At 62.3% G+C, this 165,092-nt stretch carries 142 protein-coding genes and 3 pseudogenes; 81 read left to right on the plus strand and 64 right to left on the minus strand.

The genetic code is table 11. The annotated features are described in order from the left end of the window. Positions 1-220 precede the first annotated feature (220 nt). Both PQR53_RS25860 and PQR53_RS25865 read right to left on the minus strand, forming a co-directional pair. On the minus strand, positions 221-1,696 hold the full coding sequence (locus PQR53_RS25860) for a sodium:solute symporter family protein (protein ID WP_408460335.1): 1,476 nt from the start codon (positions 1,694-1,696) through the stop codon (positions 221-223). Next, positions 1,693-1,908 carry a DUF3311 domain-containing protein gene (locus PQR53_RS25865; protein ID WP_408460338.1) on the minus strand — a complete coding sequence of 72 codons (216 nt, stop codon included), beginning with the start codon at positions 1,906-1,908 and terminating at the stop codon, positions 1,693-1,695. Before PQR53_RS25865 ends, PQR53_RS25860 begins: the two co-directional genes overlap by 4 nt. A 347-nt stretch (positions 1,909-2,255) precedes the next feature. Between PQR53_RS25865 and PQR53_RS25870 the strand changes: the two genes are divergently transcribed. Both PQR53_RS25870 and PQR53_RS25875 read left to right on the plus strand, forming a co-directional pair. Further along, positions 2,256-2,933 carry a MarC family protein gene (locus tag PQR53_RS25870; protein WP_408460341.1) on the plus strand — a complete coding sequence of 226 codons (678 nt, stop codon included), beginning with the start codon at positions 2,256-2,258 and terminating at the stop codon, positions 2,931-2,933. A gap of 73 nt (positions 2,934-3,006) precedes the next feature. After that, complete coding sequence (locus PQR53_RS25875; protein ID WP_408460344.1) at positions 3,007-3,840, plus strand: class II glutamine amidotransferase; 834 nt, start codon at positions 3,007-3,009, stop codon at positions 3,838-3,840. A 69-nt stretch (positions 3,841-3,909) separates the two neighbouring features. Here the strand turns inward: PQR53_RS25875 and PQR53_RS25880 are convergent, their stop codons facing one another. Together PQR53_RS25880 and PQR53_RS25885 are read right to left on the minus strand one after the other, a co-directional pair. After that, complete coding sequence (locus PQR53_RS25880; protein WP_408460347.1) at positions 3,910-5,670, minus strand: cobaltochelatase CobT-related protein; 1,761 nt, start codon at positions 5,668-5,670, stop codon at positions 3,910-3,912. A gap of 35 nt (positions 5,671-5,705) precedes the next feature. Continuing rightward, positions 5,706-6,932, minus strand: coding sequence for an AAA family ATPase (locus PQR53_RS25885; RefSeq protein ID WP_408460350.1), 1,227 nt, complete (start codon positions 6,930-6,932; stop codon positions 5,706-5,708). Between the two features lie 194 nt (positions 6,933-7,126). On the opposite strand from PQR53_RS25885, the gene PQR53_RS25890 reads away from it, so the two are divergent. Then, positions 7,127-8,233, plus strand: a complete 1,107-nt coding sequence (locus PQR53_RS25890; protein WP_494471273.1) for a porin — start codon at positions 7,127-7,129, stop codon at positions 8,231-8,233. Here the strand turns inward: PQR53_RS25890 and PQR53_RS25895 are convergent. Beyond that, on the minus strand, positions 8,224-10,587 hold the full coding sequence (locus tag PQR53_RS25895) for an FdhF/YdeP family oxidoreductase (protein ID WP_408460353.1): 2,364 nt from the start codon (positions 10,585-10,587) through the stop codon (positions 8,224-8,226). The genes PQR53_RS25890 and PQR53_RS25895 overlap by 10 nt on opposite strands. A gap of 331 nt (positions 10,588-10,918) precedes the next feature. Here PQR53_RS25895 and PQR53_RS25900 point away from each other — a divergent pair, with 331 nt between their 5' ends. Beyond that, positions 10,919-11,164 carry a DUF6723 family protein gene (locus tag PQR53_RS25900; RefSeq protein ID WP_325044486.1) on the plus strand — a complete coding sequence of 82 codons (246 nt, stop codon included), beginning with the start codon at positions 10,919-10,921 and terminating at the stop codon, positions 11,162-11,164. A gap of 137 nt (positions 11,165-11,301) precedes the next feature. Here PQR53_RS25900 and PQR53_RS25905 read toward each other — a convergent pair whose 3' ends face one another. Beyond that, complete coding sequence (locus PQR53_RS25905; protein ID WP_408460356.1) at positions 11,302-11,538, minus strand: hypothetical protein; 237 nt, start codon at positions 11,536-11,538, stop codon at positions 11,302-11,304. A gap of 158 nt (positions 11,539-11,696) precedes the next feature. Here PQR53_RS25905 and PQR53_RS25910 point away from each other — a divergent pair, with 158 nt between their 5' ends. From PQR53_RS25910 to tkt, 4 genes are all read left to right on the plus strand, one after another. Then, entirely contained in the window at positions 11,697-11,957 is a 261-nt protein-coding gene (locus PQR53_RS25910) for a hypothetical protein (protein WP_408460358.1), read from the plus strand. Positions 11,958-12,062: 105 nt separating this feature from the next. Beyond that, complete coding sequence (locus PQR53_RS25915; RefSeq protein ID WP_408460361.1) at positions 12,063-12,230, plus strand: hypothetical protein; 168 nt, start codon at positions 12,063-12,065, stop codon at positions 12,228-12,230. Positions 12,231-12,421: 191 nt separating this feature from the next. After that, positions 12,422-12,967: a cupin domain-containing protein gene (locus PQR53_RS25920; protein ID WP_408460364.1), complete on the plus strand. Its 546-nt coding sequence runs from the start codon at positions 12,422-12,424 to the stop codon at positions 12,965-12,967. A gap of 282 nt (positions 12,968-13,249) precedes the next feature. Then, on the plus strand, positions 13,250-15,331 hold the full coding sequence (gene tkt / locus PQR53_RS25925; RefSeq protein WP_408460366.1) for a transketolase: 2,082 nt from the start codon (positions 13,250-13,252) through the stop codon (positions 15,329-15,331). A 121-nt stretch (positions 15,332-15,452) separates the two neighbouring features. Here tkt and PQR53_RS25930 read toward each other — a convergent pair whose 3' ends face one another. The 5 genes from PQR53_RS25930 to PQR53_RS25950 form a co-directional block, all read right to left on the minus strand. After that, positions 15,453-16,538 carry a hypothetical protein gene (locus tag PQR53_RS25930; RefSeq protein WP_408460369.1) on the minus strand — a complete coding sequence of 362 codons (1,086 nt, stop codon included), beginning with the start codon at positions 16,536-16,538 and terminating at the stop codon, positions 15,453-15,455. A 241-nt stretch (positions 16,539-16,779) separates the two neighbouring features. Continuing rightward, positions 16,780-17,889 (minus strand): cell division protein ZapE, encoded by a 1,110-nt coding sequence (gene zapE, locus PQR53_RS25935; RefSeq protein WP_408460371.1) that lies wholly within the window; start codon positions 17,887-17,889, stop codon positions 16,780-16,782. A 43-nt stretch (positions 17,890-17,932) separates the two neighbouring features. Next, positions 17,933-20,254, minus strand: coding sequence for a PAS domain S-box protein (locus PQR53_RS25940; RefSeq protein ID WP_408460373.1), 2,322 nt, complete (start codon positions 20,252-20,254; stop codon positions 17,933-17,935). Positions 20,255-20,258: 4 nt separating this feature from the next. Next, a complete protein-coding gene (locus PQR53_RS25945; protein WP_408460375.1) occupies positions 20,259-21,062 on the minus strand; it encodes an alpha/beta fold hydrolase in 804 nt (267 codons plus the stop codon). Between the two features lie 125 nt (positions 21,063-21,187). After that, the gene (locus PQR53_RS25950) at positions 21,188-22,090 is read right to left on the minus strand and encodes a YihY/virulence factor BrkB family protein (RefSeq protein WP_408460378.1); all 903 of its coding nucleotides are present in this window, start codon (positions 22,088-22,090) and stop codon (positions 21,188-21,190) included. A 171-nt stretch (positions 22,091-22,261) separates the two neighbouring features. Here PQR53_RS25950 and PQR53_RS25955 point away from each other — a divergent pair, with 171 nt between their 5' ends. From PQR53_RS25955 to PQR53_RS25970, 4 genes are all read left to right on the plus strand, one after another. Continuing rightward, entirely contained in the window at positions 22,262-23,428 is a 1,167-nt protein-coding gene (locus tag PQR53_RS25955) for a ligase-associated DNA damage response exonuclease (RefSeq protein WP_408460380.1), read from the plus strand. Positions 23,429-23,434: 6 nt separating this feature from the next. Next, on the plus strand, positions 23,435-25,111 hold the full coding sequence (locus tag PQR53_RS25960; RefSeq protein ID WP_408460382.1) for an ATP-dependent DNA ligase: 1,677 nt from the start codon (positions 23,435-23,437) through the stop codon (positions 25,109-25,111). Positions 25,112-25,588: 477 nt separating this feature from the next. Then, positions 25,589-26,029, plus strand: coding sequence for a response regulator (locus PQR53_RS25965; RefSeq protein WP_408460385.1), 441 nt, complete (start codon positions 25,589-25,591; stop codon positions 26,027-26,029). 98 nt (positions 26,030-26,127) lie between these two features. After that, positions 26,128-26,994: an SDR family oxidoreductase gene (locus PQR53_RS25970; RefSeq protein ID WP_408460387.1), complete on the plus strand. Its 867-nt coding sequence runs from the start codon at positions 26,128-26,130 to the stop codon at positions 26,992-26,994. A 28-nt stretch (positions 26,995-27,022) separates the two neighbouring features. Here the strand turns inward: PQR53_RS25970 and PQR53_RS25975 are convergent, their stop codons facing one another. Continuing rightward, on the minus strand, positions 27,023-27,430 hold the full coding sequence (locus PQR53_RS25975) for a PRC-barrel domain-containing protein (protein ID WP_408460390.1): 408 nt from the start codon (positions 27,428-27,430) through the stop codon (positions 27,023-27,025). Positions 27,431-27,624: 194 nt separating this feature from the next. Between PQR53_RS25975 and glgX the strand changes: the two genes are divergently transcribed. The 3 genes from glgX (at position 27,625) to PQR53_RS25990 (ending at position 32,175) form a co-directional block, all read left to right on the plus strand. Next, a complete protein-coding gene (gene glgX / locus PQR53_RS25980; protein WP_408460393.1) occupies positions 27,625-29,841 on the plus strand; it encodes a glycogen debranching protein GlgX in 2,217 nt (738 codons plus the stop codon). Positions 29,842-29,999: 158 nt separating this feature from the next. Continuing rightward, positions 30,000-30,182 carry a DUF2934 domain-containing protein gene (locus tag PQR53_RS25985; protein WP_408460395.1) on the plus strand — a complete coding sequence of 61 codons (183 nt, stop codon included), beginning with the start codon at positions 30,000-30,002 and terminating at the stop codon, positions 30,180-30,182. Between the two features lie 4 nt (positions 30,183-30,186). Beyond that, a complete protein-coding gene (locus PQR53_RS25990) occupies positions 30,187-32,175 on the plus strand; it encodes an AI-2E family transporter (RefSeq protein ID WP_408460398.1) in 1,989 nt (662 codons plus the stop codon). 31 nt (positions 32,176-32,206) lie between these two features. Here the strand turns inward: PQR53_RS25990 and PQR53_RS25995 are convergent, their stop codons facing one another. From PQR53_RS25995 to PQR53_RS26020, 6 genes are all read right to left on the minus strand, one after another. Then, complete coding sequence (locus PQR53_RS25995) at positions 32,207-33,916, minus strand: efflux transporter outer membrane subunit (RefSeq protein WP_408460401.1); 1,710 nt, start codon at positions 33,914-33,916, stop codon at positions 32,207-32,209. A 1-nt stretch (position 33,917) separates the two neighbouring features. Beyond that, positions 33,918-35,507, minus strand: a complete 1,590-nt coding sequence (locus PQR53_RS26000) for a DHA2 family efflux MFS transporter permease subunit (RefSeq protein ID WP_408460404.1) — start codon at positions 35,505-35,507, stop codon at positions 33,918-33,920. 22 nt (positions 35,508-35,529) lie between these two features. Then, positions 35,530-35,676: a hypothetical protein gene (locus PQR53_RS26005; protein ID WP_408460406.1), complete on the minus strand. Its 147-nt coding sequence runs from the start codon at positions 35,674-35,676 to the stop codon at positions 35,530-35,532. A 3-nt stretch (positions 35,677-35,679) separates the two neighbouring features. Continuing rightward, positions 35,680-36,906: an HlyD family secretion protein gene (locus tag PQR53_RS26010; RefSeq protein WP_408460408.1), complete on the minus strand. Its 1,227-nt coding sequence runs from the start codon at positions 36,904-36,906 to the stop codon at positions 35,680-35,682. A 98-nt stretch (positions 36,907-37,004) separates the two neighbouring features. Beyond that, entirely contained in the window at positions 37,005-37,187 is a 183-nt protein-coding gene (locus tag PQR53_RS26015) for a hypothetical protein (protein WP_408460411.1), read from the minus strand. 172 nt (positions 37,188-37,359) lie between these two features. Next, positions 37,360-38,919, minus strand: a complete 1,560-nt coding sequence (locus PQR53_RS26020) for an FAD-dependent oxidoreductase (protein ID WP_408460414.1) — start codon at positions 38,917-38,919, stop codon at positions 37,360-37,362. Between the two features lie 239 nt (positions 38,920-39,158). On the opposite strand from PQR53_RS26020, the gene PQR53_RS26025 reads away from it, so the two are divergent. From PQR53_RS26025 to PQR53_RS26040, 4 genes are all read left to right on the plus strand, one after another. Further along, positions 39,159-41,312 carry a hybrid sensor histidine kinase/response regulator family protein gene (locus PQR53_RS26025; RefSeq protein WP_408460692.1) on the plus strand — a complete coding sequence of 718 codons (2,154 nt, stop codon included), beginning with the start codon at positions 39,159-39,161 and terminating at the stop codon, positions 41,310-41,312. A 213-nt stretch (positions 41,313-41,525) separates the two neighbouring features. Then, the gene (locus PQR53_RS26030) at positions 41,526-41,801 is read left to right on the plus strand and encodes a hypothetical protein (RefSeq protein WP_408460417.1); all 276 of its coding nucleotides are present in this window, start codon (positions 41,526-41,528) and stop codon (positions 41,799-41,801) included. Between the two features lie 174 nt (positions 41,802-41,975). After that, entirely contained in the window at positions 41,976-46,187 is a 4,212-nt protein-coding gene (locus tag PQR53_RS26035) for a CheR family methyltransferase (RefSeq protein ID WP_408460420.1), read from the plus strand. Positions 46,188-46,380: 193 nt separating this feature from the next. Further along, positions 46,381-47,403, plus strand: a complete 1,023-nt coding sequence (locus PQR53_RS26040; protein ID WP_408460422.1) for an alpha/beta hydrolase — start codon at positions 46,381-46,383, stop codon at positions 47,401-47,403. A gap of 76 nt (positions 47,404-47,479) precedes the next feature. Here PQR53_RS26040 and PQR53_RS26045 read toward each other — a convergent pair whose 3' ends face one another. Beyond that, positions 47,480-48,499, minus strand: coding sequence for a class I fructose-bisphosphate aldolase (locus PQR53_RS26045; protein WP_408460425.1), 1,020 nt, complete (start codon positions 48,497-48,499; stop codon positions 47,480-47,482). Positions 48,500-48,540: 41 nt separating this feature from the next. Next, positions 48,541-48,861 (minus strand): thioredoxin family protein, encoded by a 321-nt coding sequence (locus tag PQR53_RS26050; RefSeq protein WP_408460428.1) that lies wholly within the window; start codon positions 48,859-48,861, stop codon positions 48,541-48,543. 234 nt (positions 48,862-49,095) lie between these two features. Here PQR53_RS26050 and PQR53_RS26055 point away from each other — a divergent pair, with 234 nt between their 5' ends. The 8 genes from PQR53_RS26055 to PQR53_RS26090 all read left to right on the plus strand — a co-directional run bounded on the left by PQR53_RS26055 (position 49,096) and on the right by PQR53_RS26090 (position 58,150). Continuing rightward, on the plus strand, positions 49,096-49,476 hold the full coding sequence (locus PQR53_RS26055; RefSeq protein ID WP_408460430.1) for a DUF2628 domain-containing protein: 381 nt from the start codon (positions 49,096-49,098) through the stop codon (positions 49,474-49,476). 120 nt (positions 49,477-49,596) lie between these two features. After that, positions 49,597-50,058 carry a hypothetical protein gene (locus PQR53_RS26060; RefSeq protein WP_408460695.1) on the plus strand — a complete coding sequence of 154 codons (462 nt, stop codon included), beginning with the start codon at positions 49,597-49,599 and terminating at the stop codon, positions 50,056-50,058. Positions 50,059-50,231: 173 nt separating this feature from the next. Continuing rightward, positions 50,232-51,554, plus strand: a complete 1,323-nt coding sequence (locus tag PQR53_RS26065) for a sugar efflux transporter (RefSeq protein WP_408460433.1) — start codon at positions 50,232-50,234, stop codon at positions 51,552-51,554. 185 nt (positions 51,555-51,739) lie between these two features. Then, positions 51,740-53,137 (plus strand): c-type cytochrome, encoded by a 1,398-nt coding sequence (locus PQR53_RS26070; RefSeq protein ID WP_408460436.1) that lies wholly within the window; start codon positions 51,740-51,742, stop codon positions 53,135-53,137. Beyond that, positions 53,134-53,691, plus strand: coding sequence for a (2Fe-2S)-binding protein (locus PQR53_RS26075; RefSeq protein ID WP_408460438.1), 558 nt, complete (start codon positions 53,134-53,136; stop codon positions 53,689-53,691). Before PQR53_RS26070 ends, PQR53_RS26075 begins: the two co-directional genes overlap by 4 nt. Continuing rightward, entirely contained in the window at positions 53,688-56,078 is a 2,391-nt protein-coding gene (locus PQR53_RS26080; RefSeq protein WP_408460441.1) for a xanthine dehydrogenase family protein molybdopterin-binding subunit, read from the plus strand. Before PQR53_RS26075 ends, PQR53_RS26080 begins: the two co-directional genes overlap by 4 nt. A 326-nt stretch (positions 56,079-56,404) precedes the next feature. Further along, entirely contained in the window at positions 56,405-57,442 is a 1,038-nt protein-coding gene (gnd, locus tag PQR53_RS26085) for a phosphogluconate dehydrogenase (NAD(+)-dependent, decarboxylating) (protein WP_408460443.1), read from the plus strand. A 15-nt stretch (positions 57,443-57,457) separates the two neighbouring features. After that, positions 57,458-58,150, plus strand: a complete 693-nt coding sequence (locus PQR53_RS26090; protein WP_408460446.1) for an HAD family hydrolase — start codon at positions 57,458-57,460, stop codon at positions 58,148-58,150. On the opposite strand, the gene PQR53_RS26095 is transcribed toward PQR53_RS26090, so the two are convergent. Both PQR53_RS26095 and PQR53_RS26100 read right to left on the minus strand, forming a co-directional pair. Continuing rightward, on the minus strand, positions 58,147-58,683 hold the full coding sequence (locus tag PQR53_RS26095) for an ankyrin repeat domain-containing protein (RefSeq protein ID WP_408460448.1): 537 nt from the start codon (positions 58,681-58,683) through the stop codon (positions 58,147-58,149). The genes PQR53_RS26090 and PQR53_RS26095 overlap by 4 nt on opposite strands. Positions 58,684-58,779: 96 nt before the next feature. Further along, positions 58,780-58,905, minus strand: a complete 126-nt coding sequence (locus tag PQR53_RS26100; RefSeq protein ID WP_408460451.1) for a hypothetical protein — start codon at positions 58,903-58,905, stop codon at positions 58,780-58,782. 328 nt (positions 58,906-59,233) lie between these two features. Between PQR53_RS26100 and PQR53_RS26105 the strand changes: the two genes are divergently transcribed. The 4 genes from PQR53_RS26105 to PQR53_RS26120 all read left to right on the plus strand — a co-directional run bounded on the left by PQR53_RS26105 (position 59,234) and on the right by PQR53_RS26120 (position 63,583). Further along, the gene (locus tag PQR53_RS26105) at positions 59,234-59,356 is read left to right on the plus strand and encodes a hypothetical protein (RefSeq protein WP_323047203.1); all 123 of its coding nucleotides are present in this window, start codon (positions 59,234-59,236) and stop codon (positions 59,354-59,356) included. A gap of 32 nt (positions 59,357-59,388) precedes the next feature. Continuing rightward, positions 59,389-59,598 (plus strand): hypothetical protein, encoded by a 210-nt coding sequence (locus PQR53_RS26110; RefSeq protein ID WP_179737520.1) that lies wholly within the window; start codon positions 59,389-59,391, stop codon positions 59,596-59,598. Between the two features lie 412 nt (positions 59,599-60,010). Next, positions 60,011-62,404 carry a phosphoketolase family protein gene (locus tag PQR53_RS26115; RefSeq protein WP_408460455.1) on the plus strand — a complete coding sequence of 798 codons (2,394 nt, stop codon included), beginning with the start codon at positions 60,011-60,013 and terminating at the stop codon, positions 62,402-62,404. A gap of 12 nt (positions 62,405-62,416) precedes the next feature. Next, positions 62,417-63,583, plus strand: a complete 1,167-nt coding sequence (locus tag PQR53_RS26120) for an acetate/propionate family kinase (RefSeq protein ID WP_408460457.1) — start codon at positions 62,417-62,419, stop codon at positions 63,581-63,583. Between the two features lie 15 nt (positions 63,584-63,598). Here the strand turns inward: PQR53_RS26120 and PQR53_RS26125 are convergent, their stop codons facing one another. Next, the gene (locus PQR53_RS26125) at positions 63,599-63,922 is read right to left on the minus strand and encodes a BON domain-containing protein (RefSeq protein WP_408460460.1); all 324 of its coding nucleotides are present in this window, start codon (positions 63,920-63,922) and stop codon (positions 63,599-63,601) included. A 1,318-nt stretch (positions 63,923-65,240) separates the two neighbouring features. Beyond that, the gene (locus tag PQR53_RS26130) at positions 65,241-66,473 is read right to left on the minus strand and encodes an MFS transporter (protein WP_408460463.1); all 1,233 of its coding nucleotides are present in this window, start codon (positions 66,471-66,473) and stop codon (positions 65,241-65,243) included. Positions 66,474-66,826: 353 nt separating this feature from the next. Here PQR53_RS26130 and PQR53_RS26135 point away from each other — a divergent pair, with 353 nt between their 5' ends. After that, complete coding sequence (locus PQR53_RS26135) at positions 66,827-67,222, plus strand: PaaI family thioesterase (protein WP_408460466.1); 396 nt, start codon at positions 66,827-66,829, stop codon at positions 67,220-67,222. Positions 67,223-67,400: 178 nt separating this feature from the next. On the opposite strand, the pseudogene PQR53_RS26140 reads toward PQR53_RS26135, so the two are convergent. Next, positions 67,401-67,927 (minus strand): annotated as a pseudogene (locus PQR53_RS26140) (GNAT family N-acetyltransferase). A 12-nt stretch (positions 67,928-67,939) separates the two neighbouring features. Next, positions 67,940-68,518 (minus strand): helix-turn-helix domain-containing protein, encoded by a 579-nt coding sequence (locus PQR53_RS26145; RefSeq protein WP_408460469.1) that lies wholly within the window; start codon positions 68,516-68,518, stop codon positions 67,940-67,942. Between the two features lie 315 nt (positions 68,519-68,833). On the opposite strand from PQR53_RS26145, the gene PQR53_RS26150 reads away from it, so the two are divergent. Next, complete coding sequence (locus PQR53_RS26150) at positions 68,834-69,526, plus strand: YceH family protein (RefSeq protein WP_408460698.1); 693 nt, start codon at positions 68,834-68,836, stop codon at positions 69,524-69,526. Between the two features lie 51 nt (positions 69,527-69,577). On the opposite strand, the gene PQR53_RS26155 is transcribed toward PQR53_RS26150, so the two are convergent. The 3 genes from PQR53_RS26155 to PQR53_RS26165 form a co-directional block, all read right to left on the minus strand. After that, the gene (locus tag PQR53_RS26155) at positions 69,578-70,318 is read right to left on the minus strand and encodes a hypothetical protein (RefSeq protein ID WP_408460472.1); all 741 of its coding nucleotides are present in this window, start codon (positions 70,316-70,318) and stop codon (positions 69,578-69,580) included. 1,086 nt (positions 70,319-71,404) lie between these two features. Continuing rightward, positions 71,405-71,923 (minus strand): SLATT domain-containing protein, encoded by a 519-nt coding sequence (locus tag PQR53_RS26160; protein WP_408460475.1) that lies wholly within the window; start codon positions 71,921-71,923, stop codon positions 71,405-71,407. A gap of 109 nt (positions 71,924-72,032) precedes the next feature. Then, on the minus strand, positions 72,033-73,091 hold the full coding sequence (locus PQR53_RS26165) for an LLM class flavin-dependent oxidoreductase (protein ID WP_408460478.1): 1,059 nt from the start codon (positions 73,089-73,091) through the stop codon (positions 72,033-72,035). 278 nt (positions 73,092-73,369) lie between these two features. Between PQR53_RS26165 and PQR53_RS26170 the strand changes: the two are divergent. Further along, positions 73,370-73,906, plus strand: a pseudogene (locus PQR53_RS26170) (ABC transporter substrate-binding protein); the annotation flags it as partial. Positions 73,907-74,035: 129 nt separating this feature from the next. Here the strand turns inward: PQR53_RS26170 and PQR53_RS26175 are convergent. The 5 genes from PQR53_RS26175 to PQR53_RS26195 all read right to left on the minus strand — a co-directional run bounded on the left by PQR53_RS26175 (position 74,036) and on the right by PQR53_RS26195 (position 79,876). After that, positions 74,036-75,307: an acyl-CoA dehydrogenase family protein gene (locus tag PQR53_RS26175; protein WP_408460481.1), complete on the minus strand. Its 1,272-nt coding sequence runs from the start codon at positions 75,305-75,307 to the stop codon at positions 74,036-74,038. Positions 75,308-75,417: 110 nt separating this feature from the next. Continuing rightward, positions 75,418-76,311 carry an ABC transporter permease gene (locus PQR53_RS26180; RefSeq protein ID WP_408460484.1) on the minus strand — a complete coding sequence of 298 codons (894 nt, stop codon included), beginning with the start codon at positions 76,309-76,311 and terminating at the stop codon, positions 75,418-75,420. Positions 76,312-76,313: 2 nt separating this feature from the next. Then, positions 76,314-77,228 (minus strand): ABC transporter permease, encoded by a 915-nt coding sequence (locus PQR53_RS26185; RefSeq protein WP_408460487.1) that lies wholly within the window; start codon positions 77,226-77,228, stop codon positions 76,314-76,316. 143 nt (positions 77,229-77,371) lie between these two features. Then, on the minus strand, positions 77,372-78,667 hold the full coding sequence (locus PQR53_RS26190) for an ABC transporter substrate-binding protein (RefSeq protein WP_408460490.1): 1,296 nt from the start codon (positions 78,665-78,667) through the stop codon (positions 77,372-77,374). A 150-nt stretch (positions 78,668-78,817) separates the two neighbouring features. Then, the gene (locus PQR53_RS26195; protein WP_408460493.1) at positions 78,818-79,876 is read right to left on the minus strand and encodes an ABC transporter ATP-binding protein; all 1,059 of its coding nucleotides are present in this window, start codon (positions 79,874-79,876) and stop codon (positions 78,818-78,820) included. A gap of 318 nt (positions 79,877-80,194) precedes the next feature. On the opposite strand from PQR53_RS26195, the gene PQR53_RS26200 reads away from it, so the two are divergent. From PQR53_RS26200 to PQR53_RS26210, 3 genes are read left to right on the plus strand one after another with little or no spacing between them, the layout of a single operon-like run. Further along, entirely contained in the window at positions 80,195-81,160 is a 966-nt protein-coding gene (locus tag PQR53_RS26200) for a polysaccharide deacetylase family protein (protein ID WP_408460496.1), read from the plus strand. 2 nt (positions 81,161-81,162) lie between these two features. Further along, a complete protein-coding gene (locus PQR53_RS26205) occupies positions 81,163-81,897 on the plus strand; it encodes a GntR family transcriptional regulator (RefSeq protein WP_408460701.1) in 735 nt (244 codons plus the stop codon). Positions 81,898-81,907: 10 nt separating this feature from the next. Then, positions 81,908-82,498, plus strand: a complete 591-nt coding sequence (locus PQR53_RS26210; protein ID WP_408460499.1) for a flavin reductase family protein — start codon at positions 81,908-81,910, stop codon at positions 82,496-82,498. 1 nt (position 82,499) lies between these two features. Here PQR53_RS26210 and PQR53_RS26215 read toward each other — a convergent pair whose 3' ends face one another. Together PQR53_RS26215 and PQR53_RS26220 are read right to left on the minus strand one after the other, a co-directional pair. After that, positions 82,500-84,086 carry a gamma-glutamyltransferase family protein gene (locus PQR53_RS26215; RefSeq protein ID WP_408460502.1) on the minus strand — a complete coding sequence of 529 codons (1,587 nt, stop codon included), beginning with the start codon at positions 84,084-84,086 and terminating at the stop codon, positions 82,500-82,502. 196 nt (positions 84,087-84,282) lie between these two features. Continuing rightward, a complete protein-coding gene (locus PQR53_RS26220; RefSeq protein ID WP_179741279.1) occupies positions 84,283-85,326 on the minus strand; it encodes a rod shape-determining protein in 1,044 nt (347 codons plus the stop codon). Positions 85,327-85,728: 402 nt separating this feature from the next. Between PQR53_RS26220 and PQR53_RS26225 the strand changes: the two genes are divergently transcribed. Continuing rightward, positions 85,729-86,955 (plus strand): GNAT family N-acetyltransferase, encoded by a 1,227-nt coding sequence (locus tag PQR53_RS26225; protein ID WP_408460505.1) that lies wholly within the window; start codon positions 85,729-85,731, stop codon positions 86,953-86,955. On the opposite strand, the gene PQR53_RS26230 is transcribed toward PQR53_RS26225, so the two are convergent. Beyond that, positions 86,952-87,875, minus strand: coding sequence for a LysR family transcriptional regulator (locus tag PQR53_RS26230; protein WP_408460508.1), 924 nt, complete (start codon positions 87,873-87,875; stop codon positions 86,952-86,954). The genes PQR53_RS26225 and PQR53_RS26230 overlap by 4 nt on opposite strands. Before the next feature lie 331 nt (positions 87,876-88,206). Between PQR53_RS26230 and PQR53_RS26235 the strand changes: the two genes are divergently transcribed. The 5 genes from PQR53_RS26235 to PQR53_RS26255 are packed head-to-tail and all read left to right on the plus strand — an operon-like array spanning position 88,207 to position 92,873. Beyond that, positions 88,207-89,475, plus strand: coding sequence for a 3-isopropylmalate dehydratase large subunit (locus PQR53_RS26235; protein WP_408460511.1), 1,269 nt, complete (start codon positions 88,207-88,209; stop codon positions 89,473-89,475). Between the two features lie 7 nt (positions 89,476-89,482). After that, positions 89,483-89,983, plus strand: coding sequence for a LeuD/DmdB family oxidoreductase small subunit (locus PQR53_RS26240; RefSeq protein WP_408460514.1), 501 nt, complete (start codon positions 89,483-89,485; stop codon positions 89,981-89,983). Positions 89,984-90,010: 27 nt separating this feature from the next. Further along, positions 90,011-90,691, plus strand: coding sequence for an RraA family protein (locus PQR53_RS26245; RefSeq protein ID WP_408460517.1), 681 nt, complete (start codon positions 90,011-90,013; stop codon positions 90,689-90,691). Positions 90,692-90,722: 31 nt separating this feature from the next. Continuing rightward, entirely contained in the window at positions 90,723-91,928 is a 1,206-nt protein-coding gene (locus tag PQR53_RS26250; RefSeq protein WP_408460520.1) for an aminotransferase class I/II-fold pyridoxal phosphate-dependent enzyme, read from the plus strand. Between the two features lie 51 nt (positions 91,929-91,979). Continuing rightward, positions 91,980-92,873 (plus strand): transporter substrate-binding domain-containing protein, encoded by an 894-nt coding sequence (locus PQR53_RS26255; protein ID WP_408460704.1) that lies wholly within the window; start codon positions 91,980-91,982, stop codon positions 92,871-92,873. A gap of 127 nt (positions 92,874-93,000) precedes the next feature. Here the strand turns inward: PQR53_RS26255 and PQR53_RS26260 are convergent, their stop codons facing one another. From PQR53_RS26260 to PQR53_RS26270, 3 genes are all read right to left on the minus strand, one after another. Next, a complete protein-coding gene (locus PQR53_RS26260) occupies positions 93,001-93,171 on the minus strand; it encodes a hypothetical protein (protein WP_408460523.1) in 171 nt (56 codons plus the stop codon). Between the two features lie 235 nt (positions 93,172-93,406). Then, entirely contained in the window at positions 93,407-93,823 is a 417-nt protein-coding gene (locus tag PQR53_RS26265) for an organic hydroperoxide resistance protein (protein WP_408460526.1), read from the minus strand. Positions 93,824-93,977: 154 nt separating this feature from the next. Beyond that, positions 93,978-94,223, minus strand: coding sequence for a DUF4148 domain-containing protein (locus tag PQR53_RS26270; RefSeq protein ID WP_408460529.1), 246 nt, complete (start codon positions 94,221-94,223; stop codon positions 93,978-93,980). Positions 94,224-94,549: 326 nt separating this feature from the next. On the opposite strand from PQR53_RS26270, the gene PQR53_RS26275 reads away from it, so the two are divergent. Beyond that, positions 94,550-95,461, plus strand: a complete 912-nt coding sequence (locus tag PQR53_RS26275) for a LysR family transcriptional regulator (RefSeq protein ID WP_408460532.1) — start codon at positions 94,550-94,552, stop codon at positions 95,459-95,461. 38 nt (positions 95,462-95,499) lie between these two features. On the opposite strand, the gene PQR53_RS26280 is transcribed toward PQR53_RS26275, so the two are convergent. After that, complete coding sequence (locus PQR53_RS26280; RefSeq protein WP_408460535.1) at positions 95,500-95,901, minus strand: DUF3331 domain-containing protein; 402 nt, start codon at positions 95,899-95,901, stop codon at positions 95,500-95,502. An 863-nt stretch (positions 95,902-96,764) separates the two neighbouring features. Here PQR53_RS26280 and PQR53_RS26285 point away from each other — a divergent pair. Further along, the gene (locus tag PQR53_RS26285; protein ID WP_408460538.1) at positions 96,765-98,603 is read left to right on the plus strand and encodes an ATP-binding protein; all 1,839 of its coding nucleotides are present in this window, start codon (positions 96,765-96,767) and stop codon (positions 98,601-98,603) included. Between the two features lie 117 nt (positions 98,604-98,720). After that, a complete protein-coding gene (locus tag PQR53_RS26290; protein ID WP_408460541.1) occupies positions 98,721-99,092 on the plus strand; it encodes a response regulator in 372 nt (123 codons plus the stop codon). A 90-nt stretch (positions 99,093-99,182) separates the two neighbouring features. On the opposite strand, the gene PQR53_RS26295 is transcribed toward PQR53_RS26290, so the two are convergent. Beyond that, positions 99,183-100,208 (minus strand): zinc-dependent alcohol dehydrogenase family protein, encoded by a 1,026-nt coding sequence (locus tag PQR53_RS26295; protein WP_408460544.1) that lies wholly within the window; start codon positions 100,206-100,208, stop codon positions 99,183-99,185. 430 nt (positions 100,209-100,638) lie between these two features. Continuing rightward, the gene (locus PQR53_RS26300) at positions 100,639-101,625 is read right to left on the minus strand and encodes a LysR family transcriptional regulator (RefSeq protein ID WP_408460547.1); all 987 of its coding nucleotides are present in this window, start codon (positions 101,623-101,625) and stop codon (positions 100,639-100,641) included. A gap of 163 nt (positions 101,626-101,788) precedes the next feature. Here PQR53_RS26300 and PQR53_RS26305 point away from each other — a divergent pair, with 163 nt between their 5' ends. The 5 genes from PQR53_RS26305 to PQR53_RS26325 all read left to right on the plus strand — a co-directional run bounded on the left by PQR53_RS26305 (position 101,789) and on the right by PQR53_RS26325 (position 105,791). Next, the gene (locus tag PQR53_RS26305) at positions 101,789-103,207 is read left to right on the plus strand and encodes an amidohydrolase family protein (protein WP_408460549.1); all 1,419 of its coding nucleotides are present in this window, start codon (positions 101,789-101,791) and stop codon (positions 103,205-103,207) included. Between the two features lie 29 nt (positions 103,208-103,236). Next, positions 103,237-103,716 carry a DMT family transporter gene (locus PQR53_RS26310; protein ID WP_408460552.1) on the plus strand — a complete coding sequence of 160 codons (480 nt, stop codon included), beginning with the start codon at positions 103,237-103,239 and terminating at the stop codon, positions 103,714-103,716. Between the two features lie 128 nt (positions 103,717-103,844). Further along, positions 103,845-103,994: a hypothetical protein gene (locus tag PQR53_RS26315; RefSeq protein WP_408460555.1), complete on the plus strand. Its 150-nt coding sequence runs from the start codon at positions 103,845-103,847 to the stop codon at positions 103,992-103,994. Between the two features lie 291 nt (positions 103,995-104,285). Then, the gene (locus PQR53_RS26320; protein ID WP_408460558.1) at positions 104,286-105,137 is read left to right on the plus strand and encodes a polysaccharide deacetylase family protein; all 852 of its coding nucleotides are present in this window, start codon (positions 104,286-104,288) and stop codon (positions 105,135-105,137) included. 66 nt (positions 105,138-105,203) lie between these two features. After that, the gene (locus PQR53_RS26325) at positions 105,204-105,791 is read left to right on the plus strand and encodes a VOC family protein (RefSeq protein ID WP_408460561.1); all 588 of its coding nucleotides are present in this window, start codon (positions 105,204-105,206) and stop codon (positions 105,789-105,791) included. Positions 105,792-105,865: 74 nt separating this feature from the next. On the opposite strand, the gene PQR53_RS26330 is transcribed toward PQR53_RS26325, so the two are convergent. Continuing rightward, complete coding sequence (locus PQR53_RS26330) at positions 105,866-106,930, minus strand: LacI family DNA-binding transcriptional regulator (RefSeq protein WP_408460564.1); 1,065 nt, start codon at positions 106,928-106,930, stop codon at positions 105,866-105,868. A gap of 98 nt (positions 106,931-107,028) precedes the next feature. Then, positions 107,029-107,805 (minus strand): fumarylacetoacetate hydrolase family protein, encoded by a 777-nt coding sequence (locus PQR53_RS26335; RefSeq protein ID WP_408460567.1) that lies wholly within the window; start codon positions 107,803-107,805, stop codon positions 107,029-107,031. A gap of 270 nt (positions 107,806-108,075) precedes the next feature. Here PQR53_RS26335 and PQR53_RS26340 point away from each other — a divergent pair, with 270 nt between their 5' ends. From PQR53_RS26340 to PQR53_RS26390, 11 genes are all read left to right on the plus strand, one after another. Further along, complete coding sequence (locus PQR53_RS26340) at positions 108,076-109,092, plus strand: phosphotransferase family protein (protein ID WP_408460570.1); 1,017 nt, start codon at positions 108,076-108,078, stop codon at positions 109,090-109,092. Next, the gene (gene eno, locus PQR53_RS26345) at positions 109,089-110,375 is read left to right on the plus strand and encodes a phosphopyruvate hydratase (protein ID WP_408460572.1); all 1,287 of its coding nucleotides are present in this window, start codon (positions 109,089-109,091) and stop codon (positions 110,373-110,375) included. The genes PQR53_RS26340 and eno overlap by 4 nt, the downstream gene beginning before the upstream one ends. Continuing rightward, positions 110,372-111,316, plus strand: coding sequence for a 2-hydroxyacid dehydrogenase (locus tag PQR53_RS26350; RefSeq protein ID WP_408460575.1), 945 nt, complete (start codon positions 110,372-110,374; stop codon positions 111,314-111,316). The genes eno and PQR53_RS26350 overlap by 4 nt, the downstream gene beginning before the upstream one ends. A 261-nt stretch (positions 111,317-111,577) precedes the next feature. Beyond that, entirely contained in the window at positions 111,578-111,940 is a 363-nt protein-coding gene (locus PQR53_RS26355; RefSeq protein ID WP_408460578.1) for a nuclear transport factor 2 family protein, read from the plus strand. A gap of 94 nt (positions 111,941-112,034) precedes the next feature. After that, positions 112,035-112,802 carry an SDR family oxidoreductase gene (locus PQR53_RS26360; RefSeq protein WP_408460580.1) on the plus strand — a complete coding sequence of 256 codons (768 nt, stop codon included), beginning with the start codon at positions 112,035-112,037 and terminating at the stop codon, positions 112,800-112,802. Positions 112,803-112,880: 78 nt separating this feature from the next. Next, complete coding sequence (locus tag PQR53_RS26365) at positions 112,881-113,648, plus strand: glucose 1-dehydrogenase (RefSeq protein ID WP_408460583.1); 768 nt, start codon at positions 112,881-112,883, stop codon at positions 113,646-113,648. Positions 113,649-114,157: 509 nt separating this feature from the next. Next, a complete protein-coding gene (locus PQR53_RS26370; RefSeq protein ID WP_408460586.1) occupies positions 114,158-114,937 on the plus strand; it encodes an SDR family NAD(P)-dependent oxidoreductase in 780 nt (259 codons plus the stop codon). Positions 114,938-115,270: 333 nt separating this feature from the next. Next, positions 115,271-116,716 (plus strand): aldehyde dehydrogenase family protein, encoded by a 1,446-nt coding sequence (locus PQR53_RS26375; protein WP_408460589.1) that lies wholly within the window; start codon positions 115,271-115,273, stop codon positions 116,714-116,716. 92 nt (positions 116,717-116,808) lie between these two features. Continuing rightward, the gene (locus tag PQR53_RS26380; protein ID WP_408460592.1) at positions 116,809-117,921 is read left to right on the plus strand and encodes a zinc-binding dehydrogenase; all 1,113 of its coding nucleotides are present in this window, start codon (positions 116,809-116,811) and stop codon (positions 117,919-117,921) included. Positions 117,922-118,108: 187 nt separating this feature from the next. After that, positions 118,109-119,143, plus strand: coding sequence for a TRAP transporter substrate-binding protein (locus tag PQR53_RS26385; RefSeq protein ID WP_408460595.1), 1,035 nt, complete (start codon positions 118,109-118,111; stop codon positions 119,141-119,143). After that, positions 119,140-121,044, plus strand: a complete 1,905-nt coding sequence (locus PQR53_RS26390) for a TRAP transporter large permease (RefSeq protein ID WP_408460598.1) — start codon at positions 119,140-119,142, stop codon at positions 121,042-121,044. The genes PQR53_RS26385 and PQR53_RS26390 overlap by 4 nt, the downstream gene beginning before the upstream one ends. An 11-nt stretch (positions 121,045-121,055) precedes the next feature. Here PQR53_RS26390 and PQR53_RS26395 read toward each other — a convergent pair whose 3' ends face one another. Both PQR53_RS26395 and PQR53_RS26400 read right to left on the minus strand, forming a co-directional pair. Beyond that, positions 121,056-122,459 (minus strand): four-carbon acid sugar kinase family protein, encoded by a 1,404-nt coding sequence (locus PQR53_RS26395; protein WP_408460601.1) that lies wholly within the window; start codon positions 122,457-122,459, stop codon positions 121,056-121,058. Between the two features lie 2 nt (positions 122,460-122,461). Further along, complete coding sequence (locus PQR53_RS26400; protein WP_408460604.1) at positions 122,462-123,751, minus strand: ribulose-bisphosphate carboxylase large subunit family protein; 1,290 nt, start codon at positions 123,749-123,751, stop codon at positions 122,462-122,464. Positions 123,752-123,914: 163 nt separating this feature from the next. Between PQR53_RS26400 and PQR53_RS26405 the strand changes: the two genes are divergently transcribed. Further along, on the plus strand, positions 123,915-124,799 hold the full coding sequence (locus PQR53_RS26405; protein ID WP_408460607.1) for a LysR substrate-binding domain-containing protein: 885 nt from the start codon (positions 123,915-123,917) through the stop codon (positions 124,797-124,799). Here the strand turns inward: PQR53_RS26405 and PQR53_RS26410 are convergent. Beyond that, positions 124,796-125,554, minus strand: coding sequence for an SDR family NAD(P)-dependent oxidoreductase (locus PQR53_RS26410; RefSeq protein ID WP_408460610.1), 759 nt, complete (start codon positions 125,552-125,554; stop codon positions 124,796-124,798). The two genes, PQR53_RS26405 and PQR53_RS26410, sit on opposite strands and share 4 nt — an antisense overlap. 393 nt (positions 125,555-125,947) lie before the next feature. Between PQR53_RS26410 and PQR53_RS26415 the strand changes: the two genes are divergently transcribed. From PQR53_RS26415 to PQR53_RS26425, 3 genes are all read left to right on the plus strand, one after another. After that, the gene (locus tag PQR53_RS26415; protein ID WP_408460613.1) at positions 125,948-127,126 is read left to right on the plus strand and encodes a CaiB/BaiF CoA transferase family protein; all 1,179 of its coding nucleotides are present in this window, start codon (positions 125,948-125,950) and stop codon (positions 127,124-127,126) included. Continuing rightward, a complete protein-coding gene (locus tag PQR53_RS26420) occupies positions 127,123-128,076 on the plus strand; it encodes an HpcH/HpaI aldolase/citrate lyase family protein (protein ID WP_408460616.1) in 954 nt (317 codons plus the stop codon). Before PQR53_RS26415 ends, PQR53_RS26420 begins: the two co-directional genes overlap by 4 nt. A gap of 201 nt (positions 128,077-128,277) precedes the next feature. After that, positions 128,278-129,186: a LysR substrate-binding domain-containing protein gene (locus tag PQR53_RS26425; RefSeq protein WP_408460619.1), complete on the plus strand. Its 909-nt coding sequence runs from the start codon at positions 128,278-128,280 to the stop codon at positions 129,184-129,186. A gap of 15 nt (positions 129,187-129,201) precedes the next feature. On the opposite strand, the gene PQR53_RS26430 is transcribed toward PQR53_RS26425, so the two are convergent. The 5 genes from PQR53_RS26430 to PQR53_RS26450 form a co-directional block, all read right to left on the minus strand. Then, a complete protein-coding gene (locus PQR53_RS26430; protein WP_408460621.1) occupies positions 129,202-130,155 on the minus strand; it encodes an isocitrate lyase/PEP mutase family protein in 954 nt (317 codons plus the stop codon). A 68-nt stretch (positions 130,156-130,223) separates the two neighbouring features. Next, positions 130,224-131,111, minus strand: coding sequence for an amidohydrolase family protein (locus PQR53_RS26435; RefSeq protein ID WP_408460624.1), 888 nt, complete (start codon positions 131,109-131,111; stop codon positions 130,224-130,226). Then, entirely contained in the window at positions 131,108-132,043 is a 936-nt protein-coding gene (locus PQR53_RS26440; RefSeq protein ID WP_408460627.1) for an isocitrate lyase/PEP mutase family protein, read from the minus strand. Before PQR53_RS26440 ends, PQR53_RS26435 begins: the two co-directional genes overlap by 4 nt. A gap of 63 nt (positions 132,044-132,106) precedes the next feature. Beyond that, the gene (locus PQR53_RS26445; protein ID WP_408460629.1) at positions 132,107-132,682 is read right to left on the minus strand and encodes a hypothetical protein; all 576 of its coding nucleotides are present in this window, start codon (positions 132,680-132,682) and stop codon (positions 132,107-132,109) included. Positions 132,683-132,793: 111 nt separating this feature from the next. After that, entirely contained in the window at positions 132,794-133,723 is a 930-nt protein-coding gene (locus PQR53_RS26450) for a LysR family transcriptional regulator (RefSeq protein WP_408460632.1), read from the minus strand. A 164-nt stretch (positions 133,724-133,887) separates the two neighbouring features. Here PQR53_RS26450 and PQR53_RS26455 point away from each other — a divergent pair, with 164 nt between their 5' ends. Then, positions 133,888-134,919 carry an isocitrate/isopropylmalate dehydrogenase family protein gene (locus tag PQR53_RS26455; protein ID WP_408460634.1) on the plus strand — a complete coding sequence of 344 codons (1,032 nt, stop codon included), beginning with the start codon at positions 133,888-133,890 and terminating at the stop codon, positions 134,917-134,919. A gap of 63 nt (positions 134,920-134,982) precedes the next feature. Here the strand turns inward: PQR53_RS26455 and PQR53_RS26460 are convergent, their stop codons facing one another. The 4 genes from PQR53_RS26460 to PQR53_RS26475 form a co-directional block, all read right to left on the minus strand. Beyond that, complete coding sequence (locus PQR53_RS26460) at positions 134,983-136,353, minus strand: MFS transporter (RefSeq protein WP_408460636.1); 1,371 nt, start codon at positions 136,351-136,353, stop codon at positions 134,983-134,985. Positions 136,354-136,468: 115 nt separating this feature from the next. Beyond that, positions 136,469-137,638 carry a porin gene (locus PQR53_RS26465; RefSeq protein ID WP_408460707.1) on the minus strand — a complete coding sequence of 390 codons (1,170 nt, stop codon included), beginning with the start codon at positions 137,636-137,638 and terminating at the stop codon, positions 136,469-136,471. A gap of 103 nt (positions 137,639-137,741) precedes the next feature. Further along, positions 137,742-138,698: an isocitrate lyase/PEP mutase family protein gene (locus PQR53_RS26470; protein ID WP_408460639.1), complete on the minus strand. Its 957-nt coding sequence runs from the start codon at positions 138,696-138,698 to the stop codon at positions 137,742-137,744. 38 nt (positions 138,699-138,736) lie between these two features. Beyond that, complete coding sequence (locus tag PQR53_RS26475; RefSeq protein ID WP_408460642.1) at positions 138,737-140,413, minus strand: thiamine pyrophosphate-dependent enzyme; 1,677 nt, start codon at positions 140,411-140,413, stop codon at positions 138,737-138,739. Between the two features lie 3 nt (positions 140,414-140,416). Between PQR53_RS26475 and PQR53_RS26480 the strand changes: the two genes are divergently transcribed. Further along, positions 140,417-140,599, plus strand: a complete 183-nt coding sequence (locus tag PQR53_RS26480) for a hypothetical protein (RefSeq protein WP_408460645.1) — start codon at positions 140,417-140,419, stop codon at positions 140,597-140,599. A gap of 95 nt (positions 140,600-140,694) precedes the next feature. After that, the gene (locus tag PQR53_RS26485; protein ID WP_408460648.1) at positions 140,695-141,705 is read left to right on the plus strand and encodes a LysR substrate-binding domain-containing protein; all 1,011 of its coding nucleotides are present in this window, start codon (positions 140,695-140,697) and stop codon (positions 141,703-141,705) included. Between the two features lie 46 nt (positions 141,706-141,751). Here the strand turns inward: PQR53_RS26485 and PQR53_RS26490 are convergent, their stop codons facing one another. Next, positions 141,752-143,146, minus strand: a complete 1,395-nt coding sequence (locus PQR53_RS26490) for an MFS transporter (protein ID WP_408460651.1) — start codon at positions 143,144-143,146, stop codon at positions 141,752-141,754. A gap of 54 nt (positions 143,147-143,200) precedes the next feature. After that, positions 143,201-144,040, minus strand: a complete 840-nt coding sequence (locus PQR53_RS26495; protein WP_408460653.1) for a TauD/TfdA dioxygenase family protein — start codon at positions 144,038-144,040, stop codon at positions 143,201-143,203. Between the two features lie 237 nt (positions 144,041-144,277). Between PQR53_RS26495 and PQR53_RS26500 the strand changes: the two genes are divergently transcribed. Continuing rightward, positions 144,278-145,030: an IclR family transcriptional regulator gene (locus PQR53_RS26500; RefSeq protein ID WP_408460655.1), complete on the plus strand. Its 753-nt coding sequence runs from the start codon at positions 144,278-144,280 to the stop codon at positions 145,028-145,030. 56 nt (positions 145,031-145,086) lie between these two features. Here PQR53_RS26500 and PQR53_RS26505 read toward each other — a convergent pair whose 3' ends face one another. Continuing rightward, positions 145,087-146,487, minus strand: coding sequence for an MmgE/PrpD family protein (locus tag PQR53_RS26505; protein ID WP_408460658.1), 1,401 nt, complete (start codon positions 146,485-146,487; stop codon positions 145,087-145,089). 270 nt (positions 146,488-146,757) lie between these two features. Between PQR53_RS26505 and PQR53_RS26510 the strand changes: the two genes are divergently transcribed. From PQR53_RS26510 to PQR53_RS26530, 5 genes are all read left to right on the plus strand, one after another. Continuing rightward, a complete protein-coding gene (locus PQR53_RS26510; protein ID WP_408460660.1) occupies positions 146,758-147,807 on the plus strand; it encodes an ABC transporter substrate-binding protein in 1,050 nt (349 codons plus the stop codon). An 8-nt stretch (positions 147,808-147,815) separates the two neighbouring features. Beyond that, positions 147,816-148,883, plus strand: a complete 1,068-nt coding sequence (locus PQR53_RS26515) for an ABC transporter ATP-binding protein (RefSeq protein ID WP_408460662.1) — start codon at positions 147,816-147,818, stop codon at positions 148,881-148,883. Between the two features lie 2 nt (positions 148,884-148,885). Then, positions 148,886-150,616 carry an ABC transporter permease gene (locus PQR53_RS26520; RefSeq protein WP_408460664.1) on the plus strand — a complete coding sequence of 577 codons (1,731 nt, stop codon included), beginning with the start codon at positions 148,886-148,888 and terminating at the stop codon, positions 150,614-150,616. A gap of 59 nt (positions 150,617-150,675) precedes the next feature. Beyond that, a complete protein-coding gene (locus PQR53_RS26525; RefSeq protein WP_179741333.1) occupies positions 150,676-151,485 on the plus strand; it encodes an aldolase/citrate lyase family protein in 810 nt (269 codons plus the stop codon). 112 nt (positions 151,486-151,597) lie between these two features. Continuing rightward, positions 151,598-152,533, plus strand: coding sequence for a LysR family transcriptional regulator (locus tag PQR53_RS26530; RefSeq protein WP_408460667.1), 936 nt, complete (start codon positions 151,598-151,600; stop codon positions 152,531-152,533). Positions 152,534-152,713: 180 nt separating this feature from the next. Here the strand turns inward: PQR53_RS26530 and cfa are convergent, their stop codons facing one another. The 3 genes from cfa to PQR53_RS26545 all read right to left on the minus strand — a co-directional run bounded on the left by cfa (position 152,714) and on the right by PQR53_RS26545 (position 156,804). Further along, the gene (cfa, locus tag PQR53_RS26535; RefSeq protein WP_408460669.1) at positions 152,714-153,889 is read right to left on the minus strand and encodes a cyclopropane fatty acyl phospholipid synthase; all 1,176 of its coding nucleotides are present in this window, start codon (positions 153,887-153,889) and stop codon (positions 152,714-152,716) included. A gap of 120 nt (positions 153,890-154,009) precedes the next feature. Next, a complete protein-coding gene (locus tag PQR53_RS26540; protein WP_408460672.1) occupies positions 154,010-155,611 on the minus strand; it encodes a methyl-accepting chemotaxis protein in 1,602 nt (533 codons plus the stop codon). Positions 155,612-155,874: 263 nt separating this feature from the next. Next, a complete protein-coding gene (locus tag PQR53_RS26545; RefSeq protein ID WP_408460674.1) occupies positions 155,875-156,804 on the minus strand; it encodes a LysR family transcriptional regulator in 930 nt (309 codons plus the stop codon). A 106-nt stretch (positions 156,805-156,910) separates the two neighbouring features. Between PQR53_RS26545 and PQR53_RS26550 the strand changes: the two genes are divergently transcribed. The 6 genes from PQR53_RS26550 (at position 156,911) to PQR53_RS26575 (ending at position 164,743) form a co-directional block, all read left to right on the plus strand. After that, positions 156,911-158,617: an FAD-dependent monooxygenase gene (locus tag PQR53_RS26550; protein WP_408460676.1), complete on the plus strand. Its 1,707-nt coding sequence runs from the start codon at positions 156,911-156,913 to the stop codon at positions 158,615-158,617. A 92-nt stretch (positions 158,618-158,709) separates the two neighbouring features. Then, positions 158,710-160,050 carry an MFS transporter gene (locus PQR53_RS26555; RefSeq protein WP_408460678.1) on the plus strand — a complete coding sequence of 447 codons (1,341 nt, stop codon included), beginning with the start codon at positions 158,710-158,712 and terminating at the stop codon, positions 160,048-160,050. A 42-nt stretch (positions 160,051-160,092) separates the two neighbouring features. Continuing rightward, positions 160,093-160,932 (plus strand): fumarylacetoacetate hydrolase family protein, encoded by an 840-nt coding sequence (locus PQR53_RS26560; protein ID WP_408460681.1) that lies wholly within the window; start codon positions 160,093-160,095, stop codon positions 160,930-160,932. A gap of 28 nt (positions 160,933-160,960) precedes the next feature. Beyond that, positions 160,961-161,890, plus strand: a complete 930-nt coding sequence (locus PQR53_RS26565; protein WP_408460683.1) for a VOC family protein — start codon at positions 160,961-160,963, stop codon at positions 161,888-161,890. A 65-nt stretch (positions 161,891-161,955) separates the two neighbouring features. Next, complete coding sequence (locus PQR53_RS26570) at positions 161,956-163,092, plus strand: porin (RefSeq protein WP_408460685.1); 1,137 nt, start codon at positions 161,956-161,958, stop codon at positions 163,090-163,092. A gap of 16 nt (positions 163,093-163,108) precedes the next feature. Then, positions 163,109-164,743, plus strand: a complete 1,635-nt coding sequence (locus PQR53_RS26575) for a carboxylesterase/lipase family protein (RefSeq protein WP_408460687.1) — start codon at positions 163,109-163,111, stop codon at positions 164,741-164,743. Positions 164,744-164,834: 91 nt separating this feature from the next. Here PQR53_RS26575 and PQR53_RS26580 read toward each other — a convergent pair. After that, positions 164,835-164,993: pseudogene (locus tag PQR53_RS26580) on the minus strand (helix-turn-helix domain-containing protein); the annotation flags it as partial. Positions 164,994-165,092: the final 99 nt, after the last annotated feature.

A 165,092-nucleotide genomic window follows, 5' to 3' on the forward strand; every position in this document is an offset into this window, starting at 1 on the left:
AACACTAATAATCCAATAACAAATCAAGGAAAGGCCAACGCCATAGACACACAGACAAACAACCGCCGCACGAGCAACCAAATCAAGGAAAGGCCAACGCCCTAGGCAAACAAACAACCGCCGCACGGGCAACCAAATAAAGGAAAACCCAACGCCATAGCCACACAGACGAACAAGCGCCGCGAAGGCAAAAAAAACCACCGCCGCAGGCGCCCCCCCCTCAGTGCACCGAAGAAGCCTGCCCCCCTTCAACAGCCCGCGGCCGCGTCACAGCACTAACAACAGCAAAAACAACCACATTCACAGCCAGCGCCAAAAACCCAATATTGACGTCCTTAAGAGCATCAGACAAAAACGGCATCAACTGCCCAATACTCAAATGCATCATGGTCGTCACCGCGACCACCGCAACCCCAGCAAGAATCCCGCAAAACGCGCCCTGCTTGGTCGCGCGATTGCGCGGCAGCAAACTGCAGATCACCGCCGGAAACAACTGCGTCACGAAGTTGTACCCCATCAGCAGCAATGCCACGATCGTATCCCCACCGTGCAGCGTAAAACCCACCGCCACCAGCGCCACGACCGGCACCAGAAAGCGCGCGAGTTTGGTCACCGTCGCGTCCGATGCATTGCGGCTCACCATGCCGCGATACACATCGTTGGCAAGCAGCGTCGACGCCGACGTCAGAATCATCGATCCCGGTACCAGTGCCGTCAGAATCCCCGCCGCGCCGATCACGCCGACTAACCACGGATCGAAAGTCTGCAACGACAGGCGGAACAGCGACAGGTCGATGTCGCCACCCTTCAGGCCCGGCACCTTCAGCGTCGCCGCAAACCCGACAAAGAACACGAACAGCAGAATCAGCTGATACAGCGGCAGCACCATCGCATTACGCCGGAAAATACGCTCGTCCCTCGCCGTGAAAATCGAACCGAATGTGTGTGGCCACATGAAGAAGCCCAGCGCGGTCAGGAGCACCGTCGACTGGAACCAGGTCACGCTCGATCCCTTGGCCGGGAAGGTCAGGAAGCCCGGGCGCGCGGCATCGATAGCCCGGAACATATCGCTGAAGCCGCCGTAGTAGTGCAACGGCAGATAAATGCCGAGGAACAGCACGATCGCCAGAATCAGCAGATCCTTCACCACCGAATTCCACGCCGAGCCGCGCACGCCGGACACGATCACATAAGCCGTCACCACGGCGGCACCGATCCATACCGCCGCCGTCGACGAAATCGCGCCATACGAGGCCGTCGCCACAATGATGCCGAGGCCCTTGAGTTGCAGCACGAGGTACGGAATCAGCGCCGCCACGCCGACCAGCGCGACGAGCGTGCCGAGCGCCGGGCTGTCGTACTTGCGCGCAAAGAAGTGCGGCTGCGAAACGAGACGGTGTTGTTTCGCGTAACGCCAGATCGGCGGCAGCATCCAGTACGAGATGATGTACGCCAGCGTGCCATAGGCAAGAATGTAGTAGACCGGCGCGCCTTTGCCGTAAGCAAAACCGCTGCCGCCGAGGAAGGTGAAAGTCGTGTAGATTTCGCCCGCCATCAGCAGGAACACGAACGCGGTGCCGAAACTGCGGCCGCCCACGGTCCACTGTTCGAGATTCATGTCGTGGCCGCGCCGCGCGCGCACGCCCAGGTACAGCGCAAACAGCGTAATGGCCGCAATGATGACGAGTGCGCTCATGGCCGGGCCTCCTCGCCGTCTGCGGCGAGTTCACGATTGGTGGGATCCAGACGGTAGACGATCGCCATGATGATCGAACTCAACACCACCCACATGACGATCCAGGCAAGCACGAATGGCATGCCGAGCACCAGCGGCTCGACACGATTTACAAATGGGACGCCGAGCAGTATGCCGACGAACGGCAGCGCGGCGAGTACACGAAGCAACATAGGGACAACTCCTCAAACCGGTAGGTACGTCTCGTTGAAAGTGCAGCTTCGCTGGGGACTGTATGCCGGATGCTTCTATTGCGTAAAGTAAGTCAAAAAAGTGTAGGCTTTCTGAAAGTTGCGCGCGCATCTTTCGGCACCGCTCTGCTGCGGTGCAGCGCCGCGCGCGGCTTGCGTGGCCAGCGTTTTTTCGAATCTGCATGCCGCGCCACGCTATCATCTGACCCACGCAACGCGAGCACCACTCTGGACAACCCGAAGGCGTCCAGCAATTCAACTCAGCGCGCCGCGCCGGGGGGCCGTCAGTCGATCGGCCCGCCCGAGCCGCCGCCCGAAACGGATCGCATATGGTCGAAAGCCTGATCTCGGATATCCTGTTTGGCTTCACCGGGTTGATCAGCATCATCAACCCAATCGGCATGGCCTTCGTTTTTCTCGACCGGACCGCATCGCTCACTACGGAAGACCGTACCGCGCTTGCCAAGAAAATCGCCTTCAACGTCATGTGCGTGATGCTCGTCGCCTTCTTTGTCGGTACCCCGATTCTCCATTTCTTCGGCATTTCCATGCAGGCCTTGCGGATCGGCGGGGGCCTCGCGGTCGCGGTCGGCGGCTGGCAGATGCTCAACGCGCCGGACACGCAGCCCGCCGAACAGCCGGCCGTCAAGCGCGTGGACTCGGATAACGCGATGTCGAAGGCGTTTTTCCCCCTCACCATTCCGCTCACCACCGGGCCGGGTTCGATCGCCACCGCCATCGCGCTGACCGCGAACCGCACCCATAAGCTCTCGGCGTTCGTGCTGTCGAGCGTCGCTTCGGTGGTGATCTCGATCCTGGTAGCGGCAACCGTCTACCTCATCTATAGCCGCGCGGTGGTTTTCGCCAAATATCTGGGCGTGGACGGCACCAAGGTCGCGATGCGCGTCTCGTCATTTCTGCTGCTGTGCATCGGCGTGCAGATTATCCTGACCGGTTTTTCGGAGTTCCTGATCCCCATCGCCCAGATGCAACCCGTGGTCAAATAGCGAACGGCGGCGGGCGGCTGTTCGAGGTTGCACGAGATTCGTCACCCATCGCGTCGCGACAGGAGAAAAGTTCATGTGCCGCTGGCTCGCTTATACCGGTAACCCGCTTCAACTCGAAACGGTGCTGTTCAACGCCAGACACTCGTTGATCGACCAGAGTCTGCACTCGCGGCTCGGCCACACCACCACGAACGGCGATGGCTTCGGCATCGGCTGGTACGGTCAGCCGACCGATATTCCGTTTCGCTACCGCTGCATTCAGCCCGCATGGAGCGACCGCAATCTGCGCGAAGCCGCGCGGGCGATCCGCGCGCCGCTGTTCGTCGCGCACGTGCGCGCGGCGACCGACACGCCGTCGCAGGAAACCAACTGTCATCCATTCCGCCATGGCCGCTGGCTCTTCGCGCATAACGGGCTGGTGCGCGACTATCCGAAGGTGCGGCGCGACCTGATGCTGGCGATCGATCCCGAACTGTTTCCGTCCATCGAAGGCTCGACGGATTCCGAGGTGCTGTTTTTTCTCGCGCTGACTTTCGGCCTCGAGCTGGCGCCGGTTACCGCGATAGAGCGAATGGTTGGCTTCGTCGAGGACATTGGCCGCAAACACGGTGTCGCTGAGCCGCTGAACATGACCGTTTGCGCAACCGACGGCGAACAGATCGTCGCGGTGCGTTATTCGAGCGAAGGGCAGTCGCGCTCGCTTTTCCACAGTACCTCGTTCCGGCATCTGCGCGAGCTATATCCGGACGACCCACGCATCGCGGCGGCCGGCGAGGACGCCTTCCTGGTGTTGTCGGAGCCGCTCGCGGATTTGCCGGGCTGGTGGGAGGAGATACCCGAGGGCACGGCCGTGGTCGCGCGGGGCGGCGAGATCGAGCAGTATTCGTTCGAACCCAAGTTGATGTAGCGCCGCATCAACGGCGTGCGCTAGCTGGAGATGACGTCGAATGCGTTCGATGCCGTCATGACGCGCGGGTTAGCGCGTGAGCAGCATGGAGCTCAGCACCGAGAACACCGTCGACGGTAATTCGGCAAGGCGGCTCACCACGACGTTGTGGGGATAGAAATCCTCGACCGCATCGGTCAGGACGCCGATGCCCACCAGTTCGATGCCGCGTTTCTGTATCGCCGCGACGCGTTCGCGCAAATCGCTGCGCAACACCTGCGGATCGCCGTCGCCGGTCGACGGATAGCCGTCCGAGAACACGATCAGGATGCGCCGCTCGGCCTGATGATCCGCGAGCCGCGTCGCGGCCCAGGCCAGCGCCTCGCCGTCCGGATTCTCGTGACCGCAATCGATCTCGGCGATCCCGCTCAGATCGATCGCGCCAAAGCGTTTGTAGACTTTCAGATCGAGCCGCTCGACGAAGCGGTTATAGCGCCCCAAATCCGCGCCGGCCGCCCGTTGGCGCTCATAGAGCTGCTTCATCGGCGCGGACTCGAGCGAGCAATAGCCGAGCACTTCGCAGTCGAATGACAATTGCGTCAGCGCATCGCACAGCGCGCTCGCGCAGAGCCGCGCGAGTTCGATCTTGCGCCCGGCCATCGAACCACTGCGATCGATCAGCAAGCTCACGGCGACGTCGCGCCCCTTGGCCGCGCGCTGCGTGCGAAACGGCGTGCGGTAGCCAGGCGACGTCGCGAGCTTCGCGAGCGAGGTGCGGTCGATCTCCCCGCGTTCCTGTTCGCGGCGCCAACGGGTGCGCTCGTCGGCGCTCAGCGCGCGTTCGAGTTTTTCCTTGAGCGGTGCGGTATCCGCACGGGCCTGCGCGCGCAGTTCGCGCCAGCTCGTGCTGTCGCCCTGGCCGGTCAGGTCGGTGATTTCGTCGAATTCGGTGGCGAGCGGAATCGAGAGCAGCCTGCGAGCTGAGTTGGCCGCCGCGCGTGCTTCGCCTTCGGAGCGGGCCGACGGTTGCTGCGCATCGGCTAGCGACCGCCCCATGCCCACCGCATTGTCCGCTTGCGCGCCACCGCTTTGGTCGGACGGTGGCGAGGCCGCGCTGTCCTGGTCGGGCAGGGTGGTGTCGTCATCGCTGAGCGGCTCGGACGAAGAAGGCGCGGTTTCCGTATCGATGTCTTCGACCGGATCCGCGGTGAACACCATGCTGTTGACATCGCCCGCCGACAAAGCCCGCACGCGCGCCACCAGGGCTTGCGCCGCGGCGATGCTATGCGCCGTCGAACGGCTGCTGCGCGCCTCGTCCAGCACATCCTGCGCGGCGTGCAGCGCGGCCAGCAGTGAATGGCTCGCTTCGGTCGAGCCGGGTTGCTCGTCCCACAGCGCGCGCTCCACCAGCCACACCAGCCGGTCGCGCCAGTGCAGCTTCGGCCAGCGTTGCCGCGCGTGCTCAGCGGCATGCACACGCAGTTTGCCGATGAACCAGCGCGCGCCCGGATATTCATCGAGCAATTGTGCGCACACGCGGCGGTCTTCGATCACCTGCGCGAGATTTGACGCGACGCCGCGCGGCAGCGCGTCGATCTGCGCGAGCGACGAATGCTTGGCGCGCGCCACCAGCAGATCCAGATAACCGATCAGCACATCGCGCTCGACGCCGCCGCTCAACTCATAGTCGGGAATCACGATGCGCCCGGGCTCCACCCGCGGCCCGTCCGGACTGAAGGCGACCGTCACGCCGTATTGCCCGGTCAGCACGCGCGCCACTTTGCTGAGCGTCGATTCGAACGCGAAGCCTCGCGTGTCGCGCGCTGCATGCAATGTGTGCCTGGCGTTCATGGTGCCTGTCGTGCTCAATGGGTTCGCTGGCCGCGTCAGCCGGCCGGCGCGATGTGATGGCGAACGATGCCGCGAATCAGCGCCGCGTCTTCCGGACTGACCTTCGCGTAGATCGCGGGACCGGCGGCGCGTTCGGGGTCGCCGGTGCGCAGCATCAGCTCGGCCCAGTCGAGCAGGCGCCGCGTCGAGAACGCGCTCGACAGGTCTTCGCGGGCGAATGCCGCGCGGCAGTCGGCGGCAATCGCGGCGAGGGTGGTGGCGAGCGCGCGTGTCATATGCGGGGCGAGGGTGCCCATCAGCACGTCGGCTTCTTCTGCGGGCGTCAGATAGTCGAGCAGGTAGACGCGCCAGCGATCGAGAAACGCCTCGTTCATCAGATTCGCGCCCTGATACAGATGACGGAACTGGCTCATCGCACCGACCGCATTGGCCGTGGCGAACAGCCTGAACGCGGGATGCGGCGCGACGATTTCATTGCCTTTTTCTTTCAGCACGAGGCGGCCGTGCGGTTCGAGCACGGCGGTGAGCGCGGCGAGAATCGACGGTTCGGCGAAGTCGATTTCGTCGACGATCAACCACAAGCCTTCGCGCATGGCCGTGGGCAGTACACCGTCCACCCAGATCGTCTCGCCACCCTTGACCGTCCAGAAACCGACAAAATCGCCCACGGTGGTTTGCCCATTCATATTCGAGCGCAACACACCGTGATGCGAGCGCGCGGCGACCTGTTCGATCAGGCTGGTCTTGCCGGCGCCGGTGTGGCCGATCAGCATGACGCGCCGGTTCTCGACGATATCCTCGACGATGTCGTTAAAGCGTTCGGAGAACAGATAGGCGGGATTGATGCGCGGCACGAGCGGATTGTCGACGCCGCAAGGCACGTCGACATGACCGATGCGCACGGTTTCGGCTGTGCCCTCGCTCTGCGCACGGCTCTTCGCCGCCGAGGCTCGCGCCGCGACACGCTGCAACTCCGGCATGAACGCCACCCGTTCGGCCGCGCCCGCTTCGAGCGTGGCGTCGGGCGTATCGATCGCGAAGCCTTCGCGGCGCCACTTCTTCAGCTTGGCGCGCAGATTTTCCCCGTCGACCACCAGATCGATATCGACCGATCCGGTGCCGTTGCTGTCATCGATGCCGTGCTCCAGCCGATAGTTTTCAGGCCGGTCCGCCAGGCTGACGCGCCACCATTCCGCGCCGTGTTCGGTCGCGCGTTGGTACAGGCCCAGGTGTTCGTCTTCGGTCAATTCTGGCGCGTTCATGGCGAGTGGCAAAGGTTGAATGGTCAGATAACAAATAATGCTTTTCGATTTGGCTGAGGCCGAATGACCGTCTATCTTATCGTGAGTACCTTTCGATCGCCCGGCAGGATTTCGTCGAGGCGCGCTGCGGTCGTTTTGATTCATGGGCAACCGGCTATGTCCACCTCTCCATAGACGAGACTCACGGCAAAACAATGAGACTACATACAAAATTAATGGCCACCCTGGCGGTGGCAAGTCCTCTGGCATACGGTCAAACCAGCGTGGAGTTATACGGCCGTCTCGACGGCGGCGTGGAATACCTGAATCACATCAACAACGGCGCGGGTGGCAGCTCGACTCGCTGGAGTGCTGAGGGCGGCGATTGGGGCACCAGTATGCTGGGCTTCAAAGGCAATGAAGATCTGGGCGGCGGCCTGAATGCGATCTTCAACCTCGAAACCGGTTTGCAGATCATGAACGGCACGACCGGTGGCGGACGGCTGTGGTCACGGCGTGCCTTCGTCGGTCTGAAGAGCGACCAGTGGGGCACGCTGCAGGCCGGGCGCAATCTGTTCATCGATAGCGACGGCGTGTGGGAGTTCGACCCGTTCGTGCAGCAGGCATTTTCGTCGGCGTCACTCGTGCGTGGGCGCAACTGGCAGCAGACCAGCAACAACGTCGAGTATCACAGCCCGGTGTTGTGGGGCTTCGACGTGCAGGCGCAATATGCGCTCGGCAATCAGCCGGGCGCGTTCAACAGCGGTGCGGCGGGCGAGTTCGGCCGCTCGGACGGCATCATGCTGACGTATCACTCACCGCTCTTCGACGTGCGCGGCATCTATGATGAACTGCGCGATAACAATGGCCGTTTTAGCAACATCTTCCAGGCGTCGCGTGAATATTTCGTCGGCGCCAACGTGCATTTCGACGCGGTGAAGATCCAGGGCGCCTATACGCACTACGCGGCGCCGGACTCGCCGGCGGGCGTGGCGGACAGCGCCGATCACTACTGGCTCGGCGCCACCTACACCTTCCGGCCGGCCTGGGCGGTCACGGCGGGTGGCTATTACATCAAGGTCGGCGACGGCGGCGGCGATGCCGCGCACGACCCGTCCGGTCACGCGATGATGTACGTGCTCGGCACCACCTATAACCTTTCGAAGCGCACCTTCCTGTATGGCACGGTGGGTTATGTGCGCAACGGCAGCAACTCGAATTTCTCGCTTGAAGCGTCGCCGCGCGATGCCGCGAATAACACGAGTCCGCTTGCGGGTGAATCGCAAACCGGTGCGTATGTGGGGATGCTGCATCAGTTTTGAGGGGGAGGTGCCGCAGCCTCCTCAACCGCCGCCACCTTACGCAACCGCACCGGAATCGACTTCGACGCCGGCACCTGACTCGATTTCGCGTGATGCGAGAGGGGGATCAGCCGGTTGCATTCCGGGTAGTAGCCCATGATGCAACCTCGCGGAATATCAAAAGCATGCACGCGCATGCCATCCACTTCGCGCGTCACGCCGTCGTTCGACACGGTCGAGATGCACACCGCGTCGCCCTCGGCAAATCCGAGACGCATCAAGTCGTCCTGATGCATCAGCAGCACCTCGCGCGTGCCGTACACGCCGCGAAAGCGGTCGTCCAGCGTATAGACGGTCGTATTGAACTGGCTGTCGCCGCGCGTCGTCATCAGGCGCAGCACATCGGGACCGGTCGCCGGCATGTCCGCATCTTCATCGAGCGTCTCGGGCACGATGAAATTGGCCTTGCCGTTCTCCGTTTTCCATTCGCGTCTGCAGGCCGGCAACGGCCGGTGAAAACCGCCAGGCTGCCTGAAGCGCTGGTTGAAATCGCGGAACTGATCGGGATAAGTGCGCTCGATGGCGTCGCGCACCCGTGCATAGTCGCCGACCCACGCATCCCAGTCCACCTTCGGATTGCCGGGCAATAGCGCCTTGGCGATGCCGGCAACGATTGCCGGTTCCGACAACAGCATGTCCCCGGCAGGCTCGGCCATCCCGTGCGAGCCGTGCACACACGCCGTACTGTCCTCCACACTGACCCATTGCTCACCGCTCGCTTGCGCATCGATTTCAATACGCCCAAGGCACGGCAGCAGGTACGCAACTTCGCCGTGCAGCAGATGGCTACGGTTGAGTTTGGTGGCGATCTGCACGGTGAGCCTGAGCTGCCGCCACGCCGGATCCATCACGTGATGATCGGGGATCGCCACCTGAAAATTCCCGCCCAGGCCAATGAACGCTTTGACCTTGCCGTCGAGCACGCCCCGGCATGCTTCGACGGTGCTCATGCCTTTCTCACGCGGCGGCTCGAAGCCGTAGAGTTCTTTCAGTTTGTCGAGCGGCGCGAGTTCGGGCTTTTCAGTAATGCCAACCGTGCGCTGTCCTTGCACATTCGAATGACCGCGAATCGGACAGATGCCGGCGCCGGGCCGGCCAATATTGCCGCGCAGTAGCAGGAGGTTCGACAGCATCTGCACGTTATGCACGCCGCTGCGATGCTGCGTGATTCCCATGCCGTACAGCACCATCGCGGCGTTCGCGTGCGCGTAGACCCGTGCCGCTGCTTCAAGCGCCACGCGCGTGAGTTGCGAGTGGCGTTCGATCTCTTCCCACGTTGTCGCCCGCATGGATTCGGCGAACGCCTCGAAGCCGTGCGTATGTTCGGCGATAAAGCCCGCATCGAGCACCCGCTGCGTACCGTCGCGTTGCGCTTCGTCGTCCCATTCGATCAGCAGTTTGCATAGTCCGGCTATCGCCGCCGCGTCACCGCCGATCTTCACCTGATGGTATTGCGTGCTGATCTGCGTTTCCTTCGAGGTGAGCATTTCAACCGGTGACTGCGGATTGGCGAAGCTGACGAGTCCGCGTTCCCTGAGTGGATTGAAAGTGATGATTTCCACGCCGCGCTTACGCGCATCCTGCAACTGATGCAACATGCGCGGCGCGTTCGTGCCGGTGTTGTGGCCGAAGAACAGCATGCAATCCGTGTGTTCGAAGTCCTCGAGTTGCACGGTGCCGACCGGCGCGCCGATGCTCTTCGGCAAGCCGACAGAAGTGCTTTCGTGACACATGTTCGAGCTGTCGGGCAGATTGTTGGTGCCGTACATGCGGGCGAGCAGCGCATACATGTACGAGGTTTCCAGCGACGCACGGCCCGATGCATAGAACACCGCTTCGTTTGGGTCGAGCGCGCGCAGTTCTGCGCCGATTTCGGCGAATGCCTGTTGCCACGTGGTGGGCACGTAACGATCGGTGGCAGCGTCCCAGCGCATCGGTGCGGTCAAGCGGCCGCGCGATTCCAGTTCGAGGCCGCTCCACGATTGAAGCTCACTCACGGTATGGGCGGCGAAGAAGTCATTGTCGATGCGCTTGTTGGTGATTTCCCACGCGGTGGCCTTTGCGCCGTTTTCGCAAAACTCAAACAGATGCGGGTCCGCCGGCTTGGCCCACGAACAACTCACGCACGCAAAGCCGTCCGCCTTGTTCTGATGCGAGAGGATGCGGCTGCCGTTCAAGGCGACATGTTCCTGCACGAGGATCGCCGCGACCGCCTTGACCGACCCCCAGCCGCCCGCGGGGTGGCGGTATGGCTTGATGGGCGCGGTGTCGGCGTCGGGCGCCGTCGTAGGTTCGGTGATGTCTTCGGTACTCATGCTGGCTCCTGGCGCGTCGATCCGGTTGGATCTCATCGGTTTGCACCAGCCGTGCGCAATTCCCGGACCAGCGTCTTAATTTGCGCTTACAACGCGTTGAGCCCGTTCAGTCAGTAAGCGGCAGGTCGCAAGCTCGCATCGTGTGCAGATGCTTATTCGGGCGCTGAGCGCTCTGGCCTGCCCGAGGTTCTGAGCGGGCTTCGCCGCTGCCTGCCTCGTGTGGAACAGGTATTGCTCGACGTCGGCACGCGCTGGCTGCCGCTACGGCATCCGCCGGCGCAAGACGACACCGGAATTGACGCACCCACGGTGCAGGGATAAGGGAAAGAACATGGCGCGACATAAGGCCGACGTTGCTGACGACGACTTCGAGATTTACGCCAGCTATCACGGAACAGGCGACGGCCGTTACGTAGGTGGACTGAAGGTCGTCAGAAAAGCTGACAGACGGATTCTGTTTCCATTCGACGGCGCACCGGAGATCGGCCCCTACGCGACCGCCGACGAGGCACGTCGCGCCGCGATCGACTACGGTCGAGAGATCGTGGCCGCGGATCGCGCAGCCCCGGAAAAGTAACTAGCGCAAAAGCGCCGGGCCCTCTGCGACGCCGTGCCTAAAGCCCGACGCAGTCTTTAAACCCATTTAAATCAGTTCGCCCCGCCGCGCGGGCGCGGCGTCACAACACGTCTGAAGCGATACTGCCGCACCCAGCCTCAAGGCATCCCACCGAGCGACGGCGAAATGGTGCTGCCGCGGCTCGGATCGTCCGGCTGCTCGTCCGGCACCGTGGGACGCACCGCCACTGGCGGATGGTTCCGGTAGCAGCTATCGATCGACGTATCGGCCAGGCAGCGCTGGAAAGCATCGGCGTCGGTCGTCTGAGAGAAGGTGTACAGGGTTCGTTCAACTTGCACTTCGGTATCCGAAACGCGAATCGTCGTGATCGTCATGACGCTCTCCTTTTTACAAAAAAATGGTCCGGGCCTTCCGCCTCGATGCCGCAACGGCCGTGCCCACGTGCGCGTGCCGGGCTGGCAATCGGACTCATGATGGAGAGGGACCAGTTGTTGCTGCATCCCCTGATGTAGCCGACTTTAAGGAGCGCATCATGCAGGACGGCAAACCCGAAGGCCCCAACGCAGAACGCGAAGCAGCGGACCGTAAAGCACGCAGCAAGCCGAGCGGCACCCACTACGTCGAGCCCAGTCCGCTCGGAATCGAGCCGGTAGCACAAACCGAGGTCGCCGCGCAGACCAATCCGCAGCGTTCGAGCGAGCGTCCAAAGCAAACCGCCGAAGTCCCACTGGGCACCGGTACGCATGCCGAGCCGCCGGGCGGCGGCGGTCGCGAGTCACAAGCGAAGAAGTGACGTGGAGCGCAATCCACGCGGCCAACCGAGCACGCGAACTCAAGCGATGCGCGCACCGTGTTGTATTGCGCGCATCATGAAGCAGGACATCCAACGGAGAGACATATGCCAGAGGACAACGAGCCGCTGAATCCCGGCGACGAAGCACCGCCCGAGACACCCGGCAGCGGCGAAGACACCTGCCGGGTCTGCCACGGCACCGGCAAGGTGGAAGGCGCACGGTGCGCGATTTGCGGTGGGACGGGGAAAGTGCTGCAAGGCATTGGCGGATGATTGAACCCCACGCGCTAAACCGGGCATGGTGCTCGATACGGGAATATCGTCTTATGTTTGGAAAATTTGTTCGCGAAGGAAACGCTGCGCGCCGTGCAGTTCAGCAGCACGCGCGTGAAAAGGCGGGCGCGTTTTATGCGGCGGTGCATGGATTCCCGCATTCGACGCGTGAACAAGCAAAGGAGCTGACCATGTACAACGATTCGAAGCATGGATTCGACGCGGCTCAGACCGGGTGCGAAGCATTCATGCTGCAGCCGCACGACTGGGTGCCGAACAACCGCACGTTGCCGGTCATCCTCTACCACCGCGCACTCGCGCCGGACAGCGGCGATCTCGCCGCCGCATTCGAGATTCTGTTCGAAGGCAATGACTGGCCGCCGCAATGGCGCGACGGAATTTTCGACTATCACCATTTTCATGCGACCGCGCATGAAGTCCTTGGTGTGACTGACGGTTCCGCCGAAGTCATCGTTGGGGGGCCGGGCGGCCGCGTGGTGAAAATATCCGCGGGCGATGCCTTGCTGCTGCCCGCGGGCACGGGCCATTGCCTGCAATCGTTCGCGCGCCACTTCCAGGTGGTCGCAGGCTACCCGGCAGGCCAGCAGTGGGATATCCGCCGCGAAGCCCTGACGCCGGAGGAGCACGCGACGATGGAGGCCTTGCCGTTCCCCGCCATGGATCCGATCGACGGCAAGCGTGGCCCGCTGATCGAACACTGGCTGCAGGCGGCCTGATTGCAGCGGAAAGTCCCGATTGCGCCAGCTTTTGAGTGAACGCAAAACCGCAAGCTTCTTGAAAGAACCGTCTCCCATCATCAGTGGAAGCTGATGCAACGCGCAGTCCAACGCGGTGCGGATGTAAAGCGCCGTGCAGATTTGCGCGCATCGGCGCATCATCGTTAGGCCTCGCGGTCTTCATGTGTCGTTCCACGCTCGTCCAGACGAACACCGGTCGCCGGCCACGCCGTCCTGGTGCGTCCCGGCGATATCTCCCACCGCCGAACAAGGAGTGTCCCCATGCAAAACGATCCCGCCCTCGATCAGCTGTGCATCAACACGATTCGCACGCTATCGATGGACGCTGTGCAAAAGGCCAATTCCGGTCACCCCGGCACGCCGATGGCACTGGCACCGGTTGCCTATCATCTGTGGCAAAACCACCTTCGCTATGACCCGGACGAGCCGCTGTGGCCCAACCGCGACCGCTTCGTGCTCTCGGTGGGGCACGCCTCGATGCTGCTGTACTCGCTGCTGCATCTGGCGAGCGTAAAGGCCGTGGACGATGACGGCAAACCGACCGGTTCACCCGCCGTGTCGCTGGATGACATCGAACATTTTCGCCAGATCGACAGCAAGACGCCGGGACACCCTGAATACCGCATGACCACCGGTGTGGAGACGACCACCGGGCCGCTCGGCCAGGGGCTGGGCAATAGCGTCGGCATGGCGATGGCGGCACGCTGGTACGAAAGCCACTTCAACAAGCCCGATGCGCCGCTGTTCGATTACCGCGTCTACGCACTCTGCGGCGATGGCGACATGATGGAAGGCATCTCGCACGAAGCGGCCTCGCTCGCGGGGCATCTGAAGCTATCGAATCTGATCTGGATCTACGACAGCAACCGCGTGACGATTGAAGGCCACACTGATCTCGCGTACAGCGACGACGTGGAGAGCCGCTTTCGCGGTTACAACTGGCACACGCTGCATGTGAACGACGCGAACGACGCGGCCGCGCTCGAAGCCGCCTTCGTCGAAGCAAAAAGCATTACCGACAGGCCGACGCTAATCGTGGTCCACAGCATCATCGGCTGGGGCGCGCCGCATAAGCAGGACACCTCCGCCGCGCATGGCGAGCCGCTCGGTGTCGAAGAAGTGGCGCTGGCCAAGAAGTTCTATGGCTGGCCCGAAGACAAGTTTTTCTATGTGCCGGACGGTGTGCATGAACGCTTCGCGCAAGGCATCGGCGCGCGCGGCAAGACAGCGCGCGAAGAATGGCAGGCGAAGTACGACGCGTACAACAAGCAATACCCGGAACTGTCCCGCCAATTCGCACAGATGGAAGCGCATGAATTGCCGGCGGGCTGGGACAGCGACATTCCCACCTTCGATGCCGACCCGAAGGGCGTCGCCACGCGCGAATCGTCGGGCAAGGTGCTCAACGCGATTGCCGCGCGCGTGCCATGGATGATCGGCGGTGCGGCCGATCTCTCGCCGTCCACTAAAACAAATCTGAAATTCGAGGGCGCGGGCAGCTTCGAGCACGACAACTATGGCGGGGTCAACCTGCACTTCGGCATTCGCGAACACGGCATGGGCGCGGCCGTCAACGGCCTCGCGTTGTCGAATCTGCGGCCATTCGGTTCGACGTTCCTGATTTTCAGCGACTACATGAAGCCGCCGATCCGCCTCTCGGCGATCATGGAAGTGCCGGCCATCTACGTATTCACGCACGATTCGATCGGCGTCGGCGAAGATGGTCCGACCCATCAGCCGATCGAGCAACTGGCTTCGCTGCGCGGCGTGCCGGGCTTGACCGTGCTGCGTCCGGGCGACGCGAACGAAGTCGCGCAGGCATGGCGCGTGGCGATGTCGCATCCGCGGCGGCCGTCGTGCATTGTCGTGTCGCGTCAGGCGTTACCGACCCTGGACCGCACGCGCTATGCGTCGGCCGAGGGGGTGCAGAAGGGCGGCTATGTGCTCGCCGATGCAGAAGGACAGAAGCCCGAGGTGATCCTGCTTGCCACGGGTAGTGAACTGTCACTGGTCGTCGACGTGTATGAGAAGCTCAAGAGCGAAGGGATCGCGGCACGGGTGGTGTCGATGCCGTCGTGGGATATCTTCGAGCGCCAGGACGAGGCGTATCAGGACTCCGTGCTGCCCTCCGACGTGGATGCGCGCGTCGCGGTCGAACAGGCGGCGTCGCTCGGTTGGGACCGCTATGTCGGGCGGCTCGGCGCCCAGGTGGTGATGCATACGTTCGGTGCGTCCGCGCCGCTCTCCGATCTGAAGAAGAAGTTCGGCTTCACGCCGGAACGCGTGTATGAAGCGGCGAAGCAGCAGATTGCTCGAGTGAAGGGCAAGCGCAGCCAGGAGTAGAAACAGGGCGTCTGCGCGATCGAGACGCTGTGGATAGTGAAGAAGCCGGCGGCGTGATGACCGCTGGCTTTTTATTCGCCTCTCATAGCCGCGAGTTGGCCACCGACGCACCGACGCGCGGCTAGTTCGCCGGAATCGTCACCACGGGTGCCTTGCTGCTCGTATCCGCCTCGGCCAGCGCCATCAGATTCTGCACGACCGTAAACGCATACTTCGAGTCGAAGTCGTTACGATCCACCCAGTAAGCCGAGGGCCCGTAACCGATCATCACATAGGCGTCGTCAGGGGGCGTTTTTCCTGAATGCACGATGATGGTCGGCCGGGTCTCACCGCCGATCAAACCCACGGTCGGCTTGGTCGAGCCGTCGTCGATGCGTTCCAACGGCACCTGCACCTGAGCGCCCAGGTCGGTCAGAATGCCGAGCACCGAACGCGTCACCATCGGAATCTTGTCGCCCTTTTGCGATGCAGACGACGGCCCATAGACGATCTCATAGGTCCGCGTGGTCGCCGACAGATGCAGCAGCTTGCGCACCCGCGCGAGATCGGCGCCGGTCTGTGGCGACTCGCCGCTGGTCGTCGCGCCCATCACGAGATACACGCCCATCTGGGTGTTCTTGCCGTCGCCCTGGCGCGACTCCACATTCAACTCACCGGCCAGTTGCAAGCGGCGTAGCGCTTGCAACAACTCGAAGAAGCCCGGCGCACCGGCGCTGTTTTCGCCGCCGAGCGCATTGCCGTTCTGCAGGCCGCCCACTGATTGCGCGGTGATCCGCAGCAGCAGGTCGATCGGAATGCCGCCTTCGGCAAGCGGCAATACCAGCGAGGGCGCGAGCGGCCGGATATACGCGGAAGCGAATGCTTCGCCGGTGGTCGGCGTGAAGGTGAAGGTCGGGTGATTCGAATAGGACACGCTGCCTGTCGCGAGCGCGTAGCTCGGCTGACTGCCGGAGCCGGCATTGGCCGTGGCGCCGCCGGTTGCGTCGAAGCTGTAGGCGGCGATGATGCTGCTGACGGTCAGGAACGCCGGCGCATCGCCGTAACGCAGGCCGACCACCGCGGCAAGAATTTCACGTTTCTTGGCGTCGCCGAGGGCGCGCGCGTAGTCGACCTGGTCGGCCTTGAGGCGGGTCGGTCCGATATGCACGCAGGCCGAGGTAAGGCAAGCCGCGCACAGCGCCGCAGCCACAGAAGCTGTTCTGATCATCGCAATGAGATGCGCGGATGGCAATCCGCTGAAGAATGGACCCTCAACGGCGGTAGCAGATCACATTCCCGATGCGTCGAAGCAGAGGCAAATTTTGCGGATGATTCGATGCGCAGGCGGTTTTCTGCTGTGTTTCCGGTAGCAGGGCGTTAAGCGCTATCGGTTCGTGGATTGCAAGAATTGCACGGATGAGGCCGCGAGTAGCAAGACATTCTGTAAGCAAGCCCGCGGCTTCACCACGTCACGACGCCTGAGCGACAGTGGGCGTGGCAATGCTGGCCGCGTCCGCTGAACGATGCGTGCCGTCGAGCGTGCTGCGATACCCTCGCGATTGCATTTCAGCGAGTCTGCTGAGCGTTCTCGACAGATCGTGCGCGCCTTCGAGTCCGCTTAGCGCCGCCTCGATCGGTTGATCGGACGCGATGAACAGCGTGCATTTCCGGTCGTAGAGGATATCGACGAGCCAGATGAGCCGCTGCAATGGTTGGGCTTTCTCCAGCCACTCGGTGTGCACCTGATCGAGAATCAGACCGTGCCATTGCTCGGCGAGATCCAGATAATCAAGGTGCGAACGGCTCGCCACGCACAGGTTCTCGAAGTCCGCCCAGAGCAGGGCGGCCCCCGCGGCGCGTGCCGCGAGCGGGCGCCCTGCGGCGCTGACGGTGGCCGGTTCCAGCGTCTCGCTGCCTTCGTAGCGTATGAAAATTTGCAGCAGTGCGTCGCCGGTTGCCGCGTCGAGTGGCGCAAAAAAATGCGGCAGCGCCGCTTCTTCGCCACCGAACCGGTAGTCGCGATCGCCGTCGAAGTGGATCACGGTGAAACAACGCTTGATTTGTTCGATCGTCGGCCGGAAACGCTCGTGAAACTCGGGATCGGACAGCAAGGCGTCCGGTGCGTAGTTAGAAGTCAGCACGATGCGCGTGCCGAGACTGATTGCGGTATCGAGAAAACGGCCCATCAGGAACGCATCGGCGATATCGTGCACGTGAAATTCGTCGAAGCACAACAGCTCCACGCCATCGAGCCATTGTCGCGAGACCGACCCGAGCCGGTCGTCGCCGCGCGGCTCGCTCACCAGACGCCGGTTCATCTCGCGCAGAAACTCGTGAAAATGCAGGCGCCGCTTCCGGCAGCTTGCCAGTTCGAATACGGTGTCGACCACCAGACTTTTGCCGCGACCGGGCAACCCGTGGCAATAGACGCCCTGATGCGCGAGCGCGGAGCCCGATTTCAGGTGCCGTCCGTGGGCGCCCAGTAACGTAATTAGCGCCGCGATGGCGTCGCGCTGCGTTGCATCGGGAACGATATCGCGCGCGGCGAGGGCGCCGACTACCTGTGCTTCGTCGAGCATGAATTGTAATTTCCGTCCGTTAGTTCGTTAGTCCGTCAGCCGGTTAGCGGCTCAACACGCGTTGCAGTTCCCGCGGATCAACCGGCTTGGTGAAATGATGATCGAAGCCGGCCTGTTCGGCGGCCTGCTTGTCCTGCTGCTGGCCCCAGCCGGTGACGGCGATCAGCAGAATGCCCGCATCGCGATGCTCGAGACGAATGCGCCGCGCCACTTCATAACCGTTCAGACGTGGCAAGCCGATGTCGAGAATCACCGCGTGCGGTGCGAATTCACCGATCAGTTCCAGGCCCGCGATGCCGTCGCCTGCCGTGCGCACCTCGTGGCCTTCGAGTTCGAGCACCATGGCGAGGCTATCGGCGGCGTCCGCATTGTCGTCGACGATCGCCACGCGCAAGCCTGCCGCGCGCGGCACCTCGGCCGGAGCACTATCGACCTGCTCCGGCGTCGCTTTCGAGAGCGGCAGACGGATCACGAACTCGCTGCCGCTGCCCGGACCGCTGCTCAACGCGGCGACCGTGCCGCCGTGCAGTTCGGCGAGACCGCGCACCAGCGCGAGACCGATGCCGAGCCCGCCTTGCGAGCGCTCAAGCGCCGGGGCGAGTTGCGAGAACATTTCGAATACGCTGTCCAGATGCTCGCGCGGAATACCGATGCCCGAATCGCGCACGACGATCACCGCTTCATCGCCTTCGCGCTCCGCGGCGAGCGAAATGCTGCCACCCGGCGGCGTGTACTTGGCCGCGTTGTTCAGCAGGTTCAGGATCATTTGCGAGAGGCGGGTGGGATCGGCGTCGAGATAGAGCGCCTCGCGCGGCAAGGTCACACTCAGGTGATGCGCCGACGCCTGCACGGTGGGCCGCGCCGCTTCCATGGCGGACTGCATCGCGCGCGCGAGTTCGAGTCGCTGTTTGCGCAATTCGAGCTTGCCCTGCGTGATGCGCGACACTTCCAGCAGGTCGTCGACGAGGTGCGTCATGTGTTGCAACTGCCGGTCGAACACGTCGCGTGACCAGCTCAGTTGCGGGTCGGCGAATTCCTTCAGCCGCAGGATTTCGAGCACATTGCGCATCGGCGCGAGTGGATTGCGCAGTTCATGCGCGAGCGTGGCGAGAAATTCGTCCTTGCGGCGATCGGCCTTCGAGAGTTCCAGATTCAGATGCTGCAGTTGCTGTTCGGCATGCCTGCGCCCGGTGATGTCGCGACTCACGCTGACCGCGCCGTAGATGTCGCCGCGCGCGTTCGCCAGCGGTTTGACCACCGTTTCACAGACCCCGCGGCTGGCGTCGCGGCGCACGAAAGTTAGCTCGCTGCGCCACGTGCCGTCGGCGGCGAGGGCGGCGCGCGCTTCCCGGCGGATGCGCAACGCGTCTTCCGGCGGATGGAAGATCGCGATCGGCCGGCCGAGAATTTCGCGCATGCGATAACCCAGCATGCGCTCGCCGCCGGCGTTGAAATCGGTGATGTTGCCGCGCAGGTCGGTGATGACGATCGCGTCGCTCAGGTGCTCGAAAATCGCCGCCTGGCGCAACAACACCGTCTGCGCATCCTTGCGTTCGGTGATGTCGGTGCCGAGACCGTAGATCGTCAACGGCTCGCCGTGACGGTCGTAGGTCGCGCGGCCGCGGCCTTCCATCCAGCACCAGTCGCCGCTTGCATGCAGAAAGCGGAACTCTGCCACGTAATCGTCACTGCTGGCCACCGCGTGCTCGACCGCCTCGTTGAGCGCGATCAGGTCGCCGGGATGAATCAGTTCGAAAAAACCACCGGGCATGTTCGCAAAGCGTCCCTCGGCGTAGCCCGCGAGCGCTTCCAGTTCACGGCTCCACCAGAACTTGCCCGACTTCGGCTCGAGCGACCACGCCCCCATGCGCGCGCCGCGCATGGCGAGGCTCAGCACGTCACGGCTTTCCTGCAACTCTTTCTGCGCGAGCTTGTGCGCGGCGACCGAGGCTTCCGCGTTGCGGCGCGCGAGCAACAACTCCTGCTCGTACTTGTGACGATCCGCGACGATCAGCACCGCCACTTCAAGGTAGCTGCCGTCGCCATGACGGCGGAGCACCGCATTGAGCAGCATCGGCACCATGCGTCCGTCCCGATGCATCATGTTCAGTTTGACCTCGGCCACCGAGCCCTGCATTTGCAGCAACGGCGACCAGTGCGTCTGATAGAACACCTTGCCGCCGGCGGTCAGCAGATCCTGAATGTGTTTCACCTCGGCGAGCGCCGCCGCGTCATAGCCAAGCCAGCCGCAAAAGGTGGCATTCACGCGCAGGATCCGGCCGTCGGGCGCGGCCAGCAGCAAGCCGCAGGCGGCGTGCTCGAACAAGGCGTCGGAGGACGGCAACGGACGCTGCGTGCTTCGCATCGTCTTACAGGCTCAGCGGTTCGAGAAAGGCGCGCATGGCCGCGGCGCTCGCGCCGGGCGAGCTCAGATGCGGGCAATGGCCGACGTTCTCGATGATGTGCAGCGTGCTGGCGGGCATCATCCGTTGCATGTATTCGCCGACGGCGCGCGGCGCGATGATGTCGTCGCTGCACTGCAGGATCAGCGTGGGCGCCGTGGCGCGCGGCAGGATCGCACGGTGATCGGAGAGAAAGGTGACGCGCGCGAAATGCCGCGCGATCTCGGGGTCGGTGCGGCAGAAGCTGTTGGTCAGCTCCACACCGAGCTCGGGCTGCGTCGGCGCGCCCATGATGACCGGCGCCATCGTACTCGACCAGCCGAGGTAATTGCCTTCGAGCGTGTGTAGCAGGTCTTCGATATCCTCGCGCGTGAAGCCGCCGATATAGTCGCCGTCATTCACATAGCATGGCGACGGCCCCACCATGATCTGCGCGGCAAAAAGCGCCGGCGCCTTCAGACTGGCGAGGAGCCCGATCATGGCGCTCACCGAATGGCCGACGAACACCACCGGCCCGTCGGCGGCTTCTTTGACAATTTCGATCAGGTCATCGGCATAACCCTGCAGCGAATCGTATTTGCCGATGTCGTAGGCGGACAGGTCCGACGCGCCGCTGCCGACGAGATCGAACAGCACGGTGCGGTACTCGCCGTGGAACGCGGGCACGAGATAGCGCCACATGGTTTGATCGCAGCCGAAGCCGTGCGCCAGGACCATGGTCCGCTTGCCGCTGCCGGAAATCTTGACGTTGTTGCGCTTGCTGATGCTCATTGTTAAATCCCGAGGCCAGCCGGCCTGAGCGGCGGATACGCGAGGCCCGGCATGGATGTGGCAATGTTACCGCAGTCTTGCCGCGAGGCCGTGTGTGCCAGGCGGCGGGCCGAGCACGATGGGCCCTACGCCGTTTTGATTTCCGGCGGGTTCGCCCCGGCCGGCTCCAGTCCAAAACGTTCGTATTGCGAAATCACCTGCGCGCCGAATAGAAGCAAGGTCGCGAGCCACTCCAGGCTGAACAGGATCACGATCGCCATGGTGAGCGATCCGTACACCACGCTCACCTGCGAGAGCGTGGCAAAGTACCAGACCAGCACATGCCGCGTAATCTCCCACAACACGGCCGCAACAATCCCGCCGAACAGCGCATGTTTGAGCGATGGGCGCCCAACCGGCATGACCAGATAGATCGACGTCAACACAAAAACCTCGCCGGCGAGGCCCAGCAGATACAACACGACGCGCGACAATCCCTGCAGCGAAACATGCAGGCCGAACAGATCGACACCTTCGGCGCCCACGGCCTCGAGCCCGCTCGATACGAAGGTCACGATCAACAAGCCGACGCCGAGAAACAGGATGTAGCAATAGGGCAGCAGCGCGGAGAGCAAAAAATGCCGCCGCCGCACCACCACGCGATGCACGAAAATCAGCGACATCGCGTTCTCGAGCACCGTGAAAGCGAGCGAGCTGAAAAAGATCATGGTCAGCAGCAGCACCCAGCCGATCACCGCGCGATGCGCCAGAAAATTGGCCAGTTCCCGTACGAGCGCGGTGGACTGTCCGGGCACGAGCCATTGCAGCAGATGAGCCAGCGCCGCCAGCAGAATGTGCTGCGGGACGAGTCGTGACAACGCGATCACGATCAGGATCATCAGCGGCACAATCGACAATAGCGCGTAATACGCGACCGCCCCCGCGAGCAGCAAACCCTGGTTCGCGCGGAAAGCCTTCAGCGTCTGCAGGATAAACGTGCCGGGATGTTTCGCGACATACAGCGCGTGTTCGTCGATGATGGTTTGCATGGGGCCCTCACGTTGCGCGTCACCGCATCTGCTGGGAGAGCCGCGGGTTTCGGCGCTTGCCTTGTTTATGAAGCAAGAACGCAGCCACCCCATCGTGCATGGGAATGAATGGGCCGTGACGGCGGGAACGTAGTTTGCTTTGCTTCGACAGCAGAATGTCCATCAAATCATATGAACAACGCGACTGATCAAGCCGAATCCGCTGACCTCGTGGTCGCGCGTCCGGAGGGCTTGTATTGCCCGCCCGGCGACTTCTATATCGACCCATGGCAACCCGTCGAGCGGGCCGTGATCACGCACGCGCATTCCGATCATGCGCGCTTTGGGCATCGGCACTATCTTGCGTCGCGGGCAGGCGCGAACGTGCTGCTTTCGCGCCTGCCCGGCATCACGCTGCAAACGCTTGCGTATGGCGAGCGGCTCGAGATGGGCGGCACTTGCGTGTCGCTCCATCCGGCGGGACATGTGCTGGGTTCCTCGCAACTCAGGATCGAGCACAAAGGGCGCGTGTGGGTCGCCTCCGGCGATTACAAGCTCGATCCCGATCCCACCTGCGACGCGTTCGAACCAGTGCGTTGCGATACCTTCATTACCGAATCGACCTTCGGTCTGCCGATCTATCGATGGGATGCGCCGCAAACGATCTTCGACGGCATCGATTCGTGGTGGCGTCACAACGCGGCAGAAGGACGCGCGTCGGTGTTGTTCTGCTATTCGTTCGGCAAGGCGCAACGCGTGCTCGCCAGTGTCGATGCGGGGATCGGGCCGCTCTTCTGCCACGGCGCGGTCGAGCCGCTCAATCGGGCCTATCGGGAGGCCGGCGTGCGCTTGCCGCCGGTGCGTCTCGTCAGCGAAATGCCGGCGAAAGATAAAGCGGCTTTCAAACACGCGTTGATCGTGGCGCCGCCGTCGGCGCAAGGCAGCGCCTGGCTCAAACGTTTCGGCGACTATAGCGATGCGTTCGCTTCGGGATGGATGCGTTTGCGCGGCGCGCGGCGCAGACGCGGCGTCGACCGCGGCTTCGTGCTGTCGGATCACGCGGATTGGCCCAGCCTGCAAACCGCGATTCAGGCGACAGGGGCTGAACGTGTCATCGTGACGCATGGTTCGGTCGAACCGATGGTGCGTTGGCTGCGCGAGCAGGGCCTCGAAGCGGGCGCGTTTGAAACGCAATACGGCGACGACACGGTTGAAGCGGACGCCGCGGGCGCGGACGAATCCGTCGCGGAGCACGGCGCGCAGACCGGCATCCAGAACATCGGCGAGCGAGACGGAGCACCTATCGAAGCAAATCAGAATGACGCGCCCGAAGCAGACAACGCAGCGGACGGTTCATAAACCTTCATGAAACGCTTCGCCGCTCTCTATACCGCGCTCGACGCAACGACCTCCACGCACGACAAACTCGAGGCGCTCACCAGCTATTTCGCCGCCGCTGAGCCCGAGGATGCGGCATGGGCGTCGTACTTTCTCGCCGGCGGCAAACCGCGCCAATCGGTGCCCACGCGGCTCCTGAGCGAAATCGCCCGTGACCGCGCCGGCTTGCCGGAATGGTTATTCGAGGAGTCGTATCACGCAGTCGGCGATCTGGCTGAAACCATCGCGCATATCCTGCCGCCCGCTCAGCGCAGCACCGAACTCGGCCTCACGCAATGGATCGAGCAACGCGTGCTGACGCTGCGCGGCGTGGCGCCGGAAGAATTGCGCGTGCGCTTGCTCAGCTATTGGGACGAGCTCGATTGGGGCGGCCGTTTTCTGCTGACCAAACTGATCGGCGGCGGCTTTCGGGTCGGTGTGGCTCGGCAACTGGTGGTGCGGGCACTGGCGACAGTGGCGGGCGTCGATCATAAGCGGATCGCGCAGCGCATGGTCGGCTGGACCGACTCGCAACAGAAGCCGGATGCGGCACGGTATCTGCGCTTGATTGCGCCGGAGCCAGGCGGTGACGATGCGCAATCCGGCGAGCAAATCCATGACAGCGATTTCGGCCTGCCGTATCCGTTCTTTCTTGCGCATCCCTTGCAGGCCGATCCGGCAACGCTCGGTGAGCCGTCGAACTGGCAGATCGAATGGAAGTGGGACGGCATTCGCGCGCAATTGGTGAAACGCGGCGGGCGCGTCTGGCTATGGTCGCGCGGCGAGGATCTGATTACGGAGCGTTTCCCCGAAGTTGCGGCACTCGGTGAAGCGTTGCCCGACGGCTTCGTGATCGACGGCGAAATACTTGCGTGGGAACCGGGCGCGGTGTCGCCGTTGCCGTTCGCGCGGCTGCAACCGCGCATTGCCCGCAAAACCTTGACCAAAAAAATTCTCGCCGATTCGCCCGCCACGCTGCTCGCCTACGATCTGCTCGAAGCGCACGGCAAGGATCTGCGCATGACGCCACTGGCAACGCGGCGCGCGCAACTCGATGCGCTGGCAACTTCATTGGACGGCACGCTTGCACGCGATCTCTTGCGCGTGTCACCGGTGATTTCCGCATCGGATTGGGCCACGCTTGCGAAGCTGCGCGACGAGAGCCGCGCACGCGGCGTGGAAGGTCTGATGGTGAAAGAACGCGAATCGATGTACGGGGTGGGCCGCACCAAAGCGTCCGGCACATGGTGGAAGTGGAAGATCGATCCCTATGCGGTGGATGCGGTGCTGGTGTACGCGCAACGCGGTCACGGGCGGCGTGCGAGCCTGTACACCGACTTCACCTTCGCCGTGTGGGACGAAGCGAACGGGGTACGCACGCTCGTGCCGTTTGCCAAGGCTTATTCCGGACTGACCGATGAAGAAATGCGCCAGGTGGACGCGATCGTGCGCAAGACCACGATCGAGAAATTCGGCCCGGTGCGCAGCGTGACGCCGACGCTGGTCTTCGAAATTGGCTTCGAGGGGATTCAGGCGAGCCCGCGCCATAAGTCCGGGGTCGCGGTGCGGTTTCCGCGCATGCTGCGCTGGCGCACTGACAAACATATCGACGACGCCGATACGCTCGCGATGTTGAAGGGTTTTATCGACGACCGTGCGGGATAACCCGCAGGCCGGATGCCATCACGCGTTGCCGCGTGTGCGGTAAATCTCACCCTCGTATTCAGCCGATCACTGCGTGTTTTCCCCAACTCGTTGCGACTATATTCGCCCGTATATAGCGGGCTAATGATGTGGGTGGAACACCAGGTTATGCGCAATGCACGCGGCAAGGGCGGCATGCACGGTGGAAGTGCGTTATATCCATACTTCAGCGCAACATTCCGGCATTGCGACGATGTATCGGCGGGAGTCAAGAGAGCAGAAATGAGGAAGCGGCGCAGCAGTCAGTGAGTTATGGTGAGGAGGTAAGGTATGTGTGGCGGGCACATCGGACGATGCGAGGTTAAAACCGAAGCAAACGCCTGGTGCGCAATGAGCGCCCGCTGCCACTCAGGAGCGAATCTTGCACTCAGGTTCCGCAGTGTCCAAAGACGGCACTTGGAAAAAGCCAGGGAGAATATGGTGACGTTAGACGACAGAATGGACGAGAACGATGACGTCGTAGTCTGGCGGCCTATCCTGTATGCGATGGCATCAAACCGCCGCGTGCTCGTGGTCGACGATTACCGGGAAGCCGCCGACGCTTTGCAGATGCTGCTGAATGCAGACGGCTTCGAGTGCCGCGCTCTGGAAGACCCGCTCGCGGTATGTGAGATGGCCTGCGAGTGGCAGCCGTTCGCCATTGTGCTCGACATCAAGATGCCCGGCCTTGACGGCCTTGAGCTGGCTCGCCGTCTGCGGGCAGATCCGCTGACGTCGGACATGCTGCTGGTAGCCTGTACGGCTTTCGCTTCACGCGAAGACCGGGTGCGCGCGAAGGCCGCCGGGTTCGATGCGCATTGCGCTAAACCCCTGACGCCGGAGCGGCTCTTGCGCGTGCTCGAGTCGGCAGCCGCGCTGCATGCGATTGGGCCGCCTTGAAGACGGCCCGCGCGCGGGTCCGCCGGTTGCTGTGACATTCGCAACGCCGCGCGTTTCGCGCACGTCGCCCATGTTCATTCGCACTCTGGAGGCTCGTCATGACTCACACGCACTATCCCGCCCCGCCGTTTCCCAACCAACAGCAAAACCACACCCCTGGTCGCACGGCGGAGATGAACCCGCAACCTGACCATGGCGAGAAATCGTATAAGGGCTCCGGACGTCTTGCGGGCAAAGCCGCCATCGTGACCGGTGGCGATAGCGGGATTGGCCGCGCGGTCGCCATTGCATTTGCACGCGAAGGGGCGGACGTGCTCATCGCTTATCTCGACGAAGATGACGACGCGCGCGAAACCGCGCGCTGGGTGGAAGAGGCGGGTCGTCAAGCCGTGCTGCTGCGTGGCGATATCACGAGCCCGGAGCATTGCAACGAGATCGTCAAGCGGGCGGTAGAGGCGTTCGGCCGGCTCGACGTACTGGTCAACAACGCCGCCTATCAGATGAGCTACCCATCGCTCGAAGCAATCAGCGATGAAGAATGGGATAAAACCTTCGATACCAACATCGGCGCGATGTTCAGGATCACGCGCGCGGCGGTCAAACACATGAAGCCGGGCGCTTCGATTGTGAACACGTCGTCGATCAACGCGGATCATCCGAATCCAGGCTTGATCGCTTATGCGACGACCAAGGGCGCGATCCAGAACTTTACGGGCGGCCTTGCGCAATTACTGGCGGAGAAAGGCATTCGTGCGAACTGTGTGGCGCCGGGGCCGATCTGGACACCGCTGATTCCGTCGACTATGCCGCCGGAGAAAGTGGAAAAGTTCGGCGAGCAGGTGCCGATGAAACGGCCTGGCCAGCCTGCCGAGCTGGCGGCGGCCTATGTGATGCTCGCATCCGATGAAGCCAGTTATATCTCTGGCGCGACAATCGCGGTCACCGGAGGAGCACCCATTATTTAGGGTTCTCGAATGGCCCTCAATCTACGTTTCATTCCGGCGCGTACTTGAATTCAGGTAGGGCTTCCAGCGACTTTTTTGTCGCCTCGGGCAGAACGACGCGCCGGTTATTGATCTGCAAGTCGGTGAACGGCACGGCGACCAGATGCTTGCCCATGCCAAGGAAACCGCCGACCGACAGGATCGCGTACGTGCTGCGATCCGCACTCGGCGAAACGATCAGATCGTCCAATGTGCCGATGGTGTCCTTGTTCTTGTTGTAGACATCAGCGCCGCTCAGCTTCGAGGCGCGATAGCCGCTCGCTAGCTGGACGACGTCCGTGCGTTTCTCGGTGATGGCTTGAGGCGCGCCTTGGGCATACGTGACGTTGCTGCCCGCCAGCGTGCCGAAAAGCAGTGCGGCTGCGATGAGCGGTTTGGTTGTGATGGTTTGCATCATGATGGTTCTCCCTCTATCTATTGGGCACGCATGGCATGGGGCCACGGGTCGTCTTTCACCTTTCGGGCTGCAAGAGTTGTGCCTTGGCGCTCGTCAACCCTGCGCTCAAGGTCCGGGTCTGGAATTTGCTGAGCCAGCAAGCTTGCACACCTAAAACACGCGCGTTAGCGCCTTTAGCTTCCACAGGAATTCCTATGTCATCCCAGGCCACTTACTCGACGCGCATCGCGGAAGGCACGCCTTTCCCGCTTGGTGCGACGTGGAACGGAAGCGGTGTCAACTTCGCGCTGTTCTCCGCGCATGCAACGAAGGTCGAACTGTGTCTGTTCGATGAAACCGGCGAAACGGAAATTGAACGCATCGAGTTGCCGGAGTACACCGACGAGGTCTGGCACGTGTTCGTGCCGAATCTCAAACCGGGTGCCGTGTACGGCTATCGGGTCCATGGTCCTTATGAACCGGAAAAAGGGCATCGCTTCAATCCGAACAAGTTGCTGCTCGATCCCTACGCGAAGGCCCATATCGGCGAGCTCAAATGGGCACCGGAAATCTTCGGCTATACGCTCGATTCCGAAGAGGGCGATCTGTCGTTCGATGAGCGCGACAGCGCGCCCTTTGTGCCGAAATGCAAGGTGGTCGATGCCAACTTTTCCTGGAGCCACCCGGAACGCAATGCGCTGCCTTGGGAGCGCGTGATTTTCTATGAAACCCATGTGCGCGGTTTTACCAAACGTCATCCGGAAGTACCCGAGAACTTGCGCGGCACGTTCGCCGGACTCGGACAACCCGTGGTGCTCGATTACATCAAGAGCCTCGGCGTCACGTCGGTCGAGTTGATGCCGATTCAGACCTTCGTCAACGATAGCTATCTGCTCGACAAAGGCCTCACGAATTACTGGGGCTACAACACGATCGGCTTTTTCGCGGCCGATCCGCGCTTTTTCGCGTCGTCGATCGACTCGGTGGGCGAATTCAAGGAAATGGTGGACCGTTTCCATAACGCCAACCTCGAAGTCATTCTCGACGTGGTCTACAACCACACAGCGGAAGGCAACGAGCGCGGCCCGACGATTTCCTTCAAAGGCATCGACAACGCCTCGTACTACCGGCTGATGCCCGACGAACCGCGCTACTACATCAACGACACCGGCACCGGCAACACGCTCAATCTGTCCCATCCGCGCGTGCTGCAGATGGTCACCGACAGCCTGCGCTATTGGGTGACCGAAATGAAAGTCGACGGTTTCCGTTTCGACCTCGCCACGATTCTCGGCCGCGAGCCGCACGGTTTCGACGAAGGCGGCGGCTTCCTCGACAGTTGCCGGCAGGACCCGGTGCTCTCCGCCGTGCGGCTGATCGCCGAGCCGTGGGACTGTGGCCCCGGCGGCTATCAGGTAGGCGGCTTTCCGCCCGGCTGGGCCGAATGGAACGATCGCTTTCGCGACACCGTGCGCGGCTACTGGAAGGGCGACGAAGGCGAAGTCCCCGATCTCGCCAAGCGCCTGACCGGCTCGAGCGACAAGTTCAATCATCGGGGGCGCCGCCCATGGGCCAGTGTGAACTTCGTGGCCGCTCACGACGGCTTCACGCTCAACGATCTGGTCTCGTACAACGACAAGCACAACGAGGCCAACGGCGAAGACGGCAAGGACGGCCATTCGGACAACAAGTCATGGAATATGGGTGCCGAAGGCCCGACTGACGATCCGGAAATCCGTCAGCAGCGCGAGCGCCAGAAGCGCAATCTGCTCGCCACGCTATTGCTCTCGCAAGGCACGCCGATGATTCTCGCGGGCGACGAATTCGGCCGCACGCAGAAGGGCAACAATAATGCGTATTGCCAGGACAACGAGATCAGCTGGGTCGATTGGGAAGGCATCGACGACGAAGGGCGCGCGCTGATCGAGTTCGTCAAGAATCTGACCACGCTGCGTCATCGTTTGCCGGTACTGCGTCGTGGCCGCTTTCTCAGCGGCGAATACAACGAGGCGCTAGAGGTGACCGACGCGCGTTGGCTCTCTCCGGACGGCACCGATCTTTCGCAGGAACAGTGGGACGATCCGTCGATGCGCTGCTTCGGCCTCGTGATCGACGGACGCGCTCAGGCGAGCGGCATTCGACGTCCCGCGTCCGATGCGACCTTGCTGCTGGTGTTGAACGCGCATCACGACGTGGTCAATTTCACGCTGCCCGATATTCCGGAGGGCGATCAGTGGACGTGTCTGCTGGATACCAATATGCCGGTGCGTTCCGAGTTGCCGCAATTCAGCGCGGGCGACGCGTATCAGGTGACCGGCCGTTCGTTGCTGCTGTTCGCACTTGAAGCACCGAGCCACGCAACGCAACGCGTTTTCGACCGTCTGGAGGAGCAGCTTACGACTGACGAAAGCGACCCTGCCGCCGCATCGTGAGATGCGCGGCTTGATGCAGGCGGCAGCGCAAGCCGGGAGGTGTTGCGCCAGGCATAGCGCTTGCTCGATTCCGGGTAGCCACGCGTTCGCCGTATCCCGCGACAGACGCGCACCGCAACCGGAGCCGATCTGCGCCCGGTCCAACTGAGGGTGACCCAATGGAACAGGAACAAACGTCCAAGGAAGAACAGATTCGTACACGCGCTTACTACCTCTGGGAGCAGGCTACCGATCCGAAGGGAACGCCCGACGAGTATTGGGACCAGGCCTGCGACGAGGTCGAGAAGGAAGCGCCGCCGCTAGAAAGCGGCCCGGTGAATGGAGCGGCGAAGAAGAAGTGAAGGAATGAAGGATTTCTCCGATCCGCGTGGCGCGCGGCCCGCCGCGCGCATTCACGCACCGCCTGCCGCATTCGGCATTGAAGGCTTGATCGCGATTGCGGTCGGCGTCACTATCGTCGCCTGCCTGTACTTTGCGCGTGCCGTGCTGATTCCGATCACGCTCGCCATCCTGTTGAGCTTCCTCGTCGCGCCGCTGGCGAACGCGCTCGGACGTCTGAAGCTCGGACACGTCGCGTCCGTGTTCGCGGCCGTGGTGATTTCAGTCTCGGTGATCGGCCTGCTGGGCGCGGTGATCGCGACCCAACTGACCGACCTTGCCGCCGGCATACCCCGCTATCAGGCGACCATCGAGCGCAAGATGGACGCCGCGCACAGCCTGACGATCGGCAAGCTGAACCGTCTCGCGGGCGCGGCCGGCCAGGCTTTGCAACGCGCGACCACCGAACCGCCCCAACCGCAACCGCCGCGCGACGCCTCATTGCCCGCGAGTGTTCACGCGCCGGCGGCCGTGCCTGTCGAAGTGCGGGAACCCGTGCCCACCCCGTTCGAACTCGCGCGGCGCGTGCTGTCGCCCGCGATCAGTCCGCTGGAGACGGCGTTTATCGTGTTCGTGGTGATGGTGGTGATCCTGCTGCAACGCGACGATCTGCGCGACCGTGCGATCCGTCTGTTCGGGTCACGCGACCTGCACCGCACGACTACCGTGATGGACGAAGCGGCGCGGCGCCTGAGCCGGTACTTCGTTTCGCAACTCGGCCTGAATGCGGGCGTCGGGGTGGTGATCGGCGCGGGCTTGTTCTTCATCGGCGTGCCGAGTCCGATCCTGTGGGGGATTCTCGCCGCGTTGTTGCGGCTCGTGCCGTACGTCGGCATCTGGATTTCCGCGACGCTTGCCACTGCGCTCGCTGCGGCGGTGAGTCCAGGCTGGACCATGGCGATCTGGTCGCTGGCGCTGTTCGTCACGATCGAACTGGTGGTGGGGCAAGTGGTCGAGCCATTGCTATACGGACGAAGCACCGGGCTTTCGCCGTTTTCCGTGGTTGTCGCGGCGATTTTCTGGAGCTGGATCTGGGGGCCAATCGGCCTGATTCTGTCGACGCCGTTGACTTTGTGTCTGCTGGTGCTCGGACGGCACGTGAGACGCCTCGAGTTTCTCGATGTCCTGCTGGGCGATCAGCCGGCGCTGACACCGATAGAGAACTTTTACCAGCGAGCGCTGGCGGGAGACCCCGACGAAGCAATCGAGCAAGCCGAAGCACTCTTGCGCGAGCGGTCGCTGTCGGCGTACTACGACGAAGTGGCGATCAAGGGCTTGCAACTCGCGGCCAACGACGTGGCGCGTGGCAGCGTGACGGCGGCCCAGCTTGCGCGGATCGAGGCGACCACGAACGATCTGGTGGATGGTCTGGACAGTTACGAGGACAGCAAACCGGCGCCTCAAGTGACGGAAGATGACTGGAGCGCGGCGGGTCCGATGACCCCGGCAGCCGCGGCGGCAGGCACCCCGCGTGCGCTGCGGACCACGCCGGACGATACGGACGAAGAGCGCGGCAGCGATGCGAACGGGGCGGCGAATCGCGTGTTGTGCATTCCCGGCCGCGGTCCGCTCGATCCGCTCGCGACCACGATCTTGTTGCAGTTACTCGGCAAGCATGGATTCGCGGCGCGGGCATTGCCCCATGAAGCCGCTTCGCGGGCGTCGATCGAGAGCCTCGACGCGGACGACGTCGGAACCATTTGCATTCTCTACCTGCAGATCGATGGAATTCCTTCGCATCTGCGCTATCTGGTTCGACGTATTCGTGCGAAGTTGCCGGACGTGTCGATCGTGGTGGGGTTGTGGGCCGCGCAGGATACGGAGAAGTGGAGTGCGGATCTGCAAAGCGCGATGGGCGCGGATTGCTATGCCAGCTCCTTGCAGGAAGTGCTGGCGGCCTGCCGGCGGATCGAGGTGACGCAACAGGACCCGGGGCTGGCCATCGTCAATGGATGACCCTGGTTGCTTCTTCGAGCGGTGAAAAACATCAACCGCCGTTCGCTGAAGCCGAACCTGAGGCCCCGGAAACACCCGCTGCATCAGGCGCATCCTGCCATCCGCCTCCCAGTGCCTTGTACAACGAAACCAGATCCGTGCTCACTTGCATGGTGCCTTGTGCATATTGCTGGCGCGCCTGCGCCAACTGCCGCTCCGCATCGAGAACATTGATAAAGCTGGTAATGCCTTTACGGTAGCTGTCCCGAGCCAGGTCAAAAGACGTTTGTTCCGCCGCGACACTCTCGCCGATTGAATCGCGCCGTGCCTGGTCCGTGCGATAAACCACCAGCGCATTGTCCACATCGCGCAACGCCAACAGCACGGTCTTCCGGTAGTCGATCGCGGCTTCGGCTTCCTGCGCTTTCGACATGCGCAAATTGGACACCAATGCGCCACCCTGAAAAATCGGCAATGAAATGCTGGGGCCAAAGGAATAGAACAGATGTGACCAGCGCGACAAATCGCTCGCATTCGTGGCCCGAGTGCCCATCTGTCCCGTCAGCGATATGTCGGGGTAAAACTGCGCCACCGCCACGCCGACACTCGCCGTCGCCGCGTGCAGATTCGCTTCCGCGCGACGAATGTCCGGGCGCCGCCGCGCCAACGTCGACGGTAAACCCACCGGCACTGTGGGCGGCACCGGCGGCACCACGCCCGGCGCGGACAACTCCGTTTCCAATGCACCCGGCGGCTCGCCCACCAGATAAGCAAGACCGTTCAGCGCCTGCGCGATCTGCTGCTCGTATTGCGGCAACTGCGCCTGCGTCTGGGCCAGCTGCGCGGTCGCGCTCGTCACGTCGAGTTCGCTCCCAAGGCCGACCTTCGCCTGGCTCTGCGTCAACGTGACAGTCTCGCGCTGCTGGTCGACGAGGCTCGCCGTGATGTCGCGTAGCGCCTGTGCGCCGCGCAATTGCATGTAGGTCTGCGCGACCTCGGCCTCGAGCGATAGCAGCGCATCATTGCGGCTTTCTACCGCGGCCTGGCTTTGCGCGTCGGCGGCTTCGACAGAGCGGCGCACGCGTCCGAACAGGTCCAGTTCCCACGAGGCGTCGAAGCCCGCCTCCCAGAGATTGACTGGCGAGGTCAGCTGGTTCAGCAGGTTGTTCGCGCCGTTTTGCAATGCGGGGCCCGCGCCTGGCGCAAGCGCGTTGACGGGCGAATTGGGCGCGCCCAATTGATTTACCTTGTCGTATACGCCGTCCGATTCGAGAAAGCCCTTGATGCCAAGCTGGTCGCGCTGATAGCTGCCGGTCGCGCGTACATTCGGCAGACCTTGCGCTGCTGCGCTCTGCACCTGGGTGCGTGCTTCGACGATGCGCAATACCGCTTCCTGTAGATCGAGGTTGCCGCGCGCGGCGCGCTCCACCAGTGCATCGAGCGTGGGGTCGTTGAAATTGCGCCACCAGCGAGGGTCGGGATCGGTGTCGAGCGTGGGGACCGACGCGACGCGCGCGGCTGAAGCAGCCGTGGGAACCGACGCTGCGCTCGTAGCCGTTGCCGGTGCCGAGACCGATGGCGCGGCCGATGCACCATTCGCGGCTGAAGCCGGCGTGGCCATCGCCGCTCCACGCTGCGGGTCGTGCCATTGTGCCGGTACGTCGGCCTGCGGCGCGTGGAAGTCGGGTCCGACGGCGCACGCAGCGAGTAGCATCGCCAGCGAAAGCGCGGACAGCCGCGGGTTGAAAAGCGCGCGCTTCATGTCAATGTCCTCCAGCGCCGCCAGCCGCCTTGGCCGGTGAAAAGAAAAACGTCATCGGAATGCATAGCGCGCAGAACACGGCAAGGATCGCGAAGACGTCGACGTAAGCGAGAATGGTCGACTGCGAAATGAAGGTGGTGTACAGGCGGCCGGTTGCGGTCTGCACGGCCTGCGCGAAGGGCTCGCCGGTCATCCCGGCGATGGTTTGCGCGCTGCGCTGCACGGCATCGTTGTAGTTCTGCGAAAGCGTGGACATGTGCTCTGACAGGTGAGCCATGCGAGCCTGGGTGCGCTCGCGGATCAGCGCGGTCGACAGCGAAATGCCGATCGACCCCGCCACGTTACGGAACATCGTGAAAAGCGCGGAGGCGTCGTCATTCAAACGCGGTGGCACCGTCAGGTACGCGAGCGTGGTGATCGGCACGAACAGGAAACCGATGGCGAGCGATTGCGCACTGCGCATTTTTACCAGCGTCGCGTAATCGATATCCGGTACCAGCAGATGCGAATAGGCGAGCGCGCATGACAGCAGCGCAAAGCCGGCGGCCACCAGGAAGCGCGTCTGGATATAGGGCATCAGCTTGCTGATGATCGGGATTTCCAGCGTAATGAGTACCGCACCCGGCGAGAGCACGAGGCCGGCGAGCATCGCCGTATAGCCGAGTTGCTGTTGCGCGAGTTGCGGCACCAGCACCGCGCTGCCGTAGAGAATGGTTGCGAATGCGCCGATCGTCAGGCAGCCGAGCGCGAAGTTACGGTCTTTCAGACAGCGAATATCGACCACCGGCTTCTTCGTGTAGAGCAGCCAGAACGTCGCGCCGACGATCCCCGCCACGGCCAGCACGGCGAACGTGCAAATGAAGGCCGACGAGAACCAGTCGTCGTCCTCGCCGCGATCGAGCATCACCTGCAGACAGCCAAGTCCCACTGCAATCAGCGTGATGCCGATATAGTCGATCGAGACTTTGCTGTCGCCTTTCTTTTTCCACGGCGGATCTTCGACGAATTGCATCACCGCGAGCGAAGTCAGCACGCCAACCGGCACGTTAAGCAGAAACACCCAGCGCCACGAGAAGTTATCCGTGATCCATCCGCCGAGCGTCGGTCCGAGCACCGGCGCGACGACGATCGCCACCGCTGAAATCGAGAACGCGCGGCCGCGCTGGTCAGGCGGGAAGGTATCGAGAATGATCGACTGCTGGTTCGGTTGCAGACCACCGCCGAAAAAGCCTTGCAGCACGCGAAAAATGATCAGTTGCCAGAGATCGGTCGCGATGCCGCACAGAAACGAACAGATGGTGAACGCGACGATGCACACCAGAAAGTAACGCTTGCGACCGAGCAGCCGGCCGAGGAAACCGGAGATCGGCAGCACGATGCCGTTGGCGACCAGATAGGAGGTGAGCGTCCACGTGGCTTCGTCGTAGCTGGCCGACATGGTGCCGGCGATGTGCGGCAACGCGACGTTCACAATGGTCGTGTCGAGCACTTCCATGAACGCCGCGAGCGTGACCACAATCGCGATCAGCCAAGGATTCGCAGCCGGCTTCCAATTGGAGTGATCGCCGTTTGCGGTGCCGGAAGAACTCATACCGGCACCGCGCGGGGAAGTGTTACTGCGGCGACTGGCCGACCGGCCTCGGCGCGCTCGCGCCGCCGGCTGCATTCTTCTCCGCGTTCTGGATATCCTGCGGATAGTGCGGATCGGTAGCGTCCGGCTGGTGGCAATTCGAGTGGCCTTGTTTGGGAAGAATGCGCACGCGTCATTTCAGGTACACCTTCGGCGTCACCGACATGCCCAGTCCCAACGGCCGATCGCGCGGCAAACCGTCGTCGATGACGATCTTCACCGGCACGCGCTGCACGATCTTGACGAAGTTGCCGGTCGCGTTTTCCGCCGGGAACGCCGAGAAACGCGACCCGCTGCCGAGCTGAACGCTATCCACATGGCCGCGTAAATCCAGCGATGGATACGCGTCGACTTCGACTTTCACCTTGTCGCCAACCCGCATGCGGTCGAGTTGCGTTTCCTTGAAATTCGCCGTCACCCAGACTTGCGGCGTGACAATCGCGAACAGCGAGACGCCGGCTTGAAGAAAAGTGCCGAGTTGTACGTTGCGCCGCGTAATCCAGCCATCCGACGGCGAGCGCACTTCGCAGTAAGACAGATTCAACTGGGCCTGTTCGAGTTGTGCTTCGGCTTGCTGGACCTGCTGCTTGCGTTCGTCAACCGCTGCTTCAGCCTGCCGGATCTGTTGCGGCACGAGGCTAGCGGTCTGCTGCTGCGCGCGTGCCTGTTCGACGCTGGCGCTGGCCGATTGCCGCTGGGCGTCCGCGGTATCGATGTTCTGTTGCGAGGTAGCGCGTTGGTCGACCGCATGCTGGCGCAGATAGGCCGCTTGCGCCTGGCGGAAATTCGCCTCGGCGGATGAAGTCTGCGCTTTCGCCTGCCGGTATTGCGCCGGATATTGAATCCGCGCGATATCGAGCTGAACCTGCGCGGCGTTCAGCTGCGCTCTCGCGAGACCGACTTGCGCCTGGGCCTGGTCCACTTGCGCCTGATAGTCGCGTTTGTCGATCATGACCAGCAGGTCGCCCTTGTGGACGTAGACGTTGTCGTTGACCGCGAGCTGGACCACATAGCCGGAGACTTTCGGCGCCATGGTGATGGCGTTGCCGTCGGTGTAAGCGTCGTCGGTGGTGACCTCGTTGCGGGTCGCGAACCACCAGATGAAGGCAACGATCGACAGCAGGACCACGATGACAGCGAGAATGATCAGCGGCTTCTTGCCGGGGGTCTTGCGCTTTTTGTCGTCGCCGTCGCCGTCCTTGCCGCCGTCCCGATCGTCTTTGTCATTCCTGTTGTCCTTTGCGTTCCTGTCGTTGCCATTGTTCCTGCCGGCACCGGAAGCCTTGTCCTTCTCGTTGTTGTCGTCTTCGCGTTCGTTCTGATCGTGGGTTTCATGAGCGGAGCCGGTCTGATCTGACATGGCGATGCGTTCCCGTCGTTCCGGATGCGTTGCGGATACGTTGCTGGAGAAAGGGCGCCCGGCAGCAGGGCCGGACGTCCTGGTTCAAGTGGAGGCGCCTAGTGGCCTGCCGGCTTGCCGGTCGAAGGCTTGTTTTTCGAGGCGGCGTCCTTGTCGGGAACGATCTTCGTCGTACCGCCTGTGGAAGGAGGATCGCTAGCCGGGAAGCTGTCTTCGACCTCCTTGTCGATCTGCTTCTCACTCTTGTTGGAGTGAGGATGTTGTTCCTTGTGTTCTGGCATGGCAACTTCTCCTTCATGTAAGCGCGGAAAACCGCGCGGGCAGACTCGAATGTTTTCTTGCTGTGCAGGGTGTCGTGCGTGGACTGCCACGCATGATTTCAATCACCGGGTTGCGCGCGGGTTAGCGCTGGTTAGCACCTCTGGTTTCCATCGCAGCGTCGCTCGCCTCGCGTCAATCGCTCAGCACGATTTTCAAAGCATCCGCGCGAGACAAACCGTTCGGGCCGGTGCCCATCGCATCGATCAGTCGCGCGGTTTGCGCTTCACGTTCGCAGGCGAGCACCGCGACCACCTTCTCGTCCTTCACATACAGCGCGACGAAGGCCTGCCGATCGAGTTGGCCGTCGATCACAACGTCGTCCCACTCGCTCGCATGACCGAGATATTCGAAGCGCTTGCCGAAGTGATAGGTCCAGAAATACGGCACGCCGACGTAGCGATGGCGCGCGCCGCACATGTTTTCGGCGGCGATGCGCGCATGTTGCTGCGCGACGCGCCAATGTTCGATGCGCACCGGTTCCTGATCTTCATGCAGCGGAAAGACGGCGACATCGCCCGCTGCGTAAAGGTGAGGCGCGGCCTGCATGCCGGCGTTGACGATCACGCCGCCATCCTTTTGCAACGGCAATCCTTCGACGAACCCGGTGGCCGGTGCAACGCCCGTACCCAGCAGCACGAGATCGGCGGCGACATGCTCGCCACTTTCCAGCATCACCTCATGCACATTGCCTTCCTCGCCCTCGAGCGAGGCGACCTTTGCCTCGAGGTGGAACACCACGCCGTTGCGCTCGTGAAGTTCGCGAAACATGGTGCCCGCGCGCTCACCGAACTGTCTGGCGAAGGGGATTTTTTCCGGCGAAATGACGGTGACTTGCGTGCCGCGTTTGCGCAGCGACGAAGCTGTTTCCAGGCCGATGAAGCTACTGCCGAGAATCACGACCTGCGCGTTCTGTGCGTCCTCGCCGAGCGCATCAACGAGTGTGGCGGCGTCGTCGAGCGTGCGCAGCACGTACACGCCGCCAAGCTCCCGACCGGGAATGGCGGGGCTCTTCGGCACGCTGCCGCTGGCGAGCAGCGCCGTGTCGTACGCCAGTTCGCCGCCGGTTTCGAAATGGATCGTGTGCCTGGGCACATCGAGCCGCGCGACCTTCGCGACGATGCGTTCGACGTCGTGCCGCGCGAGCCAATCGGGCGCAAGCAGGGGTGGCACATCGCCCGGCGTCATCTCGCCCGACGGCACGAATTTGCTGAGCGCGGTGCGGTCGTAGGGCGCATGCGGCTCCTCGCCGACCAGCGTGAGGCGGCCGGTAAAACCGCATTCACGCAGCGCCGCGCACGCCGCGGCACCTGCTGCGCCCGCGCCGATCACCACGAAATGCGGGCTTTTCGAGGACGCATTGCGCACCGGCTGCGGCAGTTTCTCCGGCGTGACCATCACGTCGTCGCCCGTCACCGTCACCGGATAACGGTCGAGCGCGACCAGCGCGGGCGGTTCGAGCACGTCGCCGGTGGCGACATCGAAAGTAGCCTTGTGCCACGGACAGATGATCCGGCCGTTGCACAATGCGCCTTTCTCCAGCGGGCCGCCGGCATGGGGACAGTCCGCCGCATAAGCGCGTACGGTGTCGCCGTCGCGCACCAGCAGAATGTTTTCACCGTCCACCACGATGCGTTCGGCGCGGTCCGCTCGCAGTTGCGATAGCTGGGCGACGCATCGGGCGGGCGTTGACATGGTCGATTTCTCGCGGAGGATAAGAACGCCTTCGGGGGAGCAAACCGTGTGCCTGCTCACGTGCCGCTCTACATGCGACGTTCTGGCCGCATGCCGGCCTATGGAGAACGGCGGAAGTGCGGTAAATTCCGGGAAAAGGAAATAGCGCACGAACAACGTGGCGCGTGCGCGGAGAGTAGCAAAAAGTCGTCTGCACGCCCACCCCAAACCTGTATTTACCTTTCATGGAGATCGTGACCGTGCAACGTGCGGAGCGTGCCGCAGTCGATGTCCCCATGCCGTTGCGCAATTTCGCGGCGACGCGGCGCGTGCTTCTGATCGTGCTCGCCGTTTCGATTGTGTTCCCGCTCGCGTGTCTCGCCGGTTACGGCTATTTCGATTACCAGCGCCGTATCGCCGATTCGAACGACATGATCGACCGGCTCGCGCGCGTGACCGAGGAACAAGCGGTCAAGGTGCTCGACCTGAACCAGCAAATGGCCTCGCGCATCGTCGATCTGCTCGGCGATGACGACGACGCGCGGATTCGCGCGCAGCAAGCCGGTTTGCACGATCGGCTGCGGCAAATCGGCGGCGATTTTCCGCAGGTGGCGTCGATTTACCTGCTCGGCGCGAACGGCGATCTTCTGGTGTCGAGCCTGAGTTATCCGGCGCCGGTCATGTCGACGAACCGGCGCGAAGACTTCACTACCGCGAAGGCGATGCGGCCGCAGCCGTATTTCTCTCCGGCCGCGTTCGGGCAACTGTCGCAAACCAATGTGTTCAACACCGAGACGGGCCGGTCCGGGGAGAATGGGCAGTTCCTCGGCGTGGTGTCCGTGGCGCTGCGCACCGAGTACTTTTCGCGCTTCTACCGCGAGCTCACGAACGGCGATACGTCGCTCGTGCTGGGCTTGTATCGCCAGGACGGCACTCTGCTGGTGCGTTATCCGGCTTGGGCCGCGGGCGCGCGGCCCAGCCCGCAGAGCGCGTTCACCGCGGCCTTGCGCGACAAACAGCTATCCGGTCACATCCGCCTGAAGTCCACAGTCGACGGTGTCGAACGGCTGCTGGCGTTTCGCCGCGTCGGCGACTATCCGCTCTATGTGGTGAGCGCGTATGCGACTGCCTCGATCGGCAGCGCATGGCGCCAGCACTTCATGATGATCGCGGCGCTCACGGCCGTGCCTTGCGTGGCGATCTGGCTGCTGGTGTTTTTCTCGCTGCGCCAGCTCGCCGGCGAGCGCCGCGCGTGGGAGCGCTGGCAAGGCGAAGTGGCCATGCGTCTTTCCGCGGAGGCGTCGAGCCGGCAATTGCAACGCATGGGCGCGCTAGGCAATCTCGTCGCCAATGTCGCGCACGATTTCAATAATCTGCTGATGGTAGTGTCGGCGAACACCGAACTCGCGCGGCTAAAACGCTATAACAATCTGGAAAAAGAGGTGCAGGCCGTCGAGCGCGCCACCGCCACGGCGGAAGCGCTGACGCGGCGGCTCCTGAGTGTGGCGAAGAAGCAGCCGATCAAGCAGGAACCGGTCGAGCTCGCCACATGGCTGCCGAGCGCCGCGCCGCTGATCGACGCCGCGCTCGGTGACAACGTCGAAATGGCCTTGAGCATGGTCGACAATGTCTGGCAGGTGCTGGCCGATCCGATCGACCTCGAATTCGCGATCATGAATCTGGCGGTCAACGCGCGCGATGCGATGCCGCGCGGCGGGCGTTTCGTGATTCGTTGCCAGAACAACCGGCTGGTCGGCAGCGACACCTTGCTGCCCGACGGCGAATATGTGCTGATCGCCTGTTCCGACGACGGCGAAGGGATGTCCGAAGCGGTCGCCCTTCGCGCGTTCGAGCCGCTCTTCACCACCAAGCTGCGCGGCTCGGGCACGGGCCTCGGTCTCGCCCAGGTCCTCGCCATGTGCGAACAGGCTGGCGGCACGGCCAAAATCGACAGCGTGCCGGGCAGCGGCACGACGGTCAGACTTTACCTGCCGCGTTATCGCGAGCGACAGAAGGCGGGGGCGGCACATGCCGAAACGGCGCACCTGCCGGCGCCGATCGCAAAGGGCGTCGTGCTGCTGGTGGAAGACAACGAAGACGTCGCGGCGGGCGTAGCCGCCGTGCTGGAGACCTTCGGCTGCGAAGTGCGGCACGAACCGACCGCCGACCAGGCGCTCGACGTGCTGACCGGTGGCGCGCAGTTCGAACTGGTGCTGTCGGACATCCAGATGCCGGGCAAGCTCAACGGCATCGACCTCGCGGAGAAAGTGCGCAGCGCATGGCCCGCGCAGAAGATCGCACTGATGACCGGCTATGCCGACGAGCTCGAACGGGCGCGCCGGCTCGGCGTGGCGATACTCGCCAAACCCTTCAACATCGACGAACTGCACGCGCTGGTGGTTTGCGAACCGTAAGGCTCGCAGCTTCGCCGGCATGCCCGGCGCAATCACGGCGCTGATGACTTTCGAGGGCACACCCGGTTCGCGGTGGCCCGCATCCGCGCGCCCAGGCATGTTCGAAGTGTTTCAAGACTCGCGGCACAACCCTTGCTGACAGGATGACGAGGTATGCGTATCCGGCGGGACCCGCCGGCGCAACCCGCTTTTTTTTCGGCAAGGAGAATCCCCATGAAGATCAGACACGCATTGCTCGTTTCGACACTGCTCGCCGCGTCGTCGCTCGCGATGGCTCAGGGCGCAGGCGGTGGCGGTGGCGGACCAGCCGGCAACGACCCGAATGGTGGCACCAACGCCGGTGCGACGCGCGAAGGCGGCGACATGCAGGCGTCCGGAGCGGCGGCGCACCAGTCGAAGAAACACCACATGAAGCACACGAAGAAGCCGGCCACCGATACGACCAATACGCCAGGTGCCGACGCCAGCAGCGACACCAAGGGCCAGTAACGAGGAAGTGGGCTTCGCACGGCAGCGCATTGTGCGAAGTCCGATCTTGCGCTCAACGGCATGCCGGTCTTTGCAATGCAGTGCAACACACGCGACAATGCGAGCGGAACGCACGAGCCCATTGCCGCCAGAAGGCGAGGGTGCTGAGACGCAGCGTAGCGCACAAGGATGAGTATGGCGGGTAGTGAAGCAGGAGCGTCTCCAACTAAAACGCAGTCGACCGCGCAGACGAGCACGCAGACAGGCACAGCCACCAACACCAACACCTCGGATGCCGAGGCGGGCGCCATTCCCCCGCGTGCCGCCGGCCAGCTGGACTTTCCGGTGGTCGGCATCGGAGCGTCCGCGGGCGGCGTGCAAGCGCTGCTGCGCTTCTTCGAGAACGCGCCGTCCGACATCGGCATGGCCTTCGTGGTGGTGCTGCACCTCTCTCCCGACCATGCGAGCAGCGCCGACCAGGTTCTGCAACACGCCACCGGCATGCCGGTGCGCCAGGTGCAGCGCGCCATGCGGGTCGAAAAGAATCACGTGTATGTGATTTCGCCGTCGCACGATCTGTCGCTCGAAGACGGCCATCTGACGCCCGTCGAAGTCGACCGGCCGCGCGGCCGGCCGATCGCCATCGACCTGTTTTTTCGCAGCCTCGCCGACGCGCATCGTGAGCGGGCCATTGCAATCGTGCTTTCGGGCACCGGCGCGGACGGCGCGACCGGCATCGGCCGCATCAAGGAACAGGGCGGCGTGACGATCGCGCAGGAACCGGCGGACGCCGAATACCCGGAAATGCCGCAGAACGCGATGGCAACGGGCATGATCGATCTGACGCTGCCGGCCGCCCAGATGCCGGGCAAACTTCGCGAGCTCGCCGACAATGCCCGCGCGATCCGTCTGCCGCCCGCGAACGACGAACCCGAAACGCTCCCGGTCGCGCAGCCCGACCCGGTGTCGAGCGCCGAGCGGGCTCTGCTGGGCGTGCTCGCCACCTTGCGCGCACGCACCGGCCACGATTTCCGCCATTACAAGCGCGCCACGATCCTGCGGCGCATCGAGCGCCGTTTGCAGGTCAACGGCATTCCCGATCTGCAGGCGTACCAGGACTATGTCCTGACGCATCCCGACGAAGTACCGGCGCTGCTCAAGGACATGCTGATCGGCGTGACCAATTTCTTCCGCGATCGCGAAACGTTCGAAGTGGTCGAGCACGAGATCGTGCCGAAGCTGTTCCAGAAAAAATCCGAGGACGATCCGGTGCGCGCCTGGATCGCCGGCTGCGCGACCGGGGAAGAAGCCTATTCGCTGGCCATGCTGCTCGCCGAGCATCCGGAGCGCAATGAAGGGATACCGGTCCAGTTGTTCGCGACCGATATCGACGAACGCGCGATCGCGCTTGCCCGGGCGGGCCTCTATCCCGAGTCGATCACCGCGGATGTCTCCGCGCAGCGCCTGCGCCAGTTCTTCACGCCGGAACGCGCGCATTTTCGCGTCTCCAAGGGCATTCGCGAAAAGGTGCTGTTCGCCGTGCATAACGTGCTGCGCGATCCGCCGTTTTCGCGGGTCGACCTGGTGTCGTGCCGCAATCTGCTGATCTATCTCGATCGCAGCGTGCAGAGCCAGGTGCTGCAAATGTTTCACTTCGCGCTGCAACCCGGCGGCTATCTGCTGCTCGGCAGTTCGGAATCCGCGGAGGCGGCGGGCGAACTGTTCACGCCGGTCGACAAGAAGAATCGTATTTATCGCGCGAACGTGGTCACCAGCAGCATGCGGCCGCCGATCAGCATGCCGGTCGTTCAGCACGGCGGAGTGAGCGCCGCCGCCAGCGCCGGACCGACGCCGCCGTTGCCGCAGACCTTGCCGTTTGCCGCCTTGCATCACCGCATTCTCGAGTTGTACGCGCCGCCGAGCGTTGTGGTCGATACGGATGCGAACATCCTGCATATGTCCGAGCACGCCGGCCGCTTCCTGCGTTTCGCGCGCGGCGAGCCGTCGTATAACCTGGTCATGCTGGTGAATCCGGCCTTGCGCCTGCAATTGCGCGGGGCGCTGTTCCAGGCCATGCGCAGCAATAGCGAGGTTGTCACCGCGCCGATCGAATTCACGTCCGAGGCGCACGTGCGGATCATCGTGCGTCCTTACCGGCGTACCGAGGATTCACCGGAATTCGCGCTGGTGCTGTTCGACGAGAGCGCAGTCAGCGCGCCCGTGGCAACCGTTCAGCCGGCCGGCCCGGCCGCGCAGGATTCGCTGCTCGGGCACCTCGAGGACGAACTGCATCGCACCAAACAGGAGTTGCGCTCCACGGTCGAGCAGTCGGAGGCCTCGACGGAAGAGCTGAAAGCATCGAACGAGGAATTGCAGGCGATCAACGAGGAACTGCGCGCGGCCACCGAGGAACTCGAGACCAGCAAGGAAGAACTGCAATCGTTGAACGAGGAGTTGTTTACCGTCAACGCCGAGTTGCAGGCCAAGATCGAGGAAACCGGCAAGGCCAAGGACGATCTGCAGAATGTGATCGCTTCGACCGGCATTGCGACGGTGTTCGTCGATCGCGAGATGCGCATCAAGCGCTATACGCCGGCGGCGACCGAACTGTTCAACGTGATTCCCTCCGACGTGGGCCGTCCACTGCACGACATCACGCACCGGCTCGACTATCCGCGGATGGCCGAGGACACGGTCGCCGTTTTCGAATCGCTGCAATTGATCGAACGCGAGATTCGTGGCGTCGACGCCCGCTATTTCCTGACGCGCCTCTCGCCGTATCGCACGACCGACGATCACATCGACGGCGCGGTGTTGACCATCGTCGATATCACGGCACTGCGGCGCGCCGAGCAGCTGGTGCGCGTCAGCGAAGAACGCTTGCATCTCGCCGCGCAAAGCACTAACGACTTCGCGATCATCGTGCAGGATATCGACGGCCGCGTGGTGACGTGGAACAAAGGCGCGGAGCGGATTTTCGGCTACAACGAGAGCGAGATGGCGGGGCAATTGCTCGACCGGCTCTATCTGCCGGAGGAGCGCGAAGCCAATGCGCCTTCGGTGGAGCGGCAGCGCGCGCAGCACGACGGCCGTGTCGAAGACGAACGCTGGTACGTGCATAAAGGTGGCGCGCGGCTTTATTGCAGCGGCGTGATCACGCCGGTGTCGTCGGACAGCTTCAGCGGCTTCGCGAAGATCATGCGCGATCTGACGCAACGCAAAGGCACCGAGGCGCTCGAACAGCGCAAGATTTCTCTTGAACGTTCGGAACGCCAGAAGGTGGAGGTGGCCAGCCGTCTGAAGGACGAATTCCTCGCGGTGCTGTCGCACGAACTGAAGAACCCGCTGAACCTGATTCACGTGAAAGCGGACATGCTCGAGCGCGCGCCGTCGACGCAAGGCCTGCCGGTAGTGCGCGATGCGGCCGATGCGATTCGCCGCTCCGTGATCAGCCTTGCCAAGATCATCGACGACCTGCTCGATCTGTCGCGCGTGCGCACCGGCAAGCTGGCGCTGGAACGCGCGCGCGTGGACATCGCGGCGATCACGGCTTCGATGGGCAGCGCGATCGAAGCCGATGCGCTGGCGCATCAGGTAAGCGTTGCGATCCAGGGGGTTGCCGAGCCGTGCTTTATCGAAGCCGACGCCGTGCGCTTCGAGCAGATTCTGTGGAACCTCGTCAGCAACGCGGTGAAGTTCACGCCGCCGGGCGGACGGGTGAGCCTGAGGCTCTCGCGTGACAACGACTATGCGTGTGTCGAGGTTCAGGATACCGGGCGCGGCATCGAACCGGCCTTCCTGCCGCACGTATTCGACATGTTCAGTCAGGCCGAGGGCTCGCATCGGGGCCATAGCGGCGGGCTGGGTATCGGGCTTGCGCTCGTCAAACAGCTCGCGGAAATGCATGGCGGCCACGTGAAGGCGGAATCGCCAGGCCCTGGCAAGGGCGCGCGTTTCCGTATCTGGCTGCCGGCCGCCAGCACCGTGCTGCAGCCGGAAAGCCGCGACACGCCGGGCGACGTCAGTTTGCTCAAGGGCATGCGGATTCTGCTGATCGACGACGCGGTCGAAAGTTTGCAGGCGTTCCAGAGTCTGCTCGAACTCGAAGGCGCGCAAGTCTGGCCGCAAACCAATGGTCCTGACGCGCTGGCGGTCGCCGCCCATCAACCGTTCGATCTGATCCTGTCCGATATCGGCATGCCGGGCATGGACGGCTACGAACTGATCGCGGCACTGCGCAAACTGCCCGCCACCGCCTCGGTGCCGGCGCTCGCGCTGACGGGCTTCGGCCGCCCGCAGGACGCCACCCGTGCAATCCGCGCGGGCTACGACGGCCACCTCGGCAAGCCGGTCTCGCTGCAGGCGCTGCTCGACAAGATCGCGCGGACCACCACCACGAATCGCTGAGTCGGGTGGGCGCCGGATCTGGCTTGAGCTTTCCTGTCGACGGCTTCGACCTGGCGCCGCGCGATGGGCGCCGTTGTCCAGCCGCCGTTTCACAGGTATATCGCTTGCTGAAAAGTGACGGCACACACGGCTGTCGAGCGCTGCTGGGAAAAGCCTCCGATGGGTCCGTTGGCCCACTCACAGGAGCTTTGAGATGACACTCGGCGACACTATCAAGGGCATGGTCGGCATGGATCCCACGGGGCATGCCGACCCCGACATGAAAGCGGTGCTCGACGCACTCAAGAGCCTCAATCCAAAACCGATCGAAGACTGTTCGGTTGCCGAGGCAAGAAAGCAGCCCACCCCCGCGGACGCCGTCAAGCAGTTGATGACCAATCCCGCCTACAGTTCGAGACCGTCGCCGGAACTCGAAGCGGTGCGCACGCAGGACATCATGATTCCGGGTGCCGCCGGCAACAACCGGGCGCGGGTCTACACGCCGCAAGGGGACGGGCCGTTCCCGGTGATCCTGTATTTCCACGGCGGCGGCTGGGTGATTGCCGACCTCGATACTTACGATGCCACGCCGCGCTCGATGGCCGCGCAGAGCAACGCGATCGTTGTGTCCGCGCATTACCGGCAAGCGCCCGAGCACCGGTTGCCGGCCGCGCACGAGGACGCGTTCGCCGCATGGCGCTGGCTGGTGGACAACGCGGCGAGTCTCGGTGGCGACCCGGGCAAGCTTGCCGTGATGGGCGAAAGCGCGGGCGCCAATCTGGCGATCAACGTGTCGATCCACGCGCGCGATGCCGGATTGCGGATGCCGGTTCATCAGGCGCTGATCTATCCGGTGGCGAGCAACAACATCGTGTCGATTTCCTATGAAGAGAATCGCAACGCCAAACCGCTGAACAAGCCGATGATGCTCTGGTTCGTCCACAACGTGATCAACGACAAGCGTGATCTGACGAGCCCGCTGATCGATGTGGTCAGCGCCAAGCTGTCAGGTTTGCCGCCCGCCGTGGTGGTGACGGCCGGCATCGATCCGTTACGCTCGGACGGGGAGAAGCTGGCGGAGAAGCTGAAAAGCGCGGGCGTGCCCGTCGAGCATCGCAACTACCGGGGCGCGACGCACGAATTCTTCGGCATGGCAGCGGTGGTGGAGGCGGCGCGCGATGCGCAGACCTTCGTCTCGCTGGCACAACGTCAGGCGTTTGGCGGCGCGCCGCTTTGAGCTGCGATTGAAGCAAACGGTCCGCGAGGCCTGATGTAGCACGGCACGCGCGGACCGCTCGTCGTGTTCATGGCGGCTAGCTCTTTTCCTGCGAGGCCTCGTACTTGCCGAGCGCGGCCGCGCTGTTCAGCCGGGCGCGCTTGAGCAACGCCTCTTGCGCCTGCTTGACGTTGCTCGCCTGACCCTTCCAGGCTTGCAGCGGCGGCTCCTGCAACGCACGGCCATACGAGAAGCTCAGATTCCACGGCAGCGGCCCGAGGCGATTCATCGCATCCAGATTCGCCGTGGCCTCTTCGGGCGTCTGCCCGCCGGACAGGAACACGATCCCCGGCACCGCCGACGGCACCGTGCGTTTGAGCACCCGCACGGTGTGCGCCGCGATGTCCGCGGTAGACGATTGCTGCGCGTGCTCGGAGCCCGCCAGCACCATGCTCGGCTTGAGCAAAATATGTTCGAGCACCACGCGATGCCGGTGCAGCGCGTTAAACACCTCGTGCAACACGGCCTCGGTGACTTCCGCGCTGCGTGCGATGGTGTGCTCGCCGTCCATCAGCACTTCCGGTTCGACGATCGGCACGATGCCCGCTTCCTGCGAGATCGCTGCGTAGCGTGCGAGTGAATCCGCGTTCGCTTCAATCGCGAGGCGGCTCGGCAAACTCGCCGTGATGTTGTAGACCGCGCGCCATTTCGCGAAGCGCGCGCCTTGCCGCTTGTAATCGACGAAACGTTTGGCGAGGCCGTCGAGGCCTTCGGTGATTTCATCACCCGGAGCGAGCGCCAGCGCAATCTTGCCGAGGTCGACCTTGATGCCGGGCACGACGCCGTTGCTGGTGCAGAGCTGCGGAAAAGGCGTACCGTCGTCGGCTTTCTGGCCGAGCGTTTCCTCGTAAAGGATCACGCCGCTCACGAATTCGCCGAGACCCGCCGTGGTGAGCAGCAGGTTGCGATAGGCGCGGCGGTTTTCCTCGCTGGATTCGAGGCCGATCGTCTTGAACCGTTTGGCGATGGTCGGGCCGCTTTCGTCGGCGGCGAGAAGACCTTTGCCGGGTTGAACCATCGCCTTGACGGTGGCTTGCAGCTCGCTACGGGTATCCATGAGGTGTGCTCCCTTTAATCCGGTTGCGGGTGAGGTCTTGCTCAGAGCGAAGCCAAAGCCTCGGCGATCTCCGTGGCGTTAGCCGGACGGACTACGCGTGCGACTTCGGCGCCATCGCGCAGAAAGATCAGCGTGGGCCAGAGTTTGACTTTGAACGAGCGGCCCAGCGGACGGCCAGGGCCGTCTTCGACTTTGAAATGCCTGATGCCGGCATGCGGTTCGAAGGCTTTCGCAATCGACGCTTGCGCGCCCTGACAGAAGCCGCACCAGTTGGTGCCGAATTCCACGACCGTGGCGCCGGGCAGGGCGTCGACTTCGGTTCGCGAGGGCGCTTGAGAGGAGTAGGGTGTCAGGGTTGCCATGGGTGCGGTGCTCCGATGCTTTTACCTTCGCGGCCAGGGGTTTTCGCTTACGTCGCTTACGTGACGGCCTGCCGCGTGTGAATTGGGTAAAGAGTAGCAGCTATGGCCGGGATCGTCAGTGGGACGGGCGCCTGCTTCGCCGCGCAAATGTCACACAAACGCATGTTGTTGTCAGCGCGACATGTTAAACATCACGATTCGTTCTAGCGGCACCCCTCGCGTTCAGGAAAGGACATGGCAGAAAAGATCACCCTTCGGCATCCGGCCACGCACGACACCGTGGCGCTCGCTACCGGCTTCAGTTGGGGCGCGTTACTGTTGGGCTTCGTCTGGGCGCTGTCGAAGAGAATGTGGTTTGCCGCTTTCCTCATGCTGGCAGTCAATACGCTGCTATTTTTCTCCGGCTTGTGGGGCGATACGATCGGCACCATTGGACTGGTGCTGTCCGTGCTGTTCGGCATTGCCTGTGGGGTCTATGGCAACCAGTGGCACCGCTCGGCGCTCGAACAGCGCGGCTACGTCGTCGTGCCGCCGGCCGGCGAGGGCGGTCCGACGGGAGTGGATATGGCTAAAGCTCAAGCCACTCATGCGCGTCCACCGACAAAAGTCCCCTGAAGCATGCCGCTGAGTTTCTTTCCGCCGCCAAGGAGGCATTCGATGCCGATTGCAATTGCCCTCAGCAAGTCCGTCCCGTCTGTCACTCTGTCTGTCAGCCCCTCTATCAGACCTATCGCGATGTTGCGCCGCGGCTTGCGTTGCGCGGCAGCCGTCGCCTCCCTCTGTGCCGCGCCGCTTGCGCACAGCGCAGATCCTGCGGCCGCGGCGGCGCCTGGCGCAGCGGTCATATCGGCCGCCTCCGGCACGCAAGCCGCCATGCCCGCCGCCGCGCCCGACGACACCTTCCTGCTCACCATCTTCCTGCGTCACGACGAGTCGAAGCCGCTGCCGAAAATCAACGACCAGTTGCGCGCGCAAGGCTTCTTCAAGACCTTTCCGCCGCCGGGCATCGAGGTCGTGTCGTGGTACGTGATGATGGGCATCGGCCAGGTCGTCACGCTGCGCGTGCCGGCCAGCCGTCTGCGTGAAGTCAATCGGGCCATCGAGACGACCGCATGGGGCGGCTACCGCACCGAGTTTTATCCGACCTACGATTACAAGTCGCAAGCGCAGCAAATGCGCGCAACGGACGGCAAGTAGCGGCGTCCGCGCCGCCAGCGCGTTGGCAATGGCGAGTAACGCGCTTTTGGGATGGGGGAGTGCGGGTTTACGTGCCCGCAAGCCAGGACGATAATGCCCCGGTTGTTCCGGCCACGAAGTCAGCGGCGCGCATCGTGCGTTGCTGACCCGCTTCCCCTGACCCTCCGCCCCTCGTGTTGAAAACCTCCCGTTTTTTCGACCTGCTGCGCATCCCTGGCTTCAAGCCGCTGGCCGCCGCCACCCTCATGCTCGGGGTGGCGATGTCGTTCACCGCACCCTATCTGTCGCTGTTCGGCGTCGAGCGCGCCGGCATGACGCCGCTCAAGCTCGGCGTCTTCATGACGCTGATTGCCGCCAGCGGGGTGCTCGCCAGCACCTTCGCCGGCCGTTGGAGCGACGCGAGCGGCCGGCATCGGCCGTTGTTGCTGGCGGCACTGGTGGCCGCCGCACTCGGCTATCTCTGTCTATGCGTGGTGCGTGACTACCGCTTGTTGCTGGCGGTCGGCATTGTCTTTATCGGCGCGGGCGGTTCGGCCATTTCGATGGTGTTCTCGTTCAGCCGCGCGGCGCTGCCGGTGCCGGACCCCGCGGAGCGCGCGTTCGCCAGCGCGACCTTGCGGACCATCCTTTCGGCGGCGTGGGTGTTCGGTCCGTCGGTGGGGGCACTGGTGCTCGCCGGCACCGGTTTTTACGGACTCTTCCTGTTCGCGGCGGCGAGTTTCGCGGCCTGCGCGACCATCGTCTGGCGTATGCGCGAGCCGCAAGGCCATCTGGGCGATCACACGGTGGAAGACACGGCGTCGGAGCCGTCCGCCTCGATCAGTGTGCCGCCGCTGACCGCGCCCGGCGAAGACGCCCACGAGGACCTGCCGGGCGTCGCCTCGCAGAACGACATCCGCCGTGCCGTGGCCGCGCTCACCTTGCTCGGGCTCGCCGCTAACGCCACCATGATCGTGTTGCCGCTCTACATCGTGCACGGTTTGAACGGCACGCATCTGGACGTGTCGGTCATGCTCGGTCTCGGCGCCTTGATGGAGATTCCGATGATGCTCGCGCTCGGCGCGAAGTCGTCGACGCTGCACAAGCCCAACTGGCTGGCCGCCTGCGCCGCGGTTCACGCGGTGTATTTCGTCGCGATGTCGTTGGCGGGCACTGTTCACGTTCTGATTCCGATGCAAATGCTCAACGCATTCGTGGTCGCGGTGACCTCCTGCCTCGGCATGGTCTACGTGCAGGATCTGATGCCGCAGGCGCCGGGCCGTGCGACCGCGCTATTCTTCAACGCGGCGCGGGTCGGCTCGATTCTCTCAGGTGTGCTGTCGGGTTTGCTGGTGCAGGCATTCAGCTATCGCGGCACGTTTCTGTTTTGCGGCTTGCTGGCGCTTGGCGCGCTGGTGCTGTTCGCCGTGCCGGGTTACCGTTATCCGCTGATGTGGCGCGCGGTGCGGCGTTTCGCGCGGACGCAATACGGGAAGCTTCAGGCGCGGCGGCGATAGGACGTGCGGTCGGCTTGCCGTTGACCCGCAATTGACTTGCGGCGCGCTTGCGGTTGATTTTGCCGTCGGCCGGCAGTTAGCCTGCGATGGGCCAACCGTTGGCCGCCGATTGACCTGCAGTTCACAAGCGGCACGCATTTTGCTGAGCGCCTTGCTTATGCTCGATGCCACCGTGCGGAGGTTCGATGAAAGGACTTGCCGTTGTCGTTGCCATTGCGCTCATTTGCGCGGCGGCGCTGTCGCGCGCGGGGGAGCGGGCCATTGAACCGGCGCCGCCGCCCGCACCGCAGAGCCTTGATGCCGCGCAGATCACGCTTGGCTCGCGACTCGCGGCGGTCGGCGATTGCATCGTGTGCCATAGCGCGCCGGACAGTGCGCCGTTCGCCGGCGGCCGCGCGCTGAACACACCGTTCGGCACGATCTACTCGACCAACATCACGCCGGACACCGAAACCGGCATCGGCAGCTGGACACTTGCCGCGTTTGCGCGGGCGATGCGCAAAGGCGTCTCGCGCGACGGCCATTTGCTGTATCCCGCCTTTCCCTACGTGCATTTCACGCGGATGAGCGATGCCGACATCGCCGCCGTCTACGCGTATCTGATGAGCCGCGACCCCGTGCGCGCCACGGCGCCGTCGAACAGGCTGATTTTCCCGCTGAACTTCCGCCCGTTGATCGCAGGATGGAATTTGCTGTATCTGCATCCGGGACCTGAAGCGCTCGACGCGCCCGCTAGACCGTCCGGTCTCGTAGGTGACGCACATGCCGCGGTGCAAAACACGCCGGATGCGACGGACATCCTCGACGCGCAATGGCAGCGCGGGCGCTATCTCGTCGACGGTCTCGGCCATTGCGCCGCATGCCACACGCCGTTGAATCTGCTCGGCGCGGAGAAAAGCAAAGCAGCGCTGCAAGGCGGCGCGGTCGACGGCTGGGACGCCCCGCCGCTGACCACGCTGTTGCAGGCGCCCACGCCGTGGACCAGGGAACAACTCGTCGATTATCTGCGCAGCGGTCTCGCCAGCGAGCACGGTGCGGCCGCCGGCCCGATGCGGCCGGTGACCGAAACGCTTGCGGGCGCAACCGATGAGGACGTCGAGGCGATCGCGGTTTATCTGTTGTCGCTGCAAACGCCGGCGCGGGTTCCGTTGAACGCATTGCCGGCGCAAACCGCGTCGCTGCCGGCACAAGCCGCGTCGCAAACAGAGGCAAGACAGGCAGAGCAGCCCCATCAGGCGCAAGCCGCTACGCTACCCGGCGCGACGCTCTTTGCCGCCGCCTGCGCGTCGTGCCATGGCGCAGCCGCGCCGATGTCGACGAACGGCGGGCGTCCCTCGCTCGCGCAAGGCACGGCGGTGAATGCGGACAGCCCGCGTAACGCACTGCGGATGATCCTCGACGGCATCGGCTGGCAGGGCAGCACGTCCGCCCACTTCATGCCGCCGTACGCACAACTCTTCACCGATGCGCAGATCGCCGATCTCGCCAACTACACCCGCGCCCGCTTCAGCACGCGCAAGCCGTGGCCGTCGCTCGACGCGGCCGCGGTCGCCCGGATTCGCAAGGAGAGCCGTCAGCCATGAGCGCCGTCACGCTTACCGTCAACGATGTGCGGCACACGCTCGATATCGATCCGTCGACGCCGCTGCTCTACGTCCTGCGCAATCAGTTGCAACTGAACGGCGCGAAGTTCGGCTGCGGCTTGGGACAGTGCGGCGCCTGCACGGTGAGCGTCGGCGGCGAGGCGGTGTTTTCGTGTCTGCTGCCGGTCGCGGCGGTGGGCGAACGGCCGGTGCGGACGGTCGAAGGACTGGGCACGGCCGCGCATCCGGGCCGCTTGCAGCAGGCCTTCATCGATCAGCAGGCGGCGCAGTGCGGCTACTGCATCGCAGGGATGCTGATGCGCGCGCAGACATTGCTGGATCGCACACCCTCGCCGAGTGACGAGCAGATTCGCCGCCACATGCAGCCCAATCTGTGCCGCTGCGGCACGCATATGCGCATCGTCGCGGCGATCCGTCAGGCGGGTGACGGGGGTGTGGGTGCGCACGCCGATTCTGCTGCGACGGCCATTGCACATCCTGAGGCTCACGCCGGCGCCGCCGTGCCTTCGGTATCCCAAGGAACGCCATCATGAGCAACGACCACGCCGTCGACGCCGGACGCCGGCGCTTCCTCACGGGCGGCGGCGCGCTGCTGGTCAGCTTCAGCCTGCTGCGGCCTGAAAACGCGTGGCCGCAATCCAGCACCACCGAAGCCGGCACCTTCACCGCCACCGCGCCGGATCTGCCGGGCAGCCTGAAAACGACCCCTCTGCTCGACGCCTGGATCAAGATCGACGCACAAGGCAAGGTTACCGTCTGCACCGGCAAGGCCGAACTTGGCACGGGCATCCGCACGGCGTTTCTGCAACTCGCGGCCGAGCAACTCGACCTCGCGCCCGAGGCGATTTCGATCGTCACCGCCGACACCGGCGCGACGCCGAACGAAGGTTATACCGCCGGCAGTCATTCGATGGCCGACAGCGGCACCGCGATTTTCAACGCCGCCGCGCAGGTGCGCGTGCTGCTGTTGCACGCCGCAGCCGCGCAACTCGGCGTGAGCGCAGGGCAACTGTCGACCGAGGCGGGCATGATCGTCGCCCCGGACGGCCGCCGTCTTTCCTATGGCGACGCCGTGGCCGGCGTGAATCTGCATCAGGCCGCGCAACCCGGCGTGCCGCTCAAGGCGCCGCCGCGTTTTCAGGTGGTGGGGCGCACGCTGCCACGTGTCGATATACCGGGCAAGGTCACGGGCGGCCCGAGCTACGTGCAGGACATGCGGCTGCCCGGGATGCTGCATGCGCGGGTCGTGCGGCCGCCTGCGTATGGCGCGACGCTCGCCTCGGCCGACACGTCGGGGGTTGAAAAGATGCCGGGCGTCGTCAAGGTGATCCGTGATGGCAGCTACCTCGCCGTCGTCGCCGATGACGAGTGGCGCGCCGTGCTGGCCATGCGCGCGCTGACCGAAGCCGCGCAATGGCATGCCGGAGCGCCATTGCCCGATCCGGCGACGATTCATCAAACCTTGATGCACCTGCCCGTGCAGGAAATTGCGGTTGCGGACCAGCACGGCACAGCGGCCGCCGCCGCGCAAACGCTTCGGGCGCGCTATCGCAAGCCGTATCTCACGCACGGCTCGATCGGCCCCTCCTGCGCGCTTGCGCAACTGACTAATGGCACGATGGGCGCGAGCGACACGAACGGCACGAACGGCACGAACGGCACGAGTGGCGCCCCGGATACGATGACCGTGTGGACCCACACGCAAGGCGTCTATCCGCTGCGCGCGGGCCTCGCGGAAATGCTGTCGATGCCGCCGGACAAAGTGCGCTGCATCCACGTGGAAGGCTCGGGCTGCTACGGCCACAACGGCGCGGACGATGTCGCCGCCGACGCCGCGCTGATCGCCCGCGCACTGCCGGGCCGGCCCATTCGCGTGCAGTTGATGCGCGAGCAGGAGCATACCTGGGAGCCGTTCGCGCCGGCGATGACGGTGGAAGCGAGCGCATCGCTCGATGCGTCGGGCAGCCTCGTCGACTGGAATTACGAGTTGTGGAGCAACACCCACAACAACCGGATCGACAACGCCGGCCGCCTGCTGCCCGCCACGCTGCTCGCGCATCCCTTCACGCCGGCGCCGCCCAAACCGATTCCCATGCCCGAAGGCGGCGGCGACCGCAATAGCATTCCGTTGTATCGCGTGCCGAACCTGCGCGTGCAGCATCACTTCATTCCGTCGATGCCGATCCGTGTCTCCGCGATGCGCTCGCTCGGCGCGCACATGAACGTGTTCGCGATCGAGAGTTTGATGGACGAACTGGCGCTCGCGGCGCACGCCGATCCGGTCGCGTTTCGTCTGAAGCATCTGGACGATCCCCGGGCCCGCGATGTGATCCAGCTGGCGGCGCGCCGCTTCGGCTGGCAGCCGCGAACGCAGCAGGGCGGCCTGGCGCATGGGCGACAAGGCGGCAGCGGAGGCGCTACTGGTGCCGTTAGCGTGAACGGCACGAATGGAACGCGTGGCACCGGCTTCGCCTTCGCGCAATACAAAAACCTGATGGCTTACTTCGCCGTCGCGATGGAGGTGTCGGTCGAGCGCGATACCGGCGAGGTGCACATCGAGCGCGTGGTGGCGGCGATCGACTGCGGGCAGGTCGTCAATCCGGATGGCGTGCGCAACCAGGTCGAGGGCGGCATCCTGCAAACGGCGAGTTGGACGCTCTACGAGCAAACCACCTTCGACATGCAGCGCATCACGAGTTTCGACTGGAGCACGTATCCGATCATGCGGTTTGCGTCGCTGCCGAAAGTGGTCGAAGTCCATCTGATCGACCGGCCCGGCCTGCCGTTTCTGGGTGTCGGCGAAGCGGCGCAGGGACCGGGCGCGGCGGTGCTGGCGAATGCGATCGCCGATGCGACCGGCGCGCGGCTGCGCGAACTGCCGCTTGCCGGTCCGCGTTTGAAAGCCGCGTTCGAAACGTAAGTGTGCACATGCAACACCGAAATGTAAGAGGATAGTCAGCCAAATCGAAGCCGGCGTCCCGACTACGGCACGCATGGACGCACGATTGGAACTTTAGGCGGCACAACATCTCTGCAAAGAGGCGTATCGTCGTTTGACGCAGCCGGGCATGCCCGATTTGCTGCGCCGGCGACGCGAGGCAGCTACCGTGTGTCCGTCGGATCACGCAAAGGCAACTACAGTTAGGAGGGCCACTCGCCGCGAATGAAGCACACGGCGTGGCGCAACATACGGAAGCACCGCGAAACAGATTGAGCAGCGCAACCAGACACTTACCGGAGCGAGATATGCAGCTAGGCATGATTGGATTGGGACGCATGGGCGCCGACATGGTGCGACGCCTGACGAAGGGCGGTCAGCAATGTATTGCTTACGACGTGCAACCGGCTGCGGTGGAAAAGCTGAAACAGGATGGTGTCGCGGGCGCAACATCGCTCGAAGACCTCGTCGCGCAGCTGGAGAAACCGCGTGCGGTGTGGCTGATGGTGCCGGCGGCCGTCGTCGACAAGACGCTCGAGAACCTCGTGCCCTTGCTGGAACCCGGCGACATCGTCATCGACGGCGGCAACTCCTATTACCACGACGACATTCGGCGGGGCGCCGATCTGGCGAAGCGTCAGTTGCACTATGTGGACGTCGGCACGAGCGGCGGCGTGGCGGGACGTGAGCGCGGCTACTGTCTGATGATCGGCGGCGAGACCGAGGTCGTGCGGCGGCTCGAACCGGTTTTCTCGACACTCGCGCCGGGCGCCGGCTCCGCACCGGCCACACCGGGCCGGTCCGCCGGCGAGAGTACGGCCGATCAGGGCTTCCTGCATTGCGGTCCGCAGGGGGCGGGGCACTTTGTGAAGATGGTCCACAACGGCATCGAGTACGGCATGATGGCCGCGTACGCCGAAGGCCTGAACATTTTGCGCCACGCCGACGCCGGCAAACACGCGCGCGAAGCCGACGCCGAGACCTCGCCGCTGCGCCGTCCCGAGCTTTACCAATACGATCTGAATCTCGCCGAGGTTACCGAGGTATGGCGGCGCGGCAGCGTAATCGGCTCGTGGCTGCTGGACCTGATTGCCGGGTCTCTCGTCAGCGACGCCGATCTGACGAACTACGCAGGACGCGTATCGGATTCTGGCGAAGGGCGCTGGACGGTGGCCGCGGCGATCGACGAAGGTGTGCCCACGCCCGTGCTGAGCGCCGCGCTATTCGCGCGTTTCAGTTCGCGCGGCGAGTCGGATTTCGCGAACCGGGTGTTGTCGGCGATGCGCAATGACTTCGGCGGTCACGTCGAGAAACCGGCCACGCCGGCCGACGGACCGAAGCGCTAATTCATGGGAGCCGTCATGGACACCGCTAACACCGCCCCTCACGACGTCGTGTTTCTGTTCGATTGCGATAACACGTTGCTGGACAACGATCATGTGCTGGCGGACCTGCGCGCGCACATGATGCGGGATTTCGGCGAGCAGAACAGCACACGGTACTGGGAGATTTTCGAAGACTTGCGCTCGGAGCTTGGTTACGCCGATTACCTGGGCGCGTTGCAACGGTATCGGCAGGAGCACCCGCGGGACACGCGCCTGCTGTTGATGTCGTCGTTTCTGATTGACTATCCGTTTGCGAACCGCCTGTATCCGGGGGCATTGGATGCGATCCGGCATGTGTCGAAGCGCGGGCCCGCAGTCATCCTGTCCGACGGGGACGTCGTGTTCCAGCCGCGAAAGATTGCCCGTTCGGGCTTATGGGACGAGGTCGAAGGGCGGGTTTTGATCTACATCCATAAAGAGCAGATGCTCGATCAGGTGATGGAGTGTTATCCGGCCAGGCACTACGTGATGGTGGATGACAAATTGCGGATTCTGACCGCTATGAAGAAGACCTGGGGCGGGAAGCTGACTACCGTGTTTCCTCGCCAGGGGCACTATGCATTCGATCCCAAGGAAATTGCGAGCAATCCGCCCGCGGATGTGACGGTCGAGCGGATTGGGGAATTGGCCGAGCTGGATCTGGATGAGGTTTTGAGCGGAAAGGGTTAGGAACCCAGTTTCTTCAAATGCGCTTGCGCGTCCCCGGCGCCCATCCTGCCGGCGGCGTCCATTGCCGTGACGCCGTTGGCATCGCGAGCCTTGGGGTCCGCGCCGTGGGCAATCAGCAAGTCCATGATCTCGGTGCGATTGAACATCGCGGCAATCATCAATGCTGTGCGCCCATCCGGCGAGGGGCCTTCAACGTTGGCGCCATGCGCGAGCAAGGTTTCAATGACAGCGTTGAAACCCTTGAACGCGGCGCCCGCAATGGGTGTCTGGCCATTGTCGTTGCGCAGATCCGGATCGGCCCCGCGCTCGAGCAGGGTGCGTACCGCATCCACATGGCCGTGATAACTCGCCAGCATCACGAGGCTGTCACCTTTGTCATTGCGCAGATTCGGTGGCACGCCTTTTTCGATCACCGCGGCGAGCATGGCGGCATCGCCGCGCCGTGCGAGGTCGAAAACTTCTTGCGCCACTTCGAGCAGATCTGGGTCAATCTCCGGTTTGGCGGGCGGGGAAGGTTCAGGGTGGTTCGTCACAGGAATCTCCTTGCAATGATCCGGGCCGCCGAAACGGCACGGGGAAGATCCATCAGCATACACATTCCGCTTTGCAGACGCCCGCCCGGCAGCATGCTAGCCAAGGCTCAGCAGTTTGACCAGCAAGCCGAACACGCCCACGAGCACGGCGACGCCGGCGCACAACAGCACGAGCGTGAGAGCGAGAATCAGGGGGGCTTTGAGGCGGCTGGGAGTCGGCATAGTGGCTGTTCAGAATTGTGGGGGAGCAGTAAAGGGGCGCCGGATGCGGTCCGCCGCCGCGCACGTGGCGGCAAGAGCTTAATCGCATTTACTTAATGCTCGCTTAAAGAATAGCGCAAGCGTGGCGGCCTCCAGCGGCCGACTGTCCAACAGCGTACAGACACGTCCGCCGAATGAGCGCATGATCCTTGCTTGGCGCGTGGCATGATCCGGTCTGTGAGGTCTATGTATCAGGTCTGTTCAAAACTAGCCACGCGTGCAATCGATTGCCCACCGTTACGTCGCAGGCGATCAAACGCCATGCAGCCGGCGGGCTAAAGGAAAAATCATGACATCCGCAATCTGGGGCATCGTGGCCGGCACGGTTCTGATGTTCGGCGCTTCGATCTATCTGCGTCAGCTTCGTCTTCTGCACCGCCCCGATCGCCGCTGGACGGGCAAGAAACGTTGATTCGCCCCACCTCCTCAAACAAGGGAAGCTCCATGTCACCACTACCTTCGCAAAAGCGTGCGCCGTCGCCGGCACGTCAAGCCGATTCGCCGGGCGCCGTGCGCGACCGGCGCGCCGAACTCGGTCGCGCCGATGAAGCGCGGGCCGAGCAACGCGAGCAAGACGACGCGCGCAACGATCCCAATGCCAGCAAATGGCGCTACCGTCCGCCGCAACGCGACGATAAGGAGCAGCAGGGTTAACGCCTGCTACTTAATATCAGCGTACGAACGTACGAAGAGTCGAGCGAGCGGGCACTAGCCATCGTTCGGGCCGGCAATCGGATCGGCCGCAACTCTATCCGTGCTTGCAGTACAGACGGACCGCATACACGCACACGCATAAGCAACGCATACACGAAAGCGACGCACGCGCGTCGCAAGATCAAGCTTTGGACGATCGCGTCGAACCATGACGCGCGCTTCCTGTCACACCCCTGACGATCCCCGGCCCGACCTCCAAAGCCTTGCGCCACGGACCTTTGGTGCTACGCCTTCCGTATGTCATGCACATGACAGGAGGGCCGATATGGCAGGTTTTTCCGCCGGCCGCGTCAAGAACAACCGCTGCAGCACCCGCTAACCTGCCTGACTGTCCTTTCCTAGGAGTGACGCCATGGCCGAAGCACCCTCCCGTCCGACCCCGCCGCAAACCCTCGAGCCCGACACGTTACGCAAGATGGATCGCTACTGGCGCGCCTGCAATTACCTCTCGGCCGGCATGATCTACCTGCGCGACAACCCGCTGTTGCGCGAACCGCTCAAACCCGAACACATCAAGAACCGCCTGCTGGGCCATTGGGGCTCGGATCCTGGCCAGAGCTTCCTGCTGGTGCATCTGAACCGGCTGATCAGGAAGCTCGATCTGAACGTGATCTATATCGCCGGCCCGGGCCATGGCGCGCCTGCCACGCTCGCCCATTGCTACCTCGAAGGCCATTACTCGGAGATCTATCCCGACCGCAGCGAGGACGAAGCCGGCATGCAACGCTTCTTCCGGCAGTTCTCGTTTCCCGGCGGCATCGGCTCGCATTGCACACCCGAAACACCGGGATCGATTCACGAAGGCGGCGAGCTCGGCTATAGCCTGTCGCATGGCTACGGCGCGGCATTCGACAACCCCGATCTGATCGTCGCGGTGATGGTCGGCGACGGCGAGGCGGAAACCGGTCCGCTCGCTACCTCATGGCACTCGAACAAGTTCCTCAATCCGATCCGCGACGGCGCGGTGTTGCCGATCCTGCATCTGAACGGCTACAAGATCGCCAATCCGACGATCCTCGCGCGGATTCCCCGCGAGGAACTCGAGGCCTTGCTGACTGGCTACGGCCACAAGCCGTATTTCGTCGAGGGCGACGATCCGGACACCATGCATCAGCAAATGGCCGCGACACTGGAACAATGCGTCGGCGAAATCCGCGCGATCCAGCAGCATGCGCGCGAGGCCAATGACGCGACGCGGCCGCGCTGGCCGATGATCGTGCTGCGCTCGCCGAAAGGCTGGACCGGGCCGAAGGAAGTCGACGGTCATAAGGTGGAAGGTTCGTGGCGTGCGCACCAGGTGCCGGTGCTCGATCCCGTCACCAACAGCAAGAGTCTGAAGCTGGTCGAGAACTGGCTGCGCAGTTATGAACCGGAGTCGCTATTCGACGAAGCAGGGCGTCTGGTCGAAGAACTGCGCGAGCTGGCGCCCGAAGGCACGCGCCGCATCAGCGCCAATCCGCATGCGAACGGCGGCATGCTGTGCAAAACGCTCGACCTGCCTGCATTTCGCGACTACGCGGTAGCCGTGAAGAAGCCTGCCGGCTCGTACATCTCGCCCACCGAGGTGCTCGGCACGTTTCTGCGCGACGTGATGCGCCGGAACATGACGAACTTTCGCGTCTTCGGCCCCGATGAAACCGCCAGCAACAAGCTGACGGCGATCTATGAGGCCTCGGAGAAAACCTGGCTGGCCGAAACCATGACCAGCGACGCCGACGGCGGCGAGCTCTCGGTGGACGGCCGCGTGATGGAGATGCTGAGCGAGCACACGCTCGAAGGCTGGTTCGAAGGCTACGTGCTGACTGGACGCCACGGGCTTTTCGCGACCTATGAAGCGTTCGTCCACGTGATCGATTCCATGTTCAACCAGCACGCCAAGTGGCTGGAGAAAGCGAAACGCGATCTCGGCTGGCGGCAACCGGTGCCGTCGATCAACCTGTTGATTACGTCGCTCGTGTGGCGGCAGGATCACAACGGCTTCACGCACCAGGACCCCGGCTTTCTCGATGTCGTCACCAACAAGAGTCCGGACGTGGTGCGTATTTATCTACCGCCGGACGCCAACTGCCTGCTGAGCGTGGCCGACCATTGCTTGAGATCGCGCGATTACGTCAATGTGATCGTCGCCGACAAGCAGCCGCATCTGCAGTATCTCGACATGGATTCGGCCGTCATCCATTGCACCAAGGGGATCGGCATCTGGGATTGGGCGTCGACGGATCAAGGCGTCGAGCCGGACGTGGTGATGGCCTGCGCGGGCGACATCGCGACGATGGAAGCGCTAGCGGCTGTGCAGATTTTGAAGGAGCGCTTTCCCGACCTGAAGATCCGCTTTGTCAACGTGGTCGATCTGTTCCGCCTGATGCCTGAAAATGCGCATCCGCACGGCCTGTCGGAGCGTGATTTCGATTCGCTGTTCACCACCAGCAAGCCGGTGATTTTCAACTTTCATTCGTATGCGTCGCTGGTGCACAAGCTCACGTATAACCGCACCAATCATGACAACCTGCATGTGCACGGCTACCACGAGAAAGGCAACATCAATACGCCGCTCGAGCTGGCGATCATCAACCAGGTCGACCGTTTCTCGCTGGCGATCGACGTGATCGATCGCGTGCCGGCGCTGCGCGGTGTCGGCGATCACGCCAAAGAGTGGCTGCGTGGACAGGTGATCGAGCATCTCGCGTATGCGCATGCCGAGGGCATCGACAAGGAAGAGATCCGCAACTGGACGTGGAAAGGCTGAGCGAGGCTCGATATGGAGACCCATAAGCAGACTGACCACCAGACTGACGAAGCGACGATTCTCGTGTTGAACAGCGGTTCGTCGTCGCTGAAGTTTGGGCTGTTCGCCCACTCGGGCGATGACGAATCCTTGCTGCTGGAAGGCAGCGCCGAAGGCATCGGACGAGGCGATGGCAGCTTGCGGATCAAGTCGCCCGACGGCCGCGTGCTGGTGGAACAGGAACAACTGCTGGAATCGCAGACCGACGCGTTGCAGAAGCTCTCGCGCGTCCTCGAGGAGCAGAAACACGGGCGGCCCATGGCGGTGGGACATCGCGTGGTGCATGGCGGGCCGCATCTGCGAACGCATCAGCGCTTGACACCTGAAGTCCGGCAACGCTTGCAGGACGCCGTGCACTTCGCGCCGTTACATATTCCACCGGCGCTGGCGTTGATCGACGAGGCGTCGACGATCTTTGCCGATGCGCAGCATTTCGCCTGCTTCGATACGGCGTTTCACGCGACGCTGCCACCGCGCGCGGCGCAGCTTGCATTGCCGCGCCGTTATGTGGAGGCTGGCGTGATTCGCTACGGTTTTCATGGGCTTTCGTATGAGTCGCTGGTGACGCGGCTGGGCGCCGCTTTGCCGCCGCGAGCGGTGTTCGCGCATCTGGGTAACGGATCGAGTTTATGTGCCTTACAGGATGGCAGATCCGTGGATACGTCGATGGGTTTGACGCCGACCGGCGGTGTGCCGATGGGCACGCGCAGCGGCGACCTCGATCCGGGCGTGCTGCTGTATCTGATGCGGGTGGAGAAGCTCGATGCGGATGCGCTGGAGACGCTGTTGAATCGTCAAAGCGGGCTGGCCGGTTTCGCCGATGGCGAGAGCGATATGCAGGCGCTGGAGAAGCGCGCTGCGGCGGGCGATGCGAATGCTTCGCTGGCGCTGGATGCGTTTGCTACTGCGGTGCGCAAGACGATTGGTGCTTATGCGGCTTTGCTGGGCGGGATCGATTTGCTGGTGTTTACGGGTGGCATCGGTGAGCACAGTGAGGAGATACGCAAGCGGGTGTGCGAGGGGCTCGCGTTTTTGGGGCTATCTGACGGGGATTCGGCTGGGAAGGTGAGGGCGATTCATACGGAGGAGGAGAAGCAGATTGCGAGGCATTGCCGGGGGATGTTGGCCGGTTCCGGCTGAGGTTATGGTGGTTTTTTATGTGGGTTTTATGGTGGTGTGGTCGAGGACGGCGGTTACGCCGAAGAGGCGGGTGACGTCTTCGAGTGCCGCGGTTCGTTGCTGCTCATGGTTGAGTTCGCCTAGCAGTTTGATGCGGCCGTGGGAGACTTTGACTTTTATCGTGTTTTTGGGGATGGCTGCGTCCCAGGAGAGGCGGGTTTCGGCTTCAGTGGCGATTTGTGAGTCGGTGAGGCGTGGGCTTGTTGAGATTGGGCGTGCGCGTGCTGAACTTGGGCGTGCGCCTGCTGAACTTGGGCGTGCGCCTGCTGAGTTGTTGGCGGTGGTGGGATGGGTTGGCATTTTTTGCATTCCTGTGCGGGGCGGTATTGAGGGAACACTAGCAGATTTGGCTTTTTTTGTGCGTGTGCGGCGCTTGGTCAGGTGTTTGCCTACGGTGTTGCTCTTTTCTTGGGTTGGTTGCCTGCGCGGCGCTTGTTTGGTCTGTGCTTTTATGGCGTTGGCCTTTCCTTGATTTGGTTGCTCGTGCGGCGCTTGTTTGTCTGTGTGTCTATGGCGTTGGCCTTTCCTTGATTTGTTATTGGATTATTAGTGTTGCCCCTGTGCGGGGCAGCACTTACTTTCTTTGCCGCGGCAAAGAAAGATAAGCAAAGAAAGCCGCTCACACCGCCAGCTCATAAGCGGGGCCCTCGCACAGTCACGGTAGTGGTGCATCTGGAATCCGGGTTCTCGCACATTCAGCGCGAGTGACAAAGCAGTCATACTTCCCGCCTCGCACTGCGTGCTCGCCGGAACGGGGCATCAGGAAGATCAGCGGCTTCGCTCCAGACCCGCGCCATCCATCTGCATCTCTTCGCAACGCCGTCATACTTCCAGCAACACCGCGCACGCCGAAGAACACTTCTTGAAACCGCCAGCTGCGTTCTCGCGCCCTCGCTTCACTTTGTGCGGTAGCTAAGCGTGTATCGCGTATATGCATCTCTGCCTCTGCCTCTGCTTCTGCTTCTGCCTCTGCCTCTGCTTCTGCTTCTGCTTCTGTCTCTACTTCTGCTTCTGCTCCTGTCTCTGCTTCTGCTTCTGTCTCGGTTTCGGTTTCGGTTTCGGTTTCGGCATTGATTTCTCTCCCGGTTGTTGGCAGGGCATTTCGCCGAGGCGAAGCCGATGGCCCGCCACGAATCCAAACGAAGCCCAATGTTTCTGATGAACCCTTCCGGCGGGCACGCAGTGCGAGGCGGGAAGCATGACTGCTTTGTCACTCGCGGTGAATGTGCGAGAGCACGGATTCCAGATGTTCCACTACCGTGACTGTGCGAGGGCCCCGCTTATGAGCTGGCGGTGTGAGCGGCTTTCTTTGCTTATCTTTCTTTGCCGCGGCAAAGAAAGTAAGTGCCGCCCCGCACAGGGGCAACGCTAATAGACCAATATCAATTCAAGGAAAGGCCAAAAAGCCAGTCCAAGGCGAGGCCAAAAAGCCAGTCCAAGGAAAGACCAAAAAGCCAGTCCAAGGCGAGACCAGATGGGCGCCGTTGAAATCAGCCGGGGCGACCCTCTCGGGCGTTCACAGCCTCAGTGTCCTGATTTTGTAGCGGGATTTGCGGGCTCGTTTCGCAGCCCCCTCCCGCGTGCCTGATACCCAAGCAACCGGCGCGCCCGAACCCGCTTATTCGCCGTGCTGCGCCCCTAATCCCCCGAACGCCCAGCCATTCAGCAACGCGCCGCACAGCATCAGCCCGCTGGTGATCAGAAACACCGACTGCATACCAAAATGCGCGCCGACAAAGCCGCCGGCGAGCGGCCCGGCCACCTGCCCGGCGTAATTCGCCGAGGTCGCATAGCCGAGGATATAGCCCGCGGAACGGTCGGGCACGTTATGCCGGATCACGCTGGTAATCGACGGCAACAAGCCGGCCAGCGCGAGCCCCATCAGAAAACGCAATGCCACGAGTTGCGCGCCACTGGTAACGAACGCCTGCGGCACCAGCAAGACCGCACACACGGCGAGACACGCAACGATTACCTTCGGTGCCCCAATCCGGTCGGCAAGGCGGCCGACACGCGAGGCCGCCAGCACGCTGCCCAGCGCCGATGCCGACATCACGAAGCCCGACACCAGCGTCACGTGCCTGGCGTCGTGCACGAGCTGGCCGACATAGACGGTGATGATCGGCTCGATCGACATGTTGGCGAACATCAGCAACCCGGCAGTGAACAGCATCGCGAGCACGGGTCGCAAGTCCGGCACGCTGGCCCAGCCAGTCGCCGCATCCGGTTCGTGCGATGTCGAGCGCGAGCGCTCGCGCGGTTGCTCCTTGACGAGTAGCGTCGTCGCAATGAAGGCGCAGAAAATCATCGCGCCGGCGATAAAAAACGTATTGCGAATGCCGATCAGCGGCGGTAGCGCGCCGCCGATCAGCGGGCCGACTAGATTGCCCGCCATCACGCCCGAGGCCAGCGTGCCGAGCGCCCAGCCGGTGCGTCCGCGTGGCGTCTGCGTGGCGATCATCACGGTGGCACCCGACGCATAACCGCCAACCAGGCCCGCCAGAAAACGCAGACCGACCAGTTGCCAGACATTCTGCGCGAGCCCGAGCAAGGACATCACGACGGCCATGCCGAGGCTCGCTCGAATCAGGATCAGCTTGCGCCCATAGCGGTCGGCCATGCGTCCCCACAGCGGCGACACGAGGGCGGCGGCAAGGAACGTCGCACCGAACGCGATGCCCGACCATTGCACAGCGGCCGCCGCCGAATGCACGCCAAGCTGCTGCACGTAGAGCGGCAGGAAGGGCAGCAGCAAAGTCATCGCGACGATCGTCGTGAAGGAGCCGAACAGACAAACGTAGAGATTGCGCTGCCAGTGCGGCGCGCCGTCAGGGGAGGTGGCTGGACTCATCAAGGCAAGATGTGAAGCGGGATGGAGACACATTGGGCCGGAAGCGGCGAAAGAACGATTGTGCCTGAGCGCGCGGAATCGAGCCGGCGAAGTGGGCTGATGAGGCGGACTGGTGGAGCGGAGTAATGAAGCGGGCTGGAGAAGCGGATAAGCGCATTGATGGAGCGGACCGGAGAATTGGACAAGCGGACTGGCGGAGCGGATTCGAGAAGCGGACTGATAAAGCGGCCTGACAAAGCCGACTGACAAAGAGGCCAGGCAACCACCGGCGCCCAACCCTGGTATGCTGACAGATCATCAAGCGCCCGTCGTGCGCGCTCCGCATTCTTCACTTGTGTCACAAAGGCCAGCACATGTCCGACTTTCCCATCGACAACCCGTTTCTCGAATCGCTCGGCGTGCGTCTGACGCAATGGCGCGACGGTTACGCCGAACTGTTTATGCCGCTCGATGCCAGCAAACTGAATCGCCAAGGCGTGCTGCAAGGCGGCGCGATCGCGACCTTGCTCGACGCGGCAGCGGGATATGCGGGGGTTTTTGCAGAAGCAGGGCAGCCTGTACGGCACGCGTTCACGCTCTCGCTGACCACTAACTATCTCGACAAGGGACTCGGCGAATCGGTGACCGCGAAGGGCTTCCTGGAGCGTCAGGGACGCTCGATTTTCTTCTCGCGTGGCGAAGCGTGGGTGGACGACAAGCTGCTGATCGCCAGCGCGCAAGGCACTTTCAAATACTCGAAGACGCGTTGAAAGGCTCGGAAAGCATGAAAGGCATGAAAGGCAAGCTGCCACCTTTTTGTCGCTGACCACAGTGCGCTTCGTGTTTGCCACCCCGTCCGATCACGCGCATTCCGGTCGCGCACCACGCGCTTGCTTGCTGCGCCTCGCTCCATTGAACCGTCATCGCGCGCGTGCAGGATGCACTCGCTCAAAGCGCCTTATACATGATGGTGGTCGAGTCAAGCCGTTCCTCCTGAGTGTCACGGCAAAACTGCGGGATCACGCCTGCCGTTTGATAGCCCAGCGCGGCATAGAGCGGCTCGGCCTTGTCGCCGGTGCGCGTATCGAGCGTCAGCAGGCTACGCTGCAAATGGCGCGCACGGCTTTCCAGTTCCGTCATCAGTGCTTTGGCGATGCCCTGGCGGCGCCGTGCGGGATGAACCAGCAGCTTGCGCACCTCCGCGCGATGACGCTGGTTCGGCATCGTGTCGTAATCCAGTTGCAGGTGCCGGCAATCGACTCGCCATGGCGAGCGACGAACAGCACAAGCGTGCCCGCGCGCAGCGACGGCAGCACCTTGCCGCGCCAGAACGCGTCGCTCTCTTCAACGCTATGCGGCAGGACAAAGCCGACGCTCGCGCCATCGTGGACGCACGCATGCAGCAGCGTGCCGAGTTCGGATAAATGACGAACGAGGTCGTCGGCGGAGAAGGTCGTGATGGTGGTCGCGCTCATATCGGTTCGAACTCAGACGATGAAAAGAACGTAGCGGGCCGCGCTGTGCGCCGGCGTGACGAAAGCGCCGGGGCCGAACAACTGATAGCGCAGACAGTCGCCGGCTTGCAAAGCGTGACTGCGGCCGTCGACGGTAATCTGCAATTGCCCTTCGAGCAGGATCAGATGATGCTCGAGACCGGCTCTCGGCGACGCGTCGTAATCGATCCGCACGCCGGCCTCGAGTTCGCATTCCAGCGCCTCGCCGCTCAACGCCTGAGCCGGCGGCGACACCGAACGGCGCCGGAAGCCGACGCTCGCGTCGCTCCAGAGCGCCTGCGCCTCACGCCGCACCAGCGGCGCGAAGTCTTCCTCGACCATGTGCATGAGGCGCGACATCGGCAAGCCGTAGGCCACGCAGAGCTTGCCGAGTACGCTCGCCGTCGGGCTCACGGCGGCATTTTCGAGGCGCGACAGGGTCGCGCGGCTGACGTTGCTGAGCCTCGCGAGATCGTCGAGCGACCAGTTGCGCTCAGCGCGCAGGCCCCGCAGACGCTGGGCGATGCGGCGGTCGATGGCATTGACGTTGTCATCGGGGAGTGTATTTTCCATATATGGGAAATTATCTCGTATATGGAAAATCGTCAATCAAACAAAAATGCGCGTGGAGCGCGTTCCATCATTGCCGGTAGCCGGTAGCCGGTAGCCGGTAGCCGGTAGCACGGCCGCGGGCACGGGCATGGGCATGGGTAGGCGGCCGCGTCCCGCCATTGCCGGGATTCATACACCGTGGGCCGCCCGGGCGTTTATCATAGGGCCCACAAACTAAAACCCGCCGCCCGGCTGTGCAACGCCGCGCCGCATCGCGGCTGTGCAACGACAGGCACGCCATTCACGAGACCATGCGGCGCATGCCGCGACATTTCCATGAACTCCACGCCCGACGCTATTTCCCGCCCGTCCATCCGCGCTTTGACCTTGCTTGAGGGGCGAGTGCTCGGCGTGCTTGTCGAAAAGCAGCACACCGTGCCCGACAGTTATCCGCTTTCGCTGAACGCGCTGACTCTGGGCTGCAATCAGAAGACCGGCCGCGCACCCGTGATGAACGCGACCGAAGCGGAGGTGCTGACCGCCATCGACGGATTGAAGCGCCTGAGCCTGGTGATGGAAGGCAGCAGCAGCCGCGTCCCGCGCTTCGAACACAACATGAACCGGGTGTTGGGGTTGCCGAGTCAGTCGGCTGCGTTGCTGACTACTTTGCTTCTGCGCGGGCCGCAAACTGCGGCTGAGTTGCGCCTGAACAGCGCGCGCTTGCATGGATTTGCTGATATCTCGTCAGTCGAGGCGTTTCTCGACGAGCTGGCTGTCAACGATCCGCCGCGGGTGGTGAAGCTGGCCCGCACGCCGGGCGAGCGCGAAAACCGCTGGACGCATCTGCTCTGCGGCGAAGTCAGTGCAAGTGATCTTGCACTGCCGGGCGATGAAGATGAGGTCGTGCCGCTGTCGGCGTTCGAGGCGGTGAAAGCTGAGCAGAAGCGGCTCGCCGATGAGGTAAGCCGGCTTCAGGCGGTAGTGCGGCGCATGGCCGCGGAGTTGGGGATTGAAGTGGGGGAGCTTTGAGCGGACACCCCACTCAACCGTAAGCGGGGCCGCCGCCGGAAATTCAACTGTTCAACTGACAGCGCGCGGAATCGGTATATTGCCGATCCGTTCGACCTCGCCGAGACCGTTGATCACGCACGCCTGACCGATCAGCCCTTTGCAGGTCAGGCCGGTGTCCTTGAGCTGTTGGGCCGTCAGGCTGCCGCTCGCCACGCCGATATAGACCCAGTACTGCAGCGACTTGCTGTCGACACCCAGTTCGCCAGTATCGGCGACCACCCCGAAATGCTTCTGGGCGCGATAGTGATCCGGCCGGAAATTCTTGTCGTCGTCGGATTTCCATTCCTCGATGAAGCTGTCGTACCGGTTCGCGCGCAGCGTAACGAAGTCGTACATCCACGCATCATTGAACACCGATTCGAGGAACGCCTGGCGGGCGCCGTCCGCTCCCAGCGCCTTGCACATCACACCGAGCAATCCGCTATTCAGGTTCGACGCTGCATCGTTGAAATGAACCGGCAGTCCGACGACGCTCCAGGACGCAGCACCTTCTGCTTCGTTCGTTGCCGGTTGCTCCAGTTCCATGTGGATACCGCGTGCATCCCAATCCAGAAATGCCCGCATCAGACTTTCAATATCATCGGCAAAAAACCATTCATCCAGTGCAGCCCGCGCCGCACCCGGATCATTGCCCCCACAACTGACTGCGAACAGCGGGCGCCCTATCGCGTTGACGTATTCCTCGAATTGCGCGCCATTTGTAATGGCTGACCTGAAGACCGTTGTGCCGGGTGAGGGAGCTTTCGTCATCTATAACCTCCATGCATTACGGGATTTTTTTATTGGGAAACGCGCGAACCGCCACAATACTAAAGTTTTATCTCGACGAGAAGGGCACGTTAAATTGGGGTAAATGCTTAATTGGTCGGCGCCTTTGCATAAGTGCTTAAATTTTGCTCACCATAACATGATAATCATCTGCAACACGCATAAAAAAAGCCATGCCAGATAGGTATTTTTATTTGCGCTTTTATGAAAAATTATTTGTAGACTCATCCGATAATGAGCTAAGATTTCCATGCAGTTCGATGGTTCCCTGAGTGTCACTGCGGCTTCCCCGAGCCGTGAATGGTGATTACGCCCGCCAGTGGCGGGCGTTTTTTTGAAGGGTATTAAGCGCTGCTTTATGATCGTCGTGGGTAGCGAGCTCCTTATTGGGATCGGCGGTATTGCCGCGCCAAATGCCGCGCCAAATGCCGCGCCAAATGCCGCGCCAAATGCTGCGGCGGGGGCCGCGCGGAGACAGGTCGGCGACTATGCTTAATGGCAATATATAATGGGAAAATTATAGACTCCCCTTATTTTTGCCTATCCCTGCCCGGTTGCCATGTCACGTTTCATCATTAAACCATTCCCGGCATAATGCACGCACATTTCGAAATGCCTACCATCGAATATGGCCTGTGTTTTCAGACAGTCTTCCTGGCAGAAGGATTGGATCGATTACACGGTTGGCAAGTCGCGCGTATTAAGCGATTTTTTACGTACTTGGATGCCGGCGCCACCGATTGAGGTTATGTCATCTGGCTTAATCCAGTGAAAATGCATTTTTCGTCCGTGAGTCAGGGTCGGAAAAATCAGTATTTTCAGCGAGCGATGCCTGTTCGGATGATTGAGCCGTTGCCGCCCGCGTGTTCAAACGATGACGGCCGCAATAAAATCGTCTTTATAGATGCGGCCACGTGGCTTTCAATACGATTGATTCTATTTGCAAATAACACAGAACCTTTACGACGACGCCGCATTCTTCGACAACTACAGCTGGCGGAAAAACGCGAACGCCGATGATGTTGTTGATATCCGCGATGCGGTAGTTTTCAGGCAAGCGGCGGGCGCTCAGGCATCGCGGCTGCGTCGCGGTTCGGCGGAGAGGGTTCGCTGGGTGCGATAGAACACGCGCGGCGGCACGTTCGGCGAATCCTCGGCGAGCCGGTCGAGTTCGTCGCGGATCGCGGTCAGATAGTGGCCGTCACGCGCATCGGCGTCGCCTGCGAAGATCGCCTCCAGCCTGCGCCGCACCGCGCCGTAGCGCGCACCCGCCGCGCGATGCTTTTCGCCGCGCTCCGCGTATCTGAGGAAAGTTTGCAGCGCGGCTGAGACCGCCGCCGCAACGCTCATGAGGCCCACGAAAATCCTGAGCGCGGGCGAGACGGCCGTCAAACTTAATGATGCAAACACCGCCGTGCCCACGGACGCGGTCAACGCGGTGACCAGCCAACCCACGCTGCGGTCTCGCGCTAATAGCAGGTCGGCCATGTCGTAATGGCTCATCTGGGATTCACGCGCGCGCCGGATCCATTTCAGCAGAAGCTGGTCTTCGTCGACCGGGGGCTCGTACGCAGTCAGATTCTTCATGTCGCTCGTCAGGGCTGTTCAGTGTCGCAAGCGTAGCGCCTGCGCCTGACGATACTGTGCCACATGCCACATTAGGGCGACGCGCTGGATGCCGCGCCGCGTGCCTGGATCAGTCGAGCAAACGGCGCACCCGTGGAATCACTTCCTCAGCAAAAACGCGCATGTCGGTCTCGAAGGGCTGAAATTGCAGCATGAACAACTCGATCCCGGCACGATGAAACGCCGCGATCCGCTGCGCGACGGTGTCGTAGCTGCCGACGAGGCCAGCCGCCGTGCCACCGTTCGAACCCACCCGCGGCGTTTGCGCGAAGGTCTGGAACATCACCGCCTTCGGGTCGATGTTCGATTTCTGTTGCGCACGCAACGGCGCGTCTTTCGCGGCCAAGGCGAATAGATGGTTGAGGTGCTGATTGGCGGCCTCATCGGTTTCGCGGGCAATCACGAACGCCGACAAGCCAAAACGCAACGGTTCATGCGAGGCCGGGCGCTCGCGGTCCGAGACATTCGCGATCAACGCCTTGACGTCGTTCAGTGGCTGGCCGTTGATGAACCAGACGTCGCCTTTGTCGGCCACCAGTTGCCGCGCGGGGTCCGATTCCCCGCCGACGTAGATGCGCGGACGGCTGCGAAACGGGTCCGCGGGGCGCAATAGATAGTCATCCACATTAAAATGCTCGCCGTGAAAGCGCGTGCGTTCACCGCGCAGTAAAGCGTCGACCACCGTGATCCACTCGCGCCCGTACGCGTAACGCGCGTCGTGCTCCGCGAAGCCGATGCCGGCGCGCTCCAGTTCAGGGCGATTCCATGCGTTGACAAGATTGATGGCGAAACGCCCGCCGCTGATGTGTTCGATCTGCTGCGCCATCTTTGCCAGCACCACCGGGTGATATAGATAGGGCTTGATCGCAGCGATGATTTCGATGCGCTCGGTCAGCGCCGCGAGCGCGGCCGATGCGCTCCACGCTTCGAGCTGATCGAAGTCGGGATTGTGCGGATTGATCGTGTGTTGCGCGACCAGCACGGAGTCATACCCGAGCCGCTCGGCTTCGAGAACGAGCGCTTTGTTTCGCGCCCACGAGGCGTCGTACGGTTCATCGGGGTCCTGCAGCGCGGCGCGGCTGCCGTGAACCAGGGCCCAGATGCCGAAGCGGGGAGGCAGTGTCGACATGATGCGGAAATCTCCACGGGAAAGGCGTGTTCTTCAAGTTGCGTCCAACCTCGAATGATGAGCGATACGGGCGCCGCGCGTTCCAATTTCTACCCATATCGATCGATGAAATGGGTCTTTGGCCGCGCGTCGTTCTTTTTATATATTCGGCGATTCCGCATACCTCCAATGGATCTCGTCGATGCCCCGCGTTTTTTCCCGTTCCAGAAACCCGCGACGTCTCTGTGTGTGCCTGACCTTGATCGGCGGCGTGCTGTCCGCCGGCATGGCATGCGCCAACGAAACGGTTTCTGTTGCTGAGCGCGCTGGCTAAGGCGGGTCTGACGATCAACGACATCCAGGTGCGCTATCTGGAGGCACCCGATGCGCTCGCCGCCTTCCGCGGCGGCAACATTGACGCATGGGTCATCTGGGACCCGTTTCTCGCCGCGCAGCAGCGTGAAGCGCACGTTCGCGTGGTGGCGGACGGCAGCGCGGGTGTCGCTCAATACAACCGCTTTTACACGGCGACAACCGCCTTTGCCGACAAGCACCCGGACGTGCTGCGCGTCGTCTTCGACGAATTGAACACGACCGGTAAGTGGGTCAAGGCGCATCCGCAGGAAGCCGCGCAGATTCTCGGCCCGCTGTGGGGCAACATTCCCGCGCCGACTGTCGAGTTGGCCAATAGCCGTCGCAGCTATGACATCGTGCCGGTGAACCGTGATCAGTTGGCCGAACAGCAGCGTATCGCGGACACCTATCGCGCGGCCGGACTGATTCCCGCCACGTTGAAAGCGACGGACATCCGTATCTGGACGCCGCCGGCAAAGTGATCCGGGCAAGCGGCTGTTTTCGTTGTCGAACGGATTATTCCTGCTGGACCACAAACTTTGAGGCCGCGTAACCGGCCTTCAGACGTTTGACCACAACCCCACGTTTTTCGGAGTTTGGGGTTGTGCTTTTCAGGCGTGGCGAGCCGTGGCGACGTCCGCATTTCGCGCCACGCCGAACCGTTCGTTATGCGCATTGCCGTTCAGATAGAAGTCACCGATAGCGGCTTCACGAATGATCGCCGGATTGTGCGACGCCAGCACCCGCGCATTGCGCCAATAGCGGTCGAAGCGGCGCGTTTCGCTGGTTGCCGATGCGCCGCCCACTTCGAACAGCAGCGTGGCTGCTTGCAGGGTTTGTTCGATAACGATCTGTTGCGCCTGGAAAGTCTGGATATCCAGATGGATGTAGGTTTGTTCGCTAGTCCGGCCTTCCTGTCGCGCGACTGACACTTCATCGATCGCGCGGGCGAGCGACGCACTGATGCTTTGCGTCGAGTAAGCAAGGCTCGCGAGGCGGCCGACTACGCGATGCACCAGCGGATTGTCGCGCGGGCTCGATTCACCCGGGATACCGAAGGTTCTCGTTTTACCTTGTGTGAACGCCACCGCATCACGCAGCGCCGCACGGCTGATTCCAGCAAGGTTCGCGACATGCAGTGCCTGATAGTACGCGGTAAGCAGACTGTTACGGCGCGGCTCGGACGCCTTATACCGGCGGTACAGATTGTCGAGCGAGACCGGTACGTGCTCAAAGCGTGCCGTGCCGCTGCCGGTGAGACGCTGCCCGAAGCCATCCCAATCGTCGATGCGTTGGAGGCCCGGCGTGTCGGTTTTCACGAGTACGCGGACGTCGCTTTCGCCGTCGTGCGCGGTGACGTCCACCCAGTCCGCGTAGAGCGTGCCTGTGGTGTAGTACTTTTCGCCGTCGAGATGCCACGTGTCGTTGGTCTGGGTGAGACGCACGCTGTTGTTGGTGACGCCGGTGCGTTCGGACACGGCACCGCCGATGATCTGACCTTGTGCGATACGCGTGAGCCATCGGTCGCGCAGCAGCTCATCGTCATTTTCCAGCAGCGATTCGATAAAGCCGCCGTGCACGCGGAGGATTTGCGGAAGGTTCGAGTCTGCCTCGCCGAGACGCGTGACGAGAGCGAAGAACTCGGTGAGTGAAATGCCTTCGCCGCCGTAGCGTTTCGGCACGCGCAGTTTGGTGTAGCCGGCTTCACGCAGCCACTCGACGGGAGCGTAGGGCAGATTCCGGTTCTGTTCGCGCTCGACTGCGCCTTCGGCGATGCGGGCGAAGACGTGGGCGAAGCGGCGGGTGAGTTCGTTTTCGGCAAACGGTTCCGCGGCGTCGGCGGTTGCCTGATTTAGGGTTGCGTGCGATTCAGATGCTGGCATGAGTTCTCCAATGCGGGGTGGGCGCCGGGCGCAATCTGAGAACGGTACGGGAGGGGCGGGGTGCTAGCAACGAAGCATTTGGCTGATTCTTAGAACACGTAGTGAAATGACTATTTTGCCCGCCGACGCCCCAACGCTCGCACCGCGAGCAAACACACAACCATCACAGTAAGCGACAAAACCGTAGTCATCGTCCCAAGCGCGTAAATCACAGGCGTCGTCACCGACGTGGTAAGTCCCTGCAACTCGAGCGGCAAAGTATTCTGATCGCCAATCGCCTGCGAGGTACGCGCAATCTCATCCCATGAAAGCGTGAACCCGAACATCGCGACGCCAACAACCGAAGGTCCGATGATAGGCAGGACAACATGCCGGAAGCTCTGCCACGGCGTGGCGCCCAGATCCCGCGAAGCCTCTTCATAAGCAGGATTGAAGCGGTTGAACACAGCAAACATTACGAGCAGGCCAAACGGCAGCGTCCACGTCAAATGCGCGCCCAGCGCCGACGTGAACAAGCCCATCGATGTCGTATAACTGTCGGCGAAGGACTGATACCCCCACGCGGAAGCGAGATACTTCACACCGTTATCGAGCAGCCGGAAGGTCAAGCCGATCCCAAGCGAGACGATAATGGACGGCATGATCAGACTGGCAACCGACACGTAAAAGACCGCCGTATCGCCACGAAAGCGCCGGCGAAAAGCCAGTCCGGCCGCCACGGAGAACAGCACCGTCAGCACGGTCACAGCCAGCGCAAGCCGCACCGATCGCCCGAATGCCGCCCAGATATCGACATCGCCAACGCCGTCACGCAGCACGGCAAACCAGTGCAACGACACGCCACGCATCGGAAACGTCAGCCCACCCTCGGGTCCCTGAAACGAAAGAATGAAAATCGTAATGACCGGTCCATACAGGAACAGCACGAACAGGCCGAACAGCAGCGCGAGCCAGTAAAAGCTGGCCGGCCGACGTTCCCGATGTTTGAGGCGAATGGCCTGCATCTTCACAGCTCCTTGCGGATATCGACTACCCGCGTCAAACCCCACACGATCATCAACACGACAGCCAGCAGAATGATCGCGTTAGCTGCCGCCGCGGGAAATTGCAGGTAGCCGGTCTGTACCTGAATGATCTTGCCGACCGATGCAATCTGCTGGCCGCCCATCACGCCGACGGTCAGGAAATCGCCCATCACGATCGTGATCACGAAGATCGAGCCGATCACAATGCCGGTCTTCGACAGCGGCAACACCACGTCGCGAATCACTTGCCAGCCGCTCGCACCGGCATCGCGCGCGGCTTCGAGCAACGAGCGGTCGATGCGCATCATCGCGTTGAAAATCGGCACGATCATGAAGAACGTGTAGAGGTGCATGAACGCCAGCACGACCGAGAAGTTCGAATACAGCAACCACTCGAGCGGTTGATCGATCAGATGCGCGCCCAGCAGCGCCTGATTGACGAGCCCGTTACGGCCGAGCAAGGGCATCCACGAGATCATGCGGATCACATTCGACGTCCAGAACGGAATCGTGCAGACAAGGAACAGGATGGTCTGCATGCTCGTCGTGCGCACGTGGAACGCGAGGAAGTAAGCGATCGAAAAACCCAGCAGCAAGGTCACGGCCCATACGATCGCGCAGAACTTGAGCGTCGACCAGTAGGTCTTGAAGGTCACGCAGACGTCCGTCATCGACGAACAGCCGTTGAAAATCGCCGCGTAGTTTTTCAGCGTGAAAGCCGGGATGATCTGGTATTCGTTGAAGTCCCAGAAACTCACGATCAAAGTGATGACCAACGGCACGATGAAAAACAGCAGGAATGTCAGCGAAAGCGGCGTTGCCTGCAACCATGCCGGCGCACGCCGGTGTTTGACGGGCGCATCCTGCGCGTGAGAGGAAAGGTCGATCGTTGCCATGGGCGAATATCTCTGGAAGCACTGCAGAAGCACCGCGGAAGCACTGCGCTGCGCATTGGCCACGTCATCGAAAAACTGCCGGTACGTCATGCACCGGCAGTCCGGCATGCGGCTCGCGCGCTCAAGCCACATTCAGGCCACGTTCAGGCCGCGATGAACTCGTTCCACTTCTGGACCAGGTAGATGTTCTCGTCCATCACCGCATTCCAGCAGGCAATCGCGCCCATGCGCTGGTTGTATGAGCCGCCGTCGCGCACGGTGCCGGCTTTTTCGAGCAATTGGCCATCGGGCGCCTTGATGTCCTGGGCGGCAGCTTTGCCTTCGATCCAGTAGTCCCATTCATAAGGCTGCATGTGTGTCTTCGCGGTCTCGAGCACACCCGAGTAATAGCCCTGACGCATCAGGTAGGCGCCGGCCCAGCCGTCCTGGAACCAGTTGACGAACTCGTACGCAGCGTCCAGCTTCTTGCCTTGCAGCGAGCGCGGAAAGCCGAAACCTGACGCCCACGATCGATAGCCTTCCTTGAGCGGCTGGAATTTACAGGCGATGCCCATGGTGCGCACTTTGGTCACGGCCGGCGACCACATCGACTCGATCACCACCTCGCCCGAAGCCATCAGGTTCACGCTTTCGTTGAAGTCCTTCCAGAACGCGCGAAACTGGCCGGCGTGCTTGGCTTCGATCAGGATCTTGATGGTCTGGTCGATTTCGGCCTTGGTCATGTTGCCTTTGTCACCATATTTCATGTGGCCCATTGCTTCGATCGCCATCGCCGAGTCCATGATGCCGATCGCCGGAATGTTCAACAGCGCCGCCTTGCCCTTGAACTGCGGATTGAGCAGTTCGGCCCAGCTGTCGATCGGGCGCTTGATGAGGTCGGGACGGATACCCAGCGTGTCAGCGTTGTACGTGGTCGGAATCAGCGTCATCCATTCGGTCGGTGTCGCGGAGAATTCGGTGGAGCGCGGGCCGGTCAGAAACATCACTTTCTTCGGAGCGGTGCCCTGATCGCCGATCTTCTTGCCGTTCACTTCACCGCGCGTCAGCACCGGCGTGATCTTGTCGGCGAGCTTGATGCGTTTCGCGTCCATGCCCGCGAGCGTGCCGGCCGGAATCAGTTTCTTGAGCGCGAAATATTCGGTGTCGACAATGTCGAACGAGTTGGGCTGCGTGATGATCCGCTTGGCCACATCGTCAGTTGTCACCGGCACGTATTGAATCTCGATGCCCGTGTCTTCCTTGAATTTCTTCGCGATGTCGGCGCTCTGATTCACCGCCGTGCCGAGGTAACGCAACGTGATCTTCTCCTGCGCATGCACGTACGGAAACCCGGCAATGCCGGCCGCCGCCACGGCGCCCTTGATGAAGGTGCGGCGCGACAGGCCTTTTTCCTTCAGATCGGATGCGGCCGCTGCCGGGCTCTCGTTCGTTTCACTCATTGCTTTCTCCTCAGTTGACGGTCGTTTGACGTTCACTTGATATTCGCTGGATGGTCGAGCAGCGCCTGTTAGTCGTTCAATTCGCGTTCAGTTCGCGCTTTTCATTCAGACGTACTCTCGCTGCCATGTCACGCAATGCCGCACACCCGCTCACGCAGCCAGCGGATGCGCGTCCTGCTCGTTCCACCAGACCACGACGCGCGCGTCAGGGCCAAGCTGCGCCGGGTCGTAGTCGCCGTCGCTCACGAGCGAGACCAGTTCAGGCGAGCCATCGAGCGGATCGAGCGTCATGCGTAAATGGGTGCCCTGGTACTCCGCTTCGCGTACCGTGCAGGGCACGCCGCCGATCCGGGTCAGGCCGCGCTCGCCGGTTGCCGTCTGGACGGGGGTGACGCCGTGCGGTACCACGCGCAGATGGTCGGCGCGCACGGTAAACGAACGACCATTCGTGTTGAAGACGTTGTGACCGCCAAGAAAACGCGCGACGAATTCAGTGCGTGGACGGTTGAAGACTTCGTGCGGCGTGCCGCTTTGTTCGATCCGCCCGTGGCTCATCACGACCACCAGATCGGCAAGCGCCATCGCTTCTTCCTGCGAGTGCGTGACGTGCACGAACGTGATGCCGAGTTCTTTCTGCCAGCGCTTGAGTTCCGCACGCATTTGCACACGCAGGAACGGGTCGAGCGCGGACAGCGGCTCGTCGAGCAATAGACAGCCAGGTTGATTCAGCAGCGCGCGCGCGAGCGCCACACGTTGCTGTTGACCGCCAGACAGTTGCGCCGGTTTGCGTTCGGCATACGCGGACATCGCGACCAGTTCCAGCAGCTCGCCGGCTCGCTTGCGGCGCACGTCCTTCGCTATGCCGCGCATCTTCAGGCTGAAGGCGACGTTATCGAGCGCGCTCAGATGCGGGAACAGCGCGTAGTTCTGAAACACCATCGCCGTGCCGCGCGCAGCGGGTTCCTCGCGCGTGACGTTGCGCCCGGCAATCAGAATGTCGCCTTCGGTGACCGATTCATGCCCGGCAATCATGCGCAAGGTCGAGGTCTTGCCGCATCCCGACGGCCCGAGCAGGCAGCAGTACTGGCCGCCGGCAATGCGCAGATCGATGGCGTCGACGGCAAGCGAGTCGCCGTATTGCTTCGACACGTGCACCAGTTCGATATCGGCGGCTGTGGTTTCGAGCACCGTTGAAGCAGGCTGAATCATGAAGTGGATGTCCTCGTGAACGGCGAAGAGCGGGCGCACGCAAAATCACACGCGGTGCCAGGGCGAGACCATGCAAATGCAAGACATGTGCCATCCGTCGCCTCGCGATGCGCGGCCATTGCAAACGCGCCGGTGTGCTTAACGTCGACGAGTTGGCTCACATATTGCAAACGATCCACACCGTCGATCGTCAGCGATCAAAGAGAATCTTTTTGCGCAATCGCGGTGCGTCTTCGGTCCGTCCCGGGGCATGATCCGGCCAACTCGGTTCATGCGGGGCGCCACGCGGCGCTTTTTCGTCACTCACTGCTTCTTTACATGAACGACACACGGAACATGCCCGCAGCAGAGAATCGCGCCCGTCAACCGATCGCCACCCACGGCCGCTTTGGCTATCGCCCGATCACGGACAGCGACGCGTTCCGCTGGCCCGGCGGTAGCGGGCTCGCCGTCTATCTCGGCTTCAACATCGAACACTTTGCGTTCGGCGAGGGACTCGGCGCCGCGCTCGGCCCGATCTCGCCTCAACCGGATGTGCTGAACCATAGCTGGCGCGAGTACGGCAACCGCGTGGGCGCGTGGCGCTGCATCGAACTGTTCGACCAGCTGGATTTGCCGGCGGGCACGCTGATCAATACGGCGCTCTACGACCATTGCCCGGAGCTGATCGCGGCCTGCGTGGCGCGTGGCGACGAACTGATCGGCCACGGGCACACCAATGCGCATCGGCAAAGCGATCTGGACGAGAACGGCGAACGTGAACTGCTTCTGCATTGCCGCGAACGTATCGCCGAAGTCTCCGGTACGCCACCGCGGGGCTGGCTCTCGCCATGGATATCCGAGTCGCACCTGACGCCCGATCTGCTGGCTGAGACCGGGTATCGCTACACGCTGAACTGGTGTCACGACGATCGTCCGGTACGCATGGCCACCCGTGGCGGCCCGCTGTGGTCGATTCCGTACCCGCAGGAACTCAACGATCTGCCGATGATGGTGGGTCGCCATATGGATGGCCGCGCGTTTGCCGACATGATCGTCGATCAGTTCGACGAGATGCTCGAACAGGCCAATCGCGGGCCGCAGCCGCAGGCGCTCGTGATGGGCATCGCGCTGCATCCTTATCTGGTGGGTCAGCCATACCGGCTGCGGCATTTGCGCCGCGCGCTCGAGCATATCGCCGCGGCGCGCGTGAACGGTGATGTATGGGTGACGACGCCAGGCGCGATCGCCCGTCACATGGACGAACTGGAGCGCGACGGCGTGCTGCGCCCGGAACTCGCATGAGCATGAAGCCGAAAGCCGGCGCCGCCACTGCCAGAAAAACGCCGAAGGAAGAGGCGGACGTCGACGCGCGCCTCTATCAGTCAATCTTCGACGGCGTGCTGAACCATCGTTTGACGCCCGGCACGAAGCTGCCGGAGCCCGAGTTGTGCCAGCTGTTCGGCGTGGGTCGCGCGGTCGTGCGGCGGGTGCTGGAAAAGCTCGCCTACGAGGGCATCGTCGTGCTGCGGCCGAACAAAGGCGCGGTGATCGCCGAGCCGACGCCGGAGGAAACGCGCGAGATCTTCGAAGCCCGGCGCTCTGTCGAACACGTGCTGGTCGAGTTGGCCGTGCAGCGTGCGAGTGCGGAGGACATCCTGGCTTTGCGCCAGCAGCTGGCGAGCGAGCACGAGGCGATGCATCGCTTCGACCAGCCTTCGTGGGCCACGCTCGCCAGTAGTTTTCATATGCGCGTCGCCGCGCTCGCGCGCAACTCCATTCTGCAAAACTATCTGAAGGAACTGGTTTCGCGCTGCTCGCTGATTGTCGGCGTGTATGAACCGCCGGGGCATGCGCCATGCGAGCACGCGGAGCATGCGGCGATTGTCGATTGCATCGAGGCACGCGATGCCGCGGGCGCAATGGCCCATATGAAAGCGCATCTTCGCGATATCGAGGAGCGGATCGAAACTTCGCGGATGCGCGGCGAGAAAAGCCTCGGCCAGTTGCTCGGCATCACCGGCACCACCACTCAGACCTAGGCCCCCACAGATGGAAATCGACTTCGACACGATCACTGAATACCAGCGCTACAAGCTGATGGCGAGCCTGATCGTGCCGCGCCCGATCGCGCTCGTCACCACGCTCGGTGCGGACGGCACGATCAATGCCGCGCCGTTTTCGATGTTCAACATGCTCGGCGAAGAACCGCCGATTGTGATGATCAGCGTCAATCGGGTGGCCGACGGCACGCTCAAGGACACGGCGGTGAACATCGCGCGAACCGGTGAGTTTGTCGTGCATCTTGCCGACGAGGCGATCGCGGAGAAGATGCATCGTTGCGGCGAACGTTTGCCGCCGAATGTGAGTGAACTCGCGGAGGTCGGCTTGACGCCGGTGTCGAGTACCCACGTCGCGCCGCCGCGTATCGCCGAAGCGCCGGTGGCATTCGAATGCACGTTATGGGAGACGCTGGAGACGACCAGCCGGCAGATTTTCATCGGCCGCGTGCATCGGTTGCATGCTCGCGATGAGTTGATCGATATCGAGACCTGGCGCGTCCGGCTGCAGCATTACTTTCCGGTGGGACGCTTCGGCGCGAGCGACTATGTCACGACGCGCGACCGGTTTACGCTCGGCTGACTCAAACCGCAAGCGCCCGGCCGTCGCTGCGCGGATCGTGAGCGCCTGAAGCCGAGCCATCCGCCTCGATGCGAATCACGCCCGGATGCCCCGCCAAAGGACTTTGCGCTGCAATGGCGCTGACTTCATGGCCACGCGCGGCGAGTGCGGCGAACACGTCGGCGCCGGCGTCTTCTTCGAGCTTCAACGCATCTCGCGTATCGGAGAAGGTCTTGCCAAGCAGAAAGCGCGGACGGGCGAGGGCAGTGAGCGGGTCCATCCCGTAGTCGATCAGGCGCGTGAGAATCGCGGCCAGCGTTTGCGGCTGACCGTCGGCGCCTTGCGTGCCGAACAGCAGGTGCGGCCGGCAGTCCTTCAGATACATGCCGGGGTTGAGCGTATGGAATGGCCGTTTGCCCGGTTGCACGACGTTGTGATGCGTGGGATTCGTGCTGAACGACGCGCCGCGGTTGTGCCAGAGAATCCCCGTGTCGCCCGCCACCACGCCGCTCCCCCAGTCGAAGTAAACCGTTTGCAGCACGCTGACGCTGCGGCCTTCGCTATCCGTCGCGCCGATAAACACCGTGTCGCCCGGGCGAAACACGTGGGGCCATGCGCGCGCTGCACGCAGATTGATTGAGCGTGCATGCGCATCGAGCGCGGTGGGCGACAGCATGTCGTCGACCGGCACGGCGTTGAACTCAGGATCGGACACGAAACGGTCGCGGTCCGCGAATGCGCATTTCACTGCTTCCACCAGCAGGTGGTAGTAATCGGCGCTGCCCTCGGCCATCCGCGCGACATCGAAACGATCGAGGATGCCCATGATCTGTAACGTCGTCACACCTTGAGTAGGCGGCCGCATGCTGACCAGTTCGCCGCCACGATACGCGACACGCACCGGCGCTTCATCGCGCGCTTGCGTTCGCGCCAGATCGCTCGACGTCAGCGGTGAGCCGGCCTCGCGCAAACCGCGCGCGATCCGCTCAGCTAGCTCGCCTTCATAGAATTCGCGCGCGCCGAAGCGTGCAATCCGCTCGAGGCTCTTCGCCAGCGCGGGCTGCACGAAACGTTCGGCGATGGCGGGAGTCCGGCCGTGCGGTGCGAAAGTCGCCGCAAAGCCGGGGAGAGCGTGCAATTCGTCCGCGCGCATGCGTTGCCAGAAATGCTGCGAGGGCGTGACGGGAAACCCATCGGATGCATAGTCGAGTGCACGGTCGAACAACGACGACCACGATTGCGCGCCGCCCCATGCGTCCTTGCTGATCTCATAGGCCTGATGCCATGTATCGACGGTCGCGGCCGTGGTGAGTGCCGAGGCAGCACCGCGCAACGGAATCGCACCGCTGAACGCAGGCAGTTGCTGCGCGGCCTGGCCGATGCCCGACACCGTGCGCAACCTCCCTTGCCGGTCGCCGATCACCCAGAATGCGTCGCCGCCAAGTCCGGTGAAATGCGGATACGTCACGCAGAGCGCCGCGCCGATCGCGAGCGCGGCTTCGATCGCATTGCCGCCGGCACGCAATACATCGCGGCCTGCCTCGCTCGCCAACGCATGAGGGCTGGTGACCATGCCGGCGTTGGAACGGGCGAGTCGGGTGTCGTGCATCGATACTCCGCAAAGAGGAATGAGCTGCGACCGAGCTCGTCGGAGTAGCGAGTATAAGTGCGCGCGCGGCGCCGAAAAAAATCGGCGCGTAGGGGTACGCCGAACGCGTCTCTTTACGTGGCAAGCAGGCACGCGCTGGAAGGTCTGACCGATCGGCGGCGATCGAGCGTGCTGCTTTATCGTTCGCGAACTGAGCTCACTCGTACGAAAACGCCCCGCCGAACTTGTCCATCCGCTCCAACGCCATCCCCGAACCGCGCACCACGCAGGTCAGCGGCGCCTCGGCGACAAACACCGGCAGACCGGTTTCTTCCGCGAGCAGACGGTCGAGATCGCGCAGCAAGGCGCCGCCACCCGCCAGCATGATGCCGCGCTCGGCGATGTCGGCGCCCAGCTCCGGCGGCGTCTGCTCCAGCGCGATCTTCACCGCCGAGACGATCTGATTCAACGGATCCGTGAGCGCTTCGAGAATCTCGTTGCTGGACACCGTGAAGCTGCGCGGAATGCCTTCGGACATATTGCGGCCCTTGACTTCCATCTCCTTGACCTCGGAGCCTGGAAACGCCGAACCGATTTCCTTCTTGATCGCCTCGGCGGTCTGCTCGCCAATCAGCATCCCGTAGTTGCGGCGAATGTAGTTGACGATCGCATCGTCGAACTTGTCGCCGCCCACGCGCACCGAGCCTTTGTAGACAATGCCGCCGAGCGAGATCACCCCCACTTCGGTGGTGCCGCCGCCAATATCGACCACCATCGAGCCGGTCGCTTCCGACACCGGCAAACCCGCACCGGTGGCCGCGGCCATCGGCTCTTCGATCAGGTACACCTGGGAGGCGCCGGCGCTATGCGCGGCTTCCTTGATCGCGCGGCGCTCGACCTGAGTCGACCCGCACGGCACGCAAATGATGATGCGCGGCGACGGCGCGAACATCCGCGACTCATGCGCCATCTGGATGAAACGCTTGATCATCTGCTGGGTGATGTTGAAGTCGGCGATCACGCCGTCTTTCATCGGGCGGATCGCCTCGATATTGCCCGGCACCTTGCCGAGCATCTGTTTCGCTTCCTTGCCGACGGCCAGAATGATCTTCTTGCCATTCGGGCCGCCTTCCTGACGAATCGAGACCACTGAGGGTTCGTCCAGCACGATGCCCTTGCCACGCATGTAGATGAGGGTGTTCGACGTGCCGAGGTCGATTGCCAGGTCGTTGGAAAAATAGCCACGCAGAAAACCGAACATGCAAATTCCTGTCTCGCTGATGCCGGGCGCGTAAGCGCGCCGCTTGGGGATGCCGCCCAAAGGCGGCAGGCGACCAGGTGGCGGTCGGGAGAGAGGGAAGAATAACAGTTTCGGACGGACGGCTGCCTGGGCGGGCCTACCCGCAGGGAGTTGTCGGCCTGCCAACCCATTTGCCAGCGGGTATCGAAGCGGGTGGCTTCGGTGAGCACCTTCCTGAGTTTCTCCTTGTCGAAAGTGGCGCCGTGCCGCACCGCAGCGTGCGTCTTCGCACACACCTTCACAGCGCGTCAGGGCATGCTCCTGTCATCCGCATCAGGCCGCGCCGGCGGCCTCCCGTGGTCGGCGTTTTCAGCGTCGACTGGACCAGGGCAAAGACAGCGGCGGGGCTTAACGTGAGGCATCATGGACGAGACAAAACAGACGACGAGACGCTACGACGTCATCAGCGACGAAGCCGAATTTCGTGCTTTGCAGCCTGAATGGGACACGTTGTGGTCGAAGGCAAATGGCTACTACTATCAGTCGTTCAGCTTTTGCTGGCTGGCGTGGAAGCACGTAGCGAAGCCGCAGGGGCGCAAGCTCAAATGCATCGTGTGCCGTGAAGACGGGCAACTGGTCATGATCTGGCCGCTCGAGACCAGCCGGCGCACGCTCTGGACCTATCTCGTGCCGCTCGGCCCTCAAGGCGGCGACTACACGAGCGTGCTGGTGGAGGATGGCGCATCGGCCCCGGCCTTGATCGCGGGCGCGTGGGACACCGCACGCCGGCGCTGCGGCGCCGATTTCATTCATCTGCCGTATGTGCGCGACACGTTGCACCTGCACACGCTGGTGATGCAGGAGCGCAGGGTGTTGTTCACCGAGGCCCATAACGCGTCTGCCGCCCCGCTGCGCGGCGCGGGCAGTTGGGAACAATATTGCCGCACGCTAGGCACGCTGTTCGGCAAACGGCCCGGTACTTTCGTGAACCGCCTCGCCAAGGAGGGCAAGGTTGCCGTGCGCGTCGTCGATCCCAGCGAGGAAAGCGAAACCGCGGCGATCATCGCGTGGATGTTCAACTGCAAACGCCAATGGAGCGATCGGGTCGGCAAACGCAGTGTGTGGATCGATTTGCCGGAGTTCGAGTGCTTCCTCGGCAAGCTGATCTATTCGCCTGATGTGCCCTCGATGGCGCGTCTGATCGTGGTCACGCTGGACGACGCGCCGGTGGCCGGGATTATCGTCAGTTTCGGCAACCCCTGGGCGAGCGCGATCTTCGCCGGTTACGACCCGCATTACGGCAAATGTTGCCCCGGTCTGATCGCGGTGGAGCATTGCGTCAAATGGGCCTTCGACAACGGTTTCGACCTCGACTTCGGGGTGGGAACGGAGCGCTTCAAGTCGTACTGGGCGCGCGGAGAAGCGTCCACCGCGTGGACCGTGCAGATCATCAATTCGGTGTGGGGCCTGCTGGCGATCCGCGCGCGGCGCCTTTCCCGCGAGCTCGTCTCCCGCGTCAAGCGGCTCCGCCAGGCGGGTGCCGAAGCGCCGGAGGCGGGCAACGAGGACTTGCCGCTGAGCCCGGCAATGACCCTGCAGGGCGCGGAGGCGTTTGGTCAGCGTTCGGAGCAGAACCGAAGCGCCACTTAACCCGACCCTTCCGAAATTACGGACGCGAGATCCGGTTTTGAAAAATCGCAGAGCCGCCTCGCGAGATCGGCCACCATCGAGTAGAGCGGGGTAGGACGATCGTTACGGTAGATCGCGTAGTACCGCACTGCGGGCAAGCTTTGCGTGGAATGCAGCACATTGAGCAAACCCTGGTCGACCAGATCGGCGAAATACAGCGCGGGCAGATAGCTCACACCGAACCCCGCCACCGTGAGCGAACTCAGGGCGATCAGACTGTTGCCCGCGAAGGTGCGGCGAATCGCCAGGTTTTTCGACGCGAACCAGCGCTCGTAGATTGCGTCGACACCTGAGGTGCCGATCTGCATCAGGATCGGATAGCTGGCAATTTCCTCCAGTGAGAGCACCCGCGAGTCAGCCATCAGCGACGGACTCACCATCCAGCGCAGTTGCAGCTTTTTCAGCGGCACCGACGTGAAGCGTGGATCCTTGAGCACCGTCGGGGCAATGATGAAGTCGACCTCGCCCCGCAGAAGCCTCGCGGCGAGATTGGTGCTGACGTCGATCTCCGGCTCGAGAGAGACGGTCGGGTAGGCGTCGCGAATCTCCCGCACGAGTCGCGGCAGGAACGTCAAGGCAATCAATTCCGTGATGCCCAGGCGGAAGTGCCGCACGACTTCCACTTCCTTGCCCATGCGGTCGAGCAGGCGATCGCGGGACTGCAACATTTCTTCAGCTGCTTCGAGCAGTTCACGGCCTTTCGCCGTGAGCTGGACGGTCCGCCTGCTGCGATCGAACAGCGATACCTCGAAGAACACTTCCAGTTCGTTGATGCGCTTCGAAATGGCCGACTGCGTCGTGTAAAGGCGGTCCGCCGCCGCGCCGAACGTACCGAGTTTGGCCACCCAGTAGACCGCTTCCAGTTGCTTGAGAGTTAGCATGGTCTTGCGCGCTTCACCTATTCCCCGGTCGTACCGGGCGTCGTTCAGGGACCTGCTCGGGCAGGGATGCCGCGCCGAAGTATCGGCCCGTGCCACGGGTTTGGCAAGGACGCCGTGCCTCGGGTCAGCCACGCTTTCGTGCAAGCGACCCAGGAATTTTATTCATCGGTCGCGATGCCGATTACTCACGATACGGCCCTTTGTGGTTTGCGATACTCGCTCAGGCGGTGACCGGCCAAGGCGGCACCGGTAAAAAGAGCGTGGCAAGCAGCCGTCGGCACCAGGTTGAACCCGCGTATGCCCGCCCGTTCCGAATCGCGAGACACACGATATGCCAGGAAAAACCCTTTCAGAAAAGCTGTTGTCCCTCAGTTCGGGACGCAGTGTCAACGCGGGCGATATCGCGATCTGTGCAGTGGATTGTGCAATGGGCACCGACGGCTCCATTCCAATGGCCATGGACTACTTCGCGGCGATGGGCGCCTCGCGCGTCCATGCGCCCGCGAAACTGCTGTTTGCACTCGACCACTATGCACCGGCGCCGAGCCCGAAGGCCGCCATGTTACAGGCGAGAATCCGGCGTTTCGCCCGCGAGCACGGCATTCCATTGTTCGACATCGGCGAGGGCATTGGCCATCAGATCGTCGTCGAACAAGGCCTTGCCGCGCCTGGCCGGCTTCTCGTCGGCGCCGACAGTCATGCGGTGACCTACGGCGCGGCGAATTGTTTTGCGACCGGTATTGGCTCGTCGGATCTGGCGGGCGTCATGATGACCGGTAAGGTGTGGCTCAAAGTCCCGCAGTCGATCCGGATCACCTTGGCGGGCGAGTTGCCGCTCGGCGTCTATCCGAAGGATCTCGCGCTTCATCTCGCGAAGCTGCTGGGCGCGGACGGCGCTGCGTATCAGACGCTGGAATTTCACGGCGCGGGGCTCGACACGCTCGATTTCGAGGATCGGCTGGTGCTCGCCAACCTGTCGGTGGAAATGGGCGCCAAGAACGCCGTGTTCCCTTTCGACGCAGCCTGCGAGCGCTATCTCGCCGGACGCGTCGACGGCCCGCTGGAAGGCCTGTCAGCGGACGCGGACGCGGTCTATACGCGGACCCTGGATATCGATCTCACGACCTTGTGCCCATACGTGGCCCGCCCGCATAACGTCGACAACGTCGCGCGTCTCGACGAACTCGGCGAGGTGCCCGTGCAGATGGCCTATCTCGGTACCTGCACGGGTGGCCGTGCGAAAGACTTCCGGCAGGCGCTTGCGGTGTTCCGTGAATTCGGCAGGCCCGCTGCGGGCGTGCAACTGGTGGTCACGCCCGCGTCGCGCGAGGTGTTGTACGAGCTGACCCAGGGCGGCGAACTGGCCGAACTGATCGCGCTGGGCGCGATCATCGTCACGCCGGGTTGCGGCTCATGTTGCGGCACGGCCGGCGCGATTCCCGAAGACGACGCCAACGTGATCTCCACGGCCAACCGGAATTTCAAAGGACGAATGGGCAATGCCAGCGCCAACGTCTTCCTGGCGTCGCCGGAAGTGTGCGCCGCAAGTGCTGTCGCAGGCCGGATAGCCAGTCCTCAAACTCTCTCCGTCAAGCGATAAAAGAAGCATGTCACTGTCCATCAAGGGTACCGCGCGCCGCTTTGGCGACGACGTCAATACCGATTACATCATCTCGTCGCGGCGCAAGCGGGAATCCCTCGATCCGGCCGTACTGAAGAACTATCTGTTCGAGACCATCGCGCCTGAATTCGCCGCCTCCGTGCGGGTCGGCGACATCCTCGTGGCGGGCAAGAACTTTGGCTGCGGCTCGGCGATGGAGGTTGCCGTGACCGCCGTGATCGGCGCCGGCATCCGCATCGTCCTCGCCCAGAGTTTTGCGCGCACCTACTTCCGCAATGCGGTCAACAACGGACTCTACCCGATCGAATGCGATACGCGCCGGCTCGCGGAGGGCGATGCGATCGAGATCGAGATGGGGCCGCGCATCGTGGTGCGGGGTGCGTCCGACGGTCACGAAATCGAGGCCGCACCGATTGCACACGACCTTCTGAAGATCCTCGACGCAGGCGGGCTCGTGCCGTACCTGCGCGAGCATTCGACGCTTTAGTTTCCCCTGTCAACCGGACCAGAACTCATGAGCCATCAAACCATGCCGGGCTTTCGCATCATGCCGATGCCGGCGCCGATCAGCAAAGAGATCGTCGAACGCTTTCAGTCCGTCGTCACGCCGCACATCAGCGACAACATGCACCGGCTGTGCGGCGTGATCGGGCTGAAGGCTTACCACCGTCAAAAGAAGCTGGTGGGCCGTGCCGTAACGGTCAAGGTGAGGCCCGGCGACAACCTGATGATCCACAAGGCGATCGATATGGCCGAGCCAGGCGACGTCATTGTGGTCGACGGCGGCGGTGAAGTGACCCAGGCGCTGGTCGGGGAATTGATGCAGATGCACGCGCAGGTGCGCGGCGTTGCTGGTTTCGTCATCGACGGCGCCGTGCGTGACGTTGCCGCGTTCTACGCGGCGGACTTCCCGTGCTTTGCCCGGGGCAACACGCATCGCGGTCCGTTCAAGGAAGGCCCTGGGGAAATCAATGTACCGGTGGCGATCGGCGGCCTCGTGATCGAAGCCGGCGATCTGATCGTCGGCGACGAGGACGGTCTGGTGGCCGTTCCCGCCGCGCAGCTTGAAAACCTGCTGGCTGCCGCCACCGCTCAGGCCCAAAGGGAGCAGCAACGCAAGGAGGCGATTCTCGCCGGGCAGGACAAGCGCGGCTGGATCGACACCTACCTGAAGCAGAAAGGCGTCATTGCCTGAGCGTTTTTTCATGTTGTCACGAGGGACCAGAATGAAACTGATTGCCAGCCGGATGGAGCGCATCAAACCATCGCCGAGTTCAATGGCCACCGCGCGCGTGAAGGAACTGCGTGCACAAGGGCGCGACATCGTCGGCCTGACCTCCGGCGAGCCGGACTTCGACACGCCGCCGCATATCGTCGAAGCCGCCTACGCGGCGATGAAAGCCGGCAAGACGCGCTATACGGTGGTGGACGGTACACCGGAACTCAAGCGCGCCATCTGCGCCAAGTTCGAGCGCGAGAACGGTCTCGTGTTCTCCGCCGATGAAATTACCGTGGGAAACGGCGGCAAACAGGTCGTGTTCAATGCCCTCACGAGCACGGTGGAAGAGGGTGACGAAGTCGTGATTCCCGCGCCGTACTGGGTCTCGTATCCGGATATGGTGCTGTTGAATGGCGGGCGCCCCGTCATTGTCGAATGCGACGCGAACAGCAACTACAAGATGACGCCGGCCCAGCTCGAAGCGGCCATCACCGAGCGCACCAAATGGGTCGTGCTCAATTCTCCCTGCAACCCGACCGGGGCGACGTACACCGAAGATGAACTCGTCGCGCTGGGCGAGGTGCTCGGCCGTCACCCCAACGTCTGGGTGCTGACCGACGACGTCTACGAGCATCTCATCTACGACGGTCTGAAGTTCGCCACGTTTGCCCGCTGCAACCCGCATCTGCGAGAGCGCACGTTGACCATCAATGGCGTGTCGAAGGCATTTGCGATGACAGGGTGGCGAATCGGTTACGCGGGCGGCCCGAAGGCGCTCATCAAGACCATGGCCAAGCTGCAGTCCCAAAGCACCAGTAATCCGTCCTCCGTGAGCCAGGCCGCGGCACTGGCCGCCTTGACCGGGCCCACCGATTTTCTCGCGGGCTGGCGCAGTGAGTACCAGCGGCGGCGCGACCTCGTCGTGGAAAGCCTGAACGCGATCGACGGTCTCTTCTGTCCGCGTCCTACCGGCGCCTTCTATGTCTACCCATCCTGTGCGGGCGTCATCGGCAAGCGCACGCCGAATGGGCAGGTGATCGCCAGCGACACTGATTTCGTCATGTACCTGCTGGAAAGCCAGGAAGTCGCGGTGATCCAGGGCGCGGCATTCGGCCTCTCGCCGGCCTTTCGCATTTCGTTTGCCACCTCCTTCGAGCAACTGGAAATAGCGTGCAAACGGATTGCTGCCGCCTGTTCAGCGCTGCGTTCCTGACCTGGACGAAGCGTGCGTTATTCACTATCGGGAAAGGAAAAAATGAATAGTCTGCCTTATCGCGCGGCTGCCCTGATGTTGCTCGGCTGTGTGGCGCTCAGTGCCCAGGCACAGGATCTGACAGGACGGCTCGCCTCCATCAAAACCAGGAACACGATCGTGCTGGGCTACCGCGAGTCGTCGGTGCCGTACTCCTATTACGACAACAACGAACGTGTGATCGGTTATTCGCAGGACATTGCGCAGGAGATCGTCAAGGAGATCAAGACGACGATCGGTGCGCCGGGCCTTCAGGTGAAGATGATTCCGGTGAATGCGCAGAACCGCATCGCACTGGTTCAGAACGGCACGATCGATCTCGAATGCGGCGGCACCACGAACAACAAGGAGCGCGCCCAGCAGGTTGACTTCTCCAATACCATTTCCGTGACGGAAACGCGGCTGCTGACGAAGGCGGATTCAAACATCCATTCGTTTAGCGACCTGAACGGCAAAACCGTCGCGGTCACCACCGGGACCACGTCCGAGCGTTACATCAGATCTTATATTCAGCAGAAGAACGCGAATATCACGCTGGTTGAAGCACGGGACCACAGCGCGTCGTTCCTGAATCTTGAAACAGGCCGCGCCGCAGCCTTCTTCATGGATGCCGACGTGCTCGCGAGCGAACGGGCGACCGCGCACCGCCCGGACGACTATGTGATCACCGGCGCGCCGCAAACGCACGAAGCGATCGCATGCATGCTTCCCAAGGGCGACACCGCGCTTAAGGCGATTGTCGACCGGACCATCACGCGGCTCGAGACGGATGGCCGTGGCCAGTCGCTTTACAACACGTGGTTCATGTCACCGATTGCTCCCAAGGGCATCAACCTCGGGCTGCCGATGAGCGATACGTTGAAGGCCGTCTTCGCGCATCCGAACGATCGCCCGATGGACGATTGAACGGCGCGGGCGTCCAGCCGGTTTGATTGAACGGAAGAAGTGGGGGCTTCTTCCGTTTTTTATTGCGGCGTCTTTCGTTGGGTGGGAAGAGAAGATTAAAAGCGGAGGATTGCAAGCGTGACCGCCCCTATGACCGGTCGCGGTTACGTACGCGGGTCGCGCCTGTGATCACGGCAAGGCCGAGCATGATGACCGCCACGATCGCGATCGTATGTTGTGCGACATGCAGCGCCATCAAGCCCCACGCCACGCCACCTATCAGAATGATCCAACCTGCGAGATAAATGAGCAGAGTCATCGTTTTTCTCCTGTTCGATTCGACGGACGGGCCCTGGTGCCTGTCATGAAGGCGCTACCGGCCGCTCCGAGTGAGCCGCTGAAGTCGCGTGGCCGGCGTGCCGTTGTGGAACGGCGCCGGCGCTAGCGATCAGTGGGTCTATCGAGTAGCAGTTTCCGCGCCCGGGCCGCCGGTCCTTCATGCGCAGGCGCCGGAAGTCGAATCGATTCGAGCGAAACGCGACACGTGCTGCGCGTCAGATCACGTTGATCACGACATCGATATTGCCGCGGGTAGCCTTGGAGTACGGGCAGGTCTGGTGCGCGGCATTCGCGAGCGCCTCGGCGGTTTCGCGCTCCACACCCGGCAGGCTGACGTTCAGACGAGCCTGCAGGAAGTAGGCGCCATCGGTCGTGCCCAGATCGACTTCGGCGTCGACGGCGGTGTCAGCGGGCAGGGCAATCTTCAGTTTGGCGGCCGCCAGCCCCATTGCGCCGATGAAGCAGGCGGACCAGCCCGCCGCGAGCATTTGTTCCGGGTTGGTGCCCATTCCTGATGTGCCCGGCGGCGAGAGCTTGACGTCGAGCCGGCCGTCGGAACTGCGGGATGCGCCTTCGCGGCCACCCGTCGTGTGTGTTTTGCCGGTGTACAGTACTTTTTCGAGTTGCGTCATGATTGACTCCTTCTCTGGTTGCGTTTAGTGATGGACGTAGAACGATCGGGCGGAAACTGCCGTGACGGGGCCAGTCGTCTCTACGATTGAACCTGATATCAATCGGATGGCTTTTCACGCTCGAAGGAAAATCGTTCCTTCGAGCAAGGGATGCCTAGCTTCCGCGATACAGATTGTTGTTCAGATAAACGAGCTGTCCGTCATGTTCAGCCCGTACCAGTTCTTGACGAACATCCGCACGCGTTTTTGGTGCGACGTCCTGGCCGTTGCCGGCAGCGCTCCACGATTGCGATTGCGCGACGCCAGAGTCTGTTGAATGTGCCGCCGCCGTTTCAGAGGCGTGAGCAAGACCGGTGGTGAGGGACGCGGCGAGTGCCAAAGCGAGGATAGAAGTTTTCATGTCATTCTCCGTAATCTAAAGATGGGAAGGCGCACGGACCCCAGGGAGCCAGCATGGCCGCCTGATCTGCATCCGCGGTATCGGATCCATGTGTCGTTTGGCGTTGATGCATTAGAACGTTGCGACGTATCTGGCGTGTGTCGAAAGACGGGGCGAATGCAATGTTGTGTATCGCTGCGACGCTCAGATACATTGCGACACAAAGCCGCCGTTTGAAGAGCCGGAGAATCGCGACGTTCGGGTCAAATCCCATGATGAGCGGCGCTGATCAAAGCCGGCGCCTGCTACAGTTCGCTGTTTTCACAATTTGCGTAACGGGTCAAGACATGAACGACCGCACCGATGCACCGATAAACGAAATCGCAGTGTTTGTGGCGGTCGCGCAAAGCGGCAGCTTTACCCGCGCCGCGGAAGAAATCGGCAGTAGCAAGTCGAATGTCGGCAAGGCCGTTCAGCGCCTCGAAGCGCGGCTGGCTACCCGGCTCTTCCAGCGGACAACGCGTGCCGTGCGCCTCACTGAAGACGGCGAGACCTATCTTGCGGCTGCGCAGGAGGCGCTGGACGGATTGCGTGAGGCTGAGCAGCAGCTGGCCGCCCGCCGCTCCGAACCTGTCGGGCGCGTCAAAATCGACCTGCCCGCGGGGTTTGGGCGCCTTCTGTTGCCGAGCTTCGTCGCGCTCCAGGCGAAGTATCCGAAGCTCACGCTGGAAATGGCGTTGACCGACCGGATGTCTGATCCGGTGGGCGAGGGATGGGACGTTGTGGTTCGCATCGGCGCACTTCCCGAAGATAGCGAATTGACGGTGCGCAAACTGTGCGACCTGCGGCTTGGGCTTTATGCGTCGCCCGACTATCTCGAGCGCAAAGGCGAGGTCAAGACGCTCGCTGATCTCATCAACCATGACGCCATTGTGTTTCGCGGACCGGGCGGGCGTCTGCGATCCTGGAGCGTGCGCGATGGCGCTTCGGTGCGCGAGGTGTCACTCCCGCCGGTGCTGGTGCTGGCCGATGGTCAAGCCCTGGTGGAGGCCGCGCTTGCCGGCTTCGGTATCACGCAGATACACGACCGGGTCGCGCTGCCCTATGTGCGCTCAGGCAGGCTTGTTCATCTGCTGCCGGAAGCGGATGTGAATGGACCACCGGTCCATGCCATCATTTCCCTGGGGCAGAAAATGGCGGCGAAGACGCGTGCGGTGGTCAATCACCTGGCCGAGACGCTTCAGCAGACCGGCGAGTAACTGCGCATCATGCGCGGAATCGAAACGAACTGCGCGCGTCAGGCCTGGTTTTCGGGCACCCCCTTCAGTGCCGAAGCGAGAATCATCGCGTCACCGTTCAGCGGTGCGATGCGCCCCCGGGTGCGCGGCTTGTAGACCGTGTCACCTCTGCTGATGCGCGATCCCGACAGTGCGCATTGTCCGGAGTGTCGTGCGAGCGCCGGTGACCACACCTGCTCTTCGTAATTGCACAGCGTCGGGTCGTGCCAGGAGACCACGACGAGCCTGTTGGCCAGGTACTCGAGCACGTTCACGGTAAACGTGGGCGCTTTCTGGCGGGCAGCGTCTGGCCGCGACTGCAGTCGCGAGTACATGAGCTCATCAGGGAACTCGCGAGGCGCAGCATTGAACTGCTGGAGCGCGGCGAGTGTGCGACTCCAGGGGTCCGGGTCGAGCGGCATTGACGCATGGCGCGCCGACCTGCGCCGGCCGACTCTGCCCATCCCCGCGGAAACGGGGAGCACGCGCGGAGCCCCCACGGGCGCCGCGTTCTCGCGCGCAGGGGAGGAATACGAAATATCTGTCTCGGATGAAGGTTCGAAGGGTGCATGGCGGGGCTTATCGTTCAACATCGTCTTCCTCTTGTCAGTAAGAGTCGAAGCAGTGATTGAGCAACCGTGGGGCAATAGCACGCGGGCCTACTGGATGCAAACCGCGGAGTAGTCGACTGTGCGCCGGTACACGCTGCGGTTCAGCCATGGGACAAATGTGAATTCAACGTAGGCGTTGGCACCGATGAAGAGCCAGGTATGAAGATCGTGCGACACGGTCAATTCCTTTGAAGCGATGCTGCAGTTAAAGGAAACACGGTCAGGCTGACGGATTGCGGGCGCGGCAAGGCAGGCTGCCGGGTCGCGGTTCTGCACAGGGGATGAGGACTGGGTGGTCGGGGGAGGCTTCCCGCAGTCATCGGAGATGCGCCGATCGCGATGACTCAAGCGTACGCAGGGCAGGAGGAGGAATCTATTCTACGGTGGGGTATGGCAGTGCCGCGATAGCGTAATCCGGCTATACGCCCGTATAACGCGACACGCGGGAAGGCCGGGTCCGGGTCGGCCGCGTCTGGGGGAAACGATTAAACGATCCTTCTCCTCGCCTATACGGACGTATATGATAATCGGCGCTGCAAACGCGTTAAGGAAAGGCGAAAAGCTTTCATGCATGTAAATAAAATGAAAGCGCACGCAATCTCCGCCCACGCATGTCGAGGAAGCTGACGCCGCACGCCTGCACGCGTGAAAGGGGCGCCATGGGGAGGAAAGTGGTGAGCGCACTCGGTTCGTCGCGCCAGAGCAGCACGCCTGGCTATCTGATCGGTCTGTGGATCGGCGGCTGCGTCGCCCTTGCCGCCATCGCCGGCATCTGTTTCGACCTCCAGGTGCGTCTCGCGACCACCGGCTTCTGCATGCTCATCGCCGTCGTACTGCTGTCGCTTCTCGACAGCTTCGTTTCGTCCGCGATTTTCTCGCTGGTGGGCGCCGCGCTTCTGAACGTGCTTTTTACGCCGCCCATTTTCAGCTTCCAGATCGAGAAGCTTCAGGATGTTTTTCCTCTCGCGGCTTTTCTGATTACCTCGCTGGCGGTCACGACGCTGGTGCGGCGCATCCGGCGCATGGAACAGATGCAGCGCGCTCAGGCGCGCCTGCTCGATCTGACGCACGACACGGTCTTCGTGCGCGACACGGCCGGGGTCATCATTTACTGGAACCATGCCGCCGAGGTCCTCTACGGCTGGAGTAAGGCGGAAGCGACCGGCAAGGCTGCCGACGATCTGCTCAAGACGGTATTCCCGGCGCCGCGCGACGAAGTGCAGCGCATGCTGTTGCGCGACGGACATTGGGAGGGGGAGCTGACGCATACCCGGCGCGACGGCAGCCAGGTCATTGTGGCGAGCCGCTGGACGCTGCAACACGACGACAAAAACGCGCCTTCTGCCATGCTGGAGACCAACAACGACATCACGGAGCGCAAGCGCGCCGAAGAGTTGCTGCGCAGGAGCCAGGCCCAATATCTGGCCGAAGCGCAAAAGTTGAGCCGCACGGGGAGCTTTGGATGGAACATCGCGACCGGCGAAATCTTCTGGTCCGAGGAGGCGTTCGCCATCTTCGAACAGGACCCGGCGAGTGCGCCGGGCATCGGGACGATACGCGAGCGTGTTCATCCGGAGGACCTGCGCGTCTTCGAACGGATGCTCCATGACGTCGGCGAAACAGCCGACGGTTTCGATATCGAACACAGGCTGCTGTTCCCGGACGGACGGGTCAAGTATCTGCATGTCGTCGCTCACCGCGCGGAAGGACAGCCGGACAGGCGACAGTTTATCGGCGCTCTCATGGATGTCACGGAAGCAAAACAGACCGAGGCCCGCTTGCAGCAGGCTCAGAATGAACTGGCGCGCGCGAGCCGGATTACGGCGCTGGGAGAACTGAGCGCATCCATCGCCCATGAGGTGGGGCAACCGCTCGCGGCCATCGTGACGAACGGCGAAGCTTGCCTGCGCTGGCTGCGTCGCGAGCCGTTGAATATGGAAGAGATCGAAGGGTGTGTGACCCAGATTACCGACGAAGGAAACCGGGCGGCCGGCATCGTTCAGCGAGTACGCATGCTGATGAAGGGCGCGCCGCCGGAGCGCACGGCCGTCGGTATGAATCAGCTCATCGAGGAAGCGGCGAAACTGATCCGCGCCGAGGTCGAACGGCACGCCGGCGCACTCGTGCTGTCGCTCGGCTCCAATCTGCCGGACGTGCTCGGCGACCGCGTGCAACTGCAGCAGGTGCTCATCAACCTGATCGTCAACGGCATGCAGTCGATGTCCGCTGCCGCCAGCCGCCGTGAGATGGTTGTCACCTCAACGAGCGACCCGGAAGGCAACGTGGTGGTGTCGGTTCGAGACAGTGGACCGGGCATCAGCGAGCAGAACCTCCCTCGGCTGTTCGACGCATTTTTCACCACTCGCAGCACGGGTATGGGAATGGGGCTCGCCATCTGCAGTTCGATCATCGAAGCGCATGGCGGTCAAATCTGGGCGGCCAACAATCCGGAGGGCGGAGCGACGTTCAGCTTCTCGTTACCGGCGGCCGCCGCGGTGGCCGCTCTCACGTAAGGCGGTTATACATTCGTATCATCGCGGTCGTCGGCTTTGTAAGCTAGGCTTGGTCTTCAGGATCCACGCGCGGAATGTCACCGCCGTGATCCAGGGAGAGAGGCGAGGGCCACCATTTTGCAAAAGACGCCCGTTGTATCAATTGTCGACGATGACCAGGCGGTTCGTCGCGCGCTGGGCAGCCTCGTGCGATCGATGGGGTGGGAAGCGCGCATGTTCGAGTCCGCGGAGGCGTTTCTCGCATCGGGGGACGTGTCGGACACCGCGTGTCTCGTGTCGGACATCCGCATGTCGGGAATGTCGGGCGTAGAGATGCATGAGCGGCTCGTGGCGCAAGGGCAAGCGCCGGCGACCATCTTTATCAGTGCCTACCCTACGCCCTCGTTACAGGCGAAGGCGACGGGCAATGGCGCTCTCGTGATGCTGCAAAAACCCTATCAGGCGTCCGTCATGACGCATTGGCTCTCGGTGGCGCTCGGCGCCCCGTAGCCGCGTTCAAGGCATCTTCCGCGCATCGCAAAACCACAAACAACATACCGCGTGTGGAATCGGCCCGCGCGCTTGCGTTGCTTACTTCGTTTATTCAGCACGGACCTTCACGACGATCTTGCCGAAGGCACCGCGCTTCAGGTGGGAGAAGGCCTCCTTCACTTCGGAGAACGCGTAGGTCGCATCGATGACCGGCCTCAGTGCGCGCCCGTCGATCATGCGGACCAGGTCTTCGAGCACGCGGCGCGGACCCACGGCGATCGCGACGATCGAAGCCCGGCTGCCCAGCATCGGCATGATGGGCAGCGTCACCGAGTCCGACTCGAGCAGGCCGATGACCGAGATGCGGCCGCCGGGCGCCACGGCCTGCAGCGAACGCCCGAGGTTTTCGCCACCGGCCATCTCGAGGATGTGCTCGGCGCCGCGTCCGTCGGTGAGGCGGCGCACTTCGTCTTGCCAGTCCGGATGCGTATTACGGTTGATGCCATGTGTTGCGCCCAGCTGGATCGCGCCTGCAATCTTGCTGTCGCTGGTTGTGGTCACGATCACCCGTGCGCCATTGGCCGCGGCAATCTGGATGGCGAACAGCGACACGCCGCCCGTGCCCTGAACTACGACGGTCTGGCCCGCGTGCAGATTACCTTCCTCGACCAGCGCCATATAAGCCGTCAGCGCCGCGATCGGCAACGTGCTGGCTTCTTCAGCCGTCAGGGACTTTGGCGCAAGAACGCACCAGTCAGCGGGCGTCACCACGTACTCGGCCAGCATGCCGGGAATCGGTCCACCTTGCGTCGGCGAATCGGCCCACGACAGCGGCGCGCCGTCGATCCAGTTGGCGATGTACGAAGAGATGACCCTATCGCCCACCGCGAAACGCGTCACGCCTTCGCCGAGCGCGACAACGGTGCCGGTCATGTCCGAGGCCGGCGTGAAGGGAAATTCGAGGTTCGAGCCCATGCCGTCGGCGGCAACGACCAGGTCGCGGTAATTCAACGAGACCGCTTCAACCTCGACCAGGATTTCGCCGGCCTTGGGAGTGGGGCGTGCGACGGTGTTCAGCGCGAGCTTGTCAACGCCGTACGAGGGAATTTCCCAGCGCTTCATGGTTTCGGACATCAGAGCTACTCCAGATTACTCAGAGTGGCGCATCGCAGGCGCTTCATTCACGGCCAATACGATGCGATCAAACGGTGACTGCAATGTAGCCGCATGTCTCTTCGGGATAAATGCACTAATACCGAATTGATTTTTCGCCTGCATCTGACAAAGCACCCGGAAATTCATCTAGCGCGATACGGACAGGCCGAACATTGTCAGGCAGCGACGAATAGTCAATTCACCGTTGTTCGCTTTTTGCCAGGTAGTGGAAAGCTTTAAGCTACGCGTGGCGCGCTGTATTCAGCGCGGACACATTCATCAAGGGGAAGGGAATGGTTCAGCGTGCCGACGTATCGGTGGCGGAGATATCCTCGTTGCGACCTCCGTGTTGTGGCTCGACATTCTGCGTACCGTTCTACGCGGCTCGCCAGGGTCTCAGAGCGGGCGCTCATGCGCCCGTTTTCGATTCCGTGAGCGCAGGTTCAAGTTGCACAGTTGGCAGCAAGGCCTCGGGCAACAGCGGCGTCAGCGCGTGCGGCCCCATGGACACGCGCTTCACGACATCGATAAACGCGCGTAACGCGGCAGGCATGCGCGTGCGGCTCGGGTGATAAAGGAAAAAACCCGGAAAGAGCGGCGACCAGTCCTTCAGCAGCGGGACCAGCCGGCCCGACTCCAGTTGCGGCTTCATCCAGTCTTCGGTCCATACCGTGATGCCGAGACCATCTGTTGCGGCCTGAAGCGCCACTGCGCAGTCGTTGACGATCAAGGTCCCTTTGACAGACACGTTGAACCACTGTCCGTCCCTGGCAAATTCCCAGTTGTAGACGCTCGTCTGCCCCGCGCGGCGCCAGTTGATGCAGCGATGGTCATGCAGATCGTGAGGCGTTTGCGGCACGCCATGCCTGTCCAGATACTCGGGTGAGGCGACCGCGATCTGCCGCAGGTCGGGACCGACGCGCACCGCCACCATGTCCTGGTCGACGTGTTCGCCAAGACGGATGCCCGCGTCAAAACCACGAGCGACGATATCGCCCAGACTCTCGTCACTCGTGAGGTCCAGCACGACGTCCGGATACTGGTCCTGGAAGACGCCGAGCATTGGCTGCAGCAAGTGGATGATCGCCATTTGCGGCGCGCACACGCGCAGCGTGCCCGATGGCTTCTCGCGATTCTCGACCGCCTCTTCAAGCGCGGCGTCGAATTCAGCCAGCAAAGGTTGCATGCGCGCGAGCAGCCGTGCGCCGGCCTCGGTGAGCTTGGTGCTGCGTGTCGTGCGGTTGAACAGACGCACGCCGAGCCGCTCTTCAAATCCACGAATCGTCTGACTCAGCGCGGAAGGCGACACCGCCAGGTGCCCCGCGGCGCGCGCGAACGAACCTTGTTCGGCGACCGAAACAAAGGCGCGTACATCGGCGAAATCGCTCCCTCTCATTATGTATCCCCAGCTTCACAGAGTATGAAAAGTATAGGTGATTGTTAGGGACGGTGCGCGCCACTACATTTGAGTCAGTTGCAGACGAGGCAAGCGGGTTACGCAAAAAAACCCACGCTTTTCCCTCTAAAAAACGGATCTCATCATTCGCTGGAGCTAAACAATGTCACTCGATAATTACCCGCCAACTTCATGGGAACATCTGCGCCCGATCGTCGCGCCGCTCGCCAATGTCGAAGCAACCCGGCGCCTGCTTATCAAGGGTGGCGCAATCGTCAGCATGGACAAGGAGGTTGGCGACCTCACGTGTGGCGACATTCTGGTTGAAGGCGAGCGCATCGCGGCGATCGCGCCGTCGATCGAGGCTGAAGGCGCGGACGTCATCGACGCGACCGACATGATCGTAATGCCCGGTTTCGTCGACTCGCATCGCCATGCATGGGAAGGTCAGTTGCGCCGTATCGACCCGAACTCGCCGACCCTGATGGACTATTTGAAGTCGACGCACTTCTCCTTCGCGACGCACTATCGTCCGCAGGACATGTATATCGGCAATCTGATCACGGCGCTCGGTGCGATCGACTCGGGCATCACAACCCTGGTCGACAACTCCCACAATGCGCGCAGCCCCGCGCACTCCGACGCTTCGATCGATGCACTGGAAGATGCCGGCATTCGTGCGGTCTATGCGCCAGGCAAACCGCTCGCGGGTGAATGGGCGCAACACTGGCCGCGGGACCTGGGTCGCCTGAAACAGGAACGCTTCGATTCGGACGACCAGCTCGTCACGATGGCGATGATGTCGCAGTGGGACCGCGAAACATGGGCCGCGGCGCGCTCGGTGGGGCTGCGCATCATCACCGAGTTCCTCGGCGAGGAGATGGGCAAACTGTTGCCGGCGCTGAAGGAAGAAGGGCTGCTTGGGCCGGACAACATCTTCAATCATTGCACGGGTCTGACCGACGCGCAGTGGGACATTCTCCGTGAGACCGGCGTGAACGTCGACGTGTGCCCGCGCTCGGACGCGCAATACGGTCTGGAAGAAGGGCTGTGCGTGTATCAGCGCGCGATCGACCACGGCATTGCGCCGGCCATCAGCATCGACGTTGAAGCTTCATACGGCGGCGACATGTTCGCGGAGATGCGCGCCGCTTTCTTCATGCAGCGCGCGCATGCGCAGAATCGTCGTTATCGGGGCGATCAGGCGGCGCCGGCTGCCGTGTCCGTTCGCAGCATCCTCGAGACGGCAACCATCAACGGCGCGCGCGTGGCGGGGCTCGGCGACAAGGCGGGTTCTCTGACGCCGGGCAAGAAGGCGGACATCGTTCTGATTCGCGCCGACGACCTGAACCTGTACCCGTCGAATAACGCGATCGGCACGATCGTGCACGCCGCCGAACGCAGCAATGTCGACACCGTCATTGTCGGCGGCCGCGTGCGCAAGTCGGGCGGCAAGCTGCTCGGCCTGAATTTCAAGGCACTCAAGCAGGCGACGGATGCTTCCCGTGCGCATCTGTTCGCCGGCGTCGGGTACATCCCCGATCAGTTCGCGGATACGCCGCCGGAAGTCGCGCAGGCCTGAGGGTGGTGGGCTAACTAGAAGGGGGTGTCGTGAATCTGATTCTTCTGCTCATCGCATTCTGTGCCGGCTCGGCCATCTCGATTCAAGCCGCCGTCAATAGTCAACTCGCAGGCGGGCTGGGAGGCAATGTCGTGGCCGCGGCGCTGGTGTCGTTTTCGATCGGCACTGTGGCGCTCGCGGCGATCGCCATGAGCAAAGGCGGCTTGTCGGCCGCTGTGGCAAGCCTTCCGTCGCAACCGGTCTGGCGCTTTGGCGGCGGCCTGCTGGGTGCGGCCGCGATCTTCTGCACGGTACTGCTCGCGCCGCGGATTGGTTTGGCCAACATGCTGGCGCTGGTGATTGCGGGGCAACTGCTCTCGTCGCTCGCGATCGACCACTTCGGACTTATCGGTGTAGTGACCCGTCAGGTGTCGGGCATCAAGCTGGCTGGCGCGCTGGTCATGCTGAGTGGAGTTTGCCTGACGCTGTTTGGCAATTCGCTGGTGCAGGCGCTGACGAAACACAGCTGAGCGCACAGTCCTTCCCTGTTGAATAGGCTCCTTGCCTGCTGCGTCACGCTCCTTTTTATTCGCCATCCTGATCGATTTGCGAACTGGATTTTTCTGGAAACTGCTGTCGCGCAGTGACGCTTATGGAGATGTTCAAGAAACGTATCCTTGCTGCGCTCGTAGCGCTCGCTGCCGCGGCACTCTGCCAAACCGTGAGCGCAACCGAAGGCCGCGGCGACAACATCGGGCAGGGTTCGGAGGGATTCTTTGCGGGCATGCTGCCTGCCCCGGGCTGGTAAGACCTGCGTCTCGGCGTCAACGGCTACTACCTGAACCAGACCACAGACGACTACCCGTTCGGCAGCGCGGTGAGCGCTATTGCCGCCAGCCGCCAGCGCTGGAATCTCGCGCGTGGTCTAACGGATGCCACCTGGCCAGCGGCCGCCTCTTTTTTTCGCCCCGCCGCCAAGCTAATCGGTCAATGTCGGGTAAACCCAATTGCACACGTGTGCCTTATCTCCTATGCTTGAGTTTGAAAACTGAGTCGGAAGAGGCGAAACGCCTCCGCCATCACTAATCCGGGAGAGGCAATGGCACTGCTCGAATCAGCCGCGTGGGGGCCGCAACGTCGTCGGGCCTGTGTGTGCGTGACGCTGGATAACCTCGGCGAAGCTTGCGACATCAGCATGGGCAGGTGGCCCGCGGACAGCGCGATCGGCGGTCACTTCACCGCGACCCATGTTCTGCCGAAGCTCCTCGAGGAGCTCGACGGCCTGAGCATTACGTACTTTATCGAGTCGGTAAACGCCGAGCGATACCCGCAGCAAATCAAAGTGCTGCAGGCCGCGGGACATGAAATTGGCTGGCATACGTGGGGGCACGAAAACTGGGGACGCTTGTCGCTCGAACAGAAGCGTTCGAACCTGGCGCAGAGCCTTGCCGCGCTGCGGAAGATCGATGTCATGCCGGTGGGCTTCCGGCCGCCCGGCGGGGTGGCCGATGCGCCGTCCCTCGCTCTGCTCAGGGAGCACGGTTTTACCTATTGCTCACCCGTGGCCGGCAACGCCAGCGTTCGCCTCGAGGAAGGACTGACGATTCTTCCGTTCGCCTGGCGCCATGTCGACGCTTATCTGATCGACCGTGACCTCGGCGACTTTCGCGTCGCGCAGGGTGATCGCACGAGTCCGGCGAGCGCCGACGAATGGGACCGGATACTCAACGACGGATTCGACGCGGCGCTTGCCGGCGGCGAGCAGCTCACCGTCATTTTTCACCCGTATCTGTTTGGCGCCGACGAAAGCTTGTGGCAGGTCATGCGCCGGTTTCTCGCGCGGCTAAAAACGCACGACGACGTGTGGCTCACATCCTGTTCCGAGCTGGCCGATTGGGTGGCGCCGCGGCTTGCGGACAGAACCATTGCCGACTCTACGCCGCTCGCCTAGACACCGCGCGGCATCATAACCGGCCCCGACGGGCCGGGTTCACCAGTCCAACGGAGGAGTACGAGAATGTCCCATCAGGAAGACAATGTCCTTGGCGCGGTCGGCGAAACCGCGATTGACCCGAAGGATAAAGAGCAGGTCGTCGCCCGTCGCGCGAACAACCGGGTCCGCGGCCTCAACCATCACGCGTACTACTGCAACGACGTCGAAAAGACCCGGCATTTCTACGAAGACATTCTGGAAATGCCGATGACGATCGCCTTGCGCATTCCAGACGAAGTGTTCACCGGCAAGCCGTCGCCGTATTGCCATTTCTTCTTCGAAATGGGTGACGGCAGCTCGATCGCGTTTTTTGACTATCCCGACTTCTATGACGGGGAGCCGCCGTTCACGGTGCCGACGGTCTATCACCACCACATTGCCGTCAATGTGGATAGCGATGAGGTGATCGGGTACTTTCGCGCCAAACTCGAGGCCGAGGGCTATGCCTGCACTTACGTCGACCACGGCGCGTTTCACTCGCTCTACCTGAAAGACCCGGGCGGGATGAATCTTGAACTGTGCTATGCGCCGCCGTCGGCCGAGGAGTTCATGCTGCGCGCCGGGAAGATTGCGCATGCCGAGCTGAAGAAGTGGGCGGCCACGCGCAACTGATCGCTGCGCGGAAGGCAGAAGAGACCGGCGGCAGTGAGGGCCGGTTTCTTGCCTGTGCCAGCGCTGTCGACGTGCTAGCCGACGTACGGAGCGGTCGAGCCGCGCAGAACCAGCGAGGGTGCGAACTGGATGGTGGCCGCCTGTCCGGCCTGCCCTTTGTCTTGATGGCTGCCGAGCGCACGGGAGAGCAGCACGCTCGTCGCCGTCGCTGCAATGTCCTCTACCGGCAGCCGAACCGTGGTGATGCCCCCAACTGCCAGCTCGAACCAGGCCGGGTCGTGATAGCCGACGACAGAGACATCGCGCGGCCAGTCGAGATGCAACGCCCGCAGCGCCTGCAGGGCGCCCAGCGTGAGCTCGGCGCTGCCGAGCACGAGTCCGCTCGGCCGGTTGCGGGCTGACATCATGCTAGTGACGGCGTGCCGCGCAAACTCCGGCCTTGGCGCGCCAAGCGCCACCGCGGCCGGTTTGAGGCCCTGTTCCTTGAGGGCATCCTCAAAGCCGGCGAGCCGGTTGCGCCCTGTGCTGAGTGAAGCGTCGCCGCCGACGAAGGCCAGCCGCTTGTGACCGTAAGCGAGCAGATGCCGGGTCGCCATCTGGATGCCTTCGCGGTCGTTGATGACGACGGCCTGCGTCGTCAGGCGCGAGGCGACCCGCACCAGCTGGACCGTTTCGACGTTTTCGAGCAGCGCGATCGTTTCAGCGCGCGGCGAGGCCGTGGGGACGATGATGACGCCGGCCGGGCGCGTTTCCAGAATGGCTCGCAGTTCGCGCAGCTCCCGGTCGCTGTTGTCGTCCGTCACCGACAGCAGCAGATGCATCGAGCGCGCGGCAAGTGCATCGGCGACGCTCTTGGCGACCGTGGCGTAGAAATCGTTCTGAACGTCGGGGATCACCAGCCCGACGAGTGAGCTGCGAGCGCCGCGCATCATGCGCGCGGAGGCTGACGGCACATAGCCGAGCTGCTCAACTGCCTGGCGTACGCGTGCCTTGGTCTCCTCGCTGATTTTCGGGCTATCGGCAAGCGCGCGGGAGACGGTCGTATGCGAAACGTTCAGCGCCAGCGCGATGTCCCGAATGGTGACGCCCGCGCCGCCGCGGGTGGGTGCCTTGGGGTCGGACGTTGCGTCGCTCCACATGTTGGTACCTGCATTCCGTGTTATTTGTAGATGCTTTTATAGCACGCAACCCGGCGGCTCAATCCGGGTTGCCGGCAGGGTCCAACCGGCGCGGCTCCTCACCGCTCGGCAATCACCGGATTGGAGAGCACCCCAATGCCTTCGATTTCGACTTCGAAGACATCGCCCGGCTTGATTTCTCCAACGCCGGAAGGCGTGCCCGTCATGATGACATCGCCGGGTTCCAGCGTCATGAAGGAACTCAGGTAAGCCACGAGATAACGCACCGAAAAGAGCAGATCGGAGGTATTGCCGTTCTGCACCACTGCGCCGTTCAGGCGCCCTATGATGTTCAGATTCGATGGATCCAGTTCGGTGTTGATCACGGGGCCAAGCGGAGCAAACGTGTCGAAGGCCTTGCCGGCGAACAGGCAGCCAAAGGCCATTTCCTCTTTCTGGACAACCCGTTCGCTCACGTCGTTGCCGCAGGTGTAGCCGAGCACGTAGTCGAGCGCATCGGCTTGCGACACCCGCCTCGCGGTGCGGCCGATTACCGCGACGAGTTCAGCCTCGTAATGGACCACCTTTCCCTCGGACGGGTACACGATCGGGTCGTTCGGGCCCGCGAGTGTCGATTCAGGTTTCACGAAGAGCGCCGGGCGGGTAGGCGTCTCCCAACCCGTCTCCTTGATATGCGAGACATAGTTGAACCCGGCGCCGAAGATGCGCGGCCGTGCGACCGGGGACAACACTTTCACGCTGTCGAGCGAAACGAACTCATTCGTCGGGCGAGCCTCTCCGTCAAACGGCGAACCCGAAAGATATTCGATGTTGCCGTCATCGTGCAGATTGCCGAAGGCGACGAGTTCGCCCTGTTGGAAACGGATGATTTTCATACGATGCTCCAGTGGTAAGCGGTCGAAACCCCAGGGTGCGCTGGGGGTAGCTCAGGTAGGTTCACGTGTGCCCATTATCGGAGTCAGGATCGCGTTTGTCAAAGCGTAGAGGTTGAACCAGGCGCCATGAATAAAGGGGGAACGTGGATGAATCCAACGCGGACGGGCTTCGACCCACCGCGTAGATCAAGTTTATATAAATTTCATTGCACACGTGTGCACTACCGACTATAGTAGTCTCAACACAAGCCAAAAACAGGAGACAGTGGGATGGAAGTTGCCTTGGACGCGGATAGCGCGCTTGCGCTTCTGGAGTCGTTGCGCAGGATGCGGCTTGTCAGCCCGGCTGAGCAACCCGCGCTGACGCCGTTGACGGGTGGCGTTTCCTCGGAAATCGTGCGCGTCGACACCTCGAACGGGGTGATCTGTGTGAAGCGGGCACTCGCGCGACTCAAGGTCGCTGCTAACTGGTCGGCACCACTCGAACGCAATTCGGCGGAAGTGGCATGGATGCGGCTCGCCGCAACCGTGGTCCCGGGTTGCGTACCGTCGATTCTGGGCGAAGATGAGCAAGGGCGCGCTTTCGCGATGACCTTTCTTGAGCCGCGCGACTATCGGCTCTGGAAGACCGACCTGCTGGACGGCATCGCCAGCGTCGAGACCGCCCGTGCCGTTGGCACGACGCTCGCAACGCTTCATCGCGCGACGGCGGACAACAGCACACTGGCGAACACGTTTTCGACCGACGCGAACTTCTTCGCCTTGCGTCTCGAACCGTATTTTCTGGCGAGCGCAGCGGCTAATCCGGATTGCGCAGCGGCACTGCAACAACTGAGCGACGACACCGCAAGAACCCGGCGGGCGCTCGTGCACGGCGACGTCAGTCCGAAGAACATCCTGGTGGGAAAAGCCGGTCCGGTGTTCCTCGACGCAGAGTGCGCCTGGTACGGCGACCCCGCATTCGATGTCGCATTCTGCCTGACGCATCTGCTGCTCAAATGCGTGCACCGCCCGGATGCAACCGCTGCTTATCTCGCCTGTTTCGACGCGCTCAACGATGCGTACTTCGCCGGTGCGTCGTGGGAAGACGCCGCTGTCCTGGAGGCGCGCGCGGCAAGACTGCTGCCGGCGCTGCTGCTTGCAAGGGTCGATGGCAAGTCTCCGGTGGAATATCTGCAGGCCGGGGAAGATCGCGCCACGGTACGGCACTTTGCAAAACACTTCATCTTCGAGGCGCCGCGAACGCTCGACTCTATCCGGAATCGCTGGAGCAAGGAACTGACATGAAAACCGCAATCAAGAAAATCACGGGGCGCCGCATTTGGGATTCACGTGGCCGGCCCACGGTTGAAGTCGACGTCGAGTTGACTGGCGGCGCACGTGGCCGCGGTATTGCCCCGGCAGGTGCATCGCGCGGCAGCAACGAAGCGATCGATCTGCGCGACGGCGGCACGAGGCTGGCCGGCTTCGATGTTCAGGGTGCGCTGGCCAATATCAGCGGCATCATCGCGCCCGCTTTGACCGGGATGGACGCAATGAACCAGCCCGGCGTGGACGCTGCGTTGATTGCCCTCGATGGAACGCCGAACAAAGCATACCTCGGCGGCAACGCCACCATCGCGACCTCGATGGCGGTGCTGAATGCGGCGGCGGCGGCCGCTGGCGTGCCGTTGTGGCGATATCTCGCGGCCGGTGAGCCGGTGCGCCTGCCGCTACCGGAAATCCAGATTTTCGGCGGTGGCGCGCATGCCGGCCGCCGCACCGATATTCAGGACTTTCTGGTGATGCCGCTCGGTGCCCAAGGTTTTGACGAAGCGCTCGTCATGGTGGCGGAAGTCTATCGCGCGGCGGGCGATCTGATGGACTCGCTTGGCCGTCGGATGGGTGTGGCTGACGAGGGCGGATGGTGGCCCGTGTTCTCTTCGAACGAGGAAGCGCTGGAGATGCTGACACGCTCCATCGAGCGGGCCGGCTACCGCCACGATGAGGTCGCAATCTCGCTCGACATCGCCGCTTCTGAGTTTGGCCGCAAAGGGCGTTACAAGCTGGCGCTCGAGAGCCGGGAATACGACACAAGCGAATGGCTCGACGTGATGCTCGGCTGGCTGAAGCGCTACCCGATCGTCTCGGTCGAAGATCCGTTCGGTGAAGACGACCCCGAAGGCATGCGTGCCTTCACGGCGGCGGTCGGGGACACCGTGCAGGTCATCGGCGACGACTTCCTCGTCACCAATGCGGCGCGGGTGAACGCCGCTGCCGCGCAAGGTCAGTGCAACGCCGTGCTGCTCAAGCCCAACCAGGCGGGCACCGTCACGGAGACGCGCGAGACGATGGAAGCCGCGAAGAAACTTGGCTGGGGGATGATCGTGTCGGCCCGCTCAGGTGAAAGCGAGGACACCACCATCGTTCATCTTGCGACCGGCTGGAACACCGGGCAGCTTAAGGTGGGTTCGTTCTCGCGTTCCGAACGGATGGCGAAGTGGAACGAGGGCCTGCGCATCGAGGAGCAGCTCGGCGCGAGCGCCACCTTTGCCGGCTGGTCTGCGTTGCCGATGCGGAGCCCGGCATGAAAGCCGTGCTGCAATATCGCGCCAGCGCGGGTTTCCGTGAGGCCTTGCTGACGAGCGCGCCCGACTGGCTCGACATCGCCTTCGTGGACGAAAACGATGCGAACGCGCTGCGCCACGCACTCGAGGACGCGGAAGTCCTGCTTCACGTTCTGACACCCGTAACCGCGGCGGTCCTCGAGGCGGCACCGAAGCTGAAACTCGTGCAGAAAATCGGCGTGGGCGTGAACACGATCGATCTCGAGACGGCCCGCTCGCTTGGCATTGCGGTGGCCAATATGCCGGGTTGCAATAGCCAGGCGGTCGCGGAACACACCCTGACGCTGATGCTGGCGTCGCTGCGGCGACTTGGCTTTCTCGACAGTGCCAGCCGTCGCGGCGCCGGATGGGCGCTGCCGCCGGACACGTACGACAGCGTGAGCGAGCTGTCCGGCCGCACCGTAGGGTTCGTCGGGTACGGCTCGATACCGCGCAGGTTGACGGCTGCGCTTGTCGCGCTCGGCGCGCAAGTCATCTATCACACGCGCCATACGGCGACGGATGACGCTGCACGCAAAGCGGCATCGCTCGAGGCCTTGCTTCGCGAAGCCGATATTGTCTCGTTGCACATTCCGCTCACACCGGACACACGTGGCCTGATAGATGCCGCGGCCTTCAGTGCGATGAAGCGAGGCGCCGTTCTCATCAACACCGCGCGCGGTGAGCTGGTCGACGAGCGCGCGCTCCACGATGCGTTGGTGTCAGGCAAGCTGGCAGCCGCCGGGCTGGATGTATTCGCAACGGAACCGGTTGCCGGGGACAACCCGTTGCTTGAATTGCCGAATGTCATCGCCACACCTCACGTGGCCTGGCTCACGCCGCAGACGCTCGCGCGCAGCATTGACGTGCTGATCGAGAATTGCCGCAGGCTTAAAGAGGGCGAAGCGCTGCTGAATCAGGTTTAGAACGGCGGAGCGGCAAACCGGCAACACGGCAGCCGCGGGGCCGCTCCCTTGCCCTGATCCCGAGGCCGTTCAAGTAAGGTCTCGATGTCTTATATAAACAGATTGGATTACTCGTTTCTTTAGTTAGTAGTAGTACTACGCAATTATAAGAGCAATAAAAACTGCACCAGAAGACGCTCGTCATTCGTTGCGGACCGACGCAACGTCGCTTGTCAGGATTGCCAGCCGCACTTCGCCAACTTGATGAAAAGAGGAAAACTCATGGAACAGAAAATTCGCAACATGCTTTCTGCGATCGATCGACAGGACATGGCCGCCTTTGGGACCTTCCTCGCTGACGATGCGCGCTTCGTATTTGGCAATGGTGAGGCGATTCATGGTCGCGAGCCGATTGTAAGCGTGGTGAGCTCGGTCCTTCAGTCGCTGAAGTCGATCGCACATACGGCGCAACGGTTCTGGTCGGTCGACGGTGTGGCCATCTGCGAAGGGCGCGTCGTGTACATCGATGGTCTGGGTCAGAAGCTCGACGCGCCGTTCGTCGATGTTTTGAATCTGAACGCGCATGGCCTCATCACGGATTACCGCGTGTATGTCGATGCGTCGCAACTGAATCGACCGCAATAACGAATCAGGGCCGTGAGGCCACCGCGCGCCGGCGGCACGGCACGGCTGTTCACCGTAGTGCAATTACATCCCGATTTGAGACATGGAGGAAGTTATGAACAAGGAACTGGACGGCCGCGTGATGATTGTCACGGGTGCAGGCGGTGGCATCGGCCGCGCGGCTAGCCTTTCGCTGGCGGCCGCGGGCGCAAAGGTAGTCGTGTCCGATCGCGACGCGAAGAACGGCGCGGAGACAGTCGAACTGGTCGCCGCACAGGGCGGCACGGCGACCTTCATCGAGACGGACGTCGCCAACGAAGACAGCGTCGCGGGCATGGTGGAGAAGGTGCTCACAACCTACGGACGGCTCGACGGCGCGTTCAACAATGCGGGTATTGCGCAGAGTCATAAGGTATTGCACGAGATCAGTCTGGAAGAGTGGCAGCGGGTGATCGATGTGGATCTGACCGGCGTGTTCCTGTGCATGAAGTACGAAATCGAAGCGATGCTCAAACATGGTGGTGGCGCGATTGTGAATACCGCTTCGGTGCTCGGCGTGGTGGGCATGCCCGTCGCGGGCGACTATACCGCGGCCAAACACGGTGTGATCGGCCTGACGAAAGCTGCGGCGGTCGACTATGGCACGCGCGGTGTCCGGGTCAATGCGGTATTGCCGGGTCTCATCATGACGCCGATCGTCGTGGAAGCGCTGCGCGCCCCCGCCTATGCGGCGCATTTCGACGAGATCAAGGCCAAGCATCTGGTGGGCCGCCCTGGGCAACCGGAGGAGGTCGCAGCAGCGGTGCGGTGGCTGCTGTCCGATGCGGCGTCGTTCGTGACCGGTCATTCGATGGCCGTCGACGGTGGCTGGACCGCTGTCTGAACCTTAAGTCAAGATTCAGGAGGCCGGCAGGCACCGTGTCTTCACGGCCTCGATGACAACAATCAATTGGAGGTAGACATGCCAGCAACCCTGGATGGTCGTGCAATCATTGTGACGGGCGCAGGCGGCGGAATCGGGCGCGCTGCAAGCCTGATTTTTGCTCAGGCCGGTGCACGTGTGGTCGTCTCCGACATCGACGTGACGAACGGCGAAGAAACTGTCCATCAGATTGCTGCGCAAGGCGGCACGGCGATGTTCGTGAAGACGGACATTACGAATGAAGCGAGCGTCGCGGCGCTCGTCGAACAGACGGTCTCGGCGTACGGCAAACTCGATGGGGCTTTCAACAACGCCGGCATTGCGCCTAGTCACAAAGCGTTCCACGACATCGGCAAGGCGGAATGGCAGCGCGTGGTCGACGTCGACCTCACCGGCGCGTTTCTGTGTATGAAACACGAGATTGCGGCCATGCTGCAAACCGGCGGCGGTTCGATCGTCAACACCGCCTCGGCGCTCGGTGTGGTGGCCGTGCCGAGCGCGGCCGATTACATCGCCGCCAAGCACGGCGTGATCGGGCTAACCAAGGCCGCTGCCGTGGATTACGGTTGTCGCAACATTCGCGTCAACGCCGTGTTGCCGGGGCTGATCATGACGCCGCTCGTCAAGGAAGCGCTACGCGACCCGGAGTACGCGTCGCACTTTGAAAAATACAAGGCGCAGCATCTGGTGGGTCGCGTCGGACTGCCGGAGGAAATCGCGAAGGCCGCTGAATGGCTTCTGTCCGATGCCGCTTCGTTCGTCACCGGTCATTCGATGGGGGTGGATGGCGGTTGGACGGCCGTCTAGCGTTGTGACGAAGTCGGTTTGTCGAAAAAACGGCCGCGTGCATGGTCTTCCAGCACGCGGCCTTTTCGTACATCAAATTTCTGGCGCGCCCGATGGGCGCTCATCAACAAAAAAAAGCCCCGCGTAGCGGGGCAAAAATGCGCACAGGGGTATGCGCGAGGAGACGTGCATGGGTGCCTGAACTCAGCAGGCAAATAGGTGAGCGTCGAGCGAGTGGAGTCCGAGCATGGCGCGCGGCACTGCCACCGCGATAAGCTTGTACGCGACGATGACCCAGTATGCATCCAGTCGGAAAAACACGTCCGCTTCGTGTACATCCCCGCCTGCCCACACGCACCGGCGGTGACTTTTCCTCACACTACCCCAGCCTTAATATCCATTGAGTCGCGCTCAGCCGACTCAGATAATTTGTCCACCGGATTTGCCAACCGCGATCGACCCGCATCGCCGTGCGCTTAGACATGCCAGCGCCATCCTGGGGGCCGATCGCCACATATAAAGGAGACGAGGTGGAACAACAGAGCGAAAGCGGACGGGGCAGGGTTGCGGTCGTGACCGGCGGTGCCATGGGCATTGGTGCCGACGTGGCCGAGAGACTTGCGCGCAGTGGCTATCACGCGGTGCTTTCCGACATCGATCGCGGCGCGGCGGACGAAACGGTCGCCAAGTTGCGCGCGCAAGGACTCTCTGCTTCCGCTGTGGTGATGGATGTGGGCAATCCCGACTCCATCGCCGAAGGCTTTGCCGCCATCGCGCGCGACGCCGGCCGTTGCGACGTGCTGGTCAACTGTGCGGGCATCGCAACGATGCTTCCTTTCATCGATTATCCGCTGGACGTGTTTCTCAAAACCATGCAGGTCAACGTGACCGGCACGCTGCTGTGTGCGCAGCAGGCGGCCCGCATGATGAAGCCGAACGGCTGGGGGCGCATCGTCAATATCGCGTCCGTGGCGGGCATGCGCGCGGTCGGCACCGGCCGCACCGCGTACGGCACGTCGAAAGGCGCGGTGATCGCGCTGACCCGGCAAATGGCTGTCGAGCTGTGCGACTACGGCATTACGGCGAATGCAGTCTCGCCCGGTCCGGTCGATACCCCGATGACAAAGGCACTCCATTCCGCCCAGTTCCGTGAAGAGTATTCGCGTGCGATTCCGTTGAAGCGTTACGGCAAGACGTCGGAAATTGCCGCCGCTGTGTGCTACCTCGCGTCGGATGATGCCGCCTATGTGAATGGCGTCGTCCTGCCTGTGGATGGCGGGTTCCTTTCGTGGGGCGCGGGCGCCATCTGACGATCTGACGATCGGGGCCGCCAGGTTCGCCATCGGCATCAGCCGGTAAGCCGGCGCATATAGGCGTTTCCGACAGGCGTCCCGGCAGCACGCGTGAGTTCAGCGAGTCACCACCCGCGAAGAGACAACCACGGCTCGATCTGGCCACGCAGTAGTTATACGGATATAGGCCGGTTTTATATCCTCTATTGTGAATTCGTATTTGTAGCGGTTATGTCGAACTCCTTATACTTTTTTTCACCAAAGGAGATCCGCGCCGTGCCTGGCAGTTCGCCATGAAGCACGACGCTCGAGCAACATAACCCGCATTGCATTTGATCAGGGAGACACAGCATGTCTGCGCAGGCTCAGTCAATCTTCATCGGGGGCGAATGGTCGGGCGCCGAATCGGCGCAAGTCATCGAGGTCCGTTCGCCGACCGACGGTGAGGTATTCGCCGCGATTTCGCGCGGCGGCAAGCATGAAATCGAGCGCGCGGTGGCCGCCGCGCGCCGCGCGCTCGATGGCGCGTGGAGCACCATGGCGGGTTTCGAGCGCGGCCGCATTCTGACGAAACTGTCCGACCTGATCCTCGCGAATACCGAAGAACTGGCGCAACTCGAGGCGCGCGACACCGGTAAGCCAATCAGTCAGGCGCGCACCGATATCAAGGCAACCGCGCGCTATTTCGAGTTTTATGCCGGCGCGGCCGACAAAGTACTCGGCGACGTGCTGCCGTTTCTCGACGGCTATCAGGTCACCGTGCAACGCGAAGCACGTGGCGTGGTCGGCTTGATCATTCCGTGGAATTACCCAGCCTCGATGTTCGGCCGCACGCTGGGGCCCGCGCTTGCCACGGGCAACACCGCCATCCTGAAGCCGGCGGAAGACGCCAGCATGAGTTGCATCCGTCTGACCGCACTCGCGTCGCAAGCGGGCCTGCCGGCCGGCGTGCTCAATCTCGTCACGGGTCTGGGCGAGGAAGCGGGCGCCGCGCTCTCGCAGCATCCCGAGGTCGACTTCCTGTCGTTCACGGGCTCGCCTGAAGTCGGCACGCTGATCCAGACGGCGGCGGCGCAGAACCACGTACCGTGCGTGCTGGAACTGGGCGGCAAGTCGCCGCAAATCGTTTTCGACGACGCCGATTTCGAGCGCGCCGCGCAAACCATTGTCGGCGTGATCGTGCAGAACGCGGGGCAAACGTGCTCGGCCGGCAGCCGCGTGCTGATCCAGCGCTCCGCCTATGACCGCTTTGTCGGCATGCTCGTCGAGCGCATGTCCGCGATCCGCGTCGGCGCACCGGCGGCGGACCTCGAATGCGGGCCCGTGATCAACAGCACGCAGGCAAGCAAGGTGCAAGGCTTTCTGGATCGTGCAAGCGAAACCGGTATCGGTGTGCTGGCACAAGGCAAGCTCGACGAAAGCGCGTTGAAAACCGGCTACTTCGTGACGCCGACCCTGTTCGGCCCGGTCCCGCCCGATCATGAACTTGCCCAGGACGAAGTGTTCGGCCCGGTACTCGCCGCCATTCCGTTCGACGACGAAGCCGACGCGCTCAGGATCGCGAACGGCACCGCCTACGGCCTCGTCGCGGGCTTGTGGACCGAGAACGGCGCACGTCAGATGCGCGTGGCGAAGAAGCTGCGCGTGGGACAGGTGTTCATCAATAACTATGGGGCGGGCGGCGGCATCGAGCTGCCGTTCGGTGGCGTCAAGCGCAGCGGCCACGGGCGCGAGAAGGGACTCGAAGCGCTCAAGGAATACACGGTGGCAAAGACGATCGTGCTGCGCCACGGCTGAGCACGCCATCGGTTTTACAAGCCGTGAGGCGTCGACACCGGGTTGCCGAAATCGACCCGGACACGTGACATCAGAATCAGGAGACCGTCCGGATGACCGCTGTTCCAGAGTTTTCCCGCGCTGCCGTATTGCGCGAATTCAAGGCACCGTTACGCATCGAAGAAGTGCCCGTACCGCGTGAAACCGAAGTGGGCGCCGCGCTCGTCAAGATCGAGATGTGCTCGATCTGCGGCACGGATGTGCATTTGTGGCAAGGATCGTTATCGCTGAAAGTGAACCTGCCGGTGATCATCGGCCATGAAATGGTGGGGCGCGTGATCCGGGCCGGCGCGGGCGTGACGACCGATTCAGTCGGCACACCGCTGAAGGTCGGCGACCGCATCGTGTATACGCATACATCCTGCGGTGGTTGCTTTTTCTGCACCACCGCCCGCAAGCCGACCTTGTGCACGAACCGTCGCGCGTACATGTACGAGAACATCGAACACGCGCCGTATCTGCTCGGCGGCTTCTCCGAATATGGCTACGTGTTGCCGCAAGCCGGACGCTTGCGGGTGCCGGACTCGGTGCCGAACGAACTGGCGAGTCTGTCGAGTTGCGCACTGCGCTCGGTGATGAACGCGTTTTCGCAACTCGGTGAGATCGAACCCACGGAAACGGTGTTGATTCAGGGCGCGGGCCCGCTCGGACTGCTCGCGACCGCGAACGCGCGGGTACGTGGTGCGAAGAAAATCATTGTCGTCGGTTCGCCGGCGCCGCGTCTCGAGATGGCAAGACTGTTCGGCGCCGACGTGTGCATTCCGGTAGAAGGCACGACGCCCGAGGAACGGTTGGCAACTGTGCTGGCCGAGACGGAAGGGCGCGGCGCCGACATCGTCATGGAATTCACCGGCGTTCCTGCAGCGTTCGCGGAAGGTCTCGCGCTCGCACGCAAAGGCGGCCGCTATCTGGTGGTGGGTCAGCTCGGCGAGGCCGCCACCACGGTCCAGCCGTCGATGATCGTCAAAAAGAACCTGCAAGTGATCGGTTCATTTTCCGGCGATGCACGCAGCTATTCGCTGGCGCTGCAGTTTCTCGAAGCGCATCAGCACGACTTTCCATTTCACCAGATGATCTCGGGCCGCTACAAGCTCGACGATGTGAATCTCGCGCTTACGCGCATGAAGAACTTCGAGGAGATCAAACCGGTGATCACGGTGGAATGACGCTTTGACCCAAGCCCTTGCCTGCATGTCGGGCGGCTTTGGTTTTGCAGTAACGGGAATACGGAAACAAGCGGACAAAAACCGCACGCAAGCGGTGGGCAAGCAAAAAAACAGGCAAGCAGGGCCAAAGATTCATCGCAGCGCGGACAACATGCCGATACATCGGCAACCAATAAAGGAGACAACAATGGCTTTCAATCGTCGCAGCTTTCTCGTCGCGGGCGCCGGTTCGGTTGCCGCTGCCGCCGCATCCAGCATGGTGGGCGCGCCCTGGATCAAACGGGCGCAAGCCGCGGAGTTTTCCTATAAGGTCGGCACCGACCTGCCGGCCTCGCATCCGTTGAATGTGCGGATTCAGGAAGCGTCGAATGCGATCCTGAAGGAAACGGACGGCCGCATGGAAATCCGCGTGTTCCCGAACAACCAGCTGGGCGGCGACCCCGACATGTTCGCGCAGCTGCGGGCCGGCGCGCTGGAATTCTTCACGTTGTCGGGCGCGAATGCATTGTCGTCCCTCGTGCCGAAGGCGGCCATTTCCGGCGTCGGCTTCGCGTTCAAGAACTACGATCAGGTCTTCGGCGCGCTCGACGGCGAGCTCGGCGCGTATCTGCGCGGCCTCATCACGAAGGGTGGGCTGGTCGTGCAGGACAAGGTGTGGGACAACGGCTTCCGGCAGATCACGAGCAGCGGCAAGCCGATCAAGTCGCCGGCCGACCTGCAGGGCATGAAGATTCGCGTGCCGCCGGGACGTTTGTGGATCTCGCTGTTCCGTGCACTGTCGGCGGCGCCCACCTCGATCAGCTTCAACGAGGTGTACTCCGCGTTGCAGACCCGGGTGGTCGAAGGTCAGGAAAATGCCCTCGCCGTGGTCGATACCGCGAAACTCTACGAAGTGCAGAAGTACTGCTCGATGACGAGCCACATGTGGGACGGTTTCTGGTTCCTCGGCAATCGCGCCGCGTGGGAGAAGCTGCCTGCGAACGTGCGCGACATCGTGTCGAAGAATCTCAACGCGTCCGCGTTGCAACAGCGTAAAGACGTCGCGCAACTGAACTCGTCGTTGCAGAAAGCGCTAGAAGGCAAGGGTCTCGCCTTCAACCAGCCCGACATGGATTCGTTCCGTGACATGCTGAGAAAGGGTGGTTTCTACGCCGAGCAGAAGCAGTTCTTCGGCGAAGAGGAATGGGGGCTGCTGGAGAAAGTCACCGGGAAGCTGGCATGAGAACGCCGCTCGCACAGACTTTCGCACAGGCCTCGCCCGGTGGCACCGTGCAAAAAAACAGGCCCTCGGTACCGCACTGGCTGACGCTTGCCGACCGCGTGCTGGGGCTCGTCGTGGCCGTCCCCGCGGCTTTGCTGGTACTGGCGGAAATCGTGCTGCTGTTCGCAGGGGTGTGTGCGCGCTACGGGTTTCATCGGCCGCTCGTGTGGGGCGATGAACTGGCCAGCATCCTGTTTCTATGGCTCGCGATGACGGGCGCGGCCACCGCGCTGCATCGCGGCGCGCACATGCGGATGACGGCGATCGTCAACCGCTCGGGTGCAAGATGGAGCACCACGTGGGACATCGTGGCGCTAGTCGCCAGCATGATGTTTCTCGGCCTGATCGCTGGGCCCGCCTATTCGTACATCCAGCAGCAATGGATGATCGTGACGCCCGCGCTCGAATTCAACGACGGCTGGCGGGTCGCCGCGATCCTCTACGCCACCGGCTGCATGCTGCTGATGTGCGTCGTCAAGCTGTTAGCGCTCGGCTGGAAGCCGGCCTTACTGGGCGTCGTGGTGTCGGTGCTGGTGGTGGCCGGACTCGATACCGCGGGTCCGCTGCTGCAATCGCTCGGCAATCTCAACCTGCTGATCTTCTTCGTCGGCGTGGTGGGCTTCACGGTGCTGAGCGGCATGCCGATCGCGTTCTCGTTCGGCCTTGCCGTGTTTTCGTATCTGTCGCTGAGCACTTCGATGCCGCTGGAGATCGTCGTGAGCCGCATGGACGAGGGCATGTCGCAACTGTTGCTGCTTGCCGTACCGATGTTCGTGTTCCTCGGCCTTCTGATCGAGATGACCGGCATGGCGCGCGCGATGATCAATTTCCTCGCGTCACTGCTTGGGCACGTGCGCGGTGGTCTGTCGTACGTGCTGGTCGGCGCGATGTATCTGATCTCCGGCATTTCCGGTTCGAAAGCCGCGGACATGGCGGCAGTCGCGCCGATCCTGTTCCCTGAAATGAAGAAGCGCGGCGAGCGGCCCGGCGAGCTGGTGGCGTTGCTGTCGGCGACCGGTGCGCAAACCGAGACCGTGCCGCCGAGCATCGTGCTGATCACGATCGGCTCGGTGACGGGCGTGTCCATTTCCGCGCTCTTCACGGGTGGCCTCCTGCCGGGCTTCGTGCTGGCGCTCGCGCTGTGCTCGCTCGTGTGGTGGCGCTCACGCAAGGTCGCGCCGGCCTCGGCGGCTCGCGCATCGTTGCGCGAGATCGGCACGACGCTGCTGGTGGCGATTCCAGCGCTCGCATTGCCGGTGGTGATCCGCTTCGCCGTGGTCGAGGGCGTCGCCACGGCTACCGAAGTGTCGACCGTCGGCATCGTCTATGCCGCGCTCGCGGGTCTGCTGATCTATCGGCGCTTCGACCTCAAACGGATCGCGCCGATGCTGGTGGAAACCGCGGCGCTGTCCGGTGCGATCCTGATCATCATCGGCACGGCCACGGCGATGGCGTGGGCGCTTACGCAGTCGGGCTTCTCGCACAGCCTCGCGGCGTTCATGGAGCATTTGCCTGGCGGGGCGGTCGCGTTCATGGCGGTCTCCGTGCTGATGTTCGTGCTGCTCGGCAGTGTGCTCGAAGGGATTCCGGCCATCGTGCTGTTCGGGCCGCTGCTGTTTCCGATTGCGCGCGAAGTCGGCATACATGAAGTGCAGTATGCGATGGTGGTGATTCTGTCGATGGGGCTCGGCTTGTTCTCGCCACCGTTCGGCGTGGGTTACTACGGCGCATGCGCGGTCAGCAAGATTCATCCGGACGAGGGCATCCGTCCGATCGTCGGCTATATGGTCGCGCTGTTTATCGGTATCGTGGTGGTGGCCGCGGTGCCGTGGATTTCGACGGGCTTCCTCGCGCACGGTTGAACCAGAACGGCTTAGCCGCCGTTCAGCCCCGCGCGCGCCATCACGAAGTAGTCCGCGCCGCCCATCTGTCCACCCTTGAGCGCGATCTCCAGGTCACGCAGATGCGGCTTGTCGGAAATCACCCGGCACAGCGGCGCGCCCGGTGTCAGACGCGCGGCTATTTCGAGCGCGTCGGGGCCGAGCACCTGCGTGACCTGGCTCGATGTATCGCCGCCGGAGAGAATCAGACGACGCAGCGGCACCGCTTTCAGAACCGCCTCCACGATCGCGCCGAGCCGTTGTCCCAGCAGACGACCGCCGCGGTGCTTCGCCTCGTCGCGGCTCAGGCCACCTTGCATCAACGAATCGATCATCGCGCCGACGCGCGGGTCATGCGGTCCACGCGCGGTGTGCATCACGACGCTGTGGCCGGATCGCAGAGCCTCGCTCGCGCGTTCCACGAGGCATTGCAGCGCGTCCTGCCACTGCATGGTGTCCACTAGCGCGCTTGCGTCAACGGCAAGGTCGGTGAAACCCGCGGCAATCGCCGCGTCGATCTGCACGGCACTCAATGGCGACGCACTGCCCGATACCGCCAGAATCGGCGCAGCGGGCGCGCATTCATCGTATGAGCGCGACGAACGCGGCAACTGGCCGGTCTCGGCCCACCACTGCGTCAACGCATACTCGACCCCGGACGACCCCACCGTGAACGTAGCGGGCCCGCGTGCGGAAAGTGTGTGAAGCAGCCGGCCCAATTCGGTGAGGTGCCCACTATTGGCCGTATCGAACAGCATGGCGGCGGGCTTCGCCGCGAGCGTTGCTTGCAGCGCTCGATCCAGTGCGGGACGGCCGCCCTCGAAGTGAGTCAGGTTGAAGCCCGCGATGGACAGCGCGGTTTGACGGTTGAGATGGCGGATCAGATCGCCTTCGTCCATTGGCGTGACCGGATGCACGCTCATGATCGGATGCCGGTCGATGCGATACATCTGCCCGTCCGTGCCGGAACGCGCAAACAGGTTGCCGAACAGGCAATAGCGGTGCAGCGCGGGCGTGCCGGCAATGACCGGAATCGTCGCGTCGCCGAACGTCGCGCGTGCGATCTCCATCACCCGGCCAATGCTGCCGATGCCAGGCGCGCTGTCGAATGTCGAGCACACCTTGTAGTGCACGAGCGGCGCGCCGAGCTCGCGCAGCGCGCGGAACACGGGCGGCAACGTGTCGTCCATCTCCGCGGGCGACATCGCGCGACTCGCGCCGGCAATACCGATGGCGTCGAAACCGCCGAGCGCGTCGAGTTGCGCGCGCGTGGGCGGATTCAGAAACAGCGCGCAGCGCAGCCCGGCGAAAGCGAGAACTTCGAGCGCGTCGGTCGAACCGGTGAAATCGTCCCCGTAGAACGCAAGCCGCAACGTTCTCATTGCATCACCTTGCATGCTCAGATCGCCTTGAAGTGTGAAAGGGCAGCGCGCAGGGCAGGGCGCGTGCGCGCGTAGTCTTCGAGGCTCACGCCTTCAACCGCCGCTTCCCAGCCTTCCCGCATGCTCGCGACGCCTGCCGCGATACCCTGCGGATGCCCGATGATGCCACCGCCCGCGAGATGCATGAGATCGACCGACTTCAGCATCCTGAACAGATCCGGCGCCTGGCCCGCCCATTGTCCGGATGAGAACACCGGCATCAACGGTTGAAGTCCCGCGAACGGGGCGAGGCAGGCGCGTGCCGATTGAATGACCGACTCGTCCGGCTCCCAGAATTTGCTGCGAATCCCGTTGACGTGCACGTGATCGATGCCGGCAAGTCGCCAGAGCTTTTGATAAGCCGTAAACGAGAAGCCGAGTTGCGGGCAACGGGTCAGTACGCCCCAACCGTTGCGGTGTCCGTGGATCGGCAACTGGGCATGCTGGCGCAAATGCTCGAGGCCGGCGATACCCACCCAGTTGATGCTCGCCATCACACAGGTGCCGCCGGCGGCGAGCACGGCGTCGTGACGCCGCAGCATATCGTCGATGCTGCCGGAGATGTTGATCGCGTACATCGGCATGCGTCCGAGGCGATCCGCATGCCGCTTGAGCACCGGCATCACCGCGGCGAGCCGCGCGTCGAACGAGGCGTAGGTCGGGTCCGCCAGCAGTTCGTCATCCTTGATGAAGTCGATGCCGCTGGCACAGAGGTCGTCGACCATCGCCGCGGTCTGCTCGGGCGTCAATCCGATACTTGGCTTGACGATGGTGCCGATCAGGGGACGCCCGTGCACGCCGGCCAACTCACGCGTGCCGGGAATACCGAAACGGGGCCCCGGAAACTGGCGAGCGTAATCCGCCGGCAGATCGAAATCCAGCAGTCTCAGTCCGGTTACTTCGCCGAGTTCGAACAGATTACCGGCGATCGTTGCAAGCAAGGTCGGCAGGTTCGCACCGACGTTGCCGACCGGAAAGGCGATCTCGACTTCGCCGCGGTAAAAAACGTTCGCCTGTTCCTTGCGCTCGACAAAGGCACTCTTAAGCGACGGCTCGAACGCGGGCGGCAGTGACTCCACCTTCAGCACGCGCGCGCGCGAGCGCTGCTTCAACGCTTCGGTTTCACCGGGCAGCGACAGGAACGTGCCGCTCGACTGCTCGCCCGCGATCACTTCAGCCGTCTTCGCAATCGGCACCGAGCTTTCGACGAAGTACCGCGCGGTGAATTCCGCGCGCGAATCAGGAGTAGGGGATTTCGCTTGGCTCATTGGCTGGCTCATTGTGCGGGAGAACGCGACGAACACCTTCGTGGCATGTCGGAATATATGATTGACCGGAAAAACCATCAAACGATATGATTTCCCGAAGCGCTGCAAAAAACTCACAATAGCGAGACGACGCCGGAGCGCTTTCCGGCAATAGGAACGACCCGTGCCACGACCATCACTCAACGCACTGCGGGCTTTCGAGGCCACGGCGCGCTTACGCAGTTTCGGCGACGCGGCGGAAGAATTGTCGGTGACTCACGGCGCGATCAGCCGGCATATCCGTTCACTCGAAGACACGCTCGGCGTATTGCTGCTGTTGCGCAATGCGCATTCCACCGAACCCACACCCGAAGGCGCGCGGCTTGCCGAAGGCCTCTCGCGGGCCTTCAATCTGATTCAGGCGAGCGTCGAGCAGGTGAGGCCCGGACCGCTCACGCTGTCGTGTTCGGCGTCGATCATGATGTACTGGCTGCTGCCGCGGCTTGGGAAATTGCATCGCAAGCATGCGTCTCTTGAAGTGGGCTTCAACACCGGTTCAGGGGAGATTGATTTCACGCGGGAAAACATCAGCGTCGCAATCCGCCTGAATACGATCAAGGCGCCCAAGGACATCGAGCCGAAGCTGTTGATCGACGAATGGATCGGCCCGGTGTGTGCGCCCGAATATCTGCGCGCCACGATGATCAAAGCGCCGCACGACCTGAACCGCGCGCGTCTGCTCGCTACCAACACGCGGCCGGGCGCGTGGCAGGACTGGTTCGATTCGGCGAAGCTGGGGGAACTGCAGCCAGCCATCATGGATTCGTTCGAACACTTCTATCTGCTGATTCAGGCAGCCAAGTGCGGACTCGGCATCGCGAACGTGCCGCGCATGCTGGTGCGTGACGAACTCGACTCGGGCGCGCTCGTCGCCCCGTTCGGCTTCGTGCCGGGCCCGCGCAAGCTCGTGCTGTGGGTCGCGCCGCACCTCGAGGCGCGCCCGCAAACGGCGGCGCTCGTCGACTGGCTCGGCGCGGAACTGCGCGATACGGAAGGCGTGCCGGCCTAGATCGCCGAGCCGCCGTCGGCGTTGTAGACGTGCCCGGTCACGAACGAGGCTTCGTCCGACGCGAGGAACGCCACCACGGCCGCGATTTCGGCGGGCTGCGCGCCGCGACCCATTGGCGTAGCCGCATAGATCGTATCGATGAAGCCTGGCGGCTTGGTGTCGAGCTGGCGCCGCACGAAGTCCGTCAGTGTGAAGGCCGGGGCCACTGCGTTGACGCGGATACCCGATCTGGCGAACTCGCGGGCGAGCGACTTGGTCAACGCAATCACTGCGCCTTTAGAGGTCGCATACGCCGCGGTGCCGAGCATGCCGCCGCCTTTCTGACCGGCAATCGAACTCAGATTGACGATCGAGCCGCTCTGCTGCCTGAGCATCTGCGGAATCGCCTGCTGGCAGCACAGCCAGATGCCCATCGTGTTCACGTCCATCACCTTGCGGTACTCGGCAAGGGGAATCTCGAGAAAGGGCCGCGCGCTTTCGAGTCCCGCGCTGTTGACCAGCACATCGAGCCGGCCCCAACTGGAAACCACCGTTTCGACCATGGCCTTGACGCTCGCCTCGTCGGCGACGTCGACCTTGACGGGCATTGCTTCGAAACCGTTCGAGCGGATCCGTTCGGCCGCGGCGGCAGCCGGGTCGTCGCGCAGATCGGCGATGGCGACGCGGTAGCCGCGGCTCGCCAGCAACTGTGCGGTAGCTTCACCAATGCCGCCGGCGGCGCCGGTGACCAGAGCAACTTTTGTCTCGTTCGTCATTTTTCTGAGCCTGCGTGAATGAGGAGCCATCCGGCAGCAAGCCGGAGGAGATCGGCTGAAAATATACGGCCGTAGCACAGGTCAGATCAAACGAAATGATTTCTCCCGCGTGCGACGAAAACTCACTTTAAACGAAGCGCGTGCTACGAGGTCGTGTCACGTCTGTTCATGCATGCGCCAGCGCGGCGATTGCGCCTCATGACAGTCACGCAACGGGCACACCGCGGCACTTATGCCATAGGTCCGCCCTATAACGGGTAGGCAAAAACAGTATTTCCTCCTCGCGTCCATGATTCAGTACATTCGGCTTTCAAGCACTGGAACACGTACCGGTATGCACCGGCGCGTCTCATGCACGCAGCCGGCCCACGTCCACTACTTCGGGAAGCATTCATGACTCATCCTCTCGACGACATCCTCGTCGTTTCGATCGAACAGGCCATCGCCGCGCCGCTCGCGAGCCGTCATCTGGCCGACTGGGGCGCGCGGGTCATCAAGATCGAACGTCCCGAGGACGGCGATTTTGCCCGGCATTACGACACGGTGATGGACGGCATCTCCAGTCAGTTCGTCTGGGTGAACCGCTCGAAGGAAAGTCTCGCCATCGACATCAAGACCGAATTCGGACAGGAGACGCTGGAATCGCTGCTCGCGCGCGCGGACGTCTTCATCCAGAATCTCGCCCCGGGCGCCGCGCGCCGCCAGGGGCTCGATGCAAAAACGCTGAGTGAACGTTTCCCGCGCCTGGTCGCCTGCGATATCTCCGGCTACGGGGCAGACGGTCCGTACAGTCAGAAGAAGGCCTACGACCTGCTGGTGCAGTGCGAGACCGGCTTTCTGTCGATCAATGGCACGGAGGAATCGCCGGCCAAGTGCGGCTTATCCATCGTCGATATCGCCACCGGCATGTATGCGCTCAATGGCATCCTGATGGGCTTGCATCAACGCGCGCGCACCGGCAAAGGCATGGCCTTTGAAGTCTCGCTGTTCGACGCGATGACCGAATGGATGAGCTATCCCGCGTATTACACGCGCGGCGCGGGCCGGCCGTTGGCGCGCACCGGTCCGCGTCATGCGACGATCGCGCCGTACGGACCGTTTACGGCCGGCGACGGCGGCAGCGTCTTCTTCGGAATCCAGAACGAACGCGAGTGGCAGAGCTTTTGCCAGATCGTGCTGGAGGATCCCGCGATGTCCGTCGACCTCCGCTTCGTCACGAACTCGCTGCGGCTTGCCAACCGCGCGGTGCTGGAAACGATGATCACCACGCACTTCGCGTCGTTGTCGAGCGAACAGGTGATCGCAAGGCTCGATCGGGCATCCATTGCCAATGGGCGGATGAACGACGTGGAAGGCCTGCTGAATCATCCGCAAGTGCTGGAGCGCAAGCGGTATCGTGCGGTTGAGACGGAGAGCGGTCCGCATGATCTGTTTTTGCCGGCCATCACGATTCCAGGTGTCGAACCGGTCATGCGGCCCGTGCCCGCGCTCGGCGAGCATACGGCGCGGATTCTCGCGGAACTGGATGAGAAAGGCGAAGCATCCGGGCCTGCGCAGGGGACCCGCTCGTGACGGGCGCGCACGCCGACCTGCAAGCCGTGCGGCCGATGCGGTCCGTGCTCGCGGTACCCGGTCATCGCTGGCGAATGCTGGAATCCGCCGCGGCGAGCGCGGCCGACGCCGTATTCATCGATCTGGAAGATGCCGTCCCGCCCAACGAAAAGAGCGCGGCACTCGCGTCCGCCATACGCGCGCTGCGGCAACTCGATTGGGGAACCAGGCATGTGGCTGTGCGCGTGAATGTCACGGAGGCGGGCGTGCTCGAAGCCGAACTCAGCGCGCTCGCAGGCGAGGCCGCGCGGCTCGATGCGATCCTCGTGCCCAAGGTTGAAACCACGCGCGTGCTGCAACAGGTCGAGACCTTGCTGGACCACCATCGCGGCGCTCATCCGCCGCTCGCGATCGAGGCGCTGATCGAAACCGCACGCGGCGTCGTGAATGTCGACACGATCGCGGCCATGGGCGGCAGACTGGCCGCGCTGCATTTCGGCGTCGGCGACTTTTCAGCGTCGATCGGCGCACGCAACGTCGAAGTCGGCGGCACACATCCGGGCTATGCGATCACGCGCAGGGACGAGATCGGCAACTACGTCAGCGCGCCGCTCGATTTATGGAGTTATCCGATGATGCGTATTCTCGTCGCGGCGCGCGCGTTCCATCTGCGCGCCATCGACGGACCCTGCGGCGCATTCCGCGATCCGGTGCTGACCCGTTCGTTCGCGCTCAAGGCCGCCGCGATGGGATTCGACGGCAAGCAGGTGATTCATCCGGAGCAGATCGCCGCGACCCAGGCCGCGTTCACGCCCACCGACGCAGAAGTTCGTGCTGCGGAGGCGACGATCGAAGCGATGGCGCAGGCGGAAGCAGCGGGCCTCGCCGCGGTATCGGTCGACGGCAAGATGGTGGACTACGCCAATCTGCGCATGGCGCAGCGGTTGCTCGCCATGGCAGGGCGGTCCTGAGTATCGCTTGTGGCCTGGCACGCGGCATCGGCTTTTACGCGGGCCCTGCCAACGTAGAACGTGGGCTTTCCTGCGGGTCTCCACGACTGAAAACCCTCGCGTGGTGATGCTATAGTCCGCGCTTATATCCTGCCGCCTGAGCGAGTGGCCCGAGCGCGCGAGTGCGCGTGCGGCCCGAACTCCGGCCTCATGAGGGTTCAGATGGACGTTCGTCAGCTACGGTATTTCGCCACTGTCGTCGATACGGGCAGCCTCTCCAAAGCAGCGGTGCGCCTGTCGATTTCACAACCCTCGCTGAGTCAGCAGATCGTCGGCATGGAAGACGATCTCGGCGTGCCTTTGCTGCTGCGCAGTCCCTCCGGCGTGCGGCCAACGGAAGCGGGCATGGCCCTGTACCGGCACGCTCGCACCATCCTCAAACAGTTCGAACAGATGCGCGACGACGTGCGGCGCGGCGAACACAGCGAGTCGGGACAAGTCGCGGTCGGGCTGCCCACCAGTATCGCGGCGGTGATCGCGGTGCCGTTGTTCAATCGTCTGCAGAGCACCTATCCCAACATCCAGTTGCAACTGTTCGAAAGCATGAGCGGCTATCTGATCGAACTGCTGGCCAACGGACGCCTCGACATGGCGGTGCTGTTTCGCGAGACCGAAACGCGCGGGCTCACCGTGTCGCCGCTTTTCAACGAACATCTGTCGCTGTGCGGCGTGCCGTGGGTGGGCGACGCGAACGGCAGCAGCGTGCCGCTTTCGCTCGTGTCCGGCGTGCCGCTCGTGTTGCCCGGCAAGGCCAACGGGCTGCGGCTTCTGATCGAGCGCACATTCGCGCGCGAAGGCCTGGTGTTGAACGTGGTCGCCGATATCGATTCGCTGCCCACGATGCTGACGATTGCCCGCGAAGGCGAGGTCGGCTCGATCCTCTCCGGTGCGCTGGCGCGCCAGCCTGGCGCGGCATTGCTCGGGCGGCGGCTGGTCGAGCCGTCGCTCAGGCGGATGGTCAGTCTTTGCGTGCCGAACGCGGTGCCGCAGAACGCGGCGTCGCGCGCGGTGCAGAACACGATCGAGCAGATCGTGCGTGAAGAGGAAGTGAAATGGGATACGGTGGTGTGAGCGTGTCGAGCGTGTTCAGTGCTTCTCGCGAACCACATAACTCGCCGACGCTGAACCGTATTTGCGCTCGATATCCTCAGGCAGCAGAAACTCCGTCTCGAGTTGATCGATCATCGGATAGCCCATCAGGTCGGTGATATCTTCGATCCCCACCAGCAGATCGGGCCGGTCATGGACCGTGCCGTTCTGCGCGCCGTCGCGAAACAGTTCTAGCGCGCGCATCATGCCCATGATCGCCGCCGCCGGCAGCATGCGCGCCACCGTGACACGCCTGACGCCGAGTTCTTTCAGGCGGTGCACGGGGATCAACGGCGTAGTGGGCCGCGAGCGGATGCCGAAGCCCATGTTGATGCTGACCGGCACCTTGACGGCGTCGACGAACTGCTTGATCTGATCTTCCGACGCGATCGCATCCGGATAGACCATATCGGCGCCGGCTTCCACGTAAAGCTTCGCGCGTTCGATCGCAGCCTCGATGCCTTCAACGGCAATCGCGTCCGTGCGTGCATTGATGATGAAGCCGGCGTCCTTTTTCGCCTTGACCGCGGCCTCGATCTTCTTGGCCATTTCCCGCGCATCGATAACTTCCTTGCCGCGCATGTGACCGCAACGCTTCGGGCTGACCTGGTCCTCGATATTCACGCCGACCACACCCGCTTCCTCGAATAGCTGAACCGTGTGATACACCGACACCGGATTGCCATAGCCGGTGTCCGCGTCGGCCATCATCGGCAGCGATACGGAACGTGCCAGCCAGTGACAGGCGTCGATATTTTCAGTCAGCGTCATGATGCCGATGTCCGGCTGGCTCAGGCGTGAATTGGCAAGACCCGCACCGGTTGTCGAGGCCGCCTTGAAACCCATCTTTTCAATCACGCGCGCGCTATAACCGTCGTAGACGCCGGGGGAAATGATGATCTCGTCAGAGGCCAGAAGTGAGCGCATCTGCGCGATTTTCGTGCTGCTCATTGTTCACTCTCCGTATTTGACCCGTGTGTGGTTCGTCTGTGACCTGTATGTGACTCAACGCGCCGCTTCTAATCGAACCCATAGAGTTGCGCGGGATTGGTGCCAAGAATCATGTCGCGAACGCCAGCGTCCGGCGCCCATTCGCCGACAAGACCGAGCAGCACGCCCATGTTCGGCATGACGCCGTGAAAGGAGGAATGCGGCCAGTCGCTGCCCCACACCAGCCTGTCCGGCCGCGCGCCCACCAGTGCCCGTGCGAACGGCAAGACGCCGGCATAGGGCGCCGTTTCGTCGCCGAGGCGAAAGGGTGCGGATAGCTTGACCCAGCACCGGCCACTTTCCATCAGCGTGAGAAGCGCCTTGAAGCCAGGCTGATCGACGCCGTCGTGCACGTCGACACGCGCGAAATGATCGATCACGACATGAACCGGCAAACGCGCAAGCCGTGGACCGATTTCCGGCAGGTCACGGGCTTCGAGATGCAATTGCACGTGCCATCCGAGCGGCGCCACGCGCGCTGCCAGCGCTTCGAGATCGGCAAGACCGGTTCGGGTGTGAAGGCGCACGCCGCGAAAACCCGCCGCGTCGAGCCGTTTGAGTTCTTCGGCGCTGACGTCGGGCGCCAGTTTCGCGATCCCACGCCATTGACCGGACGACACCTCTAGCACGTCGAGCGTGACCTGATTGTCGTGATAGATGGTCGGCTGGATGACCACCGCGCGCGCCACGCCAAGCTTGGCAAGCAAGGTCCGATACTCGGCGAGACCAACAGGCGCGGGTGTATAACGCCGGTCCTCGCGATACGGATATTGTTCAGGCGGCCCGTAGATATGAGCGTGACAATCGCATGCGTTTGCCGGCAATGCGAAAGGCAGTGCAACCGGCGAGGCGTCAGGCGACTGACAGGTTGGCGGGACTGCCACAGTTGCCCCAGCGTCGTTCGTGGTTTGGCTCATGAGCGCTTTTCGTAAGTGGCCTGCTCGTATTTCTGCTGATACTGCTCAGGGGTGAGATAGCGCTGCTCCAGGCGTTCGAGTTCCTTGATACCGACGAGGTCGTTGAGCTCCTCGAACGACACGACGAGATCGGGGCGCTCTATCACCTCGCCGGCGGCAAGCGATTCCTTCAGCGTGGCGATCGCGTTCTTCATGCCCTGAATGGACGCCGCCGTCAGCATGCGCGGATAGACCACGACGGCGACACCCAACTCCTGCAAGCGTCGTGCGGAAATCAACGGTGTGGTGGAGCGCTGGCGAATACCAAAACCCATGTTGACGCAAACGGGCTTGGGCACGTTCTGCACGACCGTGGTGATATGGTCCGTGGCGAGCAACGCATCTGCGAACAGAAGGTCCGCACCGGCCTCGGCGTACAGGTTGAGGCGCCGGATCACTTCGTCGATCCCGTGCGTGGCCAGCGCGTCGGTGCGCGACATGATGACCATCTCCGGATCGAGGCGCGCTTCCGCCGCTGCGCGGATTTTTTCCGCGCCTTCCTCAGCGGAAATGACCTGTTTGCCTTTCATGTGGCCACAACGTTTCGGCCATACCTGGTCTTCGATCATGACGCCCGCGAGACCCGCTCCGTCGAACGCGCGCACCGTGAAATGCACATTGACCGCGTTGCCATAGCCCGTGTCGGCATCGGCAATCAGCGGCTGTGCGCAACACGCCGCGAGCGCGCGCGTCACCCGCAGGTTTTCCTCGAGCCCCATGATGCCCTGATCCGCCCAGCCGAGGCTGGCCTCGCTGACGCCCGCGCCTGTCACCATACCTGCCGCAAATCCGGAGGGTTCCAGCAGTCTTGCGCTGTAGCCGTCGAATACGCCGGGCATCACCAGTATTTCAGGGGCGTTGATCAGTTCACGCAGTTTCTTTCTCTTGCTCATCGCGTTCTCCACACAGCATGAACGGGCAACGATCCCGGCCATTGACACACAACACGCGGCCGCTCATTTGGTAATAAAAAGTTCCTTGTGCCAGCGGTCCTTGTAAATGGCAATCACGTCCATCTGATCGACGTAGTAGAGAATCTTGCCTTCGAGCGAGGACGGGAATTTCGGTGCCTGCGGCGAATGCGTGAGCAGCACATGCACGATTTCGTCGGGAATACCGTTACGCAGTGCAAGGTGGGCCGCCCAGAACGCGTGGGGATAGTGCTTGCCGAGATCGGTGGCAACGACCTTGCCGTCCGCGGCCGGTTCGAACTCGACTACTTTGCTTGCATCCTGCAACACGGCGGCTGCAATCAGGTAATCGCGATTCACCTTGATGCCATGATGGCGCTCGAACAGATCCGCGACCGAGATCGCCATGTCGAGCACACACTGGTTATGCGGAAGTGTGGGGTAGGGGATTTCGGTGGAAGTGGGCACCTCGGCGATCCGCTTCCATGGGCTCATTTCCCACAATGTTTCCCATGTGGAAATCACTGCCTTGCGAAGCGTTGCATCGCCAATGTCGGCGACCTGTGGAAACATTGCGACGACGTCGATCGGTTCTTTCAGTCCATTCACATTGTCTTGCATGGCATGCCCCTCGGTTTGATTCGCCGTCTACTGACGTTGAGTTGCAAACAATATAGAGCAGGCACTGCGAGCGCGGAAATACCAAATGGATGACATGGACATAGACGAATCCTATGGCGCCATGAGTCCGTATTCGTCGTGCTGTTCGATGAGTGCTGTAAAGAGCGCTTTTATCTCCCGCTCGACGAGACGAATGCCATGCGTAATCGGTCGTTGAACCGCGGTGGCAAGGACGAGCCGCGTATGCAGGCGCGGCCTGGAAAGCGGGCGCGCATCGAGTGTGGCGGCAGCCAGTTCACCGAGTACGGCAGGCTTCGCGAGTACCGTGCACGCGAGCCCCGCGACGACGATCTCTTTCAGCAACTCGAGCGTGTCGACTTCGTACTGCACGTCGAGTGTCAATCCTTCTTTGCTGGCCGCGTACTCGAGCGTGCGGCGCAGACCGTGATTGCGTGTGGGTAATACCAGCGGAATCTGCGCGACGCCCGCGAACACGGACTGTTTCGGCACTTCGAATACGGTAGGAACGTTCGGCGTCACGAGGAATAACTCGGCATCCGCCAAAGGGTCGACCGAAACGGTGGACGAGCGGCGCGCATCATGGAGGATCGCCATGTCCAGTCTCCCGTCGATCAGCCATTCGTGCACATAGCCGCTATAGCCCGACACCACGTTCACCTGCAGGTTGGGATGACGCTTGCGCAAGCCGCGTAGCAGTCTGATTCCAATCAGATTACAAACTGTCGGCGTCAAGCCGACGGTGACCAGCCCATGAGGCGAGTCGCGTTCGGATTGCAGATCGGCGGGAATCGCGGTGAGTTGACGCACGAGCGGACTGGCGCGCTCGATCAATGCGAGCCCTTCTGGCGTGAGCGATACGCCGCGGCCGTGGCGGTAAAGCAGCCGCAGGCCGCACTCTTCCTCGAGCTTCTGGATCTGCCGTCCCAGTGCAGGTTGGGCGATGCCGAGTACCGTAGCGGCTTTCGAAAAACTACCGAATGCGGACACCTGTATCAGCAATTCGAGTCGTCGAAGATCCATTCAGCCCCTCCTGCTTTACGGCATAGCTGCTATGCCAGATATTCCGATTGTGACGCGCCCGCAAACCTTTGATAATAGTGCTCTACCCGAGGCATCAAGTCGCACAGGCTGCCATGACGCAGCCACTTCTTTCTCTACGTCCTCGTGAACAGAAGGAGTTACCGATGAGCGCAAGCCGACCCTCTTCCATTCCCGCAACGCTGATACCCGGAGACGGCATCGGCCCGGAAATTACCGACGCGACGGTCAAGCTGCTCGACGCGTTGGGGGCACCCTTCGTATGGGACATTCAGTATGCAGGCATGGCCGGTATCGAACGCGGCGGTGACGCGTTGCCGGAAGCGACGCTGGATAGCATCCGGCGCACGCGTCTTGCATTAAAGGGACCGTTGACCACCCCCATAGGTGGCGGCTTCCGCTCGGCCAACGTGCGGCTGCGGGAGGCGTTTACGCTTTACGCAAACATTCGTCCGGTGCGGACCATCGTGCCCGGTCGCTACGAGAATATCGACATCGTTCTCGTGCGCGAGAACATTGGCGGCCTTTACGTGGCGCACGAACATTACATTCCGATTGGCGACGATCCGCATGCCGTGGCCGTGCTAACCGGCATGAACACCCGGGAAGGTTGCCGCCGCATTGCCCGATGCGCATTCGAATACGCGGTTGAACATGGGCGCAAAAAGATCACCGTGGTCCACAAGGCGAATGTGCTCAAGGCGCTGACGGGCCTCTTTCTCGAGACGGCGCGCGAGGTTGCGCGCGACTACGAGGGCAGGGTAGCCGTCGACGACCGGATCGTGGATGCCTGCGCAATGCAGCTCGTGCTGAATCCGTGGCAGTTCGACATGCTGCTGTGCACGAACCTGTTCGGCGACATTCTTTCGGATCAACTCGCGGGACTGGTCGGTGGACTCGGCCTCGCGCCCGGCGCGAACATTGGCGCCGACGCGGCGCTATTCGAAGCCGTGCATGGTTCGGCGCCGGACATTGCCGGACGCGGTATTGCCAATCCCATTTCGCAGATGCTGGCGGCGGGTCTGATGCTCGAACACGTCGGATATGGCGAACTCGCGCAGCGCCTCAATCTGGCGATCAGGCAAACGCTCAATGACGACAACGTGCGCACGCCGGATCTGGGCGGCACCGCATCGACAGCGGTGTTCACAGACGCACTGATTGCAAGACTCGGCTGACCGGGGCGCGATGAATGCACGGCCGATTCTATTGCGCAATAGAATCGGCAAGCACCCGTTGTCCTAATGCTTGACTTCAAGATCCTCAAGACTGATGTTGGTCGTATCCACGGCCACGAAAGCGGCAACGAGCGAGCACGCAAACCACGCTGCGGCGCCGATACCGATCAGCCAGCTGTGGCCCGCACCGATTCCCAGCAACAGCGAGGCAACCAGCGGTGCAAAGAATCCACCCAGGCGGCTCAGTGCAAAGCTGATGCCGGCGCCGCGCGCCCGAATCCCCGTTGGGTAGATTTCCGCTTCATACGTGTGGAGCAGGGGTCCGTTGATAAAGATCATGGCCTCCGTGAGAAAGCCGAACAGGACGATCAGGGCGGTCGAATCGGCCAGCAGGAAACAGAGCCCGAAGACCATATTCAGCATGTACGCGAACGCCATGCCCCACTTCCGTTGAAACTTATCGGTAATGTAGACCGAGACGAGACAGCCGACTGGATACGCGATCTGGATGACGGCGGTGTACGCCAACGCGTGCACGATCGAATAACCGCGCGAATACAGAAAAAACGGTACGAAGGTCGCAAAGCCGTACGCGCCGAATCCCTGCAACAGTTCGATTGACCACGCGCTCATCGTTCTGCGGATATAAGCGCGCGAGAGCAGCAAGCTGACCGGCGATACACCGCTCTCGAGTTCGTATTCCGTCTTCGGTGGCGGTTGCAGCATGACGAGCTTCTTTTCCTTCATGACGCGGCGTTCGATCCTGTCCATCACCTCGTCTGCTTCATCGCGTCGGCCCACCCGTTCCAGCCAGCGGGGCGACTCTGGCAGACCCATCCGCAAAAGCAACGATGAAAGCCCGCCCACCGCGGCGAGCAGCAACGCGATGCGGAATCCCGGCAGCGGCAGGTCGTTGAGCGGCACCAGAAGCATCGAGGCGAAACCGCCTACGGTGCCACCCAGGAAGCCGATCGTCAACGCGAAGCTCGACATCTTGCCGCGTGAGCGCGCGGGCGACAGTTCCTGCACGTAAGTGGTCGAGAGCGGCAACTCGGCGCCTGTACCGATGCCCGCGATAAACAGCGCGATCAGCAGCACCGTCGCGTTCGGCGAGAATGCGGCGAGCAACGCACCGAGCGCAAGAATGCACAGGTCGAGCGTGAAGGCCCCGCGCCGGCCGATCCTGTCAGCCACGGTACTCAACCCCACGGCGCCCACGAAAGTGCCGAAGAAAAGCGCCAGCGGCAACTCGGTGGCGAAATGCGGCTGTCCGAGGTAGGCGAAATAATGTGCGGAGATCGGGCCTACCGAGAACAGCATGTACGAATCCCAGAAGGTCCCCAGTGAAATGAGCAGGATGGACAAGCGAAGATAGTTCGACTCAGGAAGGCGCTCGATTCGCGCGGCAATGGGAATGCGTAAGTTAGTTGTCATGTTGCATCCTTGTAATCGGCGGGACCGCGCACGTCCACGTTACACGTGCATGCCGCGCGAGCGCGGGGAAACCGGAAGGGGTGTGCGGGCCGGGCCGCATGCGTGATGAGCTTCATCAGAACTTGTGGCGAAAACCGAGCGATACCACCGTCTGGCTGTCGCTGCTCGATGGGGTGACCTGATTGATGGCCGCGACCGCGGACTTGCCGGTGGAGTCCACACCCAACGCCCGCTGATAGACGCCAACCAGATACACGTCGGTTCGCTTGGAGAGGAAGTAGTCCACGCCGATCGTGCCCTGGTGATACTGGGCAGCATCCGCTCCGTTGACCGAACTGCCGCGCGTGTAGTTGTATTCGAGTCCGACCAGCAGATTCACCAGAATCTGGTATTTGAAACTGAGCTCGACGTCGTTGAACGTGACTTCACCGCTGAGCTTGCGCGGATCGGGGCCGGCCTGGGCGGTGTTGCCGAGCCCCATGAACTTGATGTTCGAATAGGTTGCACCCAGCGTTGCGGCGCCGAATGTGTAATTGCCGCCGGCGCCAATGACTTGATAGGTTGTTGCAGAGGCGTAGCCGCTATAGACCGGGCTGGTGATCGAATTCGCGGTCGGCGTCGGGGTGCCGGTGGTACTGTTGCCGAAGAAACTCACGTTCGAATTTCGCACGTTCAGGTAACCCACGCCGAGCACAAGCGGTCCGTTCGTATACCCTGCGCCGAGCGACCACACCTGATTCTGCGTCACATTGCCGGCAATCCCGCCGAGGCTATATAAACCGCCGAACGTAATGCCCGCATAGTTCACACTCGCATATTTGATGGAGTTGTTGGTGCGGATGCTATTGTCGAAATTGTCGAGATCGCCCGGATGGGATCCAATCGTGCCACCCCACTGATCGCCAACCGTAAGCGGGCCGATATAATCGACTACGGAATCGTATTGCCGTCCGAGCGTGATCGTGCCGTACTGATTGGATGACAGACCGACGTACGCTTGCCGGCCGAACATGAGCCCGCCCTGGCCGAGTTTGCCGGTACCGAGATCGAAGCCATTTTCAAGCCGGAAGATGGCACTCAAACCGCCGCCCAGATCTTCCTGGCCGCGAAAGCCCCAGCGGCTTCCGCCTTGTGCGGCGGTAGTCAGGTTGTACAGATGCTTGCCTCCCGCGTTGCTGTTGTATTCGGGACCTTCGTCGATCATGCCGTATAGCGTGAGGCTCGATTGCGCGAAAACCGGCGGCGCAATCGTCGCGGCAAACATCAATAGTCCTGCTGCGGACATCGTCTTCATCTTTCGTCTCCTGGCATTTCTATATATTTATGAGGCTGCTGCAACGAACGGATTCCGTGGATAAACGGGAACCCGGCCGCCTTGAAACAAAGATCTATCGTTCGCGTTGCGTGGAGGTCGAAACCGCTGCGGTTTGCTCGCCTTTATATTTCGCCGCCTTCTGCGCCGGCGTGAGAAAGCGTGCTTCCAGTTCCTGTACTTGCTCGATGCCCATGATCTCGTTGAGCTCCTCGAACGACACCAGCGCGTCCGGACGATCGACTACTTCGCCGCTCGTGAAAGACTGCTGCAGCAACTGAATGCCTTGTTTCATGCCCATCAGTGCGCAAGCCGTGAGCATTCTTGGAAAAATGACGACCGCCACGCCCAAATCCTGCAAATGCGGCGCGGACAATAACGGGGTGGTCGCGCGTCGGCGGATACCGAATCCCATGTTGACGCACAGCGGCCTGGAGACATTCCGGACCACGGTCGAAATCTGTTCCTCGGTCACTAATGCATCGCAGAACAGCAGGTCCGCGCCGGCCTCCGCATAAGCGTTGAGCCGCCGGATCACTTCATCCATGCCGTCCGTGGCGAGCGCATCCGTACGCGACTTGATGATGAAGTCGGGATCCACGCGCGCGGCGACCGCGGCGTGGATCTTCTCCACCATTTCCTCGCGCGGTATCACTTCCTTGCCTTTCATATGGCCACAGCGTTTGGGCCAGACCTGATCTTCGAGCATGAGGCCGGCCACGCCCGCCTGTTCGAAAGCCTTCACCGTGTGATAGACGTTCACGGCATTGCCGTAGCCCGTGTCGCCATCGGCGAGCAGGGCGAGATTGGTGCATGCCGAGAGCGACCGCGCGGCAGCGACGTTCTCCTCGAGACCCATCAGCCCGACGTCAGGCTGACCGAGACGCGATTCGCTGATCCCGCTGCCGGTGATGAAAGCGGACGTGAATCCGCAATGCTCGACGAGACGCGCACTGAATCCGTCGTACACCCCATGCAGGGCCAGGATTTGCGGTGCTTCGATCAACGCGCGAAGGTGGGCGGTTTTCTTCATGATGTCTCCTGGCTGCTGACGACCGGTAACGGCCGCCGTCAGTCTCCGGTGTGCGCCATGGACGGCGCGGTCATAGTGGGTAGAACGGCTTCGATGCTCGATCTGATTTCGATGAAATAGGGCTGCTGTGCCGCAAGGCCGCGTTGAATCGCAGCGTCGACCTGTTCGGGCGCCGTGACGAGTTCTGCTTCGATACCGAAAGCGCCGGCGATCTTGACGAAGTCCGGATTGGTGAGCGACGTGCCGACATGCCGCCCCGGATACGACCGTTCCTGGTGAATGCGGATCGAGCCGTAGCAGTTATTGTTCGAGACGATGAAGAGGATCGGCAGTTGCCGTGTCACGGCCGCGATCATTTCGTTGCCGGTCATCGTGAAGCCGCCGTCGCCGACGAGGCAGATCGTTTTCTGCGCCGGCAGACGCAGTTGCGTGGCCACGGCGGCCGGCGTGCCGTAGCCCATCGCGCCGGACAAGGGCGCCATCAGGCGCTGCGGAAATCTGAACGGGAAATGCCGGTACACGGGCGCGGCGAACGTGCCCGCATCGACGCAGATGACGGCGTCCTCGGGTGCATGTTGTGCCAGCGAACGCACCACATTCACGAATGACACACCGTCGCCGGCGCGCTGCTCCGGCCATTGGGCGAGGCGCGCCGCAACCTCGCGCAAGCGCGCGTGCCATTGCCGCGCGCGCGAAAGCGGCTGAGGCAGGCGCGCATGGATGAGGGCGTCGGCAAGCGCAACCGGATCGCACACGATGCCGATATCCGGTGCGACATGCAGACCGATGGCGTGGCCATCCGCGTGACCATGCACGAAGGTTTGCGCAGCGCGCGGTGGTCGTGGGAAACGATAGCCTTGCGTCGTGATGTCGCCGAGCCGCGTGCCTAGTCCGACAACCAGGTCGCTCGATTCGAAGGCTTCGATCTGTTCCGGTGGATTGGCGAGCCCCAGATCGCCCGCATACAGGGGATGCTGGTTGGGGAAGATGTCCTGACGCCGGAACGATACCGCGACGGGAACGTCGTACGTTTGCGCGAGCCTCAGGAGTGTTTCGCGTCCGCGCGGCGCGTCGAATCCTCCGCCCGCAATGATCAGCGGGCGCTCTGCCTGTTCGAGCAGCCGGGCGATGCGCTCAAGCGTCGCGCCGGTCGGAACCGTCGACGCGCCCGGCTCGGCCCGCCATGCGGTCAACTCGACTTCCTGCTGCTGGATGTCTTCCGGCACGACCAGCACGACCGCGCCGGGTGTGCCGGCCGTTGCGATGCGCAGCGCTTTGAACGCGGCGGCCGCGAGCTGTTCCGGTTCGGTGACTTCCACGACCCACTTGGCGATTGAACCGTACATCTGCTGATAGTCGATTTCCTGGAACGCTTCTTTGCGCAAATCCGCTTTAGGGATCTGCCCGACGATCAGCAGTAAGGGAATGGCGTCCTGTTGCGCGGTGTGGAGCGCAATCGAAGCGTTCGTCGCGCCCGGTCCGCGACTGACCAGAACGACACCGGGGCGGTGCGTCAGTCGTCCGTCCGCACACGCCATGAAGCCGGCCCCGGCTTCATGGCGGCAGGTGACGACGTCGATTTCCGGAAAGTCCGCCAAAGCATCGAGAATGCCCAGATAGCTTTCACCGGGAACGAGAAAGACGCGATCGATCCCGTTAGCGGTGAGCACCGAGAGCAGCGCGTGAGACGAGGTAGTGGTTTTTGCTGGCTTCATGGGTTGCGTATCGAAGTGGATGCAATGACGGTTGTCGCGTTCATTGTTGTTTCGGCCGCCACGCAGCATCAATTGGATGGCCGGCATATCAGCTATGCCGTTTTTGATGCGTTCCATGTCGAGAAGCTTCGTGTTCATTGCTGGGTGGGCGTGAATGCGTCGACGCCTGGGAGCCGTGTCAATTGAACGACTGTAGAAGAACTGTCGTTTGCGTGGAAATACCAATTGAATGAGGTCATCATAGGCATAACCTCTGACCGTTAAACTCAGGATGGCGAATCATGGATACGCGTCAACTCAGATACTTCGTTTCAATCGTCGACTGCGGCAGCATGGGCAAGGCAGCTGAAAAGCTCTACGTGGCGCAGCCGTCGTTGAGCCAGCAGATGAGCCGCCTCGAAGACGAGCTCGACACGCGGCTATTGATCAGAAGCCGGCAAGGCGTGGTGCCCACCGCAGCGGGCCAGTCGTTGTATCGTCATAGCCGTCTGGTATTACGGCAAATGGAAGAGCTTAAGCAGGAGGTCAGGGAAGGCGGGATCACCGAGAGCGGAACTGTTGCAGTGGGATTGCCGACCACCATGGCATCGATTCTCGCCATGCCGCTTTTTACCCGTATCCAGGAGCGTTTTCCTCGCATTCGTCTGCAGTTCTTCGAAAGCATGAGCGGCTTTATCAGCGAACTGCTGGCTAATGAGCGCATTGATCTGGCGATTCTGTTTCGCGACTGCGATACCCTGGGCGTCACGGCACTGCCTGTGCTCGAGGAACAGCTCTACGTGTTCGGTGAGCCCGGTGGCACGGTCAGCGAATTCGCCCAGACCTGCACGCTGGCGCAACTGGGCGGCGTGAAGCTCGTCGCGCCCGGTGTGTCGAATGGTTTGCGCCTGTTGCTCGAACGCGTTTTCGCGCGCGAAAACGTGGAGCTCAACATCGTCGCCGATATCGATTCGCTTCCTACGCTGATCTCCATTGCGCAAGCCGGTGCGGCCTGCACGATTCTGCCGGTATCGGCATTGGCGCAGCGTGAAGTGTCGAGACGCCCGAAGGTGCGCAGAATTGTTAGTCCGGAGTTCAAGCGGCCGGCGAGCGTCTGCTGGTCCAGCGCGACACCGATGAGTTCAGCCACGTCCGCCGTGTGTCAGACCATGGTCGACCTGATTCATGAACTGTCCACGCAAGGCGAATGGCCCGGCATCACGTTACTCGATCCCACTATGAGTCATGCGCGCGTCACCACGCATCGCAGCGAGGACGCCGAGTTATTCCGCCGCTTCGCCTACGTGCGATAGCGGCCGGTTTTGTAGCGCACCGCGTTCGAAGCGCGGCGTCTCATCGTCACGATGCCGGCGACTTCGCATGTTTGTGATCGGCGCTCAACTCGGCGTCGGCGAGAATTTCCCGTTCGACATCCTCAAGCGTTTTGCGGCGCGTTTCCGGACCTACCGCGAGTACGAGCAGGCATAACAGCAGCAGCACGCTCGCCAGCATCACGAACACGGCGAACGAGCCGAACCCGTTCAGCACGAACAGCACGAAGTACGGCATGATCGCGGCCGACACGCGACCGACCGCCGTCGACGCCCCAAACCCCGTGCCGCGCACATCGGTTGGAAAGAGTTCCGGCAGGTAGACGGCGAGTACTGTGTTCGCGGTGATCTGCACGAAGAGCACTTCGAGAAAGCCGGTTGTGACGAGTATCCAGGCGGGTGCGTCGAGTGCGAACGCATAGCCGATGCCGACCGCCGCGGCGAGAAACGACGCGCTGGCCACCACGGTACGGCGCCCGAGCCGGTCGACCAGAAAAATGGGAATCAGCATGCCGATCGGCGCGCCCATCGCCATGATCGCGGAGTACGAGAGCGAGTGCACGATCGATTGCCCGCGATGCAACAGCAGTGTCGGCACCCAACCAATGAAGCCATACTGGCTCGCAAGAATCAGCGACACAATCGCGAAACAGAAAAGCGTGCGGCCAAGCCCGTGACGGCTGAACAATGCCGTCCACGGCAGTTCCTTGCGCTCGGGTGCGAAGGTGGTCTGCGTCACGCGGGGCGCTTGCGGCTCGCCGGTATTCTCGAGCCATAGCGCGTCGAGCACGGCATGCATTTCGGTGGTGCGGCCCTGGCGTTCAAGCCAGCGTGGCGACTCGGGCAACGCGCGCCGCAGATACCAGACGATCAACGCCGGCACAGCGCCGACAATGAACATCGCGCGCCAGCCGACCATTGGCAGAAACCATGCGCCAACGAAGGCCGACAGCGGTTGCGCGCAATTGACCAGCAAGCCGAGCGTGACGCCCCAGCGTCCGCGGCAATACGCAGGCGTCATTTCCGCCATGATCGCGTAGCCGACCACCAGTTCGCCGCCGAGCCCGATGCCGGCGATGAAACGCAACACAACGACGAGCGGAAACGAGGGCACGGCCGCCGTCGCCAGCGTCGCGAAGCTGAATAGCAGCAGGTTGAACTGATAGAGCGATTTACGCCCATAGCGGTCGGCAAGCGTCCCGCTCACTACCGAGCCGATCGCAAGACCGAGAAACGTGGCGAAGATAAACTGTGCGACGCCGCCCGTGTCGGTGAAATGCGTGTGCACCATCGAGGCGACCACGCCCGACTGCATGAAGAGTTCGAATGCATCGATCAGCATGCCCGCGCCTAGCAGCCAGAACATCCGGCGGTGCGCCGCACCCACGGGCATCCTTTCGATGGTGGCCTCTGCGATCGACATGATGTCTCCTCCAGTGTTGCCCGTCTCGTTCTCGTCGTTATCCTTCCCAGTCACTCACTCGGGCCGCGTGCCTCGTATCTGCACGCGATGCATCAGGCGCCGCTGGCCCGGATAGTCGTCGAGTGCGAGATGCTGGCAGCAGCGGTTGTCCCAGAACGCAATCGAACCCGGATACCAGCGGAACCGGCAGGTAAATTCAGGGCGCGTGGCGTGTTCGAACAGAAACCGCAGCAGCGGGGTGCTTTCGGCAACGGTCATGTTATCGAAGCGCTCGGTATGAAGCGAGTTGACGAATAGCGCTTTTTTACCGGTGTCGGGATGCGTTCTGATCACTGGGTGCACCGCCGATAGCGTTGTATGGCTGTTGTAGCCCTGACCCGGTGCAAGCACGTCGTCGGCTTCGAGCGAGGCGAGGATGTGGCCGTTCGAATGAACGGCGCGTACATCCTTCAGCATCGCTTTCATGCCGTCGGACAAGGTGTCATAGGCCATGTACTGATTGGCGAACATGGTGTCGCCACCCACCGCAGGTAACAGGCGCGCGGCGAGTACCGAGCCGAGCGGCGGAATCTCCAGATGCGTGGTATCCGAATGCCATTCCCAGCCGAACACGAGCGAGTCTTCCGGCTTCTTGTCGATGATCAGCAACTCGGGCAGCGATCCCGGATGCTGGCGATGCGGCGGCAGTATCGCCAGTTCGCCGAAATAGCGCGCGAAACGGGCGAGGTCGTTATCGGACGCATCCTGATCACGGAAGAAGATCACAAGGTGCTCATGATAGGCACGTCTGATCTGCGCAACCGTAGCGGGATCCAGTTCGGTGGACAGATTGACGCCGAATATTTCGGCACCCAGTGAACCGGCCAGCGGCTTGACGACGATGCTCGATGTCATGCGTGTCTCCTGCTCGCAAAAGGTGGCGAGCGTTTTCAGAGGACCTGTACGGTGTCCTGTTTAATCACGACGATCATGTGTTTCGAGAAATTGCTTGCGTTCACATATGTGAACGAATATTCTTATCCTTGAACCAAGAATAGATGATGGCCCGACACTGTGCAAGCGCGTGTTCGGCCTGGATCAACTCGAATTCGGGTTTTCCTTAAATTCTGCTATGGCTTATTCGGGGTCGCCATGACGGTAGCCAACGAGACGGATGTCAAAAGCGCACGGCGTGTAGTCGAAATTTTCCAGTTGTTCGCGGAGCTCAGGCAGGCGGTTCCGCTCGCGCTCATCAGCAAGCGGCTGGCGCTGCCGAAGTCGAGCTGCCTCGCGTTGCTGAAAACGCTCGAATCGAACGGCTATCTGTATCGCGTGCACGAATCCTCGGACTATTACCCCACGCGCCGTATCTTTGACGAGGCACGCATCATCGTCGACAACGATCCGCTGCTTTCGCATGTGCGGCCCGTGCTTCAGGAGTTGTGCAACGAAACTGGGGAGACCGTGTTTCTGGCCACCCGCACGGGCCATCAGTCGCATTACCTCGAAGTCGTGCAATCCGGGCAGACGCTGCGTTATGCGGCCACTGTCGGCGAAAAACGGCCGCTGCATATCGGTGCAGCAGGGCAAGCGTTGCTCGGCGCAATGGACGAGAGCGCGCGCGACGCGTTGATCGACAAACTGGAATTCGAGCAATACGCGCCGAACACCGTGACCAGCAAGCCGCGCTACAAGCGCCTGATCGAACAGGGCAAGGAGCGCGGCTGGTTCGTGTCGATTGGCGGATACCAGTCGGAAATCGCCTCGATCGGCCACTACGTGTGGATCAATGGCGAGGCTTATGCAATCGTTGTCGGTGCGCCGACCCAGCGGGTAAAGGGCAACGAGATGTCGATTGGCCGCGCGGTAGCCAAATATTGCAAGAAGATATCCAACCGGGCCTAGCAACGCGGCAAGCCACGCCGAGGTCCGGCCGTCGTTCCTGTTTGGCGCGGCGCGGCTCAGCTTGCGCGAAGTACGGCCCACAGTTCGCTGGTTCGCAACTCATCGAGTGCGAGCACGGCTTCGCGGACCTGTTCGGCACGCGCGTGGCTGAGGCTCCAGCACGCGTTCTCCCTATACTTCGCGACGATCGCTTCATTGGACAGAGCGCGCTCCCCGGCGCCTTTGTTGATACGGTAATAGCGCTGATGCTGGCGGCCATCGTCGGTATCCACGATCAGGCCGCCCGAGTAGTAGGCCGGAAACGCGCTGTCCGGGTCGGCAATACATTCGACTCGCGCCGAGAGCGACAGAATGCGTTCGTCGGCGAGCGCATCGGGTTCCAGTTCGGCGAGGCCGAAACGCCCACGCACGAGCGAGGCCGCCGCCACATATTGCGCGCTGAACTTCGCTTCGTAATTGGTGGCGGGCCGCCGTTTCGCGGCGAGCGGCTCGGTCACGATCGGCATGACCGGCTCGGGAAGTAACGCGCGAATGCGGCTGATCCGGCTCAAATCGATTTGCGCTTCGCGCGCGAGGTCGGCGCCGGCTTCGGCGATGGAATGGAGAAAGTGGCAAACCGGATACGGCTTGATCGCCATCTGTTCCGTTTCCCAGACTTCGCCGAGCTTCGCGCGCGCCACCTCGTAATCCACCTCGCCCGCATGGTGCTGCAGGTGCGAATCAAACAGGCCATAACGCCCTTCGTACGGGCGCGACGGCGCAACAAAACCCGCCTGGGCGAGCCGCGCCGCGGTGATGCCGCCGACCCCGCCCCAGCCTGGATGCAGGCGCTTGGACCATGTGCCTTCTTCAAGGAATACCTGCACGCCGGAGGCCGTGCTCGCAGCGATGCCTTGCGCCGCGGCCAACTGGTCGACGTCGAGCCCATACAGCCGGCCCGCGATCAACGCCGCCGAAAAGTGCGAGAGCACGCCCGTCGGATGATAGCCGGCGTGATGAAAACCGCCTTTGGCGGCCGCGCCAAGGCGGGTGGCGACCTCCATGCCGACCAGATACGCGGTGAGCGCATCCCGCCCGCTCGCGCCCACTTCATTCGCGACGCACAGCGCCGCCGGCGCGCAGAACGCCGTGGCGTGCACGATGCCTTTCATATGGGTGTCGTCGTAATCGAGCCCGTGCATCAAGGCGGCGTTGAGCAGCACGGCATTGCGCACTGTCTGCGTATCTCTGCAACCGATGACCGGCGCCGCACCCTGTTCACGAAGCGCCTTTACGCCGCGCAGCATGACGTCGGCGAATTCGTTACGGTGCGACGCGAACGCAATGCCCACCGCGTCCAGGATCAGATGTTTGGCACGCGTGCGCACGTGGCGAGGCACCGTCGCCGGATCGAGCGTATGCGCGAAAGCAGCGAACGTTTGCGAGAGAGTAGGGTGACCGGCGGATGCATGTGCCATCTTTGAGCTCCATCGTGTGTCGAAAGCGGTCTGTGAATTCGAAGGCGAATGGATTCACGTTATAGACCGGCCACTGGCACAAGCAAGATGTTTTGTGCGGAACATCGCCTATCTACGCACTAACCCGAATCTTTGTCCGCCGTTAAATCGACGTTCAGCAGATCGAAATTCCGGATGCCGCGGTTATCGGCCATGCTGACGCAAACATGCGGGCGCAACGAATTCCGGCGCGCGCCTGAGCGGATGACATAAGACGATTCGGAGACAGCCATGCTTCTAGTGCGGATGCGAACGTGGTTAAGCGTGCTCGTGGCGTTGATCTTTATCCTGCCTCTGGTGTCGGCCGATGCATTTGCAAGCGATCCGGCGCTGATCGCGGCGGCGAAGAAAGAGGGAAGCCTCGTTGTCTATGGCTGCGATCCGCCGCAGACCCCGGTTTATCTCGACGCCTTCAAAAAGCGCTATCCGGAGATCAAGGTCAGCTCCTATGTGGCCGGCTGCTGGCAGATCTACAACCGCCATATCGCCGAGCGCAACGCGGGCAAACAGGCCGCCGATGCGTTCTTTTCGCTGGAGGACGTCTTCACGCGGATGCAGAACGAGAAACTGCTCGATCCCTACCATTCGCCGGAACTGAAGAATTTTCCCGCCGATGCCGCGCCGGCCGGCAAGGATTACCAGCGCGTGAAGACGCTGATTCTCGGCGTGGGCGCAAACAAGGCCTATTTGAATGGCATGCAACCGCCGACAGACTGGATGGACTTTGCGAACCCAAAGAAGGAATGGCAAAACCAGATTACGTTTTATGACCCACGTACATCGTCGGCGGCATTCTCGCTGCTCGCCACGCTGTACCAGAACTTCGGCGAACAGCAAACGGTGGCGATCTATCAAGGGCTCATCAAGTCAGGCGCGGAACTGACGCCCACTACGCCGGCGGGACTTGCGAAAATGCTGTCCGGTGAAAAGCCGCTGATGTTCTATGTGGTCAACAACCACTACAGCGGCGCGGTGGCGAAGGGCGCGCCGCTCGAATTCATCGTGCCGAAGTCCGGCACCGTCTCGACGCCGTTTTCGGTCGCGGTGCTCGCGGGCGCGCCTCATCCGGCTGCCGCGAAGCTGTTCGTCGATTTCATGATGAGCGACGCGCAGGCGATCATCGTGAAAGCGAACGAGTACGCATTGCGTAATGGCTCTGCGCCGCCACAAGGGATGCCTAAGCTCTCGACGGTCAAGGTGCTGCCGCTCGACATCGACGCGGCGCTCAGGCAGCAGACCCAGCTGATCGAAATATGGCAACACGCCACAGGAATCCGTTGAGGCCCACCATGTCGATCGTGATTCGCGGCTTGCAGAAGTCATTCGGTGCGCAGCAAGTACTCAAGTCGGTCAGCGAGACTTTCGCCGATGCGCAGATATCCGTGCTGCTCGGCGCAAGCGGCTGCGGGAAGACGACGACCCTGCGCTGCATCGCCGGACTCGAACGGCCGTCGGGCGGCGAAATCGTAGTCGCGGGCAGAACCGTGTATCAGGATTCGCCCGCGTTATGGATCGCGCCCGAGCGCCGCCATATGGCGATGGTGTTTCAGTCGTACGCGATCTGGCCGCATATGACCGTGTTCGAAAACGTCCGGCTGCCGTTGCGCGCGGCCGGTATCGGTGGAGAGAAGGCACGCGACGCCGTGATGGCGACGCTGCAACTGGTCGGCCTCGATGCGTTCGCCTCGCGCAGCGCGACGCAATTGTCGGGCGGTCAGCAGCAACGCGTCGCGCTTGCTCGTGCGATCGTGGCCGAAGCACCCGTGATTCTGATGGACGAGCCGCTCAGCAATCTCGACGCCAAACTGCGAGTCGAGATGCGCATCGAAATCCGTGCATTGCAGCGGCGCCTCGGCCGCACCATCCTGTTCGTGACGCACGACCAGGAGGAGGCCATGTCGATTGCGGATACCGTCTACCTGTATCACAACGGCACGGTGATCCAGAAGGGCGCGCCGAAGGATCTCTACGATCATCCCGCGAGCCGTCATGCCGCCGAGTTTCTCGGCCGGGCCAACATCATCGCGAACTACGAATGGCAGATGGCGGCAAACGGCCCGGTATTCGCGCTGCCCGGCGGACTGGCGTTACCCGCGGCCGCAACCACTCAAGCGCCCAAGCCGGGCGAACTGCTATGCATTCGCCCTGAAAAGTGGCGCGTGCGAGAAGCCAGTACGCCCGGTGCAATCGCGGGACGCATCGCCGAGGCAAGCTTCGTCGGCAATCGTACCGAGTATCGGATCGACACCGCGTTCGGCCAGATGAGCGTGGTGCAACTCGATGCGGGGCCACGCCTGCCAGGCGATGCGGTCAGTCTCGAAGTGAACCCCACCGACATACGCGTGATAGGAGCGTGAGATTGTCCGATCTGCCTTTTGCGGAGCGTCACGCGATGCAGCGCCATCGGCTGATGCAGCGGTTACCGGCGGCTCTGGCGGTCGTGCTGATCTGCAGCGCGGTCGTCATTCTCGTGATTGCACCGCTATTCGCGGTGCTTTATCGCGCGGTGTTCGACGCGGACACGCCGGGTGCGTCGCTCACGGGCCGCTACTTCGCCGAGGTACTGAGCAAGCGGATTTACTGGGAGGCGTTAGTCAACACACTGGCCGTGTCGGGCGGCGCCGCGCTGCTTGCCACGCTGCTCGGGGTGTCGTTCGCATGGATATTCGAGCGCACCGATACCTGGATGCGCGGCGTGCTGCAATGGATCAGTCAGTTGCCGATTTTCATTCCGCCGTTTGTGGGCGCCGTCGCCTGGGCGCTGCTCGCGGCGCCGAGGAGCGGCATCATGAACCGCATGCTTGCGGCCGTCGGCATACCAGGTGTGCTGGACGTCTATAGCCGATGGGGGATGCTGATCGTCATCGGTCTTTATCTGGCGCCGTACGTGATGATGATCGTCGCGGCCGCGCTGCGCAGCATGGACCCAAGCCTCGAAGAGGCGGCCCAGGTGTGCGGCCTCACCCCGTTGCAAACCATGCGGCGCATCACGGTGCCGCTGCTGGCACCGGCGATTCTCTCCGGCGCGGTGCTGTCGTTCACGATCGCGATCGGCCTGTTCGGCACGCCCGTCGTGCTCGGCTGGTCGCGGCAGATTCTCATGCTCACTTCGCGCATCTGGATCGGCTCGCAGGAAGTGCCGCCGAACTACGGCGTGATGGCCGTGCTGTCGATCTATCTGCTCGGACTGTCGACCCTGACCATCTGGCTGCAACGCGTGCTGATCGGCAAGCGCGTCTACACCACCATCAGCGGCAAAGGGTTCCGGCCACGGCTCGTCGAACTCGGCGGGTGGCGCTGGGCGACCGTCATACTCGCGACGCTTTATGTCGTGTCGACCATCATCGCGCCGATCGCGATCCTCGTTGCCGCGGCATTGTCCCGCTACACCTGGTCCGGCTCGTATTCGCTCGCCACCGCCATCGGCTATCTGCAATCGGACGACGTGTGGTTCACGCTGCAAAACAGCGTCGTGATCTCCGTGATCTCGGCGAGTGTGGCGACCCTCGCGGGCATCGTGATCGCGTGGATCGTCGTACGCACCCGGCTGCCGGGCAAGGGCGTACTCGAATACGTGATCCTGTTGCCGATTTCAATGCCGGGCATCGCGTTCGGCGTGGGCATGCTGCTGTTCTGGATCAACGCGCCGATTCCCGTGTACGGCACGACACTGATCATCGTCTTTGCGTTCGTCGGCCGCTTTACGGCTTATGCGGTGCGCTCCGTGTCGGCGAGCCTGATCCAGGTGCATCCCGAACTCGAGGAAAGCGCGCGCGTGTGTGGCTATGGAGCCTTGCGCACGTTCACGCACATTACGTTGCCGCTGATTCGCGCGAGCATCGTGGCCGCCTGGCTGCTGCTCTTCAGCTTCTTCATGACGGAATTGTCGATGGTCGTGATTCTTTACACAGCGGCTGACCGCACGTTTTCCGTACTCGCTTTCGAAGCGTGGAATGTCGGCGATTTCTCGCGGCTCGCGAGCTATTCGCTGTTGCAAATGGCGGTTGGCATCGTCTTCATGGCGATTCTCAAGACCTGCTTTCGCAGCTGGAATTCACCGCGCTCGATGCAACCCGTTACGCCGAATTGAAGCAGACAGCCGTCTGCGGAATCTGCCCGTTGCTGGGCGTCGTCTGGAGGAGCAGGGTAATGAAACCGAAGAACATGCTGATGGACACGATGAAGTCGGGCCGCACCGCGCTCGGCGTGTGGGCAAACGACCCCGAAACGGCGGAGCTGTGCGCGCATCTCGGCTTCGACTGGATCATGATCGACATGATGTTTACCGGCATGGATTTCCATGACGTGCAGAACATGATCCGCACCTGCGAGGCGGCCGGCATCACGCCGGTGGTGCGTATGCAGACCAATCCGTGGCATGGCTACGATGCGCGGATTGGCGTCGATCTGTCGCGCTTGCAGGGTCTGGGTGCGGAATACGTGCTGATCTCGCATTCGGGCCTGCAGGAGATCGACGAGGCGCTGGAAATCGCGCGCGACTGGCACCGCCGGGCGCTATGGATTCATCCGTTCAACAACCGGGAATGGGAGCAGCGCACCGATGAAATGGCGCAGGCCACCTATATCATTCCCCACGTGGAGAGCCAGGGCGGTATCGACGATTTCGACAAGGTACTCGATCACCCCGACCTGAAAATGTTCTTCTTTGCGATGACCGATCTTTCGAAAGTACTCGGCGGCAATGCAAAGAAGCCGGATTTCAATAGCCCGGACCTGTGGAAACTGGTGGATCGCGGCGTGAAGAAAGCACACGAGCGCGGCATCATGGTAGGTGCGAATACCAGTTACGCGTACACCCTGGAAGAGATGCGCCAGCGCGTCAAACGTCTGCACGATGCCGGCATGAACTTCATCATGATCCAGGGCGCCCAGTTCCTGTTTCAGGTCGCGATGATGGAATTCTTGCCGAATGTGCGCAAGGACCTCGGACTCGATTGAATGCATGACGGCGGTGGTCTCCATGAAACGGCTCGCAGGACGGGGTAATATAGGTCACGCGAAAATCGTGATCCCTGTGCCCCGGTTTGCCGCTGAGGAGACAAGCAACGTTATGGCGACGCACTTTGATCTGACCGATGTGCAGTTGATAGTGAACGTGGGCGATTCGTTGAGCTTGACGCGGGCGGCCGAGAAAACGCATCTCTCGGTGCCGGCGGCCAGCATGCGGATCAAGAACCTCGAAGACTATTTCCGCACCCGATTGCTGTACCGCACCAATCAGGGCGTGACGCTCACGCGATCCGGCGAAGAGTTGATGCGACACGCGCGCATCCTGATGGCGCAGGTTGAACAGTTGCATGGCGACATGCAGGAGTTCGCGCGGGGCGTCAAAGGGCGGCTGCGCGTGCTCGGCAATACCACGGCCATGATGGAGGTGATGCCGAACATCCTGAGCCGGTTTCTCGCCTCTCATCCCGACGTCGATCTCGAACTGCGCGAATGCGGCAGCCAGGCAATCGCGAAGGCGGTGTCCGAAGGTTCCGCCGACGTCGGCATCGTCGCGGGTTGTCCGCCTGCGGAAAACCTGCACTATCTGCCATGCCGTGACGACCGTCTCGTGCTGATCGTGCCGAGCGGGCATGTGCTTGATGGACGCGAGGCGGTCTCATTCGTCGAAACACTCGCTTTTGATTACGTTGGCCTGTCGGAATGGAGCGCGATTCACGGGTTTCTGTTGCGGGCGGCGAGTGCCGCCGGCCGCCAGTTTCGCTTTCGCGCCGAGATGGGCAATTTCGATGCGGTGTGCCGGATGATCGAGGCGACGGTCGGCATCGGCGTCATTCCGGAATCGGTCGCGCGCAGGCTCGTGCCGACGATGCGGATCACGGCGATTGCCTTGACCGATAGCTGGGCGTTGCGCCGGCTGCACGTGTGTGTCCGCGATCTCGAGGCGCTGCCGTTCTTCGCACGTGAACTGGTCGATATGTTCGCGGCTGAGGGGCGTGCCGGGGAGGCTGTCGAGGTGGAATCGCCGGCTGGGGTTTGAGTGCTGCTGAACACGACCGCTGTAGCTTGCGGAAGTGCGAAGTGGAGGAGGCTTATCCCCGCATGCGTTGCCAGATTCACTACGGAGTGAACCCGGTCTGGGCTGCCTCTTGCCACGTCACGACCGTGCTCTTTCCCCAGCGATTGCGATCAGCAGGTTTTCAGCTTGGATATGAGGCGGTTACCTGACCGACCGATAGGTTTCCCCACGTTCAACATGGGTCAGCACGACTTGCCAGAGTTGCCCTTGCCGCGACCGAAAAAAGCCCGCGCAGCAAAGGAGATAATATTTCCACATAAGGTAAAAGCGCTTGTTATAACGCGACTGGAGACGCGGCCACGCCTGGTCGAAGCGACTCCACCATGCCATCAGCGTACGGTCATAGTCCTGGCCAAAGTTATGCCAGTCTTCGATGATGAAACGGCCTTCAACCGCGTCGGAGATCTGCCTGGCAGAGGGGAGCTTCCCATTCGGGAAAATGTACTTATCGAGCCAGGGGTCCGTTCCCTGGCTGGTCTCGGCTAGTCCAATTGAGTGCAGGAGGAACAGACCTTCGGGGGCCAACAGGCGCTTGACGGTATCAAAGTAGGTCGTATAGTTCTTCGGCCCTACATGCTCGAACATGCCAACGGAGACGATCTTATCAAAGCGCCCTTGCAGATCGCGATAGTCCTGAAGGATCACGTTGACCGGCAATCCTTTACAGCGCTCCTGGGCCAACGCCAGTTGCTCTTTCGAGACCGTGACGCCAGTCACTTTCACGCCATATCGTTCAGCGGCGAACCTGGCGAGTCCGCCCCAGCCGCAGCCTATATCGAGCAGCGTTTCTCCAGCGCGGAGGTTCAGCTTGCGACAAATCATATCGAGTTTGTCAAACTGCGCCTGCTCCAGATCTTTCGCGGTTTCCCAGTAGCCACATGAATAGATCATGCGACTGTCCAGCATTGCCTCGAATACATCGTTTCCTGCGTCGTAGTGGCGCTCGCCTACCTGGAATGCGCGGTCTTTCGATTGCAGGTTAAAAAAGCGATGGCGGAGATGCTCGAAGACGAGTCGAATCTTCGAGATGCCGACCGCCGCCGAATCGATATCGGTCCGGAGCAGCTTCGTGAACAATTCGTCGAGTTGGTCGCAATCCCACTGACCATCCATGTACGACTCGCCGAGGCCAAGGGACCAACTCGAAAATACGCGCTTGTAGACTTCCCGATCGAGAACCTGAATGTCCCAACCACGGTCACCGTGAATTGCTACGTCTGCCTTCCCGAGAAGCGACGCCAGAATTTCAGGTGTGTGGCCGGTTGGGTCCGACATGTCGTATTCGGATTGGCGAAGGGACTGCTGTTCACGATTCATACCGGTTCCAGTTACGCGAGTGTTGTTTGCCGCTGGCTTATTGCGGTCGAGCTTTGGGGTAGCACTATGGCTGGAACCACCGAAGTTGTGAAATTTAATATCCGTATTGATCCGATAGGTTCAGGCCGCCTCGTGGATTGCGCCATTTGCGGCGTCGCCGACGCGGAACACCGCGACTGCGCCGTGAAGCGCGTGTGCCTGCTCCTTCAGCGTATATGCCGCTGCCGCGGCCTGCTCGACCAGCGTGGCGTTCTGAAGCGTTGTGTCGTCGATGTGCGCAATGGCGCGCCCGACCTGCTCGATGCCGTCGTTTTGCACATCGGAAGCCTCTGCGATCTCGCCCATGATCTGGTTGACCTGGCGTACTGCGCGCAGGATTTCGTCCATCGTCGCGCCGGCTTCCCGAACCTTCTCTGAGCCCTCATGGACGCGTCGCACTGAATTTTCGATCAGTTCCTTGATCTCCTTCGCCGCCGTGGCCGCGCGTTGGGCGAGGGAGCGCACTTCGGTCGCGACTACCGCGAAACCGCGTCCTTGCGTGCCGGCCCGCGCCGCCTCGACGGCCGCGTTGAGCGCGAGGATGTTGGTCTGGAACGCGATGCCTTCAATGACGGAGATGATGTCGCCGATCCGTGCCGAGGCGGCCGAGATGCCGTCCATCGTCTCGACGACGTCGGTCATGCTGTCGCTACCGCGCGCGGCGACGTTCTCGGCCGTCGTGGCGAGACCGCTTGCCTGCTTCGCGCTGGAGGTGTTCTGCCGCACGGTGTCCGTCAATTGCTGCATCGAGGCAGATGTCTCCTCGATCGACGCTGACTGCGATTCGGTGCGGGTCGACAGATCCGCGTTACCGTTGGAGATCTGCAGGCTCGCGCTGAGCACGCCATCGGCATGCGTGCGCACACCTTCGACGACTTCGCGCAGCGAGTTTCGCATGCGGTCCATCGCCGCGAGGATGCTGTCGGTGTCACCGGGTCGCACGTCCACCTCGTGGACAAGCGAGCCATCCCGGATCGCATCGGCAAGCCGGCGCACATCATTGGGTTCACCGCCGAGCGCCTTTGTGATGTAACGGGTGATGAGCCAGGCGATGACTGATCCGAGCGCTATCGCTGCAGCGGTGAGCGCAATCATCAGCAACTCGAAGGTGCGGCCGACGTTGCGTGCCGCTTGCGCCTGGATCTGATTCAGCTTCTCTTCGAGATCGATGAAGCGGTTGACGTCATTGAGCCAATCGACGAATGCCGGAGCAGCGGAATCGAGCACGACCTGCTGCGCGCCGGCCTGGTCGCCAGCCTCGCGCTTCGCCAGTACGTCGGCGATCAGCGGCGTCGTGCGTGCCTCGTCAACTTCGATTTTTGTGAGAATCGTGCGCTCTTCGTCGGATGCTTTGGTGCGATCAGACACCATCGCGGCGAGTGGCGCGGCGGCTTGTCTATAGTCCGATTCAAGTGCATGTATGCGATCTGCGACGCCGTCCACCTGGGCAGGCGGCACGAGTACCGCATCGCGCACCGCGATCGCCCGGTCGTGCACGCTGCCACGGAATGCAATGGCATAGGTTTCCTTGACACTGTTCACGTCGTTGATCGTCGCCAGGCTCGCGTTGATCATGTTGACACGTACGATGCCGACCAGGGTCAGCGCTACGAGCACGAGCAGCACGAGCGCAAAGCCGCTCGCGACACGGGTGCCGGTACGAAGGTTTTGCAGCATGGACATTCCCCGATTCCTTCCTGTCGTTTTGTTGGAGTCGATATTCGCATGCCATAGGTGCACTCGTGAAATGCTTATCGTTAATCGTTGCGATTGGCGGGGCTTATTGGTGAGAGATTACTTGCGGGGAGCAGTCCGTACAGACCCACCGGATGCTACTTATTCACTCCTGCTCGACTTTGAGAACCGAATGTTCGCGGCCCCGAGTGACGAATGCCAGGTCAGTAGTCGTATTTTTGTTCCTCTCGTATCGCCACAGACGGCGAATTCTAGCCCTTTCCCCGCACGGTCGTTCGGCCGCCATCGTGACGCAACGTGGTGGCGACAAGCGCCCGAAACCATCGATGCCCCGCGTCATTGTGATGACGCGCGTGCCAGAACTGCTGAACGGTCAGATCGGGTAAGTCGACTGGCAGTGGAAACACGTCGACATCCGCCAGGCGCGCAAAAAGGTCGGCGAGTTCATCGGGAACCGCCGCGATGAAATCGGATGTCGCGACGAGGCTCGGCACGGCCAGCAAATAGGGCACATCCAAGCCGACCTTCAGGCGCGCGCCACGCCGGCGCATTTCCTTCTCGAGCAACTGGTTGGTGAGGGCGAGGGTGCCGGCCACCACGTGCTGTTTCTCGATGAACTCCGCGAGCGTCATGCGGACCTTTTTGCGCGTCGGCCCCCCTCGTATGATGCCGACCAGCGAGCGGCGGAAAAGCGGCTGCTGATGCAGGTTATCGCCCATCTTGCCGAGATACCCGATGGCCAGATCGAGCGCGCCATCCTGCAGCGCGCTCGCCAATTCGAGCGAGGGCAACTGGATCGGCTTGAGCGACGCAAGCGGCGCGTGTTCACGCAACGCCGCCAGAAGCCGGGGCAACAACACGATCACCCCCATGTCGCTCAGACAGACGGAAAACGTCCGCGTGGTGGTGGCCGCGTCGAATGCCTTGGCGCTCCAAATCTCCTGCTGGACCACGCCCAGCACATGCGCAACGCCTTCGATCAGACGCTCGCCCACTGGGGTAGGTGCCATCACAGGGCCGGCCCGCACGAACAGATCGTCCTGAAACAGCGTGCGTAGTTTCCCTAGTGCATGACTCACGGCGGGTTGTGTCAGGCCCAGGCGGTCCGCCGCACGGGAGACGCTTCGCTCTTCGCCTAGCGCCTGAATGACGTACAGGAAGTTGAGGTCGGGTGACTTCATGTATGCACCAGATTCATTATGGGTATGAAAGTCATTGTATAGATTTATACCGCTCCAGCGATTAACTTTGCATCCACGGTTGATAAAAGAGAATCAGGAGACAGAAGTGGTGGATTGCGACGTCATCATCGTGGGCGGCGGCCCGGTTGGATTGTTTCTTGCGGCCGAACTCGGGCAGCGAGGCATCAGCACGGAAGTGTTCGATGCCAAAGCCGGCACAAGCAGGCATCCGGCGGCGAACGCCAACAGCGCACGCACGATGGAGCACTTTCGTCGCATCGGCATATCGGCGACGGTCCGCGCGTTGGGCCTGCCGCATGATTATTCGCCGGATATCGCGTACTTCACGTCGATCGCCGGTCATGAACTCGCACGCCTTCATCAACCGGCTTCCCGGGATGCGATCGAATGGGCGAAAGCGCATTCCTTCACCTGGGCCACGCCTGAGCCCCCACACCGCTGCTCGCAACTCTACGTTGAGCCGGTTCTGCTCGAAGCTGCGCGTAACAACGCCGCGTGCCGCGTGCATTTCGATGCGCGCGTGATCGAATTCTCGCAAGGCGACAATTCAGTGACGGCAAGCGTCGAACTGGCCGCGACACCCGAACGTGACGCCGCAACGCGCAAGATAACGGCGCGCTATCTGATCGGTTGCGATGGTCCGCGCAGCTTCGTGCGCAAATCGCTTGGCGTGCGTTACGAGGGCGTATCCGGCGAGAAGCGGGAGTTCATGGGTGGCCAGATGGACGCCGTGTATTTCTTTGCACCGGACATCTACAAGATCAGCCCGCATGCGCCCGCGTGGCAATACTGGACCTTTAGCGCGAGACAACGCGCGCTGATCATCGCGGTCGATGGCAAGGGGCACTTCATCATGAACGTGCAGATGCGCGAAGATGAATTGCCTGACGACGATAGCGTCCGGCGTCGTATCGCCGAAGCGATCGGCGCGGATATTCCGTTCGAGTTGAAAAGCTCATCAACGTGGACGGCCGGCTTTACGTTGGTCGCTGAGAAGTTTGCCGTGGGCCGTGTGTTTCTTGCCGGCGACGCCGCGCATCTCTTCACGCCGACGGGCGGCCTTGGCTACAACACCGGCATCGACGATGCCGCCAATCTCGCGTGGAAGCTCGAGGCAATGGTCAAGGGCTTCGCGGGCGCGGAACTCGCTGCGAGCTATGAAGCTGAGCGCCGGCCGGCAGCGTTGAGAAACACCGCATTCGCGCGCGGTTTCGCTGACAGCATCGGCCATCTGCAGGTGCCCGCAAGCGCATACGACGACGGCCCTCGCGGCGACGCCGCGCGCGAAGCTGTCGGCGACTATCTGAAGTTTCATGCCACCGCCGAATTCGTTATTCCGGGTGTGCATCTCGGCACGCGTTACGAAACGTCGCCGCTGATCGAAACCGAAGCCGGCGCGAGTTCGCCTGATACCGCCAACCTCTACGTACCGTGCGCGCGCGCCGGACATCGCGCACCGCATGCGTGGCTCGCCGACGGGCGTTCGTTATACGACCGGTTCGGCACCGGCTTCACCTTGTTGTGCACGGCACCGGCAGGCATAGACGCGACGCACCATGAAGCACTGCACCGCGCAGCGTCCACGCTACCGCAACTGGCGATCTTGCAGATCAGCGAAGCGGCGGTCGTGGAGCTCTACAAGGCCGATTTCGTTCTGATCCGGCCCGACCAGCACGTTGCCTGGCGCGGCAGCGCGCTTGGCAGCGAATTCGATGCGGCGGTACGGCGCGCCGTTGGACACGCGCTCGAGAAGGGCACCGCGGCCTGTTGCGCGATGGCCGTAGCGCCATGAGTTGAATGACACCGAGGTCTTGAACGGACCTCTCGAAAACCAAAACGGAAATAGTTTCGCCATGAAGCGAACCCATCCTTCGGAGACAGGAAATGCACGCGCAAGCAATCACGCCGAACAGCGTCATGGACGACAGGAAGACGTCGCCGCTACAGATTCTCACGCTAGTCCTCTGCTTTCTGGTCGTTGCCGCCGACGGCTTCGACGTTGCGTCTGTTGGCTACGTCGCGCCATTGCTCAAGCAAGCGTGGTCACTCAGCCCGGCGCAGCTCGGCCCGATATTCGGCGCCGGTCTGTTCGGTCTCACGGTCGGCAGCTTCCTGTTCGGGCCGCTCGCTGATCGCATCGGCCGCAAGCGCGTGATCGCGATTTCGCTCGTGTTGTTTGGGATCGGCAGCCTGGCGTGTGCGTATGCGTCTTCGCCGATGTGGCTCATCGTGCTGAGGTTCGCAACGGGTGCGGGGCTCGGCGGCGCGATGCCGAATGCGATCACGTTGTCGTCGGAGTTCAGCCCCGCGCGTAGCCGTGCCTTGATGGTCACGTTGATGTTCTGCGGCTTCACGCTCGGGCTGGCATTTGGCGGCGCGGTCGCCGCGCTGTTGATTCCAGCCTTCGGCTGGAAGGGCGTCTTTATCTTTGGCGGTCTGTTCCCGCTTTTGCTGACTCCGATCGTCTGGATGTTGATGCCGGAATCGTTGCGGTTCATGGCGGGCAAGCCGCGCTATCAGCGCGAGAGCCGTCGTGTGCTCGAGCGTCTGACCGGCGACGCGGACACGCCGATCGAACAGGTAATCCCCGAAGACGCGAAAGCCAGCGCGGTCCGCGAAACCGCAGTCGGTACGCTCTTCAGCCAGCGCTATCGGAGCGGCACGCTGCTGCTCTGGCTCGCGTTTTTCTGCACGCTGTGGGTGTACTACCAGGTCAGCAGCTGGCTGCCCACAGTGATCACCGGCGCCGGTATCGAACCGTCGCATGCTGCCCGCGTCGGCGCCATGTTGCCACTCGGCGGGACCATCGGATCGCTGATCAATGCACGCCTGATGGACCGGATGAATCCGTTCTTCGTGCTCGCAGGTTCTTACGCTGTTGCCGCGGTCTCCATTGCGCTGATCGGTCTGTCGATCAACGAACCCACGTGGGTGTACGTCACGGTCTTCATGGCAGGTCTTGGCCTGTCCGGCGCGCAGACCGGCGCGAACGTGCTCGTCGCGGGGTTCTATACGACGGCCGCGCGGGCTACTGGCGTGAGCTGGGCACTAGGGGTCGGCCGCATCGGTTCGATCATCGGCTCGATGACGGGCGGCGTACTGCTGGTGGCGTTTCACACCGTCGATGTCGCATTCGTCGCGTTTGCGGCGCCTGTCGTGATTGCAGGTATCGCGATGCTCGCCAACGGCTGGCTTTATCGCGGCCGCGACACATCACAGATTTGATTTCACTGCGGCGCGTGCGCCGCATTCATTCAGGAGAAGGACATGCGGTACGTGAGTTTTGAAAAAGACGGCAAGGCGTTTCTCGGCGTGCGTGAAAACGGCGCGATCCGGACGCTGGGCGAAGTCACGCTGGAAGAGCTGCTCGCTCAGGGCGCCGACCTGAAGAGGTGGGCGGCCACGCAGGAAGGCGGGCGGCTGGAAGCGGAAGACGGCCTGAAGTTTTTGCCGCCGCTGCGCCGGCCGACAAAGATTCTGTGCGTCGGCCTGAACTTCAAGGACCACTCGAAGGAAAGCAATTTCGAACAGCCGGACTACCCCACGATGTTTCTGCGGCTAAATACGAGCCTCGTCGCGCACAACGCACCGATCGTTCGGCCGCGTGTGTCGGACAGCCTCGACTATGAAGGCGAGATCGCCGTGGTGCTGGGTAAGGGCGGTCGCCATATTCGCAAGGAAGAGGCGCTCTCGCATGTCGCCGGCTATGCGTTGTTCAACGATGCCTCGGTGCGCGAGTACCAGTTCAAGACGCCGCAATGGACGATGGGCAAGAACTTCGACGGCACCGGCGCATTCGGTCCGGATTTCGTGACGGCTGACGAGTTGCCGCCCGGCGTAAAAGGCCTGCGTCTTGAGACGCGTTTGAACGGCGAGGTAGTGCAATCGGCGAGCACGGACGACATGGTGTTCGATGTCGAAACCTTGATCGTTCTGCTGAGCGAGGCAGTCACGCTGGAAGCGGGCGATGTGATCGTGTCCGGCACGCCGTCCGGCGTGGGCTGGGCGCGCAATCCAAAACTGCTGATGCGCCATGGCGACGTGTGCGAGGTATCGGTAGAGGGTATCGGCACGCTGCGCAACGAAATCGTCGACGAGGCCGCCTGATCCACCGTTCGCCGTTCGGGGAGACAACATGTCCGGCTTTCCTGATTCACCGCCTGCTGGCGTGCATTCGATCGATCACTTTGCGCTGAACGTACCGTCATTGCCCGAAGCGGAATACTTCTTCACGGCATTCGGTCTCGACGTCACACGCACAAGCGGCGCGCTTGATGTTCGCGCTGCAGACGGGCATCGTTGGGCCCGCATCCTTCCTGCCGACAGAAAGTCGCTTGCCTGGCTGAGTTTCAACTGCTTTGAAGGCGATCTGCCGAGGATTGCGCGGCAGGTGAGCGCGGCGGGCGCCACGATTATTTCGTCAAACGATGCGACCCGTTCCGAAGGGATCTGGTTCGGCGATCCGGACGGCAACCTGCTTCAGGTGCGAGTCGGTCCAAAGACCACGCCCGATGCCAAAGCGCCGCTCGTGCCGTTCAGCGTCGGCGCGGATCGTCGTGGGTCGCGTATGCGCTCCGAGGTGAAGACCGTGCACCCGCGACGCATGTCGCATGTGCTGCTCTTCACGCCGGATGTGTTGCGCGCAGTGGCGTTCTATGAGAACGCACTGGGGTTGCGACTGTCGGACCGATCCGGCGACATCATCGCGTTCACGCATGCGCCTTATGGCAGTGATCACCATCTCGTTGCATTTGCAAAAAGTTCGGCCAAAGGATGGCATCACGTGGCGTGGGACGTCGCGAGTATCGATGACGTCGGCAACGGTGCGACGCAAATGGCCGCGGCGGGCTTCAAGGCCGGATGGGGAACGGGGCGGCACGTGCTGGGTTCGAACTATTTCCACTACGTGCGCGATCCCTGGGGGTCGTTTTCCGAGTACTCCGCCGATATCGATTTCGTTTCCGCCGGCGCCGAGTGGCCGGCAGGCGATTTCGCTCCCGAAGACTCGCTCTATCAATGGGGGCCCGACCTACCCGACTACTTCATTCACAACACGGAAGCATGACGATGCGCCAGGTCATGTGAAGTGCGGTTAAGAAGAAATTAAAACTAGATAAGAGGTTTGGAGACATGAAATTAAAGACGATTGCAGCGGCTGCCGCGCTCGCATTGAGCGGTCCTGTGTTTGCACAGAGCAGCGTCACGCTCTACGGAATCCTCGACACCGGTATCGAACTCGTCACGCACGCGAATGCGGCCGGCGACAAGGTGATCCGCATGCCCGGTATTACCGGCTCGGCGCCGTCACGGTGGGGGATTCGCGGCAAGGAAGATCTTGGCGGCGGTCTTGCTGCGATCTTTACCCTGGAGGACGGGTTCAATATGCGCGCAGGCGATGTGAATCAGGGCGGTCGGCTCTTTGGAAGGCAGGCGTGGGTCGGGTTATCGAATTCATACGGCGCGTTGACCTTTGGCCGTCAATACACGATGTCGTTCTGGGCAATTAGCGATGCAGACGCGCTGGGTCCGGATATTTACGGGGGTGTCGGCTCCCTCGACGCCTACATCCCGAACTCGCGCAGCGACAATACGGTTGCCTACAAGGGCACTTTTGGTGGCCTCACGCTCGGTGCGACGTATTCGTTCGGCCGCGATTCGGCCGGCACCGGCAACTCGCCCGGCCAAGGCACGTGCGCGGGATCGATTCCGGGCAATTCACAGGCATGCCGGCAGTGGTCCGCGCTACTGCGCTATGACGCAAGCGCCTTTGGCGTAGCGGCTTCCTACGACGAACAGCGAGGCGGTCCCGGCGCTGCTGCGAATTTTTTCAACGGAGTGGCGCCGATCGCTTTGACGCAAAGCGGCGACAAGGACACCCGGATGCAACTCAACGGCTACTTCAAGGTAGGGCCATTCAAGTTCGGCGGCGGCTGGCTGGGACGCTTCGTCGACACGGAGGCAGCTGCGGTGCCCGACGTCCGAACGAACATCTACTACCTGACGGGTACTTACTTCGTGACTCCTTACATCATTGTCGATGGCGGTGTCTACCGTACCCTCGACAAGCAGCAGGACACGCGCGCGACACTCGCTGCACTCCGCGGCACGTACCTGTTGTCCAAACGGACGAGCGTCTATCTGCAAAGCGGTTACCTCTTTAACAGTGCCAAAGCGCGCTACACGCTGAGCCAAGGTGGACCTGGAACAACGCCGGCTGCGGGCATTGGGCAACTCGGTGTCATGGCCGGCATTAAACACACGTTCTGATCGAGGAGACGAGACTATGTATAAGTTGAAAGGACATATCGTTCACCGTGGCGTCGCACTATCGCTCACCGCGGTGATTCTGTCGGCGTGCAACGGTAACGGTGTGGCACCGGACCAATCCGCAACGCCGCTCGATAATCACGTGACGATCGCGTCAGGCAGTCTTGTGGGCAACCCTGCGGATGCATCGGGAATCGTCAGTTTCAAAGGCATTCCCTATGCTGCAGCCCCTGTGGGCAGCCTGCGGTGGAAGGAACCTCAGCCGGTCCAGAAATGGAGTGGCGCACGCGATGCCACGACTTTTGGCGCGAAGTGTTGGGCGGCCGCGGCGTTCGGCGGCCCTGTCAGCAGTGACGGCGTGGACGAAGACTGCCTGTTCCTGAACGTCTGGAGCGGCGCGAAAACACGTGGCGCTAAACAGCCTGTTATGGTGTGGCTTCACGGCGGCGGTTTTCAGTTCGGCACGGCTTCGGACAAATCGCTGGATGGGACGTCGCTCGCAAAAAAAGGCGTGGTGTTAGTCACCATCAACTATCGCCTGGGCGTGTTTGGGCATCTATCGAGGCCGGATCTTGATGCGGAGTCGAACGGTCACAAGTCGGGCATGTACGGCATTGAGGATCAGATCGCAGCGCTCAAATGGGTGAAGGACAATATTGCTTCGTTTGGCGGCGATCCCGCCAACGTGACTGTGTTCGGTGAGTCGGCCGGGTCTCATGCGATCGGCTTGCTGATGGCATCGCCTTTGGCGACCGGACTGTTCCAGAAAGCGATTGGCGAAAGCGGCGCGTTCTGGGAAAGTGAACATGGCGAAATGAAGCCGTATGCCGACGCGCAAGCGATGGGCACCGCGCTCGGCACCCAGATGAACGCGGCGACGCTGGATCAGCTGAGGGCTGTGCCGGCGCTACAACTCGAGACAGCAACCAACTGGACGTTCGCGACCGATCCGGGCTTGACCAACTTTTCACCGATCGTAGACGGCTACGTCCTGCCGGAGAATCCCTATGTCCGTTTTCTCAACGGTCGTCAGAATGATGTGCCGCTGCTGGCGGGATGGAATTCCGATGAAGGGCTGGCCTTCTTCAACCGCGCGCTCCCGCATTCGACGATTCAGGCCTATAACGACGCCGCAACGGCCGAATTCGGCGGGGCAAACCTGACGGCGTTCGATCAGGCGTATCCCGCTACGTCAGTGGATCAGGCGACACAATCGGCGCAGGCATTGATCGGCGACCAGGTAATCAAGTACCAGACATGGGGTTGGGTCACGCAGCAACAGAAGACGGGACACTCACCGGTATATGTCTATCACTTCGAACAGACATCGGCGTATAACCCGATCGCCACGCATTCCACGGAGGTGCCTTATGTGTTCGGCAATTTGCCTGCGAACGGTACGGTGACGGCAAGCGCGCAGGATCTGGCGGTGTCGGACACCATCCAGTCGTACTGGACGAACTTTGCACGTTCGGCCAACCCAAACGGGACGGGGTTGCCACAATGGCCGCAATACGCTGGCGCTGGCAGCCAGACCATGCGGATCGGCAACGTAATCCAGCCTGGACCGGAGGAGGGAACGGCGCGATTCCAGTTTCTGGATAAGTTTCGAGTGAATGGATTGATTTCAGTCAGTCAGCCGCCGCTATAAGCAACTGCATGGCCGGGTTTGGATTGGCGTCGCATATCCTTCGATCTGGAATGCAGTATCAGTCTGCGCGAGACCTGTCCCGCCGCACGGATTCCTGATAGCGGATCACCAGGCGCTCAACCTGACGCACGGTCAAGCCCAGACGTTCGGCCGCGCGACCAGGCTTGAGGCCCCTGTCGACAATGGCCTGGATGACCTTTAAACGGTCGAGTTCGCGCATGTTCAATGTCACCAGTGTGGCTGGACACATGGCCGACTCCGAAATCTCGCAACGGACCGACCAGCATGCCAGCGTTCAAAAACACGACATTTCTATCTAGCTAGAACACGACATTTACATAAAGCTGCT

It is taken from the genome of Paraburkholderia fungorum (genome assembly GCF_046027605.1).
Taxonomy (GTDB): domain Bacteria; phylum Pseudomonadota; class Gammaproteobacteria; order Burkholderiales; family Burkholderiaceae; genus Paraburkholderia; species Paraburkholderia fungorum_F.

Excerpts from the sequence above, each read along its gene's own strand:
- PQR53_RS26235 (WP_408460511.1), top strand. The coding sequence starts at position 88,207 with ATGCCAGGAAAAACCCTTTCAGAAAAGCTGTTGTCCCTCAGTTCGGGA.
- PQR53_RS26340 (WP_408460570.1), top strand. The coding sequence starts at position 108,076 with ATGGAAGTTGCCTTGGACGCGGATAGCGCGCTTGCGCTTCTGGAGTCG.
- PQR53_RS26020 (WP_408460414.1), bottom strand. The coding sequence starts at position 38,919 with ATGTCAACGCCCGCCCGATGCGTCGCCCAGCTATCGCAACTGCGAGCG.
- PQR53_RS26080 (WP_408460441.1), top strand. The coding sequence starts at position 53,688 with ATGAGCAACGACCACGCCGTCGACGCCGGACGCCGGCGCTTCCTCACG.
- PQR53_RS25965 (WP_408460385.1), top strand. The coding sequence starts at position 25,589 with ATGGACGAGAACGATGACGTCGTAGTCTGGCGGCCTATCCTGTATGCG.
- PQR53_RS25985 (WP_408460395.1), top strand. The coding sequence starts at position 30,000 with ATGGAACAGGAACAAACGTCCAAGGAAGAACAGATTCGTACACGCGCT.
- PQR53_RS26305 (WP_408460549.1), top strand. The coding sequence starts at position 101,789 with ATGTCACTCGATAATTACCCGCCAACTTCATGGGAACATCTGCGCCCG.
- PQR53_RS26330 (WP_408460564.1), bottom strand. The coding sequence starts at position 106,930 with ATGTGGAGCGACGCAACGTCCGACCCCAAGGCACCCACCCGCGGCGGC.
- PQR53_RS26320 (WP_408460558.1), top strand. The coding sequence starts at position 104,286 with ATGGCACTGCTCGAATCAGCCGCGTGGGGGCCGCAACGTCGTCGGGCC.
- PQR53_RS25870 (WP_408460341.1), top strand. The coding sequence starts at position 2,256 with ATGGTCGAAAGCCTGATCTCGGATATCCTGTTTGGCTTCACCGGGTTG.
- cfa (WP_408460669.1), bottom strand. The coding sequence starts at position 153,889 with ATGAATCGTGAACAGCAGTCCCTTCGCCAATCCGAATACGACATGTCG.
- PQR53_RS25905 (WP_408460356.1), bottom strand. The coding sequence starts at position 11,538 with ATGACGATCACGACGATTCGCGTTTCGGATACCGAAGTGCAAGTTGAA.
- PQR53_RS26415 (WP_408460613.1), top strand. The coding sequence starts at position 125,948 with ATGACTCATCCTCTCGACGACATCCTCGTCGTTTCGATCGAACAGGCC.
- PQR53_RS25975 (WP_408460390.1), bottom strand. The coding sequence starts at position 27,430 with ATGATGCAAACCATCACAACCAAACCGCTCATCGCAGCCGCACTGCTT.
- PQR53_RS26015 (WP_408460411.1), bottom strand. The coding sequence starts at position 37,187 with ATGCCAGAACACAAGGAACAACATCCTCACTCCAACAAGAGTGAGAAG.
- PQR53_RS25910 (WP_408460358.1), top strand. The coding sequence starts at position 11,697 with ATGCAGGACGGCAAACCCGAAGGCCCCAACGCAGAACGCGAAGCAGCG.
- PQR53_RS26265 (WP_408460526.1), bottom strand. The coding sequence starts at position 93,823 with ATGACGCAACTCGAAAAAGTACTGTACACCGGCAAAACACACACGACG.
- PQR53_RS26300 (WP_408460547.1), bottom strand. The coding sequence starts at position 101,625 with ATGAGAGGGAGCGATTTCGCCGATGTACGCGCCTTTGTTTCGGTCGCC.
- PQR53_RS26515 (WP_408460662.1), top strand. The coding sequence starts at position 147,816 with ATGTCGATCGTGATTCGCGGCTTGCAGAAGTCATTCGGTGCGCAGCAA.
- PQR53_RS26490 (WP_408460651.1), bottom strand. The coding sequence starts at position 143,146 with ATGTCGATCGCAGAGGCCACCATCGAAAGGATGCCCGTGGGTGCGGCG.
- PQR53_RS26325 (WP_408460561.1), top strand. The coding sequence starts at position 105,204 with ATGTCCCATCAGGAAGACAATGTCCTTGGCGCGGTCGGCGAAACCGCG.
- PQR53_RS26505 (WP_408460658.1), bottom strand. The coding sequence starts at position 146,487 with ATGGCACATGCATCCGCCGGTCACCCTACTCTCTCGCAAACGTTCGCT.
- PQR53_RS26485 (WP_408460648.1), top strand. The coding sequence starts at position 140,695 with ATGGATACGCGTCAACTCAGATACTTCGTTTCAATCGTCGACTGCGGC.
- PQR53_RS26455 (WP_408460634.1), top strand. The coding sequence starts at position 133,888 with ATGAGCGCAAGCCGACCCTCTTCCATTCCCGCAACGCTGATACCCGGA.
- PQR53_RS26530 (WP_408460667.1), top strand. The coding sequence starts at position 151,598 with ATGGCGACGCACTTTGATCTGACCGATGTGCAGTTGATAGTGAACGTG.
- PQR53_RS26215 (WP_408460502.1), bottom strand. The coding sequence starts at position 84,086 with ATGCACGACACCCGACTCGCCCGTTCCAACGCCGGCATGGTCACCAGC.
- PQR53_RS26245 (WP_408460517.1), top strand. The coding sequence starts at position 90,011 with ATGAGCCATCAAACCATGCCGGGCTTTCGCATCATGCCGATGCCGGCG.
- zapE (WP_408460371.1), bottom strand. The coding sequence starts at position 17,889 with ATGCTCGACGAAGCACAGGTAGTCGGCGCCCTCGCCGCGCGCGATATC.
- PQR53_RS26045 (WP_408460425.1), bottom strand. The coding sequence starts at position 48,499 with ATGGATACCCGTAGCGAGCTGCAAGCCACCGTCAAGGCGATGGTTCAA.
- PQR53_RS26090 (WP_408460446.1), top strand. The coding sequence starts at position 57,458 with ATGGACACCGCTAACACCGCCCCTCACGACGTCGTGTTTCTGTTCGAT.
- gnd (WP_408460443.1), top strand. The coding sequence starts at position 56,405 with ATGCAGCTAGGCATGATTGGATTGGGACGCATGGGCGCCGACATGGTG.
- PQR53_RS26115 (WP_408460455.1), top strand. The coding sequence starts at position 60,011 with ATGGCCGAAGCACCCTCCCGTCCGACCCCGCCGCAAACCCTCGAGCCC.
- PQR53_RS26575 (WP_408460687.1), top strand. The coding sequence starts at position 163,109 with ATGTATAAGTTGAAAGGACATATCGTTCACCGTGGCGTCGCACTATCG.
- PQR53_RS26150 (WP_408460698.1), top strand. The coding sequence starts at position 68,834 with ATGAACTCCACGCCCGACGCTATTTCCCGCCCGTCCATCCGCGCTTTG.
- PQR53_RS26125 (WP_408460460.1), bottom strand. The coding sequence starts at position 63,922 with ATGCCAACCCATCCCACCACCGCCAACAACTCAGCAGGCGCACGCCCA.
- PQR53_RS26355 (WP_408460578.1), top strand. The coding sequence starts at position 111,578 with ATGGAACAGAAAATTCGCAACATGCTTTCTGCGATCGATCGACAGGAC.
- PQR53_RS26470 (WP_408460639.1), bottom strand. The coding sequence starts at position 138,698 with ATGAAGAAAACCGCCCACCTTCGCGCGTTGATCGAAGCACCGCAAATC.
- PQR53_RS26230 (WP_408460508.1), bottom strand. The coding sequence starts at position 87,875 with ATGCTAACTCTCAAGCAACTGGAAGCGGTCTACTGGGTGGCCAAACTC.
- PQR53_RS26365 (WP_408460583.1), top strand. The coding sequence starts at position 112,881 with ATGCCAGCAACCCTGGATGGTCGTGCAATCATTGTGACGGGCGCAGGC.
- PQR53_RS25960 (WP_408460382.1), top strand. The coding sequence starts at position 23,435 with ATGAAACGCTTCGCCGCTCTCTATACCGCGCTCGACGCAACGACCTCC.
- PQR53_RS26075 (WP_408460438.1), top strand. The coding sequence starts at position 53,134 with ATGAGCGCCGTCACGCTTACCGTCAACGATGTGCGGCACACGCTCGAT.
- PQR53_RS26425 (WP_408460619.1), top strand. The coding sequence starts at position 128,278 with ATGGACGTTCGTCAGCTACGGTATTTCGCCACTGTCGTCGATACGGGC.
- PQR53_RS26270 (WP_408460529.1), bottom strand. The coding sequence starts at position 94,223 with ATGAAAACTTCTATCCTCGCTTTGGCACTCGCCGCGTCCCTCACCACC.
- PQR53_RS26500 (WP_408460655.1), top strand. The coding sequence starts at position 144,278 with ATGACGGTAGCCAACGAGACGGATGTCAAAAGCGCACGGCGTGTAGTC.
- PQR53_RS26205 (WP_408460701.1), top strand. The coding sequence starts at position 81,163 with ATGAAGCCGAAAGCCGGCGCCGCCACTGCCAGAAAAACGCCGAAGGAA.
- PQR53_RS26555 (WP_408460678.1), top strand. The coding sequence starts at position 158,710 with ATGCACGCGCAAGCAATCACGCCGAACAGCGTCATGGACGACAGGAAG.
- PQR53_RS26105 (WP_323047203.1), top strand. The coding sequence starts at position 59,234 with ATGACATCCGCAATCTGGGGCATCGTGGCCGGCACGGTTCTGATGTTC.
- PQR53_RS26350 (WP_408460575.1), top strand. The coding sequence starts at position 110,372 with ATGAAAGCCGTGCTGCAATATCGCGCCAGCGCGGGTTTCCGTGAGGCC.
- PQR53_RS26000 (WP_408460404.1), bottom strand. The coding sequence starts at position 35,507 with ATGAGTTCTTCCGGCACCGCAAACGGCGATCACTCCAATTGGAAGCCG.
- PQR53_RS25945 (WP_408460375.1), bottom strand. The coding sequence starts at position 21,062 with ATGAGCATCAGCAAGCGCAACAACGTCAAGATTTCCGGCAGCGGCAAG.
- PQR53_RS25950 (WP_408460378.1), bottom strand. The coding sequence starts at position 22,090 with ATGCAAACCATCATCGACGAACACGCGCTGTATGTCGCGAAACATCCC.
- PQR53_RS26450 (WP_408460632.1), bottom strand. The coding sequence starts at position 133,723 with ATGGATCTTCGACGACTCGAATTGCTGATACAGGTGTCCGCATTCGGT.
- PQR53_RS26460 (WP_408460636.1), bottom strand. The coding sequence starts at position 136,353 with ATGACAACTAACTTACGCATTCCCATTGCCGCGCGAATCGAGCGCCTT.
- PQR53_RS26200 (WP_408460496.1), top strand. The coding sequence starts at position 80,195 with ATGAACGACACACGGAACATGCCCGCAGCAGAGAATCGCGCCCGTCAA.
- PQR53_RS26465 (WP_408460707.1), bottom strand. The coding sequence starts at position 137,638 with ATGTCCGCAGCAGGACTATTGATGTTTGCCGCGACGATTGCGCCGCCG.
- PQR53_RS26035 (WP_408460420.1), top strand. The coding sequence starts at position 41,976 with ATGGCGGGTAGTGAAGCAGGAGCGTCTCCAACTAAAACGCAGTCGACC.
- PQR53_RS26225 (WP_408460505.1), top strand. The coding sequence starts at position 85,729 with ATGGACGAGACAAAACAGACGACGAGACGCTACGACGTCATCAGCGAC.
- PQR53_RS26570 (WP_408460685.1), top strand. The coding sequence starts at position 161,956 with ATGAAATTAAAGACGATTGCAGCGGCTGCCGCGCTCGCATTGAGCGGT.
- PQR53_RS26220 (WP_179741279.1), bottom strand. The coding sequence starts at position 85,326 with ATGTTCGGTTTTCTGCGTGGCTATTTTTCCAACGACCTGGCAATCGAC.
- PQR53_RS26250 (WP_408460520.1), top strand. The coding sequence starts at position 90,723 with ATGAAACTGATTGCCAGCCGGATGGAGCGCATCAAACCATCGCCGAGT.
- PQR53_RS26525 (WP_179741333.1), top strand. The coding sequence starts at position 150,676 with ATGAAACCGAAGAACATGCTGATGGACACGATGAAGTCGGGCCGCACC.
- PQR53_RS26195 (WP_408460493.1), bottom strand. The coding sequence starts at position 79,876 with ATGATTCAGCCTGCTTCAACGGTGCTCGAAACCACAGCCGCCGATATC.
- PQR53_RS26160 (WP_408460475.1), bottom strand. The coding sequence starts at position 71,923 with ATGAAGAATCTGACTGCGTACGAGCCCCCGGTCGACGAAGACCAGCTT.
- eno (WP_408460572.1), top strand. The coding sequence starts at position 109,089 with ATGAAAACCGCAATCAAGAAAATCACGGGGCGCCGCATTTGGGATTCA.
- PQR53_RS26495 (WP_408460653.1), bottom strand. The coding sequence starts at position 144,040 with ATGACATCGAGCATCGTCGTCAAGCCGCTGGCCGGTTCACTGGGTGCC.
- PQR53_RS25920 (WP_408460364.1), top strand. The coding sequence starts at position 12,422 with ATGTACAACGATTCGAAGCATGGATTCGACGCGGCTCAGACCGGGTGC.
- PQR53_RS25990 (WP_408460398.1), top strand. The coding sequence starts at position 30,187 with ATGAAGGATTTCTCCGATCCGCGTGGCGCGCGGCCCGCCGCGCGCATT.
- PQR53_RS26100 (WP_408460451.1), bottom strand. The coding sequence starts at position 58,905 with ATGCCGACTCCCAGCCGCCTCAAAGCCCCCCTGATTCTCGCTCTCACG.
- PQR53_RS26565 (WP_408460683.1), top strand. The coding sequence starts at position 160,961 with ATGTCCGGCTTTCCTGATTCACCGCCTGCTGGCGTGCATTCGATCGAT.
- PQR53_RS25955 (WP_408460380.1), top strand. The coding sequence starts at position 22,262 with ATGAACAACGCGACTGATCAAGCCGAATCCGCTGACCTCGTGGTCGCG.
- PQR53_RS26315 (WP_408460555.1), top strand. The coding sequence starts at position 103,845 with ATGTTCAAGAAACGTATCCTTGCTGCGCTCGTAGCGCTCGCTGCCGCG.
- PQR53_RS26180 (WP_408460484.1), bottom strand. The coding sequence starts at position 76,311 with ATGCAGGCCATTCGCCTCAAACATCGGGAACGTCGGCCGGCCAGCTTT.
- PQR53_RS26430 (WP_408460621.1), bottom strand. The coding sequence starts at position 130,155 with ATGAGCAGCACGAAAATCGCGCAGATGCGCTCACTTCTGGCCTCTGAC.
- PQR53_RS26390 (WP_408460598.1), top strand. The coding sequence starts at position 119,140 with ATGAGAACGCCGCTCGCACAGACTTTCGCACAGGCCTCGCCCGGTGGC.
- PQR53_RS26185 (WP_408460487.1), bottom strand. The coding sequence starts at position 77,228 with ATGGCAACGATCGACCTTTCCTCTCACGCGCAGGATGCGCCCGTCAAA.
- PQR53_RS25995 (WP_408460401.1), bottom strand. The coding sequence starts at position 33,916 with ATGAAGCGCGCGCTTTTCAACCCGCGGCTGTCCGCGCTTTCGCTGGCG.
- PQR53_RS26155 (WP_408460472.1), bottom strand. The coding sequence starts at position 70,318 with ATGACGAAAGCTCCCTCACCCGGCACAACGGTCTTCAGGTCAGCCATT.
- PQR53_RS26445 (WP_408460629.1), bottom strand. The coding sequence starts at position 132,682 with ATGCAAGACAATGTGAATGGACTGAAAGAACCGATCGACGTCGTCGCA.
- PQR53_RS26375 (WP_408460589.1), top strand. The coding sequence starts at position 115,271 with ATGTCTGCGCAGGCTCAGTCAATCTTCATCGGGGGCGAATGGTCGGGC.
- PQR53_RS26410 (WP_408460610.1), bottom strand. The coding sequence starts at position 125,554 with ATGACGAACGAGACAAAAGTTGCTCTGGTCACCGGCGCCGCCGGCGGC.
- PQR53_RS26135 (WP_408460466.1), top strand. The coding sequence starts at position 66,827 with ATGTCCGACTTTCCCATCGACAACCCGTTTCTCGAATCGCTCGGCGTG.
- PQR53_RS25915 (WP_408460361.1), top strand. The coding sequence starts at position 12,063 with ATGCCAGAGGACAACGAGCCGCTGAATCCCGGCGACGAAGCACCGCCC.
- PQR53_RS26440 (WP_408460627.1), bottom strand. The coding sequence starts at position 132,043 with ATGAGCAAGAGAAAGAAACTGCGTGAACTGATCAACGCCCCTGAAATA.
- PQR53_RS26335 (WP_408460567.1), bottom strand. The coding sequence starts at position 107,805 with ATGAAAATCATCCGTTTCCAACAGGGCGAACTCGTCGCCTTCGGCAAT.
- PQR53_RS25875 (WP_408460344.1), top strand. The coding sequence starts at position 3,007 with ATGTGCCGCTGGCTCGCTTATACCGGTAACCCGCTTCAACTCGAAACG.
- PQR53_RS26210 (WP_408460499.1), top strand. The coding sequence starts at position 81,908 with ATGGAAATCGACTTCGACACGATCACTGAATACCAGCGCTACAAGCTG.
- PQR53_RS25970 (WP_408460387.1), top strand. The coding sequence starts at position 26,128 with ATGACTCACACGCACTATCCCGCCCCGCCGTTTCCCAACCAACAGCAA.
- PQR53_RS26295 (WP_408460544.1), bottom strand. The coding sequence starts at position 100,208 with ATGTCCGAAACCATGAAGCGCTGGGAAATTCCCTCGTACGGCGTTGAC.
- PQR53_RS25930 (WP_408460369.1), bottom strand. The coding sequence starts at position 16,538 with ATGATCAGAACAGCTTCTGTGGCTGCGGCGCTGTGCGCGGCTTGCCTT.
- PQR53_RS26380 (WP_408460592.1), top strand. The coding sequence starts at position 116,809 with ATGACCGCTGTTCCAGAGTTTTCCCGCGCTGCCGTATTGCGCGAATTC.
- PQR53_RS25885 (WP_408460350.1), bottom strand. The coding sequence starts at position 6,932 with ATGAACGCGCCAGAATTGACCGAAGACGAACACCTGGGCCTGTACCAA.
- PQR53_RS26475 (WP_408460642.1), bottom strand. The coding sequence starts at position 140,413 with ATGAAGCCAGCAAAAACCACTACCTCGTCTCACGCGCTGCTCTCGGTG.
- PQR53_RS26275 (WP_408460532.1), top strand. The coding sequence starts at position 94,550 with ATGAACGACCGCACCGATGCACCGATAAACGAAATCGCAGTGTTTGTG.
- PQR53_RS26540 (WP_408460672.1), bottom strand. The coding sequence starts at position 155,611 with ATGTCCATGCTGCAAAACCTTCGTACCGGCACCCGTGTCGCGAGCGGC.
- PQR53_RS26165 (WP_408460478.1), bottom strand. The coding sequence starts at position 73,091 with ATGTCGACACTGCCTCCCCGCTTCGGCATCTGGGCCCTGGTTCACGGC.
- PQR53_RS26545 (WP_408460674.1), bottom strand. The coding sequence starts at position 156,804 with ATGAAGTCACCCGACCTCAACTTCCTGTACGTCATTCAGGCGCTAGGC.
- PQR53_RS26560 (WP_408460681.1), top strand. The coding sequence starts at position 160,093 with ATGCGGTACGTGAGTTTTGAAAAAGACGGCAAGGCGTTTCTCGGCGTG.
- PQR53_RS25940 (WP_408460373.1), bottom strand. The coding sequence starts at position 20,254 with ATGCGAAGCACGCAGCGTCCGTTGCCGTCCTCCGACGCCTTGTTCGAG.
- PQR53_RS26040 (WP_408460422.1), top strand. The coding sequence starts at position 46,381 with ATGACACTCGGCGACACTATCAAGGGCATGGTCGGCATGGATCCCACG.
- PQR53_RS26010 (WP_408460408.1), bottom strand. The coding sequence starts at position 36,906 with ATGTCAGATCAGACCGGCTCCGCTCATGAAACCCACGATCAGAACGAA.
- PQR53_RS26360 (WP_408460580.1), top strand. The coding sequence starts at position 112,035 with ATGAACAAGGAACTGGACGGCCGCGTGATGATTGTCACGGGTGCAGGC.
- PQR53_RS26510 (WP_408460660.1), top strand. The coding sequence starts at position 146,758 with ATGCTTCTAGTGCGGATGCGAACGTGGTTAAGCGTGCTCGTGGCGTTG.
- PQR53_RS26190 (WP_408460490.1), bottom strand. The coding sequence starts at position 78,667 with ATGAGTGAAACGAACGAGAGCCCGGCAGCGGCCGCATCCGATCTGAAG.
- PQR53_RS26400 (WP_408460604.1), bottom strand. The coding sequence starts at position 123,751 with ATGAGCCAAGCGAAATCCCCTACTCCTGATTCGCGCGCGGAATTCACC.
- PQR53_RS26435 (WP_408460624.1), bottom strand. The coding sequence starts at position 131,111 with ATGAGCCAAACCACGAACGACGCTGGGGCAACTGTGGCAGTCCCGCCA.
- PQR53_RS26060 (WP_408460695.1), top strand. The coding sequence starts at position 49,597 with ATGTTGCGCCGCGGCTTGCGTTGCGCGGCAGCCGTCGCCTCCCTCTGT.
- tkt (WP_408460366.1), top strand. The coding sequence starts at position 13,250 with ATGCAAAACGATCCCGCCCTCGATCAGCTGTGCATCAACACGATTCGC.
- PQR53_RS26030 (WP_408460417.1), top strand. The coding sequence starts at position 41,526 with ATGAAGATCAGACACGCATTGCTCGTTTCGACACTGCTCGCCGCGTCG.
- PQR53_RS26055 (WP_408460430.1), top strand. The coding sequence starts at position 49,096 with ATGGCAGAAAAGATCACCCTTCGGCATCCGGCCACGCACGACACCGTG.
- PQR53_RS26240 (WP_408460514.1), top strand. The coding sequence starts at position 89,483 with ATGTCACTGTCCATCAAGGGTACCGCGCGCCGCTTTGGCGACGACGTC.
- PQR53_RS26070 (WP_408460436.1), top strand. The coding sequence starts at position 51,740 with ATGAAAGGACTTGCCGTTGTCGTTGCCATTGCGCTCATTTGCGCGGCG.
- PQR53_RS26110 (WP_179737520.1), top strand. The coding sequence starts at position 59,389 with ATGTCACCACTACCTTCGCAAAAGCGTGCGCCGTCGCCGGCACGTCAA.
- PQR53_RS26280 (WP_408460535.1), bottom strand. The coding sequence starts at position 95,901 with ATGCCGCTCGACCCGGACCCCTGGAGTCGCACACTCGCCGCGCTCCAG.
- PQR53_RS25895 (WP_408460353.1), bottom strand. The coding sequence starts at position 10,587 with ATGAGTACCGAAGACATCACCGAACCTACGACGGCGCCCGACGCCGAC.
- glgX (WP_408460393.1), top strand. The coding sequence starts at position 27,625 with ATGTCATCCCAGGCCACTTACTCGACGCGCATCGCGGAAGGCACGCCT.
- PQR53_RS26145 (WP_408460469.1), bottom strand. The coding sequence starts at position 68,518 with ATGGAAAATACACTCCCCGATGACAACGTCAATGCCATCGACCGCCGC.
- PQR53_RS25890 (WP_494471273.1), top strand. The coding sequence starts at position 7,127 with ATGAGACTACATACAAAATTAATGGCCACCCTGGCGGTGGCAAGTCCT.
- PQR53_RS25880 (WP_408460347.1), bottom strand. The coding sequence starts at position 5,670 with ATGAACGCCAGGCACACATTGCATGCAGCGCGCGACACGCGAGGCTTC.
- PQR53_RS26385 (WP_408460595.1), top strand. The coding sequence starts at position 118,109 with ATGGCTTTCAATCGTCGCAGCTTTCTCGTCGCGGGCGCCGGTTCGGTT.
- PQR53_RS25900 (WP_325044486.1), top strand. The coding sequence starts at position 10,919 with ATGGCGCGACATAAGGCCGACGTTGCTGACGACGACTTCGAGATTTAC.
- PQR53_RS25860 (WP_408460335.1), bottom strand. The coding sequence starts at position 1,696 with ATGAGCGCACTCGTCATCATTGCGGCCATTACGCTGTTTGCGCTGTAC.
- PQR53_RS26260 (WP_408460523.1), bottom strand. The coding sequence starts at position 93,171 with ATGACTCTGCTCATTTATCTCGCAGGTTGGATCATTCTGATAGGTGGC.
- PQR53_RS26120 (WP_408460457.1), top strand. The coding sequence starts at position 62,417 with ATGGAGACCCATAAGCAGACTGACCACCAGACTGACGAAGCGACGATT.
- PQR53_RS25865 (WP_408460338.1), bottom strand. The coding sequence starts at position 1,908 with ATGTTGCTTCGTGTACTCGCCGCGCTGCCGTTCGTCGGCATACTGCTC.
- PQR53_RS26050 (WP_408460428.1), bottom strand. The coding sequence starts at position 48,861 with ATGGCAACCCTGACACCCTACTCCTCTCAAGCGCCCTCGCGAACCGAA.
- PQR53_RS26175 (WP_408460481.1), bottom strand. The coding sequence starts at position 75,307 with ATGCCAGCATCTGAATCGCACGCAACCCTAAATCAGGCAACCGCCGAC.
- PQR53_RS26395 (WP_408460601.1), bottom strand. The coding sequence starts at position 122,459 with ATGCAAGGTGATGCAATGAGAACGTTGCGGCTTGCGTTCTACGGGGAC.
- PQR53_RS26130 (WP_408460463.1), bottom strand. The coding sequence starts at position 66,473 with ATGAGTCCAGCCACCTCCCCTGACGGCGCGCCGCACTGGCAGCGCAAT.